Raw genomic sequence first — 229,399 nt, forward strand, 5'->3', positions numbered from 1 at the left:
TAAATGATTTATACCGTCGTGTAATTATCCGTAACAACCGTTTAAAACGTTTGATCGAGATTAAAGCACCAGAGGTAATTTTACGTAACGAAAAACGTATGTTGCAGGAAGCTGTAGATTCGTTATTCGATAATTCACGTAAAGTTAACGCGGTAAAAACTGAAGGTAACCGTGCCTTAAAATCACTTTCAGATATTTTGAAAGGTAAGCAAGGTCGTTTCCGTCAGAACTTATTGGGAAAACGTGTGGATTATTCAGCTCGTTCGGTAATTGTTGTAGGGCCTAGCCTTAAATTACACGAGTGCGGTATTCCTAAAGATATGGCTGCTGAGCTTTACAAACCATTCATCATCCGTAAGATGATTGAGCGTGGTGTGGTAAAAACAGTTAAATCCGCTAAGAAAATCGTGGATAGAAAAGATCCTTTAGTTTGGGATATCCTGGAGAACGTATTAAAAGGTCACCCGGTATTATTAAACCGTGCACCAACACTACACAGACTAGGTATTCAGGCTTTCCAGCCAAAACTAATTGAAGGAAAAGCAATCCAGTTACACCCATTAGTTTGTACCGCATTCAACGCCGATTTTGACGGTGACCAGATGGCTGTTCACTTACCGTTAGGTAATGCAGCAATTTTGGAAGCCCAGGTATTAATGTTGGCTGCACACAACATCTTAAACCCTGCAAACGGTACGCCGATTACGGTACCTTCTCAAGACATGGTCCTTGGGCTTTATTACATTACTAAAGGCCGCAGAACTGACGAAACAAGAGTTGTAAAAGGACAGGATTCTGCTTTCTACTCACCAGAAGAGGTTATTATTGCTTATAATGAGAAAGAGTTAGACTTGCACGCATTTATCAAAGTAAGGGTAAATGTTAAACAAGCTGACGGTTCTATCGTTAACAAATTAACTGAAACTACTGTTGGTAGAGTATTATTCAACCAAATGGTTCCCGAAGAAGTTGGTTACATCAACGAGTTATTAACTAAAAAATCGTTAAGAGATATTATCGGTGAGGTAGTTAAAATGACTGGTATGGCACGTGCTTCTCAGTTCCTGGATGATATTAAGGAATTAGGTTTCAAAATGGCGTTCCAGGGAGGTTTATCGTTCAACTTACAAGATGTAAACATTCCGGTAGAAAAACATACATTATTAGAGCAGGCGGCTAACGAAGTTGAAGAGGTAAGAAACAACTATAACATGGGTTTCATTACCAACAACGAGCGTTACAACCAGATTATCGATATCTGGACCCGTATCAACAACAGGTTAACTACTTTCGTTATGACTCAGTTATCTTCAGATAACCAGGGCTTTAACTCAGTTTACATGATGCTTGATTCTGGTGCACGTGGATCTAAAGAGCAGATTCGTCAGCTTTGCGGTATGCGTGGTTTGATGGCGAAACCTCAGAAATCAGGTTCAGGTGGTGACATCATTGAAAACCCGATCTTATCAAACTTTAAAGAAGGTTTATCGGTATTAGAGTACTTTATCTCTACGCACGGTGCCCGTAAAGGTTTGGCGGATACGGCGTTAAAAACGGCTGATGCGGGTTACTTAACCCGTCGTTTACATGATGTTGCTCAGGATATGATTGTTAACGATAACGATTGTGGTACCTTAAGAGGTATGTACACCACTGCGTTAAAAGATAACGAGGATATTGTTGAACCATTATACGACAGAATTTTAGGCCGTACTTCATTACACGATGTATATAATCCTTTGGATAATACATTAATGGTAGGTGCTGGCGAAGATATTAACGAAGAAGTTGCTAAATTAATCGACGAATCGCCTTTAGAAGGTATCGAAATTCGTTCAGTATTAACCTGCGAATCTAAACGTGGTGTTTGTGCACTGTGTTATGGTCGTAACTTAGCATCTGGTAAACGTGTTCAAAGAGGTGAGGCAGTTGGTGTAATTGCAGCACAATCAATCGGTGAGCCGGGTACACAGTTAACACTTCGTACTTTCCACGTGGGTGGTACTGCATCAAACATTGCTGCAGAATCTAACATCGTAGCTAAGTTTGATGGTGTCGTTGAATTCGAAAATATCCGTACCGTAGATACACAAACAGAAGATGGTACTGTACAGGTTGTTTTAGGCCGTTCAGGTGAATTTAGAATTGTTGAGCCAGGAAGCGGACGTGTTATTGTAACCAATAACATTCCTTATGGTGCATTCTTATTCGTTAAAGAAGGCGATAAAGTAGCTAAAGGTGATAAAATCTGTTCATGGGATCCGTACAACGCGGTTATTCTTTCTGAATTTGCAGGTAAAGCACAGTTTGATGCCATTATTGAAGGTGTTACCTTCCGTGAGGAATCAGATGAGCAAACTGGTCACCGTGAAAAAGTAATTATAGATACACGTGATAAAACGAAAAACCCTTCAGTTCAGATCGTTGATAAAAAAGGCGAAATGATTAAAGGTTATAACATTCCGGTAGGTGCTCACGTTTCAGTTGATGAAGGTGAAGCAATCCAAACTGGTCAGATTATCGCTAAAATTCCACGTGCAACTGGTAAAACCCGAGATATTACGGGTGGTTTACCTCGTGTAACTGAATTATTTGAAGCACGTAACCCATCTAACCCAGCTGTTGTAACTGAGATTGATGGTGTGGTAACTTTAGGTGGTGTTAAACGTGGTAACCGTGAAATCACAATCGAATCAAAAGACGGAGAAGTTAAAAAATATCTGGTTCCATTGTCTAAACACATCCTTGTACAGGATAATGACTTTGTGAAAGCAGGTATGCCATTATCTGATGGTTCAATTTCTCCGGCTGATATCTTATCAATTAAAGGACCAGCAGCGGTTCAGGAATACTTAGTAAATGGTATTCAGGAAGTTTACCGTTTGCAAGGTGTGAAAATTAACGATAAGCACTTCGAGGTAATTGTTCACCAGATGATGCAGAAAGTTCACATCGAGGACCCGGGAGATACTATTTTCTTAGAAAATAACGCGGTAGATCGTTGGGATTTTGCTGAAGAGAACGATGCAATGTACGACAAGAAAGTTGTTGAAGATGCAGGTGATTCAAATGATCTAAAACCAGGTCAGATTGTTTCATTACGTAGATTAAGAGATGAAAATTCTCAGTTGAAACGTAAAGATTTAAAACAGATTACGGTTAGAGATGCAAGACCGGCAACTGCCAGTTCTATCTTACAAGGTATTACCCGTGCATCATTAGGTACTAAATCGTTCATTTCTGCGGCTTCGTTCCAAGAAACTACGAAAGTATTAAATGAGGCAGCGATTGCAGGTAAACGCGATAATATGTTAGGCTTGAAAGAAAACGTAATCGTTGGTCACTTAATCCCTTCAGGTACTGGTGTACGTGGTTACGAGCGTATCATTGTAGGTTCTCAGGAAGAATACGATAAATTATTAGCTTCTAAACAAGAAGAAGTAGAAGCTTAATATTTAAGCGCATGATAATTTAAACCCCGGCATTTCGTCGGGGTTTTTTTGTTTACAGCCTAAATTGATACGCTATGATATGCCCACGACAAAAAGAAATTATATTTGTATCGTTTCACGCTTCGGCTAATCCCAATTATCCATCCATATGAAGAACTTATTAATCCTGTTATTCCTTTGCTTCCAAACATTGGCTTTTGCACAAAATAAGCAGCCTAATATTATCTTTATTCTTTCCGATGATCATGCTTATCAGGCTATTGGTGCATACGGAAACAAATTGGTGAATACACCCAATATAGACCGACTGGCAAAATCAGGAGCTTTGTTTAATAATGCAATTGTATCCAATGCAATCTGCGGACCAAGCCGTGCTGCGTTTATTACTGGCCAATACAGTCATAAAAATGGCTACAAAGTAAACGATGGTGTTTTAGATACCAATCAGCGTTTTTTACCTGAAATTTTAAGTGAAAATGGCTACCAAACCGCTTGGATTGGTAAATGGCATTTGGGAAGCTTGCCAAAGGGCTTCGATTACTGGAATGTGATGCCTGTTCAGGGCCATTACTTCAATCCTGATTTTATCAATCAAAAGAACGATACAGTGCTGTATCATGGTTACGTAACAGAAGTGATAACAGAACTCACTAAAAAATATTTAAATGATAGAAATCGCGATAAACCTTTTTTTCTGGTTGTAGGCGAGAAAGCAACACATAGGGAGTGGTTACCCGATTTACAAGACCTGGGTGCTTACGATTCGATAAAGTTTCCATTACCCGCAACCTTTTACGACGATTACAAGGGAAGGACAGCAGCTGCCAAACAGTTAATGAGCGTTGGAGAGGTGCTGACCCTTAAAACTGATTTAAAAATTAACCAGCCTTTTGGAGAAAAACCGAAGGTAAATAACCAGCCTGTCCGGCCAGTAGTTAAAGGTAAGGAAATCGAAGAATCTATGATGCGTTATTACCAGCAGGGCGAATACGCGCGCATGGATAGTACGCAAAGCAAAGCATATCGTAACTATTATGGCCATCGCGCTAAAGAGTTTGAACAGTTGAATTTAACCGGTAACGCGTTAAAGGAATGGAAATTTCAACGGTACATGAAAGATTATTATGCGACGGCAAAATCATTGGATAGAAATATCGGCGAAATACTAGATTACCTGGAGAAAAATGGCTTGAGTGAGAATACCATCGTTATTTACGCATCTGATCAGGGTTTTTATCTGGGCGAGCACGGCTGGTTCGATAAACGTTTTATTTATGAAGAATCACTTCGTACGCCGTTCATTATCCGAATGCCCCAACTTCCGGCACTTAAGGATAAAAAATTAAACCAGATCATATCTAATGTAGATTGGGCACCCACCATTCTGGATTTTTCGGGCATTCAAAAACCAGGTTTTATGCAAGGCAAATCTTTTCTGCCAGTATTGAAAAACCCACAAATCAAAAACTGGTCAAAAGAGGGTGCTTATTATCATTATTATGAATATCCCGGGCCACATTATGTATCGCCTCATTTTGGCATCCGCACAAATGATTACGTACTGGTTCGTTTTTATAAAGGTACAGAGGCCTGGGAAATGTATGATCTGAAGAAAGATCCCAGCGAATTGAAAAATATTATCGACGATAAGCATTATAGCGCAATCAAAAATGAGCTCAAAAAGAAACTAAAAGCATTAATTGTAGCTTACGATGATAAAGAAGCCCTGAAAGTCTTTAATCAGAACTTATAGTTATCAAAAATTTTAACACCAAAACGGTTATTATGTTTTGGTTTTTACAGCAATAGATAGGCCCCGGATGGGGCTTTTTTTGTTCGTCTGCTAGCTATCCATTTTGTTACAAAATCTCAAACGTTTGCGTAAGCGCTTGATTTCAATCTTTAATCTTATTGCATAGGGTTTAATTAACTTAGTACTGAGTAGCTTTTAATGAATGTTAAAAACTGCTCAGCTTGTACCTGCCAACAGGAAGTACAGGATTATAATTGAACACACAAAACAAACACAACATATGAAACCTCTTACTTTTTTATGGGCACTTGTTGCCTTTATGGTGTATAGCCTGGTAGGCTATGCACAGACCGATACCGGTTTGAAATGGTTTAATCCGAAACTATACCCTTATACTACACTAAAGGGAAAAGCCTGGCAGAATACAGATAGTGCCAACTATTATAATCGCTTACCCTCAGCGGCCGAAAAAACGGTACGGAAAGAAGTTTGGAATTTAGCAAAGAATACAGCAGGTGAGTATATAGATTTCAATACCAACGCGAAGAAAATTGTAGTGAAATATCAGCTGGCAGGGGGAAAAAGTTTAGATAACATGCCAACTTTAGGTGTGAGCGGCCTGGATTTATATGCACAGGATACCGAAAATAAATGGCACTGGATCAAAGCTGCATACAGTTATAATGATACGGTTACCTACAGTTACGAAAATTTTAACCCGAATGTAAAAATCAAAAAACTTCGCTTATACCTGCCTTTATACAATACTCCAAAATGGTTAAAAATAGGTGTAGCTACAAACGATGACTTTACGGTAGAAAAGGTAGAAGAACAGCCTGTTTTAGTGTTTTATGGAACTTCGATTATGCAAGGAGCCAGTGCAAGCAGGCCTGGAATGGCCTGGCTCAATATTTTAGGCCGAAAATTAAACCAGCCAGTAATTAACCTGGGGTTTTCGGGCAACGGAAGGTTGGAAGCACCACTGATTGATTTAATGAGCAGTACAGCAGCTAAACTTTTTGTACTCGATTGCCAGCCAAATTTAACTGATAAAACCGTTTATCCTGCTGAAGAAATTGAGAAACGAATTACTACCTCAGTACAAATTTTAAAGGAAAAACATCCTAATACGCCCATATTATTGGTTGAACATAGTGTTGGTTTAGCAAGTGCCAATTTAGATTTGGCGCTTACAGGAAAGTACATCTGGACTTCCCAGGTACTGAACAATACCTATCAAAAAATCAAAAAATCAGGTGTAAAGGGACTTTATATCTTAACCGCAAAAGATATCGGCTTTACCGACGATAGCACCATAGATGGCACACATCCGAACGATTTGGGTATGATGCGATACGCAGATGCCTATGAAAAAATAATCAGGAAAATTTTAAACACTAAAAAATAATTGAATATGAAAAGATTTCAATGGTTAGCACTGCTTCTGGTTTTATTGTATTCATGTTCAGTTAATAAAGCTTATCATGGGCGGCCCTCATGGACTGAGGATTTTAATCAGAAAGGGACTTTTAATACCCAATATTGGTCTAAAATACCCCGTGGAGGTGCTGACTGGAATAGGCATATGAGCAATAACGATAGTTGTTATGCCTTGCGGAATGGTAAAATGATACTTCGCGGAATAAAAAATAATGATTTTTCGAAGGATACTTCCCGGTATTTAACAGGCGGCATTTATACTAAAGATAAGTTAGCCTTTGGTTTTGGCCGTTTAGAAATTAAGGCTAAACTAAATGGTGCTCAGGGCGCCTGGCCGGCATTCTGGATGCTCGCTGAAAACAGTAAGTGGCCTGATGGTGGTGAAATTGACATTATGGAACGGTTAAATTTCGATTCCATTGCCTACCAAACTATCCATACTTATTACACATTAACCCTTAAAATAAAAGATAAGCCAAAATCTGGTGGTATTGCAAAAATCAACCCTGCTGATTTTAATACTTATGCCGTAGAGAAACACCCGGATAGTTTGGTATTCTTTGTTAATAACAGGAAGGCATTTACTTACCCCAAAATAGCAACCACTTTACAAGGCCAGTTTCCCTTTAATGTAAAGCATTATTTGCTGCTCGATATGCAATTGGGCGGGAGCTGGGTAGGCAAAATAAAAGATGCCGATTTGCCTGTAGAAATGGAAATTGATTGGGTAAAGTTTTATCCGCTTAAAAACGATAACAAATGATGAAAAAACTCTTGCTTTGCGCGATAATAATTGGTTTGTATCTTAATTTAAGTGCACAAACCAAAAATGGCAATTGGATTAGCAACCATTCACTTCAGGCATTAAATTCTGCACCAGTGTCCCTTATTCCGTTTCCTCAAAAAGTGGCCTGGCAGCAGGGTAGGCTTAAGGTTAAACAAGTTGTTATTAATGCCAAAGGTGCTCCACTAGCTTTAGCAGCTTTAAAACGCTTATTTGCTGATAGTGGTATCATCATTGCGACCCCGGCAACTAAAAACAAAGTACTGGTAAATTTAAAAATTGCAAATCTACCAGATCTAAAAAAAGAAGGCTATCAGCTTTCCATTTCTAAAACTGGTATCAGCATTCAGGCAGCAGATGTTAACGGGGTATATTATGGCATTCAAACATTGAGACAGTTAATGCAGAAAGAAAAGGGATTAATAACTTTTCCTTTTTGTACCATTACAGATTGGCCGGCTTTTGCAGTGAGAGGATTTATGCACGATAATGGCCGGAATTTTCAAAGTATTTCGATGTTAAAAAAGCAACTGGAAATACTTTCACGTTATAAGTACAATACCTTTCAGTGGCATTTAACCGATAATCCGGCCTGGCGGGTAGAAAGTAAAATTTTTCCGCAACTTAACGAAGCTAGATTCAGGCTGGCTAACCGCGACCCGGATAGCAGTTACAGTTTTGCTGATATTAAAGAATTAATTCGATTTGCCAGGGAAAGGTTTATTACCATTATTCCAGAGTTAGATATGCCAGGCCATAGTGCCTACTTCCAGCGGGTTTTTGGTTTTAAGATGGAAAGCGAGCAGGGCATGCAGACTTTAGAAAAGCTTATAGATGAGTTTTGTAGAGAGATTCCTGCAGCCGATTGTCCGGTTATACACATAGGTTCAGACGAGGTTCATATTTCAAACCCAAAAGAATTTATTGGCAGGATGAGTAATAAGGTTTTGGCTAATGGGCGTAAAGTAATGGTCTGGAATCCAGGTTTGCCTCCTGCAACAGGAAGCATACAGCAACTTTGGAGTGAAGAAGCAACAGCTAAGGTGGAAAAAATTGACCAAAACCCCATCATCGACTCATACGGAGGGTATTTAAATTCTTATGATGCAATTACTTTAATTCAACGTTACTTTTTTCAACAGATTTGTAACCAACCACAAGGTGATAAAAATGCTTTGGGTGGTATTTTATGCTGCTGGCCAGATACCAGGGTTGCCGATAAAGAGAAAATTTTTCTGCACAATCCGGTTTGGCCGGGAGCACTGGCTTATAGCGAAGCCGTTTGGTGCGGCAGGGCAGCAGCCCAACCAGATTATCTGAATGTTTTGCCCTTAAAAAATACAGCAGCCAATCAGTATTTTGCCGAATTCGAAAAGCGTTTAACTGAACACCAAAGCCGTTTTTTTAAACAACTTGTATTTCCTTACTTCAATAGTTCACAAGCAGAATGGCAACTGAGTAAAGTTTACAAAAAAGATAAAGCTGATTTAACACCAATTGTTCAAAAAGCTGCCGGAACAGTAATCAGAATAAATCAAACATTAATGACCACACAAGCTATTGATAGTTTAACGCAGGTCGATTTTACATCGTTTATCTTTTGCAAAGCCGATAGCACCATAAACGCTTTAATTGGTTTCGAAACCCCAGCAAGGTCTAACAGGCAAAGTGCAGGCATACCTCAGAACGGAAAATGGGATGCCAATGGCGGCGAAGTTTATATTAACGATTTACAGTTAACCGGTCCGGTTTGGCTAAACCCAGGTGCAAATCAAAATCTTAAACCAACCTGGTTTACCTCAGCTAATGAAATACCTTATACCGATGAAGAATTTTTCTGGTCGCGTAAGCCAGCTCTTGTAAAGCTTAAAAAAGGCTGGAATAGCATATTGGTTAAAGTACCAAAACCCATTACCGGACAGAACTGGATGTTTGCTTTTATTCCTGTTAAACAAAGCAGTGGCAAATGGGTTAGCGATACAGCTATTAACTTGAAAGCAAGTGAAAAATGATAATATAGATTAATAAGCGGCTAACAAAGTTTATAAATTAACCTGAACCAAATAATAATTTTAAACACACAAATATTTAATGAAAAAAATATTGATTACATCGGCTTTTGTGGCTTCCTTTATTGGAAGTGCCATAGCGCAAAGCGATAATTTAAAACCACAAAACACTATTGCCATTACTTCTGGCGATAACAAAGCCTCTATTTTGGAAAAGGCAATACATGTGGTGCCTACACCAAACCAGTTAGGCGCTTTAAAAAACGAATTTATAGCTTTTATCCACTTCGGGCCTAACACCTTTACGAGAATGGAATGGGGGAATGGTAAAGAAGATCCCAAAATTTTTGACCTGAAAGAACTGCATACCGACCAGTGGTGCCAGGCTATGAAAGCCGCTGGTATGAAAATGGTATTGTTAACAGTGAAACACCATGACGGTTTTGTGCTGTGGCAGAGCCGCTACACTAAACATGGGATCATGTCGACAAATTTTGAAGATGGCAAGGGCGATATTTTAAAAAATCTTTCAGCCTCTTGCAAGAAATACGGATTAAAACTTGGTATTTATTTATCGCCTGCTGATTTATTTCAAATGGAAGATACTGAAGGTTTGTACGGCAACTTGAGCAAAATTACCAAACGTACCATTCCACGCGAAGTTGCCGGAAGGCCATTTGCTAACCAGACAAAATTTCAATTCGAAGTTGATGATTACAATGAATATTTTTTGAACCAGTTATTTGAAGTTTTAACTGAGTACGGGGCAATCGATGAAGTTTGGTTTGATGGCGCCCATCCTAAAACAAAAGGCGGGCAGCAATACAATTATCTGGCATGGAAAAAACTGATTCACACTTTGGCTCCGAAGGCTGTAATTTTTGGTCGCGAAGACATCCGCTGGTGCGGAAACGAAGCCGGAGCAACACGCAGTACAGAATGGAATGTTCTGCCTTATAGTGAAAACCCGGATACAGCAACACATTTTCCGGATCTTACTGATAAAGATCTGGGCAGTGATGAACAGCTTTACAAAGCCAAATACCTGCACTATCAGCAAGCAGAAACCAATACCTCCATCAGGGAAGGATGGTTTTATCGTGATGATGAAAAACAAAAAGTGCGCAGTGCAGATGATGTTTTTGATATTTATGAACGCTCGGTAGGCGGAAATTCGACCTTTTTACTCAATATACCACCAAACCGGGAGGGTAAATTTTCTGATGAAGATGCACAAGTGCTGAATGAAGTTGGTAAACGAATTAACGAAACTTATGGTAAAAACTTATTTGCTGGCGCGAAAGGAGCAAAGCAGGTATTGGATAACGATTTGAATACCTATGTTTTATTGAATAGCAAACAAAAAAGTATTGAAATTACCTCCATTAAACCAGTTAAATTAAACCGGATTGTATTACAAGAGAATATTGCCACCTACAGTGAACGCGTAGTGCAGCACCAGTTAGAAGCCTGGATAGGTAATAAGTGGCAAAAAATAGCTGAAGCTACAAATATCGGCTACAAACGTATTTTACGTTTTCCCGAAATTACTGCTTCAAAGTTTAGGTTAACAGTACTTTCATCAAGAGAAAATCCGTCGATAGCTACCATTTCGGCACATTATTATCGCACCCACCCACCACAATTGCAGTTTACCAGAGATATTAATGGTTTAACTACTATTGCGCCAAAAACACATGTATTTGGCTGGAAACCACACGGCGAAAATGCTACTGCCAATCTTAACCAGGGAGTAGGAATTTATTATACCACCAATGGTAGTGTACCCAGTGCAAGCGCTCTTAAATATACAGGGCCGGTGCAGATTGTTAAAGGTGAGGTAAAAGCGATAGCAATTATTAACAACGAAAAGGGGGCTTTGGCCACCGAAACTTTCGGCATAATTAAAAAGGGCTGGAAATTGTTAGGTGCCGACAGCGAAATAAATAAACGCACGGCAGGAATGGCCTTCGATGCCAATAAACAAAGTTACTGGTTATCTACCGCAAACGATACTGAGCATAAAATCGCACTGGATTTAGGCAATCACTACAATTTAACAGGATTTATCTACACACCAACCGCACAATTTTTAGATGGCATGATGGAGAAAGGTGTGATTCAAATAAGCAATGATGGCAAAAACTGGGAAGATGCAGAAGCTTTCGAATTTGGGAATTTAATTAACGATCCCACACCGAGGACACATTATTTTAAAAAATCAATTTCGGCTAAATATGTACAAGTAAAAGCTACACTAATTGCAGGTGGTAAAAAAGCACTGGCCATTGCAGAGCTAGATTTTTTGGAGAAATAGTTTTCAATCAGGGCTAGCCCTTAATTAATTTCGAACATTATATTTTAAATTCCGCTATTAAGCAGCGGAATTTTTTATTTTTGAGCTATTATGGAAGAACAACAAAACGAAAACCAGTTAAATATAGAGTTATCAGAAGAAATTGCTGAAGGGATTTTTTCAAACCTGGCTATTATCACTCATTCGAATACCGAATTTGTATTGGATTTTATTCGTGTAATGCCTGGTATACCAAAAGCAAAAGTTAAATCGAGGATTATTTTAACCCCTGAACATGCAAAGCGCTTATTGTCAGCACTTGAAGATAATATTCAGAAATTCGAAGCCGTAAACGGACGCATTAAAACCCAGGAAGAACCGCCATTTCCAATGGGCTTCGGAGGCCCCACCGCTCAGGCCTAAGTATATTAAGATTCTTACAAACAAATGTTTGTTTGCTATGTTAGCATAATATATATTTGTGCTACAACCATCTATAATGAAAAAAATCTTATTGAGCGTATTACTTTCTGCCCCACTATGGGTTTTGGGGCAGGGCTTTCAGGTTAATTTACAAGGACAGAAACAAATTGGTATGGCGGGTGCAGGTTCTGCACTGGCTTTAGATGAAGCTTCTGTTTTTTATAATCCTGGTGCAGTAACTTTCTTAGAGAAAAACTCAGTTTCAGCAGGCGTAAACCCACTATTGTTTAAATCGGCATTTAAGCAAGCCGGTTCAAATATTACAGAAAATGTAAAGAACAAAATTGCACCACCATTTGAATTTTATGCTGTTTGGGGGCCAAAATCTAACAAGTGGAAACTGGGCTTGGGGGTTTATACTCCTTTCGGCGGTTTGGTAGATTGGGGCGACAACTGGTCGGGCAAATATGCCTTAACCTCTTTAAACTTAAAAGCCATTTATTTTCAGCCTACGCTGAGTATTAAAATAACCGATCGTATTGGTATTGGTGCCGGCTTCGTGTATAACCATGGCGATGTAAATCTGCAACGCGCACTTCCTGTTAATTTTCCTGATGGCCGTTCCGGACATGCTACTTTAGAGGGTACCGGAAAAGGTTATGGCTGGAATGCTGGTTTATACATTAAAACACTAAGCAACATCTCGTTTGCCTTAGTACACAAATCAAAAGTAATTACGAAACTTGATGGTGGATCAGCCGAATTCGATGTTCCAAATTCATTAAGAAGTTCTTTCCCGGCAGGTAATACTTTTACTGCCGAATTGCCTCTACCGGCAACCACAAGTTTAGGAGTAGGTATTCCGCTATCTAAAAGCACCACTTTGGCTTTTGATGCCAGTTGGGTACAGTGGCATATTTATCAGGATTTATCATTTGATTATGCTACCAATACGCCGGCATTGGCTGATACCAAATCTGCGCGCAATTATCGTGACGGTTCTTCGTTTAAACTGGGAGTCAATCACCAGGCTTCAGAAAAACTGGCGTTAAGGGCAGGTGTGGGGTATGCTTTCTCTCCTGTTCAGGATGGTTATGTCACACCCGAAGCACCAGATGCCGACCGTTATATTTTAAGTGCAGGTGTAGGTTACACGCCTACCAGTCATTTCGAGGTAAATGCTTCATTTTTCTTCGAAGATGTGAAATCGCGTAAGCAGAAGAACATTGAAACTGGTTTAGACGGTACATTTAAAACTTTGGTTTATGCACCAGGTATTTCATTAACTTATAAATGGTAGGAGAGATTATAAATGAAAAGATATATATTAAATAGTTTCATTGCCGCTGCCATTCTTTTTACAGCAGCTTGCAAACCCGAAATAGAAACACCTGCAGGCTCAACAGCAGGTCAGGCTAATTTTAGCAAATACATTGCGGTTGGCAACTCATTAACTTCAGGCTATGCTGATGGTGGATTATACCTAGAAGGGCAAAAAGTAGCGTATCCGAACTTAATTGCAGCTAAAATGGCTACTATTGGCGGTGGTGCTTTTACTTCACCGTTTTTCACTGATGAGCATTCAAACGGTTCAGGATATATTGCTTTAACAGCGTTGGTAAATGGTACGCCAACATTAACGCCAGTTATAGAGAAGTTGGCTTACAGAGACGCTGCAAAACATTTAGATAAATACAGTGGTGAAATCCAAAATCTGGGTATTCCAGGTATGCGCGTCGATTTATCTTTCGATCCGACCTTAACCTTTAGTGCCGCTAATCCTTATTTTGAGCGTTTGTTGGCAGATGCGCAGGTAGGAAAAACCAATTATTTCCAGTTTATTCAGGGCAGAAACCATACCTTTTTCTCGCTTTGGTTAGGTAATAATGATGTATTGGGTTATGCTTTAAATGGTGCAGTTACTGTTTCTACCGATCCGACTACAGCTTTAACTGATAAGGTTACCTTTTCTTCATTGTATGCCAATTTGTTAAATGTATTAACTGCCGGCGGTCAAAAAGGTATCGTAGCTACCATTCCGGATGTAACAGCTATTCCTTATTTTAATACCGTAACGGTACCCGCTTTACTTGCCGCGGCAAAAGCTATTAACCCTGCGGCAACAGCAGTATATATCCAAACGGGTACTGGTACGGTTAGGGCAGCAACTGCCGAAGATTTAATCCGTTTGCCGTTTCAATCTGCTGGTTTATTCGGCCAGGGTACAATTCCTTATGGCTTACATCCTTTAAATCCAATTGCCAATAACTGGGTATTGGATAAAGACGAAGTAGTTAAAGTTAAAGATTATGTAAATAGTTACAATGGCAGTATTAAATCTTTAGCTACTAGCAAAGGTTTAGCGATTGCCGATACCTATGATTATTTTAATCAGGTTAAAACAGGTATGAATATTCAGGGGGTTGGCATTAATTCAGCATTTATTACTGGTGGTGCCTTTTCTTTAGATGGTATCCATTTAACGCCACGCGGAAATGCTGTAATTGCCAATGTATTTATTGAGGCTATTAATGCCAAATATGGTTCTACTGTGCCAACGGTTGATATTACACAGTATAGAGGAGTGAAGTTCCCGAATTAATTCAAGTCAATTACTTCAATAAAAAAAGGTTCTGAATTTTTCAGAACCTTTTTTGCTACTTCAGTTTTTCGTTTATCAATTTAATTATTTTCTCCTTTTCGTCAGGCTCAAACCAATTAATTTCCTCGTCTCTTCTAAACCAGGTAAGCTGGCGTTTGGCAAAACGGCGGGTATTCTGTTTAATGGCTGCTATGGCTTCTTCTAAAGAAATAGTTCCATCTAAATAGTCGAAAATTTCGCTGTAGCCAACTGTGTTGAGGGCATTGTACTTCCTGAAATCAACCAACCCCTTCACTTCGTTTAAAAGGCCAGTATCCATCATTTGGTCAACCCTTCTGTTAATCCTGTCGTATAAGACAGCCCGGTCAGTATTTAAGCCTATTTTGATGATATTAAATGACCGTTCCTTTTTGGTAGCCGAGAGCATGGAGGAAAGTTTTTGTCCGGTTGATAAAAAGACTTCCAGCCCTCTGATCATCCGCTGCGGGTTTTGCTGGTCTACCTTTGCAAAATACTCGGGATCTGCTGCTGCCAACTGTTCCTGGATGGCAGTAATGCCTTCCGTTTCAAATTGTTGATTTAGCTTTTCTCTGATGGTTAGATCAATATCAGGCATTTCATCCAAACCATTAATCAAGGCATTGATATAAAGCCCCGAGCCACCTACCATGATGGCTATATCGTGTTTTTCAAAAATCTGATCGAGCACTTTTAAACCTTCCACTTCAAAATCGCCCGTGCTGAACAATTGTGCTACTGAGTGCGAGTTTATAAAATGGTGCTTAGCTGCTGCCAGTTCCCCTGCATCGGGCTTGGCTGTACCAATCTCCATTTCCTTAAAAAACTGGCGCGAATCAGCAGAAATAATTTCAGTGCCAAAATGCTGTGCCAGCTGAATAGCCAGAGCAGTTTTACCAATTGCGGTAGGCCCCACTATGGAGATTAAGGTTTTTGTTTTTTTATCAGTGCTACTTGTAGTGAGCATAACGTTTTTAAATGAAAAAGTCAGATGTTATACACCTGACTTGATATAATTTAGATTTTATTGAGCAGATTAATAGTCATCTTTGTGACTGTCATCTTCATAGCTGTCATTATCAGAAAACTCGTCGCCGAACTCATCTTCTTCACTCTCTTCATCCTCATCACGTTCTTCTTCATTAATTCCCATGTCGCCCATAGCTTCTAATTCATCAGTATCTTCGGGTACAAAATTCATCTCATTTAAGAAATCGAATTCACCTGCAGCGGCACCAGCGGCAGCCAAACCAGGATCGGTAACAGGCGCATTACTGCTTTCGAAAATTTTAGGTGCTTCGCCACTGCTTTTAGCTAAAAATGGATATTCGATATTCGGATCAGCATCTAATATAATTTTAACCAGTTCCACGTGGAAATCGTAAGGACGGTCGAAATTATAGATGTAATAAAATTTCTGGTGTGGATCTTCAATAAAACCGCTTAATTTCGAATTTCCCATTAAAACTACACGATCTTTTTTACGCTCGCTCGGTAAATAAGCGATTTCATCACCTTTTAACCAGTTATCAGTACTTACATAAAAAGACGAAGATTTTTCTGCATTATAACCTGTTGATCTGTGGATAGCCTTGTGCAGATCTTCAAATGTCTGATTTGATTTAATGTCGATCTCTCTCACAACATCATCATAATCTTCGAAAGTAATTCTAAATTTATAAATAGCCATTATTGTATTTTGGAACCGTAAAAATAAAGTTAATTTGCATTATCGCAAAACATCAGACGTCACAAAACAAAGAAGAAAGAGACGTATTAAGCAATTAAATGATTATTTAACAGGATTTAATCCCATTTGTTTTGCCTGATCGAGCATAAAATTAAACGCTTCGTTGTAATCATTTGTGATATCGCCTTCTAATATGGCTTCGCGGATCGCATTTTTGATTAATCCCACTTCTTTTCCGGCACTTAACCCAAAAGTCTCCATAATATCGTTGCCCGAAATGGGAGGCTGCCAGTTTCTGATTTTATCGCGTTCTTCTACATCTTTGAGTTTCTGTTTAACCAGTTCAAAGTTGTTTCGGTATTTGGTTTTTTTGTACTCGTTTTTGGTGGTGACATCGGCATTGCACAAGAGCATCAGGCTTTCTATTTCTTCTCCGGCATCAAAAAGCAGTCTTCTCACCGCCGAATCGGTAACGGTTTCCTGAGCCAGTACAATGGGCCGTAAATGCAGCTGAACGAGTTTCTGCACATACTTCATCTTCTCGTTTAAAGGCAGTTTTAACTGTGCAAAAATTTTAGGGACCATGCGTGCCCCTCTGTCTTCGTGGCCATGGAATGTCCAGCCATGGCCTTCTTCAAAACGTTTGGTGGCTGGTTTGGCAATATCGTGTAAAATAGCCGCCCAGCGTAGCCACAGGTCGTCGGTATCGGCACAAATGTTATCCAATACCTCTAAAGTATGGTAAAAATTATCTTTATGTCCTTTGCCCTTTATAATTTCTACCCCATAAAGCTGTGCCATTTGAGGGAAAATGATGTGGAGTAGACCGGTATCAAAAAGGTGCTTAAAACCAATAGAAGGTTTGGGCGACAAAATGATTTTATTCATTTCGTCGGTTATCCTTTCTTTAGATACAATACCAATGCGTTGTTTCTGGGTTTTAATCGCATTTAAGGCCGCCTCGTCTATACTAAAATTGAGTTGTGTAGCAAAACGGATGGCCCGCATCATGCGCAGGGGATCATCTGAAAAAGTAATTTCCGGATCGAGTGGAGTACGGATCAGTTTATTTTCCAGATCTTCCATGCCGTTAAATGGATCGAGCAATTCGCCAAAATTACCGGCATTCAGGTTAATGGCCAGGGCATTGATGGTAAAATCGCGGCGTAACTGATCATCAGATAAAGTACCATCTTCAACAATGGGCTTGCGAGAATCAGACCGGTATGATTCCTTTCTGGCACCCACAAATTCTACTTCTAGATCCTGATATTTAATATTGGCTGTACCAAAGTTTTTAAAGACGGCAACTTTTGTATTTAATTTTCTGCCAACAGCCTCGGCATATTCAATACCACTGCCTACTACCACCACATCAATGTCTTTCGATGGACGGTTTAAAAATATATCACGAACAAAACCGCCGATAACATAAGCTTCGGTATTGTGCTTATCGGCTATTGATGATAAGGTTTTAAAAATCGGGTTTTGTAGGTGTTGCTGCATGCAGTTGATAATAGTTATCAACCCAAGACCCGAAAAATTAAAAAGGCATATAGCCGGTACTTTCGGACATGAGTATGATGGTAATGAATTACAAAAGTAGTAAAATTACTTTCTAATAAATTCAAACTGTCCGGATGGACCAAGTTTAATAATGGTTGATGGTTTTTTATTGTTCCGGTTTTCCTGTTCAAAATCTACCACATAATCAACTGCCTCCAGTATCTCGGGTGCCATGTCATCAAAGAATTTGGGTGAGGGCTGACCACTTAAATTGGCTGAAGTAGAAACAATAGGCTTTCTGAAACGCTGGATCAGTGGGGTGCAGAAATCGTGTTTTACAATCCTGATGCCTACACTTCCATCTGCATTGATTACGTTTGGAGCCAGGTTTTTAGCTCCCGAAAAAATCACGGTCAAAGGGTTTTCTGCATATTCGATCAGATCGTAAGCCACATCGGGTATTTCGGTAACATAGCTTTGCAGTTTGCTATCCACATCCAATAATACAATCAAGCTTTTTTCGGCCGGTCGGTTTTTGATTTTCAATATTTTATCAACCGCTTCAGGGTTGCTGGCATCGCAGCCTAATCCCCAAATGGTATCGGTTGGATACAGGATAACCCCGCCTGATTTCAAAACTTCTAAAGCCTTATTAATTTCGTCTCTAAGCATGCCGCAAAGGTATTTATAAATAGGAAGTTAAATTATGTTAATGTTTATTTTTTTTAATTCCGTAATATTTAGTTTTACAAAAAATGCAGAATAAGATGAAAAAGTTATACGCGTTAATTCTTTTTTGTGCATGTGCTAACCTGCTCTTTGCACAACAGAAAGTTATTTTTCACTACAAATTTATCCATAATGTTAAAGGCAGAGCCGGGGGAGGTTTACTGGATCAGTTTTATCAGAACGGCCAATCTTTAGAACTCCCGAAAGCCGACCAGGTTTTTAAAGGTGATACGATTAACGAAGGACCAAATAAGACTATAAAAGTATATTTAAAGGGAGATAACAAACGCCCGCCATTTATTTTAAAAACACCAGCAAGTAAAAGCCTTGTTTACGCCGAGGGAATTTGGATAAACCCTACTGTACTGGTTGTTGACACCTTGAATAATTTCAAATGGAGAATTGCTAAGGAGACTAAAAATATAGGCGATGTAACTTGCACAAAGGCTGAGACTTATTTTAGAGGGCGTAATTATGTGGCCTGGTTTAAAAAAGACGATGATTTTCGTACAGGTCCGTGGAAATTTGGTGGTTTGCCGGGCATTATATATGAGGTAAGCGATGCTGAAGGAATATTTAATTATGTTTTAGAAAGTTTTGAGCTCGTGGATCAATTTCCGGTAGAATTGAAGTTGCCCGAAGCTTATAAAGATGATATCATGATTACGCATAGTGATTTTATTAATAAATGGAAAACCATAAAGCAGGAAGCAGAAAAGGACAACGATAAAGTAGAGCATACCTTTACAGGCTCGACAAGGCAAATTAACTTTGTTGCTCCATTGCAAGAGTTATATTGATTTTGTAGATATTCTCCTACGTATTTTCGCGATATCCTATAGAAATCAAATGGATTTGTAAAATTTATATCAACCGTAACCTTTTCATTTTAAAATTGTTATATTTATTACAGGTTATTTACATAAAAAACGCACGATGAAAACAATTCACAAATTATTAATGCTACTTACAGTTGTATTGGCATTAGCCGGATGTAGCACACTCCGCACCGCATCCGATTACGATAAAAACGTAGATTTAAACAGTTACAAAACTTATAACTTTTACGATAAAGGTATTGCAAGGGTTAAATTGAATAACCTAGACAAACGCCGTTTAATGGCTGCTGTTGAAGCTGAAATGAATACCAAAGGATTTACTAAAGCGGATAAACCCGATTTGTTGGTAAACCTGGTAGTGGTTGCCAGAGAAAAAACTGATGTTTACGGTCCTGCCTACTATGGTGGATGGGGTTGGGGCGGCGGCTGGGGCTGGCGCGGAGGTTGGGGTGGCTGGGGCGGCCCAAGCTACGTAAACCAATACATTGAAGGAACCATTATTATCGATTTCTTGGATCCTTCTAAAAAGATTTTATTCTGGCACGGACAGGGTAGCGGTTTTAACTTAGATAACTTTAGCAAACGCGAACAACGCCTTTATACTGGTGTTAAAGAAATATTGGCACAATATCCACCAAATGTGGTAGCTTCAAGATAAGCTTTAATTATTGGCTAAGCATATTTAGATAGCAATCCATTAATTGCTGAGTAACTACAGGGCTGTTGAATTTTTGAACAAATTCCAGCCCTTTTTCTTTCATTTCTTTTTGCAGCTTCGGCGATTCGATGATGCTGTTGATGGCTTTTGCCAAAGCACCTGCATCGTTAGGCGAAACATACAGGCTGTTAGGACCGCCAGCTTCCTCTAAACATGAACCTGTTGCTGCTACAACGGGTACTGCCGAATACAAAGCTTCAATAATGGGGATACCAAAACCTTCGTAAAACGAGGGGTAAGCAAAAACGTCAGCCATTTGGTATATGCCAGGTAAATCGGCAAAGGGAATGTTTTGTAAAAATACAATCCTGTTTTTTAAACCAAGCTGCTCAATCTCTTGCTCAACCGTTTTGAAATAGGGGGTGCGCTTGCCAATTACGACCAGTTTATAAGCTTCGTCTACCTCTTTTAAAGCCTGTACCATTAGCTTTAGGTTTTTGCGTGCTTCGATGGTGCCTACACTGAGGATAAACTTTTCAGGTAGTTTGTACGTGGCTCTAATGCGGCTTAGGTTTTCTTTTGCAAAAGGGTTTTTGAAACTTTCATCACAGCTTTGATAAATCACTGAAATTTTAGCGGGATCAATACCGTACAAATCAACAATATCTGCTTTTGTTTTTTCGCTGATGGCGATAATCCGGTCGGTACGTTCGCAGGCCGATCTGCTTTTCCATTCGTAAAGCTTCCGGTCTATAAATTTATAATACTGCGGAAAGCGCAAAAATATTAAATCGTGTATGGTAACAACCGATTTAATGTGGGTATGCTGTATGGCTAAAGGAATTTCGTGGCTTAAACCATGAAAAATCTGAATGCCATCCTGGTTAAGGTCTTTAAGAATATTTAAGCTCCGCCATAAAAACGGCCCTGTTTTAGGGAGTTTTAATTCGATGTTAGGTTGCTCAAAAAAAGCATCAACCTGTTTAGCAGCTTTAACTTTAGGTGTATAAACCAAATACTGGTTTGCCGGAAACTGATGTGCCAGCTGCTCGATTAGCGAACGGCTATAATTGCCAAGTCCGGTTAAATTATTGGCTGCGCGTTTACCGTCAAATCCGATTTTCATTATTGTAAAGTTGTAAGTTGGAATGTTGCAACGTTTTGAACATTCCAACTTTTCAACAATTTTTTTATACGGCTACATTATTTTCTCTCAACGCATCGTTAAGCGAAGTTTTCTTATCTGTACTTTCTTTACGTTTACCGATAATTAAAGCACAAGGCACCTGGAATTCGCCAGCAGGGAATTTTTTGGTATAGCTACCTGGAATTACTACCGAACGGGCTGGTACAATACCTTTGTATTCAACAGGAGTTGGGCCAGTAACATCAATAATTTTAGTCGATGCAGTTAAAACCACATTAGCACCTAATACAGCTTCTCTTTCTACTTTAACACCTTCTACAACAATTGCTCTTGAACCTAAGAAAGCATCATCTTCGATAATTACCGGAGCAGCCTGAACTGGCTCTAATACACCACCAATGCCCACACCACCACTTAAGTGAACGCGTTTACCAATTTGTGCACATGAACCTACAGTAGCCCAGGTATCAACCATAGTACCTTCATCTACATAAGCGCCAATGTTAACGTAAGATGGCATCATGATTACACCTTTTGCTAAAAACGAACCGTAACGTGCGCTGGCCATAGGTACAACACGTACACCAGTTGTTTTATAATCGGTTTTTAAATCCATTTTATCGTGGTAAACAAATGGGCCGTTTTTAATTTCTTTCATCTCGCGAATCGGGAAATATAAAATTACCGCTTTCTTTACCCACTCATTAATGCCCCAGGAGTTTAAAACCGGTTCAGCAACGCGGATTTCGCCCTTATCTAAGCCCATAATTACGGCTTCGATGGCTTCGCAATAGTTGCTGTATTTTAAAAGGGTTCTGTCCTCCCAAGCGGCTTCAATTAATTTCTTTAAATCTGAATACATGATGTTTTTAAATTTTACGCAAAATAAATCAATTTTTACTTATTAAAGGGCTAATTGTTTAAATTGTTTTGTTCTTGGGTTAATTGGGTGCAGGTGGTTACTGTTGAGTGACGCTCGATACAATTAACCGATTAACCAGTTTCTACAATTAACCAACATAGCAATTAACCTAATTACGTACTTTTGTACCTTTATGTCAGAAACAGAAAAACTAAGAATCGATAAATATTTGTGGGCCATCAGGTTGTTTAAAACCCGGAGTTTGGCTACTGATGCCTGTAAGGCGGGCAGGGTAAAGCTTAACGGCCAGAATATTAAAGCATCGGCCATTGTAAAAATCGGCGATGTTTATCAGGTATCGAAGGGAATTGAAAAGAAAGTTATCGAAGTAGTAGAATTTTCTTACAACAGAACAGATTCGCCAACGGCATTAACCAAGTATAAAGATTTAACGCCCGTTGAAGAAACCCATGCTTTTAAATCAGCTTTCCATGCGCCAACGCTAAAACGCGACAGGGGAACCGGCCGCCCAACCAAAAAAGACAGACGGGAAACCGACGATTTATTAGGTGGGATATTTGAAGAAGAGTAGTTAGTTTCCGGTTTTAAGTTTCGGGTTTTCTTCTTGCGTACTGGTAACTGCATACTGAAAACTGAAATGCCTCATCCGGTAACTCATCATAGCCGTTTTGCCCAGTTTTTCAATCAGTTTATAATTGGCTACAGCGCCAACTGCAGCACCTACAAAGGGAAGCATTTGGGCCAGTTTAGCCAGATCAATATAATCACGGTATTGTTGTTGAAAGGTTAGCCAGTCAAATTCATCAATATTAGTAGGCAGTTTGTGCGCCTTATTATCCCAATCCTGCATTTTAATAAAAACCTGCTGACTTTCTCCTTTACTCGAAAAAGCAAGTTGAAAAATGTGCAAGATGTACAAGCGCTCGCGATAATCTTTTACGTCGTAGCCATAAATTGCGGCGATATCGAAAAGCATTTTCATTTTGATTCCGAGTAACAAGGGGAAATCGGCTAAACTCATTAAAAAACCACCTGCGCCGGTAATGCCGCCTTCTGCTGCCCCTGTATTTTTGTAATTTTCGATCTTTTGTTTAATCAGGGCCTCGCGGTGCATCAGTGTTAAATCGGTAACAGGCTTCGAAGTTGTAAAAGTAGAACCAAAAAGAACCGTTTTAACCATTTGTTTAATGGCTGCAGTAATGGCCTGATGCACTTTATCCGGAATAACGCTGTTAATTTTCTTTTGAACCTTATCGGTTACCTTACTCAAAAGTGATGGCTTCTGCAAGATTTTAAACTTCCAGAACTCCAGTTCGCTCGTTATTTTTTGCTCGTAGGTCATGTAAAATATACTGCAATAATTATTCCTTAAAATTTAACAAAATTTAATGATAATAAAACAATAGAAAACGATATATTTAGTTATCTGAAACAATATCTAAACCTTTCATTATGAAAACATTGAAAATCTTGTCTTTGCTCGTGCTTGCAGCAGGGGCAGCGCAGGCACAAGGTGTAAAATTTGCGGTTAATCAACCCGCTGCAGGTAGCAAAGTTAAGTTTACCTATACGCCAAAAGGAACCAATCTCGAAAACCTGGCCGATGTAAAATGTACCAGCTATACTTTCTTCTCGGGTACAAACCCAAAGAATGCCAAAGTTGAGCTGGTAAAAGATGGCGAAATTTATAAAGGAGAAATTTCTACACCTGATAGTGCAACCGTTGTAGGACTTGCCTTTTCAGTTGGCGATCAAAAAGATGAAGCGCCTGCTGGTTATGTTTTGGAACTCACAAAAGGAGGAAAAGTAGCGCCTGAGGCCTACCTTAACGAAGCTTTTCTCTATGGTTTAGCCGGTAATTATTACCTGGGGCTTACGCTCGATCCTGAAAAAGCTGAGGGACTTTATAAACAAGCTTTTACATTAAAGCCTGAACTTAAAAAGAAAAATTTATATGCTTATCTGTCTCTCGCATATAAAGCTGATAAAGAAAAAGGCGGCAAAATGATTAACGAAAACATTCAGCAGCTGGCTAAAATAAAAGACCCCCAGGAGGAAGACCTGACAACCACCTTAAACCTGTATAATTTGTTAAAGCAAAAGCCGCAGGTTGATTCGGTTAAAGCCATTTTGCTTAAAAAATATCCGAAAGGTAATTATGCTTACGGGCAAGATATGAATGCAATTTATGGAACCAAAGATTTTGCTGAGCAAGAGAAAAAGGCTTTGGATATGATTGCGAAATATCAATACGATCCAGCTAAAAAAGCTGATGAATCGAAATTAAACTCTGTTTACAATATTTTGGCTGGTTCGAGTATCAGAGCTAAAGCTTTAGATAAGTTTGAGTTGTACAGTAGCAAGGTAACCAATAAGCAGAGCAAAGCTGGTTTGTACAATAATTTTGCCTGGCCGTCGGCCGAGAAAAAAGAGAACTTGGAACTGGCGACAAAACTTTCTAAGCAATCGCTCGATTTGATAGAAGCGGCCAAAAAAGATGAAGTTCCGGCTTATTTCTCTTCAAAAGATGAATATATAAAATCGCTGGATCGGGCTTATGCCATGTATGCCGATACCTATGCGCTATTGCTGCATCATCAGGGTAATAATAAAGAAGCTTTGGCTTATCAGGAAAAAGCCAAAGCCTTTAATGATGCCAGTGGAAACGAACGGTACATCATGTATTTAAATTTAACAGGTAATAAAGATAAAGCCTATACTGAAGCCGAAAAGATCATAAAAGAAGGGAAAGCTACCGACTCTTTGAAAGCAACCTTCAAAACACTTTACATCACTTTAAAAAAGGAAGGTTCTTATGAAACCTATATTGCCAACTTGGAAAAAGCAGCTATTGAGAAAGAAAGGGCAGAATGGACGAAGAAAATGATCAATATCCCTGCCCCGGCTTTTTCATTAACCAATTTAAAAGGCGAAACGGTTAGTTTAGCCAATTTAAAAGGCAAAATTGTAATATTAGATTATTGGGCTACCTGGTGTGGTCCGTGTGTAGCCTCTTTTCCGGGGATGCAAAAAGCAATGGCTAAATATTCGGCCAACCCTAATGTGGTTTTCTTGTTCGTAAATACCTGGCAAACAGAAGATAATCGCGAAAAACTAGTGACAGATTTCATTGCTGAAAAGAAATACAATTTTAATGTGCTTTACGATACCAAGAATGCGAAAGATCCTTCGAAATTTGATGTAGTAAGTGCTTATAAAGTGGATGGAATTCCGACAAAATTTATAATAGATGCAGATGGAAATATCAGGTTTAAAGCGGTAGGCTTTTCTGGTTCGGATGATGGTGTAGTTAAAGAAATAGATGCGATGGTTGGATTATTGGCTTCGAAAGAATCGAGCAAATAATAAGGAATTAAAAATTAAACGGGGCTGGTTATTCTTGCAATACAGCCCCGTTTTTTAATAAGTTATCCGCAAAGGCGAGGTTTCCCAAAGCTTAAAAGCTTCCAGGGCCTCATCGCGCATCAGTTGTACCACGGGTAAAGTTCTTTTATCCATGGGTTTTTCCAGTTCATCGTAAATAAACTTATCACTGAAACCAATGTTTTCTGCATCGGTTTTGGTATTGGCGTAATAAATGGTTTCGATTCGAGCCCAGTAAATGGCGCCTAAACACATGGGGCAGGGCTCGCAGCTGGTATATACCACACAACCACTCAAATCAAAAGTGCCCAGTACTTCGCAAGCTAGTCGAATGGCCGATACTTCAGCGTGGGCAGTAGGATCGTTAGTTGAGGTTACTTTATTGGCCGATCCGGCAATAAATTTGCCATCCTTTACAATCACCGCACCGAAAGGGCCACCTATATGCTGGCTTACATTTTTTACCGATAGCGCTATGGCCATCTGCATAAATTCTTCGTGTTGTTTGTTGTTTTCCATCGTTAAATTATTGCACAAAAAAAATGCCCCGATTTTATCCAGGGCATTCTAATTAAATATTTTTACAACTTATTTTTTGCTGTATTCAGCATTTAAGCCTTTAATTACTTCCGATGTTACATCTAAGCTTTCGTCTGCAAATAAAATAGCGCTGTTACCTTTTGAGTAAGTTAAAACCATTTTAAAGCCTTTTTCTTTGGCATAAACTTTTAGGTAAGCTGCAACTTTATCATAAAGCTTCTCGTTTTCAACAGCTTGCTCGTTTTGTAAAGCGCCACCTGCATTTTGCTGGTAGGTTTGAAGCTCCTGTTGTTTACGAGCCAAACGTTCTTCAGTCGATTTACGTTGATCGGCTGATAGAGTTTGTGCTGATTGCTGATACTGGGCCACTTCACGTTGAAAAGCCTGTCCTTTAGCCTGCATATCAGACTGTGCATTTTTGGTTTTACCCTCAAATTTCACCTTAAGATCTTTGAAATATTCGTATTTTGTTAACAAAGAATCAGAGTTAACATATACAATTTTCTCACTTGCAGAAACTGCTGCAGTAGGGCTATCTGTTTTTTTTGTTTCAGTAGTTTTAGCTTCTTTGTTCTGGCAGGCTGTGAAAGTTGTAATCAAAGCAGCTGTCGCAAATAAACCAAAGGTTTTGAAGGTTCTTCTTTCCATTATTGTTTAATAAATTTTAGCAAACTTATATAAATTAGTTTTGATATGCAATTTAAGAATTACACTGTACTGACTTAAAACGCCAGGCTTTACAAATTATTTGAAAAGCAATAACAGTTTTTCATTTTAAAGCTTCTTCCTGCTATCGCTTTACTGTACAAACAGCTGGAAAAAAGCTGTTTGCTTCGTGTTCGCTTATATCGGGTTTAGGTAGCTAAGGCAGCTTTAAAATTAGCGGTAGCGTGTGCATAACTAACAAAAGAACCACAATGTGAATATTAAACCCGATCCGATAGCTATCGGATAAAATGGAAAGCACCCGATTCTTCATCGGGACTTGTAATGTAGCGCGGGACTAACGCTGAAATGGAATGCAGGTTTGGCTTTTCAATAGCATATTTAAACTATGCCTAACAGCTTTTTGCTTTGGTCTTTAAGCGGTCACATCTCTCCTCAAAACTTATCCACATATTAGCTTAATTGCCAAAATTTCCGTATTTTTGATACTTATAGTTTTTAATTAATATATGAGCGAAGAACAGGATTTAAAGTCAAATTATTCGGCAGATAATATACAGGTTTTAGAAGGTTTAGAAGCGGTGCGTAAGCGCCCTTCGATGTATATAGGTGATACGGGTGTTAAAGGATTACACCATTTGGTTTACGAGGTTGTAGATAACTCTATTGATGAGGCTTTGGCTGGTCATGCAGATACAATCGACGTTAGGATTTTACAAGGAAACTCGATCAGGGTTGAAGATAACGGCCGTGGTATCCCGACCGGAATTAATACTAAAGAAAATAAATCGGCGCTTGAGATCGTAATGACGGTTTTACACGCCGGTGGTAAATTTGATAAAGATACTTACAAAGTTTCTGGTGGTTTACACGGTGTGGGGGTAAGTTGCGTTAACGCCTTATCTACCGATTTAAAAGCAGAGGTGCACCGTGAAGGTAAAATCTGGATGCAGGAGTATAAAATTGGGGTTCCGCAATATGATGTGAAAGAAGTTGGAACTACGGATAAGCGTGGTACGATTGTAACTTTTACTCCGGATGCAACTATCTTTACCCAAACTACCGAATACAAATACGATACTTTAGCTGGTCGTTTGCGCGAGCTGGCTTTCTTAAATAAAGGCATTAAGCTTACTTTAACAGATGAGCGTGAAACTTTAGCCGATGGCAGTTTCTTCGCCGAAACTTTCCACTCGGAAGGTGGTTTGAAAGAGTTTGTTGCCTTTTTAGATGGTACACGTACTTCGATCTTGGCTGAACCAATTTATATTGAAGGTATTAAAAATGGTATTCCGGTTGAGCTGGCTTTCCAGTATAACGACAGTTATTCTGAAAATGTACACTCTTACGTAAACAACATTAATACCCACGAAGGTGGTACCCATATTGCGGGTTTCCGCAGGGGTTTAACCCGTACTTTAAAAAACTATGCCGATAAGGAAGGTTTGTTAAAGAACGTAAAAATGGAAATTACCGGCGATGACTTTAGAGAAGGTTTAACTGCGGTAGTTTCTGTAAAAGTACAAGAGCCTCAGTTTGAAGGACAAACTAAAACCAAACTGGGTAACAGTGAGGTAATGGGATCGGTAGATGTGGCTGTAGGTGAGGCACTGGGTAATTACCTGGAAGAAAATCCGAAAGAAGCCAAAATGATTATCAATAAGGTAATCTTAGCTGCTACTGCGCGTGCAGCGGCACGTAAAGCCCGCGAAATGGTTCAACGGAAGAGCGTAATGGGCGGTTCGGGTTTACCTGGTAAACTGGCCGATTGCTCTGACAGTGATCCGGAAAGATGCGAAATCTACTTGGTAGAGGGTGACTCGGCGGGTGGTACCGCTAAGCAAGGTCGCGATAGAAACATTCAGGCTATTTTACCTTTAAAGGGTAAGATTCTGAACGTAGAGAAAGCGATGGAGCACAAAATTTACGAGAACGACGAGATTAAAAATATGTTTACCGCAATTGGGGTGAGCATTGGTACACCTGAAGATGATAAGGCCTTGAACTTAACTAAACTGCGTTACCACAAAATCGTAATCATGACGGATGCTGATATTGACGGTTCGCACATTACGACCCTGATTTTAACATTCTTCTACCGTTACATGCGCGCATTAATTGAAGCTGGTTATGTTTACATTGCATCGCCACCACTTTATCAGGTTAAAAAAGGTAAAGATTTCGAATATTGCTGGAATGACGTACAACGCGATGCGGCTGTACAACGTTTAAAAGGTGCAGGTAAGGAAGAAAGCGTACACATTCAACGTTACAAAGGTTTGGGTGAGATGAACGCCGAGCAGTTGTGGGATACTACTTTAAATCCGGCAACGCGTACTTTATTGCAGGCTACCATTGAAAGTGCTGCAGAATGCGATCACACTTTCTCTATGTTAATGGGCGATGAAGTTGCACCACGTAGAGAGTTTATTGAGCGTAACGCGAAATATGCGAAGATTGATGCTTAATTGAGCTTAAAGCTCAAAGACTAAAGCAGAAAGCTAAATAATTAACCCTTTTCAAGTTAAATCTTGGAAAGGGTTTTTGTTTTTTAATGATATTAATTCTAAAATTTATATACATAGTTTTCTTATGTATTTGTATTTTATACATTTGACCTATGGCAGTTAATAACGAATTATTTAAAGGCACCTTACAAACCATTATCCTCAATCTTTTATCAGAAAATGAGCGGATGTACGGTTATGAAATTACGCAAATGGTAAAATCGGTTACAAAAGGAGAATTACTGTTGAAAGAAGGTGCGCTGTATCCAGCATTGCACAAACTCGAAGCCGAAGGTTTGCTCGAAACCACTACAGAAGTGGTTGGAAACAGGCTTAGGAAATATTACTCTTTATCTAAAGATGGTGAGAAAGAAGTGATAAATAAGCTTCAGGAAGCAAAGGATTTTATTGGTCATTTACAAGTGTTGTTAAACTTGAAGCCAGTAATTTAAAGGAAATTAACAACAGAAAAATTTTGATCATTTAAGAATGAACTTAACTAAAGAACAATTAGAGGAGCTTAGACGTTTTATCCGGCAAAAGGGTATTTCTTATATTGATGTGCAGATGGAAATTTTAGACCATGTGGCTTCATCTGTAGAAGAAAAGATGACCAATAAGCCCGATCTGGATTTTGAAAACGCACTTAAACGAACCTACAAAGGTTTCGGGGTTTTAGGTTTTAATGTTATTGTAAATGGAATTGTTAATGCCATTCAGAAAAGATATAACCGCTTTTTCTGGAAAAGTTTTACTTCTTTTTTTGGTTTCAGGTATATTTCAATTGTATGTTTTTCAGTGTTGGCGCTCTATAAAATGCTTGCATTTATAGGGAAGGATGAGTTTTACAAATTCACTATCATCGGATTACTTGTTATTACCGCTGGTGTATTGTTAACCAATTTTCTGATCAAAGACTATAAAAAATACCTTTCCTTTAAATCTGGAACTTCCTTTCCTTTTTAGGTACGGGGTTGTTTTTTGCCAATTTGATAATAAATAAAATGTCTGCAAGTACTACTGTTTTATCAATGATCGCATGGCAGTTAGCAGCTGCATTATCAGTTGTGTTATTTATAGTTTATTTCATAGCAGCTTTAAAAACCGCAAAGGCGGGCATGAATGAAAGTAAATCATTAATAGAGAAATATAACATATTGTATAACTAGTTTTGTTGGGTTATAAGATAGTACACAAAAAAGCCATTCAAAAATTTCGAATGGCTTTTATTATTTGTACACTTAACTACAGCCGCTCCTCATCCAAGGAACAAACCGTAGTACTTAACTAACCGCTATCAAACGATTTTCTTTATCGACTGGCCCTACAAAATGTAGTACGATCCTACAGGAGCCAGTTCTGTTTGAGGTTTATCCTCGTATATTTTATTGTCATCCAGCATCTGGCATAAATCGCGTTCAATGTTTCTGCAAATGGTGGTGGTTGGTGTATCAGTCGGTTTATTTTCGAATGGATCCTGTAGATGTACCGCCATTTTTTCTACTAAAAGAAAAAACGCTGCAATAGCTACAACCAGAGGTACCTCCATATATCCGAAGTATTCTATCAAACCAAATGGAAGCAATACAATAAATAAATGAATAGACATATTGATGTATTTGCTATAGGTAACCGGAAAAACCGTGTTTTTGATCCTTTCCGAACCGCCCATGTGGTTACACAAGGCTGTAATGGTTTTATCGATCTCTATTTGCTGGTATTTATTTATCCAGCCTTCCTGTAAAGCTTTTTTAAGGTCCATAGCATGTAACTCCAGTATAGAAGTGGTTACATTTTTACGTTTCTTAATAAAAGCCATTTCCTCGGCACTCAGGTATTCTTCCAATCCTTTTCGGGCGTTAAATCCTCTTAACGATTGGCTTAAAGCATAACACCAGGCAATCTGTCTTTTGATAAACTTTTCTTTAAAGGCTTCAATCTCATCGGAGCCATAAGGATTCTCTACGAACGACAATATCTGGCGGGAGATTGATCTCGAATCGTTAACTATGGCCCCCCATAGGATTCTGGCCTCCCACCATCTATCGTAAGCCTGATTCGAACGAAATGCCAATAACAGGGAAATGATGGTTCCCAATAATGCCGGTACTGCAACTGGAATGGATATACGCGTAACATGGAAGTTTTCGTATAGCACTACGATACCTATTGAGTAGCCTATAACAAACAGAAGTTCTTTCTTGATCTTCCCGAATATATAAGTGAGCGGAATATTATTTCGTAACAGCATATGATAATTTTTTTAAATGATTTTTGATTAAGCACTTGCTTCCTGCAACTGCGTTTCCTGAATCTTGGTATCGATTAAATTTTCTGTGGCCAAAACACTTGTTGGTGTTAACTGAATTACTGGGCATCCGGCACGTCCGGTTAAAAACTTCGGGTCGATGCTATATTTGTTGATGGGTGTAAAGTTGTAGCCATCTAAATAAGCAATACAGTCTACATCAAAAGCTTCGATAAAGTTTTTAAAGGCAGCAACCGTACTTCCGTAAAAATACTCAAGGCCTACTGCGCCAATCTGACCGGCATATTTTGCTTTAACCTCGTTTAATTGCTGATAAAATTCGTCGCTTATGTTTTCATAGTCGCGGCTGCGGCGGCTTAACATCAGCATATCGGTTATCGAATCTGATAATTTAAAAGCGTGTACAAAAATGATATTCAGGGTTTCGTTACGCTGGTTTTGAACAAGCGCATCGATAATGTTAATGCTTCCTAATTTAAAATCGGTAGGTACTAAAACTGTTTTCATGGCTTTATCTTGTTTAAATGAATTAAATATTTATACAAGTTTAGCCCGAAGTTATTACAGCGAAATAAGAATGGTATTAGAATGAGATTAGAATGTACACCTTTTTGGAATTAACTGTTTATTGGTTCATTTGTGCTGGTAGAAAAACAATAACTGGTTTGCATTATTATTTCCCGCAGATTAAACAATGGATGCTTATCAGCGTATTCTGCGAAATCAGCGGGCGAGGAAATAGATTTACAATTAATTATTTTCCTGCAGATTTAAGGAGATTAACACGGAGCAACTAAACCAAGAAATAATAACCAAAGGAGAGACTATCAATTAATAATGCATGAACAAGAAATAATAACCAAAAAACAATAATCAAGGGAGAGACTATAAATAAATGATATATAAACAACGCATTCCCTATTGAACGATTAGTCTATTAACTAATGACCAATGATTAATGGAACCATTGAATTAAACTTTAATAGGTAACAAAACCTTAATCTCAGTACCTACGCCCTCCTGCGATTTGATGGCAATACTACCACGGTGCAGGCGGATAATGTTTAAAGAAAGGGGAAGCCCCACGCCATAACCTTTAAAATCGTTGGTGTTTGATGCGCGGTAAAAGGGCTCGAATATATGCTGGATATCGGTTTGGGGAATTCCGATACCTCTATCTGTAACGGCAATAGAAAGGGTGTTGGCATTGCTTTCTATACTAACACTTACCAGCTTTTCATTCGAATATTTGCAGGCATTACTCACAATATTGTTTAAGGCAAGTTTCATGAGGTTCTTGTTTGCCCTTAAAGTAAGCAGGTTTTCATCGTCTGGGAGTTTGCTAAAGTCGATTTCAATTTTGCTGTTGGGATGTACCTGGTTAACCGAATCTTTAATTTCCCAGAGCAGTTCGTCCATTCTTACTTCTTCCCAGGGTTGGTTTTTTCCGTTAAAGCCCGATTGGGCTAAACCCAATAAACTTGTTAGGATATGTTCCAACCGCTCGGCTTCGTCTTTAATTTTAGATAAGGCCTTCTCCTGTTTCTGTTGGTCATCGATGGTTTTCATGGCCAGTTCTACTTCGCCACTGATGATGGTTAAAGGTGTTCTTAATTCGTGCGAGGCATTGCTGATGAAATTGTTTTGCGTTTCAAAAGCAGTTTCCAAACGGTTAAGCATGTTGTTAAAAGTTTGGGCCAGTTGCGACATTTCATCATTTCCATCTTTAACATCAAGCCTTAAGTGCAAATTTTCGGCCTTGATTTTTTTTACGCTTTTAATAATGTTGCGCAATGGCATCAGCATGTAGTTGGAGAATTTCCAGCCTACAATGAACGATAAAATAACCGAGAGGAAAAAACCGATGATCAGGATTCTTTGCAGGTCTTTCAACTCCCGAAAGCCAAAGGGATCGTTTGCAGAAACAATAACGATGTAACCGCTATTTTTATTTTCAAAGAATTTGCCGGCATAAAAGTGGTTTTCAACCCGGTATCGGGCCATGGCGCCTGTTTTTATCCGGTTGTAAAAGCTTGCTGGCAACTTGCGATCGAGCGCTTTAACTTCTCCGGCCCGCATAATATATTCTTTTTCGGAAGGTAGGCGCTCCAGGTACTGGTTACGCATTTTGGCATAAGCAGTGTTGTTAACATCTTCATAGAGTTTAATCTGGGCGGCAATTTTAACCCTGGCCTCTAAACGTTTGTAAAAGTCTTCGAAAGCAAATTCGTTAGAGAAATACCAAACAAAACCACTTAACAGGGAAATAATAACGGCCGAGAGAATGGCAAAGAGTAAAGTGATTTTTTTGGCGATCTTCATTTATTTTTCTTTTAACACATAACCGAGGCCTACGGCAGTGTGGATGAGTTTCTGACCGGCGTTTTTATCTATTTTTTTGCGGAGGTAGTTTACGTAAACATCAACTACGTTGGTACCAAGGTTAAAGTCTATATCCCAAACATTCTCTAAGATATCAATCCGCGATAAAATTTTCGATTTATTTTTAGCCAGGTATTCGAGGAGGCGGTATTCTGTTGCTGTGAGTACGATTTCCTGCTGGTTGCGTTTTACCGTTTTGGCACTAAGGTTAATTTGCAGGTCGGCAATGTTAATAATCTGATCCTGGGTAGTAATGCCGTTGTATCTTCTAAGCAACATTCTTATCCTTGCAAAAAGTTCGGCAAACTTAAAGGGTTTAATCAGGTAATCGTCGGCACCGTTATCGAGCCCGTTTACTACATTTTCGGTAGTACCCAATGCGGTAAGCATAATAATGGGGGTTTGGGGTTTCTGTGTTTTGATAATTTTACAGAGCTCCAGACCGTTTATGCCGGGTAGCATAATATCGAGAATGATGAGGTCGAAATCATGTTCTGTGGCCATCTGTTTCCCGATTAACCCATCGGGGGCAATACTAACCGTGAAGCCTTCTTCCGTAAGTCCTCTCGATACCACAGAAACCACACTCGGTTCATCTTCTACAAGTAATAAATTCATTTAAGTAGCAAATAATCTAAAAAATAGCGAAATACAAAATATTTAGCGCCAGAAGTTATTTTTTAATGCTTTTTTAACGCGAAACCGACACAATTGTTTGAATTTTAGACAGCAAAAAGAAAGCTCCTCAATTGCGATTGAGAAGCCTTAATTATTTTTGTTAGCTAAAATTAGCTTCCTTTTTCTGATTTTTCTTTCAGCGATTTTAAGCCATCCTCAAAATCTTTGCCTATCATTTTATCCATGCTTACGAAAACACACATCCATTTAGAAATCATATTGTTTTCGCCGCTCATGGTCCAGGTTACTTTCTGGCCGGTACCATCAGGCTGAATGTCGAATTTAGTATCGGCCAAACTTTCGAAAGGTTTAATGAATTTAAGCTCAATATCTACGTTTGTACTTGGTTTTGCTGTTAATATAGTCATCGATCCCTGTCCGGTTTCTTTACCTTCCCATGTGTAAATGTGGCCAGGTTGAGCAGGCGTGCCAGCGTAAGTTGTTTTGGCACTTGGTTCCATTTTAGCCCATGGATTCCATTTGTAGAACTCTTTAAAATCGGCAATGTTTCTGTAAATAACACTATCGGGTGCATTAATTACAGTGCTGCGACTAACTGAATAGGTTTTTGGTAATACCAGTCCGCCTATAACAAAGATAATTGCCAGTACGACAATAATACCTACTAAGATTTTCAGAAATTTCATATTTGATTGTTTTGGTTAACTTAAATTTATAAAGAAACCAGTATAAATCAAAACAAAATTTGTTTAAACGATTTTGATTTTTGTGGGCAGGGCATTCAATTTAAAATGCATTAAATCGGCAATAGACTGCGCCTTTTGCTTAATAGTTTCGGCATTTGGCCCTGCAAATAAATCATCAACGGTCTCATAAAACAGGTTTTTCCAAATGCCGAACTCTGCTGTTTGCAAGGGTGCTTTATCGTTAATGGCAAAATGGGTAAGCATAGGGTTGCCTTTGTAAATCGCTTTGCCAAAAAGGATACTTTCCCAAAAATCGTACATCTTGGGTAGGTGGTGCTGCCAGTCTACTTTCGCTATCTGGGTAAATATCGGTCCGATTTTATCATTTAGCTGCACCCCCTTGTAAAAGCTATCAACCAAAAGAATAATGTCTTCCCTGTTATTAATATCGTTTTTCATAGCGCAATGAGTTTAGGTTTAAGCACCCAAGTACAATTAGTAGTAAAAGTTTGATGCTTTCGATGATGATATACAAAATATGATGATGGCTTGTGGCTGGTGGCATGCCTGCCAAAACCAGTTTTGCCCTTTCATCTAATAATGGCAACAGCCAAAAAGTATCGGCCAGTAAGATAAGGGTAAGTATAACAAGTAGCTTACTTTTAATGTTTTTGAAAGGTGCCGGAAAGGAACAAATTAAAACAACGGCTAACAGGGTAATTTCGATTTTGTTGAGCGCCTGAAAAACCAACTGCCCAATGCCCAAACCCAATGAAATGGTAATGCCGGGAGCCTGAAACTTAAGCGGTGCTTCTAAAAAACTGATCCCGGCAATTAATCCTGCCCAGAAAATGAGGCAAAAACATGCGATTAACTTCTTCATTTGATACAAATATCACCTTTAATGAATTGTAAAAAATGATTAGGGTCATAAAAAGAAATAATCTTTATTTATACAGCCTTAAAATCATTTTGTTGTAATCGATAACGGCTTTATACTGCATTAAAATATCGCCCCCAATAATGCCCGAAATAGGAGGGTGGCCAAATTGCTGGTAGGTATCGCTCACCGATTGAAGATCGAAAGCAACGGTTTCGTAATTTTTGATTTTTAACAAACCTATTTTCAGCTCTGGGATGGTAGCCTGAATGGTGGTTGTGGTAGTAAAAAGTGTAGCCGCATTAATTTCTTCGGATACCTGAAGGGTTGCGGCAAGGTGTTGCTCAATAAGGGCCTTATCGAACACGCTGCGCGAAGCTCCTGTATCCAGTACAACTAAATGGGTATCTTTAAAAATAACAACTTCTACCAAAAGGTGAAAGCCATCGTCTTGCAGGTTAATAAGTTTAAGCGGTATTGAAATTGATCTCATTGTTTATTATTTGTTATTGCCCTTTAAATACGCTCAGGGCAACAATCTGGTTAAGCATAAAAAAATGCCACGGAGGTACGAAATACACAGATAATAAATCTATTCTGTGCTTCGGTGTTTCCGTGGCAAAAAAGAAGTGAAGGGCGTACTAAACCAATTTCATTTCTGCCAGTACGCTGTTCATATTTCTAACGGCATCGGCACTTTTGTTAAATGCTGCCTGCTCATCATCAGTTAATTTAAAATCGATTATTTTTTCCCAGCCGCTACGGCCAACAATCACCGGTACACCTAAACAGATGTCATCCTGACCGTATTCGCCTTCTAAAGAAACACAGCAGGTAAATAATTTTTTCTCGTCGCGTAAAATGGCTTCAACCAAAGCTGCGCCAGCTGCACCGGGGGCATACCAGGCAGAAGTTCCAATCAAACCTGTTAAGGTTGCACCGCCAACCATAGTGTCGGCAGCAACTTTATCCAAAGTAGCTTTATCAAGTAAATTGCTTACCGGTAAACTTTGGTAAGTAGCCAAACGGGTTAATGGAATCATGGTGGTATCGCCATGACCGCCAATTACAAAACCTTGCAAATCGTTAGGATTGCAGTTTAAAGCCTGTGATAAATAAAACTTAAAGCGCGAGCTATCTAAGGTGCCACCCATACCAATAATCCGGTTTTTAGGTAGGCCTAACGATTTCAGGGCTAAATAAGTCATGGTATCCATCGGGTTACTTATCACGATAATGATCGCCTCCGGAGAGAATTTTAATATATTTTCGGCTACACCTTTTACAATGCCGGCATTAATGCCAATCAGTTCTTCGCGTGTCATACCCGGTTTGCGTGGCAAACCTGATGTGATAACCACCACATCCGAACCTGCAGTTTTACTGTAATCGCCTGTTACGCCGGTAATTTTGGTGTCGTAACCCAAAAGGGTTGCGGTTTGCATCATATCGATGGCTTTACCTTCGGCGAAACCTTCTTTAATATCTAATAATACAAGCTCGTTCGCCAGTTCTTTTCGTGCAATATTATCTGCACAAGTTGCGCCAACTGCGCCTGCTCCTACAACCGTTACTTTCATATATCTAAAATTTTATGGTTTGCTGTATAAATATCAATCGAAGGTATAAATAAATATAAGGTTTAAAAATGCTTTTGAAAACTTTATAGGCTGATAAGTGTGCAATCGATACTAAAAGGCTCGCAATTGATACTTGCAGGAGTCGCACCCATAAAGGATGGGAAACATTGCGTGGTGATCGTTAAAACTTTATTTCTAATCTGATGGTTATTGATTAAAGCCTATTATCATGGAAAATAAACCTATTTCGGATATCGATTATAAAGCCTTTGAAGGCAAATGGTATTCTTTGTATTCGATCCCGACTTTAATGGATAAACATTGGAAACAGACTACTGAAACCTACACTTTGGCTGATAATGATCATTTTGATGTGTATACCGCTTACCATAAAGCTGGCAAGGTCGAAGAGAAATCAATTACTTCTAAACTGTTTTTTGATGCGGCGGTACACAATGGCGGTATGAAAGCCCAGTTTTTATGGCCTTTTAAAATCGGCTACCGGATTATAGAACTGGCCGACGATTACAGTTACGTGGTAGTAGGGCACCCTGAAGAAAAGTACCTTTTTATTATGGCCCGCGAACCCAAAATGGAAGCTGATTTATTGGTGCATATTATTGAAAGGTGCAGGCAGAAAGGTTATGAGGTGAGTAAACTGGTGAGTCAGGAGCATTTTGGCTAAACCTATCAGGTTTTGAAAACCTGATAGGTTTGCTTGAAAGGTTTATTCGTCATTTTTTGTTGATAATTTGCTGACAACTTCCGCTATCAAATTCCTTATTTTTGAAGAACCGTTATTATTCTGAAACGGCTAATTCTTTACCGCACAATATGTACTTAATTTTTGATACCGAAACCACTGGTTTGCCACGTAATTACAATGCACCCATTACCGATACGGATAACTGGCCACGTTGTATTCAGATTGCCTGGCAGCTTCACGATGAGATGGGGAGATTGGTTGAACATCAGGATTATCTGGTTAAACCAGAGGGATTTAATATTCCGTACGATGCAGAAAGAATCCACGGTATTTCTACTGAGTTAGCAGCAGAGCAAGGCATTGGTTTTGATGAAATGCTGGCAAAATTTAACGAGGTATTAAACAAAGCCAAATTTATAGTAGGCCAAAATGTTGGCTTCGATGTGAATATCATGGGTTGCGAGTTTCACCGTTTTGGTGTAGCCAACCGCATGGCCGAAATGCCGGTATTAGATACCTGTACCGAAGTTACCGCACAGCTTTTACAATTGCCAGGCGGTAGAGGGGGCAGGTTTAAGCTACCAACCCTAACCGAGCTGCACTCTTATTTATTTGGTGTTCCGTTTAGCGAAGCGCACAATGCTACTGCCGACGTTGAAGCAACTACCCGTTGTTTCCTGGAGCTGGTAAAAAGAGAGGTTTTTAAAAAAGAAGAATTACAGGTTGATGTAGAATACTTTCCACGTTTCAGGGAAGTAAATCCGGGTTTAATTGAAGGTGTTGGTTTAACGCACATCAATTTAAAAGCAGCATCTGATGAAATCCGTAAACGCATTCAAAAAGCTGAAGGTGGCGGTATTTCTAAACAGGAGCTTGCCGGCAACAGGCAGGAACTCGCCGCAGCAACTTTTGTACATTTACACAACCATACGCAGTTTTCAGTATTACAAAGTACCATTAGTATTTCCGATCTGGTAAAAGCCGCTGCAGCACAAAAAATGCCAGCTGTAGCCATGACCGATCATGCCAATATGATGGGGGCTTTTCACTTTGTAAACCACGTACTGAACCACAATAAAGCCGCCGAAGCCAAAAATGCTGCAGCAATAGAAGCCGGCGAACGCCCAACAGAGGTGGTAATGACACCCATTGTTGGGGTTGAATTTTTTGTTTGTAACAACCATTTAGACCGTACGGCAAAAGATAACGGCTACCAGATGGTATTGCTGGCGAAGAATAAAAAAGGTTATCATAACCTGGCCAAAATGTCGTCGATAGCCTATACCAAGGGTTTTTATTATGTGCCCCGTATCGACAGGCAGGTTATTGAACAATACAAAGAAGATATTATTGTTTTATCGGGTAACCTGGGCGGAGAGATTTCGAACAAAATCCTGAACATGGGCGAAAGCCAGGCAGAAGAAGCACTGATTTGGTGGAAGGGAATGTTTGGCGACGATTTCTACCTGGAGGTTATGCGCCACAACCAGGAAGATGAAGACCGAGTAAACGAAACGCTGATAGCTTTGGCCCGTAAACATGCGGTTAAGCTGGTAGCAACCAACAATACTTATTACGTAAATAAAAAAGATGCCAATGCGCACGATATTTTACTCTGTGTAAAAGATGGCGAAAAGCAGGCAACGCCGATAGGCCGTGGCCGCGGTTACCGTTATGGTTTACCCAACCAGGAATATTACTTCAAGTCGGCCGATGAAATGAAAGCGCTTTTCACCGATTTGCCGGAAGCAATTTTAAACATTAAAGAGATTATCGATAAAATCGAAATCTACAAGCTTGCCCGCGAAGTACTCTTACCTAAATTCGATATCTCTGAAGAGTTTTTAGTCGCAGAAGATGAAGCCGACGGTGGAAAAAGAGGTGAAAACAAATATCTGAGACATTTAACCTACGAAGGTGCCAAACGCCGCTACGGAACCTTAACAGATGATGTTACCGAACGTTTGGATTTCGAGCTGGCCACCATCGAAAAAACAGGTTATCCCGGTTACTTCCTGATTGTGCAGGATTTTATTGCCGAAGCACGTAACCTCGATGTATCGGTTGGTCCGGGCAGGGGATCGGCAGCAGGTTCTGCAGTAGCATACTGTTTGGGTATTACCAATATCGATCCGATTAAATACGATCTCCTTTTTGAGCGTTTCTTGAATCCCGATCGTGTATCCATGCCCGATATTGATATCGATTTTGATGATGAGGGACGTGGTCGTGTAATGGATTATGTAATTAATAAATACGGTGCCAACCAGGTAGCGCAGATTATTACTTACGGTACCATGGCCGCCAAATCATCTATCCGCGATACAGCGCGTGTATTGGATTTACCTTTGTTTGAGGCCGATAAAATTGCAAAGCTGATTCCGAATATGAAGCTGGCCAAAATCTTTACCCTCGACGAAAAGAGTTTAAAAGATGCTTTACGCCCTGATGAATATGAAAAGGTAGTAGAACTTAAAAACCTGGGTAGTTTAAAAGATTTAAGTGCCGAAACCATTCAGCAGGCACAGGTTTTAGAAGGATCATTACGTAACACTGGTATTCATGCCTGCGGGGTAATTATTACGCCGAGTGATATCACCAACTTCGTTCCCGTTTCGGTTGCTAAAGATTCTGATTTATATGTTACCCAGTTTGATAACTCGGTTGTAGAGAGCGCTGGCTTATTAAAAATGGACTTCCTGGGGTTAAAAACTTTAACCCTGATAAAAGATACCGTAAAACTGGTTAAGAAAAGGCATCAAATTGATCTCAATCCCGATAATTTCCCGATTGATGATGTATTGACCTACGAGCTTTTCCAGCGTGGTGAAACCATTGGTATTTTCCAGTATGAGAGTCCGGGGATGCAGAAGTACATGAAGGAGCTTAAGCCAACGGTGTTCGACGATTTAATTGCCATGAATGCCTTATACCGTCCGGGACCGATGGAATACATTCCGAGTTTCGTTCGCCGTAAAAATGGCGAGGAAGAAATTAAGTACGATTTAGATGCCTGCGAGGAATATTTAAAAGAAACTTACGGAATTACCGTTTACCAGGAGCAGGTAATGCTTTTATCGCAAAAGCTGGCTGGCTTTACCAAAGGTGAGGCCGACGTTTTGCGTAAGGCGATGGGTAAGAAACAGAAAGACGTACTCGATAAAATGAAACCTAAGTTTGTGAAACAGGCTTCGGAAAAAGGCCATGATGCCACCGTTTTAGAGAAAATATGGAAAGATTGGGAAGCCTTTGCATCTTACGCCTTCAATAAATCGCACTCTACCTGTTATGCCTGGATTGCTTATCAAACGGCTTATTTAAAGGCGCACTATCCGGCTGAGTACATGGCTGCGGTACTATCCAATAACATGAGCGATATTAAGCAGGTGGCTTTCTTTATGGAAGAATGTCGCCAGATGAGTGTTACCGTATTGGGACCTGATGTGAACGAATCTGACCTTAAATTCTCGGTAAATGCCAAAGGCGAAGTTCGTTTCGGTATGTCGGCGGTAAAAGGAGTTGGAGAAAAGGCGGTAGAAAGTATCATTGAAGAGCGGTCGGCAAACGGACCTTATGCCAGTGTGTATGATTTTGCCAAACGCTCCAACACGCGTATTGTAAATAAAAAAGCTTACGAGAGTTTTGTGTATAGCGGTGCTTTCGATGCTTTTGGCGGGCATAGGGCACAGTTTTTTTATATTGGTCCGCACGATAAAATGAACGGGATCGAGAAGATTATCAAATTTGCCAACGATTTTCAGAACAACGAGAGTACTTCACAGGCTTCTTTGTTTGGTGGTTCCAAAGCAGATTTGATTTTAGAACCTTCATTACCGGTTTCGCCTGAATGGGCGTTAATGGACAGACTGAAATATGAGAAAGATGCCATCGGGATTTTCCTTTCGGGGCACCCGCTGGATAATTATAAATTAGAACTCGATAAATTCTGTACCCATAACGTTAAGCAGTTAAGTATTATTAACAAGGTGCGTATGGGCGATAGTAATGAAGAGGTGCTGGCCGAATTTGATAAACTGAAAAATCGGGAGCTTTGTGTGGGTGGTTTGGTGGTAACGGCATCGCAACGCATTACCAAAACCGGGAAACCCTTTGGTACCTTTGTTTTCGAAGATTACGACGATGCTTCAGAAATGGCGCTGTTTGGCGAAGATTTCCTAAAGTTTAAATCGTTTTTAACCGAAGGATACTTCTTGCAAATCAGGGGTAGGGTAGGCGAACGTTTCGGTAAGGCTGGCGATTGGGAATTTAAGATCACAGCAATTAACTTAATGTCGGAACTGAGGGATAAACTGGCCAAAAGTTTAACCATACAAGTACCTATTGAACGGGTAAACGATCAGCTGATGCGTGAAATAGAGGCGATATTAGCAGACAATAAGGCAAACTCTGAGCAGCAAAACTGCCAACTTAACTTTGCCGTTTTTGATAGTGAAAAACAGATTATGTTAGATCTTAGCTCTAAAAGTCTTAAAATAAACCCAAACAACAAGTTCCTGGAACAATTACTGGGCTTAAATGTTGTTAATTACAAGTTAAACTAGCGTTTGGCGTTTGGCGCTCAGCGTTTAGGCTTATCAAACGCTATGCGCTCTGCGAAGCCCGCTTTGCGCTTTTACCAAAATAATGTCAAATTGGCATTACAGAATTGGTGGCATTACAATTGAATACATATATTTGAACATAAAAAAAATTAATTATGGCATTAGAAATCACAGATGCAAACTTCGAGGAGCTTGTATTAAAATCAGATAAACCCGTATTAGTAGATTTTTGGGCAGAATGGTGTGGCCCTTGTCGCATGGTTGGTCCAGTAGTAGAAGAGATCGCTAAAGAATATGATGGTAAAGCGGTAGTTGGAAAAGTAAACGTTGATAACAACCCTCAAATTTCAATGCAGTTTGGTATCCGCAATATTCCTGCTTTATTATACTTTAAAGGTGGTGAAGTAGTAGACAAACAAGTTGGTGCTGTTCCAAAATCAGTATTAGCAGAAAAATTAAACAAGCAACTAGCTTAGTTTAAGCCGAGATAGAAATAACTAAGCCTTCGGGGCTTGTAACATATTTAAAACCCAAATCTATTTAATGGATTTGGGTTTTTTTATGCAGACTTATTTTTGTTTCTTTAATAAAAAACTAACAATCATGTCTATTAATTTAATAAATAACAAAACTTTAGGCGTTTTATTAGCCGGTTTAGCACTAAACTGTGTAAATATGGCCTGTGTTTCGGCACAAAATCCGGTCGAAACCAATGCACCTTCGGCTGATTATAAACCAGCTTTTGCAGGGCAGACCAGAATTGCTGGCGTAAAAACTAAAACAGCCCTGGATGTTTCGGTTATTAACGAAAAGTTAGAAAATCCCTGGGCCATATCGGTACTTCCGGATGGCAGGTTTTTGATTACGCAAAAACAGGGTACCATGATTATTTTAAATGCCGATGGAAAATTAAGTAAGAAGATTACGGGCTTGCCAAAAGTAGATCCATCAGGTCAGGGAGGTTTATTGGATGTAACTTTAGACCCGAACTTCGCCAAAAACAGGATGGTTTACTGGGCTTATTCAGAGCCGCAGGATAAGGGCGTTTTACTGGCTATTGCTAAGGGGAAATTGGCTGCGAGTGAAACTGAGATAGAAAACCAAACCATTATTTACCGGGCTACACCAGCTTATACAGGTAAACTGCAATACGGATCGCGTATTGTTTTTGATAAAAACGGTAATTTATTTGTAAGTACAGGTGAGCGGTCGGGAAACGATATCCGTATGCAGGCACAGTATTTGAATTCTTCGTTGGGTAAAATTTTACACCTTACTACTGATGGTAAAGCAGTAGCCAATGGTCCCTTTGCCGGAAAGGCTGATGCCCGCCCCGAAATTTATGCACTTGGTTTGCGCAATCCTGATGGCTTGGCGATTAATCCGCAAACCGGCGATTTATGGGAAGCAGAATTTGGTCCCAAAGGTGGCGATGAAGTCAATATCATTAAACCAGGTAAAAACTATGGCTGGCCAGTTCTTACCTACGGAACAGAATACAGCGGTAAGCAGGTTGGCGATGGTATTCAGCAGAAAGAAGGCATGGAACAACCGGTGTACTACTGGAATCCGAGTATTTCGCCGGGTTGTATTGCTTTTTACAACAGCAGCAGCATAGCCGAATGGAAAGGCAACTTATTTGTGGGGGGCTGGGTGGCTCGCATATCATCCGTCTGGTAATTAAAAACGATAAAATTGTTGGCGAAGAGCGATTACTGGAAGGTAAAGGCGAACGTTTTAGGGATATGGTAGAAAAAGATGGTGCACTTTATTCGGTAACCGATAACGGGCATTTATACCGCATCGCTAAGAAATAAACTGAAATTGTTTTTCAATACAACCCCGCAGGTTCAAAACTTGCGGGGTGTTTTTTTCTCAGGTAAACCTCACAGGTTTTAAAAAACTGTGAGGTTTGGTAGGGGTAGTAAATAAGTTTGGAGCCTGACTTCAAAAGGTATAGTCCCATACATCATAAGAAATATCGATGGGTACTTTGGGAGATATCTTGAGGTCTTTCGACAGGCTCAGGATGACAATCCTATATTGATGATGCAGCCATTTTTTATAAATCTTTTATTAGCTTTACGCTATGCAGGCAGTAAACTATGAAAACGAAACAAGCTATGGTAATTTAGAATTACTTGCCCGGCAAGTAGTAGAAGGCTTTATTACTGGTCTGCATAAAAGTCCCTTTCATGGTTTTTCGGTCGAGTTTGCCGAGCACCGCCAGTATAATAACGGCGATAATGTGAAAAATATCGATTGGAAGCTCTATGCTAAAACGGATAAACTTTACAGCAAACGTTTCGAAGAAGAAACCAATCTGCGTTGCCAGTTCGTAATCGATGCTTCTTCGTCGATGTACTTTCCTGAGCCTAAAAACAACAAACTGGTTTTTGCTATACAGGCTACCGCCTCGTTAATGTACCTGCTAAAAAAGCAGCGCGATGCTTTTGGTTTGAGTCTTTTTACCGACGAGATATTGCTAAATTCGCCCGCAAAATCGACTACAGTACATCAGAAATTTTTATTTGCCCAGCTAGAAGAGCTGTTGCAGCAACCTAAAGTAAATGCCAGAACCAATTTGAGCGAGTCCTTACATCAGGTTGCTGATTTGATTCACAAACGTTCGCTGGTAGTTATTTTCAGCGATTTGTTTAATACCGAAACCAGTGCCGAAAAAACCGATGAGTTTTTCGATGCATTGCAACACCTTAAGTTTAACAAGCACGAAGTGGTGGTTTTCAATGTGGTCGATAAAACCAAAGAAGTAAATTTTGAGTTCGAAAACCGTCCTTACCAGTTTATTGATATGGAAACCGGCGAAACCATTAAGGTACATACCAATCAGGTTAAAGAAAATTACACCGCTGCGGTGGCCGGTTATCGTCAGCAAATTGCTTTAAAATGTGCCCAGTATAAAATTGATTTGATTGATGCAGATATGAACGAAGGGTTTTATCCGGTATTACAGGCTTACCTCATTAAACGACAAAAGTTGGGGTAGTATCCAACCAATTTGAGGCAAACAACAGGAAGGTAGCTGTGTTAATATCATACTTGATTTAAATTTAAACTCCATAATATGTTAGAAAAAGGCACCATAGCCCCTGATTTTGAATTGCATGCTACGCCCGATCAAAAAATAAAACTCAAAGATTTTAAAGGCAAAAATGTAATCCTGGCCTTTTATCCGGCCGATTGGAGCCCGGTTTGCAGCGATCAAATGGCGCTTTACAACGAAATGCTCAAATACTTTATTAAACACGATGCGCAGATTTTCGGTATATCGGTTGATAGCACGTGGTGCCACCTGGCCTTTGAAGAAAACCGGAAGTTGCATTTTTCTTTACTGGCCGATTTTGAACCCAAAGGTGCTGTTTCTAAAGCTTATGGGGTTTACGACGAAAAAACCGGAACAAGTGAAAGGGCGCTTTTTGTAATTGATAAGGAAGGTAAAATTGTCTGGAGCTATTTATCGCCCATTGCGGTTAACCCTGGCGCTGATGGGATATTGGAGGCATTGGAAAAACTTGATCAGCAATAATTATGAGCACATTAAAACCCGAAGTTAACAGCAACGATCATATTCAAGGCGATGATACCGCAGCAGTTACCATTGTAGAGTTTGGCGATTATCAATGCCCTTATTGTGGAAATGCATATCCCATTCTTAAAGAAATTGAAGAGGCTTTTGGTCACCAGATCAGATTTATCTTCCGTCATTTTCCGCTGGCTAACGCACATCAGTATGCCCTCCCTGCAGCCTTAGCAGCCGAATCGGCTGGTTTACAGGGCAAGTTCTGGGAAATGCACGATGCCCTTTTCGAAAACCAGTACCGGTTAAATAGCGATTTATTTGATGAACTGGCCGAAACAATCGGTTTAGATCTCGAACAGTTTCAGCAAGACAGTGTTTCTGATGCGTTGAGAGAGAAAGTAGAAAATGATTTCGACAGTGGTGTACGCAGCGGTGTAAACGGAACCCCGTCATTTTATGTAAACGGAGCCAAGTTTGATGGAGGTGCAACCGACCTGTACCAGATGCTTAAGGAAAGTACCGAATAGCTTTAGTCAAGAGTGAAGTCAATAATCATTGTATATTTGATACGTAGATTTTTGACCTGGTGCACTTCACAGTCATCCTTAGCTAAACGTTGGGAAATAGTAATGGATTGATTGGGTTTAAGCTTAATCTTCCGCTTTATTTCGTAAGCTTTATTGCATCCTTTAGCTACATTACCATCCAGCAAAAAGGAAATGTACGTTATGATTTCTTTAGTTCTATTTTTGAACGTGATTTGGGCAAATGTTGCTGAATTGCTATCATTTGTATATTTAAGCGCTTCCAGGTAAACGGGGTTTTGCTTGTTGGTAACATCGTTTGACATTGGTTTTGAGGATTTAGGTTTTTGAGCAGCTATTTTATCTTTCGTTACTGGATCATGTTGACTCTTTATTTCCTGAAATGGTATTTTTAGCGCTCCATAACAGAGGATCATGAATATTCCTAATTCTTTAGCGAGCATAATTTGAGATTATTTGTTTTAAAACAGAATAAGTAACCGTAAGTTATCGCTTTTTTTAAAATAAATCTATTGCAGATTTTGTAGCCATAAAATCAGGGTCTTAAAATAAAAAAAACCTCATGTATTTTGCAATACATGAGGTATCAGATAAGGGTAACCGGAAAACTAAAAAACTAATTATGAGTTTTTAGAATTTAACAAAATAGAAATCGCTTCGTGTTTTGTTATTTCAAAGGTGCACTTCAATTATGAAGTTTTAGTGAAGAAACCCCGCCTCGTGTTGATTGCATTATTGATGTTACAAGCTATTGATTGGACTTGTATAAGGGGTTAATTAGTAGATCGTCATTCCCACGAAAGTGGGAATCTCAACTCCTTAGTTGGTGCATCAAGAATTTATTTAAAAAATTAAACAGGTACTAAATCAAATGATATATTTACGCCTTAAATATATAAACATGAATTACCGCAAACTCATTGCATTAAGTACGTTATTCTTATTGCTGTTTACAATCTTGCCAACTTTTGCCCAAAATGCGACAGATTCTACAACTAAAGTGCCAGCCCTTCAGTTAAAGGGGTTTTATAAATATATGGCCGCCAATGTAAAGTATCCAGGTAAAGCAATCTTACAGAATGTACAGGGCACCAGTATTTTTCTACTCAAGGTAGAGCATGGCCAGATACAATACGTAGAAACCGCTTTGAATTTAGAAGGGCTGAGTGAAAATGTTAAAACTCTGATTTCAACATATACCGAGCTGCCTAAAACCATGAATGGAAAATATAGCCTTGGTGTTAAATTTATAATAGGAAATGGTTCAAATACAGAATTTGATGAGAAGGCAATTATACCTGCTGATTATGTTAAACTACCTAATGTGACAATAATGACATCAAGTCCTCCCCGGACTTTAACTGCACCCGATATTAATACTTATGGGATTGAAGAAGTAGATACGCCACCTAATTTTCCTGGCGGATATCAGGCGCTTCAGGAGTATTTCTATAAAACCATTAAGTACCCAGCCGAAGCCCTGAAAAATAAAGTAGAAGGAAGAATTTATTTTAGCTTTAAAATAGATTATGATGGCAATGTAAAGAACGTAAAGGTATTAAGAGGGTTAGGAGCTGGATTGGATGAAGTTGCAAAGGATGCGATGAAAGATTGTCCGAAGTGGAATGCCGCCATCAAAAATGGCCAGACGGTAAGTACCAAATTTAGCTACTTTGCAGAATGCAGATTGCCTAATCCTTAATTTTTTGATTTAAAGATGTCGTCATTTCGAGCAGTCATTGAAAGATATATAAAACAATCGTCATTGCGAGGAACGAAGCCTGTCTGCAGCAGGCAGGCAGGCAGGCAGGCAGGCAATCTTAATGCGCTCGCTAAGTAGCGATCGTTGTAAGATTGCTTCGTCGGCTGAAAAAGCCTTCTCGCAATGACGACTCCGAAGGGGCTGTCACTAATATTGATTTTATCCAATAAATTACCCTCAGGATTGAAAATCGATGTTTAAGAAACAGTCTCTTTATGTAAATTACTAACGTGATTACAAATTACCCCTCAATTCTTGTTCGCGCTCTAACGATTCGAAAAGGGCTTTAAAGTTACCCGCACCGAAGCTTTGTGCACCTTTACGTTGTATAATTTCGAAGAAAAGCGTTGGCCTGTCTTCTACTGGTTTGGTAAAAATCTGTAATAAATAACCTTCCTCATCGCAATCAACCAAAATACCCAGGCTTTCCAAAAGGGCTATTTCTTCATCAATTTTACCTACGCGCTGCGGCATCATGTCGTAATAAGCTTCTGGTGGTGCACTCAAAAACTCCACACCACGTGCTTTAAGTTCTTTAACCGTTTTAACGATATCTTTTGTGGCAACCGCAATATGCTGAACGCCTTCACCTTCGTAATATTCCAGGTATTCTTCAATCTGCGATTTCTTTTTGCCTTCGGCTGGTTCATTGATCGGGAATTTAGAAAAACCATTGCCGTTGCTCATTACCTTGCTCATCAGGGCCGAGTATTCGGTATTGATTTGCTTATCATCAAATGATAAAATATTTACAAAGCCCATTACATCTTCATACCATTGTACGGCTTCGTTCATGCGGTTCCAACCCACGTTGCCCACGCAATGGTCGATGTATAAAAGACCAGCATCGGCAGGTTGGTAGTCGCTTTCCCACACACGGTAGCCAGGCATAAATGTGCCGGTATAATTTTTACGCTCAATAAACATGTGTACCGTTTCGCCGTAAGTATAAATGCCACTCATTTTAACTTCGCCATATTCATCGGTTAAGGTTTTAGGCTCCATATACGATTTAGCTCCGCGCTTGGTAGTTTCTTCGTAAGCACTGTAGGCATCATCAACCCAAAGGGCCAGTACTTTTACGCCATCGCCATGCTTTTTTACATGCTCAGATATCGGGTGATCGGATTTTAAAGCAGTGGTTAAGATCAACCTTATTTTTCCTTGCTGCAGTACATATGATGCCCTGTCGCGCACACCAGTTTCGGGGCCGGCATAAGCCAGGCTCTGAAAACCAAATGCTGTTTTATAATAATGAGCAGCTTGTTTGGCATTGCCCACATAAAATTCGATGTAATCAGTTCCATTTATTGGTAGGAAATCTTGTGCCTTGGCTATCTTTTCTGCAAATGTTTGTGTTTCCATTATATTTTTTGTTGTTGTAATCGTTTTAAAGTTCTAATGTTCTAATATCATTCAACTATTTTATATTCATCTATTTTAGCTTTCTCCCATTTTAGACTCTGGATTTAAGACTCATGACTCCCAACTCAGCTACCCTTCCTGCCAGCTTTTGTGGTAATTTTCGTCTTCAATGGCCAGCGCATCTTCGGTAATCATTAAAGGAAGAAAAGGATCAATCATTACGGCCAGTTCATCAGTTTTTTCCTGCCCAATCGATTTTTCTACTGTGCCGGGGTGCGGCCCGTGTGGGATTCCGCCCGGGTGCAAGGTAATTTGTCCTTTTACCACACTTTTACGGCTCATAAAATCGCCATCTACATAATACAATACCTCATCGCTATCTACATTGCTGTGGTTATAAGGTGCTGGTATAGCATCGGGATGGTAATCATATTTACGTGGTACAAAAGAGCAGACCACAAAATTGTGTCCTTCAAAAGTTTGGTGAACGGGAGGAGGTTGGTGTAAACGACCGGTAATTGGTTCAAAATTGTGTATCGAGAAAGCGTAGGGGTAATGGTAGCCATCCCAGCCTACGTAATCGAAAGGATGAGTGCCATAAGTGTAAGGATAAATTAATCCCTGTTTTTTAATCAGGACCTGAAAGTCGCCATATTCATCGTGCGTTTGCAGGTTTTCGGGGAGGCGTAAATCGCGCTCGCAATAGGGGGCATGTTCCATTAACTGGCCATATTGGTTTAAATACCTTTTTGGCGACCTTAACGGGCTAAAACTTTCTACAATGAAGTGGCGATTTTGCTCGGTATCAAATTCGAGCTGATAAATGGTTCCACGGGGAATAATCAGATAATCGCCGTACCCAAATTTGATTTCGCCAAAACCGGTTTTCAGCTTTCCGGTTCCCTCATGGATAAAGATCATTTCGTCGGCCTGGCTATTTTTATAGAAATAGTCAGTCATCGATTTTTTAGGTGCAGCCAGAACGATATGTAAATCGTTATTAACTAGTACCGGCTTTCTGCTTTTTAGAAAATCGTCTTCAGGTTTAATGTTAAAACCGATTAGGCTGGTGTGTTTCAGGTGCTTTGCACGGGCTATTTTTGGCTCAACACTGTAAGGTTCGCCCAGGTGTTTTACAATGGTTGGCGGGTGGCAGTGATAAACCAGCGAGTATACGCTCGAAAAACCTTCGGTTGATACCAATTCTTCGGCATAGAGATTCCCGTCGGGTTTACGAAAAACCGTGTGTCGTTTAGCTGGAATCTGCCCCAATTTATGATAAACAGGCATAATATATGATGTTATGGTTAGAAAAAAATCCTAAGAAATAAACAATTCAAACGCCAATGCGTTTCAATTAAAAAAGAGAAAGTGAAAAGAAATTATAGAGAATATTGAGCCATGATCAGCTTGGATAGCATCTTATAGCGACGGGCCGCAATTGCGTCGTTTACTAAGGTAATATGTAATGCTTTTAAGATCATGGTTTTAATGCAGCCAAGGTAAGTATTTTATTTAAAATTTGAAATTTTAATTACCTTTAATTGCTCAACAAATTATCCCGCACATGAAACTTATTTTTACGATCCTATGCTGTTTGGCCTTCGGCTACGGCGGTTTTGCACAACAAGTACAACAACCAACGCCAAAAGCGAAGTATAAAATTAAAATAGTAGATCGTAAAGGGAAGGTAACCCGTGGATTGTTTTATGCTGCCTACGATGATGGACTAACTGTAATTAAAAACCGGAGAGATACTGTAAAGTTAAGTGCCGATAGTATTAGTGCGCTTTACATTCACCGCAGAGGGATTGTTGGTCCGCTTGCACTGGCTGGTGGCTTAACCTTTTTTGTGATCGCAGTTCAGAGCGAAAAACTGCTAGAATCGGTTGTACTAATTGCAGCAGGAGTACCTGCCGGTGTAGCCGGAGGCCTGTTAATTGGTGAACTTTTATCCAATAAAAAATTCTATAAACAACTGCAAGCAAAAGATTTTCCACTAATCAAACCAAACCTTCAAAAATATACTGTGTTAAAATAATAGCGTTTAAATTTTATTTTGAGTAGCCTAATTGCTTAGCTTTGCCAGGTATTTAACCAAATGATATATGAAATTAGTATCCTATAAAACCGAAGACAGAGAGCATCTTGGCGTGTTTGTAAACGGACATATTTATAATCTGAACAGCTGTGATAAGCTGCTGCCGGATAATATGAACGAATTTTTGCAAGGTGGTGAAGTGTTAATGGAAAGGGCCAAAAGGGTAGATGACCAGATAAAAGAAGGTAGTTTACAGGCCAAGGAAGAAATTTTTTATGAGCTTTTAGCACCAGTTCCGCATCCTGCAAGTTGCCGTGATGGATACGCTTTCAGACAGCACGTTGCTGCCGCACGCCGGAACAGAAAGGTTGATATGATTCCGCAGTTTGATGAATATCCGATCTTCTATTTTACCAACCATAATGCCATCCAAGGTACAGGCGAAATTGAGTGTATGCCCGATCATTTTGAAAAACTCGATTTTGAACTTGAAATTGCCGTTGTAATTGGTAAAAAAGGAAGGAATATAACTGCAGCAGAGGCAGATAGTTACATTGCCGGTTATATGGTAATGAACGATATGAGTGCCCGTACTTTACAGATGGAAGAAATGCTCTTAAACTTAGGCCCGGCCAAAGGGAAAGATTTTTCGACGGTTATTGGCCCCTGGCTGGTAACACCAGATGAGTTATTACAATATAAAGTACCTGCAAAAGAAGGTCATGTAGGTAATACTTACGATTTAAAAATGACTTGTAGGGTAAATGGTATTGAAGTTTCGAGAGGGAATGCTGCAGATATGGACTGGACTTTTGCCGAAATTATAGAACGTTGTGCCTATGGCGTAGACATTCTTCCTGGTGATGTAATTGGCTCGGGTACAGTAGGTACAGGCTGTTTCTTAGAATTAAACGGTACTGGTTTACTTAACGATCCGAACTATAAAGTACAGTGGTTACAGCCCGGCGATGTGGTAGAAATGGAAATTACTGGATTAGGCGCTTTAACGAATAACATTACGAAAGCTGATACGGATTTTTCGATTTTGGCGCTTAAGAAGTAAGACAACTTTTTAGTGTTATATCCCCTTAATAACTGAGGTTGTATCGAGGGGAACCTAGAATTCAGTTCAGAATCTAATTATAAGGAATCGTCATCTCGACTGAAGCGCAGCGTAATGGAGAGATCTATTATAGATTTAGCTTCGCTGAGCACTTTGTGGTTCTCGGTTGCGTTGCAATCCACTCGAAATGACGATTCTTGCGAGTTGTAATCTCCGTTTAAATTTTTTCTTCTCTATATAAATTACCTCCAGTGCTATCACTTAACACACAAGATTTAACCCCCATACAACTGCAAAATTACCTGCAGTATGCCATTGCACCGCGGCCAATTTGTTTTGCCTCTACTATCGATGCCGAAGGGAACATTAATTTAAGTCCTTTCAGTTTCTTCAATATGTTTAGCACCAACCCACCGATTTGTGTTTTCTCACCTTCCAGGCGTGTGCGTGATAATACAACCAAGCATACTTTAGAAAATGTACTGGAAGTGAAGGAGTGCGTAATCAATATCGTTAACTATGATATGGTGCAGCAGATGAGTTTAGCCAGTACCGAATATGCAAAAGGAGTAAACGAATTTGAAAAGGCCGGCTTTACCATGCTAAAATCTGATTTGGTACAACCACCTCGCGTGGCCGAAGCACCAGTTCAGTTCGAATGCGTGGTAAATGAAGTTATTCCACTGGGGGATAGTCATGGTGCAGGGAACCTCATTCTGGCTGAAATAAAACGCATTCACATTAACGAAGCCATTTTAGACGTAGAAGGCAAAATAGATCAGCACAAAATTGATCTGGTAGCCCGCCTGGGTGGCGATTGGTATTGCAGGGTAACTAACGATAACCTGTTTAAAGTAGCTAAGCCCCTGGCTAAATTGGGTATTGGTGTAGATAATTTGCCGCAGGCCGTACGTTACTCGAAAGTACTAACCGGTAACGATTTGGGCATGTTGGGCAATGTAGAGGTTTTACCGGACGATGTAGAGATTGATCTGATTAGCACCAATCCGGAAGTAAAAGAAGTGCTCGATGCCACTATTGGCGATGCTACAAACCGGGAAAGGGAATTACACGAGCTGGCCAAAAAGTTTTTAAATAATGGAGAAGTAGAACTTGCTTTAAAGATTGTTTTGCTTTAAATTTAGTTAAGACTTAAAGTTATGCATACAATTGTTCAGGTAGACCAGTACATTATTAAATCGGCCGAATTTGCGATTCCGATTTTGGATCATTTACGCAATCTGGTGCACAAGGCCGATGCCCGCATTGAAGAAAAAATAAAATGGGGCATGCCCAGTTTCGATTATAAAGGTATTGTATGCCAGATGGCGGCGTTTAAGCATCATTGCGTTTTCGGTTTTTGGAAAGCGTCTATAATGGAAGATGAGTATGGTATTTTTAAAGATAGAGGGGAAGCCATGGGTGGTTTGGGCAGAATAACTTCTTTTGATGATTTGCCGCCAGATGAGATCCTGATTGCCTATATTCAACAAGCCATTCAGTTAAATGAAGATAATGTTAAATTGCCTTCAAAGCCAAAACCGGCTGAAAAAAAGGAATTAATTGTACCTGAATATTTTATCGATGCTTTAAAAGAAGACCCTAAAGCATTGGCAGTTTTTCAGAATTTTAGTCCATCAAACAAAAAAGATTATGTTGTGTGGCTCGAAGAGGCCAAAACAGAAGCGACCCGCCTAAAAAGACTAGAAACAGCAGTTGAATGGATAGGAGAGGGTAAAAGCCGGATGTGGAAATACCAAAAGTAATTCTTTGAAGAGAGATTAAATGTTGGAAGGATTGAAGGTTGGAATGTTTTAATGTTGGAAGGACTGAATAACCGAACGATGTTTTAAAGCCCTGTTTCATTCACTCATTCCAAAATTCACTCATTAAATTATTTAAAGTATACTCACCACTTTCATGAAACGGTTTTTGTAGTGTCCGTTAAAATCGGTAATGGTTACGCCGTGGGCCTTGCCAGAGGATGCATGGATAAACTTAATACCGTTTTCATCAATCGAATAAATAATGCCTACATGGCCAATTCTCCTAATCCGCGAGTTACTGCCTGTAAATATCATCACATCGCCAACTTTGGCATTTTCGAGCGTAGTTTCTGTTCCGGTATAGCTAAATTCCCTTGATGAACGGGGTACTTTAAAACCAAAATTACTGAACACATAACTCACAAATCCCGAACAATCGAAACCAACTTTTGGGTTACTTGTGGCATATCGGTAAGGAATACCGAGCATACTCTTGGCAAAATCGATTAAACTTTCGGTTTGTTTCTCTGGGGCTTTATTTGTTGTTTTACCCTCATTAGGAAGGCTGGCAACCAGCTTTTTAACCAACTCCTGATATTGAGCAGGTATAATTGTTTGGGCTTTTCCTGCGGTAGCAGACAAAATGAAAAACAAAATCGGGACTATTATTTTCTTCATATGTTGGAGCCAAAGATATAAAAAATATCTAAAGCCAGTTAAGATGTTGAAAATGAGTATAAACAAAAAAAGTCTGGATAATTTACCCAGACTCCAATTCATATATTTGGTTCGATTAAATACTAGGGAACATGGTTTGAGCTCTATCGCCAATTAATGGGATGGCTTTTTTCTCGCCTTGTGCAGCTCCGATTAAACCAATAAGCCACAATACAAAAAGTCCGATTTGTATTATGCGGAGAACATAGTAACCAACTTCGAAACCTGTGGTAAACAGCATGGGGATCAGAAATAAACTTAAACCCCAGCTCAATACGGTAGATACCAAATGAAACAGCAACGTTTGCTTTAAATGATATCTGCTTAATTCGGTCTGGTTATCTTTATACATGGCAAAATAGGCGATGAGCCAGCCAACAAACCAAAAATAACTTACAATTGCCGCACTTTTTCCACTATCGGCTGTTTTAAAAGGAGAATTTGTTTCCATAGTTTTTTAGTTTTTAATGTAAATTACTAAAAAAATAACAACTTATGGAGTGGTTACTGCAACCGGTAAAATTTTTCCGTTAAAGAATTTATGTCCTGTTTTAGCAAAATCGCATACATATTTGCCCATTTCGAAAGCCATAATCGGACTTTGGTAACCCGGAAATGCCGCTTCGAGCATTTCGGTTTGCGCTGAGCCCAAAGCCAGGCAATTAATTTTTATACCTGTTTCAGCCAGTTCGAAGGCTAAGCATTCGGTTAAGGTATGCAATGCTGCTTTACTGGCTGAGTAGGCCGAAAGTCCAGGAAATTTAACGCTGCCCTGGAAACCGCCCATACTGCCAATGTTTACAATATGGCTTCCGCTTTGCATTAATGGGAGCACATTTTGGATCATTCTGAAATGAGAAATTACATTACTTTGCAGCATTTCGCCCAAATCAATCTCAGTAGTTTCTAAAAATGGTTTATTAACCAAAGCGCCCGCGTTGTTAACCAGGATGTCTATATGGCCTAAACGTTCTTTTAAAAAAGGAACCAATGCTGTATAATCATCATTTACAATATCAAACTCAACAGGCAAAAGGGTACAGTCGGGGTTAATACCTCTTGCAATTTCTAAAAGTTTACGCAACTTATCTGCCGAACGGGCAATGGCAACAATTTTATTTTCTTTCTGTAAGCTAAATTCTAAAGCAGCTTCGAAACCGATACCACTACTTGCACCTGTAATTATAATGTTCATGAGGAAATATTAATTGTTGTAATGAAAATCCAAAGGTATTAAAAAACCTGATTTAGCATTCTTGTTGATCTAAGTGATTGGTGTTTTAGGTTTGATGGTGAAACACTTTAGAAAATCGTCATTCCCAACTTGATTGGGAATCTTAACCTATCACATAGTAGGCATTAAGATTCCCGCTTTCGCGGGAATGACGTAGCGGCGAAAATTCAGGATTAAAATTCAAAATCTGCCTAGTCTTCAATAATCAGCTGGCTAACCGGATTTTTAATGACGTGCAAACCATCGTTAATTAATTTAGTATGATCAGGCTCCTTACTGGCTTTAATTTCCAAATAAACCTGTATTTCTTTCTCTAGCTGATGATAGATCTTTTTGTGGTAAACAATTTCGAGCACCTCTAAAGCGCATAGCCAATCTTGCCTGTGGTTTAGCTTTAAATCGTCAAAAACCTGGGCAAGCTGATCTGAATTTTCACCACTCTCCCGTATCCCGCGAACGGTTTTATAAAGTTCGTGCAGTTTCAGTGTTTTAGCATCATAGGTAATTTGATGTGTTTTTTCATCACTGATCAGGGTAATGGCTTCGTAGGCATCTTTATCGGCTGCACCATTAAATACAGAGATGATTTCGGCACCAACTGCCATATCGTAAATGCCCCATTCAGGCCTGAATAAAACATTACCATTACTTTCGGTAACTGTACAATCGCTAAAGGCAATTAAAATAACTTTATTGTTTTCTTTTAAAATTTCTTTAACGCGGCCAACAACTTTAATTCCACTATCAAAAAGTAGTTCGGTTTGGTTGTCAATGCTTATTCCGGCACTTTCCAGGTCTGCAGCACTAAAATCTTCTAATAGCTGGCTGGTATTTTTAAGCTTGCCCACTGGCGATGAAAAACCATCAACATGGTAATCTTTGCCATGACCTTTAAGCTGTTCACCATTAAAAGCCAGGGCCGATGGGCCGGTTGTTTTAATGAAGGTAACTTCATCATCAGGGTTTATACCCATATCGGTAAAAATGCCGCTCACCTGTAAGCCTGAACTATAAACGGCAGTAGCCACATTTTTGCAGGCAATGGCTTTCATGATACTTTCAGATCCACCACGCCTAAAAGCCATGGTATTGGCAAATTGTTCTAAAACATCGATCAGGTTTTGAAAAGTTTCGGTAACAAAAAGTTGAGGCTGGGGTTTGGTAATATCGTACTGATAATTAACCGTATCGATATTGTACCACAGTTTTTCTACATCGTTATGCATGCAGGTAGCACTTTCGCCAATTGATGAAAGTAAGCCGGCACCATAAATTTTAGGGTTTTCTAAAGTGCCAATCAGGCCGTATTCAACCGTCCACCAGTGCAGGCGGCCCAGAAGTGCCATTTCTGAAGGCTCACCCATATTCTCGCTGATGTAACGCAGGTTTTTTTCGGCCTGGGCAATTTCAGTTGCATCTACATCTACCGCTTCTTTTAAAATAGAAAGCTTCCTAATGGCCTCGTAAAGTTCAAAATCTTTGGCCGAAAACATGGCTTTTGCACCGATTGAACCAAAATAGCTAAGGTAATTGTTATAATCTGTATCGGCTATAATTGGTGCATGTCCGGCACTTTCGTGTATAATATCGGGTGCGGGGGTATATTCAATGTGGTTAATCTGGCGGATATCGGCAGCGATAACCAGCACCCGGTAAGCCTGATATTCCATAAAAGCGGCTGGAGGAATAAAGCCATCTACTGTAACTGCTCCCCAGCCAATTTTGCCCAGGTTATCGTTCATGGTTTGCAAATCGGGGATATGCTCAATGCTTAAACCAGCCCGTTGAAGGCCCTTTATATAGGGGTAGTAAGCCACGTTTTTAAGGTAACTGTAATTCTGGCGCATTACGTAACGCCAAACAGCCTGATCGATAGGGGTGTATTTTTCGTAGTTCTGCGCTACAATAAATTGCTTTAAATGGTTGGGCAATTTTGCAACCTGCGCATTATTAAAATCGTTAAAATGGCTCATTGGGTTAAGAAAAATAAGTTGGTCGATAGCAAAGTTAGGATGTAGTTTCTACCTAAGCAAGAAAGCAGGCGCATAAATTAACAGGTTAGGGTAATAAAGCTTTGGTTGAGTAAGCTTATGTTTTTAACAGTTAGCCCTAAAACAAAAATAGCAGCAGATTGGCAGCCAATTAAACCCGACTTAGTGAAATCCCCGTAAGCCGAAGTATGAGGCGCTGCCTTGTAACGGGGACGGGACTGTGCTATCCGAAAAGCTACGTATTTGCTTTTCGGATAAAATCAGTGTTTCTTTTCTTTTTTGCTCCCTATTTTCTTTACGCTAAAGGTAAAATAATGCTGGTACAGGTAGCTGAAAAGGGCCATTAAAACCGATACCAATATACGTGAAAGCACTGCCAGCGTTGGATAATCTCTTAACAACTCGAGTAAAAACTTTAAAAGCACGTAGTTGGCCAGTATGTTAATAAACTGCAAATTTAAAAACCGGAACAACTGAACCCTGCCTTTTAACTGGCTGTGCGTAAAGATGATATACTTGTTGAGCAAGAAGCTGGTTGGGATAGCGATAGAATAATCGACAAAAAGAGAAGCTGTTTCTCTTTGTACTACCAACAAGCCAAAATTTACTTCCTCAGTTTTGAAAATGAAAAAATAGGCAAAATAATAGCTTAATATGCCCAGTAACAAAGTTCCGCCCCTGTAGCCAAATACCTGAAATTATGCAGCGAAATATATTTTTTAAAAGGGGATGGAAAAAATCGATGAGGGCTAATATGGCTACGCGCATTGTTGTTTTTATTGTTACGGCTGCAAAGGTAAATTAATTTTTAAACTGTAGGATTTTGCCTAAAGTAAATTCCCTGGCTTTTTTTAAGACCTGGACCTTATAAAAATATTAAATTTTATTGGTTGTTGCTGTAAAAAGTAGGTTGGGCGACAAAATCAATAACCGTACAATAATTAAAGGATGGATGGGGCTGTATGCTAACGCCAACTGTGTTGAGTTTATATTTCTGATCTAATATATTGAAGCGATGGCCTAACGAAGGTACGCCACAATCTAAAAGTAGGTGGCAAACAATATCGAGGCTTTTGCTGTAACCAAAATCGATATTCTCGCTCATAGCCTTGTTGGGGAAATATCTGGACAGGCGTTTAGAAAATTTATCGCCGTTGCTGCTTTCGTGGGTATCGAGGTTGTTGCGGTTTAAATCTGCAGCGTGGCCGCGACTTAGTGCCGTTAGTTTTTCATCGGGGTAAAACATGGGCAGGTTTTTTATGCCCTGCAAATGTTTGTATAAGGAAGTATAGTAAGAGTTTGTACGCGTTATTTTTAGCTGATTGTAATTGCGGTATTGCCGTACATTGGCATTGTATTTATCGATGTAATCTTCTAAAAATGTGTTGTAAAACCGTGGGCCATCCAGGCGGATGAGGTTCATTAACAGAATTACGTTTTTTTCTTCGTTAGTGAGGTAGCTGGCGTTTACAGCAGTATTGGCCTTTCTGATTTCGGCATCTGACCATTCTTGGGCCGAAACTTTGTTGTAGCATAAAATAGATAATAACAGGGCTAAAAAAAGGCGGTGCATCCAGGTATGTTTGTCTTTGTATGTGGATAACGCCAATTGAAACCTTTTATTTTCCGGGAGGAGAAATTTAAAACAAATTTAACCGCAAAGGGAATCACATGGTAAAAGCTGTTTGCTTAGGCTCCATATACTTTGCGGTTAAAAATATCGGGGCTTATAAAAACATACCGCCCGATGCTTCAATGCGTTGGGCATTAATCCACCGCGCATCTTCGGTGCATAAGAAGGCTATAATGCCACCAATATCATCGGGCAAACCTACACGGCCTAATGCTGTATTGGCTGCAATGCCGGCGTTCAACTGCTCGTTATCGCGTACTACGCCACCACCAAAATCGGTTTCGATTGCGCCTGGCGCAACAATGTTCGATCTGATCCCTTTGGCTCCTAATTCTTTAGCCTGGTATTTGGTTAAAGTTTCCATTGCACCTTTCATTGAGGCGTAGGCGGCATAACCGGGAGTTGAGAACCGGGCAAGTCCGCTTGATATGTTAATGATGGCACCGCCATTATTTAAAACCGGAAGTGTTTTTTGGGTTAAAAAGAATGGTCCTTTAAACTGGATATCTACCAGTGTATCGAACTGCTCCTCGGTGGTTTCGGCAAAGGAGGCATGGATGCCAATACCTGCATTATTGATTAAAAAATCAAATTTTTCAGTATTAAAGGTGTTTTTTAACGTTGCTTTAACCTCTGCAACAAAAGCATCAAAGCCTTTGGCATCAGCTACATTTAGCTGTAATGCTGCGGCTTGTACACCAAGCTGCTTAATTTCTGCCACGGTATTTTCGGCTTCTTCTTTTTTAGATTGATAGGTAAGGATCACACCTATCCCTTTTTCTGCAATTTTTAAGGCCGCATTTTTTCCCAGTCCGCGGCTGCCACCGGTTACCAAGGCAATTTTATTTTGTTTTTCCATTTTCTTTTAATTTGTTAAACAAAATTAGATCGAAAAGTGCTGAAAAAATGGTGACTGCTTAAGTTAAAATGGTGAGAGTTTAAGTTTTATATGGTGACAATTTCCTTATTTGCCAGCGAACTGAAGTAAGCTTCGCGGTATTGTTTAGGCGTTTGACCAGAAAAATGCTTGAAAAACTTAGTGAAATTAGAAGGATCGTAGGTTAATATCCGCGCAATTTCGGCAATGGGCATGCTGATGTTTTGTAGCATCGATTTTGAAATATCCATTAAACGCTCTTCGAAAAAGTAACAGGGCGAATGGCCAGTGGCCGATTTAATGGTATTACTCAAATGGGTGGGGTGGACATGAATCAGCTCGGCAAAATCCCTCACCTCGAACATTTCTGTAATGCGGCCTGATACCACATCATCAAGATGCTTATCTAATTCTTTTAAGAAATCGGCAGCAATTTCGTGTTGGCGGGCAAAAAACTTCTGTGGAATTTTCATCTCCTTGCAATTGGTATAAACAAATATAATATTGCGGCCAGCAAATCGGAAATTTGCTTTATTCTTAAAACTTTTATGACCTCCTGATTATTTTATTTTTTTACCGGTACCCAGCCAAATCAGGCTGTTTAAAATCATTTGGTTCTGGTTATCGTTTGCAAAAGTAAGCGAAAGGGCTTTGCTAGTGTTATCGTATTTATGTTCATAATCCATATCGTTGTGCCCCATGTTTACATAAACCATTTTGTAGTTTTTGTTACTCCACACTACCGGATAATAACCGTTGTGCCAAATTTCGTGTGCTTTAGGGCCTGTGCCCAGCGGGAAACTGGTAGAATCGATAGCTAGCAGGATTTGTATGTCGGGATTTTTACGCAGGTCGTTCTGCCACCTGTACCATTCGTTGGGCTGCGATTTAAAAGTTTGTGGCAGATTTTTGGTAACCGGGTGTTTCCTGTTTTCTACATGGAGTACAGCCGAAGTTGGTCGCCAGGTATTGCTGCCATAACCTCCCGAGCCTAAAAAGGTGTTGTGGTACCAACTCCAGTTTTGATCGAAAGCAGATTTGGCCAATGCAAAGGCCGAAAAATGAAAGCCCATCCAGCCGCCACCTTTTTCCATATATTTTTGGAAAGCTTCGCGTTGTTCTGGTTTTTCGGGGCGGGTATCCAGAAACAAAACTACCTGGTATTTAGCCAGAAAAGCTGCATTTAAATTATCCCAGTTGGCTGTAGAATCGTAACTGAAATGGTATTTGTTGGCCATTTTCGGAAACCACTTATTGGCTTCATGTACAAAGCTGATGTGTGCCAGATCGCTTTTTGCAGTATAAAACGCAATTACCCTGAATTTAGGTTTGAGCTGAGCATGTAGCATTACTGTGCCCAGCGCGATTAATAAAAAAGTAAGTATTGGTTTCTTGAAGCGATGCATTCGGCTAGATTATCTGTCTAAATTAAACAATGCATCCTTAAATTGAATGAATTGAAGCTGCTTATAAGACCAAATGTGGCCTCGTTAAGCGTTCAAACGATTGATAATTTTTGATTAGCTCATCTTGCATGTTTTTAAAATACGAAAGCCGCTGATCTTTAATCAACGGCTAAGAGTTTTGCAATTACAATTTAGTAAATGGTAAATCGAAAGTGCCCTCAGTAACATCTACTGATGTGTTGATCGTACCATCCTCGTTAGGTGCTTTAAATGCAAATGTTCCTTTTAATTTGTTACCCGCTTCACTTGTAATAACTAAAGTGCCACTTACAGCAGCAAATGAGCCGGTAGGACCTTGATCTTTCATGTAAACGCCGGTTCCATCGTTTGCCAAATCGTAAGTGCCCAGGCCTTTATACCCAATAACAGAAAGTATCAAGCGTTTATCGCCATTGATGGTTGTAATCGTGAGTAATTTACCAAGAGGAGAAGTTATAGATGATGCCTCGCCGGTAAAGCCAATTTTGGTTCCATCTATTTTAGCACTTAAATTATTGGTACTGTTATTGGTTTCGGGTAGTTTAACTGGCACCAGACTAATGCTAAACTGACCTTCGGTAATGGTTTTGCTTGCTAAAGCGGCTATGTTTTCTCCTTTAAATTCAAAAGTGCCCTTAATGTATTTATCAGCTAAGTAGCTGGTTACTTTAATGATTCCGGCCGAAGTACCATAATAAGCATCTTGCAAACCTGCAGGACCTTCCATGTAAGTTGCAATATTATTATCAACTACTTTATAGGTGCCTATACCTTTAAAATCATCGATGGTTAAGCCAAAGCCTTTTAAATCTTTGTTACCTATAATTTGAATGGTAGTTTTTTTATCCAAGGTGTAAAATTGTGCAGAGGCAAATGTGCATTGCAATAAATTGCCATCGATTTTGCCGCTCATGGTTGATAAATCCCATTCAGGGTGATAATCGATTTCTTTTTTACAGGATGAAGTAACGAAAAGGCAAAATACTGCCAGTAATGCGAATTTGAAAGCTAATTTCACGAAGGTTAATTTGAAAGGTTAATTAATTAAGTAGCAAAGATATAGAATTTAGCAACGTTATATGGGAAACACATGCAGTTTTTTAACAAACCTTTCGCGCTGGTACCAGTCGTTGTATACCAGTTCGATTTGCTTTACTTCGAAGGTTCCAAAATCAAAATCACGGTATTTTTCCAGGAGGTTTACCAGTGCAACCGGATTTTGCAATGGTTTTCGAAAGCGGACAATGGTGGCATGTGCCGTTTGGATAGCGTATCGCTTATCGATGCTTTGCTGTAAATCAGGATTTTTGAATGCAACTCTTAAATCGTCACGAATCTGGTTCAGCGTTTCTGTTAAAAAGCCCTGTATTAAAATGCACGATGGCGAAGCAGTAAGCCCTTTGAACTGAATTTTGAAACCTTTATGCCGGGCTAGAACCTCATGGACCAGGCTAACATAATCCTGTACATCAATATCATTTAAGTCGAAACCAACATAGCATGAAATGATGGACATTAAGGTAATGTGGATATCACTGTTGTGGTAAAAATACTGATCGGGCTCAATGGCTTTTACCTCAGCCAAAAACTCCTGAATTTGGGTATTTGTTGCCAAATCAGGTCTGATCACCAGGGTAATGCCCAGGCGCTTGTCAGTTTCATCATCAATTAACGGATCTATTTCGTATTTACCTACAGCAATTTTTGTAACAGCATCTCTGTAAAGTTTATTGTAGTGTTCGCTTAAATTCATTTTCTCTTGCATAAAAAAGTCGCAGGCTTTAGCCTGCGACTTAATATTATTTATGGTGTGCTTAGCTGTCTAAGATGGAAAAAACTAAGCTAACAAAGTTTTCCAGCTGGTGGCTTTACCAATAATATCACCTAAATCGGCAATGGCAATACGTTCTTGTTCCATACTGTCGCGGTGACGGATGGTTACGGTATTGTCTTCTAAACTCTGGTGATCTACCGTGATACAGAAAGGTGTACCTACTGCATCCTGACGGCGGTAGCGTTTACCGATTGCATCTTTTTCTTCATAAATACAGTTGAAATCGAATTTCAGTGCATCCATAATTTCGCGTGCTTTTTCTGGCAGACCATCTTTTTTCGTTAGCGGAAAAATAGCCACTTTATATGGAGCCAAAGCAGGGTGTAGGCGCAATAAAGTACGGCTATCCTGTTTATCTTCAGTGCTTAAATCCTGCTCTTCAAAAGCATTGATCATGGTTAGCAGGAACATGCGATCTAAACCAATTGAAGTTTCGATTACATAAGGAACGTAATTTCCATAAGGTTTACCTTCTTCATTTAAATCGTTATCGAAATATTGCATTTTCTTACCCGAATATTCTTGGTGTTGCGTTAAATCGAAATCGGTGCGGCTATGGATACCTTCAACCTCTTTAAATCCAAACGGGAATTCGAACTCGATATCGGTTGCGGCGTTAGCGTAGTGGGCCAGTTTAACGTGGTCGTGGTAGCGGTATTTCTCTGGCGCAGTACCCAAAGCCCTGTGCCATTTTAAACGTGCTTCTTTCCAGTATTCGAACCATTTTTTGTCTTCACCCGGACGAACGAAAAACTGCATTTCCATTTGCTCGAACTCACGCATACGCATAATAAACTGACGGGCAATTACCTCGTTTCTGAAAGCCTTACCAATTTGCGCAATACCGAAAGGAATTTTCATCCTGCCCGATTTTTGTACATTCAAGAAGTTTACAAAAATACCTTGTGCCGTTTCCGGACGAAGATACACTTCATCACTTCCTTCAGCCATGGCACCAAACTGGGTGCTAAACATCAGGTTAAACTGACGTACATCTGTCCAGTTAGAGGTTTTAGAAATTGGGCAGATTACTTTATAATTTACGATTAAATCTTTTAGCTGAGCCAGGTTTTCTGATTTAAGCGCCAGGTTCATTTCTACTTCCAGTGCTAAACCTTTTTTAACAAATCTCCAGCTTGCTTCTTCAACAAAAGGATATTTGGTATGATCTAAAATCGTTTCTTCATCTGTAAAACCCGGAACCCAGGCAGCCTGGCCTTCATCGCTTAAACCCAGTATTTCTTGTTGAAACGCTTTAAATTTAGCCCGGTTATCTTCGCTGAAGTTGGCTAATTCAGCATATAATTCATCAATTTTATTTTCTAATAACTGATCAGCACGGTAGCGTTTTTTCGAATCCTTGTTGTCAATCATCGGGTCGTTAAAACCATCTACGTGTCCGCTGGCTTTCCATACTTTAGGGTGCATAAAAATTGCAGAATCTATACCTACAATGTTTTCGTGCATTTGCACCATGGCTTTCCACCAGTAAGTTTTAATGTTGTTTTTCAACTCGGCACCCAATTGGCCATAGTCGTAAACGGCACTTAAACCGTCGTATATTTCGCTGCTCTGAAATACGAAACCGTATTCTTTAGCGTGTGAGATTACATTTTTAAATTGTTCGTCGTTATTCTTTTGAGCCATAATGGTGGCAAATATAATAAAAAGGTGGAGGGTTTAAAGGTATAAGGCTTAAGGTTTTTGATCAATGGTGAAGGAACCACAGATTTTACAATTTCTCCTCTTAATTTAGGTGTTTTAAGGTTTCAAATGCAAACGAAAGTATCTTGATCAGTCAGCTTACATACGTTATATCCCTTGTATGGTTCAAAATAATCAGCAAAGCAATAGTCGTGCTAGTCGGTTTCTGGGCTCCTGCTTTACTTCGTTACACTCGTGCCCGCTGCAATCAGGTTTAGGTGGCCAACATGGTAAAGCTATTTATGTTTTTTACTTTATCGCATAAAAAAACCGGTGCCGCTAAATAATTTTAACGGTACCGGTCTAATTGAGAGACTGTATTTTTTGCTTAGATGCTGATATCCCTTTCCTCTTCAACACCAAGCACACCATCAATTTTCTTAATATCTGCAATTTTATGATTACCCGGAACAATAAGGACTACACCAATTGAATTTAGGATTTCTACCTCTTGTATGCCTGTTTTCTTCAATGCGCTAACAACAGCATCCATGGCACCATCCTGTACAGATATTAACCATTTTGTTTTCATCGTATTATTTTTTCTATTGGGCCAATTGGATCGATAGGGAATCTTGGGTTAACCAAAATCGGAAGCTTATCAATCGGGAATTTAATTAATCTGGTTTTGGTTGGTGCCTGTACCAATCCGGCACCTACATCCCTGCCAGGTAAAGGTAAAGCTTTTGCAGTTGATGTTAATTTTCTCCATAAATTAATTCCCCTAAGGCCCGATGCCTGTGCCCATAGCGCAGCAATACCTGCAACATGTGGGGTAGCCATACTGGTACCGTTCCAACTGGCGTATTTGGTAGGTAATTTGGTTGATGAATATACGTTAACCCCTGGAGCAGCAATATCTACCGCACCATATGTTGGGTAAAGGCCGCCGTTAGAGAAAGCCGCAACGTTCATGTTTACATCTACCGCGCCTACAGCCATAATTGAAGGGCAGTTTGCAGGGTGCATTACCTGTTTTACAACACCTGGTCTGGCCGAATCATTTCCTGCTGCGGCAATAATTAAAGTGCCTTGCGCCAGTGCACGGGCAGCGGCAGTTTCGAACACGGCAGAATAACCTGCACCGGTTACAAAACCCCTTAACGACATGCTCACCACATCGCAACGGTTTGCAATAGCCCAGTTTATACCGGCAAGAATGCCCCCGTCGCCACCAGAACCGCCATTGCTTAACACTTTTCCAATATAAATACTGGCTGCATAAGCAATACCATATCTTTCAGATGCTGCAGGAGAACTTAGCGGACCACAGGCTGTACCAGTACAGTGGGTACCATGGCCATGACCATCCTGGGTGCTTTCTCCACTGATAAAACTTTGGTGAACGATGGGACGACCAGCAAAATCAGGGTGGGTAAAATCGAAACCGGTATCTAATATGGCTACTTTAATACCAGCGCCATTGTAAGGATTGTATCTTAAAAAGCTGGTAGGTACAACATTGGTAGCTTTTAAGCCCCAGGTAGCACCAACCGATTCTACTTCAGCTTGTTGTTCCTGGTACTGGTAATCTTCAGTTTCGGCTCCAACCAATACGTTAGTTAATTGGTTTACGGCATCTCTATAGCCTTCTACATAATTTTGGGTGCTTTCTTCCAGCATACCGATGGCATAAACAACCCTTTCTTTTTCAACAATCATTTCGTTGTCGCCGAAACTGCTGATTGAATTTTCTGCTTTTGGTTTTTCGTTTACAATAGCAATGCCGAGCTTATCTAAAACAATACCGTCTGTTTTAGCCAGATCCTTATCGGTAAAAAACTCGTTTTCAAACTCTAATGAGCTTTTTAAATTCAGACCACTGATACTGTTGATCTGGTTAATCGAATCTGAAGTGTTCGATCCTTCTGGTAGCAGTACAAGGTATCTTCCGGTGTACTCTACTTTTTCTTCTTTTTTCAAGGTTTTTGACATGGTTTAAGGTTTTTAAATTTTGCCTACTCTGTTCAGGATTTTCGGCTTCTTCCTGTTTGTGTTTTTTGTTTAAAACACTAAGCCAAAGTTGGAACAGTTGCGACAGAAAAACCTTAGCTAAACCACTACAAATCAATCGTAAAAGCAACAAAATAAAACGCCGTAAAAACAACAGCAAAATATGGGGAAAACCCCATCTGCTTTAAACGAAAGTTTTATCACATTTGGGAATAAAGCTTAACTTTAATTAAAACTTAAAAATTATGGAAATGCAACATTTACCTATCTATGCTATAGTGTTTTTATGTGGGGCGCTGGCATACTATCTTTTACAAAAGTTAATTGATCTCTTAAACAGAGGTGAAAGGCGCGGAAAGCCCAATACCATGGATCCGGCAATCATTCAGCAAATGGTAGATAATTACCGGAATAACCACCTGGAAGCCATTAACAGGATAATGGAAATAAAAGATGCCCATTCGGTTTCGTTTGGCTTAAAAACCTTAAAGAAATTTATTGGCGATATTGAATTTTACGCTAAAAAAGTAGATCCGCGCATTGCAGATGGTGCACTTGGTATCCGTTTTTATTATGCTGCCTATCCAAAAGCGAACGAATGGAGTGGTTTTGAAAACGAAAAGGAAATTGGAAAAGATTATGCCCAAAGGCATACCCTGATTATGATCCCCACGTTAAAAAAGAAAGCCAGCAATGGTTCTTATCTCGATTATGATTTTAATCCTTTAGATAGAAGTACTTTCCCAATTAAAGAACGGAGCAAAGAGCAGCCCGTTACTTTAATGGCCATGAGTTCTGATAGCAGTGATGGTCAATCGCGCGAAGTAATGGCCCAAAATCATGGTCAACTTATTCCGCCAGCCGAAGCGGCTATTGAGATATATTAATGTTTTAAAAAGATGAACAGCTTCCAGAAGTTTTTAAGCGATAGCTTTCTTTGGCTCGAAGGAGGAACTGCAATTATTGCCTTATTATATTTGAGGGGGTTAAAAAAACAATATTGGCGGTTTTTTATCTATTACCTTGTTATTGTCTTTATCTGTGAAGCCATTGGGAAATGGGGGGGGCGTATATTGGTTTCTCAAAAACTAAATATTATAACTACCTCGTTATTCCGCTTCAGTTTATATTTTTTTACTGGCTTTATGCAATAAAATCATTTAACAACAAAAAACTATTTGGGATACTTTCCTTACTGTATTTAATTTCATTTATTCCCAGCGAATTTTACTTTAAGGGAAGTAAAATAATCTTTTCGTTTAATTATACTTTCGGATCCCTTATTTTGATGGTCTTGGTGGTTATGGAATATTATAAGCAGATCACTTCGTCTGATATCGTTAATTTTATACGGAACAGGATGTTCTATGTTAATTTAGGGGTAACATTGTTTTACATAGGGACTTTGCCGTTTTGGACATTCTACTATTTATTGGTAAAATATCATCAAATCTGGGACATTTACTTTGGTTATTTCCTGATCTCGGGCATTGTAATGTATATCTTATTCTCAATTTCATTTATATGGGGAAAACAGAGCTCTTAATTACGATTATCCTTTTTAACCTGTTTTTTGTATTGTTTGTGGTAGCCATCATGGTTTATATCAAAAAATACAAAGAGCGGAAGAGAGAATATTTGAACGAAATAAAAATTGCCAACGAAATACACCAGAAAGAGCTTTTAAGTACCCAGTTAGAAATTCAACAGGCCACCATGCAGCAGATTGGTCGCGAGCTGCACGATAATATCGGACAAAAATTAACCCTGGTAAGTTTGTACACCCAGCAGCTTGTACACGAAAATAAAGTGCCGCAAGCCAGTAACCGGATAGAACAGATTTATCAGATTATTAACTCATCGCTGCAAGATTTGAGAAGTTTATCGAAAAACCTGACAAATGATAACATAAGTGAAAATGAAATTGTAACTTTAATACAGGAAGAAGTAGACCATATAAATGCTTTAAAAAAATGTAAGGTATCTTTTGAGCATGATTTTGAGCGCATAGATCTGGAGTTTGTGAAAAAGAACGTATTGTTAAGGATAACACAAGAGTTTCTTCAAAACAGTTTAAAACATGCACAATGCAGCAACATTAGCATTCAGTTAAAATCAGCTGCAGACACTTTTTTAATGCTAAAAATACAGGATGACGGAATGGGATTTGATTTGGATAACCTTACTTCTGACGGTATCGGATTAAAAAACATGAAAAAAAGAGCCGAAATTATCGGTGGAGAATTCAATTTAACAAGTAAACCAAACTTAGGCACCGCACTTAATATTATTTTAAATGGCCCGGCATGAAAAAGACAATAGTTATTGTTGATGATCATATCCTGATTGCCAAAGCACTTCAGGGCATTATCGATAATTTCAAAGATTTTGAGGTTATTTATGTTTGCGAAAACGGAATGGAGCTGATTAAAAACTTCGAAAACAGCAACAAAATCCCCGATATTTTACTACTGGATATCAGTATGCCCGTTATGGATGGCTTTGAAACCGTAACCTGGGTAACGGCAAACCATCCTGAAGTAAAAGTAATGGCCCTGAGCATGCAGGGAGAAGAAAAAAGTGTAATAAAAATGGTAAGCAATGGTGCAAAAGGTTATTTGCTCAAAAATGCGCACCCGGTTGAACTCGAAAATGCGCTGACCAAATTAAATATCAATGGATTTTTTTATCCGGATTGGGCATCAAAAATTATCTTCTCCAGTCTCAATAAAACGAAAGAGGTGGAAATCAAAATTTCAGAGCGGGAAAAAGAATTTTTAAAATACACCGTTACTGAGCTTAATTACAAAGAAATAGCCGATAAAATGTTTTGCAGTCCCCGCACTGTTGAAAGTTACCGCGATCAGCTATGTGAAAAACTGGAACTCAAAACCCGTGTTGGCCTGGCCGTTTTTGCCATTAAGAATGGATTTGCATGAACTGGTTAACTGTTTAAACTGTAAAATTGGTAAATGAGAAATAGCATACAGTTAACCGATTAACCAGCTAAGCACTTAACAACAATTCCATTTTACCTCTTCCATCTTCCATTTTTTCCTACTTTTGAACCATGAAATTTCATCATTTGCTATTTGTGGTTATTGTTGCGCTTTTTGCTTCATGCAAACCTGAAGAAAAAAAGCATCAGTACATTAAGTTTAATACAACAAACGATTTATATCAATTCTTAAACTGGTCGCCCGAACGCCGTTTTCCATTAATCAGTGCTCATCGTGGTGGTCCAATGCCAGGCTACCCTGAAAATTGCATCGAAACTTTTGCCAATGCCACTACTTATAACCCCATGGTTATTGAGTTTGATATTGCTTACAGTAAAGATTCTGTGATGGTAATTATGCACGATGATAACCTCGACAGGACTTCTACAGGTAAGGGGCCGATTGGCAATTACACTTACGAGGAACTGAAGGCATTTAACCTAAAAGATGATTCGGGGAAAGAAACAAAATTTAAAATCCCAACATTAGATAGTGTATTAACCTGGAGCAAGGGGAAAGTATTGTTAACGATCGATTTAAAAAAAGGGGTATCTTACGCCAAAGTAATCGAAAAAGTAAGGCAATATAAAGTAGAAAGCAATTCGATTATCATTACCTACACCGCCAACCAGGCTCAGGAAGTGCATCGTTTGGCTCCCGAACTAATGATTTCTGCTTCCGTACAGAAGAAAGCAGAATTGAAGCGGTTAAATAGTATGGGGATTCCCAACAACCGGATTGTGGCTTTTGTTGGAGTTGCAGCGCCCGATAAAGCGTTGTACCAATACCTGCACAACAAAGGTATCACAACGATTTTAGGCACTATGGGCAATATCGATAAAAGTTCGCTTGCAAACCCGGCTAAAATGGTTTATTATCACCTCAATAACAATGGTGCTGATATTTTATCATCAGATAACATCGGACAAGCCGCAGAACAATTGGATAAATTGAGGTACAATAAAAAGTTAAGTTCATTACATACATACTAATAACAGATAAAAAGAGCATTGATTGACTAATAAGTAAGATGAAAAATCTGTGTTTATCTGTGGCAAAAAATAAAAAATGAGTATTTCAGTTAAAAACCTTTCCAGGCATTACGATAAACAAAAAGCAGTCGATTCGATTAGTTTTGAAGCTAGCCCGGGCCGTATCCTTGGTTTTCTGGGACCAAATGGTGCGGGTAAATCTACTACCATGCGCATGCTTACAGGTTATCTGGAGCCAACCTCAGGAACAGCAGAAATATCAGGCAAGAACATTTTAACAGAGGCTATCGCTGCAAAAAAACATGTAGGTTACCTTCCTGAAAACACGCCACTCTATGCCGATATGTATGTTAAGGAGTTTTTGAATTTTGTTGGGCAAACCTATGGCTTAACAAACCTGGTCACAAGAGTAGATGAGGTGGTTAAAATGGTAGGACTAACACCCGAACAGCATAAAAAAATCGGTATGCTATCAAAAGGGTACCGCCAACGTGTGGGCCTAGCACAGGCCATTATTCACAATCCGGAAGTTTTAATTCTTGATGAACCTACTTCTGGCCTAGATCCAAATCAATTGGTAGATATCAGATTGCTCATTAAATCGCTTGGGGCTGCTAAAACCGTGGTTATTTCTACACACATTATGCAGGAGGTAGAAGCCATTTGCGATGATATCATCATTATAAATAAAGGAAAAATTATTGCCAACGATTCGCTGGAAGGAATAAAGAAAACATACGGAGGCCTTTCGTTAGAAGATATTTTTAGAAAACTTACCGCTTAATTTCATGCTTGTAACCAAAATCAAACTAACTTTAATTATAGCTCTGGGCTTAATCCCTGCATTGTTAAAGGCTCAAAATATCGCTAATATTGGCATTGGCGGCGAAATCGGATTACCTTCCGGCAACTTCGCAGGCGTATCAGCAGTTGGGCTGGGGGCATCTGTAAAGGCTGATTTGCCTGCTGCAACTAATTTGGCCTTGAGTTTAAATGCAGGTTATATCAACTTTTTCGGTCGTAGTAACCAGGTTCTTCAGGTTCAGGATTTAAGCTACGCACCTGTAAAAGCAGGTTTAAAGTATTGGTTAAGTGAAGGCTTCTATGCTGAAGGTCAGCTGGGCGCTGCTTTGCCGCTAAGTAACGGACTAAAAACATTATTGGCCTGGTCGCCGGGTATAGGCACTCAATTTAAATTATCAGGAGAAAATAAACTCGATTTGGGCATCAGGTACGAAGGCTGGACAGGTAAGCGCGATAGCAATCTGATTGGGACGAATACGGTTAATACCAAAGGCTTTGCAGGGCTCAGATTCGCTTATGTTTTTGGTCTTTAAGCTGGTATAACCAGGCCCATTTTCCCTAAAAATATACAGTATTTTTTAATTAGTTAACCTAATTACAACTTTTTAGAGTAAAAATTGATTTATCTCAATGTTTTGTTAATCAGTTGTTTGTGTTCTGTTTTTCGCTTTTTTGAAATTGTTTGTAACGTTTTTGGCGTAATTATTGTCTATAAATGCAAAATAATTAACGAACACATAATCTAAAAAACACATGAAAAAGTTATTACTTTCTTTAGTAATGGTTGCAGGCTTAGGCTTTGCAGCTTCAGCTCAAACAGAAGGAGCAGTAAACAAAATTAGCGTAGGACCAGATTTCTTATTGCCTGTGGGCGATAATACTAATGGCATCAGCTTAGGTTACGGTGGTTCTGTAATGGGTGAGTTTAATGTAGCTAAGTCATTAAATTTAACTGTTTCAGGCGGGTACATTTCAATGGCTCCGGAAAAATTCCTTAAAGATCTAGGCGCAACAAATTCAGGCGTTGTTCCTTTAAAAGCAGGCGCTAAATATTATTTTGGCGGTAACTTTTACGGATCGGGCGAGCTAGGTGCTGCTATTTTTACAGAAAAAAACTCAGGTACTGCATTCTCTTACGCACCAACTATTGGTGCTTCGTTTTCTGTTGCAGATAAATCAAGTATTGATTTAGGTGTACGTTACGAAGGATGGTCAAAAAACAGCACTACACTGTCATTTGTAGGTATCCGCGCTGCTTTTGCATTCGGTTTATAGTAAGAACCTTTAACGCATTTAAAAGCCCCAAGCAATTGGAGGCTTTTTTGTTTACAGAAATTTATTGTTTCAAATATTTTAACTATCAAATTAGTTTATTTATCATTGTAGCGTTTTATTTGTCAATCAGGCAGGTACACGGAAAATAAAAACAATTCTAATAAACTTTCTCAAAAAACTGATGAAAAAACTCGTATTATCTTTATTAACAGTTGCAGCATTAAGTACTCCAGCTTTAGCTCAAAGTACTCCGGTTAAATTTGGTTTAAAAGCAGGCTTGGCTTTTCCAAATATGACTTTCTCGGCAGGTAGTGCATCATTTAGTTATGGCACAAAAACCTCTTATTACGTAGGAGGAACCGTAGAGTTCCAATTATCTGATCTGGTTTCTATTCAACCCGGATTAACTTTTATCGATAAAGGAACAAAAATTAACAGCAGCAGTTTTGGTTTTGATAACGACGACTTTCTTACCGATGTGAATGCCACTATAAACTTCAAATATCTTGAGGTACCCGTTAATGCCCTTGTAAATTTCAAAGTTGCCAATTCGGGTAAGTTATTTGTTGGCGCAGGCCCTTATTTTGCTTATGCTTTAAGCGCTAATGCTAAAATGGGATCAGAAAAAGAGAAAATCGAATTCGAAGATTCGGGCTTTAAACGTACCGATTTCGGATTAAATTTCCTTGCAGGTTTTCAGTTAAATAATGGTTTAAATGTTCATGCCGGCTATGGCCTGGGCTTAAGCAATATGGCTAACGACGAAGAAGCCCAAGATTTTGATGCGTCAATCAAAAATAAAGTATTTACAGTTGGTCTGGGGTTTTCTTTCTAGTTTAATTAAGAATGAAATAAAAGGCTTGATGTAAATCGGGCAAGTATATAGCGCTCAAAAAAATCAGATGAAAAAAATAATATTATCATTATTAACGGTTGCTGCATTAAGTACAGTAGCTTTAGCTCAAACAAACAATTCAACTAAAATAGGCGTTAAGGCAGGAGTTACGTTTCCAACTTTTGGTACTTCAGGTACCGAAAATGAAGATGATAACTGGAAAATAAATACCTCTTTTTATGTAGGCGGTACAGTCGACTTTCAAATCTCAGAAAGGTTTTCGATCCAACCAGGCTTATCTTTGATTGGTAAAGGAGGTAAAGGCGATTATTATGAGCACAATGGTGAGCCTAATAATTTAATTGCCTTCAGAGGAACTGCAAAACTAAGTATGCTATATTTGGAATTGCCTGTAAATGCTATTGTTAATTTCGAAACGGGCAATGGTAAAATTTTTATTGGCGCTGGTCCATATTATGCAACAGCCATAAGCGGTAAAACAAAAACAACAGGTATTTTAACGGCAGGAACCTCATCTCTTACCACTTCGACAAATGAAGATATTAAATTTGGTAAAGATGGAACCATGAAGCGTGGAGAGTTTGGCGTTAATTTCTTAGCAGGTTATCAATTAAGTAATGGTTTTAATATCCATGCTGGTTACGGTTTAGGTTTGAGTAACCTCGATTATTCTGATACTCGGGTATCGAAGGTTACAAACCGTGTATTATCGGTTGGTCTGGGTTTTTCTTTTTAAACTTACAACATTAAAAAGCCTCCCTAATTTTGGAGGCTTTTTGCATAATGATAGCTTTCATCAATCTATACCTCATGAAAAAAATAACTTTATTCTTATTTGCATTAACATTTGGCTTAACGGTATATGCGCAGGAGAAACCAGTACCGATTTCGGTAAAAGCTGGTATCACATTCCCGAAAATTAAAACACGTAAAGATGTTGCTCCGTTAAATGGTCCTGCCGTTGATGGGAGCAATATTAATACATCTTTCTATTTGGGTGCTACGGTAGATATAGCCCTGGGCAAAAATATTGTATTCCAACCAGGTTTTTCTGTTACAGGTAAAGGTACCAAAGCAACATACGTTAACTTTAAGGGAAATAGCAACTCATCTGGTAAAATCAGCCTATTGTATTTTGAGATACCAGCCAACGCAGTTAAATATATTCCAGTCGGAAAAAATAAGATATTTTTAGGTTTAGGCCCGTATTTGGGGGTCGCGTTATCCGGAACAGCCAGGTATACATTGATAAATAATGATGTTATAAAGCCAGATAAAGAAAATATTAGGTTTGGTTCTGACAAAGATTTTAAACGCCTCGATTTTGGAGGAAATGCACTGGCAGGATTTCAACTACGCAATGGGCTAAATATACAGGCTGGTATTAGTGCCAGTGCAGCTAAAATTTCCAATTCGAAAGATGTTTATTTGAATGCTAAAAACCTGGTATTTACAGTTGGATTGGGTTTTTCTTTATAAGTGCTTTAAAAAATAATGATAAGCCTCTTGATGAAAATCGGAGGCTTTTTTTCGTACAATACTATGAGCGATCAAACTATAAACTATCATCCATAAGCCATAAACTATAAACCAATAAACAGGCTAAGCCAACGAAAAAAAAATCCTTAACTTCGGCATTTAAATTTAACTATGTACGCAGTTTTTAAACGCGAGTTATTCAGTTTCCTCAGTTCAATGGTGGCTTACATCACCATTGGCATTTTTTTATTGGTTTCGGGACTTTTACTTTGGGTATTTCCTGATACTTCTGTACTCGAATACGGCTATGCCGAACTCAACGGCTTTTTTAGTCTTGTTCCTTATTTGTTCATGTTCCTGATCCCGGCTATCACCATGCGGGCCTTTGCCGAAGAGAGGAGAGAAGGTACTTACGAGCTTTTGGTTACGCGTCCCATTCAACTCTGGCATATTATCGCTGCAAAATACCTCTCTAGTTTGGTACTGGTTCTTTTTGCATTAATCCCGACTATAATTTACTACTACAGCGTTGCCAAACTGGGTTTCCCCGAAGGTAATATCGATTCTGGTTCGGTAATCGGATCGTACATTGGCTTATTTCTGTTGGGAGCTGCATTTACGGCCATTGGCATTTTTTCATCGGCACTTACCAAAAACCAGGTTATTGCTTTTGTTATCTGCGCCGCTTTGTGCGCATTTGCATTCCTCGGCTTCGATTATGCCAGTCAGGTTAGTTTATTTAAATCCATCGAAACCTCAATTACCAATTTGGGTATCAACCAGCATTATACCGCCATTAGTCGTGGTGTTTTAGATACGAGAGATTTGATTTACTTCATCACCTTCTCCGCCTTGTTTTTATTTTTTACCAGGTTAACTATGGGAGGGAAGCGATAATGAACCTTAAAAATAAATGGATCACCGCGGTTTTATTCATCACAGCACTGGTTGTTTTAAATATAATTGGTCAGTATGCTTTTAAGCGTTTTGATTTTACAGCAGATAAAAGGTTTACGCTGAGCGAGAAAACAAAATCATTGCTGGCCAGGAATGAAAAACCGATCATCATTACCGTTTTTTTAAATGGCGAATTGCCGCCCGCATTTAAGCGTTTGCAAGGAGCTGTAAGTGATATTTTGTCTGATTATCAGGCATATTCGAAAGCAGATGTAAAGGTAGTTTTTGTTGATCCTTTGGCTGGATTAAGCCAGGCTGATCAGGATACAGTGGTGAATAATTTGTACGAAAGCGGGATTGAGGCCACCAATTTAAGTGTGAAAACCGAAGCCGGATTAACGCAAAAACTGGTATTTCCGATGGCGATGATTGAAAGTGACGGGAAACAGTTTCCGGTAAAGCTTTTTCAAAACCTTGATACCCGCGGGAGTTACGAAGATAACATTAACCGGGCTATTGAAAACCTCGAGTATATTTTTACTTCGAGCTTAAAAAAGGTGATTACAGGTAGCAACCCCCGAATTGGTTTCTCTGAGTCGAATGGCGAATTATCTGATCAGCAGCTCAATGATGCCATGCATAGTTTATCAAACAGTTATCTGGTTGGTCGCGTGGATTTAAATACTATTGATAAGGCCGGACTTGATAAATTGAAAATGCTGGTCATTGCCAAACCAACCAAACCTTTTACCGAGACCGAAAAATACAAGATCAATTATTTTGTAATGAATGGCGGGAGGGTGCTTTGGAGCATTGATCAGGTGCGTGCAGAATTGGATAGTTTGAGAGGGCAAAGCGGACAAATGGCTACGAACAGTAACCTGAACCTGGATGATATGCTCTTTATGTACGGCGCCCGGATTAATTATAACATCATTGCCGATCCGGCAAACAGTGCCGAAATTCCGGTTTCAACAGGTGTAGTTGGCGGTCAGAACCAGATGCAATTGGTGCCCTGGATTTATTACCCCATTTTACTGCCCGATACCACCGAAAGTGTGGTGAAGAAACTGGATGGCGTAAAATCTGAATTTCCAAGTACTGTAGATACCATTGGAGCCAAAAACATCAAAAAATCGTATATTTTAACTACTTCAGCTTTTAATAAAGTTTTTGAGGCACCCAAACTGTTTAGCCTGCAAATGGTTGGCGAACACTTAGATCCGAGGGCTTTTCAAAGTCGCCCGCAACATGTGGGATTAATGTTGGAAGGAAGTTTTCCGTCGGTTTTTGCAGGCCGGCCATTGCCTGCAGGCATTACACAACCTTACAGCGTTGAAAATGTTGGTAAGCCTGCAAAAATGATTGTAATCGGCGACGGTGATATTTTTAAAAACCAGGTTTCAGCGCAGAATGGCACTCCATTTCCGTTAGGTTACGACCGTTACTCGCAACGTACTTTTGGTAATAAAGCTTTATTGTTAAATATTGTCGATTATTTTACTGATGACGACAACTTAATTGCCTTGCGTAGTAAAGAAGTAAAGATCAGATTGCTCGATAAAGGCAAAATTAAACTCGAAAAAACGAAATGGCAGCTCATTAATGTTGCGGCGCCCATACTATTGTTAATATTCTTTGCAATTTTTCAACATTATTACCGCAAATACAAGTACGCTAAATAATTTTTATATTTTTGAAGAAGACTAAAAGATATCATGAGATTTATTGTATCCACATCAACGCTGTTAAAACACTTACAAACTGTAAATGGTGCTTCAAGCAGCAGTACAGTTTTACCCATATTAGAAAATTTCCTTTTCGAGATTAAAGATGGAAACTTAACTATCTCTGCTACCGATTTACAAACGAGCATGACAACTGCTTTGGCTGTAGAATCAAAAGAAGAAGGTAAAGTTGCGGTTCCGTCTAAAATTTTATTAGATACACTTAAAACCTTACCAGATCAGCCAATTGCATTTAATATAGACGACAGTACTTTTGCGATCGAAATTAGCGCAGGTGATGGTAAATATAAATTGAGTGGTGAAAATGGCGACGATTTTCCAAAAATTCCAGTTGTAGAAAACGCTTCTTCTGTTAATTTGCCTGCATCAGTTTTAACTGAAGCGATTACCAAAACTATTTTTGCGGTAAGTAATGATGAGCTACGTCCGGCAATGACAGGTGTATTTTGCCAGTTATCACCACAGCACATTACTTTTGTAGCTACCGATGCACACAAGCTGGTACGTTACCGCCGTATGGATAGCAAAGCTGATAAAGCAACTTCGTTTATCTTACCTAAAAAAGCTTTAACACTTTTAAAAGGCGCCTTGCCTTCTAACGATATTAATGTATCGGTAGATTATAATGCAACAAGTGCTTTCTTTAAGTTCGAAAATATTAATTTAGTGTGTCGTTTAATAGACGAACGCTATCCAGATTATGAAGCAGTAATACCTACAAACAACCCAAATAAATTAATTATCGACAGGGTTCTGTTTTTAAATACACTACGCAGGGTTGTAATTTTTGCCAATAAAACCACACATCAGGTGAGGTTAAAAATCAGCGGCAGCGAGTTGAATATTTCATCTGAAGATTTAGACTTCGCCAACGAGGCACACGAGCGTTTAAGCTGCCAATATGATGGTGAAGACCTTGAAATTGGCTTTAATGCCCGTTTCTTAATCGAAATGCTGAGCAATTTAAGCGGCGATGAAGTTACTTTAGAGTTATCTACTCCAAACAGGGCAGGGCTTTTAATTCCGCAAACCAATGATGAAAATGAAGATGTTTTAATGTTGGTTATGCCGGTTATGCTAAATAATAGTTATTAGTCTACTAATTTTTTAGTTTTTATACAAAGAATGGCTTGGTTTTTGACCGAGCCATTCTTGTTTCTAACAAAATAACAGCTAACCATGAAAATCTATACCAATCTCTCAAAGGTAATCCTCCTGCTTTTCACTATTCCTATCCTGGCTTTATCGGCCTGTAAAAAAAATGATCCCGATGTGGTTGTCAAGGGCGAAGCTAAAATTAAAGTGGTTAATGCCTCATTAACAGAAATCCATCAGGAAGTTTATTTAGATGATGCTAAACTTACTGCTACGGCACTAGCTTTTGGCGAAACCAGCGAATACGTTAAAATACCTTCTGGGAACCGCAATGTTGCTTATGTAGGCCTGAATAATGCCAATACCAATGCATCTTTTAATTTTACCCCCTCTATTACCTATACCACATTTTTGGTTACCAATAAAAATGCGGAACGGGAGATTGTAAACTATGAGGATAATCTGAGCAATACAGAAATGGATAAAGCTAAGGTGAAACTGATTAACCTGAGTCCGAATTTTGCTACGGGTATAAATGTTAGCGTACAGGCTGGTTTACAATTTGTTAATGGCCTGGCTTTTAAAGAGGCTTCGAATTACTTTACGCTTGATGGCGGATTGAATCTGAGATATTCAGTTGTAGGTTCGGGCAATATTAAAACGATTGATAATTCGAATTTTGTAGGCGGAAAAATTTACACCATTTGGTTTAGCGGTACAACTGCAGCAACCTTAGAAGCGCATATCATCGCAGATAATTAATTTCGGTAAATTTATAAGCTTTCTGCTATCTTTACGTTTTATTAGCATCAGCAATTTTATATGAAAAATACTAATTCAATATGGCCTAAAATGTTCCTTTTTGTGCCTGTATTAATGATCTTTTCCTGCATCAAGAATGATAATTTCATCAAAGGAGATGCTAAGATCAGGTATTTTCATTCGGCGGTAACAGATACTATTCAAAATTTTTATTTACGAGGTATTCAGTCCGGAGCTTCTACAGCTTATGGTTCAAACAGTAATTATATTGTTGTAGCTGGCGATTCGAGCTATACCATTACTTCCAGAAATATAAATACCGCTACCGATGTTGCAAGTACAACCAATAAATTTGATATCGGGGCTAATTATTCGATCTTCTATACACGTAAAACAGCTACCAGCAAGCCTGAATTAACAGTTTTTAAGGATGATGTAAAGCAAAACTTAGACTCTGTAAAGCTAACATTCTTAAACCTGGGCTATACTTTAAATTCTAATGTGATTGTGAAAGATGATGGGGGGCTTTCCCTCAGTTTACCATGAAATATGGTGATAGATTCAGTCATACAATCAAATTAACTAAAGCCACCAGGATTTCTTTTGCATTGGAAGCGCCTATCGCAACCCAACCAGCCGTAAATGCCTTAGATTCGCTACCAACCACTACGTCAAAATCAATCGCAATTACAAAGGGCTTGGTTTATACGGTTTTACTCGATGGAACAAAAAAGAACGAACTCCAAATGCGCCTGGTTTCTACCAACTAATTATTATTGCATTTCACTAGCATTTATTCCCTCCGATATTCATACTTTTGCCCAAAATTAGATAAATGGAATTACTACAGCAGCTTTTAGACTTTATCCTTCACATCGATGTCCATTTAGCCGAAATTGTTAACGAATACCGTACCTGGACTTACCTTATTTTATTTCTGATCATCTTCGCTGAAACCGGCTTTGTGGTAACACCATTTCTTCCGGGCGATTCGTTGCTGTTTGCAATGGGCGCTTTAATTGCCGGCGAGCACGAAACAGGTTTAAATATCTGGGTGATGATGATTATTTTGATCGCTGCTGCTATTTTAGGAAACACAGTTAATTATAAACTGGGAAGCGTTTTAGGTGCAGGAGTATTTAAAGAAAAGAATAAAATCTTAAAACTCAAATACTACCATCAATCGCACGAATTTTTTGAAAAGCACGGTGGTAAAGCCATTATGCTAAGCAGGTTTTTACCTATTTTCAGAACTATTGCTCCTTTTGTGGCGGGTATTGCAAAAATGCCTTTTGGCAGGTTTACTTATTATAATATTATTGGTGGTATTACCTGGATTTTTGCCTTGTTAATTGGTGGATATTTACTGGGACAGATTCCGGTAATCAAAAACAACTTTGAACTGGTAATTATCTTTATTGCCGTTGTAACCTTTGTACCTGCTATTTGGGCTGCCATTAGAAGCCGTTTACAATCAAAAAAGACTGAAGAAGTACTTTAATTTTTTTTTAAGTACGAGATAGAAGAAGAGACTTTAGCAATAAGGTCTCTTTTTTCGTTTATAACTGGTTTACAGTAAATAAATAGTTCAAATTAATTATTGTGTTTTTTGTAGTCCTTCAACAGGCTCAGGATGACAGTTCTATGGATGTTTTTAATATCAGGCCTTAAATCTCCCAGCCAAGTGGTACACCTTTCTCAAATTTTCGTTCTGTATCAGTTTCGGCTTTCTTTTCATCTGGAGTTGGTTCTAGCTTAATCAGGTTTTTAAGTACGGGCTGACAGGCATCAATCCATACCTAGTGCCAGAAAGAGCCAATTTCGAGTATGGCGCTGCGCATTTGCTTTTCTACCATGTTGTTCATTTTGTCGTGGTAGCTTTTGGCATATTCGATTGAATATTGCTTTAAAACGGTGTTGTTTTTTCAGCAAAACTATATTTTATGTGATGGAAAAGAGGCGTTTAAGGCTGCTTCGAAGGTTAAAACAGTATCAACCAGGCTATGGGTGTGTTTCACTACTTTCCAGGCTGCTTTTAGTGGATTTTCGATATGACTGGCCTTGCCTACCACAAAATTGTAGCGGGTAGAAAAAAGCTCAGGAAGGCGACTTTCCCAAAAGGCATGGATACCAACCTGGTTGGTGAGCTGACCGTTGTGGTTGGCTGTAGTATGCAAAGGAACATGCGCATCACCAATATAGTGGCCCAAATCAGCTGAGTATTTTAAAATCCTGACAGAATCGCGGGTTTTAAAAGCTTTAGCCAAACTGTAATAGGTACGCTGAATTTGCCAGGGTAAAATTCCGTTGGCGTTCAATTGCTTTAGTCCATACCTGGTTAAGGCATCATTCCACTTCTCCGGAATACTGTAAATGTTTTTTTCGTAGTTTTCTACATCCAGGTAATGTCTTGGGGCTTCTAAGGTATCGGCATACCTACGCTTATCGGGATCTACAGCATGCTCGGTAATGTACTTTATATTCTTTTTGTAAAACCCGATCATATCAGCGGGAAGTGTTAAAAACAGCAAGGTTATTGATTCTTTGATGTGCAAAGAAACCCCAGGAGATACAAAAAATAGGAGGGATGATTAACGCAATTAAAATCGTTAATCTTTTCATTGGTATAAATTGTTTTATGATTAAAATCTATCATGATTGTTCTGTATAGATATCAACCACAATAGATTTTTAATCAATTTATGAAAAATTTAAGCATTTTCCATTTTTTTCTTATCTAATTTTTTCATCTGCATTACTACAGCCATTACCCTTTGGGCTCTTTCGGGATCGGCCATTAACTCGCCAATGTTCGATGGAATAATTTGCCATGAAAGGCCAAACTTATCTTTTAGCCAGCCGCACATACTTTCCTGTCCGCCATCTTTGGTCAGCGTATCCCAGTAGTAATCTATTTCTTCCTGGCTATCGCAATTAACCATAAACGAAACTGCTTCATCGAACTTAAATTGCGGTCCGCCATTTAGTCCCATAAATTTACTTCCGTTAATTTCGAAAGTAACCACCATTGGGCTAACCTGGGTAATTTTCGAATCTTTAAAAACAGTACAGTAATAATTTGCTGCTGCTTCGGCCTGTCCGTCAAACCAAAGGCATGTTACAAGTCCTTTTGTCATTTTGTTTTGTTGTTGAGTTTTTGTTAGTACAAGTTAAGCAAGATATGAACAGCATATGGGGCGTAAAAGAGACTTTTTAAGGGGGCAATAAGACCATATAAAGTTCAAAGACTAAAGAGGAAAGACCAAAAATCTAAGCGCCAAATTGTGAAAGATGGTGGTCTAAATGTTTATAAAACATGTTATTCCATTCGGTTTTGTTTAGTTTGCCAAAAGAATGCGATTCTTTACCTTCGAAATGGTTTTCACCTAATTCCTGTGTTTTATTGAGGTAGGCAATCAACCTGGCTTTCTCTTTCTCAAAATCCCTTTCATCTTTAATGATGAATTGTGGAGCCGTTGGGTTGTTTTTTGGATAAGACTTTTCACTAACCACTTTACTTTTAACCAGGTTTTTCAGAATAAATTTCATAAACAAACCAGGTTTTGGGTGTATATCATCGTAAATCATTTCGTAGGTTACATTACAATGCGCCAGCATTTGTACTACATTCATTTTGCCCCAAAGCTGTGGAGTAGTGGGACTAAGCGTGTTAATTCTTTCAATAATTTCGCTAGTTACTGCGGGTTGGAAGATGTTCTTCATGATCTTATTTGGACGATATTTGTTAATATATTATTTAAAGTTACAATGGTGTACTCATTGTGCCTAATTTCTCAACATTTTAAACGAAAACCAACCCAGTAATACAATAATTACCGCCATTAAAACCCATAGCCAGGCTTTGTTTTCGAATAGGGGCTTGGTTACTTTAGCCGTGTAGGCCGGGTTTTGCTGTTCTTCGCCGATGGTGAGTGAACTTAAGTTTGCAGGTATTTTATTTTCAAATTTTTCGATCTCGTAACTGGGAACTACAGCTTTGTTATTGCCATAATATAAAGCGTAACGCAGTTTTGGATCATCAAAACGGGCAATCAATTCATATACACAGCCTTTTAATGCCAAACCACTTAAACGTAGTGGCTTATTATCATTGTTTTGGATGGTAATCCGCAGTTTTGAAGTAATGGTATTTGGAAAGCTAAATACAGGTTTTTCTATAGAGCTAACGGTGCCCGTGTAAAGATCCATGTAATTGTACTTTATACCTTTATCGGTTTTAAAACTATCTGTAGCATAATCAATTTTGAACGGACGGTAAAAATCAAAATCGCTTTGGGCATTTAAACTCAATTGCGATACCGGTACCGGATCGGTTAAATTGATGTCGATAACCGTTTCTTTGTGTTCTGCATCGTTTTTGATGTTGTACGATTGATATTTAATATCCTGGAATATGCCTTTTATGGTATCTGTTTTTAAAATTTTTGTGGTTAAAAGCTCCATCTGGGCACTATTTTTTATGGCAATCCGAAAATAGGCATACTTTGCATCGGGGAAATTTATCCTGGTAAAATGATAATCGGTAAACTGGTTTTTGATCGACAAAATCCGGTAATCTTTTACTATGGTAAACCAGTTTTGGTTATCGTTACTGCCTTCGAGCGTAACTTTCCAGTCGAAATTTTCCTGCTTAAAATCGAGATTTATCTGGTTAATTACGCCGCTTACCGCGGGTCGAAAAGTATAATAATAAGTGTTGTTAGCTGAGCTTTGGTTCAACTGTTTAAAAGCAATTTCCTTCGTGTTAATCTGATTATCGCGTTGCTTTAACAGATAAGGGATCTCAACGGTATCTTTACCCTTAATGCCAAAAATACGCAGGTCTTCAAAACCCGGCTTAAGCTTTTGATATATTGGGTTGGGCAGTACCATACTGTGCCAGGTAGCTTGTACACCAGTAATTTCCCTTTTTAAGCGGTAGGGAGCAGTTTGGGCGTTTGCAGCTAATACGCAAGGTAAAAGCCAAAAAAGCAGCTTAGTTTTTAGTCTCCACATCATCAATAATTAAATGTTTGTACTTGTTGTAAAGGAAAGAAATGATTAGCAGCAATATGCCCAGCGACACGAATACAATGGTTTTTGAAATGGTGCTGAGGTAGGCAATGTCGTAAACAAAAAGTTTAATCAGCGTAATACCAAACAAAACCATTGCCCCAATACGCAGGTGTTTTTTGTTTTTGGCCAAGCCCATACCGATCAAAAATAGCGAATAAGACCCCAAAGGATGCTCAAACCTAATTTATAATTACCATCTAAACCTGCCAGGGCTAAAATGTTAATCAGCTCGCTGCTAATTACCCATAAAATGGAAATGTAAAGCAGGTAATCGAACAGTGTTTTAAAGCTGCTTTTAAACAGACTGTAATTGATTAACTGGTAGAACATGATAATTAACAAAGCAAAGAAGCCAATAGAAACATAGCGGATGCCAATATTGAAGGTGCCGATTTTGAAATAGTTATTATCCGATAATAAATATTCATCTCTAAGCTCACTTAAATTATAAAGGCCATTGGTTAAAAATAAGGCAATAACCAACAGGTTAATAGCCAGACAGGCAATTGCAAGCTCGCTGCTTTTAAGTTTTTTTAGATTAAAATAAGACAATGCGGCGGCAAAAAATAGGGTATAGATATAAATCCAGGCTATTTTTAACTTTTCATAGTTGTAATTGTAGGTATAGCCGCTGTAATCTGTATTTGTTTTTGGGTGCGGGTTTATTTTGGAGATTTCGAAAAGGTTGTTAAAATGTTTCGAAATCTCCAGTGAGAAAGTAATATACACTACAAACAATAATATTGAAGGAATGCTGTAACTCAATATCTGGCGCATCCAGATCCATTCGGCAGGTTTCTCGGTTTCTTTTTTGCTGATGCTGAACATCCAGCTAAAACTGCCAATAAAAATAACTGCCGTTAAGAAACCCACATTAAATATCGGTTTAACAACCTGATAACTGCCATAGTAACTTGCATAACTGGCCCAGTCTTCTAAAAGGCTTAAAAAGGCAAGAAAGATAAGCGGAAAAGAAAGCTTTTCGTAGATAGCAATTTGTTTAACCCTACCCAGATAAAAGAGTATGGCCGCCTCAACAGTCCAGAATATAGTTACCCAACCGCCATCTAACTGCACCGGAACAGCCATGGTAATAAAGGTAATAACCAAAGCCAGGATAAGGTAGAACAGGTTTTTATCGGCCAGTTGCCTTTTGTAAATAATTAAGCTTACCACAAAATGAATTATTCCGTTGGCCAGGGTAAATAAGCCTAAAAATTCTGCACTATTTTTATTGTCGGCTATAATTAAATAACCCATGCAGTAAAAAATGAAGGCATTTAAGAGTGTGATGACTACATCACTTAAGCCGAATACTTCTCTCTTAATGACTTTATAAGCAAGGTTAGTGATGTAAAAAGTAATAAAGAATATCGAAGCAAACAGGAGGGCGAGAACAAAATACTGGCTCTCACTACTTAAATCAAAGCGCCAGGCTGAAAAAATGAGCCAGCTTAATCCGAAGGAGACATAAAATAAGGGTTTCCAGTATTTTTTAAAGCTCAATACCAAAATACCGATATTGATAATCGCTATATAGCTAAATAAACCCCCTACTTTGCCAGAGCCATCGCTCAGTAAAAACGGCACAGCATAGGCACCAACCAGGCCAATATGGGCAATAACCTGCTTATTGTATTGAATTGCTGCAACCACAGTGAAGGAGGTGAAAATCACCATCAGGCCGAAGGCAAGTGCCTGCGGAATCAAGGCGTAAAAATCGTAAGCGGCATATGTAATAAAATACATGATGGCAATGGCACCACTAACCAGTACTGCTGAAAAGTTTTCGTATTTAGCCTTTAATTTAATTGCAAAGCCCATTAAGCCTGCACCCATTGCATAACCCAAAACAATACGGGTTAAAGGGCTAATCATATCGTGATCGATGGCATATTTTGCGCCAATGGCTACACCGATGATTAAAATCAGGATACCTATTTTACTGATCAGATTCTCGCCAATGAACTTTTCGAAATCTGATTTAACTATATTTTCGCGCTTAAAGCGGTCGGCAAAATTAGGCTGTAACGGATTTTGAGGAGTAGGAAAAGCTGAAGGAACCGGCTGGGGAGTTGCTGCATGTTGTATTACCGGATTTGGTGGTGTATTTTTTGGAGGCGATATAAAAGTAGGTTCAGCAGCTTTAGGTGCATTTGCTGAGTCCGGCGATTGTAAAGCTTTAACTTCTTGTCTTAATGCCTGAATTTCGGCTTCGAAACCTTGTTGCCTCAGCAATAAATTTTCTAGCTTAACTAACAGCAGGTTTAATTTTTCCGAATTATCCATCCAATATCTGATTTGCGTAACTTATTTTATTAAATATAGGAAATGAATTTTTATCAGGTTAGGAAATTATTCACTACGTCGGTAACAGTTCTGAATAGAAGGCTACAAATTCGCGAATCAGTGAATAACCATCGCGCCACTCCAAATATTCGGGACTGGCTCCAAAAACCTTATCGAAGCCATTTTTTCTGAAAAGCATTTTGGTGCGGGTAATGTGGTAATATTGCGAAACCACTATGATACTTTCAATATGATAGTTGCTTTTTAGTTTTGCAGTGTTTTTTACCGTTTTTAAAGTGTTATCGCCCTGGTTATCGGTAATAATTAAAGCAGCCGGAACACCCTTTCCGATCAGGAAATCACGCATTTTATCACCTTCATTAAAACCTTCGTGGCCATGCCCGCCACTTACAAAAAGCATTTTTACCCGTCCGTTTTTATACAGGCTAAGCGCACGTTCCAGTCTTTTTTGCAACCTTTGTGATAAAGAGCCATCTTCGTTTACTTTATTGCCTAACACCACACCTAAATCGGCATTTTGTGGGGTGTTGTTCATCCCATCGATAATAATAACACTGGTGTGGATGCTAAACCAAAGTACTATGAGGATAATAAAGGCTTTTGTAAGTGGGCTAACTTTCAATTTACTGCCTTTAAAAACAGGCTGATGTCTTGTGTCCATTCGGATTTATATTGGGTTAGGTAGTTGTCGTGACCGGCTAAAGGATAGGTGCGAAGGCTTTTACTTCCTTTCAGGTTGTTGAAAATTTCGTTTATTTCACTGCGTGAAACCCGGTTGTCCTTTTCTCCGTATAAGAGCAAGGTGGGGCATTTTATGCCTTTTGCATCATCAACAGGACGCAGTTTAAAACCATTAAAATGATGCTGAAAGCCTCCCCAAAACACCAGAATATTGGCGAGCGGGAAAGTAGGGATATGTAAAATTTTAAACCTGGCCTGGGTTGTTTTTAACAGGCTGCTATAAGGACATTCGATGATAATCGCAGCAGGATTGATTTTAAAAGCGTTCAGTGCTTTCATAGTAGCTACAGCGCCCATAGAAGTACCAAACAAAATAATTTGCTTTTTTTCAGTTTGGTTAACGTATTGGTAAACTGTTTTAACTTCCTCAGCTTCGGCAAAGCCAATGGTAGTTTCATTGCCTTCCGAGCCGCCCGAACCCATAAAATCGACCAGCATGGTATTGTAGCCCAACTGGTAGAAAATGTTGGCCTTGTTTATCAACCCGGATTTTGACGCGCTATAGCCATGAAACATAATAACAGTTCCCTTTGCCTCAGGGTGTTTAATAAACCAGCATTCTAATTTTTTATTACTTTGTAGCTTAACGGTGGTGTAGGGCAAATCTGGTTGCCTTTGGTTCGCCGGGCGTGGGTTTGATACTCCTGTAAAAAGCGTCTTTATTTTCTCTGCCAGCGAGAGTTGCTCTGGCTTAGCTGTTTTGGTTACTTTTTGTGTAGTAAAATGCGTGAGTTGATAAGCCTGGTTATAGGCAATGATGTTTGCCAGTACGAACAGGCTTACCAGCCCCCATAACAGGATCTTAATTATGTTCCGTAAAGATTTCTTAGGGGCGCGTTTTTGTGATTTAACGTACATGCGGCTGCTATAATTAAATTTTAACCAACGTTTTAAATACTCCATCAATTACTTTGGCCATCCGGTTAATATCGAGTGTTTCCATGGTGTCGGTAACCTGGTGGTAGTTTTTATTCCGGTAAAAAGAGGTGTCGGTGATCATTAAGGCACTGTAGCCAAATTTCCAGTAATTTAGGTGGTCTGAAAAATCGATACCCGGCAAAGACGTTGGGCCACTAAAGGTTTTGGTTAGAATGGTATTCCCTTTTTTGAAAGCCGAAGTAAAGTTGTTGGCAAACTTGCCCGCACTAAATTTTTTAATCACGGTTATGTAATCGCCCTTATTGCCATAAAACCACGATAAAATGCCCAGTGGGTATGATTGTGATTTCTTTTCAGTTTTAAAGTAACCGATCATTTCTAAAGAGAGCATACCATATACCTCAATTTTATTGCTTTTGAGCCATTTGGCGTGGATATAACTCCCCATCTGTTCGGTACGGAAATAGGGTGGCTCTTCTAAGGTATAAGCTACTAAATCTATCCGGTGGTTTAGTTTTTGGCCTTTTAACATCCTGGCCAGTTCTAAAAGACCTGTTACCCCGCTTGCATTATCATCTGCACCTTCCTGCTCGCCGCAACTATCGTAATGTGCACCTGCAATTATCCGTTTTTGATGTTGGGTACCGAAAGAACAGATTACGTTTTTATAGATCTTTTGATCTACTGTATATTCCTGAATGTATACACTATCGGCATATTTCTTAAATACCGACCGGATATAATCGGCTGTTTGGTTTAGCTGATCGATATTTTGATGACTGCGGTACCTGGGCGTTTTGGTTAGGGTTTTCAAATGTGCTTTTATCACCACTGTATCAGGCAATGTAGCCGCCTTACACCAGGTTGCTGATAGTAAGCATAAACTTAAAATTAAGATTTTTGAGCGCGTCATTTGTTGAGTTATGTGATACGAATATAACAAATTCGAAAATTACAAGCAGCCATAATAACTTGTTTTATTGAATGATAATGACTTTACTGAAACCCGATCGATAGAGATTTTTAATACATTTACAGCAAAATATAGTTACGATGGAATTATCCTGCCCAATATCGGCCGAAAGAATAAATGAAAATGTGGTACGTTTAATTGCCTTTATGGTAGCTGTAGTAGCTACTGTTTGCTTAATTTTTGGCAATTATTGGGCAATAGTGTTTTTGATTTTTGATTTTGGCAGCAGGGCCTTTACTTCGGGAAAATTCAGTGTGTTAAAATATGTGGCTGTAAGCATTAACCAAAAACTGACACTGCCAAAGCAAATGAAAGATTTGGCCCCAAAGAAATTCGCCGCAACCTTAGGTTTTGTATTTTGCCTGCTGATTACGGCGATGTTCCTGTTTGATTTTTCGACTCTGGCAATGGTTTTTACAGCAGTAATGCTTGTTTTCGCCTTGCTTGAAAGCCTTTTTGCAATATGTGTAGGCTGTTACGTTTATAGTTTTTTACAGCTTTTTAAAGGAAACAAAGCTTAACTTATGGCTGTAAAGCTTTTCTAACTGCCGGCGCAATTCTGGTTCCATAAATTTCTATCGATTTCATCATCGCGGCATGTGATGGTCCGCCAACATCCATGTGGGCCGAGAAACGGGTTAGCCCGAAAGTTTCTTCCATAGCCAGTATTTTATCTACCGATTGGTTTACATCGCCAATAATTAATGCGCCGCTTTTGCTCATTCCAGCATCAAACTGGTTGCGTTGGTAGGGTGCCCAGCGGCGTGTACGACCGATTCTGTTCATCTGTGCCGAATAGAGCGGGTAATAGTAATCTGCTATTTCGCTGGTGTTTTCGCCAAATAGTGAGTGCATGTGTACGCCAACCTCGAATTTGTTCATATCGTGACCGTAAGCCTGGTATACTTTTTTGTAATAATCGAACAGAGGCTTAAACTGTACAGGCTGACCACCAATAATGGCAAACATTACCGGTAAACCCAGTCTTCCGGCACGTTCTACCGATTCGGGCGTGCCACCAACGGCCACCCAGATTTTTAAGCTATCGTTTACTGCACGTGGCAAAACTTCCTGGTTATTTAATTCTGGCCTGAATTTACCTTTCCAACTAACTTTAGGTGATGCATTGATTTTTAACAGTAGATCTAATTTTTCTTCGTAAAGCTCATCGTAATTTTGCAGGTTGTAGCCAAATAATGGGAATGATTCGATGAAACTTCCGCGGCCAGCCATTAATTCGGCCCTGCCGTTCGAAATTAAATCGACTGTGGCAAAACTTTGGTACAGCTTTACCGGGTCAGACGAACTTAAAACCGAAACGGCACTGCTTAGCTTAATGTTTTTAGTTACGGTTGCTGCAGCGGCCAGGATAATTTCAGGACTCGATACCGCATAATCCGGGCGGTGGTGCTCGCCAATGCCATAAAAATCCAAACCCACTTCATCCATGAGTTTAATTTCTGCTATAATTTCCTGAAGTCTTTGTTGTGCGGGTTGAATTTCTCCATTTGCATTGATTTGCAAATCGCCAAACATGCCAATACCTAATTCCATACGTTAAAATATTTTTAACAAAGGTAATGGCTTTGTGTTTGCCGGGTTTTGATCTATGGTAAGAAATGGTTAACTATTTAAATCGATCAACTGGTTAATTGTTTAACTGAACTCCATCCCGTGCACACAACGTTATGCTTTTTGGTAGTTTAATTATTCGAGTTGGTTAACTGCAGGTTAAGAAAGGATATTTTTTTGAAATTAGATTTTACAGGCCTGAATCAAGCTTGCCCAGCGAATTTAAGATGGAAGCCAATTCTTCAAACTGATAATCAAAATTGGTAACATCAATATCGAATTTTTTTCCGTTTTTTAACGAGACAGCAATAAAATAATGAGGATGTCTTTGGAGAAAGATAGTATAATTATGAATTGATTTGATGGTATTAATTTCTTCCCATTTAAAAGTGCCGCGGTCTAAAAATGTAATTTCCTCTTCGTTTGCTACTATGGCGTAAATCTCTTCGTTTTTCTGTAATACTCTTAAAATGAAAACCATATAAAGGACATAAAGACAGAACATGATAGCGAAAGTGATTAAATAGCTAAGGTTAAAGGCTCCTGCTATTGCTAAAAATGCTATCGGAAAAAGACAAAATGGAATGATAATAAAGCCAATGTTACTATTGTCTTTTACTTTAATAGATGTAACCATTTTTTGAGCGATTGAGCTGTTAATTTAGCTATTCTTTTTTAGAAACAACAAAATCAAATTCCCTGATAATTTCCCATTTTCCACCATTGATTTGTGTGATTAAGCTGATCTTGTAAAAACTTAGTACCGTTGGGAGCGGATAAGATTTTATCTGTTCAAAAATTTCTATGGTACAGGTAGAATTTCTGGGATGCATGAGCGTGATGTGTGGTAGAAGAGCTCGTGGTGAGTCGTTTATTCCTTTCAAAATTAATTTCCTTAACTGCTGAAAGGAATCGTTACCTGCTTTGGCAGGCATATACACACCCTTCCCGTTTTCAAATTGTTCAACGGCTCCAAACGTCATTTGAATTTGACTGTTTAGTTTAATGTTTTTGATGTTGGCAAATACTTGATCCAGTTGTTCAATTTCGTCTTCCCGACACAGGGTAACATGTGCAGGAATTAAACTATGCTGAATAGGATTAAACTGTGCCCTAACCTGCTCAATAACTTCGGTTTGGTGGGTAATAAATAGAGTAAGCTGTTGCCGGGTTTGTTGCATAAACTAAGTTAGGCTTTATTTTTAAAGCCTGTTAAAGGAATTGAGCAAACATACTTTCGCTATATGCGAATAAAACTCTGCAATAATCTTATGCAATTCTGTGAGACCCTGAAACAGGTTTAGGGTGACGACCGATTCAACTGAAAACTGTTAACTATTCGATCTTCTTGCCTTTCATCGCTGTCGAAATAGCCGCATCCATTACACGCTCTGCAAATGGACGGGTAAACTCGTTCAGTTCATCGGCTTTTTTCAAAATGGTATCTTTTTCTTGAGTGGATAGTGCGGTTTTCAGTGCCTCGATGTGTGCCACGGTTTCTGCAATTTCAGTTTCAGATAAATGTTCTGCATGTTTTTTGATAAAACCTTCAGCTGTGTAAACCAATTGTTCACCTTCGCTTCGGGCTTCAATCAGCATGCGCTGTTGTACATCGCTCTGTGCGTGTTCAATACTATCTAAAAGCATTTTTTCAACTGTATCGTCGCTTAAGCCATAACTTGGGGTAATTTCAATCTCCTGTTTAACACCCGATCGAAGCTCAATAGCCTGAACGGTTAAAATGCCATCAGCATTAAGCAAGAAGTTGATATCTACTTTGGGCAAACCTGCCGGCATAGCCGGAATGCCTTTTAAATCAAACTCAGCAAGTTTACGGTTTTCTTTTACCAGATCGCGCTCGCCCTGGTAAACCGATATTTTCATGTTTACCTGACCATCAATAGAAGTGGTGTACTGCCTGCCGGCTTTGGTTGGCACCTTGCTGTTGCGGGCAATAATTACATCCATTAAACCGCCCATGGTTTCGATACCCAATGAGAGTGGGGTTACATCAAGCAATAAAATATCCGAGCGGTTTCCGGCCAGTACATCAGCCTGGATGGCAGCACCTAAAGCTACTACTTCATCCGGGTTAATATTATCCTGCGGAGTTTTACCAAAGAAATTTTGGACTTGCTGTTTTACAAATGGTGTGCGGGTAGAACCACCTACTAAAATCACCTCATCAATATCAGCTGCTGTTAAATCAGCATCTTTTAAGGCATTTTTGCATGCCGTAATGGTTTCTTCAACCTTAGCTGCAATTAATTGTTCGAATGTTTGCTTATCGAGTGTGCACCAGATTTCACCAACTTTCTCATTGAATAAATTCTGGCTTGATAGTGCTTTTTTTGCAGCCTCAGCCTGTAGCCTTAGCGTTTGCATTAAAATATTATCCTTGGTCAGGGTAGTAACATCAAGTTTGTTTTGTGCAATCCAGTAATCTAAAATTGCCCGGTCAAAATCGTCGCCACCTAAATAAGTATTTCCATTTGTAGCCAATACTTCAAAAATTCCGTTCTGGATTTGCAGGATGGAAACATCAAAAGTACCACCGCCCAAATCGTACACGGCAATGGTTTTTTGTTGCGTAGGGTCTAAACCAATTCCATAAGCCAAACTGGCTGCGGTAGGTTCGTTTACAATACGCATTACATCTAAGCCAGCCAGTTTTCCGGCATCGCGGGTAGCCTGGCGTTGACTATCGTTAAAGTAGGCTGGAACAGTAATTACAGCACGGTTAACGGGTGTTTTTAGCGCATGCTCGGCCCTTGCTTTAAGCTCTTTCAGTATTTCGGCCGAGAGCTCAATAGGGGTATAGAAACGATCGCCTGCATGGATTTTTACCAGCGCATCGGTATCATCGTCAATAATTTTGTAAGAAAATGTAGCGGCATGATCGGCTACATCTTTGTAAGAGCGGCCCAATAATCGTTTAACCGAAAATATGGTGTTCGATGGGTCGGTGGTTAAAAATTCTTTGGCCTCGTTGCCTACAACGGCTTCGTTCTGGCTGTTGAAATAAACTACCGATGGCACCAAAACGCCCTTGCCCGAATCGTTAATTACCTGAGGGTCTTTATCTGGGTTAATAAATGCAACCAAACTGTTGGTTGTACCTAAATCAATTCCGACGATAATTTCTTCCTTTTGAAACGAACCTGTAGCAAGGTTAATCGATATTTTTGCCATAGCCGCAAATTTACAATATTGTTCCTAGGTTTCAGAACCAGAATGTTTTTTAAAAGTCAATTAGTTTTTGGTTGGAAGTCGGAAGTCCGGAGTTAGGTGTATTATTGCCTTGAAGTTTTATACAGGTATATCTTCGGACCCCTGACTATTTATTCTTCTCCTCAATCCAAAGGCTCATGTATTTTGTGCTCTGAAGGGTATGGTGGTTTAAGATCTGCCCCATAAAATTAGCCTGACGGTGTTTAGGTAAGTTTAACAGCAATTTAGTTATCTTCTGCATAAAATCATCGGCAAAAGCCGTGGAGGCGTAACGCTCGTTGATGATTTGAACACCATGCTTTTGTGCTTCCTTCCATTCGGCTTCGTTTTGGTAAAGGAGTGAGGCCTGTTCTGCGAAAGTGCTTAAATCATCTTCAACAATCCCATTCCAGGAAAGGTTGCCTTTCATGGCTTCGGCGCCAACTGTTGTGGTTACTGATGGTGTACCTACCTGCATGGCATCGATAAACTTGCCCTTAACGCCAGCGCCAAACTGGATCGGTGCAAGTAAAACTCTATGTTGGGCTATGGTTTCCTGCGCATTTAAAGCTCGGCCCTTAATGAAAAATTTTTCAGCCTTATTTTCAAGTTGTAGTACTTTTTGAGAAGGGTAGGCGCCATAAATATTCAATTTAGCTTCCGGAAGTTTTTTGCGTAGCAAGGGCCATACTTTGGTTTTCAGGGTTTGAACGGTATGCCAGTTGGGTTCGTGCAGAAAGTTTCCAATGAAAACAAAATCGGCTCTATCTGTAAAGGGAATCCAATTTTGAATGGTTGTGGCAGTAATTTCTTGTTCTAAGAATGGCAGGTAATAAAGTAAGCTGGCATCAATTTTAAATTGTTCTTCGAGTAGCTTCATCTCTATTTCTGAGATAATCAAAGAAAGATCGCAACGGAGGATGGCCGCAATTTCGCGTTTGGCTGTATCGGAAAACAGGTTTAGCGTTTCCTGCTTTTTGGAACTTTGCTGACGTGCCTGGCGAAGAAAATGTAAATCTTCGGTATCTAAAATTCGTAGGGCATCGGGACATTCCTGTTGTACGCGCCAGCCGTATTGTTCTTCAATCATAAAGCGATCGAATAGCACAATGTCGGGGTTAAGTGCTTTTAAAAAGCTGTTGAAACTTTCGTTGTTTAACTTAATTTCCTGCTCAATTACACTTGTATTGCTGAAATCATAGCTGAAATCGCTTTTCGATGCTGCCGAAGCAAAGGTGATCTGGTAGCCTTTGGCCAGAAATAAATCAACCAGCTGGATCATTCGGGTTCCTGCTGCCGATGAAGCAGGCTCAGGCCAAACCAATCCAATAATCAATAGTTTCTTAGCACTCATATTTTAAAATTTATGCAAAATAAACTGTTTTTAGCTCACAATTTTAAAAGCGGGTGATTATTTCTAATTTTGCGGTTCGAAGAGAGAAACCACATGCTAGGATTAAAATTGTTGACAGACCCGCGTTGGGCAAATATTGCTGAATCGAATTTAGAAGAAATTTTATCCGACCATGCCTGGTGCGAACAAAAAGCAGCCAGTAACGCCATTACCCTAATAACGCAAAACTCTGAGCACCAAGATCTGGTAGATGAGTTAACAGCTATTGCTATTGAAGAAATGCAGCATTTTCAGATGGTGATTAACATAATTAAGGATCGGGGATATACTTTGAGTCGTGAGCGTAAAGATGATTACGTTGGCAGGTTGGTAAAATTCAGCAAAAAAGATGGTAGCCGTAACCAGGCTTTTATCGATAGACTTTTGTTTGCTGCGATGATCGAAGCCAGAAGCTGCGAACGTTTTCGCGTACTTTCTCTAAACATTAAAGATAAGGAACTAGCTAAATTCTACCACGAATTAATGGTATCTGAAGCTGGTCATTACACTACTTTCTTAAATTTTGCCCGTAAATACAGCATCGATGTTGATGTTGAAAAACGCTGGAAAGAATGGCTGGATTTTGAAGGTGAACTGATTCAGAGTTTCGGTAAGAAGGAAGCGATACACGGTTAAACCAGTTTTCAGTTTACATACTTAACTGGTAACTGTATATTGTTAACTGTTAACTAATCAATTTGTATGCTTAACTGGCAACTGCGTATTGTTAACTGCTAACTGAGGCTTATAAATATTCCACAGCCAGATAACGATATCCTGGTAGCTATCTATACCTTTTTTCTGGTTATTGAGTTTTAGGAAACGATCGAAAGCAGCATCCATATAGCCAAACATTTGTCCGTTATATTTACGCCAGAACTCTTTTTCTGCTTTAAAATCGGCTATAACCTGGGGCAATAGCTTGTCATAGAGTATTTTATAATCATCGGGTGCTTTCATCCTGATTTCGAAAAGGATATACCTGAGCATTTCGTAATTAGCTGAGTACTGGTAATTTAAATCAGGACTGTTGCTCGCCGTTAAATAGCCTAAAAGGTTGGCTTCATCTTCGTAAGCAATACCCAATTGATGCGCAATTTCATGGCAGGAAACGTATGGTTTAACAAAATCAGGCAGGTTGGTGTTCATATTGGCCTCGCCCGATAATGGCGCGTAATACCCCTCGATGCCTACTTTACTAATAACCCAAGGACTTAAGACTGCTTTTAAACAAGGATTCGAATACCTGAACAAAGGGTTTTTCTTTTCCATTAAATTGTAGGCCTCAGCTGATGTTTTTTCAAGATCGACGATCTTATAAGTGGGAACTTTGGTCTGCTTCAGTTTTAATGCGTTAGTTTTATCTACAAAATAATTACCCAGTTGTACCAGTTCTTTTACCGTGTATTTTTCATAACCAATGCCCAGCTCTTCGCTAACACTTGGCCTATTATAGTTTAAACCCCAAACTATTTTGAAGATGATATACAGCAACAAAAAGAAATTGAATACCTGCAAAGGAATAATAATGCGATCTTTCTTTTTTAGAGATTGACGCCTTTTATAAAACCGGAAGATTTTGTACAACACAAAGCCGATCAGAACGGCATAAATGATATCGCCAATGGCAAATGGAAAAATGCCAGATATATACCTTAATGCAGATGAAATGTAAGGGTAAAAGCCAGTTGAGTAATATTTTTGAACTGAAGAGGGAAAGAAGCCAAAAACATAAATCAAGATAGTTAAACCAAGCAGTACCGTTGATTTAATAATTACAGCACGTTTAGTCATTGTTTACTGATAAATACTTTTTTAGGGGATAAATAAATATAAAACCGTTGGTTAACTCTGGATTTGTTCTTCTAAACAAATATAAAAATCTTCCTGACGTTGTCTAATTGCCAATCAATTTAACATTTTCAATATTTTCAAAATGCTTGTGATTAAGCATATCGAAATATAAATTATGAGCAATGGCCGTTGCAGCAATAAATAAATCCGCCTTATCGATGCTCTTGCGTACCTTTTTAAGATTACTTTGAATTTCTACAGCGGCTAAAGCGGCATCATTATCGAATGGGAATATGATAAAGTTAGAGAGCATTGTTTCCCAAAAAAATATGCTGTTTGCCCTTAGCTCCCATGTAAATTTCAAATTCTGTAATGCTTGAAATGCACAAGTTTTCATACTGTTGAGATAAAGCAAATAACCTTGTTTTTGATTTGTCTTTTTTCGAAAATAATCAATCAATATGGAGGTGTCGACCATTGTTATTTGGTTCGCCATTCATTTATAGATTTTCTTGTTTCCTCGATTTTTTGAATTTGCTCATCAGAAAAGACGGGGCCTTTTAACAGGGAATCTGAAAATTTTGTTCCATACTTAACCAGCGGCTCTTCAGCCATAGTTATTGCATTAAACTGTTTGTATTTTTCTGTTAAACTGGCAACAAAATCCCAAACCTCCTGCTTCATGTTAGAAGGAAGTGCAGAAATTTCAGAAAATAATTGTGCATCTGTCATTGCAAATTTGTTAACCTAAACAAATATAACAAATCTATCTGGTAAATGTTAACCGCTTACCTACCTGGTCGGTAGTGAATTTTCCTTTAGTATAAGCCAGGTTTCCTGATACAAAAGTATGGGTAACACTTGCCTTAAAAGTATCTCCATCAAAAGGGCTCCAGCCGCATTTATAAAAATTGTTCAACTTGGTTACTTTCCACGGGTCGTTTAAATCAACCAAAACTAAATCTGCCCAATAACCTTCACGGATAAAGCCCCGTTTCTCGATATCGAAGCAAATGGCAAGGTTATGTGCTGTTTTTTCAACAATTTTTTCCAGCGAGATTTTGCCCTGCAAATGCATTTCCAGTAAAGCAGGTAAAGCATGTTGTACCAGCGGACCGCCTGAAGGTGCCTGCGCGTAGGCTTGTTGTTTTTCGGCCAGCGTATGTGGTGCGTGGTCGGTCGCAATTACGTCGATATTATCGTTCAAAACACCAGCTAAAATGCCTTGCTGATCTGTTTCGGTTTTAACGGCAGGGTTCCACTTAATAAAATTGCCTTTTTCGGCGTAATCCTTATCGTTAAACCAAAGGTGGTGCACACAGGCCTCGGCGGTAATTTTTTTGTCTTTTAAAGGAATGGTATTGTCAAACAGCGCAATTTCTTTAGCTGTCGAAATGTGGAGAATGTGCAAGCGTGTTTGGTAGCGTTTGGCCAACTCTACCGCTAAAGAAGATGATTTATAACAAGCCTCTGTACTGCGAATCAGTGGATGCATTTCTATGGTTAAATCGTCGCCATATTTAGCTTTAAATTCGGCCAGGTTATGGCGAATAGTTGCTTCATCTTCGCAATGCGTAGCAACAAGGATAGGTGCCTTGCTAAAAATGTGTTCTAAGGTTTTTTCGTTATCAACCAGCATGTTCCCGGTTGAAGAACCCATAAAGACCTTAATTCCGCAAACATTTTTCGGATCGGTTTTTAAAACCTCTTCAATATTATCGTTACTGGCCCCCATGTAAAACGAGTAGTTTGCTAATGAAGTTTGCGCCGCAATATTGTATTTATCTGTAAGCAATTCCTGAGTTAAAGTATTTGGAACGGTGTTAGGCATTTCCATAAAAGAAGTAATCCCACCGGCAACGGCTGCCATACTTTCTGTGAAAATATCGGCTTTATGGGTTAATCCCGGCTCACGGAAATGTACCTGGTCATCAATCATACCTGGTAAAAGATATTGGCCCTCGGCATTAATTTCCTGTGCATCGTGTGCAGCAATGTTTTGGCCTATTTTGGCAATAAATCCATCTTTAATTAAAACATCGGCAACAATTTTTTGTCCCTCGTTTACAATTGTAGCAGCTTTTATCAGGTAAGTATTCATGATTTCAAAGGTAGTAATTTGGTGTTTATTTTGCGAGTATCAAGATACAAGTATCAAGATTTTAAGCTTAAGAAAAATTACTGTTAGGAGTTTTGGAGCTATAGATTGGTTTGCATTGCCAGTTTTTAAGGCTTTAGATTGGTGATTGGGATCAAACCTTCCACCTTATACCTTCAAACCCTCAACCTTAATCACTATCTTTGTGCGCTATGGCAAAATCGTTCGAAGACTTTAAGTTAAACAGGCAAATTTTAAATGCTGTGGCCGATGCCGGTTACACCGTTGCAACACCAATACAGGAAAAAGCAATTGCACCGATATTATCTGGACAGGATATTTTTGGTATTGCCGAAACCGGTACCGGAAAAACCGCTGCCTTTGTATTGCCCATTTTAATGCAGTTAAAATATGCGCAGGGCGAGAATATCCGTGCGTTGATATTATCGCCAACCCGCGAACTGGCCATGCAGATTGAAGAACAGGTAAAACTATTTTCTACTTATACAGACCTGCGCTCGCTGGTAATTTTTGGTGGTATTGGGCCAAAAACACAGAAAGAGCAGCTGGCGGAAGGTGTCGACATCCTGATTGCCACACCGGGTCGTTTCCTCGATTTATATTTAACAGGCGATATTAATACTCAAAGCTTAAAGTTTTTGGTGCTAGATGAGGCCGATAAAATGATGGATATGGGCTTTATTGGCTCTATACACCGTATTTTGGAAATAGTACCGCGTAAGCGTCAAAACTTATTGTTTTCTGCAACGATGAGCGATCTGGTTCAGAAAATTGCCGGCGATTTCCTGAAAAATCCAACCATTATTGAAACTGCACAACAGGCAACCCCTGCAGCAAATGTAACGCAAGCACTTTATTACGTTCCGAATTTTAAAACGAAATTAAATTTACTGCAAAACTTGTTGAAGAACGACGAAGCGTTTAACCGCTTAATTATTTTCTGTAAAACCAAAACTGTTGCCGATAACATTTTCAGTTTCATTGAGCGCAGGTATGGAGCAGAAAATGTTCGGGTAATACATGCAAATAAGGGGCAGAATACGCGTATTAACTCTATAAACAGTTTTAAGGAAGGTAATATTCGTGTTTTAGTAGCAACAGATGTGGCCAGCAGAGGGATTGATGTGAGCGATGTAAGTCATGTAATTAATTTCGATGTGCCGATTATTATCGAAGATTATGTACACAGGATTGGGCGTACAGGAAGGGCTTTTGCTAAAGGTGATGCAATAACTTTTGCTACAGATGGAGAAAAATATTACATCCGCAAAATAGAAAAGTTAATTCGCCAGTCTATTCCGGTTGAAGCCATTCCAGATGGGGTTTTTATTGAAGAAACAGCTTATGAGGAACGCCAGCACATAGCCAAAGAGATCGATTTGCAAAAGCGTAAAGAAGATCCTGATTTTAAAGGTGCTTTTCACGAAAAGAAAAATGCTAAGGCTATAGAACAAAAAGCAAGGGATAAGGCAAAAGCAAAAGCTGGTAAAGAAATTAAAAGCTTCAAAAAAGGTAAACGCTTTGATAAGAAAAAGTAATGAAATTAAAAATTACGCCCTTAAATATTGTTAGTGCTGCAGCAGTTTCATTTTTAGTACTTGCTATTTTAGATGGAAAATCACCTGGACGTGATTTTGAGGTAAGAGTATTTTATAAACTTATTTTAGGCTGTTTGGTTGCTGTTACCTTTATTACGGATCTTATTTTTCGTTTTACATTAAAAGATATTAAACGGATCTGGCTAATCGAATCTATTTTTATTGTGATTACAGCAATCTTGATGCTAATATTACAAAAAGTACTATAATACAAAGGCGAAGTATTTGGTAAATTCATCATCTTTGCCCCGAATAAAATACTGATAAATCTGTGCAATCTATTTATCAGCGAAATCAATATTAAAATGAGAAAAGCAGAAATTAAAATTACCGTTGAGTTAGACGATAACAATATGCCAGAGAATATTCTTTGGGAAAGTACCGATGCACAAACGAAAGACCAGGTGCCTGTTAAATCGATGATTTTAGCCCTTTGGGATCATAATTATAAAAACTCAATGCGTATCGACCTTTGGACGAAAGATATGCCTGTTGATGAAATGAAACGTTTTTTCTACGAAACTTTACAAACCATGGGCGATAGCTTTTTAAAAGCGACCGGCGAAACCCTGATTGTAGAAGATTTGCGCGACTATTGCGCTCACTTTGCAGATAAAATGGGCATTATTGAAGGGCAATAGTTTAGTTGGCAGTTTTCAGTTAGCAGTTAGCAGTTCCAAATATATTAACACAAACAATAAAATGTTAGTTGTAAAAAAAATCAATGCCTATATCGGCTTAATTCTGGGGGCATTGCCATAACCATTGCTCCAATGTTAAAGGTGCCTGTTAAGGGTAATTGGAATTTATATCAGGCAGACCCGCGTTTGCTTTATATTTCTTTGGGGATTTTAGCTTTAACGGCTTTGTTTCTGTTTGTAAGGGCTTTACGCATGTTCAGGGTAATGGCTATTGTAGCGTTAATTTGGAGTGCCATAATGGCGGCAGCTGTTTGGTTTAAGGTTCATAATTACTTTGGATCTAAATTTTTTGATAAAGTGCTGTCTAAAACCATCCATTTTCAATGGGGCTGGATTGTATTACTGGTAGCCGTAATTTTATTGGCCACCAGTGTTAAAAAAGAGCGACTGGAGGTAAAATAATATCAAAGCAAAATGCCGATAATTATTAAGTTACCGGCATTTATTTTTGAAACGCAAGGTTGTGCCGGATAATTAATTGTTCCCTTTTTTTCTATTAATTTGTTCCAAACCTTGTATGAGTATATCGCCTACCTTTTGGATATCGGCCGAGGTTTTAGCATCTTTTTCGGCTTTTAAACGTGCCCGTTCTTCAGCTTCCGCTTTTTCGTGTCGCTGCTGTGCAAGCAATGCCTCCTGTTTTTTGCGTTTGTTTTCAATGTCCTTTTCTTTCGAGTAGATTGAAATGTAATACATGCGCGATTTATCAAATTGCTTATCGCTATAATTTACAATGACTTTCGATTTAGGGTCTTCTGCATTCTTTAACAAATCAGCTTTCATCTTTTCGTAATAAGCCTTATCACCGGTGCTGAAATAAATAATGCGCGACCAGGTATCACTCAGTTGGTATTCGTAGCTAACATAACACAAAGAATCAGCTGGCGATTTGAAATAAAAATCGTGAGGGTAAGCCCCTGCATTATAAGTCATATTTCTATTTGGCCAGTCAACCTTAATCGAAGTCAGATAATTTTCGGCCAGGAAGGTTTTTAATGTTGCCTTTTCCATGTTAAGGTAGTAGCCTACCAACGAAGATGCATCTATGGGGTCGGTATTTTGGTAGCGGGTAGCAATGTCGGTAACGTAAGGAGAAACAGTAAACCTGATGTATTTCTCTTTATCGTTATTGGTGCATTTCAGGTTATTTTTACTGTAAATTAGATCACCTTCTTCATCTCCTTCACCGCCGTCTGTCCAATTATTTAGGCGGAACCATTTTTTAATTTTGTTGTGTACCAGCGGATCGGTAAAACTAAAGTCAATAGCATTCAGTTTTTGGTATTTGTTGCTGGAAACGGTTATAGAGGTGCCCTCAGCAAACATGTAAGTTGTGGTATAGCCATTAACGTTCGAAATTCCTTTACCTTGATAACTGGATAAAATAGTATTAGATGATTTATAAAGAAATTTCATGCCCTGGCCATTTAAAAATTGAACCACGCTTTGTCCGGCTTCTTCGGGGTTGTTATGAACGGTTAACGAATCGGTATTAAATATCTTTGTTCTGATGGGTAAAACAAAGTAATCGGTTTTACTCAGGTTAATTGCATAAGTTAATTTTGTGTTATCTTCTCCGCTACTTCCCATTTCGCCTACATCGGCAATTAAATTGTTGTTTAAGTATAGGTTTGGGCTAATTGGCTGCCATTTACGGTATCCCAGCATCTTTTCAAGCGCGAGAAAACCTTCTTTCGGAACATCATTAAGGTACCAGTCAATACTCTGTACCTGGTCGCTGGCATTGGCGCGTATGTCTACCTGTATCTTGTGACTGCAAATGAGTGATGTACGCACCTGTAACAGTTTTCCTATTTGTTCGCCATTTTTCCGGTTATCGTATATCGATTCTTCCTCAATACTTTCCATCTGCACACCCATTGCTTTCAGTTCGTTGCTAATCATTCGGCTCGCCTGCTCCGTATTGGCACGAAGGAGCTCAATGGCTATACTTTTGGTCGCCACCTGGGGCGTATTGGTTTTTTTGGTTTTAACAGGGATTACTGTTTTTTTTACCTGGGCGCTGGTCTCTGTTACTATGCAGAATAGCAACAATGTAAGGCCGTTTAGAATTAAACTTTTCATGGCTTTAATGAATTGATTGTAGTTCTCGTACACGTTATTGTACTATCTTATTTTTAAAAGCGAGTAAACAGCCTTGAGCATGGCTAGCTGTTCGGCCTTATGGCCATTCTCCGCCTCGATATTGATATAAGGAATTTTGTTTTTGGCACAGTAAACCGATAAAGAGCCATCATCAGTAGGATTGTCGCTTTGCAAAACCACGTTTTCGTTTAAACCTTTTAAATAATTGAAATCGTTTAGCGTTGTTACCAGAAAAAAATCATCTAAATCTTTGCCCTCGGCCTTGAAAAAAGCCTTGGCTTCCTGATGGTATTTATTTGGTTTGATGTAGTCGGTTAATGAAAGCGCACCCTCGTTGGTGTTATTGTGTATGGAGATGATGTAAGTATTCTGATTTCGGGCAACGTAGGCTTTTAAAAGGTCAGCCGAAAAAGTTTTGATTTGTTTAATAACAGCTGCAGGAAATTTAGTTACTCCGCTATTATACTTTTTCAGCGTACTGTCAATCCCAATATCAGAAAAAATACGATTGGGGTCAAAGTCATAATTTTTGTTGTTAACGTTACAGGTTAAGACGCGTACATTATTCTGGTGTATCTCAAAAAGATTGAAGCTGGTGTCATTGGGTAAATCGTTAAAAGCATCAATTGCCGTATTTTCATTGTCGTGTAGTGATAGGAGAGTTGCAATACCTGCTTTATTTTCTTTGTATTTAGCTACACAGGTTTTTGTACCCAACCGAAAAGAAATATCGGAGTTTAACGTAAATGCGGTAATTATGGCCAGATTTAATAAGAGGGCGCTAATTAAGATCTTTTTCATTTTGCTTGGTTTTTATGGCAAAGCGTTAATCATAATCTATGCTGTTACTGAAAATAGTTGTTTTTTGTACGATTTAATTTACAATCAAATTTAAGATAACAATTTTCTCTTAAGCCTGCAATTGAGTGAAGTATCTGATTTTTATTGTGAACTACGCATTATACCATGTGTAGTAAGAAAATGCTGTGGCAGCAGTGCTTTTAGGAGTTTGATGATAACATTTAAACATAAAATGACAGGTTTCGCAAGACTAAAATAACAGCTCACTCATTTATAATGTTTATTGTAGTTTTTCTAATTAACTTTAAATTTAGGTATCCGTTTAGGATTTTTTAGCAGGATGATTATAAAAAACAGCTCTTTAATCACTTTCTTCATTTTTGTTTCTGCCATTTTAGGTAACAGCTTTTATTCAATGGCTCAGCCTGTTGTAAAACCTGTTATTGTAAAGTACGAGACAAAAAAGGTCAGCCTGATCAATAATTCCTTTTACGCTGTTTCCAAAAAGGAATATAAAACCCCAAATCAACTTAAAACCTTAAAATGGCATCTGCTGGACACCACTTTGCAGGATGGTGAGTTTGCCGATACCGTAAGGCAATTCTGGCTAAATTTTAACACAATAAGCGCATTAGAGAAAGATACCACACTGATTTTAAAACTGGGCAACAAAAACGAAGAATCGCTGCTGTATGAACTTAAACAAAACCAACTGGTGCTGGTTGGGCGTACCGGTTTTGGCTCGCGTATCAGCGATTTATCTGTTAAAGGTGATTATTGGCGATTAAACGTGCCGGTTAAGAAACAAAGTGTACAGCAATTTTATCTCCTAATCAATAAGTATCAATACAATGTTGCTCACCAATACCCTTATTTAGAAACTTTTGATACGGCATACCAAGAGAAAGTAGAAGAACTAATCAGTGCCCGGCTAGTTTTAGGAACTTGAAATTGTGGGTGGCAGGTTTTTATTTTGCTGTATTTGTTTACTGTTGCTTAAAGTTTTTTTTGCAGCGCAGGCTTAAATCCTACCTGTATTGTGCATTAGCCTCTATTTCACTTTTTTTAAGATATTCTTTACAGGTTGATGCGTTGGTGATGGAAACAGATTGGTTGCCCTGGCTCAATAATGATTTTATTTTCCTGCTGTCTTTTATCCCCCAAAGTATTTTTTATATCCTCTTTTTGAGCGAATTTTTACAGGTTAAACAAAATAAGTGGCTAAATATATATCTGAAAATATGCCTGCTGCAATGGTTACTGATGTTGATTATCATGCCCGTTCACTTTGTTTGGCCAGAGCAAAGTATCATAACCAAGATATTTTGGAAATACAATGCGTTGCCCTTTTTGGTATTACTGATTTGGTTAAGTTATTACACCCGGCCAAAACCCAACAGGGGATATTTAAAATTTGCATTTATAGGTCTGGTTACCCTCGCAGTAGCATTTATTTTTGTTGTTGTGCCCAGGTGGTTGTTTGCATTGGCCTCTTTGCCCGGCTGGTACCATCATTTAAACGCGCAATACGATTTAATAACGCTGGCATTTGTAGTCGATACCATTTTATTTTTAACTGCGCTTGCTTATAAAGACAGGCTTGATGAACTGGAGCGGATTAACCTGAAAATAAAAAATACCGAAAACGAGCATAAAATTTTACGCTTGCAAATGAACCCACATTTTATTTTTAATTGCTTAAATTCAATTAATTTATATATCGAACAAAATGATAGTGCCTTAGCTTCCGATTATCTCAGTAAATTCTCTCAACTCATGCGCTTATCGCTGGTACATTCACGGAAAGAAAAAGTAGTCCTCACCGAAGAGATTATTACGCTAAAGCTATACCTCGAGATGGAAAGTATGCGATTTAAAGGTAAGTTAAACTATGTTTTTGATATCGATGATAACGTTGATGCTGATTTTATCGAGATTCCACCCATGCTAATACAACCTTATATCGAAAACGCAATCTGGCATGGCCTAATGCACAAAAAGCAGGGCGGAAAAATTAGCATTAAAATTAGTCAGGATTTTACCACACAAACTTTAAATATAACGATCGAAGACAATGGAATAGGGCGGGTAAAAGCGGGCGAGCTGAATAGCAAGGCTGCAGAAAAAGATAAATCGTACGGCACTTTAATTACGAGCGAGCGTATAGCCGTTTTTAATAAAAAATTTAATGCCAATACCCAGGCTCATATACAAGATTTATACAACGAAAACAACGAAGCTGCGGGTACCCTAGTTTCCATTAACCTCCATTTGGTATGAAGCGCTTAAACACCATTATTATCGACGATGAGGAAGATAGCGTTAATCTGTTACGCATCCAGCTTCAAAGGCATTGCCCGAAATTGGCGAAATCCATACTTTTAACAGCCCGTTAAAGGCCTTGCAGGAAATTGATCAGTTAAAGCCCGACCTGCTTTTCCTGGATATCGAAATGCCCGAACTTAATGGTTTCCAGTTTTTAGAAAAACTTACACCGATAAATTTTAGTGTAATTTTTATTACTGCATATAACGAATTTGCCTTAAGGGCATTCAGGTTTAGTGCTTTGGATTATTTGGTGAAACCGGTTTACATTAACGATTTAATTGATGCGGTAAATAAAGCTGTTAACACCATTAAACCTTCTGATGCACAATTTGATCTTTTTCAGAAACAATTTTATCTCGAACGGATTAATAAAATAGCAGTAAGCTCCTTAACAGGCATTACGTTCGTAAATCTTGACGACATTCTGTACGTTGAGGCTAGCAGTAATTACTCTATTTTGGTTCTATTGGATGGGGAAAAGGTAATTATCTCTAAAACATTGAAAGATGTACAGGGAATTCTGGAGAACAGAAACTTCTTTCGTATTCACCGTCAATACATCATCAACCTCCATAAAGTAAAACACTTCAATAAAAACGATTGCCTGCTAACCATGGAAAATAATAAACAGTTGCAGGTAGCCCGAATTCAAAAAGATAAGCTAATCGAAAGATTTGGCCTGGTTTAAGGTCATAAGCTAGCCCCTTTCGTGTTGCTGGGAGGTAAGTTTATCTACATCGTAACCTTTTGCCTTGCACCGGGCAACAATTTCGTCGTGGGTTTTCTTCGGCATAACCTCATTACGACTCATGATGAATAAGAATTTATGATCTGGGTGACCAACAACCACGTATGAATAATCGCTGGCCAGTTCAATAATCCAGTAATCAACCTTTATGGGCCATATAAACTGTGCCTGGAGCTCACCATTATCTCCCTCCGCAGAAGGGAATATTTTCGAATTTCTTGAATATATCTTTTCATCGCCGGGCTTTTTGTAGGTGGTTACCACATCATAATAGCCGGTTTTGTTCAGGGTATATTTAGTAGTGGTTTCACGGCTGCCTCTATCGAAAATAGTTGGGATAGAATATAAAGAATACCAGGTTCCGGCATATTTCTTTAAATCCAGCTTTGCAACAGGTGTATTTTTATCAACGGGCGAATAACCTAGTAACACAAACAGTAATAAGCAAATCGTTTTCATCATACCAGAGTTTGGTATTATTTACGAAACCGGTTAAAAAACAGATCTTAGAATTTGTTTTTAGCTTTCCAGATAAAGCCGTCGAGTACATAATGCGTGGCCTGTGGTAATGCCAAAAGCGGAACGAGGAGCGAAAGCAGTTCGCTGCTGGTTATTTGCGGTAAGGTTGTAAAAGGTTTAAATACTGCCTGGTGTTCTTTCCATACCAAACCATCCCACAGACCTTCTTCCAGGTAGGCGAAGAGGATTAAAATGAACAGGAAATAAAATATCCCCGATTTGCCAAAACTAAGGGCTATGATTTTATTTTTAACAGTGGTTTTATCTAATTTTTTCTTCTCGAAAAACCAAATGAGGGCCATATACGGAATGCCATGCGAAACGACATTCAAGGTGGTGAAAGCCATATCGCCGTTAAAATAAACGATTCCGAAATACCAGGACAGGAATGTTCCGACAACGATTAAATTCCGTGGAATATTAACCCATTTCTGTTTAATAACCACCGATAACTCTTTTATGATGTATATGGCAATAATGGCAAGGTATACCATTCCCGAACCTTTTAAAAGTGCATCGTTTTTAAAGGAAAAGAAATCGCCTTCTATAAACCAGTTGAAATGCCTGGCCGTACTGAGGTGCCAGAAAAGCAGTGGATACAGGGTTGCGGTATAAATGGCCACTTTATCGATAAGCTGCTGAACAGGCGAAGCTTTTTCATTGCGCGAATACAAACGCATAAAACCATATTGCTGCCTGATGAAATGATAAACCGCCAGGTAAGCCAGGATTCTCCAAAACCATAAAGCATCAAAATGGTAAATCATTACCCCTGTAACATAGCAGGCCACCGGGATGGCAACAAGCAAAGTATATTGTTTCTTAAAATTACCAAGATTAAAATAGGTACGGTATAAAGTGCTGTACACATGCGCGACATCAATAAAAACAATTAAAAATACCCAATAAGCCAATGGAATACCCGCAGAATTTTGAAATTGCGAAGGAAAAAGTAAAACCAGAAGCAAAGAAAAAAACGGAGGCGACAGGATGAAAACAACATCACTTACACGCGAATTTAGCCAGGGTTGATTTGAATTAAGATCTGCCATTCAGTACCTGTTTTGCTGCATTTATACCTTGATGAAAAGCTTCTTCAAAAATAGAAACTCCGCTTAAATCACTGTGGGCAAAGAAAATTTTATCGTCAATGGATGTCTTTGCTTTTGCTAAATTTTCACTCCAGATAAAATCCTTCGCAGGTGCAATCATGCCGTGACCCCAAACCCAAAAATCAATATTTTCAATTGCTTTGGTAATGCCCGGATGTATTATTTCAAGCTCGGGGATAACGATATCCAGCCATTGCTCATAATTTCTGGAGTAAGCAGCCAAACGGGCAATTGCAGGTTCGAAATCGCAGAGAGGGAGGTAATAGGTAATTACTTTTTTATCTTCCGAAAGTTTCAGATGTTGTTGTGCCGAATTCACGTAGCCAACGGATGGGGTATTGTAGGCTACATTATCCCAGCAAAGGTTTATCCCTTTCGATTCTGGTAATTCATTGATGGTAATGTTGGCAATTAGCCATGGCGAATAGCTAAAAGCCTTATAATCTATATTGCGGTCAAAATTTTTCAGTAAACGGTCGTTTACAAACTGTGGTGCGCATAGTATAATTTTTTCGGCTTCTAAATTTTCGGTAACCTGTGTATTTGCATTAAATGTAGTTATCAGCGTATTTCCATTGGCCATAGGTTTTAAATCGTAACACAGTGTAGAAGTTTTAATGTGATCTTTTAACGGGCCGGCCAATTGTTTCATAATCCAGCCATTGCCTTCGGGCCAGGTTAAAATCGCGTTTTGCTCTGCATTGGCGGCTCTGCCCCTGCGTGCAGCGAAATAATGCAGGCCTGCCCAGGCCGATATATGCGTTATCTTTTGGCCATAATCATCTTTACAGGCATAGTTTAGGTACCAAAGCAGGTATTTAGAATGGTAACCCTTTTCTTTCAGGTAAGTCTCGAAAGTAATCTTATCCAGTTTTCTGTAGTTTTCATCATTCGATGAGGTACTTAAGGGATATTAAACAAAAAATTACCGTCGCTACCTTTGGTATTTTTAAGCTGATCAACCTCTGATAAAAAGCGTCTGATTTCCTTTTTGTCTGCAATGGGCACACCAAAATCGGGAATTAAACCTTCCTGCCATTCGCCGTTTATTAACAACCTTTCTTCCGGATCGAAAGTTAAATAGTAATCGTTGTAGTAGGGTAGCTGACCTTCAAAGTGGGTAATAACATTAATTTCCTGTAAAAAATCAATCAGTAAAGCATCGTCGTTATTGGCTACAGTGATGTAATGCGCACCGAGTGGATAAGCCGCTATTTTATTGGTGCCATAATATGAATTTCCTCCTGTATGTTTTTCCAATTCCAGGATTTCGAAATTTGTTTCGCCATTCTTTTTGAGCCATCGCCCGGCTGATAAGCCCGAAATACCACTTCCAACAATGAGAGTTTTTACTTTCCTTGTCTTTTTTACTGCAGGTAATTTTATTTTATCACGCAAAATATGGCCAGCTTTCGCATCCGGACCTTGTAAGGTTCCCTTAATATTGTAGCCTGCCGACCGTATTTTTTTATAACAGCCGTTTAAAAAAATGCCGCCCGTAATTAATCCAATCCTCAATAAAAAAGAGCGACGCTTTAAATAGGCCGATAATTCATCCTTATAAAACGTTTGCCCACTCATCTTCAAAGTACTTAACTAAAATTTGGTTGTTAAGCTTATTTACATCGGTTTCTACTTTGCCCATATCTTTAGGGAAATAGAGCATTAAATCTAAACTTTCTTTCGATATGAACTTTAAACCCGGTAAATATTGCTGCGGTTTTTTATATACATTATCGGGTTCGGTAGCCATAATGTAGCCCCACTCGCCAAATGATGGAACATAATTGTGATAAGGGATTGTTTTTAAACCAACACTTTCTAAAGTTTTGTTTACCGTCCAGAAAGATTTTGGCGCAACAAAGGGCGAGGTAGACTGGATAACCATCAAACCTTTTGGGGCAAGAATACCCTTAACCAGCTTGTAAAATGCATTGGTATAAAGTTTTCCAACGGCATAATTAGATGGATCGGGGAAATCGATCACAATAAAATCGAATTTCCTGTGCTGTGCTTTAATCCAGCTAAAGGCATCGACATTAATTACTTTTACTTTTGGCGATAGCAGCGCATTTTTATTAAGCCCAAGCAAAATTTTGTTCGACTGGAAGAGGCCTGTCATTCCCTTATCTAAATCTACCAACGTTACCGAGTCTACATTTGGATATTTTAAAATCTCTCTAACCGCAAGGCCATCGCCACCACCCATTACCAAAACATGTTTGGCAAAAGGTAAAGCCTGCAAGCCTGGGTGTACTAAAGCCTCGTGGTAGCGGTATTCATCGTCAGAGCTGAATTGGAGGTTGCCGTTTAGGAAAAGTCGTAAAACTTTGTTTTTTTTGGTTAAGATTATGCGCTGATAAGGAGTGCTTTTCGAATAGATAATGGTATCGCTATAAGTCTGGCTTTCAGAAAAACTGGTTATTTTATCGGCATAAATGAACCCGGCAAGTAATGCTATAATACTTATAAAAGAAGCGCTTTGCAGGTATTTTGAAGCCCTGATTTCTGCTTTAAAACTTAAGCAAACAATCAATGCTACGGCAACGTTCAACAGCCCAAATAAATAGGCTGTTTTTACCAGACCCAGATGTGGGATTAGCAGCAGCGGGAAGATTAACGAGGCCAGTAGTGCGCCAATATAATCGAAGGTGAAAACTTTCGAAACCAGATCTTTAAACTCATAGCGGTCTTTAAGGATGCGCATGAGTAATGGGATTTCTAAACCAACCAGAATACCGGTAAGACTTACAAAACCATACAGCACTATCCTGAAGGAAGCAATGCTTTCGAAAACGAGGAACAATACGGTTGAGCTAAAGCCACCAACCAGCCCAACCAGGATTTCAATTTGAATAAACCACGACAGGATATTCTTCTCAAAATATTTAGATACCCACGAGCCTATGCCCATCGAAAAAAGGTAAACGCCAATGATAGTCGAAAATTGGGTAACCGAATCGCCGAGCAGGTAGCTAGCCAGGGTGCCGGCAATTAACTCGTAAATTAAGCCACAGGTAGCAACAACAAAAACTGAAATTAATAAAAGTGCAGGTAACTTTTTGTTCATGCTAACTGTGAATGGCTGAGCTTATAATAATTGCAATAGCAATAATAAAGGCTGCAAAAACAATGGCTAAAGCTAAATTTTGCTTTTCGAGTATTTCTTTCCAAAGGTTTTCGGGCGTAATTTTTTCGATAATCCAGAATGCAATAAAGAGTACAACAATACCCAATATAGAGTAAACCAGTGATGCAATAATGTACTTGATGTTGATTAGTTCGTTTAAGCTCATAATTTTTTATTTATGGTAAAATCTGTTTACATGGCCACTGTGACCTTTACTTCCATTAAAATCAGTGTTTTTTTCTACGTTATCCTGGTAAAAGGCATGACCACGGAGACCGCTATAGCCATAAAAACCTAAAATAATCAGGAGTACAATGAGGTAATATTTAATCGGTTTTAAATTCATTTAGTCTCCTTCTACAAAGGGTGAAAAATCGCTGTTGTTCCATCTTCTTTTCTCGTAATTGCGCATTAAATACCAGCAAATGGCCGGGAAAATGCAAAGCAGCAGTATGGTAATCAGTGTGTTGCGAAACATGCTTACATTCGTTGTGGCCCTGATGTAAAGGTTATTCCGGTAAACATCTCCGGATGATGGATATACATTTAAGTGGTACTTGCCTTTTGGTATATCTGATAAAAGAACGGATTCTTTGGTTGAGCCTTCCGACCAGCTTTCGCCATCCTCTACGCCATGGTAATATTCTATGCCTTTACTTACTTCCCAGGTTCGGTTATCGGCTTCATTAACCAGTACAATTGTGGTTTCGAGCCAGTTATTGTCAACACCCGAAGCAATTTCGAACTCAATATTCGATGATTCATCATCAATAGCAAAGGAAGGGGTGATAAAAGATTTGAAAGCATCGGCACCTCCTTTGGCATCGTAAGTGATTAAAAAATCGTCGTTTATTAATTCTTTTTCCGGCTTAACCGCACTGAAAAGCAAATGCAAAAGCAAAACTGCAATTATGGCTATGCCGGTTATTTTTAAAGAGGAGGTCCACCTGTCGAAAGCTTTAGATGGCTCATTGGCGCCAATGCCAATCTGCTCCGGAAGACTGCTTTTATCCAGATTAAATGCCTTAGCAATTTCATCTCTGGTGAGATATTCGCCTATGTAGTAGTTAGTAAGATGTTCAGATTTATTAATCACCTCTTTAACAACCATAAATGGGGGAGCGATATACTCGGTAGCTTTAACCTTTTCATTCACCACGTCCCAATCCACTTCGCCAAGCATGGCCGTAACTACTGGTGTGTACCTGTTAAAAAGTTTGTATTCTACGTCTTTATAGCCAACACTCACACCATAAGATACAGGTTGTTTATAATCGGGGAGAAAGTCTTCGCCTGCGATGAAATTCCAATGTCCGTTAAATTCGGATAAGGTAACATAGCCCTGATCATGGCTTGTTAAAATATATTCCCTCCAGTGGTAACTCGTACCTGCTTCTTTCTTTTCGAGGTAGGCAATTATTTTTAAATCGATGCCATGTACGTTTGTTGTTGAGCCTAATTTTAAAACCGGAGATTTTTCAGGTTTTTCTAATTTCCTGTTCAGCCTTGTTTCTGCCCTGGTAAAAATATGTAAGTAAGAAAAACAAAAGGGGCAAACTACGTATTCACTTTTAGCCGGTTCGTAGAGCACAATATTTTGTTTGCACTTGGAACAAGATATTGTTTCCGACAATCTAAAAAATGATTTAACTGAATTTTCCATTAACGCGCAATTTCAGTTTTTTGCATTTCCTTACCTTCAAAAAAGTGCAATACAGCATCGTAAATATCCTTAACCTTTTGGGTATTATCTTTTTGGTAATTCGATAGAAAGATATCGAAGGTAGCCAGTTTAAACTCTGGCCAGGTATGGATAGATAAATGAGATTCGGTTAAGCAGATTACAGCGGTAAAACCTCCATTAGGGAAGTTGTGATAAACTTCTCCTACTTTTTCAAGGTTTTTACCGGCAATTAGTTCGTTAAAAAGATCTTTACAGTCTTGAAAGGAAGAGAGTTGTTCGGCTTTTTCAGAAGAAAACTCAGCTAAAATATGTAATCCTGGATTGTAGGTCATTGAGCGTTTGGTATCTTTCAAAATTAGAAAAGTATTTTCAAAGTAAGCATTAGAAACATGAATTTAAATTTATATGCTTTTTCCGGCAATAAAATGATCTTCTACATCTTCTTCAAGCGGGATATAAATCCTTTCCCATTCATTGCCATCTACAATTTCCCAGGTGTGCCCAACTCCTTTTGTGTCGTTTGCAATTAAGATAATGCCCGGTTCAATAATAAAAGTTTCGCCGTTGCTCACGGTAAAACGCAGTTTACCCTTCAGTGTAAGTACATATTGCCGGCATGGGGCAGGATGGGGGATTTTCTCCAGGGTTGAAACATCGGTTTGTGCAAAGAAATAACCGGCATTAATGTGTTGGCGGATGGGAATCTTGCCTATTTCAAAAGTGCATTTGTCGTTTTCTGTATTAATTAAACGGATGGCTTTAAGGTAATTTGGGGTATCGGCTAGTGCTGTATTCATCTGCAAATAAAAAGTATTGGTTTAAAATTTTAGTTCTGTTTGTCCGCGTTGCATTACTTCACTTTCGTGTTGCAACAACCATTTTTTACGCCATAAGCCGCCTGCATAACCCACCAGTTTACCATTGCTGCCAATAACCCGGTGACAAGGTACTACAATGGCAATGTTGTTTTTACCGTTAGCGGCTGCAATGGCACGGATAGCCAATGGCTGATGTGCCGAAAATTTAGCATAGGATGTGGTTTCTCCATAAGGGATAGCCAATAAATTTAGCCAAACGTCCTGCTGAAACTCAGTCCCTTTCTGTTTCATGGGGAAATTGAAATGCTGTAGTTTGCCATTAAAATAATCTTTTAATTGCTGGGCAACCTTTTGTGTGAGCGGGTTTTCTGGTAATCCGGTAATATCTTTTTCGGCAAAAGTAACGGCATACACAAATTCTTCATCGGCAAGGATAGTAATTTGGCCAACCGGCGATGCTATAACTGATGCGTAGTTCATATTTTTCATTTTTTCTGCCACAGATTTTGCGGATTGACACGGATTTTTTAACTATTGATAATATGCTTCGAACAAAAGCGATCTGTGTTTTTTCTTTTTATCTGTGGTTCTAATTTTTTCTGTGTAATTCTGTTTTCCGTGCCTCGTGACTAAATTATTAGTAGCCAACATCTCAAACAAAATTACAACAATACAACAATTTAAGCGTGCAATATTTATCAATAAAAGTATCTTTGCGGTTATGCAATTGGCCAAAGAGGTTAAATATTTAATTCACAAGGAAGTATTGTTAGAGTGGCGCTCCAAATATACCATAAACGGTGTGCTGTTATACGTGGTTTCTACCATTTTTACCTGCTATTTATCGTTTGTAAGTTTGGGCGATAAACTAACCTGGAATGCACTTTTTTGGATTATTATGCTCTTTGCCTCCATCAATGGAGTATCGAAAAGCTTTTTGCAGGAAACCAAAGGACAGCAGCTTTACAGTTATATCTTAGCAAGCCCAGCGGCGGTTTTGATCTCCAAAACAGTGTACAATACGTTGCTCATGCTCGTACTTACCACAATTGCTTTAGGGTTTTATACCTTAGTTTTCGATTCATTTACGCCTCCTGATCTGGTTATGTATTATGTAGCTGTTGTGTTAGGCAGTATCAGTTTTTCAACTGTATTTACCATGGTTTCGGCTATTGCCAGTAAAGCAGGTAACGGCGGTATGCTAATGGCTATTTTAAGCTTCCCGATTATTATTCCAGTGCTTATTTTGTTGATTAAACTGGCTAAAAATGCAGTAGATGGTTTGCCCTGGGAAAACAGTTACGATGAAATTGCCATGCTTTTGGTGGTGAATGTGCTAATGGTGGCCACGTCTTTATTGTTATTTCCTTACCTTTGGCGCGATTAAAAATGATTGAATGGGAGAAGGATTGAATGAGAGTATGGGGAAGGAATTCAATCATTCAAAATCTAACAATTAAAATTTAAATGAAGGATTGATTGATAGCATGAAAAGTAGCATTCATTAATTCAAAACTCAATAGTTATATACGTATGAAAAAAAACTGGTGGAAAATTTTAGCTTCGGTGCTGGTTGTTTATACTGCAATTGCAGGTTTATTGTTGGGCGTACCCCGATTGGCTATTTTAAACGAGACCATTCGCAATCTATATTTCCACGTACCGATGTGGTTTGCCATGATTGTTCTTTTTTCCATTTCTGTTTTCTATAGCATAAAATCTTTAAGTACTAAGAGCGAAATTGATGATATAAAAGCTGTTGAAAGTGTAAATGCTGGCATTATTTTCGGTTTACTGGGCTTAGTAACTGGTGCCATTTGGGCAAAATATACCTGGGGGCAGTTCTGGAGCTTCGATCCGAAGCAGAATTTTGCGGCAATTTCAGTATTGCTTTATTTCGCCTACCTCATTCTCCGCAATGCCATCGATGAAGAGCAGAAAAGAGCCAAAATTTCGGCTATCTATAACATCTTTGCATTTCCGATGATGGTGGTTTTACTTTTCGTTTTACCACGTTTAAAAGATTCTTTACATCCTGGCAACGGAGGTAACCCTGGCTTTAACAGCTATGATTTGGATAGCCGCATGCGCATGGTATTTTACCCGGCCTGTTTAGGCTGGATATTAATCGGTTACTGGGTATATACCATCCGTTTCAGAATACGTTCAATAGAAACCATCATGAACACGCCTAATCAAGAAGAAATAAAAGGTGTTAGTGATAGCTTCGTTACCGCTGAAAATCAATCAACAACAAACGAAAACAAACAACAACACAACTAAAATGAAGAAGATACTTTTCTCCCTAATATTAATGATGGCTACCCTGCAGTTATTTGCACAGGATAATGGCGTAGAAATGGCCGATAGTTTACGTAGCAATGGAAAGATTTATGTTGTTGTAATCTGCATAGTAATTATCCTGCTTGGCTTATTGGCATATCTTTTCGCAATTGATAAAAGATTGAAAAAAATAGAAAAAGAAGGTAACAACGAAAAATAAGCGTTCCCCGGCAATAAGTTTACAACTTATTTTAACCAAAAAATCGCAAAAACATCATGTTTCGACTCGCTGGTTAGTATGTTTTTTGCCATTATCTTATTGTGATATAGGGTTTTGTGTTTTTGAAAATCGCTAATTAAGTATACAAAACAGTAAATATGTAAATTACCTACTACATAGTATTGTTTCTTGCTTATTAATTGGTGATGTTTGATTAGTTATAAATTAAATCAACGGGACGATTTAGATTAACTTTAAGAGGTGATCAATTTTATATTGATCACTTTTTTTATATCCCACTTCCTTTAAAATGGCCTTGATTGTGCCGTTAATCAGATTATTTTAAGTATATTTATTGGTGTTGAAATATTTTTTTAACTTTTTTTATACTTGTTTAACGCTTCATTTCTGGTTTAAATGTTTCGTTTTGTTTCGGATTTAAGCACGGCATAACTGCCTCAAAACAGGTTTAAATATTGTTTTTGTACAGTTTACTTAAAACGGTCTAAAGTGCCCCAGCGGCACAGCAAGTGTGGTGTTTGCTGTACACTAAGTATTTTTGCATTTGGATATGTGCGGTTTTTTTAGGCAATTTTGCAGCGAAAACTTATTCATAAAAAAAATAAATAATGGCTAATCTAGCAGACGAGAACAAGTTCTTTGCAGATGTTTGTAAGAACTTTGACAGTGCGGCTCAATTCACCAATCATCCTGAAGGTTTATTGAACCAGATTAAAACATGTAATAGTGTGTATCGTTTCCAGTTCCCAATCCGCCGCGGAAACGGTTTTGAAGTAATTGATGCCTGGCGCGTAGAACACTCTCACCACATGAGCCCTACAAAAGGGGGTATTCGTTATAGCGAAATGGTTAACGAAGATGAAGTAATGGCGCTTGCGGCGTTAATGACTTACAAATGTGCCATTGTTAACGTTCCCTTTGGTGGTGCAAAAGGTGGTATTAAAATTAACACCAAACAATATAGCGTTGCCGAGTTAGAAACCATTACCCGCCGTTATACTACAGAATTAATTAAGAAAAACTTTATTGGTCCTGGTATCGACGTTCCTGCACCTGATTATGGATCGGGAGAACGCGAAATGAGCTGGATTGCCGATACTTATATGACCATGAACCCTGGTCAGTTAGATGCATTGGGTTGTGTTACCGGTAAACCAATTGCTTTGCACGGTATCCGTGGTCGTAAAGAGGCTACTGGACGTGGTGTGGCTTATGCTGTACGCGAGTGTGTAGAAGTTGCCGAAGATATGGCTAAAATCGGCTTTAAGGCTGGTTTAGACGATAAAAGGGTAATTGTACAAGGTTTAGGTAACGTGGGTTACCATTCTGCTAAATTCCTTGCTGAATTTGGCGCAACCATTGTTGGGCTTTGCGAGTTTGAAGGAGCCATTTACAACCCGAACGGCTTAAATGTTGATGAGGTTTTTGCACACCGTAAAAACACAGGTTCAATTTTAGGTTTCCCTGGTGCTAAAGATTTCAAAAATTCAATGGAAGGTTTGGAGCAGGATTGCGATATCATTGTTCCTGCTGCTTTAGAAAACCAGTTCACTGAGCAGAATATCCGTAACATCAAGGCTAAAATTATTGCTGAAGGTGCAAACGGACCAACTACGCCAGAAGCTGAAGCAATTTTTACTGAAATGGGTGGTATCATTATTCCTGATATGTATTGTAATGCTGGTGGTGTTACTGTTTCTTATTTCGAATGGTTGAAAAACCTTTCGCATGTGGCTTTTGGCCGTATGGAAAACCGTTACGCAGCTAATTCAAATGCGAATCTGATCAACACTTTAGAAAACCTAACTGGGAAAACCATTCTTCCTGAGCACCGTTTGATGATTGTGAAAGGCGCATCTGAAATGGAACTGGTTAACTCTGGTTTAGAAGACACCATGATCCATTCGTACCACGAAATACGCGAAACTTTAAAGACCAAACCAGGTACGCAAACCTTAAGAACTGCAGCTTTTGTTAATTCGATTGATAAAATTGCTGTTTCTTACATGAATTTGGGTGTTTGGCCATAAGCGGTCAAAACTTAAAGGTTAAGGCTTAAAACGAAAATCCTTGCAGATGTAAAATTTGCAAGGATTTTTTATGGATAAAATTATCTTGAATCTGTAGAAAATAACTTACTTGCTTATCGGAACATCAATATTGTACTTGAAATTAAGCTCCAGTGAATTGCCTAAGCCGTTTCTCAATTGTTTCAATAACTGAATCAGGGAATTGGCATCCTGGTTTACAAACAAAAGTTCCGATTCCAACTTGATTTTATCTTTCCCTATGCTTTTTGCATGCATCTCCAGCTGACTAAAGATATTCAGATTATCGCTAACTGTAAGAAATGACATTTGTTTAAACAGTTTTTTAAAATCTACTTTGAAGTAAAAGAAATCGTCTGCTGATTCCATTTTAAAATCAGGTTTGGCATTTGGCAAAGTGCTTAATTGAATGTTTCCATTGTTACCTTTAAAGTAAACCTGGTACAGCGGAATCACAGTAGTACTAATTTTTCCTGTCGATTGATCCAGTGAACCCGATGATTTAAGATAATTACTTACTTCCTGATCATTTGCACTCATATTTATGGAGATGCCAGGAATGTTGCGCGCTCTGGCCGCTTTTTTTTCTACCTGTTCAAAGTCATCATTGTACTCATAACTCACAACAGTATCCATCTGCTTTACGGTGTTGGTCCATTCGAAATCCAGGTAGCCTTTATAAAACTTAAAAAAGTTGTTTTTGGAAAATACAGCAGCACTTACCGCAGTATTTTTTTTGACCAATGCAGGCTTAAAGGTTCCATTTAGCCACATACTTATCGTACTTTCCGGATTTAAAATACGGTGCTTTGGTTGAGCAGCAGGTTCAAGCCATCGATTTACAAATTCATTGCTAAAATTAATTTTCCCATCGGTGAAATTAAGCTTGCTTAAATTTTCTGCATCCTGATAAGACATGTGATCGGATAGATCGGCCAGTTGGTTAAATTTGCTATCGCCAATTTTAACCATGTTTTTCTGATTCAGTATGTTGGCCAAAAAAGTTTTTACCGCGACCTTTTTGGGACTAAATGCGATAGCTACACTTGTTTTGTTCAACAGTAGACAAAAAGTTGAATCTGTAGATTGAAAGAAATTGGTATCTTTTTTAATTAATGAAAGTTTTTTCAGTATAAAGCGCTTAAATGCTAAACTATCAACGATTTCTAAACGCGAAAAAAAAGTATTTTTAGCTTGCCCTTTTAAACCATATATGTAAATGTTTGCAGGGATTTTTAAGCCTGTATTTAGATCGGCTATCTTTTCTTCAATCCCTTTCTTATCTGTGCCCGAATATTGGCTGGGATGTTTCACATAACTAACGGCAATGGTTTTGTATAGTTCATCTACATTTATTTTAAACAAAGCCTGGGTAGTAACCGGAATTAATACTCTATTAGCCTGAATTTGCCTGTATTTAAAAAAGCCGAAATAAAAAACAAGCAGCAATAAAACTATCGCTGCTGTTATTTTTAAAAATTTTACCATGATTGGTTAACCGGTTAATTGTATTGGGTTTATTAGTTCAATCGCTCCTTGGTTAACTATTAGTGTTTCTAAAGTTGTCAACTTTCTGGTAACAGCGCTATTAAAGTTGATAACTTTGAAATGCTAACTGCTAAGTTCCCATTGCTAACTGCAAATTACTTAGCCGCATTTTCAATTAAACTGAACAAATATTTTAAGGCGTTTTCATGTCCGTTTGGAATTTCAGCACTGATATCGGCCGATACCAGATTACCTTTAATCGGGTTAGATTTCATATACACATTACCCATTTTCTCTAAAGTGCTGTTGAATTTCTTAGCTGTTTCTTCGCCGCCAATTTCAGAAGCCGGTACTTTGCCTACCAGGTTTTTAGCATTAAACAAAAAGCTGAAGTTATTCTTGCTCAACAGGTTTTTGTGTGTTTTGCTAATGGTGTTATTTACCTGATTGCTATTTATGGCTTGTATTTCGGTTAACGAGTTTCCAAAAAACACAATACCATCTTTAATCAGGAAATAAATATCAATCGGACTTTTCTTTTCTATTATTTTATAAATGTTGCCATCGGCGCTAACAAAATTCTTGTTTACGCCATACTTAATCAGTTTGTTAATAAGCCTGGTATCGTCAGATGAAAACATGAAAAGGAAATCGGGCAAGGTTTCTTTTTTGGTTTTAACCACTTCCTTTTGTTTGTAATCATCGTCGTAATCGTACGTAGTGTAAGTTACATCTTTCGTATTCAGTCCATTAATTACAAATAAGGCATCGCCTTTAATAACTTTACTAACTGCTTCCTCATCTAATAATAAAGAAAGCAGGTCAGCACCAAGGTCCATTTCTTCATCCATACGGGCACCCAGGAATGAACCATAGGTTTGTTTCATCAGTTTCGGGAATTCTTCCAGGTAGGCTTTGGTATCAATGGCATAGCTCATAAAACCAATTGCTTTATCGCTGTTTACGTACTTTAAAAAGTTCTTGTTCAGCTTTTTGTTCATGATTTTTTTGTACGAATCGGCTTGTTCCTGTGCCAGTTCTAAACCTGTAGAAATACGGAAACTCTTATTATCCATAAACAGTTTGGCATTTAAACTACCATAACCTTTCATCAGGCCAGCTTTTCCATAAGTGCCAAATTCGGGTGCAACAGCATTGTAAACATCCTGCAAGCTCGAAACCCAAAGCTCGGCAATAGCTTTGCTATCTAAACTGTTTGTGTACGATTTATTGTTTTCTATCGATTCGTAATTGCCATTAAAAATCTGTTCTGCCTGTGCGGTCATCCAGGTAAAGGCCAGTCTTTTTTTCTTAGCTTCCTGTTCGGCGCGTTCCTGCTGATAAAGGTCATAATCCGCGTTTACTTTTTCTGCTGCGGGTACCGCTTCGGCAGCATCCATGGCAACATCAGCTATAACTTCTTCTTCCGCTTCCTGCTTTGGTTTTATTGCTACTTTTTTCCTGGTAGCCTTTTTCTTTCCAATGGCTTTTTTGGCGGCTGTTTTTTGCTTCGCTTTAACTTTAACGGGCGGTGCAATTACAGTTTCTACAACAGGTTCATCGGTTGTGGTTGCATAGGTCGAATCTACAGCAACAGCAGCACTATCAACCGTTGTTGCTTCGTCCTGCTGGAACCTGATATCTTTAATGCCATAAAGGGCCGATTTGGCTGAATCTGCAAAGAAAGAGCCTTTAATGCTGCCGGTTACGAAGTACATCATATTGTTATTCCACTTAATGATGCTTGTACTATCGGGCAACACCATGGTTTTGGCATCACCTGTGGTTTTAATTTTACCGTCTTTGTTGTTAATCAGACTTTCAAATTTAGCAGCATCTTTTAAAGGGATCAGAAAGCAGTTGTAGCTAATGCTATCCGTTAACTGGTTAAAGTAGTACATGTTTTTCTCGATGTTAATCCCGAAATCCTCTACGTTGGTAAAGTTTTTCTCGAGCGATTTGGATGTACCTTCCAGTAATTTCTTGCCCACAAACGATTCATTAAAATCTTTTACAAACATCTGCTTGAAAATATTGTCGCCCTTAATGGTCGCAACGGTAAAAGCATTCGCAGGTATTTTTTTAACCAAATCCTGTGCTTTGGCCAAATTGAATAATAACAGGAGGGAGAAAGAAAATAGAATTTTTTTCATTGGTAATTTGTTGTTGTGTGAGCAATGCTACCTACACAATTGCAGGTAAGCTGCTTTTTGTTATTTAGATAGTTGTATTGAATTGGATACATTAATTTTTCCGTTTATTAAATCGGTAATGGTGCTTTTTAGCATCACTGCTTTTTTCGATTTCGATACATTTGATGCCGGATTGGTACTACTTGTTACAAGCGATTCGAAACGGTAGATGCTGGTATAGGTGGCACCGTTAAAAACAGCCTTATCTTTCTGCTTTAATTTGTTAAATTCGGTTTTAGCGGTGCCAATGGCCTGGTACTTTCTATTGAAGGTTTTAGTGGTCTTGTTGTAAGTGTAAGATGAGGTATTGGTAGCCTTAATTTTTTGCTGGGCGAGGATGTTTTTGGTGATATTATTAATGTTGGAAACGTCTTTAAACGAAAAACTAATGGTAGCTATAAAATTGTTGAAATCTGACGTGCTTTTTACGTTGCTTATCCCTTCCGATTTTTTTAAGTAAGCAACAGCCTCGTTTAATTCTTGCTGTATCTTCTGTTTGCTCGGTACTTTATAGCCTTGTACACTATCTAACAGCATTACCGAAGCTATTTTGGTTTTACTTTGGCTCAGGTTTATTGTCAGTACCACATCGCCGGTGCCATCGTTTTTCATCGAAATTTCTTCAATTACTTCAAAACAAGAACTTAAAAAAGGTAAAAGCGCAATAAAAAATATAAGCTTATAGCATTGGTTGAGACGCATATCAATCGCAGGTTAGGGGTTCGTTAATCAGTATTAGTTATCCGATGTCAAAATTAACAATTTAGGTGATGAAATTTTATCTCCTGAGGCAGATAAAGCAGAATTACTTAAGAACCGATATAAATAGTACAGGCTTCTGAAAGATTTTCTTTCAAAAAATCAGTTAATTGTCAATATAAAGACAAGAAAACTGTAAAAGAATGCTGGCTATGCCTATTTTTTTATCTTTGTTGCCAGCTTTTACAATACAGATAACCATGAAGAAAAGTGCCATTATTGGATTGATTACCATCGCCATTTCGGTAGGGATTTTATTTAGCTTAAATGCCAATACCGATACCTACTCTAATTTTAAAGAAGCAACTTCTTCAAACAAGGAAGAACATGTGATGGGCTACTGGGAAAAATCAAAAGGTACCTACTACGATGCGGTTAAAGACGCCAACCATTTTTCTTTTTACATGAAAGATGAAAAGGGTGAAATCCGTCAAGTAATTTATAACGGAACCAAACCACAGGATTTTGAGAAATCAGAAAAACTCGTACTTATCGGTAAAATGGATAAGGACAAATTCTACGCATCGAAAATTTTAATGAAATGCCCATCTAAATATAATGATAACCTGGTAGAGGTAAATAAGGATGGTAAGGTAGACACCGTAGGGAAATACGGCGAAAAAAAATATAACTAATTTTAATGGATATTCAATTTGTAGGCGAAAACCTGCTGCCGGGTAAAATCGGACAGTTTTTTATTGTACTGGCGTTTAGTGCATCGTTATTATCAACAATCTCTTATTTTTATGCCAGTCGAGAGAAAAATTTAGAAGACAAATCATGGCGCAATCTCGGAAGAATTGGATTCCTGGTTAACTGGGCTAGTATTATTGGTGTTGGAGCAGTATTGTTCTACCTAATTTTTGGCCATTATTTTGAATATTATTACGTTCAATCGCACTCTTCAAAACAACTTCCTGTTTATTACATCATCTCTGCTTTTTGGGAAGGGCAGGAAGGTAGTTTTTGGCTTTGGGCATTCTGGCAGTCGTTTTTAGGCGGATTGTTAATCTGGAAAGCCAAAACCTGGGAACGTCCGGTAATGACTACCGTTGCATTTTCGCAAGTGTTTTTAACCTCGATGATGTTGGGGGTAGAAATTTTTGGCGAACGTATTGGTAGCTCTCCATTTATCCTGCTAAGAGATGCGATGGATTTAAAAGCGCAGGCTCCTGTGGTTTTTGCCAATCCGGAAAATTATAAAAACTACCTGAAATTTATTACTGATGGTAAAGGCTTAAATCCATTGTTGCAAAACTACTGGATGGTGATTCACCCGCCTACATTGTTTTTAGGTTTCGCCAGTATGGTGGTTCCTTTTGCTTATGGAATTGCGGGCCTATGGCAAAAAAGATATAAAGAGTGGATTAAACCAGCTATGCCATGGACGCTTTTTGCGGTAATGGTTCTGGGAACTGGTATTATTATGGGTTCTTTCTGGGCTTACGAAGCATTAAACTTTGGTGGTTTCTGGGCATGGGACCCTGTAGAAAATGCGTCATTAATTCCGTGGTTAACCTTAATCGGGGCAGTACACGTAATGATTGCCTATAAAAATACCGGTCATGCCTATTTTACAGCAATTGCCCTCGTGTTTTTAAGCTTCTTGTTGGTGCTTTATGCATCGTTCTTAACCCGGAGTGGTATTTTGGGCGATACTTCGGTACACTCTTTTACCGATATGGGGATGTTTGGTCACCTGATTTTGTACAATGTAGTGTTTGCTGTTTTAGCTGTTGCTTTGATTATTAAGCGATGGAAAGAATTGCCAATCACCACAAAAGACGAAGAAACTTATTCACGCGAGTTCTGGATGTTTATTGGCGCTTTAGTGGTAACCGTTGCCTGTATTCAGGTAATCTTTTCTACCTCAGTTCCGGTATTTAACAAGGCATTCGGCACCAATTTTTCACCACCTGTTGATGCGATTAAATATTACAACCAGTGGCAGGCCCCTTTTGCGGTGCTAATTACCTTGATTTCAGGATTTTCACAATATTTAAAATACAAAAGAACCGATCCGCGTAAATTCTATAGCAGTTTAGTATCTGCTGTTATTTTCTCGGCTGTTTTAACTGCTGGCTTGGTGTATGTAACCGAAATTTACACCAATACCATGTATATCCTCATTACTTTTAGCTGTTTATTTGCAGTGCTATCTAATGCGGCTGTATTGTACCAGGCTTTCGGTGGTAAAGCTAAACTGGCGGGGTCGGCTATTGCGCACATCGGCTTTGCTATCCTGGTATTAGGTGCACTTATTTCTGCAGCTACCAATAAACCGATTTCTATAAACGCGAATAAGTTTATCCCGGTTAAAGATTTTGAGAAAACGGAGAAACCTGGCGAAAACATCATGTTGTACAAAAACGAGCCTAAGCAAATGGGCAAGTACACGGTAACTTATGTAAGCGATACTACTCAGGCTCCGAATACCTTTTATACCTTAAACTTCAAGGTTATAGATAAGGAGGGTAAGGTTAAAGAAGATTTCAATTTGCACCCTCACACTCAGGATAACGAGAAAATGGGTTTAATTGCTTCTCCTGATACGAAGCACTACCTTACTTACGATGTGTATACGCACATTACCAGTGCGGCAGTTAAGCAATCATCGCACGAGGATCATGAAGGCCATTCGGATGATGAAAATTACAAAGCACCGCGAATTGTTAAAGTTTCAGTAGGTGATACCATTCATACTTCGAGTGGGGTGGTTACGGTTAAAGATTTAAACAGAAAACCTACTGCCAAAGATTTAGCGTTGGCACAGGGCGATTATGCTGTTGGTTTACCATTAGAAATTAATGCTGCCGGAAAAGTTTACAACACAGAACCAATTTTCTTAATCAAAGGCAACAACACTTTCGATTTCGCACGTAAAGTAGATGAACTGGACCTGAAATTCCGTTTCTCGAGAGTTTTACCAGATGAGAAAAAAGTAGAATTGCAGATTTTCGAAAAGCCACAACAGGCTAAAGACTGGGTAGTTTTCAAAGCAATCGAATTTCCTTTCATCAATTTATATTGGGCAGGTACCATTGTAATGGTGGTTGGTTTCTTGCTGTCTATTTTTAGAAGAAGAAAAGAAGCCAGGATCGGATAAGCACATGAAAATCGTTTTATTAGGTTCGGGTAATGTTGCTACACATTTAGCAAAAGCTTTAAAAGCCAAAGGCGAAGATGTAGTGCAGGTGTACAGCCCAAACCTGGTTAATGCGAAGTTATTAGCTGATAACGTAGCTGCTGAGGCAGTAAGTGATTTAAGTGCGGTTAAAGTTGATGCTGATTTGTATATCATTTCCGTTAAAGATGATGCTATTGAAAGCATTGCCGAAGGGTTAAAGGCGGTAAGCGGTTTAGTGGTGCACACCTCGGGTACAACCGATATTAAAGTATTATCGAGCCAGGTAAAACATGCAGGTGTTTTTTATCCATTGCAAACTTTTTCTAAAAGGAAGGATGTATCTTTCGATCGCATTCCACTTTGTATTGAAGCTACAGGTGCGGTTGAACTAGATGTTTTAAAACAACTGGCATCGAAATTAAGTCAGCAGGTTTACGAATTGGATGGCGATAAAAGAAAAATTTTACACCTGGCCGCTGTTTTTGCCTGCAATTTCCCCAACCATTTATATGCGCTAGCCAACCGGGTATTGCAACAAAATGATCTGGATTTTGAAATCATCAGACCTTTAATAGCCGAGACTGCCGATAAGGTAATGACTAACCTACCCGAAAATGTGCAGACCGGACCAGCGGTTAGGGATGACGAAACCACTATAAATAAGCACCTAAGCATGTTGAACGATATGCCCGGGTTGCAGGAAATTTATCAAACATTAAGCGATAGCATAAAATTAATGCCGAAATAGCATTTTTACGGCTTTTGCTTATTACTTTTGCAAAATAATTATGAGCATTTTTAAACTAAAAATAAATTTTGAAGAAGCAGATCACGATCCAATAGAATTACCTATTGCTGCTGGTGAGTCTGTTTTAGATGTTTGTCTGGATAACGGAATTGAATTACAACACAATTGTGGTGGTGTTTGCGGTTGCAGTACCTGCCATGTGTACGTAACCAAGGGTATGGATAATATCGAAGAGATTTCTGATAAAGAAGAAGATTTTATTGATAGGGCAGTGCGTCCGAAAATTACTTCCCGCTTAGGCTGCCAGTGTATAGTGATTGATGGCGACATCGAAGTTACCATCCCGGATCAGTCTGGCTTCATGGGACACTAATTTGGATAGTTAGCTAGAAAACTTTCCAACATTAAAACATTTCAACTTTACAACAAAGAACAAAACATGAACAACGATAAATTTGCCTTACCTTTTTACTGGAACGACTACGAGGATATTGCCATGTCTTTATATGAGAAATTTGGTGATGATTTTTCAGAAACCAAAATTTACCGCATCCGCTTTACCGAATTGATCGACTGGGTTTTAGAATTGCCAAATTTTAAAGGAACACGCGAAGAAAGCAGCGAAGGTCATTTAGAGCAAATCCAATCGGCCTGGGTGTACGAGTGGAGAGATAATCAGTAATTAGTCATGAGTTCGGAGCCTTCAGTCTTGAGGCGGCTCCAACGCTCTTAGCCAAACACTAAACGCCAGACTAAAATGTTTCTTCAGAAGCTAAAAGAGATTACCACTTTCATTTTTGATGTTGATGGTGTATTAACAGATGGATCTGTTCAGGTTACTGATAATGGTCAATCGTTGCGCACCTTTAACATTAAGGACGGTTATGCCATGCAATTGGCCGTTAAACGTGGTTACAACATCTGCATCATTTCGGGTGGTGATGGGATTGCCATGGGTAAACGTTTTTTTAACCTGGGTGTAACCGATGTTTTTTTAGGGACGGGCGATAAAGTTGCGGTTTTTAACCAATACTTAGCCAATAAAAATATTACTGCCGGAGAAGTGCTTTATATGGGCGATGATATTCCGGATTTAAAAGTAATGAAACTGGTTGGGCTACCAACCTGTCCGGCTGATGCCGTTGAAGAAATTAAAGCCATTTCTACTTTTATTTCGCCCTATAGTGGTGGTAAAACCGCTGTACGCGATATTATCGAAAAGGTAATGAAAGTACAAGGCAAGTGGCACGATGAAAACCCAAATGCCGCCGATTCGGGGGTATAGGTTTATTAGTTGGTTAAGCGGTTAACTGTTTAAATTGGTTAATTGTCTCTAAACGCCCAACTCCAAACTTGTTCATCAGCTGGTAATTGGTTAATTGTTTAAACCGATTAACTGTCCAGTTTTGAACTTGTTTAATCTTTCATTAGTAACTGCAAACTGCCAATTGCAAACTTTATCTTCGGTAAACTCCTCCCAACTCCAAGCACTCAACTCCAAACTTGTTCATTAGTAAGACGATTCTTATTAGGTCGCCATTAGCCCAAATCGTCATTTCGAGCGTAGTCGAGAAATCTGTTTGAATAATCAAGCCATCTAGCATTTTTAGCAAAGAGTAAGGAAGCTGAGAATGAGGTAATGCTCAGTGTACTAAATCTGGTAGGAGATCTCTCCATTTCGCTGCGCTCCAGTCGAGATGACGTATTTCTATTATTCTAAACGGCAATAGGAGATCTAATTCAGTGCAACATCACATGTACATCAATCAGTATTGACCTTCCCATTATAATTCTCGTTCATCAAAATTTGCAATCAACTGGATTATATACGAAATTTACATTCATAGTTTAATCAATCGATTGATTAAACTATGAATGTAAAAAACATTAACTTTAATTATATGAGCACATACCTCGTACCTGTAGATTTTTCCAAAACAGCAGATCATGCTGCTAAATATGCGGCCAGGCTTAGTTTCGCCATGACCAATGCTAAAATAATTTTGCTCAACGCTTATTACGTTTCAGAATACGAAAGCATTCTGCCTACACCCGATATGCTGGTAACAACTGACGATCGCATTGCAGACGAAATTTCGGACAGGCTAGCTGCTTTAGAAAAACTTAAGGCCAAACTACTCGAAATCAATCCTCAGGCAGAAGTAGAAGTTTATTTAACCCGAGATACTATTTTAAGATCGGTAATTGATCGTGTAAACCGGGAAGAAATAGAACTGATTATTATTGGCAGCAACGGAAAAAAAGCCAAAGATGAAAGCGATATCGGTTCTAACGCCATTAAAATCTCAAAATCGAGTCCGGTGCCCGTTCTGGTTGTACCGCCCAAGGCCGATTACCAATCCATCAGGAAAGCAGTTTTAGCCTGCGATTTTAAAAAAGTTAAAGAAGTCATCCCAATGCGTGCCCTTAAAAATATCCTGAGCAAACACGCGCTCGAACTTTTGGTACTCAATATCAATTCAGGGCATCATATCGATCGGGAGGAAGAACATTTTCTGCATGATATGTTAAGCGATTTTTCGCCGGCTTACCATTATTCAGACCATCCAGATACCATTAAAGGAATTGTGAAATTTGCCAAAAATGAGGCCGCACAACTCATTATCGCATTACCCAAGAAATATAGTTTTTTCGAGAGTTTGCTGCATGAAAGTGTATCGCAGAAGCTAACCATCAAATCGCATGTACCGGTATTGCTGCTGAAGGATTAAAAGTAATAACGTGCAACAGCTAAGTTACATTTCGCCATTAAACTATTAATTTTTTTTAGACTCCAACCAGTCAATTTTCAACCAAAAAACAACAAAAAACATGAAAAAATTATTAATGATCTGCGGATTGATGCTAGGTATAGCTGGTTTCGCTAATGCACAACAAGGTGGTGGACAAGGTAGAATGATGATGAAACCTGAAGAACGCGTAAAACAATTAGACGAAAAATTAAAACTTTCTGACGATCAAAAAACAAAGCTTACAACTGTTTTTACCGAACAGGCAGAAGCGATGAAAAAATTTCGCGAAGAAATGCAAGGTGGCGATAGAGATGCAATGAGAGAGAAAATGCAAAAAATGCGTGCAGAGAACGATGCAAAAGTTACTGCAGTATTAACCGACGATCAGAAAAAAACTTACGAAGCCTGGCAGAAAGAGCAACGTGCCGAAATGGAAAAACGCAGACAAGGGGGCGGTAATAATTAATCTTTGAAAAATATGAAATAAGAAAAGCGGCTTTAGGTCGCTTTTCTTATTTTAGCGGAAAATTAAGATATGCCTGTTCAATTTCCACCGATTATTTTAGCCTCTAAATCGCCGCGCAGGCAAGAACTTCTAAGCCTGATGGGCCTCGATTTTAAGGTTGAATTGAAAGATGTGGACGAAAGTTATCCGGAAGGCCTTAGCCCGGCAGAGATTGCAATTTATATCTCAGAGAAAAAAGCAAGGGCATTTACCGGAGATGGCGAAATCATTATTACCGCGGATACCATTGTGGCCTTAAACGGCGAAATTTTAGGCAAACCTAAAGACCGGACACACGCACAAGAAATGCTCAAAAAACTATCTGGTAGTAAACATGAGGTTTTTACCGGGGTAACGTTGGTTAAGGGCGATAAACTGTTTTCGTTTTACGATCGCACTGAAGTTACCTGTAAGGCTGTTACAGCAGCGGAAATTGATTTCTATATCGATAATTATAAGCCCTTTGATAAGGCTGGAAGCTATGGCGTACAAGATTGGTGGGGAATTGTTGTAGTAGAACGTATTGAGGGCTCATATACCAATGTCATGGGTTTACCCACCGAAAAATTATATTCATATTTAACAGGTTTGATCATCTAAACAGTTTTTCTAATTTAGACGGTGTAATTAACGCTTAAAATGATAAAAAAAATTATACTCTGGGGAGGAGTAACGGCCTTTTTATGTGTCCTGTTCTATTATTTAATTCCCATTACCCTATATCAGTCTTTTACTTCTTTTATTGCATTTACAGGTGGAATAAGTATTGCGATTTCTGCAGCTATCTTTACTTTAGGCTTAGTTACTGCAGTAAATAATGGGAAAACGAGTAATAAAAGAGATATTATTGGTAGTATTTTAATTATTGGCGTTTTTTTAAGCTGCCTGGTGGGAGGAGTTATTACATTTCTTTCTCGGGATGTGAGCCTTGTAAATGAAGAACTTGAACGAAATGGTGTATTTGTGGTAGCCAAGGTAGTAGGTGGTGATTCGTTTTCTACAAGGAGTATTGATATGACCAAAATAAGGGTGATGTTTAAATTGGATAACGGTAATAATACAACCGAGGATGTATTCATGAGCAAATATGAATTCAAACAATTTTACTTAGATCAGGAGCTTCCCATCTTATATTCATCCAAAAATCCAAGTATAGTAAAGGTGTTAACTACTGATGAAGAAATTTATAAATATTCGCACCTGAGGAAATAAATTTCCATAGTCTTATGGAAATCGGAATAATGGTTCATCATTCTTTAAATTTAGAAAAATGATGAATTCAGAAATAACCATAGCGGAACCTTGTACCCAAAATTGGGATGAAATGGAAAAAGGCGCAGGCTTTAATTTCTGTACTGCCTGTAGTAAAAACGTAATCGATTTCTCAGGGTATACCAATGCCCAAATCATTCAAACATTAGCCAATGCCAGTTCATCTGTATGCGGCCGCTTAAGTAAAACCCAGTTAAATCAACTCAACTACTATTTAAAAATCGTTCCAACGACGAATAGAAACTGGATGAAATACCTGGGCGTATTGGCCATTGGAGCAAGTATTTTAACACAAAGTTCACATGCAACACCAAGAAAGGAATCTGTTGAGCTTGTTAAGCCAAAAAACGATCATCAATTAAATAAACCTGATGAGCCTGTAATTTTGAGAACATTTTATGGTTATATGTTTTTGAACAATAACAACAACAATGTTCCAATGGTTGGTTTAAAACTCAGGCTAAAAGGCACCAACCATACCGCAGTTACCGATAAAAACGGACGTTATGAATTTAAAATAGACGACAGTTTATACTGGAAATATAATGAGTTAATAGCTGAAGGTAGCGAATATCTGGTCGCATTTAAATTAGATAATAAAACTGTTAAGCAGCAAGATTATTATCCATATAAAGCAGAATACGCAATTATGGGGAAGATTAATGTTTCCTATAAATAGCCCACTTATTAAAAAATACTAAATATAAATTACGCTTTCATTCTCTCAATGATCTGTACACTTTGTACGGATCATTTTTTTATATCTGGCTAGCCAAAACGCCCATTTTTAGATCATAGGTAGAAAGCGTAAGCCGGTTTATTTTACAACGCCCTAAAACATAATTCGTAATTAAGGTGGCAATTACAATCATATCTACCCGTAGCGGAATAATTCCCGGCATTTCTGCTCTTTGCTGGTGAGTAGAATTGATTAGTTTTATGGATGTTTCTATGTAATCGTCATAGTTAAACAGAAAGGTCTTGATTTGAGCAATATCTATAGCCTGGTTATGTTTTCGGGTAACCAGTTCCGCAAAAGTTTCGAATGCACCAGCCGAACCAATTAAAATTTGTGGTTTATATTTTTCACAGATTTCGAAAAGATCTGTCAATTGTTCCTGAATGTGAAAAAGTATGGCTTGTTTATCTTCGTCAGAAAGGGGATCAGATTTAAAGAACTGTTGCATCAGGCGTGCTGCCCCAATGTTATAGCTTTTTTTCCAGATCAATTGTTCCTCGTTGCAGAGAATAAACTCTACGCTGCCACCACCAATATCCATAATTAACGATAACTCTTGTATGGCTCCACTCAATTTTACGCCCTGGTAAATTAATTCTGCCTCTTCATCGCCGCTAATTGTTTCGATGCTGATACTTGTTGTCATTTTAACGGCTTCCACAAAATCGTTTCCATTTTCAGCGCTTCTAACTGCCGAAGTTGCAGTTGCCCTTACTCGATCGACATTATAATCAGCAATAGTATTTTGAAAGGTTTTAAGGCAGTTTATGCCTCTTTCAAATGCAGCTGGGATAATAACGTTATCATTAATCCTCCCTTCGCCCAGCTTAACAGGTACATTGGTTTTGTACAGAATTTCAAATGCAGTTGCATTTACTTCTGCAATAAGCAGGTGGAAGGTGTTGGTGCCCAGATCGATTACAGCAATGCGCATAATATTAGGTTTGTGAAAACAAAAGCAAAAGACCTTCGGTGCTGCAAGGCCTGCCATCCGTTAAATTTTGTTATTGTTGGTGCTAAATTAAGGTTCGTATAACAAAATATCATGATCAACAGGTTTATTTTATTTCAGTTTTGCGCTTAATTATATAACATAGACTGAATGTTTATTTTACAGCCAGCTGCAATTGTTTGGCATTATGCAGTGCAGCTGTGCCCCAGGTATTGTTAAAATAAACAAAAACCTCCTTAAAGTTTGCTTTAATTTGCCTAGGGAAAGTATCAATCAATGCTTTATCATATTCCGATTTGTAAAGTACGGGTTTATCATGAAAGCGATAATACACCTTATCCATGTTTTGGATTACCGTATCGGGTAGGACAGCGGGATAACTTTGACCGCTAAAAATGATATGACTTTGAGAAAGTTCCTGATAAATTTCCTCGTTAAACCAGCTCAGGTGACGAAACTCTACCACATTCTGAAAATCGGAATTTAGATTTTCGGTCAGATTGGCCAACCGACCGGAAGTGTATTCAAATTTGGGTGGGAACTGGAATAATATACAGCCTATTTTTTCTTTTAGGCCTGATTGAACAGCTGCATAAAAATCGTTAATGAGCGTTTTACAATCATTAAGCTGTTTGTAATGTGTAATTAAACGTGGAGTCTTAATGGTAAATACAAAGTCATCAGGACTTTCATGGTACCATTTGTCGAATGATTTTTGAGTTGGCATTTTATAAAAGGTAGAATTGATTTCTATCGTATTAAAATGCTCACAATAATACTTAAACCAATCTTTTTGCGCCAAACCTTTCGGATAGAAAACTTCTTTCCACTCGCGGTAATAAAAACCAGAACAACCAATTCTCCACTTCATTTACAGAGAACAGGTTATGTGGCAGAAAGGTTTATTAGAAACGAAAATAGTGGCAGATTACATAAAGTGAATAATTATTACTCGTCCTTTCGAATCGAAATTACGTCTTGAAAACAAACAAAAAAACCGATGCTTGTGACACCGGTTTTTAAATTTATGTGGAATTAATTACTCAAAATATTCTTTCATTCTTTCGAAGAAGCTCTTATCGTTTTTGCCAGGCTGTGGCTTAAAGTTTGGAGATTCGCGTAATTTCTCTAAAGCACTGCGTTCATCGCTACTTAGCGCTTTAGGTGTCCAGATGTTGATGTGGATAATCTCATCACCTCTGTGGTAAGAGTTCACTTCTGGTAAACCTTTGCCTTTTAAACGCAATAGCTTTCCGCTTTGGGTACCCGGATCAATTTTAATTTTGGCTTTACCATCAATTGTAGGTACTTCTATGCTCATTCCTAAAGCAGCATCTACAAAACTTAAATGTAAATCGTAAACAATATTGTTGCCTTCACGTTTTAAGGTCTCGTGTGGAGTTTCTTCAATTAAGATAATCAGATCGCCCGGAATACCGCCGTTTGGCGCTGCATTTCCTTTGCCACTCATGCTCAGTTGCATGCCTTCGCTTACACCAGCAGGAATGTTAATGGTAATGGTTTCTTCGCCACGTACCACACCGTCGCCATGGCAAACATTACATTTAGCAGTAATTTGCTGACCGCTTCCATTACAGGTAGGGCAGGTCGATGCAGTTTGCATCTGGCCTAAAATAGTATTGGTTACCCTGCGTACCTGGCCGCTACCACCGCATGTACCACAGGTACTTACCGATGATTTATCTTTTGCACCAGAACCATCGCAGGTTTTACATACAATCAGTTTATTAACCTTAATTTTCTTTTCAGCACCGTGCGCAATCTCTTCAAGTGTTAATTTAACCTTAATGCGCAGGTTTGAGCCTTTGGCTACACGTCGGCCGCCACGTTGCTGACCACCACCGCCGCCACCAAAAAAGCTTTCGAATGGATTATGACCACCAAAAATATCTCCGAAATTACTGAAGATATCATCCATGTTCATATTGCCACCACCGTAACCACCAGAGGCACTACTGCCTACACCGGCATGGCCAAACTGATCGTAACGCTGTTTTTTCTCCGGGCTGCTTAAAACTTCGTATGCTTCTGCAGCTTCTTTAAATTTATCCTCAGCGGCTTTATCTCCCGGATTTTTATCTGGGTGATATTTGATCGCCATCTTACGGTAAGCTTTCTTTATCTCGTCAGCAGCTGCGCTTTTGGTTACGCCTAATACGTCGTAATAATCTCTTTTACTCATTTTCTTTATAAACGTTAAAATGTTTGAAGGTTGAAACGTTTAACGTTCACGTACCAAACAAACATTCTCTTCATTATTTCATAGCTTGGAACCAGTTGCTGAAATTGCTGTTTACAACATTCCAACCTTTAACCTTCCAATTTTTCAATTCTTCTAAGCTCCAACTACTACTTTAGCAAAGCGGATCACATTATCATTTAAAGTATAACCTTTTTCAACCTCGTCAATAACTTTACCCTTTAATTCTTCGGTAGGGGCAGGGATATTGGTAATGGCTTCGTGGAAATCTGTATTAAAAGGCTGGCTGATGCTTTCCACATCTTTTAAACCTTTTTGTGCCAAAGTGTTTTTCAATTTGGTGCTAACCAATAAAACGCCTTCTTTAACCGGAGCAACCTCACTAGCGCTTTCCATGGCTTTTAATGCACGGTCAAAATCATCTAAAACTGGTAAAAGCGAAACTATTACATCTTTACCAGCGGTTTGTAATAACTCTATGCGTTCTTTTTGTGTACGGCGTTTGTAATTGTCAAACTCAGCATATAAACGTAGATATTTATCGTTAAGTTGTTGAACTTCTGCTTGTAATTTTTCTTCAGCAGTTAGTTCCGGAGCCTGCTCAGTTACATTTGCAGCGGCATCAGTATTTTCTACATTTTCGGTAGTATTTTCTGATGTATTTTCAGTATTCATTATATTTTCTTCTTTATCGTTATTTTTCTTCTTATTAAACATAATACCAGGCTGAATTTTTTTGTGTTAATCTCAACTATTTTGCCACAAACGGAAATCAGCCAAGCTGTCAGATTTATTTGTATTTATCTGAACAGTTTGGCTGATTAGCTGACGGATGTCAGAATTTTTTATGCTATTTGTGCATCTTCGTGAACAATGCCATTTTCGCATTTGATAATACGCGATGGGAAAGTACGGATGATGTGGTAATCGTGTGTGGCCATTAAAACAGCTGTTCCGGCCTGACTGATTTGCTTTAATAAGGTTACAATTTCTTCCGAAGTTTCGGGATCTAAGTTACCTGTCGGTTCATCGGCCAGTATAATTTCCGGATCGTTTAACAATGCCCTTGCAATTACAATACGTTGCTGTTCACCACCCGAAATTTCGTGTGGCATCTTTTTGATCTTCGAGCGTAAACCTACTTTGTCTAAAACATCTTTTATACGCTCGTTAATTAGCTTTTCGTCTTTCCAACCAGTGGCTTTGAGTACAAATTCGAGGTTTTTTTCAATCGTCCTGTCGGTAAGTAGCTGAAAATCCTGAAAAACTACACCCAGTTTACGACGTAAGAAAGGCACTTGGCTTTCTTTCAGGTTTTTAAGATCGAAACCTGCAATGTTGCCCTCACCACTGCCAATATGTAAATCGCCATATAATATTTTAAGCAAACTACTCTTGCCCGAACCGGTTTGACCGATTAAGAATATAAATTCGTCTTTTTCGATGTGTAAATTTACGTTTGAGAGTACCAGATGTTTCTGTTGAAAAACATCAACATTGCTTAAATGAATTACTGCGTTACCTGTCATGTTATATTTCTAATTTTGCAATCTGCCCAAAAGGCAGGTCTTTAACCATTTCCATAATGTATTCTTGTTTGTCGCCCAAGCCCAGTTTTTCCAGCGATTTATCGGGTCTGTCGACCCTAAAATAAGCTAAAAGCGTAAACTTGTCATCTCTTAGCTGTACGTAATCCGGAATTTTGGCTATGCCTTTAACTTTAACGATATACATTGTGCTCAAAAATAGCATTTCCAAATGATAAGCGAAAGTATGAAGCCCTTTTTATCTGACCAACATGAGCCAGCCCGTATAGGTTTGAAAATCTTCGTTTAAATAAACTGAATAATAATACACTGCAGGTGGAAGTTCTTTTCCGTTCATTTTACCATCCCAGGGCTTAAATGGCCCTGTACTTTGGTAAACCAGGTTCCCAAAACGATTGATAATTCTGATAACCGGATTAGGGAATGACGCTGCTGCGGGTATATTCCAGGTGTCATTTACATTATCGCCATTCGGAGAAAAAGTATTGGGAATAACTACTTTGGGATAAACAGTTATGTTAACTTGGTCGCTACTGCTGCTGCAGCCTGAATTTGAAGTAGCGTGTAAAGTGTAGGTGATATCGCGCGGTGGTGTAGCAACGGGGTTCAGTTTAGTTGGATCATCAAGATAATCGGCCGGTGTCCATAAATAGGTAACATCCCCAGAAACCTTCCCATTTAGTGTTATTTTTTGCCCGTTAACGATTTTTTGATCCACTCCGGCATCTGCCATAGCATTTTTATTTACATTAATGGTTATTTGCGCCGTTTCAGAGCATGCGCCATTGGTAACTTTTACAGTATAGGTTGTGGTTTCGGTTGGTGAGGCAACAGGGCTAGCGCTTTTGGGATCTGAAAGACCGTTTGCCGGCTGCCAAAGATACTCGGTGCCACCAGATGCTGCTAACTGGATTGATTTACCCTCGCAAATAGTAGCTACTTGTATGTTGGTGATAATCTGTACAGGATCGTAAATCAGCACATTGGTTGATGCGTTTGCTGAACAACCATTTGCAGAAACAGTTACCGTATATTCGCCTTCCATGGCTTTAGTTGCATTAATGAGTAAGGGGCTTTGTGCTGTTGATGTAAAACCGTTTGGCCCGGTCCAGCTGTAGCTAGTACCGCCTGATGCATTTAGTTGAATGGTGTTTCCAAGACAGAAAGGGCCAAATTTTTCGGCTTTGGCAATGGGCAGTGGATTTACGGTTACGGTTATTGGAGCTGATACCGCCCGACAGTTCACTTTATCTATATTGCCGTTTATTGCCGTAATTAAGCGGTATTGATAAGTGCCTGCTGGCTGATTTAAAAAGTTAATTGTCGCTTGTTTTGTAGTTGAAGCAGGAATATCAACCCAGCCAGTGCCCTTGTTTTCCTGCCACTGATAAACCGGATTGGTATATTCTGGCGAGATATTGGCATTTACGGTAAAGCTACTGGTAGTCCCCTCACACATACTTAATGATACATTATTGAGATTAAAAAAAGGAGTGATACCGGGGCCGCAAGCCTGTACGGTAATATCGTCGAGTGCAAAATCATTACCGCTATTAGTCTGCGTGTCGTTTATCAGTTGCAGCGTTACAGTAGAATTGTTGCCGTTGCTAAAATCAAGTGAATATTGGTGCCATCTTCCATCAGCTATTACATTCTCGGTTGATGTACTGCCCAAAAGATTGCTATTGGGGTCAGTTACCTTTAAAATCATATTGGGTGGTTGCGCATTTGCTGCGGCCGAGTTGGCATTGAGTACCCAGATTGATAACCTTAAAAGTGTATTAGGGCAGAGATCATCCATTTTTTGCTCAAAAAATACCGTTTTGGTAGCTACACCATCAATTAAAAGCATTAAACCATTGCTATCGCCGGTATGGTCTGCGTGAGGTTGCCAGTAAATAGGGTAGGGGTTGCCCGGAGTAGCTGGTGTTTTAACCAAGCCTGATTGATTTGGCGCTAAAGCTCTTGAATTTGGCCCCGGAGGTCCCATGAAAGTGGTAAATGTAGTTGCACCAGGTGCATATTGGGCTAAAGGACCATACCAGTTATCGGTATTATTACCCTGTCCAAAGGTCTGGTTAATTAAAGGTTGACCAAAAGTACCTGTACATACCTGTGCCTTAGCAAAATTTGCAAATAGGAAAATGCAAAGAAAGGATAGCGCTTTTATGAAACAATACATCTACTGGCTCAGGTCAATTAGCGAATATCTAAATAAAAAACTATAATTCAATTTAAATATTAACTAGCTTTTTGACCAGTTTATCAGCTATTTGTCTATAATAAAATTGGTTAGATAGTTTGAGATGTTATTTGATATAATAGGATTAAACAGGAAGAATTTTGTCTCTACCTTTCGCTTTTTTAGTGATTTGTAAGCCGCTATAAAATGTTTTAGCTCTTCTGTAGTTAAGGATGAAAATGCATTATAGACGGTGAAATTTTTAAAATCCTGAAAATTTAATTTTGCCTTTGTTTTCTCAAGTTTATCGTTAGTCCATTTATTTTTTTTAGAAATATTATCAATTTGAGAAATACAGGAACTTTCGAACAGCACTTTATAACTACTAACTTCCATTAGTTCATCTATTAGAAGCTTGTTAGAATTTGTAGGCTCTGCCATGGCTGGAGGGCCTTGAGCTTTTACAATTGAAAACGTAAAAATAAAAAAGGCGATGAGCAGTAAATTTTTCATAAATTAAAATTAATGCAAATAAGTTTAAAATCTATTCAAAAACTCAATTGTATTTACATTATCTGCATAATCCCAAAGTTTTGGGTGTTGGCTTTGGCCGAAATCAAAACTGGCTACATTTATTGGAGATTTGGTAACCACGCATTGAATATCTGCTGCTTTATCTTTCAGTTTATCTTCTACATCTTGCAGGTTTTCGTATTCTTCGTAATAAAGCACTGCTAAAGGCGAAGCCAGGCTTTCATCTTCTTTTAACAATAAAAAGCCATTATCGAAATGTTTTGCAGCATTTACCAGATAAATAGATTTATTGTAATCGTAATTGTTTTGGTATTTAAAGTGGTTAATAATTTGGTTATTGCTTTCAATACCTTCGTATAAATGGGCAATATCATAACCTTTAGGGAAATATACTTTCGAAACATTCCTGCACCCTAATCCAAAATAGTCGAAAATATCGGCTCCTAAGTTTTGGATATCTTCCCTGCTTTCGGTTCCATCCAAAACAGCAACGCTGTTTCTGTTTTTGCGGATAATGTTGGGTACTTTGCTAAAATAGTAATCAAAATATCGTGATGAATTATTACTTCCTGTGGCAATAACTGCATCAAAATATTTTAAACGCTCTACATATTCAATATTGTCAGCAAACGCAGGCTCAATCTTAACCAACTCTGCCAGTACGGTTTTAATCAGTTTATCGTCAGATGAAGAAAGTTTAATGAGTGCAATGTTTCCGGTAGCTAAAACGCTTAAAACATCATGTAAACCCACCAAAGGTATATTGCCGGCAAGGATTAAGCCCACCTTTTTAGGCGATGTACTAAACCTTGCCGATTCGAACCAAAGAGCTAAATCGGCCTCATTCAGCATAGCTGCAAAAGATAAAACAGATTTTTTTATATTTTCTTGAGTGAACCATGCATTGGCACTTTCGGCACTATAAAGTGCATTTCCTAGTATGTCAGTAGGGTTTGTAAGCTTTTTGCCTAGTTCACCAAACGCGATTATTGCTTTTTCTTGAGTTAATGCTGACATATTTAGAATTATTATTAATTGATTATATCTTATATTTGCAGCGCAAATATTTGAGTGCTCGCTATTGGTTATTTAAAGTATTTAAAATCAGTCTTTTAACTGTTTTTGTTTTTGGGCTGGTGTAAGTATGGTGTAAGTTATAGCTTCTTTGTCAAGTAATCTACTTTAGCCTTTAATGCTAGAATATCCGCTTTCATGGCCGATATATCCGTTACTGTTTTATTGTCTTCCTTGTTTTCAAATTCCTTCCCTAAGCCATTGCAAATGTAATGCGGTAAGGCTTTATACTTCTTGTATAAGTCGGAAAGTAGGGAGGCTGGAATTTCAACTAATCCGTTTTCCATTCTGCTAACATAGGACTGCTGAATGTTGAACTCGGCAGCAAAATCAGTGCTGCTGATTTTAAGTTTTTTTCTAACCTCCTTTAGTCGGATTCCTTGATTTTTATCTGGCATTTCTCCGTGTGGGTTTAGATATGTTAATAACGCTATACAATTCCTTTACGTCATCCAGTAAGAGATCTTCATCCGGATAGAGATCTTTGTTCGGATTTAAAGATTTTATAGTTATGATACCTTGTTCAATATCTTTATGATGGATTCGTTTTACTATTATGCCTAACTTTTTGTGTACGATTATCCAATTGTCAACTCTGTGAGTATGGAGTTTGCTTGTCCAATGATGGCGTTGTAAATAGCTGCCAGTTACAATATTTCCCTCTAATATGCTTTCGGACGTTCCATTGTCCATACTGTCTCCTAATACTTCAAACGCCCTATATAGTCCTCTATGGTGTTTGAAAACGTTAATTGCATGCTTTGGTAATTCTTCCACGTATTCTACATCTTGATAATTACCCAGGTAGCCAGCGTAGGCATATTCTTGAACTAAAGGAACAAGCATTAAGTAATTTCCATCTCCTAGATCGATGTAAGGAGATTCGCTATTTGGCTCTAATGGGTAATGGATTTCCGCTAAATGTTTGGCGTTAGCCGTTGGTTTTGGTACTTGTTTCGTTTTTTTGTGATTGCTCGGTTCGATATCTAAGCCTAAAGCTTTCTTTATTCTGTATGAGACATCTGCACTAATTCCGCTTTTGCCGGATATAATTTTACTTAGGTTGCCTTTATCAACCTCGATCAAATCAGCTAACTCTTTCTGTGAGAGATTGTTTTGGAGTCTGTATGCTTCAAGGGGGTGCATAAAAATACAAATGTTAATAACTTGTTAATAACTAAAACGTTGTAAAAGTTGTAATGATTGATATAGTTGTTACATTTGCATTGTCAATAATGTAAAACAACTCAACAAAGTTAACAAAATTAACAAGTAATACAACATGAATTATAAAATAATTTCTGAAAGGCCACCTCGTAGGCCGAATTTCACAAAAACGTTACGTCTTTTGGCTAAAAAAGGAGGTGGAATATCGTTCGAGGGGCATGTAGTGCAGGGCATAGCGGTACTATAAAAAGTACTATGAGTAGGCTAAAAGCTAAAGAGAACTTAGAATTTACTTCAGAAACGGATGGAGATAATGTAAAAGTTTGGTTTGTACCTGCTGTTGAAGAGGCCGAGAGCGAAAAAAATTTGTCTGAAAAGTTGTAAATGTTGTAATAATAGTAGTTAATGAAAGGACTTGCAATAATTGAAGCGGAAGAGCTAGACGGCCTAAAAAAATCGATTGAAAATCTGGAGCAGTTGGTAATCAAAATGGCAGATAAAGTCAAGCAGTCTGATCCTTTGATGGACTCAATAGAAGTTCAGCAATATCTCAAAAAAGGGAGTACCTGGGTCGACAATAATAAGCATAAAATAGGATGCAGTAAGGTAGGTGGTGAGTGGAGATTTAGAAAGAGTGTGGTAGATGCCTATGTGCAATCTACTTTCCATAAAGACAGATAATCCCAAATGCGTTATCCGATGATCGCAATCGGATGGGAGCAAATTTTACCTATTAAACCAAACAAATAGGAGGCGATAATGTGAGCGCCAAATCTCATGTCTGTAGGCAACAGTAGCCCAGCCCTAAATTAAGGGATTGGATTGAAAGGAGCGAAGATTAGCCGTCTTGTATGCCTATGGTAGTGTTAACTATCTTTTAGCGTCAATAGGTGTGTGCCTATTCTGATGAAGCAAAAGCAGAAACGTGTTTATATGAAAATAACTTTGATCGATTTTGATAAGGTTGGCTTTGATTGTAATTACAAATATGTAACACCAGATATGAGTGATGACGATGATCCTTTGATTTTTCTCGTAGACTCTTCAGACTTTCTACAGTTCGTTAATGAGAACAATCTAAACGAATTACAAACGGATGTCGATGAGTTTCGAAAAACTGATGATTGGGACTATTTAATTGACTACTGGATAGAAATCAAAGACAGGTATTGGAACGAAATTGTAAAACCGGATTTAGATAAAATCTTTAGTGATATGGATAAATTAAAAGTAAATGTAACCCACGATCTGGAAATCTCTGTAAAAGAGGTGGCCGGACTATTTAGCTCTATGAGCCCATTAGAGCAGGCCGAATTTTTCAACGAAATAGGGGCTAATGTAAAGGATTGGAATCAGCCTTTTTCTTTTAGCCTACAGGCGTTACAATGGGTAATGAATAATAATCCGTGTTTAACACAATCTGGTAAGCAGATGATGCTTGAAATAGGGTTGCTAGCAAAAGAAAGCGAGGTAAAGGATGTGTAGTACAGTATCTACAGAAGAAAAACAGAGAATTTATAACAATCTTTTAAAGAACCACATTAAGCCCGATCCATCAAGCGAACGGGCTTTTGTTTTACTGCATATTCTTAGGATTGCTATTCGAGATGTAACAGTTTGGCTAACTGTGATGGCTTTTATCGCTTTGGTTGCATTTCAATTTTTATAACATGGAAAGCCTAAGTATATACGAGAAAATTGATCTCGTGAAAGCTAAAGTAGGAAAGCTGACCAAAGACACGACTAACCCTTTCCATAAATCTAAGTATGCTGATATAAATCAGCTCATAGAGTTAACAGATCCGTTATTAAGGGAGCAGGGGTTGATGTGCCTGCAACCTGTTTTGGACGGCAATCTGGTGACTCAGATCATAGATGTTAAATCTGGAAATATGATAACGTCATCGCTTGAGATCCCAAAAATATTAGATCCCCAAAAGATCGGTGGTGCAATAACCTATTTCCGGAGGTACACTTTAAAATCGTTGCTTAATCTGCAAGAAGAGGATGACGATGGCAATAAGGCTTCTGGCAGAGAGAAAGAGCCGCAAGCAGATAAAGATAATAGGCCGTGGTTAAATCAGAAGCAGTTTAACCAGGCGCTGATAAGAATTAAAAATAAAGAAGAGGGAGTTTATGAAAAAATCAACAAAGCTTTCAGAATCAAAAGCGAATATAGAGATAAGCTCAAAGCAGCCTGATCTCTCGGTGTTAAACTTGTTTTTAGAGGAGAAATCTGAATTGCCAATTATCCCCATTAACAATAAATCACTTTTAACTACAACTAAAGGCGAGCTATTAGAGCTAAACTCAAAAATTATCCAAAATGTAAATGACGGGGTAATTGATGGTGTCGATGTAAAAATTTTTGCGAAAAAAGGAGAGATGTTTTTTAAAGCCCTAAATGATGGGCTAAAAGGGATAGTTAAACTGCCTCAAGAAAAAGATTATAAACGTCACGGGTGTAATCTTTCCCTTAGAAATTCGGGGGTTGTTTATAACTACAGTGTCTGTGGGCATCCGGATTTTGATGAGCTAAATTTTAACGCTACTGATGCTAAATCTAAGCTAACTGAATTACAGGCAAAATTAAAGCCTATTGAAAAGGAAACCGAGTTTGTGAACGAGGACACTGGAGAGACTTTTATGGTGCAACCTCCAGCGCAAACAGGCGGTAAATCAATTGTAGTAAAGATTGAGTAGATGGATCAAGTGAGCTATGCTTTTTACCCAACGCTATTAGATAGCTTTGTGTACTACAAAAAGACTGAAGAGTTAAACAAGTTTGTTGAGCTCATCGATAAAATAAACAGAGTTAAGGTCGAGCGTCATAATGGCCTTTCAAAGGGAATTGCGTTTGAAAATGTCATTAACAATTTAATCGATAATCGGTCTACCGTTAACGACTTCAATCTGGAGCTGGTGCATTCTATAGTGTCTAAACTAAAAAGATGCACCAGCAAACAAAAGAAGCTAGAGACAGTAATTGATAGCCCATACGGAAAAATAAAGCTTTACGGAATCTTCGATTATGAGTTTCCGCAAATGTATGCGGATCTGAAGACTACAGAGAATTATTCATTCGGGAAATATGATGACCACATTCAGCATAAAATGTGCTCATTAATCTGTAAAAACAACGGAGCTCCGATAGAGCAGTTTAATTATGTCATCACAGATTTTAAGTACTGGTACATAGAAAACTACAAATGTACAGATAGCTTGCATGATGATCTTATGTATGAAATTTATGATTTTATAAGCTTCATCAACCATTACAAGCATTTGATAACTAATAATAAGATTTTCGGGGGAGATGGTGTAAATGAAATTATCCTTAGTTAAACAGTTAAATAACACTTTTAAGGTTGCTTTTGACTCGGATTACGAGAAGCTTCAAAAGATCAAACCTAACGAAATGGTTGAGTGCGAAATCACAAAGCCGAGGAACTATAAGTTTCACAAAAAATTCTTTGCCCTAATCAATCTAGTTTTCGACAATCAGGAGATTTACCAGCATTTAGATGACCTCAGGCACGACTTGATCGTCGAGTCTGGTTACTTCGAAAGTAGGCCAAATCTTTACGGAGAAGAGATTAAAAAACCCAAAAGCATATCATTTGCTAAAATGGATGAATATGAATTTAATGAGCTGTATTCTGCTGTCTTAGACACCATTATAAAGCACTTTAATTTCGATAGGCAGGATATAATAGACAACGTAGAACAATTTTTTTAAACAAACAATAATTTAATTAGAATGGCTGGAATTAGCACAAAAATTAACCTTGCAGGGCTTAAGCACTCGGTTAGAGAAATTAAAGGACAGGGTGGCAAAATGGTTAAATGCCTGGTTATTCCTATAGAAATAAATAACCTTTATCAAGGCGAAAAAGGCGTTTATTTGGATCTGGAGGGATTTGAAATAAGAAACAAAGTTGGCGATTCCAAAGATACCCATTTAGTAAAGCAATCTTTGCCAAAAGAGCTTTACAACAAGCTTACTGATGAACAGAAAAAAGCTATTCCGCTATTAGGTTCTCATATCTTATGGGGTGGTGGTATTGGCGATGCTCAAATAAATGAGCAGAATGAGGATGATGATTTGCCGTTTTAATTATGGTTAAAGATCTAACGCCCGATCAGGAGCAGTACATACGGGATAAGTATGGCTATTTCTCTGATCGGGATTTAGCTGATTTTCTAAATGTAAAGGTTTGGGTTGTGATCAATTTCAGATCCAAACACAACCTAACAAAGAAAAGTAATCAGGTTGTTTATGAGGTGGATGCAGAGGGAGAAATATTTGCCCTTGCCAAACTTTGCTCAAGTAATCTGAATTTCTGGGTTAGAGACGCTGCTCATAGGAGATTAAAGCTCCTACATGAAAACCTACAATTATTATAACCAAACAATTCTAATGGCAGAAAATAAAAGATCCTTTCTACTTTATGCCGACCTTTTACATACAGTTAAGAAAATGCCGCTTGAACAGGTTGGCAAGCTTTTGATTGTTATGCTGGAGTATGTAAATGACTTAGATCCCGTCATAAATGACCTGATGATTGAGCTTGTGTTTGAGCCAATAAAGCAGCAAATGAAGCGAGATTTAGTTAAGTGGGAAGCGATAAAAGAGAAGCGCTCAAATGCTGGTAAGGCTTCAGCTGAGAGCAAGAAAGCGCAAAAAGAACTCCAACAAATGTCAACAAATTCAACACTTGTTGACACGTGTCAACACGAGCCAACAAAATCAACTGTAAATGATACTGTTATTGATACTGTAAATGATACTGTAATTAATGATATTATTAAAACCTCAGTTGTACCAACTGAGTCGATAGATCCTCAGAAATTTATTGATGCTTTTAACGATATAGCTGGTAGAAAGTTTAGAGTAACTCAAAAAATAAAAGACTCACTAAAAGCCAGGTTAAAAGACTATACCAAAAAGGAAATCTTTAAAGCAATGAAAAACGCCCATAAAGATCCCTATCATAAAGAGAACAATTTTCAATACCTAACTCCGGAATTTATACTAAGGCCGGATAAGATTGAGAGGTTTTTAAATTATGATCCTGCAAAAGACAAAAGCGCACCTAATTTATTTTACCAAACAACTAACTAAATGCTAAAGAGAATATCATCCATTAAGGATAGGGTTGAGGAGCTAAGAGAGAAAGGCGTGCAGAAAGGTGATGATACTGGTTTTAAATGTTTGGATGAATTATATAGCGTTAAGCAAGGTACTTTTACGATATTTCAAGGCGCTCCGACTCATGGAAAGAGTGAGGTGATCTTTGAAGTGTTGATGAACCAGGCAACTAAATATGGTAAAAAGTCTTTAGTGCTTAGTCCAGAGTCTGGTAACGCTGAAGAGATTACTTTGGAGCTTATTCATAAATACCTCAAGAAATCTCCCTATAAATCAAATCCTTATTCAACGTGTACGGAGAAAGAATTTAATTCAGCTTTTAATTGGGTTGACTACCATTTTGTAATTGCGGATGATGACGAAAAAAGCTATTCGTTTGATGAGCTTATCGCCGAAGTCGATGAGTATGAGGCTGAATATAAAACTGTATTTGAGCTGTTAATGGCTGAACCTTGGAACGAACTTAATCACAAGCTTGCTTTGCAGGAAAATAGCGGTAGGCAAGATTTGGCAATTGAGGATGAGTTAACAATGCTACGACAGTATAATAAGAAAAAGGATAAGCACACTTTTCTTAGTTTCCACCCCTCAAATCAACAACTCATTTACGATAAAGATAGTGGTACAAGCTTCTACGCGATGCCAAAAGCTCGTGAGGCTGCTGGTGGTCAAGCTACTTTAAGAAAAGCTTTTAGTTGGATTAATATTTGGAGGCCGCCTGTAGGCTTAATAGATCCAGAATTTGATAGGCCATATCTGGAGAACGAGTTGATTGTGCAGGTTGAAAAATCTAAACCAAAAGGTGTAGGTAAAAAAGGTATCTGTAGGCTTTTCTTTGATTGGAAAGGCAATAGGTACTATGAAGAAATTAACGGCAATATCTCTTATGCTTTCGAGCATGAAGAGAAAGTTCAGACAGTTCGGCCAATAACGGCAATACAGCCAAACATAGAGTTTGATAAGCCTTTTACTAAAGAGATAATTATACGGCCTACGCCACTAGATGAGTATGATGATGATCCACCGTTTTAATTATGACAAATACCGAAAAACATTTTTATGAGTTATCGGAGATTTATTTAGCGGCTTATCAGGATCATACACGCCCGTCAATTCTGGCGATGATGATGATGGGGGTTGTTGTTGAGATGCGAAGCGATATCGCTCTCTATCTTAAGAAAAACCCTAATTCAGTTGATAAGGTTAAAAAGCAACAGGATCGAATAAAAATTTTAGTTGAGTGCCTCGATGCTTTTACGGTCGCTACCGATAGAAATCTCCAGATAACTAAAATCCTTACAGGATACTACGACAGAGAGAAGAGTCTTAGAGAGGAAAACGAAAAACTATCAGCGGAATTAGCCGCAATTAAGAAAGCTTTAGAAAATGATTAGGCCATCAGAAGAGTTTAACATGGCTGCTGATAAGGTTGTTAAGTTCATGCTCAGAATGCAGCCAAATACTAAGGTGTATGTATCGGATGTGAAAGTTAATGATAAGCAGCTATTCATTGAGCTGGTAAAGCATTACATAGATCTATTTCATGATGCCAGCTTTAGTGATGATTACAAAATTATTTACAAACAATACCCAATCCCAGAAATACCATGCAAACAAAATTCTTTCTCGAAAACGGAATGATAAACTATGATAAATACATTGTTTATTTTTCTGGTGGTAAAGACTGTACAGCGGCTTTTTTGAGGCTCTTAGAAATGGGAATACCTAAGGATAAAATTGAGCTTTGGCATCATAATATTGACGGAGAGATAGGAAAAGATCCAAAATTCATGGACTGGCCTGTAACACCAGCGTATTGCCAGGCATTTGCGGATGCATTTGGAGTGAAAATTTACTTTTCTTGGAAGCAAGGAGGCTTTATGAGGGAGATGCTCAGAAATGAAAGCCTGACTGCTCCAACATCATTTGTAACTCCAGATGGTGAAATTATTACTGTTGGAGGGGTTTCTGGTGATCCGTCTACACGTGAAAAATTTCCACAAGTATCAGCGGATCTATCTGTGAGGTGGTGTTCTGCTTATTTAAAAATTGATGTTGGGGCTTGTGCTATAAGGAATCAAAAAAGGTTTAAAAACCTAAATATCTGTACCATATCTGGAGAGAGGGCTGAAGAAAGTACTGCGAGAAGCAAATATGCAGATTTAGAGCCTGACAGATCTGATTTACGTAATGGAAAATCATTTAAGAGACTAGTTGACCGCTGGAGGCCAGTAAAAGGATGGACTGAATCTCAAGTATGGGAAATAATAAAAAGGCACAGGGTTAGAGTTCATCCGTGTTACTATTTAGGATGGGCGCGATGCAGCTGTATGTTTTGCATTTTTGGTAATGCTAATCAGTTTGCTAGCGCTAAAGAAATAAATCCAAAAGGTATGCTTTTAGTTGAATCATTCGAAAAAAAGTTCGGAGTTACAATCAAGCGAAATATGAGCATAAATGAGTTAAGGGCTCTAGGATCTCCATACAAGGCAATCACGAAAGAATTGGCTATGCAAGCGATGTCATTAACTTACGATCAACAAATAATAATGCCCATAGATGAAATTTGGAAGCTGCCAGCTGGTGCTTTTGGAGAAAGTTGTGGGCCAACATAAAAATAATTATCCATATATGAATAATTTGCATAATTCAAATAAAGAATATATCTTTACAGAAGATAAGAGAGAGGGATGTGAGGTTGATGTGTGAGAGAGATGTGAGGGGTTTAAAGGACGTAGAATAATGGTAGTTCGGTAGCGTGTTAAGTTATCGGTGTTGGTTCGAATCCAGCCGTCTTTGCAGGAAAAGGGAATGGCCATTGTGTAGATTGGTATAGTGTGAATTAGGGTGTCATTCCCCATCCATTTAAAGTGTAACTCATGAGAGGGAGTTAATGTAGGATAGATTAAAAAAGAGGCGTGAGCCGATATGGTTTAAAGTCCTAATCATCCAGATCAAAGCAGTGTGCAGTTCTTGCCGCTGCTTTTTTTTTGCCAAAATTTAAAATTCAAATATTATGTTAAATCAAATCGAGGATCTTAAACAAGAGATCAAAAAATTGAAATTACAAGTTCAAGAGGTTGCTGATGAGTATCTGTGTCGGGTAGAGGGCAAGAAATTTGATGTTAAGGCTTTTGATATGGCTGATCGTAATGGTGAGCAATAGTTACATTCCAACAGCAAAGGGATATTTTTCTGGTTGTGGTGGTGCTGAAATCGGGATGATGCAGGCTGGAGTAAATATAATTCAGTCCTTAGATTTAGATCAGGATGCAACTGAATGCATGTCATTGAATAAGCACTATTTCAATCATAGTGTTTTACAGGAGGATATATGCGTTAAGCGTGTATGCGATCAGCCTGACTCTGACATTATCATTGGCACTTACCCGTGCACAAAGTATTCAACGATTGCCGATATTCACGGCACAAGAACCGGAGATGATCTGTTTCTGCATTTCTTTAGGCATATAGCTATTAAAAAGCCTGAGATGTACGTTGTTGAGAATGTGCCAGGGATGAAAAAGTTTGACGTGGTTATGGAGGCAATGACTAAGTTGCCAGATTACTATGTTAACGTATTTTGCCCTGTAGAGGCTACCAATTGGCTACCTCAAAAGAGAAACAGATTAATATTGATCGGAACTCGAAAACCGTTTTATATATTCCATCCTGCACAGATTGGATCTAGGCCAAAGATTAAGGATCTAATTGAGTCTAATCCGGTTTATGATATGCCTGATTATGTAGTGTCTCGAATTAACGGAAAATATCGGGATAGGCCTATAATTGTTGATCCAAACATTATTAATGCAGTAGCGCCTACGTGTGTAGCGCATTACGCTAAGGATCTGGGAACTCGTATGGTAGTTACGAATGATAACGAATACGGCTTAAGGCCTTTTTCAATTAGAGAGTATGCCAGATTACAGGGCTTTCCAGATGATTTTATTTTTCCAGACAAACGGAGCTCTTACAAACTCATCGGTAATGCCGTGCCCGTTCCTATGGGTAGATGGATAGGCGAGCAGGCAATGAGATACTTTAATTAAATATGGCAGATAATATTGAAACGCCAGCTTACTACGACAATTCAAAAGGCAGTCTTTATAAGATTGCCTCTGAAAGAAATTGGAGTCCATACACTTTTGATGTAGTGAAGCGCTTGGATCGTGGCGGCAAAAAAGATCCATTACCTCAAGAAATTAGAAAATCAATCGCTGTACTTCAGTTATGGCTTAAAGAATTAGAAAATGAAAGTTAAAGTTTTAAAGTTGCATCCCAATGCAGTAATCCCCAAATACGCTAAATCCGGTGACGCTGGATTGGACTTAACCGTTGTAGAGGTTGAGCATATTGGCGCTGGCATATTAAATACAGGTTCGGGTTATCATTTGAGATCCCTCAAGGATATGTAGGTTTAATATTTCCCAGATCCAGTATATATAAATTTCATCAAACGTTAACAAATTCTGTTGGTGTTATTGATAGCGGCTATCGCGGTGAGGTTAGTGCTATTATGCTGGCTAATATCCCTAATGCTCAGTACAAAATCGGGGAAAGGGCGGCTCAGTTAGTTATTTTGCCTTATCCGGAGATTGAACTGATTGAGGCCGATGAGCTATCTGAAACGGAGAGAGGTGATGGAGGTTTTGGATCTAGTGGTAAATAAAATGCAAAAATTAAGAATACAACCATTAACTGAGGCGAGGATGAGGGCGGTAGGCGAGAGCTATCGTATGCAGTATATTTTGTGTAGACTTTTGGATATTGAGTATAGCGACCAGCTTGATGTTAATTTTAGAAAGCCGGCTATACACAATCATATCCGAAGAGCTCAGGAGAGCATAAAGGCGGTGCATGAGCATAGTAAGCTATGTCTGGAAGTTGGCAAGGATGATAACATTTTAGAGTCGATGTGCGAGCTGCATGAGATTGTTAAGATGATTGCTCATTTAGATCAAAACCAGATCAAGGAAGTTTGTGAGGGTATGAGGTCAATGTTTGTAAAGGAGGCATAAGATGGAATTTAGTTCGGAGAAACTGTATAATAATACGGTTGTTAGAGGATATTATGACGGCAGGCATGTAGGCTTATTTGTCGTTTGGCCTTACCAAAACAAATATTTTGTTGCTTCTGGTTATAGAGGAGAGGAGCGAGAGTTTACAGACTATGATGAGGCCTATGCCTACATTACTCAAAGTATAAGCGCCAGGGTTTACAATCATTTGAAATCGGTTATTAACAGCAAAATAGATTGGATGATTGAGGGAGCTAATATTAGGCTAACCCGTAGAATACAGGGGCTTGAAAATAAATTTACCAAAGATCTAAAAGCGCTAGAAAATGGAGCAATGGGTAATATCTTACGGAAGTAATGTTTGTGAGCCTCAATTATTGAGTGAGGATGTTAAAAAAGATAATCCTGTGCTTTCTTTTGAATTTAAGGGCTCTCCCTTTAAAGTCGTATTCGATAATCGGAGCGACTACATAGCTTCCGCTTATCACACTAAAGTTAACGTAATTATTATTTCATCAAAAGGCAAGAAAACTCAAGGGGTTGCCGTAAACGTCAAAAAAAACTGGCCTAAAAAACTCAGGCCAGTTTTTTAATATTTTGTGAAAAATACCGTTTCTGGGAGTGCATTGTGCACCTGTCCATTTCCTGACTCAACTATCGCAACAGTAATTGGATGCCAAACATTGTCTAATTTAATTACATCTGATCCCCATTGATGAAAGAAGCCGCTCACTGGAACAGAATAATTTTGTACTTCGCCATTCAATAGATAGCTCTTAAAAGTTATTGGTTTCGGTTTATCTAACATATTTTTTTGAGTAAATATAAAAAATTAATTAATGATACTATTTTTGCATCCTTAAAAAAGCGCCCTTATGAAAACAAACAAATTTTTGCTAATCGTTTTAACCATGATTTTTGTTGCTTGTAAAAAAGAGCAAAACTCCACTCTATTTGGAACTTGGCTGTCACATGATCACGCCTGGCAATTCACAATTAAAAGCCTTAACGGCATTGGAGATAATAGTTTTAAAGTACATGGAATAATGCAGGATAGTCTAACATGGAGATCTGATCCAAACATTTACAAGTTTCAAATACTTCGTGTGAACCCGAAAACTCTTACTTTAAAATACAATTCTGATACTCTGTATTTTATACGTTTAAATAATTAATTATCGGCTAATAACCCGATAATTCGAAATATCGTGTATTCAGCCGATATTGTACGTTCTATAAGCATTGAAAGTTGTAAGCCAGTTAGTTGTACTTATCGGTATCTATACCACTACTGTTATCATACCTTTTTAATCTGTGTCGTTTCTTTGCATACTCATAGGCAGCTACAAACGCTACAAGACAAAGAGCTGTCAAAGGGATGATTAGTATAATTAAGTTACGGGAAGAGAGAAATTCAAAAGTAATTGAGTCGATTTTTTTGCTGGTTTTGTTCGTTACTATCAACGAACCAAATGCCGCGACCGATGCGCCTAGTACAGCTGTAGCAAGCGCGCTAGTAGAGGCTGCTGTAAATTTTCTTTCTTTTATCCTTTGTGCTTCAATGTCATTTGTTGAAGCTGCTACCGCGTTGACTTCTATTACTGGCTTCATCGCTTCAAGTGCTTTGCAATACAGCATTTTATTGGTTGGAGTTAAAAAAGAGTTTTCTAGCACTTCTTTAGTAAGTTGATCTAAAACATCAATCCAGTTTGCGATACTGCCTATTGAAACATCGTGTTTTCTTGCTGTGGCGTTGAATAGTGAGGTAACTGTATCTTGGTCTGGAGTTACGTTTGCGGCAATTAAAGGACGTATAGCGTACATAATCTCAGCATTTGCTAGCCTTATGTTTTCAGATATTTCCTTATTTATCTTTCTCTTAAAGATGCGTTCTGTTACTATATAAACGATAATACCACTAATAACACTTCCGACGATTCCGATAGTCCATGGATTATTAATAAATTCTAGCATTTTATTGTGAGTGTTGATTTAAATAAGTTGTGAATTTACGATTTTATTTAAAAATCTATAATCCGCAATCAATTCTATTCCCTATCTCAGCTATGTCGGCTGTGTATATTTCGGCCTTTGGGTTAAAATTGCCTGTCCACTGGCCATTCCGCTTAAACACAGTTCCCTGATAGTAACTGTTTATCATAACAAAATAGCCACTGCCGCCCCCTGATGGGGCAGATAATTCAACTAACTTAATATTATTCCCGAAAGCAGCTGAAAATATAATTGTGTCTGAAGCCATAAAGGCAATAATACTAAAAATATTAGTAATTAAAAAAGCCCGAGAGATTATCAAAATCAAGTCGGGCTTTTGTTGTCAAACAAATAACGGGTGTTCAATCCGTTTATCTTTATAGGGTAACAGTTTGTAGTTCTGCTGCAATTCTATGCAAACCCTCTTCAATTTTTCTCTTTTGCTCAATTCTAGGCTTTTTTAAACCAGACGCATAGTGTTGTAATTGCTTCTGGTTGATCCCTGTAATGCGTTCTAAAGCTGAATTTGTAAAAATCCCCTTATAGTATTCTAACAAACTTCTAACGTCAAATCCGTAAACTAAAGTATAGTCTCCCTTTAGTATCGATGGAATGTCTTTAGGATCATTGATCTCTTTGGTTATTCTAATCGCTTCAAGTATGGACTCTCTCGCTTCAGCTGGGGTATCTCCACCGCCATAAATGCCCTCTACATTTTCAGCGTATGCCGAATACATATCTGAGGATTTTTCGATTACAATTTTCACAGTTTTCATAGTAACATCTAATTCTTTTATAACAGTAATATCCTTTAAAGAGGGGCTATTTAAGCCCCATCTCTTTCTTAATCTTTGTTTCTAGTCCCTTACCAACTTCTTTTGCTCCGTGGTATGGTACTGGGTATTTCCTGCCATCTTTCTCATAGATGTAGTGACTACCCTCAGCCTTTAAATACTTCCAACCGTTTCGGCCTATTAAACGGTGTAACTCTGAACTCTTCATAGAACTAATTTTTGTTTGACGATATAAAGGTAGTAATATTACTACTCTTTTCCAAATGTTTTTGAATTTATTTATTAATTAAATTATACGTAATAGCGGTTGATAGTTTCACTTAACTGTATGAAAATCTTAAAACAGCAATATCAGTCAGATAAATATTATCCCTATATGGATAATTTACATAATTTGTTTATCTTCGTTCCATGAATGCTAAAGAGACCCAGAAGTATCAGAAAAAGCCTGTACCAGCGCTGATTAAGTTAGCCACAGAGTATTTTAATCGTTATGTGAGAAATAGGGATGCCGTTAATGGCCGCGTCAAATGTATTTCGTGTTCAACGCTTGTTCCTTTGTTAGGAGTTCATGCTGGGCACTACAGAGCGTCTACATTTGCTGCAACTAGATTTGATGAAAGAAATGTTAATGGACAATGTGCGCGTTGTAACACACATTTGCACGGCAATCTTATTGATTATAGGATTAACCTTATTGATAAAATTGGGCTGGAAGAGGTTGAGGATATTGAAATGATCTCTCGAATGCCTAGTAAATGGGATCGCTTTGATCTGATCGATATTATTATCAAGTATAAGGCAAAGTGTAAGGAGTTCGAATAGTGGAAAGCAGAAGAAAGTTTATCGTCATTGGGTGTGGCTCTGGTGGCTTTTCAGCTCATGTACAGCGTATGGGTGGGATAAGTTTCGGTAAATCTTTAGCTACCCAGATATGGCTAAATGAGGCTCGCAGTATCGAAAAAGAGATAGAAAAGGGGTTGTCTAGTTTAAACAAGTCTTATAACTGCGATTTTACACGAGATGTTATAGCTAAGTACGCTGTAGCTTTTCACAGATCAGAGTTAGCTATGATAGAGCTTATTCGTTCAATTGTTTCTATATCTCAATCATTAGGAGCGGATAGCTTAATGCAGTCTGCTGCCGAACAATTAAAACATCTGGGTAATAGAGGTAATTATGCCAGTGATGAATTAAAAAAGATGGTGGCATCAATTCAATTTGATAAAGCCAAACAGCCTAATAAGGGTATGTCAAAAAAAGGAGGACGAAAACAAAAAAATCGTTATCCATCACATTACAGATAATCATGAAAATATTTCTTTACGTTATTGTTTTAGTTATTGTCTCAGGCCTATTATTCTCTTGGTTTGAGATTTATGTTCTAGGAGCTTATTATAAGAATGCAGGTTTAGTTTTTGCATTGTTATTCGGCTTATCTCCGGCCATTATATTCTATTGTGCTTTTAAATTAATCACACAAATAAAAAACAGTTAAAATGAGAAAACTATTATTAGTTGCCCTTTTAGGGTTATTCCTTGCCTCTTGTGATAGAGCGCAATCAAATGTTCAAACTCTTTATACGAGTAATTGCGGTGTGTCTTGGACACTGATCAAGGCTGGCGAGACATTGCCTAAGGGTATCGGAATGTGCTCCTATAAGATCACCGTGCCAGATTACCCAATGCAGGGGGAGAGTGTTTTTAAGTCTGCTTTTGCTAATCGTGTTATGGCTAAGATAGAGGTTACTTATGATTATTCCATTACCGATGCTATTTTGTATGTCGGTGAGGCTAAATACTTAGGTAAAATAAACTCTGATAGTGATAGCGAGACAAATAGCGCAAAAGCTTATGAAACCGCTGAAAATTCAGTTATAGATAAGAGAATAAAAGAGGTTGCCAGGGATTTGTTAATTAATGAGGATATAGTTGATTTCTCACAGGCTGAATTTGAGACGCTACTTCTTGAGAAAGTTAACGAGTTACTGAAGTCCAAAGGGGTTAAAATTAACTTCTTGTCGTTCGTCCCTATTCCGGAGGATCAGACTCGGCAGGCTATTGACGTCGTTACAGCGATGAAAATATATGAATCAAAAAAGTTAACTGAGGTAGGTAAAAGTGTTACCTCCGCGAGGGCTGGAGCAACTAAAATTGATGTAACGGTTCAGAAAGAAAAACCTACAGAGGATTAAAAATATTGACAGCTCGGAAAGACGAGCAAATACACTCTTAGCTCAATGGAGAGAGCGGCCGCTGTCCGGTGGTAGGTTGTAGGTTCGAATCCTTCAGGGTGTACGAAAGTCGGTTTTTATACGATTAGTGAGGGGGATAAAGTGAGAGAGTTAACAGAAAAACAAAAACGGTTTTGTGAGGAGTATTTGATTGATTTAAATGCCACTCAGGCTGCAATAAGGGCTGGATATTCTATTAAGACTGCCAATGAGCAGGGGGCGCGCTTGTTAGCAAATGTTAGCATTCAATCCTATATGTCTGGGAGACAAAAGGAGTTGCAAGCCTCCACCAATATAACTCAGCAACGGGTTTTGGAAGAGTACGCAAAGATCGCATTTGTTGACATTAGAGAAGTCTTTGAGACTGATGGTGGCATTCATAACGTTAAGCAGCTAGATGACTTCACTGCTGGCGCTATTTCAAGTATAGAGAGTATTGAGGAGAAGTTTCAAGGTGTAACTATTGGGACAGTCAGAAAGGTCAAGTTTCACGATAAAATTAGAGCCTTAGATGCGTTGGGTAAGCATCTCGGATTATTCTTAGCTGATAATAAGCAGAAAGAGGCAGTTAATCATGTGACGGTGAATTTGGGAGGAGGAGTTAATCCGGATGAGGCTACTACCTAAGCAGGAAAATGCAGTTTACTTTCTCAAGGATAACGTAACCGAAGAGATCTTGTATGGCGGTGCTGCTGGAGGCGGTAAATCTGCCTTTGGCTGTATGTGGCTAATTGAGATGTGCCAGAAATACCCTGGCTCACGCTGGCTGATGGGCAGGTCTAAGCTTAAAACATTAAAGGAAACTACCCTTAACTCTTTCTTTGATATAGCTTCTAAGCTTGGTGTAACAAACCAATACACCTACAACGATAATAAGTCTACGATATACTTTCATAATGGCTCGCAGATCATCTTAAAGGATTTGTTTTTATATCCGAGTGATCCAAATTTTGACAGTTTAGGATCTCTTGAGATAACCGGAGCGTTTATTGATGAGTGTAACCAGCTTGTTTTAAAGGCTTGGATGGTTGTTAAATCCCGTATTAGATACAAGCTATCTGAGTTCTGTTTAATGCCTAAGATGCTGGGGAGCTGTAATCCAGCAAAGAACTACGTTTATTCAGAGTTCTATAAGCCATTCAAAGACGGCTCTCTACCAAAGCATAGGAGATTTATACAGGCGCTACCAACGGATAATCCCTTTTTACATCCTAGCTATTTGCAGTCACTGTTAAGGCTGGATGCTAATAGCGTTCAAAGGCTTTATTATGGTAATTGGGAGTATGATAATGATCCGTCAGCATTGATCTTATTTAATAAGATTATAGACTTATTCACTAATACGTTTGTAAAGCTCGGTCAAAAGTTTATCAGTGCTGATATAGCACGTATGGGGGCTGATAAGGGTATTGTGTTAGTATGGGAGGGATTAAAGGTGATTGATTATCTGATAATCCCAAAGTCAAAGATAACCGAGGCCGCAAGTGAAATCGAAAGGTTAAGAAAACTGCATTCAGTGCCGTTAAGTAATGTTATTGCTGATGAGGATGGAGTTGGTGGTGGAGCTGTTGATATACTTGGCTGTAAGGGATTTGTGAACAATTCAAAGGCTTTATTTGGTGAGAATTACTTTAACCTTAAAGCTCAGTGCTACTATAAGCTGGCTGAGATGATTAATGAAAATCTATTAGATCTATCAATCTTTGCGGCTATTGCTGAAGTAAAAGACGCGATTATTCAAGAGCTGGAGCAGGTTAAGCGTAAGGATATGGATAAGGATGGAAAAATGCAGATTGTTCCAAAGGACGAGATAAAGGATTTAATTGGCCGGAGTCCGGATTGGTCTGATGCTATTATGATGAGGATCTGGTTTGAAATAGATCAATTTGTTTTTTACGTGAATTAATAAAAATGAGGGTGATAAGATGGGAATGTTAAATTTATTCAAGAGTGTAAAAAAGGGCGTTATAGATCCGGCTAAGGGATCGTTTCAGCTGGTTGTTAATGGGATTGTGAGCTGGTTTGCAGATAATAAAGCAGCTTATTTAAAAAATGGTTATGGCAAAAATGTGCATGTTTATGTTGCTGTTAATGTTTATCTAAGGAAAGCAAAGGTAGCTCCGTTCATCCTAAGCAAAGTAAAGAGTAAAAAGAAGCTGGTTAAATATGATCAGTTCATGCAGTCTAAAAATCAGGAACATAGGCTTGAGGCTGCCAGACTTAAGGATGAGGCACTGGAAGAGCTTGAAAGTCATGAGATCATTGATTTATTAAATAAGCCAAATGATTATCAAACAGGAGTAGAATTTAGAGAATCTTTATTGGGTTTCTTCAAGGTTCTGGGAGAAACGTTTGTTTATGGTATCGCTCCCTCAAACGGTAGAAATGCTGGAAAGTTTAAGGAGCTGCATGTTGTGCCCCCGACTATTATTGAGCCTGTCTACTCTGGCAATATACTAGATCCAGTATCTCATTACCTGATTATGGTTGATGGTAAACAGGAGAGAATTGAAAAAGAGAACGTTTTTCATTACAAAACATGGAATCCGTTAAGTGAAACGGGCGGTTTGTCTCCGATTAAGGTGGGTAACAAGCTTTTAAAGACAAATGACGCGAACAATGCAGCTGCTGCAAAAGCTTATGAAAACGGTGGATCAGCTCACTTATTAAGCGGCAAAGGTGAAAGATCTTTAACTCCAGAGCAGATAGATCTTTTAAATGAAAGGATAGCCGCGCAATTAAAGGGAACAGATAACTATAAAAACATTGTTGCTACAAATGGAATGGTTGATGTTACTAAGATCGGTGACAGTCCAGCTGAGTTAGAGTTGATCAGTGCTGACGTTCATCAAAGAGGTATAATTGCATCTTTATTCGGTGTAGATCCTATTTTAGTAGGAGATAAGCAAGGCAGTAGTTTTGCAAATCAGGAGCAGGCTTATAAAGCTTTAGTTACTAATTCAGTAATGCCAGATCTTAACGGTATTGCTGAGGGTTTAACTGCCTGGCTATTGCCGCGCTTTGGTAATAATTTACACCTTGCGTTTGATACAACTGTATATCCGGAATTGCAACCAGATCTGGAATTGATGATGAAAGTTTATGGTAAACCGAACTTAACTCCTAATGAGGTTCGAAGTATCTTTAAATGGGATGCCTCAAAAGACCCTAATATGGATCGCCATTATATAGAGTCTAAAATGATCCCGATTGAAATGGCAGGCACTGTAAAGGCTACAGGAAAGGATGACGAAGAAAAATAAAAATATTCATATATGGATAATTTGCATAATTAAAATTTAAGTTATACTTTTACGACAGAAAGAGAAAGCTATACTAAAGTAAGCAGCTAGATAGGGATAAGTTGAGAGTGGTGTCGCGTTACAAAATAGTGTAGTTTTCTCTTTTTTTATTTAGAGGGAGATTAGTCAGATGGAGAAGTCAAAAGATATTGGTGTTACAAAAGACAAGCTAAAAGAGCTTAAATCGAAAGTAACCGATGGTAAATTAAAAAAGTCCATTGATCAAAAGCTAAACAGCATCAACAAACCAATATCAAAATAAATGAAGTTTACTTGTAAAGAATTAAGCGGTCAATCTTTTGAGACTAAGCAAGAAATGTTTGCTGCTTTAAAGGCCTCTAAGGAGGCGATTATTAAGCAAAAGACTGAAGCTGTTAAGTTCTCTGATCACATTGACTACTCACTAAAGGAGGATGGCACATTAAAGCAGGAGGATGGTTCAGCAACCCAGCTTAAGTATGGCGATTACGTTTATCCAATTATAAACAGCACTAATTACCTAGATAGTCACTCAGATCTGCATTTATACGGCATCTGGGATAAGTCCGCTGAAGAGCAAAAAGGTAGGATTTATTTCATTATCAATCACGATTTATCTGTTGGCAATGTAATCAGCTATCCTAAAGAGGTTGAGTTGATAATCAAAGAGGTAGAGTGGAGTAAGCTTGGTAAGTCATACCCTGGAAGTACTCAGGTATTGATGTTTAAAGCAATGGTAACAGAGAAGTCTAATCCAGCTGCCTTTTACATCTTAAGAGATAAAGAGGATGTTCAGTATTCTGTCAGAATGCGGTATGTAAGATTAGAGCTGGCAATTAATGATAGCTCTGAGTATTACAAGCAAGAGAAAGCGGTTTTCGATAAGTATCTGCCATTGATTGTAAATCAGGAGAAAGCTATTGAGGACGGATATTTCTGGGTTATTCATGAGGCAGAAATTTATAAAGAGGGATCTATGGTGCTGTTCGGATCAAATGATGCTACAGCAACTTTATACGATATAGAGAATAAAGATATTCAGCTGCCTAACAGCACTGATGAAGAGCCGTTAAAAGGCGCTCAAAATGAGGAGAGAGGTAGTTTATTATTTAACGCAAATTTAATTTAATCGCATGTTTAAGTACAAAACAGAAGAGGAATTGGGCAAAATGACGGCAGCTGAAAGAGATCAGTATGCAGTTGAAAAAAGGGAGCACGAAAACAAGGAGCGTAAGGCTGACATTGATAAGGCTCTGGAAAAACAGAAAGAGGCTTTCGATAAGGAGATTGACGAGCTAAAAAAAGCTAATGAGGAAACTCAAAAGCACGCTGATCAGTTAGATATTCAGCTTAAAAAACAGGGTGGATTTGTGCAGCCAAAATCGTTAGAGGCTGTTATTACTGAGGAGAAAGAGCACTTAGTAAAAGCTTCTAAAAACAAAGGATCAGAGCATGAATTTTTAATTAAGGCTGATACCTTAAGGGCTTCAGTTGTAGGTAATCCGTCAGCTTTAGACTTGGACTCTATCGGACAGATTGGGCACAGAAAACTTACATTGTATGATTTGTTCCCAAAAATCCCAATTGGCGAGGGTAACAACGGGGTTGTGCGTTATGTTGATTGGAACGCTGCAACAATCACACGCGCAGCTAAATCGGTAAAAGAGGGTGAGTCTTTCCCAGAAAGTACCGCTAAATTCGCTACATACACTTTGGATTTAAAGAAAATCGGTGATACAATCCCGATGTCTGAAGAGCTTATTTACGATGCTCCACGCTTCGCAAAAGAGCTTAAAATGTTCTTAGAAACTAACGTAGCGATCAAGATCGATACAGATTTGTATTCTGCTGATGGTACAGGTGACGAGATCAAAGGATTAAAGGCAAGTGTGCCGGATTATACCCCTGTAGCTTCTGGTATCGAAGATGCTTCAATCAACGATTTAGTTGTAAAAGTTTCCGAGGACATTACTACGGATAAAGGATCTAAATACGCTCCAGATTTCGCGTTGATGAACATTAAAGACATCAACAAAAGAAAGCTTAAAAAGGATGCTAACGGTAATTATATCATTGTTCCATTCGCGAAAGACGATAAAATTGACAACATGTTAGTTGTTGAGTGTAACGCTGTTGCTGTCAATGAGATGATCATTGGTGACTCACGTTACGGGGCTATTTATGAAGTGCCAGGCGTTTACGTTGCTACAGGATTAAACGGAACTGATTTCGGTGATGATATGCAGACATTAAAAGCTCGTAAGCGCTTAAATCTGTTGATCCGTAATGCTGATAAAACAGGATTCAGACGAATTACCTCTATCAGCGCGGCATTAGTTACTTTATCTGAAGTAGAAGCAGGAGGGTAGTCATAATGGTTTGGGTAGAGTTTACTAAAAAATTTGCTACCAAAAACAAGGGTGACAAATTAAAATGTGATCGAATGCTGGCTAATCAATTAATTGTTGTGGACAAAGTTGCAAAACTAACCATTGAGCCAGATAAAGAAAGCACAAAATAATCTTAATCCCTGCTTAGATCAGATCGGCAGGGATTAACAAGCTCTCGGATAGTATAATGGTAATACAACAGATTTTGGTTCTGTTTATCTAGGTTCGATCCCTGGTCTGAGATCTAAATTTTAATGTGATGGCTAAAGTAAGAGTGATTGCGAGTACTATCAGATATGGTAGTAATGGCTTTAAGCACAAAGGAGATACATTTAATCTGCCGGATGCTGAAGCAAAGGATAAAGCAGCTAAAAAGCTGGTTGAAATTGTCGAAGAAACTAAGGCTGTAGAGCCTAAAGTAAAAATTAAAACTGAAAAGTAATGTTACCCACACTGAGCGATTGCAAGTCTTACGCCCAAATCGATGCTGATTATATATTAGATGATGGGTTGATTAGCGATCTGTTGAAAGCTGCTATATCATGGTGCGAGCAATATACAGGGCTTTTGTTTACAGAGCAGGAAATAACTGAAACTAAGTTGCTACGCCACTTTAGACTAAAAGCGCCTTTGATTTCCATCACTTCAGTAAAAGTTTTAGACGAGAACGTTGATTATAATTTTACAGGTGAATGGGTACGCTCTGTTAATGGTGTTAAAACTGTGATATACAGGGCTGGTTATCCGGAGAACACTTTACCAGAACCAATCAAAACGGCTATCAAATTGATGGTTCAAACGCTATACCGTAACAGAGAGGATTATATTGTAAGTGATGTCACAAAGGCCATAAATCAAGTGCCTATTGGTATAAAGGAGTTATTGTCTCCGTATAGCATATCTGGAGGGCTGTTCTTATAATGAAAAGAGATCGTATTAAGGTTTATTCTTTAGAAAGCGTACAGGACGCTGGAGGCGGCTTTAATCCCGATCAAAGAGTGCTCTATTGGGAGACTGCCGCCACTGTTAAGGCCGCAAAAGTTAAAAGAGATCTCCAGAGCTATCAAACGGATTTGGAGATCCCGATGGAGTTTAAAGTGATGTTTAGACGAGACAAAAATGTCACTAAAAATATGATCATCTCTTATGAGGATCAAGATTACACGATACACAGCATTGTTAATGTTGATCAAGATAGCAAGGATTTACTACTAACAGGGATTACCAGGGCATGATAGATGGACTCAACAAGGCTTTAGAAGATCTACAGGAGCGTTTTCTTAAAATCGAGATGAACGTAAAAAAAGAGATCGGAACGACTGGAGAGAAAATAAAATCTGATGCAAGTGTAAACGCTAGCGCCATTGGGTTCTTTGATTCCTACGGTAATTGGGTAGAGTTATCTGGCAAAGTTAAGGGCAATGCCTTTGAGGCCGGTAACGGCTATCGTATCTGGGTGAATGCTGGGGAAATGGCGGCTTATATTGAGTTTGGTACTGGTGAATACGCAAAGAACGAAGTGGGGGCTCGTCCGCAAAATTGGAGAGATCTAGCGTACGAATTTTATGTTAACGGTAAGGGTGAGCTGCCAGCAAGGCCTTACATCTACCCGTCGTGGGTACAAAATACAACAGGTTTATTAGATAGGCTTAGAACGGCAATTAAAAGAAAGTAATGACAGATTTCACACCAAAAGTAAAAGCAGCATACCAATACTTAAACGTAGGAACATGGGTTGTTTACTATACCGGAATTGACCTAACTGATTACGCAAATGATGTTAAGTCTTTTGAAAGGAAATTGGAGGTGTTCAGAGCTGATAATAACCAGCTTATCACCTCTAAAACGCTAGCAAAGGATGAGTTTAAAATTAACTTATTATTTAGAGATGGCCAATACAATACAGATCCTATCCTAAATGATTTACCTATTCGTGTCGTACTTACACTCACGAGAGATGGACAGACTAAGATAGCTGAGGATATTATAGATTTTGTATCGGTTGACCAAAATGCAGCCCCAGCCTCCATTTATTTGTCTCTCTTAAGCGATGGTTTTAAAATTTCGGATAGTAATTCATATCCCATATTTAACAATAAAGCGCAAGATGATTTTAGCCGCTACGTGGTCGTTTCGCGTAGGCCTACAGACGAAAGTTCAGTAAATAAGATCGAGTACGTTAAAGAGCTTGTAAATGGTGTCTCGTCAATAGATTTTGATTACTTCAATGAGTATGTAGTAGAGTTTGATGTGTTATGGATAAACAAGGTTACAAATCAGCTTTACGTTGCTCATAGCGGTAACTATGCAACGAACAATCCACTTTTAACATCGCTTTACAATGCTGGTGGGAAATATGTAGGATCTGCTGGTAAAGATCCTTTAGCTTCTGAGGACTTAGCGCCTAATATGGGTGTAATTGATCCGTCAAATCCTGAGCAACCAACTAGCGGAACGGTTTTAAGGGACGTAGTAGAGCCTCTAAGGATAGCAGTTAGAGCAAAATTATTAAGTACTTCAGTGCCTATTTATGACGCTTTTGTGCCAGATTCTGCTCCAGATTCATTTATCGTCATCAAAGATATAAACGAGGCTGATGATAGCTTAAAAAGCGTGTTTAATGGAGATGTTCATGTCACTTTGGATATTGTAACGAGATTTCCTCAAGGATCAGGTACAAGCTCAAAGCGCGATCAGCTTACAGGTCAAGTTTATGAGAAACTGATACCTAACACGGTTAAGATAGATCATTTTCACATTTTAAATGCTGTAAGGACGCTTTCCAGGCCGATAGATGAAGATTCTAATCAATATAAAATATTACGCAAAATCATAATTATCAAATACAAGATTCAACAATTAAATTAAAAATTAAAGAGAGAGGGAAAAAGTGAGATGGCAGATTTAAATTTTAAAAACGGTACGGATAACGTATTATTCGTAAAAATTGGCGCTCCTGCTGCGTGGGTAGCGGTTGCGTGTTTGAAGACAAACAGCTGGGATGGTTCGACTGATCAAATTGATACAACATCTAAATGCTCAGGAAAATTTAAAACTTCATTACCTGGGGATATTTCTTGGTCATTTAAAGGTGATGGAAACGCTGTAGATGATAGTGGAGCGCCTAGCAAAGCATCATTTAAAGCACTATCTGCTTTGCATAAGGCAGGAACAACATTCCCTTGTAAAATGGTAGGCGTAGACGATCCAGATGATATCATAAGAGGTGATGTTTTTATTACCGCTTTAAGTCTTTCGGCTGGCCGTAATGAGGCCGTAGCCTTTAGCGCAACGTTTCAAGGTACAGGCGAATACTTCACAACACCAGAGGCGTAATGAATACAGGCAGAATTAGTATTGAGTTAAGGGGAAAGTTACCCCTTTAACTTTCGGGATGATGGCTATTGAAGAGTTTGGGAATAGACAGGCTATCGGTAATGCTGGCTGGTCTAAATTGATGACAGATCTAATTTACTCTGGCTATGTCAATGATCAAATTGTTGAGGGCTTACCTCCAATCTTAAGCTACCGTGAAATTGCGGAGGGGGTTGAGGCAATGTTATTAGCAAAAGATCCGGTTCTGGGAGCTGTTTACAAATGTTTCGAAGAAAGCCAGGCAGGTTCTCAGCTGATGGATGACGTAAAAAAAAAACTGATGGAAACGGTAGTGCCAGAAGCAAAAAAACGTCAAACAAAAAAACCGATTGGCAAAAAGTAAAAAGGTTTGCTTTTGGTGAATTAGGATTAAAGCCTAAAGAATATTATGCCCTCACACATTCGGAGTACAACCTTATGTGTGAGGGCTATTTTGATAAAGAGCTAAGAGCGTGGAAGCGAACAAGGTCTTTAGCATGGACTATAACCCTGGGTTATGCAGATCCAAAAGATTTACCAGAAAACCAACAAGTTTGGTGGCCAATGGCAGGAGATGTAATGCCAAAGCGCCCAACAGCAAAATTAACAAAAGCAAAGCAGAACAAGATTGCTGAAAGAATTAAGGCAGAATTAGAGAGGGGGAAAGCAAGTGAGTGATGCAATGTTATCCGTTGAGGTGATAGCCGAAATGGAGTCCTTAAGCGTAGGCTTAAAAAGAGGATCAAAAGATATTTTAGATTTTGTTACGGGTGGAAATAAAGCCCTCAAAGATCTTGAAAAGACATTAAACGGTTTGGGGTTGGACTCTCAAACCAAACCATAAAAAATTTAACTGCCCAGTTAAAAGAGCAGAAATTAGCCACAGAGGCTAATAAGACAGCTACGGAACAGAACAGAGCAGCTACCGAGGAGGGTAGGAGAGCTGTGCAGGATGCGACTGCTGCTTTAATAAATCAGCGAACAGCAACTGAGGCTAACAGGGCGGTAACAGAAGCCAGCCGAACATCTACGCAAAATGCCACTAATGCCCTTTTGCAGCAGCGTACTGCAACCGAAGCGAACCGAACAGCCAACGAAGCTGGAAGATTAACCGCAATACAGAGTACGGCCGCGCTGAATAACCAAAGATTAGCTACTGAGGCAAATCGCACGGCATTGTCTGCGCTGAGACTGCAAAATGCTCAAAATACCAATACAAATAGAGCAGCTTCCGGAAGTTATGACGAAATGAGAATGCGGATGAACGCATTAGGCAGGCAAATAAGAGCTACAGCTGATGGATTTAGCTCAACCAATACGACTATCAGGGCTCAAATAGCTGAATATAATAGGCTAAATGATGCCTTAAAAAGATTCGACGCGAGCATGGGTAACCATCAGCGGAATGTTGGTAATTATGCTGGTGCTATGGGCGGTGTTTTAACAACGCTATCAGGAATGGCCGCAGGATTTCTGTCGATTCAGGCAATTCTATCTATGTCGTTTGATACTGCTCTTAAAACAGATGGTATTAAAACATCGCTTGAGTTCACATTTGGTAGTGTTGACGCAGCAAGATCTAAAATGGATGGGCTGAGGGTTACCGCGAATAGGTTAGGTATTGAATACGTCAGTCTAGCTGATTCTTACCGATCGTTTGCCGGAGCTGCTATTGCTTCAAACTTCCCATTACGTGAGACAGATAGGATTTTCAATGCTGTTGCAAATGCTGGAGCAAAACTTAAGCTTAGTAGTGATCAGATGAGTGGAGCATTGACCGCATTGCAACAAATGATCTCTAAAGGTAATGTTCAATCTGAAGAGTTGAGAGGGCAGTTAGGTGAGCGTTTGCCTGGTGCGTTTGCTATTGCGGCTAAAGCAATGGGGGTAACACAGCAAGAGTTGGGCAAGCTTTTACAGGACGGAAAGGTTTTAGCTGCTGATTTGCTACCGAAGTTGGCCGATGAACTGGATAAAACGTTCTCAAATGATAAAAATGAAAAAGTAGACAGTTTACAAGGCTCAGTAAATAGGCTTAAAAACTCTTTTTCAGAGATGGTTGAGACAAAAGGGGCTCTAAGTGCATTTTTCGCATTTGTTGTGGATGCCGCTGGCGGTGCTCTGCAAGGCTTAAACAAATTGAGTCAATCTTTAGGAGTATTTTATGATTTGGCCACACATCCAAAAAAATTCATCGGAGACAGTGGAAAAGCAGCATGGGATAAAGCTTTACAGGACATAAGCGAAAGGGCTGAGTCATCTGCAAAGAAAGTTTCACAAAGCTCAAAAGGAATTTTGGTGAGCTCTTTAAATGACGCTATTGCTGCTCAAAAAGGATTGAGTGATGCGTATAAGGCAGCGCAAGACAAATACAAAGCCGGAGGCGGCAACTTTGCAGATGCTAAGGCTGAGAATGAAGCAAAGCAAGCACTGCAATATCAGATCTTATTAGTTAAAAATTTGAGATCAGAATATGATAGGCTATATGGGGCAAAAGGCAAACAAAAAGAGGTTGATGATGCTAATTTAACATCTGTAAAAGAGATCCAGAAACGGATAAATGACTTAAAGGCGTTAGATGGATCTGCCATAATTGGGAGCACCATTTACAATAGAATTAAAGCCCTGCAGGATATGCTTGCTAAGCCGAAAACAGGGAAAAGTGACGAGGAAAAGGCCGCTGAAGCGAGAGCGAAAAAGATAACAGCTCTTTATAAAGATCTGGAGTTACAGCTAGCTAAAACCGAACTGATCCAGAGAGATCTCATTTCTGGAGGAGATATAAAAAAGTTTGACGCGTATCAGGAAGCGATTGAGAAGCTGACTAAGTTAGGCTTTGAGCCCTTGAGTGATGCTATACAGGATCTGGCGGAAAAACAAAGCAGATTGGTAAATCTGAGCTTACCTAAAATGATCACTACGAACGGTCTTTTAAATGATCCTAAGTATGATAAAACAAATCAGTTTAAAGATAGCCCATTGCAAGCAGACACCACTATTAAGAGCGTTAAAGTTGGCACTGATGCCTTTTTAGCTGACTTAGAGAGGAAAAAGCAAGCATTTAAGAGTTTCAAAGAGTCTATGGCTGAAACTGTCAATTCGTTTGTAGCGGATGTTGTAACTGTTTTTGCACAAGGCGTAGGTGAGATGATGGCTGGTGATATGAGTTTTGATGATTTTGGACGTACCATTTTAAACTCTTTTGGTCAGTTTTTAGCAAATCTGGGAAAAATGATGGTTCAGTACGGTACAACAGCGCTGCTGATGGGGGTTCTGAGTTCTCAATTAACCAATCCTATTACTGCTATTCCGGCAGCTATCGGGCTTATTGCCGCTGGTGCTGCTCTCGCAGCTATTGGATCTGGTATTAGCAGTGCAGCTGCTGGAGGGAGTTCAAAAGATTCTACAGGATCTGGAGTTAGTAATGTGCCACACTTCGCTAACGGTGGCATAGTTTCGGGACCTACTCTGGCTATGGTTGGAGAATATCCGAACGCAAAGAATGATCCGGAGGTAATAAGTCCTTTATCAAAGCTTAAAACTTTAATAGGCGCTGGAGGAGGTAATAATCCCAGCTTTAATATTGTTCAAAAAGTATCAATGGGAGAGCTAGTGATAGCGATAGAGAGGCAGAAGAAAGCAAACGGCAGGGTATAAGATGAAAGAGCGCCAAATATTAACGTTTGGCGCTCCCTTTAAAACTCTGATATACGTTTGATGTTTAGATCAAAGGAGCTGGTTAAATCCTTATCTAAAATTGTTAAGGTATTGATAGCTAATTCTTTATTGCTTATCTTGGATCTTTTATTTGTCGTTACAGCTTCTGAGAGTTCAAGATCAGATTTTGCAAATGTAATCGGGTTCACTAATCCCTTAAACGCCATATCAAAAATACTGATTCGGTAGGCGCTATCTTTCACTTGAATAATAACCTTTGCTGCTATTGGGTACTTCAGTAGAGCTCCAGAGCCTAAAGATGATCCACCAAACATCTTATAGTTAACCACATAATCAATTAATTGACCACTAATCTGTTTGTCTGTCTCATTTTCCAATTTAAATCCTTTGGTGGTAGTAAGAAAATTTTTTAACTCCATTAATAGATCAGGCCTTGATTTATCAGAGGAAAATACTTTTTGATAAATCAGTGAATTGTCTTTTAAAACTATTGATGTGCCCAACACACTGTCTTGTACTCCAGCACCTAAAATATCTTTCTTATTCCCAACCTGGGAATAGGATAAGATAGGCATTAGCAGTAGTATTAAGGTTATCGCTCTCATTTTACAATTTTAAACAAACCATAAGTAAGAAAAAATAAAATAAAAATATTCATATAAGGATAATTTACATAAAATTACTAATTTTACATCCGAGAGAGAGATGTAATGGCGTACGGGGTAAATTTTAGATTAAGCTTTTGTAACAAGGAAAATGATCCTTGTATTATTGAGATCCTAAAAAAGGATTACTATGGCTCTGTAAAGTCATTTGTAGGAGGGGGTGAGCCAATTTCTATCACCTATAAAAATGTCGAAGAAAGTAAGTTTGATCAAATAACTGGTAGCGAGGCAACTATTGCTTTAGTGACTTCGGATGAGCTTTCATTGAAAGAGTTTTATACTGGTGATGAAAGAGAATGGCAAACAAAACTTTACATTTCTGGGGAGTTAAAATGGTCAGGCTTTGTTATGCCTGATAGTTCTAGTGAGCCATTTAGAACGCCACCTTATCTGGCTCAATTAAAAGCTACTGATGTCATCGGTAGCCTTAAAACCGTTCCTTATAGCAATGGGGGACAATTAATTAAAAAAGTCGATTCGATAAAAAACATCATAGCTGATTGTTTGTCGAGAACGGGATTGGATCTGGATTTTTTCATTGGATTGAATGTGTATGAGGCGAACTTTTTAAAAGGCTCAAACGATTGTCCATTAGAGCAGACCTTTGTTGATACAAACAGGTTTATAGATACCAATAATAAGCCATTTTCGTGCTTTGATGTGCTAATGTACTTCAGTAACCAGTTCGGCCTTAATTATAGGCAAGCTGGCGGTGTGTGGTGGATTGTTGATGTAGAAGAGTATGCAAAGGATAGCTTTAGAGTAAGAAAGTTTAATAAATCAGGTGAAAAACTAGGCAATCAATTGATCTCTAAAGCTCTGAACGCAGGTTATAAAAAAGAGATTCAGCTCGTTAATGGAGACCACTATGACTCAAATATTGCAGCTTATAAGGCGGTTACAACCTACTATCAATATGGATATTTAAGCAGTGAGCTGTATAACGGAGATTTCAATATTAAAAAAACAAATAATGTTGAACTGTGTCCTTTTGTAGGCTGGAATAGCCTGGGTAATCTGCCTATTGGATTGGGAGAGAAAACCTCTAAAAATGTGGCTGGCACTGACGTTCCAAACGGAGATCTGTATGCTGTCTTAATGAATTACACTAGTACTCATGAGCCTGATTTTAATAAAGGAATTTATTCAGATCCTATTACAGTATTAGGTACTCAAAAGATAGGGATAAGTTTGGATGTAGGTGAGGCGCAAAGTCAGCCAGAGCCCTATGACGGTTTAACTTTCTTTTTTAAGATAAAAGTATCAGCTATTGGCAAATCAGACAAGTCTATTAACATTGATAACGGTTCTACAAAATGGAATAACAATGGCAACGAGATTTGCTATTTATATGCAGGAGGCACGGCTAATAAGACTATCAAAACATTGTCCCTGACTTTACCAGAGGTAGGTTATGATTGTCAATTAACGATTTATGTTTATGGAGGTAACTCCGGAACTGTAGACGGCAAGAGTGGAAGCGCCAGAATTAGAGCAGGGATGTTTTTAGATAACGTAAAGGTTAATCTGCAAGAAAACGCTGTCCAAAAGTCATCTATTGGCAACGTAGTAACAAACACACAAGTTTATAACTACTCGCAAACTAAGGAGGCAGTAGTATTACTTTTTGGGGATGACGGTGGCAATCAGCAGAGGACAAGTTGGCTGAGAAATTCCATAGGAGATCCAACCACTTTGTGGGGGAAGGCCTAACCATTCAGCAGATAGCGACCAGAAAGCTATTAAATCAGTATCAAAAAACATCCTCAATGTTTGAGGGTACTTTTAAGGGTAAAATAGATGCAGTTAACACATTAAACATTGATCTTACAGACAGTAAGTTTTTTATGCTGGCTGGAACGTTCTATGTTAAGAGCTCTGAGGCTAAATTGACCTTAGCAGAGGTGTTTACTACTCCATTGGATCGTAAGTATGTTAATGAGGATATTTATGAGGATTTCGGTGAATATAAGACTTCAGACGGAAAAGCTGTAGGTAGCGCAAGTGGTGTAACTCTGCCATCGACTCCAAATCAGCAGCAAAACGCTGCATTTATCAACAGGTTAAGTGAGCGAGATGAATATCTATATTTAGATGGAAGCAAGGTAAAAGCTGGCACAGCTGACTATTCAACAGATTCTGGCCACGCAAATTTTTCTGATTATGCAACCAACGCAGGGCATGCCGTCAATTCCGATCGGGCAGTTTTGGCTGATCTTGCAACAAACGCCATTCATGCTAATAATGCAGACTATGCCATTGAAGCTGGTCATGCCTCGTTAGCAGATTATGCAAAAGATTCTGATAAATGGGATAATAAGCAATTCGATGACTATTTAGATCAGCCTTTGCGTAAAACTGATGCCGTCAAATTTGCTTCTGTTGTGGCCGATACGGTCAACAGCACCGTTTATGTTAGCGGTTTTACAGGTTCAGGTTATCGTATTAATCCTGATGGATCAGCCGAATTTGATAGTCTTACGGTTCGTAAGGAATTAAATATTAACGTGCTTAACGTCCGTGAAATCACAGGTAGCGGTGGCAGTGTAGCAATTACCAATGTTGCCAAAATCAAAGATGTTGTTGAATGGGATGATTATTATCAGTGTAATATAAATACTGATGACGGCACAATTACGGTTCAGTTACGGATAGATGATATTGTGCGCTGTCAGGTATGGGATGGTAAAAAGCTTAAATATTATTCGGCACGGGTACGTGCGGTAAGCGCTGGCATATTCGATTTAGATAAAGCTTCCTTTGTAGGTGGTGGCAGGCCTGCACCGGGCGATACTGTTTTCCAGTTTGGTAATGCCACCAATGCCGACCGTCAGGGTTTGATTTACTTGACTAATAGCGATACAGGCGCACCGTATTTGGATGTTTTGGATGGCATAACATCCGATAATTTGGCGGGTAAAACAAAGGTTCGTTTAGGTCGGCTTAATGGCATTAACGATGTTGATTTAGGGCAATTGGATGGTTACGGTATTTATGCCGAACGTGCATTTATCAAAGGCAAAATAGTTGTTACGGGCGGTAATGCTGAAACGGTTACAGGCTCGCAAGCAAAAGCAAATACAGCACAGGCGAACGCAATTAATACCGCTTCGGGCGATGCAAGCGTAAAGGCAAACAATGCCCAAAACAATGCTATTTCCGTTGCATCATCTGACGCACAAAATAAAGCAAATGCAGCGCAAACGGCGGCGGCTGGTTATACTGATAGCAAAGCATTAGCCACTATTTCGGCAGCTCAAACTTACGCCGATAATTCGGCCACAAGTAAAGCGAATGCAGCACAAGCAAATGCGATAAGCCAAGCCAGCACAGATGCGCAGAATAAAGCGAATGCGGCACAGGCAAACGCGGCATTGTTAAGCCAACAGCTTGTAGACGGCATTAAGGTTGGCAGTAGAAATCTTATTTTAAACAGTAATACGCCAGTAGAAAACAATGCTTATAGCTTGAATGTGTATAGTCTTGCCATGAGTGCTGTAGTTGGCGAAACGTATACCTTTTCAGCTAAAGTAAATTTAAGTGCTGGTCAAACAGGTATTTATTTAAATGTAATTGATTATGTCAATTATCCTTCTATAGCCGAACTTGTTTACCCCGATGCAGACGGGATTTTCAGAAAGACGTTTGTTATGCCTAACGGTGCTACAAGCTATAACTACATCGGGCTTTATACCACACCATTGGGAAACTACCAAACCGCTAAGGTATTTTGGGTTAAGTTGGAAAAAGGCAATAAGGCTACGGACTGGACACCAGCACCCGAAGATGTACAAAACGCAATTGATACCGCAAATGCTTTGGCTAATGCTGCAAACGCCTCTTATGCAAGTTTAACCGCAAACCTAAAATCTTTGGCTTATGCTGATGTAGTAGAGTTGGCGAAGCTTGGCACTACCATTATTGATGGCGGTAAAATCAAAACCACGTTATTGGATGCAGATTATATCAGGGCTAATGTCATTAATGCTGGTTATATCAATACGTTGGAATTAGATGCAACCGCAATAAAATCGGGAACGATTGACAGCGCAAGGATTAACGCAAGCCAAATTATTTCAAATGGTGGCGGTGCAACTACGGTTCAATTAAATCAAGCCAAACAGGATGCTGAAAACGCAGCAAAAGCCTACGCAGATGCACAGGACAATCTTAAAAAAATAGAGGCCAACGCTTATGCCGATGGTAAGGTAAGTGCTGAAGAGCAAAGGGCTATTAATGATGCAATAGCAAAGCTAAATGAAGCAAAAGCCGATGCTACCGCAAAAGATAACGCCGTTAAAACCTACGCTGACAATGCCAAATTAGAAGCTATTACCACGGCCACGACACAAAGTGCAGCCGACGCTACAGTTAAAGCGAGCCAAGCACAGGTTATAGCAATACAAACCGCTGCTACCGATGCGACACAAAAGGCAAATAACGCTATAGTAGCAGCATCAAATGATGCCACCTATAAGGCAGAAGAGGCAAAGCGATATGCGGAAGCCAAATCTTTCATGTCGGGTAAAATGCTAAACCGTGATGCGGATTTTAGGGATGGCATTAGCGGCATGGCTGTCTATAACAATTTGGGAAATGGAAACGTAATTGTTGATCGCTTAGATCGTTCGTATTGGGGTGATGCGCAAAATGCATTGCCCACAACTTCGTCTTGTGGCGTAAGGATAAAAAATATCGGAAGCGCATCGCCTGGGCTAGGTGGATTTTATTTTGGCACTCAAACAAGGGCTAACGCAAAATTCGTTACTAGACTAATTGCAAACATACCAGTTGGCTATACAATTCATTTTCATTCAAATTCTACAGGTGATGGTGGTTACGGGTATTGGGCTACGCCAGTTGTAGGTACAGGAACATGGCAGGAATATATTTACGTTTTGCAGTGTGGTAGCTCAGGTACATTTTCAAGTACCAACTTTTTTGCATTAGATGGCAATAATTACGGCATGGAATGGCATTTAGCCTACGCAACTGTTTTTGATGTTACGGATAGCGAAGTAAATTATCTAAAGGATGCGCAGGCAAAAGCAGATGCAGCACAAATTGCGGCTACAAACCTTGCTTATGCTCAGGCAGCTTACGAGCGTGAAGTAGCCAAATCATACGCTGACGGAAAGATAACAGCTGAAGAGGCGGCACGCATCGCGCAAGCTGCCACAAATCTTCAAGTGGCTAAAGATGATGCAACAAATAAAGTTAATGCGGCATACGCCTCTGCAAATGGATATACCGACACTAAGACCCAACAAACATTAGTTGCGGCACAGACCTACGCCGATAATTCAGCGCAGAACAAAGCCAATATTGCGCAGTCAAATGCAATAAGCCAAGCCAGCACAGATGCACAGAACAAGGCGAATGCGGCACAGGCAGCGGCAAACCTGTTGAGCCAACAGCTTGTAGATGGCATTAAGGTTGGTGGTAGAAACCTTGTTTTAAACAGTAATACGCCAGTAGAAAATAATAACTACACCTTGAATGTGTACAGTCTTGCGATAAGTGGCGTAGCTGGCGAAACGTACACCTTTTCAGCCAAAGTAAATTTAAGTGTGGGACAGGTAGGGCTTTATTTAAATGTAATTGATTATGTCAATTATCCTTCTATAGCTGAGCTTATTTACCCCGATGCAGATGGGATTTTTAGAAAGACATTTGTTATGCCTAACGGGGCTGCAAAGTATAATGAAATTGGGCTGTACACCTCTCCATTGGGCAACTACCAAACTGCTAAGGCATTTTGGGTTAAGTTGGAAAAGGGTAACAAGGCTACAGATTGGACACCAGCCCCCGAAGATGTACAAAACGCAATTGATACCGCAAATGCTCTAGCTAATGCGGCAAACGCAAGTTACGCCAGTTTAACGGCAAGCCTTAAAAGCTTAGCCTATCAAGATGTAGTAGAGCTTGCTAAACTAGGAAGTACTGTTATTGAGGGCGGTAAAGTCAAAACCACATTATTGGATGCCGATTATATCAGGGCTAATGTCATTAACGCGTCTTATGTACAATCGTTAAATGTTGTCGCGACAAATATCCAAGCGACTACCGGATCTATTGGCGGTTGGAATTTGGGATTAGATAGGTTGTTTTCCGGATCTGAAAGCTCGAACTATATCGCGTTGATTTCTGGTAGTTCGCCTGAGTTATACATGAAAAATTCTGATCAAGTCAGTGGAGAGTATAGCAGTTTAAACACAAAGGGCTTGTATGTGATGAGCTCTGGAAACTCATTGCCATCATCTTACGGCTACACTTATGCTGTGGGGGCTTTTAAGCTAAAGAGTGGTTCAGTTGCCAATAGTGCGGCTTTGTATGCTGGAGCGCCAAATGATAGGCTTGCTTTCTATTGTGACGGATCTATGTATGTAAATCGAGATGCTTCTTTTAACGCTTCCATCGTTATCAGCGGTAATGCGTATTTCAATACAGGATTTATAGTTATGGGCAATTTGCCAAATGCGAATGATATGGGGATAATAAATAATGCAAACTCTGGAGGGGTTAGGGTTGTGACAGCAGGTGTTAACGCAGGGAGATTATATAGAGCATAAGATGAAAGTAACGATAAAAGACAGGCTTATTATTCAAGGGGTTTTGATTCCTTTGATGCCAGCAAAAGGGAGTTTTATAGAGATGATTCATATCTCAAACATTAAAGAACAAGCGCAAATAAGTATCGAAGAGGTTAAGAAGTTCAACTTTAGAGATCTTAATAACGGTGAAATCACATGGAATGACTCGCCAGAGTGTGATAAGGTATTGGAGCTTTCTGCGGAGCAAATCGATCTGCTTCAGCTGGCAGTTTATGCTTTAGATGAGCAAAAACTGATCACAATGGATCTCCTTAATACCTGTGAAAAAATATTAAAATTAACAGAAAGTAAATAAACAAAAATCAATTAAAAATGAGAAAGAACGCAAAAACAGTAACAAAAAATTACGACACTGACACGGTTAATGGATGGAAATTAAGTTATGAGTATGAAAGCGAAAACGGTGCAGCTCCGGTTGAGATCCGAGTAACTGGATCAAAGGATGCAGGTAGCGTATTCATTACGAAAACTGGAGCGAACACCTCTTTTAACTTTAACGGTGGCTCTACAGATGTAGCGGTGATCTCAAGTGTTGAGACGGAGATAAGTGAAATATTAGCAGGTTATACAGCAAATCAATAAGATGAATTTAACAAAGAAGCAAATCAGTGATGTAGCGGCAGGGATAGGTGTAGATTATGCTTCCTTGATGGCATTTATGTCGGTTGAGTCTGGCGGTATCGGGTTCGATACTGCTACAGGCAAAATAATTATTCAGTTTGAGCCAGCTTGGTTCAAGAAAAAAGCGCCTTATGCCCCGTCTGGGTTATGGTCGGTTAACAAAGTTGAAAAACAATCTAAAGAGTGGTTAGCCTTTAATGATGCTTATTATAAGAATGCAGATGCAGCAATGGAAAGCACTTCGATTGGTATAGGCCAAATTATGGGCTTTCATTTTAAAAGGTTAGGGTACAAGACTGTAGGGGCTATGTGGGAACACGCGCGCACGGGTGAGTTAGCTCAGCTGGAGCAAATGGCAAAATTTATTGCCACTGATTCGCGATTGCTCAACGCTTTAATGGTTAAGAATTGGCATTTAGTGGCAGTCTATTATAACGGAGGTGGTTATAAAGAACTTGCCGAGAAGTATAACAGAGAGCCATATAATATCAGTATGGAAAAAGCTTATTTAAAATACAAGTAACATAAAATGGCTGAAAGCACACAAATCAAAAGAACGACTAAAAATACAAATACTTTAACCTGGGCTTTAGGAGCGCTGACGAGTATAGCAACATTTTTTGCTGCTTATAATCGTCAGATGTGGAATGATTCGGAGGCTAAAAATGCTGCTAATGTTTTGTATTATCAAAAGCAGCTGTCTATAATGGATGAGAAGCTGGAGCAAAAGGATAGGGCTTTAGATAGTGTGCAGGGATTAATGTTGAAGCGAGCAGATAACTCTTTTGAGGAATGGAAAAGAATGCTGGCTATCGATAGTAATCGTAAAAGCACTATAATCATTAAAACCAACAAGTAATATGAAAAAGTTAATACTTTTAGTACTAGCGATTGTTTTAATAGTCCCTAGTAATGGCTGTCGGATCTTGAGAGAAAAAGATAAGCATACATCACTTGCAAAAACAGATGTAATGAATAATGTAAATGTTAGTAAGCAAACTATTGATAGTCTGGTTGCTTTTAAGAACTATATTTACAACCGGAGTTCTCAGGTAATTTCTGAAGAAATCAATTACAAGTTTCCTAATACCGACAAAAAGGATTTGGAGATCACTGCTAATTTTAGAGTAGACCCTGTTATCGATTTAAAGGGCGATACGGCTTTTAAGCTGGTTGATGTTAAAAATGACAATGTTAGTGTAACTGTATATCAGAACAAGCGCACTAATGAGTTGATGGCAAAGGTTAAAACAGAAAATGGGATAAAAGAACTTAAAGCAAGTGAGATCCAGATAAAGCGAACCACAACGACTAACAGCGATGTTGTTGATACTTCGAAGAAAGATATTGATGTTAAACGATCCACGATTGATAGTGTTGATAAATCTAAAAGCTCAACATACAAAAAAGAGGTTGACTTACAGGTTAACAAAGAAGTAAAGTCAGTATTTTTGGGCTGGTGGTGCGTGTTTTTAGTCATACCATTGCTGATTATCATATTTAAAAGGAAAAGTATTTTAAAGTGGATTAGAAGCAAAATAGCTTAATCAAAGGCCTCTCTTTATTGGGAGGCCTTTAAGTTTTCTAAAACTTTCTCAGCATACTCATCCATAACAAGATCGTCGGATATTTCCGAGATATAGCCCTCATGAATAGCTAACGATGAGTGTCCAATAAGATCCTTTGTGATGCTGGTATCTTTTATCGTTGAATTGGCAATTTTCGAAAAAAAGTGACGAGCCGCATGTGGAGAGATGTTTTTTGTAATTTTTATTTTCTCTCCGATAATCTTTAAGTATCTGCTCAGCTTCGAAATGGCATTTTTTACCGCTTTTTTGTATATAAACTTATCAACGTTCGCGTCTGTGTCCATAAAGGAAAAGATATAGTCAAACTCATTGCCGACCATCCACCTATCAATAATATTTTTCAGAGCCTCAACAATTCCTATGTTATGAATTTTGCCGGTTTTCCGCTCTTCATAAACCAGGCGATTATCAATAATGTTTGATGCCTTAAGTGTGATTAAATCTCCGATTCTAATACCTCGTAAGAATATGCTGGCAATGAAAATATCTCTTGACTCAGCCATTTTACCAGATAGTTCCAAACTCATTATCTGTTGTATTTCACTAACATTTAGCTTAGTCTTAGTGGATCTCTGTTTATTAAAAGTTATATCGTCCAGAGCATTCTCTTTAATCATTTTGGCTTTTTTAGCTCCAGATAGAACTTTGCCGAGAACGTGCATTTTTTCCTTTATTGAGTTAGGATTGTTTTTTTTTACGTCTCTTAAAAATGCCGCGAATTTATAGATAAATGACTCCGTAATGTCCTCGAAATCGACATCTTTATCAAACTCAAGCAGCTGAGCAAGTACAACTTTATTTACATCGTGCCTAGAAACTTGTTCTTTTAGCCGATAATTTTCTATTATATTTTCAAAATAGGCTTTAAAATTTAGTACCTTAGTTATACCGAAGTTCTTTAGAGCATATTCGATATCATTGTTTATTCTCGGAGCTTCAATATTTTTTGAAGAAACTCTATTTGTGGATTTAAGCCAATCTTGCTTTTTGCAACGGCCTAAAACCTTTCTTATAGGTTTACCGTTCTTAACATATTGTAACATTATCGGATGAGTATTATCCGCGTAAGTTTTGTGAACGTAAAGAATGATTTTTGGTGTAAGCATGGTGTAAGTAGTAATAGGTAAACAATGGTAAAATTAGGTAAATTATGAATGCTAAAAAAATTAGTAAAGTTTATTTTGATTACTTTTTTACCAGCTTTTATTTATGCTTTATTATAACTACTTTTGCAGCGCAAAGGTAAACTAAGCAAAAGAATTAGACGAAAACATGGCAATTAAAATAACAGATGAGTGTATAAATTGTGGGGCATGTGAACCAGAATGTCCAAATAACGCAATTTACGATGCCGGAACTGCATGGCGTTTTTCTGATGGTACCAATTTAAACGGTATCATTGATTTTGGTAATCAACAAATCGAAGCTGATGCAACTCAAGAAGCAGTTTCAGACGAAGTATATTATATCGTATCTGATAAATGTACTGAATGTAAAGGTTTTCATGATGAGCCTCAATGTGCGGCAGTATGTCCGGTTGATTGTTGCGTAGACGACGAAGATATCCGCGAAACAGAAGAAGAATTATTGGCTAAGAAAGCCTGGTTACACCAGGAAGGTTAATAATTAAAAGATATTAATTTAAAAAGTCTCGGTTATTAATCGAGACTTTTTTTGTGCCGGTTCTTAAAATAACCAATTACCAATAAATCAATTTTCAAACTGTATAAAACACCAGGTTTAGACGAGCATAGTGTTTGATTATTGTGATTTGAATATTGGTTATTTAATCCACCTCACATTTATTAGGGATAATCAAAACCGGACAAGCTGATTTCCTGGCCACGTGTTCGGCTACACTGCCCATCAAAAAATGGTACAATCCGGTTCGGCCATAGGTTCCAATTACAATCAGGTCAGACCCCCACTCGTCTGACTGCTGGATAATGCCGTGTGCTGCGGTATCTACAATGCTTAAATAAGTTGTTTTAATTTCCTTGCTATATTTTGCTTCCATTTCCTTGAGCAAAACATGACTGTTCTCTTCGCTATTGTCGTAGGTTTCTAAAAACACAGGTGCCAATGTTAAATCAGGATTTACGTTGGCTGGGATAGGTTCGATAATATTAACCAATGCTACTTCTGCTCCAAATTTTTCTGCCATGTCGTAACCGGCTTTTGCCGCTTTTTCTGAGCAGGTGCTATTATCAACGGCAATTAATATTTTTTTAAAATTCATAGCGTGTGTATTTAAAAGGTTATCATCATAAAAATAACAAATTTGCAGGCAAAATGTTAGGCAATGGATGTATTTTATTAGTTTTACTCTACTAATTTACAGGTACATTAAATGGAAAACCAATACGGTATTTGCAGGGTTGCAGTAGCACCTTTGCGGGCAGATGCATCAGATCGATCGGAAATTGTATCACAACTTTTATTTGGCGACCACGTCGAAATTCTTCAAAAGGAAGAACGTTGGTGGCTGGTTCAAAATGGATACGATGGTTATGAAGGTTGGATGGATTTCAGGCAACTAGCACCCGTTAGCCAGAACGAATTTGCAGAAATGCACGATTGCCATTTGCTGGCGCCTTTAAGCTTTAACAATACCCTTACCGCCGAGGATGGTAGTTTATACCACTTGTGCCCGGGTAGTAACCTTCCGTTTTTAAAGAACGAATTTTGCTACGTTGGCTCTGAGCGATATAAAATCGGCTTTGATGTGCACGATAATCATAAAACAGATTTTAAGGCTGATGTTACAGCTACAGCCAAATTTTTCCAGAATATCCCGTATCTGTGGGGTGGACGAAATTTATTTGGTTTAGACTGTTCGGGTTTTACGCAATTGGTGTTTAAACTGCTGGGCATCAAATTAAACCGCGATGCTTCGCAACAGGCCGAACAGGGTGAACTGGTGGGATTTTTGGCCGAATGTAAACCAGGCGATGTTGCTTTTTTTGATAACGATGAAGGCAAAATTACGCACGTGGGGATTATGTTAAGCCCGAACGAAATTATCCATGCCTCGGCGAAAGTCAAAATAGATCCGATTGATGACCAAGGGATTTTTAATAAAGAGCTAGGCAAATATTCACATAAACTCAGAATTATTAAACGGTTTGTGGAATAGTGGCATGAAATGTATCTTATAGAAAAGATCATTTTTTGCCTTAATCGCGCTGAAAAATCGTCATGCTGAATTTGTTTCAGCATCTCTAATCAGAGGCCCTGAAATGAATTCAGGGTGACAAGGACTCTGAATAAATGTAAATTATTCCATCTCCCAAATCATCACCTGTTTATCATCACCGGTTGAGATGAGGTATTTGCCATCATTGCTCCAAACAATTTTATTGATGGAGTGGGTATGGCCAATTCCTGCTTTTTCGAGACTTAAAATTTTATACAATTTGAAATTTTCGGCATCCCATAGTTTAATACTCTTATCCTGGCTGCTAGTTGCAAAATAAGGCAGTGTAGGGTGAAAGGCAATATCGTAAACCGTGAACATGTGCGCCGGGATGGTTTGCAGCAATTCGTAATTGGGCAAACTCCATATTTTAAGCTGTGCATCGCGGCTTCCCGAAATTAGATACCTGTTTTCGGGATGATAAGCCAAAGCTGTTACCGGAAGTTTATGTCCTTCGAGGTTTTGTTTCAGGCTGTAATCGCTCAGGTTATAGATTTTAATCAGATGGTCTTTACAGCCAAAGGCAATCTCCGTTTCATCCGGAGAGAGTGCAATGGTTCTTACGGTATCATAAGCCGCCTGGAAGCGGTAAATCTCTTTAAAATCGGTTAAGGACCAAACCGCAACTGTTCCATCTTCGCCTGTGGTAATGAGTTCATTTTTGGATTGAACAGTTTTAATGTTGAAAATCGGTTTCAGATGTGCATTCACACGCACAACAACTTCCTGTTTGGTTAAATCGTAAATACTAAAAGCACCACTTCTTTCGCCAACAAATAACTGGTTGTTGTAATAGTGCAGGTAATAAACAGAGCTTTGCACAGGCATTTTAACCCTAACAAAAGCCAGCTGAGCTAAAGACCATTCTACAATGCCTTTATCGTTACCGGCACTAAAAAATATATCATCCTGATCGGAATGTGCGAGTGCATATACCGGGTTTTGGTGGCCTGGAAGGGTTTGTATGTGTTTGAGCATGCGGATTTGGCTGGAAGGCTAGAGGGCGGGAAGCTTGAGGGATAGTTACCTTCAAGCTCCCTACCTTCTACCTTATTTATGTCTTTTCTCTAAATTCTTAGCAATATCCTGAATTGATAAGCCTTTTTCTTTTAGCAAGAACATCAGGTGGAAAAGCAGGTCTGATGCTTCGCCAATAAATTCTTCTTCACTTTCGGCAAGTGCAGCAATTACGGTTTCAACGCCTTCTTCGCCAACTTTCTGCGCAATTTTGTTCAAACCTTTACTGCGCATTTTGTTGATGTACGAACCTTCTACAGGATTTTCATATCTGTCGTTGATGATATTTTCCAATTCAAAAATGAAATTCTGATTGAAATCTGTTTTAAAGCAGCTGCGGCTACCAGTATGGCAGGTAGGGCCAACGGCATCAGCTTTAATCAGAATGGTATCATTGTCGCAATCAACAAAAAGCTCCTTTACATACAAAAAGTTATTGCTGGTTTCTCCTTTCGTCCAGAGGCGGTTTTTTGAGCGTGAAAAGAAGGTTACTTTGCCTTCGGCCTGGGTTTTTTCCAAGGCCTCAGCGTTCATGTAGCCCAGCATTAAAACCTCTAAGGTTTTATAATCCTGAATGATTACAGGCAATAAACCTGCAGTTTTATCCCAATCAAGAGATGATGTATCGATGTTCATTTTATTTCTTTATTTCGGAAAAACAGACTCATGACTATGGACTGCTAACTCCGGACTAATTTATATTCTTACCGGAATCTGGTTTCTGCTTAACTCGTGTTTTAAATCGGGTATCAAAATTTCGCCGTAGTGAAATACCGAGGCGGCCAAAGCAGCATCTACGTTTGCTTTTTGGAAAACTTCGGTAAAATGATCCATGTTACCAGCACCGCCCGAGGCGATAATCGGAATATTAATCATTTGGTTTACCTTACTCAGCAATCCGCAATCAAAACCTGCCTTAGTACCATCATGATCCATAGAGGTTAACAGGATTTCTCCTGCACCTAAATCTTCGGCTTGTTTAATCCAGTTTTCGGTTTCCAGTTCAGTAATTAGCCTTCCACCATTCAGGTGCACCATGTTCTTCCCATCTACATGTTTGGTGTCAACGGCTAAAACTACAAATTGAACGCCAAATGCTTTGGCCAGTTCTTTAATCAGTTTAGGGTTGCGAACAGCAGCCGAATTGATACTGATTTTATCGGCACCGGCGTTTAAAAGAGCTTCTGCGTCGGCAATTTCGGTTATTCCACCACCAATGGTAAAAGGGATGTTTAATTGCCTGGCAACCGATTTAACCATTTCGATCATCGTTTTGCGACGCTCGTGTGTAGCGGTAATATCCAGGAAAACCAGTTCGTCGGCACCTTGTTGTGCATATTGCGCCGCCAGCTCCACAGGGTCGCCTGCATCGCGTAAATCAACAAAGTTTACACCCTTTACCGTGCGGCCATCTTTAACGTCTAAACAAGGGATTATTCTTTTTGAAAGCATGTGTTTGTTTGGTTTCGTCATTGTACATGTTATAGATAAAGAATTAAGTTTTATCTACTTTGCGATCTGCAATGACTATTAATATTATAGCTAAAATGAAGGTTGGAATGCATAAGATAAAACTATAAAATCCAGTTATGCTCATGAATTTTGTATAGTCACCTTTGTAAGTAAACATATGTATTCCCCAAATAAACATGCAAAAACTGGCTAATAGTAATAATAAACTAGCAATTAGCATGTTTTTTGATTTCATTGCCCGCTTAGATTGAACTCAACGCCTTCAAATTCCATTCTTTAATCTCTTCGATGGTGATGCGGTTTTCGTAAATCGCTTTTCCAACCACGACACTCCTGATTGGGTATTTAGCCAATTCGTAAATATCATCCATTGAACTTACACCACCAGAAGCAATTAATTTAATCATTGGCGAGTGTTCCAGTAGTTTTTCATATAAATCGATAGCTGCACCACCTAATTTTCCATCTTTGCTGATATCGGTACACAGGAAACGGAAGAAGCCCAGCGATAGGCATTTATCTACATAATCCATTAGTTTAATAGGCGAGCTTTCCATCCAGCCCGAGTATTTGATCACTTCGTCAAGCACATCGATTGCAATAACAATACGGTTTGCGTAATCATCTTTTTTGGCGAAAGCTTCGCTTAATGAAGGAAGGAAATCAGGATTGGTAATGGCCTGAGTACCCACAATTACCCGGTGAATACCTGCATCAAGCAAATTGGTAACCTGCTCAATGGTACGGATTCCGCCGCCATACTGCACCCTCATTTCTGTTTTCTTAATGATCTCGAAAAGTGACTTCTGGTTGCTGAAATCACCTTTTGCACCATTCAAGTCGATGATATGAATGAAATCTGTACCGTTCGAACGGTATTTTTCAATCATCTCGGCAATGGAAACATCATATTCCGTTTTTTGGTTGTAATCACCTTCACGCAAACGAACAACCTTTCCGTCCAAAATATCAATAGCAGGTATTATATACATTTTATAAGCTTAAGTTTGAAAAATTCTTTAATATTAATTCACCGGCTTTTCCCGATTTCTCCGGGTGGAACTGAACGCCGTAAAAATTATCTTTTTGTACTGCTGCCGAAAACTTTAAACCATAATCAGCAGATGCAATGTCAAAAGTAGGGTTATATTCAATAAAGTACGAATGCACAAAGTAAAATTGTGTATTATCTTCAACACCTTCAAATAGCGAATTGTTTTTAGGGCTCACCGCATTCCATCCCATATGTGGGATTTTGATATTCAGCGCTTTATCAAATTTTTTGGTCTTTACCGGTACAATATCTAAGAGTGCTGCATCGCCTTCTTCCGAATGTTCGGTAATCAGCTGCATGCCCACACAAATGCCCAACACCGGTTTGCTAAGCTTTTTAATCGCTTCAACCAGCCCAGTGCCTTTTAGTTTTTCCATGGCAGCACCTGCATGGCCTACACCCGGGATGATGATGTGGCTATATTTTTCCAGGTCAGCTTCTGTATCAACCATGCCATATTGCAGGTTTAAGCGATCTAAAGCTGCAGTTAGCGAGAAAATATTACCAGCCCCGTAATTTACTATTCCGATCATGTTTAGTATCAAGTGTTTAGTGTCAAATGTTTGGTGTCAGGTATCAAGACAAAATGTCTATCAAATCTGAACTGTTAAATTGCCTTTTATATCTTTAATCTTTATAAAATTTGAAAATGAAAGCCAGTTTTTCAAGGATGCTGTAAGTCCCGCTATCGCTTATAGTCCTCGCTGCGCTATGCGCTATTCCGCTCTATCGGGTTTATTTAACAAAGTCAGTGTGTCAAAGCCCTCCACCTTCGAGCTTCCGACCTTCAGTTTTTACCTATAAAAGGCCCTTTGTGCTTGGTAACACCATTTTTTCGGCATCGCGCTTTACCGCCATTTTAATGGCTTTGGCAAATGCTTTAAAAATCGCCTCAATCTTGTGGTGTTCATTATCACCTTCGGCTTTAATGTTCAGGTTACATTTTGCGGCATCGCTAAACGACTTAAAGAAATGATAAAACATTTCAGTTGGCATATCGCCCACTTTTTCGCGCTTAAACTCTGCATCCCAAACAATCCAGTTTCTTCCACCAAAATCGATAGCAACCTGTGCCAGGCAATCATCCATTGGTAAGCAAAAACCATAACGTTCAATTCCTAATTTATTGCCTAAACCTTTAGCAAAAGCCTCGCCCAGTGCAATTCCGGTGTCCTCGATGGTGTGGTGCTCGTCAATATGCAAATCGCCTTTGGTAATTACCTCCAAATCTACGCTTCCGTGCCTGGCAATCTGATCAAGCATGTGGTCGAAAAAGTTCAGTCCTGTTTCAATTTTTGCTTTTCCGGTACCGTCTAAATCCAGGTTAATGGTGATGTCGGTTTCGTTGGTTTTGCGGATCTGGCTAATTTTTCGGCTTCCTGCTTTCAAAAGGTTATAGATATCTTCCCATTTCTTGGTTTCCAGAATAATCACATCCACCAAAGTTTCGTGTTTATCCAATGCTTCGGTAGAACCAAGTGCATCATTCTGATGGAGGAAAATTGCTTTGGCACCTAAATTTTTCGCCAAAACCACGTCATTTAAGCGGTCGCCAATTACGTATGAGTTTTTTAAATCGTAATCGCCGTTTAAATATTTAGTAAGCAAGGCAGTGCCAGGTTTACGGGTAGGGGCATTGTCTTTTGCAAAAGTGCGATCGATTACAATTTCGCTGAAATTAACACCTTCTCCAGCGAAAGTATCTAACATGAAATTGTGGATCGGCCAGAAATTTTCTTCCGGGTTTGAGGGAGTTCCCAGTCCATCCTGATTGGTTACCATTACCAGTTCGTAATCCATTTCGCTGGCAATTTTCGATAGGTAATATAACGAGCGTGGATAAAACTTTAGTTTGGCAAAACTGTCTACCTGTTCGTCATCTGGTTCGATGTTTAACGTACCATCGCGATCGATAAATAATACTTTTTTCATTTGTATAATCTGTTTTTTCAGTTATAGGTTTTTTAATACGGTTAAGAGTTTATCATTCTCCTCTTTTGTGCCTACGGTTATGCGTAAACAACCTTCGCAAAGTGTCACTTTTGAACGGTCGCGCACAATGATTCCTTCTTCTACCAGATCATCATAAATTTTAACTGCATCGGTTACTTCTGCCAGCACAAAATTCGCATCAGATGGATAAACTTTGGTTACGATTTTGAGCTCATTTAAAGCGATAGATAAACGCTGTCTTTCGGCAACAGATTCTTTAATCCATTCGTTAACTTGAGCAATGTTTTTTAGCGCCTCAAAAGCTAAATCCTGAGTGGCCTGATTGATGTTATAAGGTGGCTTAATTTTGTTTAAAACATCGATCACTTTTGTTGATGAAAAGGCCATGCCTAAACGTAAAGCGGCAAGTCCCAGGCTTTCGAAAAAGTTTGCAAAATTACCAGGTTACCATATTCAGTTAACTCTTGTATAAATGTTTTTTGGCGGGCGTAATTGATGTAAGCTTCATCTACCACTACGATGCCATTAAAGTTGGCTAAAATGGTTTCAATATCTTCACGGTTTATCGAATTTCCGGTAGGATTATTTGGCGAACAAATGAAAATTAATTTCGTGTTTTTATCAATTGTTTCTGCAATCTTTTCCATGTCTAACTGGAAGTTCGGAAGCAGACTAACTTTGCGGATTTCTACATCATTTATATTCGCCGAAACTTCGTACATGCCGTAAGTTGGCGGCAAAATAATTACGTTGTCTTTGCCCGGATTACAGAAAGCACGAAACAATAAATCGATGGCTTCGTCGCTGCCGTTTCCTAAAAAAGTATTCTCTATGGGAACGCCTTTTATTTTGCTTATTGCATCTTTCAGATCCAGTTGTAACGGATCCGGATAACGGTTGTAATTGGCGGGTAAAGGCGAGCCATAACTGTTCTCGTTGGCATCTAAAAAAATCGATGCCTGGCCTTTAAATTCGTCCCTTGCAGTAGAGTAGGGGCGAAGGTTTTTTATATTTTCTCTTACTAAATCGTTGATGTCCATTTTGGTGGTTTATTTTCCTTCGGTTTGATTACACAGATTGCTTGATTACACCGATAGTTTTGTTTTTTACTTAATATTTTCTGACTCCGGACTTCAGGTTCCCGACTCAAAACCCAATCTGATACTCACTGCATTCTTATGTGCCTCCAATCCTTCTGCAGCAGCAAGTGTTTCAACAGTTGTACCAATGTTGTTTAAACCTTCGGTTGACAGGTGCTGAAAAGTAATTTTCTTAATAAAAGCATCGACAGAAACGCCCGAATATGCTTTTGCGAAGCCGCTGGTAGGTAAAGTATGGTTCGTGCCAGAGGCATAATCGCCTGCACTTTCGGGTGTTAGGTTACCTAAAAATACCGATCCTGCATTGGTAATCAACGGAATAAGCTTTTGGTACTGCTCAGTTGCCAATATCAGGTGTTCGGGCGCATATTCGTTTGAAAACTGTATGGCAAGTTCAATATTATCAGTTAAAACAGCGTAAGAATTATCAATTGCTTTGGTAGCTATTTCCTTTCTGGGTAGAATAGCAAGCTGTTTTTCAACTTCTTTAAGCGTTTTGGCTATGATTTGATTTGAAGTAGAAACCAGTATGGCCTGACTATCAGTTCCATGTTCGGCTTGCGCAAGCAGATCTGCAGCAACAAATGACGGAATGGCAGTCTCATCGGCTACTACCAGTACTTCCGATGGGCCAGCGGGCATGTCGATAGCCACTTTGTTTTGTACCATGGTTTTCGCAGTGGTTACATAGCGGTTGCCGGGGCCAAATATCTTATATACCTGTGGCACTGTTTCGGTTCCGAAAGCCATTGCAGCTACGGCTTGTGCACCACCAATCATGAATATTTTTTCGATACCAAGCAGCACAGCGCAATAAGCCAGGTAGCAATTTGTTTTGCCATCCTGCTGTGGTGGCGAGCATACAATTATTTCTTTACAGCCCGCAAGAAGTGCTGGTGTAGCCAGCATTAAAAAGGTGCTCGGTAAAACTGCGGTCCCACCCGGAATATAAAGTCCAACCTTTTCAATTGCCCTTGCTTCGCGCCAGCAAACTACACCAGGCATAGTCTCTACTTTCTCCTCTGTTTTTAATTGCGAAAGGTGAAAGTTTTTGATGTTCTGGTAGGCCACGTCGATAGCTTTTTTTGCTTCGGCCGGGATGCCAGCTGCGATGGTTTTTAATTCTGCGGCATCCAGAAAAAGCTTTTCCAGTTCAACCTTATCAAAGGTTTTTGCAAAATTAAAAAGGGCTTTGTCTCCATCCTCTTTTACCGATTTTATGATGTCGGTAACACGGTTTTCAACCAGTTTATCGTCTTCAATCTGTCTGGAACAAAGTCCTTCAATTTTTGATTTAGATAAATCCTTATAATTGTAGATTTTCAATGTTTTATATTTTAATATTAACTAATAGTTAATATGAATTTAAACGATTTTATTTGATTATTTTCTCAATTGGCATTACTAAAATACCTTCTGCGCCGGCTGCTTTTAAGTTGTTTATTTTATCCCAGAAATCGGCTTCAGCAATTACCGAATGTACGGCTACCCAGTTCGGTTCGAAGAGCGGAACTACCGTTGGGCTTTTAACACCTGGAAGTAAATCGACTACTTTTTGAAGGTTATCTTTTGATACATTCAGTACTACATATTTGTTCGATTTTGCACTGAGTACCGAGCGGATCCTTTGCAGTAATTCTGCCACTTCAGGATTGTCGGCTATCGATTTGTTTCCGATTAAAACCGCTTCCGATTGCATTACATCTGCGAATGGTTTTAGTCCGTTGCTCTTTAATGTTCCGCCGGTAGAAACGATATCAAAAATCGCATCACTTAGACCTAAACCCGGACCAATTTCTACAGAGCCGGAGATGGTTCTGATATCAGATTTAATGCCTTTTTCTGTTAAGAATTTTTCGAGAATTACCGGGTAAGAAGTTGCTACAGCTTTACCATTTAACTCTTCTAAATTTTGAATGGTGCTGGTGGCCTGAACAGCAATTTTTAAGGTGCATTTTCCAAAACCCAGTTTCTGAAGATAGTCAACCTCGGCTTTGGTTTCTACGATTACGTTTTCGCCAACAATGCCCAGATCGGCAATACCATCCTGTACGTATTCTGGAATATCGTCATCGCGGAGGAAAAGAATTTCTAAAGGGAAATTGGTAACTGTTGAAATGAGTGAACTTTTGTAGTTTTCGAATGCTAAACCACAGTTTTTAAGGATTTCTACAGATTTTTCGTTTAACCTACCCGATTTCTGGATAGCAATTTTAAGTGTTTTCAAAGTATTGAATATAGAGTGAACAAGAAATTATTTTACGGAAAAAACGTTTTGAAGTACAAAACAAACATATATCATCGCCTATCGGCGATGGTGTAGATGTAAGTGATGGTTCAAAGTTAAGTTCATAAATTTATTTCTGCCAATATCAATGCTTTAGCTGATTAGCGATGGCAAATATAGTGTTTGAAATGGTAAAACAAAAAATAATGGCACTTAATTTGCCATTATGCTGTTTTTATTGCCAATAACCCTTATTTTGTATTAAATTTTTAACAAATTGAAAAAGTTTCGCTTTCTGATTTTACCCTTTGTACTGTTCATTTCTGCTTGTGGATGGTTTAAAAGCCCACCCGAGATTGGGAAAGTACTATCTGAACATTTTAAGAACAAAATGTACAAAGATTTTGACACTGTAGCTTACGACAGCATTTTTGTTAAAACAATGGATAGTCTTTCGGGCAAATTCGTTAATCCAAAAACCATTAAAGCATTTTATAACAATAACTATAACGAACCTAAGCTGGTAACCCGTTTTTACATTAATGGTGAGCTCGATTCGCTTTTAGCTTATTTAAATGAAAGTGAGGCGCATGGTTTCAATCCCAAAATATTTAAAGGCGATGAGATAACAGACTTATTGGAGGTGTTAACAGCTAATAAATTTAAGAAAGTAGAAGAGAGCTATCCGGTAATTGCAAAGCTCGAACTTTTATCGGCCAATGCCTACTTAAATTATACCAATTATTTGAAGTTTGGAGTGGTAAATCCGCGTAATATTTTCTCTCGTTATTACATCAAAGTTGGGCGCCCGGATAGTGCAGGAATGTTGCAACTTTTAGACGGAAAAAATTTGGTTGATAATCTGAAATCTGCACAACCAAAATCATCACAATATAAGGCTTTGCAATCTGCATATCTTAATGCAAATTCTGATGCAGAAAAGCGAATTTTATTGCTAAATATGGAGCGCTTCAGATGGCAAATTCCGGCCACAGGAGATAACTATGTGCAGGTAAATATTCCTGACTTTAGGTTGACCTGGTTGGATAATCTGGATACCGTAATTTCTATGAAAGTTTGTGTTGGCGGGAAACGCGAAAATGGTTACGAAGACAAGCTAAAAGCCTTTGCAATATCAGGCAATTTAGACGATAAACCGAAGAACCACGAAACGCCATTATTGTTTAGTAAAATTAATTCGATACAGGCTAATCCGATTTGGAATATTCCGGTAAGTATTGCCCAAAGCGAAATCTATTGGATGGCCCGGAAAGATCCTTTTTATTTATCGAACAGCAACATTAGAGTTTACTATAAAGATAAGCTGATAGGGGAGCCCGATACCATTAACTGGAACCGCTATTCGAGAGATAAATTGCCATTTAAATTTAAGCAGGGATCGGGAGGTGGTAATGCCCTTGGCAAGTTCAAATTCATTTTCGATAACAGCTCGAGCATTTACCTGCATGATACCAATAATAAAAATGGTTTTAACCTAAGTAACCGAGCCATTAGCCATGGTTGTGTGCGTATCGAAAAACCTTTGGAGTTTGCAGAATTGTTGGTTCAGGATTCATACACTTACGATAAGCTAAGAGCAGAAGTAGATTTGCCTCCAATTGATAGTACACATGTGAAATGGTATAAAAAACGCATGGCTCAAAAAGCAGATACACTTAAGGCCTTTCAGCTGAAACCGGCCTGGTTTGCGCCTAAAAAATCTGTACCTTTAATTATTACCTACATTACGGCCTGGGCACAGAACGATAAAATAGAATACCGGCCAGACGTTTACGGCATGGATGAAAAACTTTGGGCTGCCATGAAAAAGTATCGATAAGAAAGCTTTATTTTGCAAAATGCTAGAAAATCCAACCTTTAACCACCAGGCCGATTTGGTAAACAGTGCCATCCGTTTTATCAACTCGTGGTTTAAGCAATCTAAAACGATCACTGCAGAGCTGAGCGATTTTTTTATCCTTCCAGGAAGTAAAGTAATCGGTAAAGAGGTTATTGTTGCCCGGTTGAAAGGGATTTTTGGCCAGTCAGATGAATACGTTGGTGGACGATATGATATCATCGATGTAAATTTCGAGTTGATGGGTGAAGAAAAAGGGATTGGATTTGTAGAGGGCGTTGCCGGTTTCAGAGCGGTATTAAAAAACGAATCGAAAATTATCAGTGGTCCTTTTAAGTTGTATTTTGCACTTCAAAATGGAAGCTGGAAGATTGTAAATATCGAGTTTCCGGGTTTTGCGTATTAAATAATCCATCGTTTCTGCTTAACAGATATCTTTTTTAGATTTGTGTTTCTTTTACACAAATCTTTATGATCAATCAGAATATTAAAATCGCTGTCGACGCTATTGTTTTTGGCTACGAGAAAAACGTGCTTTACGTTTTGGCCGTTCAACAAAAATACGGGGTGTTTAAAGATAGGTGGGTTTTGCCCGGCGGTTTTATCAAAGATGATGAATCACTAATTGATGCAGTTAAACGGGAATTGCAGGAAGAGGCAGGTATCGGTGTAAATTATTTAGAGCAACTAAGCACATTTGGCGATGAGGTAAATCGCGATTCCCGCGGACGTGTAATATCTGTCGCTTATTTTGCCCTGGTTAATCCACAAAATTTTATGCTTAAAGCCGATACCGACGCAAAAGATGCGCGGTGGTTTCCGGTTAATGTGATTCCGGTGCTGGGCTACGATCATAATGAAATGGTAAGGCTGGCACACCAAAGATTAAAAGCTAAACTAACTTATCAGCCGATCGGTTTCGATTTGTTAGATGACGAATTCCTTTTCTCCGATCTTGAAAATTTGTATTGTTCCATTCTTGAACGCGATATTGACAGAAGAAATTTCAGAAAAAAAATTCTAAGTTTTGGTATCATAAAAGAAACTGATAAAGTTGTTAAAACGAGCTCCAGTGGCCGGCCAGGCAAGTTATTTAAGTTTGATAAAGCCAAATACGACCAGTTGTTACAAGAAGATTTTCAGTTTGAAATTAAGTTTGCGTAAAAATAACGCAAATAATATTTTGACTATTGAAAAGTGTTTTTATATTTGTGTAATTAATACGCAAATATATGATCAACTTAGATGAAAATTTCAGCCCGCTAGGCATAGAAAATGCTGTTCAGTTTCAGTCTTTCGTATTTGCCGGTGGCGAACCGCACATTAAAATAAGTGGTAGTTTCGATCCCGCATCGGTTGTGCAGATTACACACCGCATCAATTCTTTCAACGATCTGGGTTTAATCTGTACTACTGTTGATGCATTGAAGCGGATGGGGGTTAAGGCGATTAAGTTGTTTGTTCCTTATTTTCCGGCTGCAAGACAAGACCGGGTAATGATACCGGGCGAACCTTTAACGGTTAAAGTTTATGCCGATATCATTAATGCACTTGGTCTTGATAACGTAACTGTTTTCGATCCGCATTCGGAAGTTACCCCTGCTTTGTTAAATAACTGCACAGTAACTCCAAACCACGTTTTTATTCAGAAAGTTGTTGCGCAAATTGGCGGAGAGGTAAAACTGATTTCTCCTGATGGCGGTGCCTTGAAGAAAATTTATAAAGTTTCTGAATTTCTCGGCGGTGCAGAGGTAGTAGAGTGCTCGAAGAGCAGGGATGTTAAAACCGGCAAATTATCGGGTTTTAAAGTTTATGCTGACGATTTAAAAGGGGCAGATTGTTTAATCGTGGATGATATATGTGATGGTGGGGGAACCTTTATAGGTCTCGCTGAAGAACTCAAAAATAAAAATGCAGGGCATTTGTATCTGGCCATTAGTCACGGGATTTTTAGTAAGGGTTTTAATGAATTAGGTAAATATTTTGATCAGGTTTTTACCACCGATTCGATCAAAGAAATTGACCATGTTGTTGTAACACAACTAAAATTAACAGATATTTTATAAAAGAAATATGAAAACAGTTAATCCTCCTCAGGTTATTTCTGCATCCGATGTTTCGGTATTCCTTGCCGGTACCATTGATATGGGTAATGCTGATAATTGGCAGCAGAAATTTATTGATCATGCAAGTGCGGAGGAAACATTGGATCATGTAATCGTTTTCAATCCGCGCAGGGCATCTTGGGATCACAGCTGGACGCAGTCGATTGAAAATGCCCAATTTAGCGAACAGGTTAACTGGGAACTGGATGCGATGGAAAATGCAGATGTGATTTTGTTATTTCTGGAAGGCAATTCCAAATCACCTATTTCGATGATGGAGCTAGGTTTATTTGCCGATTCCGGTAAGTTAATGGTTTGTTGTGAAGATGGGTTTTGGAGAAAAGGCAATGTTGATATCGTTTGTAAAAGAAAAGGTATTGATCAGTATAATACGCACGATGAACTTAGTGCTGCTGTAATTGCTAAGCTTAAAAAGCTTGCAAAGTGTACGTAGGGTGATTTATTAAATTTAAAACAAATTGATATGAAATACGATATAAATTGGTTACTCGATATTATGAGTGGAAGCAATCCTGACTTTTTAATGTTCTGGGGACACCAAAGAAGCAAAGATGGATCGGTTATTAAAACTTGTATGAGCCAATGGTGGGCATCTCCATTTATTGAAAATCATATCACTTATCAAACAGCAGAGCATTATATGATGGCAAAAAAAGCTTTGTTGTTTAACGATCAACAGGTTTTTGAAAAAATATTAACAAAAGAGTCCCCGAAAGATGTAAAAGATCTGGGCAGGCAGATCCAAAATTTTAATGCAGAAGTCTGGGATGCGCATAAATTTGATATCGTAAAACAGGGCAACCTGCTTAAGTTTTCTCAAAATGAGGCACTGAAATTGTTCCTCTTACAGATCAAAAGTGAAATTCTGGTTGAAGCCAGCCCGGTTGATACAATTTGGGGAATTGGATTAGCGGAGGATAATGCCAATGCTTTAATCCCCAAAAACTGGAAAGGTTTAAATTTATTGGGTTTTGCCTTGATGGAAGTAAGGGATAAGATCTCCTGAAAAAAAGTTTACCAGTAAAAATTCAAAAAATGATTTTAGAAGTCATCAAAGCCGATATAACAACAATTAAAGCCGACGCAATTGTTAATGCCGCAAATAGTTCGCTGCTAGGTGGAGGCGGAGTGGATGGTGCAATCCACAGAAAAGGCGGCAAAGCAATCTTAGAAGCTTGTATGGTCATCAGAAATAACAAGGGTGGATGTAAAACCGGAGAGGCTGTGATCACAACGGCAGGCAATTTACCAGCAAAATATGTGATCCATACCGTTGGGCCGGTTTGGAACGGAGAAAGTGAAAAAAAGAATATTTTGCTCGCCAATTGCTATCAAAATAGTTTAACCCTTGCAGTAGAAAATGGCATTAAAGTTATTGCTTTCCCAAACATTAGCACAGGGATTTATCATTTCCCAAAAGATAAAGCAGTAGATATTGCCATTGCATCGGTAAATAATTTCGCTGAAAAGGAAAAGATAGAAAAAGTAATTTTCGTGTGTTTCGACGATGAGAATTACCTGCTTTATGAAGAGAAAATTAAAGGGTAGTATTATGGACAATAAAATAACAAAAGGCATAAGCAAACTACTAAGTTATATTTTGAGGCATTCGCCTGAAACAATAGGCTTAAAGCTCGATGAAAATGGCTGGGCAGATGTGAATGAGCTTATTGCTAAATTCGACCTTTATGATAGAAGAATAGATATTGAACAACTAGAATACATTGTAGAAAATAACGATAAACAAAGATTTGCGTTTAACGCAGATAAAACGAAAATCAGGGCAAATCAAGGGCATTCAATTCCGGTTGAGTTAAATTTAAATGAAACCGAACCCTTGGAATACCTGTATCATGGTACGGTTGAAGAATTCCTGTCAGACATTAAAGCGTTGGGCCTCCAGAAAATGAGCAGGCAGCATGTACATTTAAGCGCTGATAAGGAAACTGCAACCAAAGTAGGTGGTAGGAGAGGAAAACCTGTTGTACTAACCATTGATAGTGGGGCAATGTACCGGGCAGGATACAAATTTTATTTATCAGAGAACAACGTGTGGCTGACAGATTTTGTACCTGCTGAATACATAACATTTTAAAATATGAAAAGAACACTGGTAATAGGCGATATCCACGGAGGTTTAAAAGCCCTGATCCAGTTGTTGGAAAGGGCTTCGGTAACTAAACAGGACAGACTCATTTTTTTAGGCGATTATGTAGATGGCTGGAGCGAATCAGCACAGGTAATCCATTATCTTTTGCAACTGAAAGATGGTCATGAGTGTGTTTTTATCAGAGGAAATCATGATGTGTGGTGTGAAGATTGGTTAAGGAGTGCTGTTGTAGATGAAATCTGGTATCAGCATGGTGGTAAAGAAACTATAGAAAGTTATGCCGGTATTGATATTGATGAGCAGAAAAAACACCTGACTTTTTTTGAGCAGACGGAAGATTATCACGTAGACGAGCAAAATAACCTATTCATCCATGCCGGGTTTTCGTCTATGCATGGGCCGGCTAAAGAGCGTTATGTTTCCAATTATTCGTGGGACAGGACCTTGTGGGAAGTGGCGCTCACGATGGATAATCGGATTGAAAAAGACTCTGCGTTATATCCTAAGCGGCTTTTACTTTTTAACGAAATTTATATAGGCCATACCCCAACGCTCTATTATAATGTAGAAGTTCCAATGAACGGTTGTAATGTTTGGAACATGGATACAGGAGCGGCATTTACAGGAAAATTAACCTGTTTGGATATCGAAACGAAACAATTTTGGCAGAGTGATACTTTACAAAGCCTGTATCCAAACGAAAAAGGAAGAAATTAAAGATGAAAAATATTGAATATAAGAAAGGTGACGCAACAAATCCCTCAGATAACGGAAATAAGATAATCGTTCATATATGTAACAACATTGGCGGGTGGGGAAAGGGATTCGTATTAGCGATTTCAAAAAGATGGAAGGCTCCAGAAAATAGTTACAGAGCCTGGTATCTATCGAAAGATAATTTCAATCTTGGTGAAGTTCAGTTTGTACAGGTGGAACAAGATTTATGGATAGCCAATTTAATTGGTCAGCATAAAATAATTAAAGATGAGAATGGCAATGCTCCCATAAGATATGATGCCGTAGAAGAAGGCTTAAGAAAGGTTGCAGATTTTGCAGGTGACCTTAATGCCTCGGTCCACATGCCAAGAATAGGATGTGGTTTAGCAGGAGGAGAATGGGGAATAATTGAGCCAATTATTAAAGAAACAATTTCGAAGAAAGATATTAATACAACAGTTTACGATTTTTAAAAGATAGAACCATGAACCCATTATTATTAACAGATGGTTACAAAGTTGACCACAGACGACAATATCCTGAACACACCACATTAGTCTACTCTAACTGGACACCAAGAAAAACCCGATACGAAGAAATCAATCATGTGGTTTTATTTGGCTTACAATACTTTATCAAAAAATATATTATCGAAGAGTTTGATAAAAACTTTTTCAGTCAGCCTAAAGAGGAAGTTTTAAAAAAATATGCCCGCCGCATTAACAATTACCTGGGCGAAAACCAGGTAGGTACTGCCCATATTGGTGCCTTACACGATCTGGGTTACATTCCGATGGTATTTAAATCTTTACCAGAAGGATCGAAAGTGCCCTTGCGTATTCCGATGTTTACCATGTACAATACGTTACCTGAGTTTTTTTGGCTGACTAATTATTTCGAAACATTGCTGTCGGCAGTGATTTGGTTGCCTTGTAATTCTGCAACGTTGGCGCTTCAATACCGCGGCATTTTGGAAAGGGCTGCTGCAGAAACTTCGTCAGTGCCCGAATTTGTAAACTGGCAGGGACACGATTTCTCTATGCGCGGTATGGGTGGCATAGAAGCTGCGGTTACTTCGGCAGCTGGCCATTTATTGAGTTTTACCGGAACTGACACTATCCCGGCAATTGATTTTCTGGAAGAATATTACAATGCCAATTCGGATGAGGAACTGATCGGCGGTTCAGTTGCCGCAACAGAACATTCGGTAATGTGCATGGGAACAAATACCGGCGAACTCGAAACCTTCAAAAGGTTGATCCAGGAAGTTTATCCCAATGGGATTGTTTCTATTGTTTCCGATACCTGGGATTTATGGAAGGTTTTAACTGAATACCTTCCTCAGCTAAAAAATGAAATAGTTAATCGGGAAGGAAAAGTGGTAATTCGCCCCGATTCTGGTGATCCTGTTGACATTATCTGCGGTAACGCAAACGGTAAGGATGAAAACGAGCGGAAAGGCGTAATTGAGCTGCTTTGGGACGTTTTTGGAGGAACAGTAAATGCAAAAGGTTTTAAAGAACTTGTTCCACAGATTGGTGCCATCTATGGCGATAGCATTAATTTAGAAAGAGCCAGCCAGATTTGCCAAAGGTTAAAAGCAAAAGGTTTTTCTTCTACCAATGTGGTATTGGGTATTGGTTCCTTTACTTATCAGTACAACACCCGTGATACCTTTGGTTTTGCCATGAAAGCAACTTATGGAGAAGTAAAAGGCGAAGGTCGCGAGATTTTTAAAGACCCTGTTACCGATGATGGCACCAAAAAATCGGCCAAAGGTTTGTTACAGATTTTTAAAGATGCAAACGACGAATATCAGCTAAAAGATCAATGCACCTGGGAGGAAGAAAGGAAAGGCGAACTAAAAGAAGTATTCAGGGATGGAAAATTGTTGATCGATCAATCGCTGGCCGAAATCAGGGACCGCATAAGAGAAAGTCAGATATAGTTTCTTTTGTTTTGCTAAACTGCCTGGTTGCCTGGCCGGCATCTCAATCAATTGTTTCATCCGGCAAAAATTGACGGGTGAAGCAATTGATCAGGTCCTGATTGCATAAGAGTAGACGACGGAGCTAATCCTTTAAGTTTATTACAATCCCGATTCGCCACTTTCCATATTTTTTCTATCTTTGGTTTTTAATGAATTTCCTGTATCCGGGCTTTCTTTTCGCACTAATATCGGTTGCTATTCCGGTTATTATTCATTTATTCAATTTCCGTAAGTTTAAAAAAGTTTATTTCTCTAATGTTCAGCTTTTAAAGGAAGTAGAACAGCAAAATTCTTCAAAAGAGAAACTTAAAAACCTGTTAATCCTTTTCTCGCGGATTTTAGCTTTAATTTTTTTAGTACTTGCTTTTGCACAGCCCTACATTCCGGCTGATAAAACCAAAACCACGGCGGTTGGAAATATTGCCAGCATTTATATCGATAACTCGTACAGCATGGAGGCCATTAACAAAGATGGTAACCTGTTGGATGAAGCCAAACGCAGGGCGAAAGAACTGATTAAAGGTTTTGGTATTAACGATCGTTTTCAGTTGCTCACCAACGATTTTGAAGGTAAGCACCAACGTTTACTTAATGCCGAAGAATTTTTAAAAGCGCTGGATGAAGTGAAAATTTCGGCGGTTAACCGCAACCTGCAGCAAATTTTAAACAGGCAGGGCAATATATTAACCGGACCTGAAAATAAGTATAGCTTTCTGATTTCCGATTTTCAGCAAAATATTTCGGTTGGTAAAAAAGCTGAAACTAAACCCGATATTCAATATTCGTTTTTAAAATTAAATGCCACTCCGCTGCCCAATATAGCGGTTGATAGCGTTTGGGTACTTTCTCCCAACCACCAGCCCGGAGCTAATGAACGTTTGATAGTGCAGTTAAAAAACTATTCAGCAGAAGAAGCAAAAAACATTCCTTTAAAGCTAAGCATCAACAATCAGCAGAAAGGACTTGGTTCGGTAACCATTCCGGCTGAAAAGATTATCCGCGATACCTTAAATTTTTCGGGTTTAAAAGCTGGTTGGCAAAAAGGCGTAATCAGCATTAAAGATTTTCCGGTAACTTTCGATGATACCCTTTCGTTTAGCTTTAAAGTAGAAGAAAGTTTTCCGGTATTGAGCATTAACGGCCCTACTGCCGGAAATTATATCAAAGCGCTTTTCGCGGCCGATACCTATTACAAACTGAGCGAAAATTCGGAAAACAATGTGAATTATAGCGGTTTTACCAATTACGGACTTATTGTCTTAAACGGTTTAAAAAATCCATCGAGTGGCTTGGCTCAGCAGCTGAAAAATTATTTAAACGCTGGTGGAACCATCGTACTCTTTCCCGATCTGGATGTCGATATTAACACTTATAATACTTTCCTAAATGCTTTATCACTGCCGGCTATTCAGACTTTAAATACCGGCGAAACGAAAATCGATAAAATCGAATTACAACATCCTGTTTTTAAAACAGTTTTCGAAGAAATACCCAAAAACCTGGACCTTCCTACAGTGAACCGCTATTTTTCTTTTGCTGAAACTGCCTCGGCCAATAAGGAAAATATTTTATTGCTTCCCGGCGGCAAAATGTTTTTTGCTAAATATGGCGTTAGTAGTGGTTCGGTGTATTTATCGGCCAGTGGCTTAAATCCAACCGACGGAGACCTGGCGCGTCACCCGGTTTTTGTGCCACTGATGTACCGCCTGGCTTTAAGCGGTGGCAATGAGGTGCCTTTATATTACAATTTGGGTAACGATAATGCATTGGCCAGCAAAAAAATAACTTTGGGCAAAAACCAGACCCTGAGCATTACCACAAATAATTTTGAGGTAACGCCCGAACTGAGGCAGGCCAATGGCAAAACATGGATTTACGTTGCCGATCAGATAAAACGTGCAGGTTTTTATAACCTTAAACTGGCTGATTCGGTTTTAGCCGTTTATAGTTTCAACAATGGTCGGTCAGAATCTGATATGCATTACCTGGATAAAGCTGCGCTTAATGAACTCACAGGAAAAAACAATGTAAAAGTATTCGATACCGATAAAGATGCGATTAAATTAATTGCCGGGGCCAATAAAATCGGACAGACTTTATGGAAACTTTGTCTAATTTTGTCGCTGGTTTTTATTGCAGCTGAAATCCTGCTCATCCGATTTTTTAATAACACAAAAAAAACAATATGAATCTCCTAGTTAAAAATGTAACCATTGCCGATCCGCAGAGTAAATTTAATAACCAGCAATGCGATATCAGGGTAGAAGATGGCAAAATTAAGAACATAGGTAAATTAACGACTGAAAAAACCGAAACGGTTTTCGAAGCACATGGAGCTTTTTTAAGCCCTGGCTTTTTCGACTTAAACTGCGCTGCAGGTGATCCGGGTTTCGAAACCAAAGAAGATATACAAACGCTTATCGCTGCTGCACAGGCAGGTGGTTTTACGGGATTGGCGTTATTACCGCAAACCAGTCCGGTAGTACAGTCGAAATCGCAGGTAGAATACATTGTAAATAAAGCTAAAAACAACCTGGTAGATGTATTGCCTGTAGGTGCCATTAGTCAGAACCGCGAAGCCAAAGAACTGGCTGAGCTGTTTGATATGCAACAGGCAGGGGCTGTGGCTTTCTCAGATGGAGATAAAGCTTTACAGGATGATGGTTTCATGAGCCGTGCCCTGCAATATGCCAAGGGGTTCGATGCTTTGTTGATGGTATATCCCGAAAACAAATCTATTGCCGGAAAATCACAGATCAACGAAAGTAAAAACTCAGTGCTGTTGGGTATGAAAGGCTTGCCTGCACTAGCTGAAGAAATGCACATTGCCCGCGATCTTTTTTTAGCAGGTTATAACGAAACTAAAATCCACATCAGCAATATTTCTACCGCTGGTTCGGTAGCATTGATTCGCAAAGCAAAAAAAGATGGTATTCGTGTTTCTTGCGATGTAACGGCACACCACCTGGTTTTTACCGAAGAATTACTGGGCGATTTTGATAGCAATTATAAAGTTAAACCTCCATTACGCAGCAAAGCTGATGTTAAAGCGCTAATTGCTGGCTTAAAAGACGGAACAATTGATGCCATTACTTCGCAGCACCGCCCCGAAGAAATCGAATTTAAAAATGTAGAGTTCGAAATTGCGCACTATGGCATTATAGCCCTGCAAACAGTTGTGCCGTTATTGCTAAAGGCGGGGTTGGATATTGGTCTTATTACAGAGAAGTTAGCCATTAATCCACGTAAATTGTTAAATTTATCTGTTCCGGTAATTGAAGAAGGGGCGGAAGCAAACTTTACAGTGCTTAATACTGGCGAAAAATGGCTGTACAATTCTGAAAGCAATTATTCAAGGTCGGCAAACAGTCCGTTATTGGGCACCGAACTTACAGGAAAAGTAAAACTGGTTTATAATAACAATCAATACTGGGAAAGTTAAAATTTAGCTGAAGTACCAAAAGCGTTAAATGTAATAAGGATAGAGGAAGAGCAATAGAATATTATATCTGAAAAATCCTGAAAATGACATAAAAGAACTAAGTATGGACAATAGAGTGAAAAAGGCGCTAAGCGCTTCAATTAATAAATACGCTGAAGTTTCGGCAACCAATGTAGCGGGTTTTGAAATAGAATTATTGGCAGCTTTCGGGCTGGATGTAAATTTCCTGGATAAGGTAACTGCTTTTGATGCTGTTTTTGATTCACATCCGAAATTTGAAGAATTACGCGAAGTATTTTTCGATTTATTGATGGTGAATTTCTTTAGCAACGATGTTCAAAAACTCGAAGATGATTATTTGGAGAGCGATGAGTGGGCTAATATCGAAGAAGAAACCATTGAGCGTGGGACAGAGTTGCTAAATCTCTTACTGTATATCAAAGAATGTAAAGACGAAGACTTAGATCCAGAATTAGGCGATTTCCTGAAAGAATTTTTATTGGTTGAAGATGATGAGTTTCAGGATGAGTTTGAAATTTATGAAGAACTGATTAGCAATCAGCAGTTGGCAGAAAGCAGTGTGGAAGATATTTGCAAAGCAGCAGGTAAGTTAAACATCAGCGAAGAGATGCAGGAACTGTTTGTGCCGTTTATGGTTTTCTTCCTTGATGTAGAAGGCAGTAAAGAAACTGAAAAAGAATTAATTCAGTTTAGCAGTAACAAAGCTTTCGATGCAGCATCTTATACATTGATCACAACAATCAATAACTAACTAAAATTTAAAAAAATGGACAAGAGTGCTCTTATTTCCAAATTAGCTTTAAAAAATGGATTAATGCTGGCTGCGGTTTCGGTAATTTTATCGTTAACCCTGCATTTTATTGATCCCGTATTAATTTACACCAGTTTTGCAGCTCAGATAGGCATATTTGTTTTATTCATTGCTTTATTGGTCGTAGTAGGTATTAACATCCGTAAAGAAATTGGTGGTTTTTGGACATTTGGAGAAGCTTTTAAAGCTTTTTTAATTGTTTCACTAATTCTGGCATTAACCGCAACACTATATAATGTGGTGCTGATGAGAATTATCGATCCAGATCTTCCTGCCAAAGCTGCTGCTGCAATTGAAACTGCACAGAGAGCTATGATGGAGAAATTTGGAATGGCCAGCGAACAAATTGATGAAGCTATGGCTAAAGCAGGTAATATGCAGGAAAAACTTGAGCCAACTTTTAAAAATATCTTTACCAGTTTTGGTGTTTCGTTAGCCTTGTATGGTGTATTGTCATTAATTTTATCGGCTATATTAAAGAAAAAAGAGCCGGTTATCTTTAATTCGTTTCCTAACGAGGGCTAATTTCTTTTATAAAATTTTGAACGTGCAGGTTTTATCATTTAATTTGATGAAATTTGCACGTTTTAATTTAAACAAACCTTGCTGATTTTTAAAACCTGCAAGGTTTACGCTTAAAAAATGGATATATCAGTTGTAGTACCCTTATTTAATGAAGACGAATCGCTGCCCGAATTAACGGCATGGATTGATAAAGTGATGATCGAAAATAATTTCAGCTATGAAATTGTACTCGTTGATGATGGTAGTACCGATAAATCCTGGTCGGTAATTGAAGATTTAAGATTGCAAAACCAGGCCATAAAAGGTATTAAATTTAGGCGTAACTATGGCAAATCGGCAGCTTTAAATGTAGGCTTCGAAGCTACTCAGGGCGATGTGGTAATTACCATGGATGCCGATTTACAGGATAGCCCCGACGAAATTCCGGAGTTGTACCGCCGCATTAAAGAAGAGAAACTCGATCTCATTTCTGGCTGGAAAAAGAAACGTTACGATCCGATTACGAAAACCATCCCAACAAAACTATTCAATGCTGCTACCCGTAAAATGAGCGGCATCGAGCTAAACGATTTTAACTGTGGTTTAAAAGCTTATCGCAACGATGTAATTAAAACCATCGAAGTATACGGCGAAATGCACCGTTACATTCCGGTTATTGCGAAATGGGCAGGTTTTAATAAAATTTCGGAGCAGGTTGTAGAGCACCGTGCACGTAAATATGGCACTACGAAATTCGGTTTCAGCAGGTTTATAAACGGCTTTTTAGATTTACTGTCCATATTTTTTGTGGGTAAATTTGGCAAACGCCCCATGCACTTTTTTGGTTCGCTGGGCGTATTGAGCTTTTTTATCGGTATTGTCATGGCCCTGTATATCCTGTTTGAAAAGAAATATTTAATCTGGCAGGGATTGGCTTACCGCGATGTAACCGACCAACCTTTGTTTTATTTATCGTTGGTTGCCATTGTTGTAGGTTCTCAAATGTTTTTGGCAGGCTTCATTGCCGAACTTTTATCGCGTAACGCACCAGAAAGAAACCAGTATTTGATAGAAAAGGAATTAAGGTAGAAAGCGTGAAGGCGGAAGGTTTGTCCGCCTAACACCCTCAACCTTTAAACCTTTCACCTTCAACCTTCACAAAATGTTTTTCTCCATCATCATCCCACTTTACAATCGTCCGCAAGAGATAGACGAACTGTTGAATACCCTTACCCAACAAACTTATTTACAGTTTGAGGTTTTGGTAATCGAAGATGGTTCGAAAAACGACGCAAAGGCCATTGTCGATTCTTATGCAGATAAGCTCGATATCAAATATTATTTCAAAGAAAATGCCGGACAGGGCTTTGCACGCAATTTTGGTTTCGAAAGGGCTAAAGGCGATTACTTTGTTATTTTTGATTCCGATATCTTGGTTCCGGCTAATTACCTCGAGATTGTTAAAAACTACCTATACGAGCACCATTTAGATGCTTATGGTGGTCCGGATGCAGCCCATGATAGCTTTACTCCAGTGCAGAAAGCCATTAGTTACGCCATGACCTCGCCTTTTACTACTGGTGGTATTCGCGGTAACAAAAAGCACGTGGGGCAGTTTCACCCACGCAGTTTTAATATGGGTGTTTCGCGCCAGGCCTGGGAAAAGGTTGGTGGATTTATTTTAACCCGTTTGGGCGAAGATATTGAATACAGCATCCGTATTCACGAAAATGGCTTTAAAATTGGGTTGATTCCTGATGCCAAAGTTTACCATAAACGCCGCACCAGTTTTAGCCAGTTTTATAAACAACTGCATTTTTTCGGCAGGGCCCGGATAAATATCTATAAACATTTTCCTAATGAATTAAAACTGGTACACTTTTTTCCGGCGTTATTTACATTGGGTTTTGGTTTCACTATTTTGTGTAACTTTATATATCCTCCATTAGCATATGTTTGTAACTTCTTGTTATTGATTTACTTTATGTTGATATTTTTTCATTCATGGTCTGTAAATAAATCGTTAAAAGTTGCATTTTTGAGCATTATATCTTCCTTTATCCAATTAACTGCTTATGGTTTAGGATTTATACAGGATTTATTTAAACGTGTGGTACTTAAACAACAATGATAAACTATTTAAAAGAAAGCACATTTGCCGTTAATGATGTAATCCAAAAAGCCTGGAGCATAACCAAGAAACATTATTTCTCGATTGCAACGCTGTGCTTTTTGATGTTCATTACTGCCAGTGCATCGAGCTTAATGGCCTTTTTTATAAAGGATGTAAGTAAGGCGCTGAGCATCATCATGGTTATCATTTTTGTGCTGCTGTACTTTACCATCAACCTTTCGCTGTTCAAATATATTTTCCATTTAATGGATGATGAAGAAAGCGATGTTAAAATTGTAGATACATTACCAACTCGTCAGCAGATTATTCGATTTTTGGTGGCTACCCTTTATTTTGTAGGCTGTATTTTTGGCGTTTACCTGGTGGTTATCCTGGTTGCCTTTCCTTTTATTTATACCGGTATTAATGTAACTATTGTTAAAAATGTGGCTATTTCTGTAGGTATTATTGCCATTTTTATCACCTGGTTGAGGATTTCTTTCTTCCCGTTTTTCATTATCGATAAAGGAGCAACTCCGTTCGATTCTATTAAACTGAGTCTGGCAACTACCAAAGGGAATTTTACTAAAATTTTATTGTTACTCGTGGTTTTGGGCGGTGGCTATTTAATTTATCTGTTGTTAAACTATCTGCAATGGCCTTTAGTGGCGTTTATTGTAAATATATTAAGTTCGTTTATTATTGTTCCGCTATCGAGTGTGGCCTTAACGGTTGCCTACCGCAAAATTTCTAGCGAATATAAAGGCGATGAACACCCGGATATTTTGCATAATATCGTTTAGGTAAATATTCGCCCTTCAATCATTTAATCATTCCGTAATTCAATCATTAAAAATGGGATTAAAAGCAGCATTAAGTAAACCCTTTGCAGCGTTTGCAGTTTGGCAAATTAACAAATGGAAGTATAATGCCGTAAATACCCAAAATAACATCCTTAAAAAGCTTGTTGAAGAGGCTAAATATACCGCATTTGGTAAGGACCATCACTTTGCGGAGATCAAAAGCTACGCAGATTTTAAAAGGCATGTTCCTGTTCAGGATTATGAAGGACTAAAGCCTTATGTTGACCGTGTTGTGGCCGGCGAAACTGATGTGCTTTGGAAAGGTAAACCACTTTATTTTGCTAAAACATCGGGTACCACTTCGGGGGTAAAGTACATTCCACTTTCAAAAGAGTCGATGCCAGAGCACATTAAAGCTGCCCGTAATGCCATTTTAACTTATATTAACGAAACAGGAAAGACTGACTTTGTAAACGGTAAAATGATCTTTTTACAGGGGAGTCCGGTGTTGAGCGTGAAACATGGTATAAATGTGGGGCGTTTATCGGGTATTGTGGCGCATCATGTGCCGGCTTATTTGCAAAAAAACAGGTTGCCATCCTACCAAACCAATATTATTGAAGATTGGGAACAAAAGGTTGATGCTATTGTGGAGGAAACCATCAACCAAGACATGACCTTGATTTCGGGTATTCCGCCGTGGGTACAGATGTATTTCGATAAACTTTCGGAGAAAACGGGTGGCAAAAAAATTGCAGAGATTTTCAAAAACTTTAGCCTTTTTATTTATGGTGGCGTAAATTTCGAACCTTACAGGGCTAAAATTGAGCAGAGTATCGGCAAAAAAATAGATGCCATTGAAACTTATCCGGCTTCAGAAGGATTTATTGCCTACCAGGATTCGCAAAAAGATAAAGGCTTGTTATTATTGGCTGATGCAGGGATTTTTTACGAGTTTATCCCGGCTGATGAATACCATAACGATCAGCCTACACGCTTATCGCTTGCAGAAGTTGAACTGGATACCAATTATGCACTGATTTTAAATACCAACGCGGGTTTATGGGGCTATAGCATTGGTGATACCATTAAGTTTGTGTCTAAAAATCCTTATAAAATTGTAGTTACTGGTCGTATTAAACATTTTATTTCGGCTTTTGGCGAGCATGTAATTGGAGAAGAAGTAGAGTACGCCTTGTTAAGTGTTGCCAACGAAGAAAAGGTAGAAATAACCGAATTTACGGTTGCACCACAGGTTAACCCAAAAGCTGGAGAACTGCCTTACCATGAGTGGTTTGTAGAGTTTTCGACAGCACCAAAAGATATGGCTGCTTTTAGTAAAAAGGTAGATGAGGCTTTGCAAAAGAAAAATATTTATTACTTTGACCTGATTGAAGGCAATATTTTGCAACCTTTAATTATCCGATCTTTGCAGAAAGATGCTTTTGTAAGTTATATGAAAAGCGAAGGGAAACTGGGTGGGCAGAATAAAGTACCAAGGTTGAGTAACGACAGGAGACTGGCGGAGGGGTTGGAGAAGTATATAGTTTAATAGATAGATCCGTCATTTCAAGCGTAGTCGAGAGATCTATACAGATCTCTCCATTTGCTGCGCTTCAGTAGAGATGACGATCGTTCTTCTGAATGCCGTTTGGAAGAACAGCTATAAAAAATTGATAAAAGCTTAATTAAATTTAGGCGCTACGAGATTAAAAGATTTGAAAAGAATAACCATACTAGGTTCTACAGGAAGCATAGGTACACAAGCATTAGAAGTTGTAAGAGATCATCCTGCAGCTTTTAAAGTTACTGTGTTATCGGCACTAAAGAATGCTACATTACTTATTCAGCAAGCGCTTGAATTTAAGCCTGCTGTTGTGGTAATTTGCGATGAAAGCAAGTACAACGAAGTTAAAAATGCCTTATCTGCTACACATATAAAAGTTTTGGCAGGTGAAGCAGCTCTGGCCGAAGTTGCTGCTTACGGCGATAGCGATATTGTACTTACTGCGTTAATGGGATCGGTCGGCTTGAAACCTACCATTGCTGCTATAAAAGCTGGGAAAAACATTGCACTTGCCAATAAAGAAACTTTAGTGGTAGCGGGCGAATTAATTACCCAACTGGCTACTGAGCATCAGATTAAAATTTTACCTGTAGATTCTGAGCACTCTGCCATATTTCAATGTCTGGTAGGTGAGGAGCATAATGAAATCGAAAAAATTTACCTTACCGCATCTGGAGGTCCGTTTTTAGGCAAAATAAGAGATTTCTTATCGACAGTAAAAAAAGAACAGGCACTTAAACACCCCAACTGGGTTATGGGGGCTAAAATTACGATCGATTCTGCTTCGCTAATGAACAAGGGCCTTGAAGTAATCGAAGCCAAATGGTTATTTAACCTCGAGGCTGATCAGGTTGATGTAATTGTACACCCGCAATCTATTATCCACTCACTGGTGCAATTTACCGATGGATCGATGAAAGCCCAAATGGGACTGCCCGATATGAAATTGCCCATTCAGTACGCTATAAATTATCCCGACAGGCTAAAAAACAATTTTAAACGTTTTAATTTTCTGGATTATCCAAACTTTAGCTTTCAGCAGCCAGATATAGAAACCTTCAGGAATTTAGGTTTGGCCTATCAATCGTTAAGAAAGGGCGGTAACATGCCATGTATTTTAAATGCAGCTAACGAAATTGTGGTAGCGGCATTTTTGGAAGATAAAATTGGTTTTCTGGAGATGAGTGATGTAATTGAGCAGTGCATGGAGGAGATTGGTTTCATTGAAAAACCGCAATTGAGTGATTATTTAGAAACTGATAAACATAGCCGTATCTTAGCCGGAGAATTAGTAACAAAAAGTATAGTTTAACATCTAACCTAAAAATTTTAAAAGAAAATATGAATGGATTGATTATGGCGGGGCAGTTGTTGCTCGGATTGTCTTTATTGGTTATTTTACACGAATTAGGACATTTTCTGGCAGCCAGGGCATTTGGTATTAAGGTAGAGAAATTTTATTTGTTTTTTGATGCCTGGGGTTTTAAGCTTTTCAGCTTCAAAAAAGGAGATGTTGAATATGGAGTGGGATGGTTGCCATTGGGCGGTTATGTGAAAATTGCCGGCATGATTGATGAAAGCATGGATACCGAGCAAATGGCCCAACCGGCACAACCCTGGGAATTTCGTTCTAAACCAGCCTGGCAACGTTTAATTGTAATGCTGGGTGGTATTATTGTAAATGTAATTGTTGGGGTAATCATTTTCTGGATGCTTACCTTTAAATACGGACAAAGCTATACTGTTAATGGTAAGCTGAATGATGGTATTTCGGTTGGTACGCTAGGCAAAGAAATTGGCCTTAAAAATGGCGACCGCATTTTGGCCATCAACGGAAATAAGTTAATCCGTTTTGAAGATGCCATTTCGAGCAAAGTGTTGTTTGATGGTGCGCAGTTAACCGTGTTAAGGGGAAATCAAACTTTATATGTATCTGTTCCAGATACGATTTTGAACAAACTTTCTAAAAACGATAAAGAGAATTTTATTACCCCACGTTACCGCATGGGCAGTGTGGCTACGGTTTTGGCACCCGATGAAAAAGCAGATCAGCCTTCTTTTTTTGATAAGCTTTTCAAAAGGAAATTCGAAAAACCGGTATATCCGGCCTATGCAGCAGGAATAAAACCTGGTGATAGCATCTTATCAGTGAACGGCAAAGCGGTTACTTTCTTCGATCAGTTTAAAGAAGAAGTTTCCGGCAATAAAAACAAACAGATTTCAATTCAGGCTTTGCGTAATGGAAAAGCAATTGAATTTAATTTGAAAGTAGCTAAAGACGGAACAATTGGGGTTGGACCTAATTTTAAAATGCCTGAAACCGCGCATGTCGATTTTGGTTTTATTGAATCGCTGCCTGTAGGTGCCAATATGGCCTGGAGTACTTTTGTAGATAATGCAAAAGGTATTGGCAAAATGATTACCGGTAAGCTAAGCGCGCGTAACATCAGCAGCCCTATTGGTATTGCCAAAGTTTATGGCAGTACGTTTGACTGGGTTAAATTCTGGACTTTAACCGGATTGATTTCAATGGCACTGGCTTTTATGAATTTATTGCCTATTCCGGGCTTAGATGGAGGCCATGTAGTGTTCTTATTGATTGAAATGGTACAACGTAAGCCTGTGAGCGAAAAAGTGCTTGAACGGGCCCAGATTGTAGGCTTTGTAATCCTGATTTGTTTAATGGTGTTTGCTTTTGGTAATGATATTCTAAAATCATTCGGTAAGTAAAACCAAATTTATAATATTGCCACAGATGTGCAGCTCCTTACGGAAGCATATCTGTGGCTTTTTATTGAATACCCAGCATGAGCGAACAACAGCAACAGCCCGATTATTTTGAATTTTATGGGCTACCTATACAGTTTAATCCCGATCAGCAAGAAGTGAAAGCAAAATTTTATGCTTTCAGCAAGCAGTATCACCCCGATTTTTATGCCAATGAGAGCGAAGAAAAGCAGGAGGAAGTTTTAGCCCTATCTACACTCAATAATAAAGCTTACCAAACTTTAAGCAATGCAAAAAAACGTTTGAAATATGTTTTGGAGCTGAAGGGGGTAGTAGAAACGGATGAGGGCTATCAGTTGCCTCAATCTTTTTTAATGGAAATGATGGATATCAACGAGGCCTTAATGGATTTGCAGTTTGAACCAGATGCCGAAAAGCTGGCTGAGGTGAACAGTAATATTACCTCTGTTGAAAAAGAACTTAAAACGGAGCTGCAGGATCTGATGAACCACTTCGACAGCAATCCAGCTACCGCATCGGAAGTTTTATTTGCTTCCATAAAGGATAATTTTTACCGCCAGAAATATATTGACAGGATTAGGGAACGACTGGTGATGTAGGATGGAAAATGGATGATGGAGTGAGGTTCAAAAGTCGGAGGTTGGAAGTTCGAAGATTTAGTAACCTCTGTGGCTAAAATTAGTTGATCGCTATTGGAAAGATTCTGAATCAAGTTCAGAATGACGGTCGCCTGTACCCTAAGCCCTCTGCCTTCCCCTTTAAAACACCAGATTGTAAAATCATTTTTTAGTTTTTGATAGGCAAATGCTTTGTTTTACTTTCGGAGCAAACAATCAGATATATGAACAGTTCACTTTCTATTTTTCGTAAGGTAGCCGTTGCCGAAGGGATTTCGTACCTGCTTTTATTGTTCGCGGCGATGCCATTAAAATATTTCGCAAATATGCCGTTATATGTAAAATATACCGGATGGGCACATGGTTTGTTATTTGTGCTTTATGCAGCTACACTTGTGCTGGCCTGGCAAGAACAAAAGTGGAAATTTGGTAAAGCAACCCTTATTTTTGTCGCTTCTCTATTGCCTTTTGCCCCCTTTATTGTGGATAAAAAGCTGAAAGATGAACGACCTGAAAATGCAAACCGCATACTGTAAGTTAGTTGCAGGTTATTTTAAAATATTTTTTGCATTTTAAGTTTCATTATCTACATTTGCAACCCCGTCCAAGACGAATGCCCAGCTGGCGGAATTGGTAGACGCGCTGGTCTCAAACACCTGTGGGAAACCGTGCCGGTTCGACTCCGGCGCTGGGTACGGAAAAGCCTTAGAGAAATCTAAGGCTTTTTATTTTAATGACCTACATTGTCAAAGTTCTGATAATTCTCTTTCCAGTACTGTGCTATAAATCCCCATTTATAGTCTCTGTATTTCTCAATCATATTGATCGATAGTTTTTGGATTTGAATTTCCTTGCCCTTAAGTATTTTATTAATGTAGATTCCATCTTTAATATTAATGTCGTGGCATTGATTGCCACTAATATTTCCAATTTTTACTGCAGTATAATTTTTTATATAGAACAAATCACTGTCCCAATTCATATCGGCACAGCCACTACGATGGTAAGAGTAGTAATAGTTTGGGTTTCGAATTCTTATGGAGTTAGGGAAGTCCTGAAAATTAACTACCATTTGAAATGTATTTTTCTGTTTATCATAAAGTAGTAAATCTTGTATTCCTGGTACATTGGTGAGGTAATCAATTAGAATGTCTTGATAACCATCGTTGTTGAAATCGATGAATTTTATTTCTGAAGAATAGGTGCTATCCCGATAAACCGTATCTCCTTTATCGTTCATAACAAAAGTATTATATCCGGTCTTACAGTAAGCTGTAAATAAGTGTTTGTTAACGTAAGCACCAACGGAGTTTAAAATTGTATCTTGTTTTATTCGTATAGGTATATTTTCTTTCTGCTCTTTGCTAACCATTTTTGTCTTTGATGGCTCATTGTTTTTCCTTTCTATACAAGCACTATTTAGCAAAATAAGCAATAATATAATAGAGGTAAAAGCTGTTCTTGCTTGTATTGGAATTTGAGTTTCTAATTTGCCGAAAATACTGGATTTAATGGTCATCTGACTTTGCCTATGAAATAATAAAGATAAGGAAAGACAAAGGTTTTTAGCCAGATATTAAAAGCATAGATGCGCGCCTGAATTTTATAGCTTAAGTAAATCATTTGGACGTTTGCACCTAAAAAATAAAAATTACACCAAAGTGTAACCGATATTTAAAACGTGATAATGACCTTTACAGCCAATAAACTGACAGATTAAGATAAAAGCAGGAATATGGAAACGAAAAAGGTACTTAAATTCACTTTGGCGATTGTGGTCATCATTGTTGGTGTAACCTTGTTTAAGCAATTTGATTTTCAAAATTTAAAATTTGAAAAACCGGCATTGGCAGTCGTGTATTGGATCACTTTTATTGGGGCTGTTTATTTTTTGTTCAAAAGCGAAAAGCCTAAATAGGTTAAGGCTTTATTGTTTTTATAACTATTTGCAATGAGTAGCTTCTTATAACATTCAGAACCGTTTCGGACTTTAATTCATTAGTCTTACATTTGTCGCGCAAATTTATTTCAAATAGATTTCGAAATATACCTACCTATGATATTATACGCTCGACATTTCCTGATTGGATTCTTCGCATTTTTTATTTTTCTATCCGCATGCAAGAAAACCGAAATACCTGAAACACCAAAAGTACCAGTTCCTTCAATCCGCATGAATCTGGATAGTACCATTTTGGCAAATGATAGTTTTTTTGGTACAAGGCTTTCTGTTATTATGGAAAATTTTCCTCAAGGTACTTCTGATGCTGTAGAATGGCGTGTGGAAAATCCACGGATTGCTGAAGTAACTACCGAAGGAACTGTATGGCCAAAAGGTGCCGGGATTACTTATGTATTTGCAAAACTGCTTAACGGAAAAGGCGAAGCAAAGTGCAAAGTAATCGTAACTGATGGGAATGACTATAAGTTTAGACTGGTGTTAAAAGATAAAGGGAAATCTGATTACGCTATCAGTAATCCCGAAGCTTTTCTCTCCAGAAAAGCTATTGAAAGGCGTCGCAAGCGAAACATTTCGATTGATGAAAGCGACTTGCCTATATCTAGCGAATATCTTAAAGCTATAAAGGCTGTTGGTGGTGAAATTGTAACCAAAAGTAAATGGTTAAATACAGTTTGCGTAAATGTTCAGGATCAGTTTTTAATTGATAAATACAAAGCTTTGCCTTTTGTTAAGGAAGTGGTTTTAGTTTATGTTGGTAAAAGAAAACAAAAATCAGTTGCTCCGAAATATGTTAATAGTTCACAACCTGGAAACCCAGGCAGTTTAGGTACTATAATCGATTATGGAGCGGCTGCATTAAACATTACTACGGTAAAAGGAGAAAACTTGCACCAACAAGGTTATAAGGGGGCAGGCATTGATATTGCTGTAATCGATGCCGGTTTCATCGGATTAAAGAATAATCCGGCTTTTAACAATATTCATATTAAAGGCGCAAAATCTTTTGTTTATGAAAATGATGATCCGTACAGTATAGATACGCATGGCGTTTGGGTAACCTCTTGTATGGCTACAAACAAGCCTGGGAAATATGTTGGTACAGCGCCGGAAGCAAATTATTGGTTGCTTAGAACCGAGGATAGTGCTGATGAATACCCGGTTGAAGAAGATTATTGGACAAGCGCCATCGAATTTGCCGATAGTGTAGGTGTAGACCTGGTTAACTCTTCTTTATCTTATACTGACGGATATTCTTATCTCACTAAAAAATATTCTTCAAGCGATATGGATGGTAAAACGGCAATGGCTACGCGGGCTGCTAATCTAGCCTTTAGTAAGGGGATGTTTATTGTTAATTGCGCAGGCAATGAACAAAAATGGGTAGGCACGCCAGCTGATTCACCTAACGTATTAACACTGGGCTCGATCTACAGCAACGGCACAGCAAGTTATTTTACCTCTTGGGGAATGACCGCTGACGGGCGAATTAAGCCTGATGTTATGGCATTGGGAGGAAGTGCCGGTGTAATTAATATTGCTGGAGAGGCTGAGAATAGAAGTGGTACATCATACGCTAGTCCGATTATGTGTGGTTTGATAGCCTGTTTATGGGAAGCCTACCCTGCATTAAGCAATAAAGATTTATTAGAAATTATTCGTAAATCTGCAGATCGCGCTAGTCAGCCAGAATTACCTTTTGGCTATGGTATTGCAGATATGAAAAAGGCCATGGAGCTTGCTAAAATAAGGGCAGGCTCAAAATAAGTTTTGTAGCTAATCAACAAAATAAGCTAATCACCAAATATTAAGCATGGAACAAAAAGCACTTACCGAATTAACAGATGAAGAATTGCTACAGGAAGCGAAAAAAATGAAATCAGCTGCAATAATGAATGGTTTCTTGATTGGATTTCTGGCTGGTGTTATATTTTACAGCTTCATCAAAAACAGTTTAGGTTTTTTTACATTAATTCCTTTGTTTTTTGCCTATAAACTTATTAATAATTCGAAATATAAAAACGAAGAATTAAAACGTATTTTAAAAGAGCGGAATTTGAAATAGCCAATAGTCCGGGCTCTAAACAGTCATTATAAATTTGATTGCCTCCTGAATGTTTTTGTCTAAAAGGAGGTCGTCAAAGTTATCTTGCTTTGAAACAACTATATCCGGAATAATCTGTTCGTAATAATTACCATTTCTATCGCTGTCGTATGAGTTGGTAAGCGCCATGGTAATATCAAAAGGTAATGGCCAAAAAATATTTCCCGTAGTGAAGCCTGCTGTGCTTTCTCCAATGAATGTAGTATTTGCACGGCCTTTAAATGCCAATGCCGTTACTTCACCCGAGCTTCCGGTTAATACACCGGTAATTACGGCAACCTTTGCTTTATCCAGCAATGCTCCGGTAGGGGTAATGTAGGAAATTGATTTAGCATTGTCGATATACCTTCCTTTACTTAACTTAATTTTACTGTCCTGTTTTTTGTTAATATTAAGAGAACCTCCAATATAATGGTCTCCCAAAAAATCGTATAAGGCGAGCAACATCGGCCACGAATTACCTCCTGTGTTAAACCGTAAATCAATAATCCATCCTTCGATTTTATGCTTAGCCTTAACTTCCGCTATCTGGTCATACAGTGGCTGAGCTATTTTATGTATATTTTCTGGGCTGGTATCAAAAAATACCATGCCCGGCATTAAAATGTAGCCATACTTTCCATCAATTACTTTGGCTTCAAAAACTGGCTTGGTATCATATTTCTTTTTCCACTGTGCACTATAGTTGTCTTTTGATATTATTTTCCTCGTTGCCGAGTATTTATCCTGTTTATGGTATACAAGGCAATGTGTTGCTTTTATCTTGTCGAAAAGGGGTTTTGTTTCATTTAGCGAATTTTTAAAATTGCTGTATTGTGCTAAATTCTGTTTAGTCTCCGATTCAACAATAGGCCAGTTAACCGCTTTCTTATGCAGGTATCCAATTTTTAATGCAGAAAAGAGTTCGTCGTAAAATACTTTTATACTATCCTGAGTGGTGGTTTTTTGTGCGTTTACATTAAACGTTAATAAGCAAATTAAAAGCAGAAGCAGATATTTCATGGATAGGTTTTTTACTAAGATGCAGATTTGAAATTGAAGGTTGCAAAATGAAAAATAAAAATCATTAATAATAACATTAGCCATTCATCATCAAAGGCATTTTTTGATAGCAATCAATAAGTAGGAAATAAGTAAAAAGCCCTCTATTGCCATCTAAAAGTAGCTCTGAGATAGATGAGTGGATCTTTTAGGTTCGCTGTCGAAGCGTTTAGGTGGGTCGACGGTATTCTGAGGTAGGTGAGGGGAGCTTTTAGCTCCGGCGGCGGGGTTCGGAGGTACAAAAAGGTATCTCGGAGGTAGGTCGGCAATAGCTTCAGTAGGAACTGTTCAATAAACTGTGTCAAAAATTGTTGAAATAAATGGAATAGGTGTAACAATTATGTTAAATATTGCTATTTTTGATTGCTCTTCTACCTATCCCGGACTATTTGATGTTTTTTAATCCCTGAAATGACCAATACTGGCATCTCATATGCAACTTTAACGGACGATGATCTTTTAATTCATTTAAAAAATGATGATCATTCGGCTTTTACCGAAATATTTAACCGGTATAGCACTTTATTATATGCACATGCTTTTAATAAGCTTCGGAACGAGAGCGATTCGAGAGATGTAGTTCAGGAAATGTTTATGAAAATCTGGCAGAAACGCCAAACCATCGAACAAGGGAATAATTTGTCGGGCTATTTGTTTATTGCCCTCCGCAATGGCATTTTCAATCTCATTAAACATAAGAATTTAGTAAGTGCATACGCCGGTAATTTTTCGAAAGCAAATGCGGATAGCGGAATTTATACCGATACACTGATTCGCGAAAAGCAGTTTGCAGCAATGATTGCAGCAGAAATTGCAAATCTTCCGCCCCGTATGAGGGCCGTTTTCGAATTGCGCAGGCACGAAAATCTATCCAATAAGGAAGTGGCTGCCCGTCTGGGCATCACTGAATCTACTGCTGCCGATCAAATGAAAAAGGCATTACGGATACTAAAAACTAAAATTGGGTTAATCTTAATCATTGTGCATTACCTTAATGTAAAATAATTCTTAATTCTATATCCCCAATCTCTCTTTCACAATTGTATTACTTATATCAAGCTTAATACTCAAATGGAAGAAGAAAAATTCAGGCAGATTTTAGATCGGTATATTGCAGGTGAAGCTACTCCTGAAGAGGAGGTATGGCTTGAGTCTGCCTATATTAATCTGAATAGTAAAGAACTTCCTGTATATACCGAATCATTTTTAGCCGCAGAAACGCAACAGATCTGGAAAATGGTGCAAGCCAATACCAAACCAGTCCGGAAAATAAAATTACATCCCTTGTTTTATGCTGCAGCTGTGCTGGTTGTGATTTCTTTAGCTGGTATTTTAATTTATAACCAAAATCATCCATCCTCATATCTGGCAAGTCTTCCGCCGGCCAAAGATATTAAGGCAGGAAAAGACCGCGCTATTTTGGTGCTGGACAATGGAAAACAAATCGACCTGGATCAAATTGATAATGGTCGTTTGGCTGATCAGGCAGGAGTAAAAATTTCAAAAACTGCCGATGGCCAAATTGTTTACGAAATGCCCACTCAGGTAGCTGTTGATAATAAAATAGCGCACAATACAATTCAAACGCCTGCCGGCGGCCAGTATCAGGTTAATTTGCCAGATGGAACCAGGGTATGGTTAAATGCATCATCGTCGGTAACTTTTGCCACTTCTTTTGCGGCAGAAAGAAGGGTTAAACTTAAAGGAGAGGCTTATTTTGAAGTAAGTAAAATTTCTAATGAGGGTAGGAGGGTACCCTTTACTGTAGAAACTGAAAATCAGAAAATTGAGGTTTTAGGTACACATTTCAATGTAAATGCCTACATCGATGAAATAGCAACGAAAACAACTTTGCTTGAAGGAAGTGTTAAGATTAACGATGCTGTGATGTTAAAACCTGGCCAGCAAGCCCGTGGAAATGGCGAAACGATAAAAGTTTTAAACGTAAATGCCGAGAACTTTATCGATTGGAAAAATGGTGATTTTATTTTAGAACATAACGATTTTAGGTCGATTATGCGAAAAATTTCCCGCTGGTACGATGTGGAGGTTGTTTATAGTGATGATGCACCTAAAAAATTAAATCTTGGAGGTTGGATTTCGAGATCAAAAAATATTTCGTCCGTTTTAGAAGTAATGGAAGAGACAGGAAAAGTTCACTTTAAAATTGAAGGAAGGAGGATCACGGTAACCAGATAATATAATTATACGTGGCCCTAAAATAAAAAGCCAAAGGTGGTGGAACACCTCTGGCCAAAGTTTTTAGCGCTAATAAATCAATCGACTGACTATTCAACTTAAAAACCAAACAAATGTACAAATTTTACCCAAACAAACTGGGTGGGCCTTCTGGCCGTGTCCAAAAAATTCTGCTGATTATGCGTGTAACTACGTTTCTATTATTGGCTGCAATGATGCAAGTAAGTGCAGCAACACTTGCTCAAAGGGTTACAATTAATCAAAAAAATGCAAATTTAACCGATGTATTCAAGACAATAAGAACACAAACAGGTTACGATTTTATATATGATCAGGATTTAATTTCTAAATCTTTTCCGGTGAATATTAACGTTACCAATGCAGCGCTTAGTGAAGTACTGAAACGTTGTTTATCTAACCAATCGCTTACTTTCACTATTGAGAACAAAACGGTAATTATACAGGAAAAAAGCTTGCTCGATAAGGTGACCGGTTATTTTGATCATATTACTGTTACTGGTACTGTGCTTGATGAAAGAGGGCAGCCGTTTCCTGGTGTGAGCGTAAAAGTAAAAGGCACTAACCGCTCAACGGCTACAGGAAACAACGGTAAGTTTTATATCTCGGCTTCTGATGAAAACCCAACGCTTGTTTTATCATATGTTGGTTACAAAACAATTGAAGTTACAGCAACAGCTATATTAACCGTTAACATGGTGCTTGATCCGGCTAAGTTGGATGAAATAATGGTTATCGGTTACGGAACAACTACACGCAGGTTCAGCACAGGTTCGCAGGTTGGCATTAGCGCAAAAGATATCGAAAAGCAACCTGTTACCAACGTGTTACAGGCATTGCAAGGCCGTATGGCTGGTGTAACCATTGTGCAAACGAATGGTTTACCTGGCGCGGGCATTAATGTTCAGATAAGAGGTGCAAATGCCATTGGCCTGAACGGTGTTAAAGCAAACCGCCCACTTTATATCATCGATGGTGTTCCGTACTTGTCTGAGCCAATCAATACTGCAGCTTTTGCTTCATCACAATCCGGAGCAGCATTACCCTCTGCAGAAGGCAATACTAGCCCAATGAATACCATAAATCCGTCTGATATCGAAAGCATTGAGGTTTTAAAAGATGCAGATGCAACAGCTATTTACGGTTCGAGAGGGGCAAATGGTGTGGTATTAATTACCACCAAAAAAGGAAAACCCGGCAGAACAAAATTTAATGTCAATGCTTCAACCGGAGTTTCTAATGTATCGCATTTTGTAGAAACGGTGGGCACTGAGCAATATCTGGCACTAAGAAGAAAAGCTTTTGCCAATAATACCACAAACCCGGCAACACCAACAGCAACAACTGCTCCCGATCTGCTGGTTTGGGACCAGAATGGTTATACCGATTTTCAACGTTATATGTTGGGCAATACAGCGCATACAAACGATGTAACTGCAAGTTTATCGGGTGGGAATGAATTAACGAACTTTTTCTTAAGCGGAACTTATCACAAAGAAGGAAATGTTTTTCCGGGCGATCAGGGGTATCAGCGTGGTGGTGGTAAGTTAAACTTAAATCACGCTTCGCTCGATCAACGTTTTAATTTATCGCTAAGCGCCATTTATTCAACCGATAAAAATAACATTTCTACTACTGATTTAGCTACCTGGGCATATAGCCTGGCGCCAAATTTCCCCTTGTATAAAGCAGACGGGAGCTTAAACTGGGATGGTTTTACCAATAATCCCTTGGGATATTTAAGTCAATCGAATGATAACCGTACTTCGAACCTGTTAACCAATTTAGCTTTAAAATATAATGTGTTAAAAGGTTTGGATGTTAAGGCAAGTTTAGGTTATAGCAAAACGGATATGAACCAGGTGGTTACAAGACCATTATCTTCATTAAATCCGAATTTAAACCCAACATCGGGTACGGCAAATTACACTTATAATTATACAAATAACTATATCGTAGAACCCCAAATTACCTATACCAACAAAATCTGGAAAGGTACATTGAATGCTTTGGTGGGTGGAACTTATCAGTTTAAACAATCCAAATTGCCTTACAGCACAAGTGCATCAGGATTTACCTCTGATGATTTTTTAAGAACTGTTACAGCTGCCTCAATAGTAAGTACAACAAGCAGTTCTGTTGATTATAAATATGCATCGCTGTTTGGCAGGGTAAATTATAATGTGGCAGATAAGTACATCTTAAACGTTAATTTTAGAAGGGATGGTTCTTCGAGGTTTGGGCCAAACAATAAATTCGGTAATTTCGGATCAGTTGGTGGCGCATGGATTTTCTCTGAAGAAAAGTTGCTGAAAGATAAGTTCAGTTGGTTCAGTTTTGGTAAACTTCGTGGCAGTTATGGCGTTGTGGGGAGCGATGATATCGATAATTATGGCTATTTGGATACATACACGGCTTCAACTTATGTTTATGCGGGTTCAACGGGGTTAAACCCATCACGTTTGCCAAATCCCGATTACAAGTGGGAGGAAACCAAAAAGCTGGATATTGGTTTAGATTTGGCTTTTTTCAATGACCGTTTATCTTTAAGTGCTTCTTATTACCGCAACAGAACGAGTAATCAGCTAATTAATTTAACAACTAGTGCGCAGGCTGGTTTTACGGGTTACCAAAGTAATTTGCCGGCAACGGTTCAAAACTCAGGCTGGGAATTGAGTATCTCAAGCACAAACATCAGAAATAAAGATTTTTCATGGAGCTCTTCATTTAATATCAGTCAAAACCACAATAAATTATTGTCATTTCCTGATATCGAAAAATCATCATACTTCGCTACTTACGTAGTTGGTAATCCGATTAGTTCATACTATTTATACCAATATGCAGGCATAAATCCTGCAACCAACCTACCATCATTTACCGATTTTAATAGTGTTGGTGGTATTAATAGTCCAACAACAGGTTTTGCTGCAACTGGTCGCGGAGACCGGTATTATGCTGGTACTTCTTATCCTAAATTTTACGGTGGCTTAACCAATACTTTTAGTTATAAAAAATTAACACTTGATTTTACATTCCAATTTGTAAAACAACAGGGTAGAAGTTTGTTGTCTTCGTCATTCTATCCTCCGGGATATTTTAGCAATGCAGCCTTAAGTATTGTAAATGATTATCTGGCGCTGGGCTCTCCCGATTATTTGGTTAGTGCAGGAACGCGTGGCACTGCAGGTTCGGCAGCGTATTTGGCTTACAGCTATTATACCGGTTCGGATGCTTCTTTGGTTGATGCTTCATTTATCAGGTTAAAGAATGTGAGCTTATCTTATGTATTGCCAACTAAATGGATTTCTAAAACCAATGCGCCAAACATCAGGGTGTACGCACAGGGACAGAATTTATTTACCATCACCAATTATGAAGGGTTCGACCCTGAATCGCAAGGCGTAGCAACTCCGCCATTGCGCACTTTAATTGCTGGTTTACAGTTCACTTTTTAAATCCGAATCATCATGTTAAAATCAAAATACAACATCATCATTTGCTCGCTGGTTTTCATCGCGATGGCCGGTGCAGGATGTAAAAAAATTATCGATATAGATGCACCTTTAAATCAGGTTACAACCGATTTGGTATTTGCATCAGACAAGCTGGCAACCAGTGCGCGGTCAGGTCTTTTTAGCAGTTTATCGCAAACCACAACCCAATCTACAAACCTTACGGTTTATAGCTCGTTACAGGCTGATGACCTGCTGTATCTTTCTACGGTAGGCGGTTTGCAGGAATATAACAATAACAGTTACAATGCACTGAGTACGGGGCAGGCAAGTATTTTTTCGGAGTGGTATGCTGTTATTTACCGTGCAAATGCCATTATTAATGGTCTCGAAAGCTCTACGGGAGCTTCGGATGCAATTAAAAAGCAATACATAGCTGAGGCTAAGTTTGTAAGGGCTTACTGTTATTTTAACCTGGTTAATACCTTTGGCGATGTGCCTTTGGTTTTGGTTACCGACCCAACAATCACTGCATTTCAGCCTAGAGAGGCCACTGCAAACATTTACACCAAAATTATTGCTGACCTTAGCGACGCAAAAGCGAACCTGTTAAGCGATTATTCGGCAACGGCAGGCGACCGCTTAGGAGTAAATAAATTTGTTGCTACCGCACTTTTGGCAAGGGTATATCTGTTTACCGGTAATTATGCTGCGGCCGAAACCAATGCTTCGGAAGTAATTGCATCAGGTTTATATACCCTGATTCCGAGGGCAACTATGGGCACAGGGTTATTTATCAAAAATAGCGCAGAAAGTATCTGGCAAATGTCGCCACCTGTAGTTGCAACGAACCAATATACAAACGAAGCGGCTACTTTTATTCCAAGTACTACAACAGCAGTAACCAGTTTTGTTTACCGCATTGATCCAAGGTTTACGGCTTTATTTGAAACAACAGATCTAAGGCGGATTAACTGGATGAACCACACCACACTTTCGGGTGCGGTTTACACGCTTCCTTTCAAATACAAGTATCGTACACAGGCTTTGGCGGTAACAGCTGGCGTTACCGAATTTCAAACTGTAATTAGATTGGCAGAAGTTTACCTGATCCGTGCAGAAGCAAGGGCAAGAATCGGAACAAATTTAACAGGTGCCCTGAGCGATTTGAATGCCATACAAACAAGAGCTGCGGCTACGTTAAGCACTATTACCGTTCCTGCAACCTTATTAAGTGATATTGCACTCGAAAACAGAAAGGAACTTTTTTGTGAGCAGGCTTTCCGCTGGTTCAATTTAAAACGTACAGGTGAAGCTGATGCCGTTTTAAGTGCGATTAAGGCAGGTTATACACCCAAATCAAAACTGTTACCGCTTCCACAAGCGGCTCTCGACGCTAACTATACTTTAACTCAAAACCCAGGTTACTAAAAACACAAATGAAAACAAAAAAACAAATTAATGTCAGGTATTTTTACCTGGCATTAGCCGTCGGCATGCTCGGTGCAACCGTACAATCGTGCAGCATTTTAAAAAAGAAAAAGAAAACTCCTGTAGTAACGGCTGTTGCGCCAAAGCCAAAAACAGATTCTTTAAAAAATCCAATTAAGCCTTACAGTGAGGTAATTACCGCAAAAGCAGTAAGCCAAAAAGGATTGTTTACTGTTCATAAAATAGCAGATAAATATTTCTTTGAAATTCCGAACACTTTGCTTAAAAAGGAGATTTTGGCGGTAAACAGGTTAAGTAAATCAACACCTGGAGCCGGTAATTACGGAGGGGAAGAAGTTGGTGCCCGTATTGTGTACTGGGAGTTAGGACCAAATAATAAGCTGTTCCTAAAAGTTTCGGCAACGGTTAGCATTGCCGATTCTACCGATATGATTTCAAAAGCGGTGGCCAGTTCGAACTTAAACCCGATAATGGCAGCTTTTCCAATTAAGGCAAAAAGTAAAGACTCATCATCAGTGGTAATTGATGTTACAGATTTCTTAATTAGCGAAACCCCCTTATTATCTTTCGATGCAGAAAATAAGAAAGCATACAGTTTAGGTGCACAGGCGGCCGACCGTTCTTACATCGAAAGTGTAAAGAGTTTTCCAATCAATACCGAAGTAAAAAGCATCCGTACCTACAATACTGTTGGCGGCAGGCTACCTGCTGCAAGCGAGGCTGGTGCCATTACTTTGGGCATGAATACCTCTTTTGTAATGCTTCCCGAAAACCCGATGAGAAAGCGTATGTACGATGCCCGTGTGGGTTTCTTCGCCAGTGCAAACATCAGGTATAAAGATGATCAGCAGAAAGTAGAGCAGGAGGCATTTATTCACCGCTGGAGATTAGAGCCCAAAGAGGAGGATATTGAAAAATTTAAAAAAGGAGAGCTCGTAGAACCCAAAAAACAGATTGTTTATTATATCGATCCGGCAACACCAAAAAAATGGAGGCCATTCCTGATTGCTGGTGTAAACGATTGGCAAAAAGCTTTTGAACAGGCTGGTTTTAAAAACGCAATTGTTGGTAAAGAATGGCCAGAGGCCGATACAACAATGAGTTTAGATGATGCACGTTTCTCTGTAATCCGTTACTTTGCATCTCCACAGCAAAATGCTTACGGACCAAACATTGCCGATCCGCGCACCGGCGAAATTTTGGAAAGCCACATTGGCTGGTACCACAATGTAATGAACCTGGTACACCGTTGGTACATGATCCAGGCTGGTGCAATAGATCCGAAAGCCCGCAAAAATAAATTCGATGATGAGCTGATGGGGCAATTAATCAGATTTGTTTCTTCGCACGAAATAGGTCATACATTAGGCTTACGCCACAACATGGGCGCGAGTAGTACTGTGCCCGTAGAAAAATTGAGAGATAAGAAATGGGTTGAAGCACATGGCCACACGCCATCAATTATGGATTATGCCCGTTTTAATTA

General features: G+C 38.8%; 244 protein-coding genes, 3 tRNA genes and 2 pseudogenes (2 of these 249 cut by a window edge). 151 read left to right on the top strand and 98 right to left on the bottom strand.

Annotation, left to right across the window (positions count from 1 at the left end; translation table 11 throughout):
* From rpoC to G7074_RS17295, 9 genes are all read left to right on the top strand, one after another.
* On the top strand, positions 1-3,452 hold the 3' portion of the coding sequence (gene rpoC / locus G7074_RS17255) for a DNA-directed RNA polymerase subunit beta' (protein ID WP_124560733.1). Its footprint begins 835 nt before the window's first position; 3,452 of the gene's 4,287 nt are visible here — the last part of the coding sequence; its start codon lies beyond the left edge, outside the window; it ends in the stop codon at positions 3,450-3,452.
* A gap of 148 nt (positions 3,453-3,600) precedes the next feature.
* Entirely contained in the window at positions 3,601-5,205 is a 1,605-nt protein-coding gene (locus tag G7074_RS17260) for a sulfatase (RefSeq protein WP_166210139.1), read from the top strand.
* A gap of 280 nt (positions 5,206-5,485) precedes the next feature.
* Positions 5,486-6,613 carry an SGNH/GDSL hydrolase family protein gene (locus G7074_RS17265; protein ID WP_158674061.1) on the top strand — a complete coding sequence of 376 codons (1,128 nt, stop codon included), beginning with the start codon at positions 5,486-5,488 and terminating at the stop codon, positions 6,611-6,613.
* A 6-nt stretch (positions 6,614-6,619) separates the two neighbouring features.
* Positions 6,620-7,408, top strand: a complete 789-nt coding sequence (locus G7074_RS17270) for a glycoside hydrolase family 16 protein (RefSeq protein ID WP_124560730.1) — start codon at positions 6,620-6,622, stop codon at positions 7,406-7,408.
* On the top strand, positions 7,405-9,441 hold the full coding sequence (locus G7074_RS17275; protein WP_124560729.1) for a beta-N-acetylhexosaminidase: 2,037 nt from the start codon (positions 7,405-7,407) through the stop codon (positions 9,439-9,441). The genes G7074_RS17270 and G7074_RS17275 overlap by 4 nt, the downstream gene beginning before the upstream one ends.
* A 79-nt stretch (positions 9,442-9,520) precedes the next feature.
* The gene (locus G7074_RS17280; protein ID WP_124560728.1) at positions 9,521-11,755 is read left to right on the top strand and encodes an alpha-L-fucosidase; all 2,235 of its coding nucleotides are present in this window, start codon (positions 9,521-9,523) and stop codon (positions 11,753-11,755) included.
* 90 nt (positions 11,756-11,845) lie between these two features.
* Complete coding sequence (locus tag G7074_RS17285; RefSeq protein WP_029279713.1) at positions 11,846-12,157, top strand: DUF3467 domain-containing protein; 312 nt, start codon at positions 11,846-11,848, stop codon at positions 12,155-12,157.
* Positions 12,158-12,233: 76 nt separating this feature from the next.
* A complete protein-coding gene (locus G7074_RS17290) occupies positions 12,234-13,457 on the top strand; it encodes an OmpP1/FadL family transporter (protein WP_166210142.1) in 1,224 nt (407 codons plus the stop codon).
* A 12-nt stretch (positions 13,458-13,469) separates the two neighbouring features.
* Entirely contained in the window at positions 13,470-14,759 is a 1,290-nt protein-coding gene (locus G7074_RS17295) for an SGNH/GDSL hydrolase family protein (protein WP_124560726.1), read from the top strand.
* A gap of 55 nt (positions 14,760-14,814) precedes the next feature.
* Here the strand turns inward: G7074_RS17295 and miaA are convergent, their stop codons facing one another.
* The 4 genes from miaA to G7074_RS17315 all read right to left on the bottom strand — a co-directional run bounded on the left by miaA (position 14,815) and on the right by G7074_RS17315 (position 18,645).
* Positions 14,815-15,744, bottom strand: coding sequence for a tRNA (adenosine(37)-N6)-dimethylallyltransferase MiaA (miaA, locus tag G7074_RS17300; RefSeq protein WP_124560725.1), 930 nt, complete (start codon positions 15,742-15,744; stop codon positions 14,815-14,817).
* A 69-nt stretch (positions 15,745-15,813) separates the two neighbouring features.
* On the bottom strand, positions 15,814-16,467 hold the full coding sequence (locus G7074_RS17305; protein ID WP_124560724.1) for a hypothetical protein: 654 nt from the start codon (positions 16,465-16,467) through the stop codon (positions 15,814-15,816).
* 102 nt (positions 16,468-16,569) lie between these two features.
* Positions 16,570-17,973: a CCA tRNA nucleotidyltransferase gene (locus G7074_RS17310; RefSeq protein WP_124560723.1), complete on the bottom strand. Its 1,404-nt coding sequence runs from the start codon at positions 17,971-17,973 to the stop codon at positions 16,570-16,572.
* A 105-nt stretch (positions 17,974-18,078) separates the two neighbouring features.
* Positions 18,079-18,645, bottom strand: a complete 567-nt coding sequence (locus G7074_RS17315) for an L-threonylcarbamoyladenylate synthase (protein WP_124560722.1) — start codon at positions 18,643-18,645, stop codon at positions 18,079-18,081.
* A gap of 95 nt (positions 18,646-18,740) precedes the next feature.
* Here G7074_RS17315 and G7074_RS17320 point away from each other — a divergent pair, with 95 nt between their 5' ends.
* Both G7074_RS17320 and G7074_RS17325 read left to right on the top strand, forming a co-directional pair.
* The gene (locus G7074_RS17320; protein ID WP_158674060.1) at positions 18,741-19,502 is read left to right on the top strand and encodes a GLPGLI family protein; all 762 of its coding nucleotides are present in this window, start codon (positions 18,741-18,743) and stop codon (positions 19,500-19,502) included.
* 136 nt (positions 19,503-19,638) lie between these two features.
* Positions 19,639-20,199 carry a DUF4136 domain-containing protein gene (locus G7074_RS17325; RefSeq protein ID WP_124560720.1) on the top strand — a complete coding sequence of 187 codons (561 nt, stop codon included), beginning with the start codon at positions 19,639-19,641 and terminating at the stop codon, positions 20,197-20,199.
* A gap of 7 nt (positions 20,200-20,206) precedes the next feature.
* Here G7074_RS17325 and G7074_RS17330 read toward each other — a convergent pair whose 3' ends face one another.
* The gene (locus G7074_RS17330) at positions 20,207-21,325 is read right to left on the bottom strand and encodes a glycosyltransferase family 1 protein (RefSeq protein ID WP_124560719.1); all 1,119 of its coding nucleotides are present in this window, start codon (positions 21,323-21,325) and stop codon (positions 20,207-20,209) included.
* Between the two features lie 64 nt (positions 21,326-21,389).
* Positions 21,390-22,208, bottom strand: a complete 819-nt coding sequence (locus tag G7074_RS17335) for a 2,3,4,5-tetrahydropyridine-2,6-dicarboxylate N-succinyltransferase (protein WP_175635629.1) — start codon at positions 22,206-22,208, stop codon at positions 21,390-21,392.
* Positions 22,209-22,401: 193 nt separating this feature from the next.
* Here G7074_RS17335 and G7074_RS17340 point away from each other — a divergent pair, with 193 nt between their 5' ends.
* Positions 22,402-22,800, top strand: coding sequence for an RNA-binding S4 domain-containing protein (locus G7074_RS17340; RefSeq protein WP_124560717.1), 399 nt, complete (start codon positions 22,402-22,404; stop codon positions 22,798-22,800).
* Here G7074_RS17340 and G7074_RS17345 read toward each other — a convergent pair whose 3' ends face one another.
* Entirely contained in the window at positions 22,801-23,571 is a 771-nt protein-coding gene (locus G7074_RS17345; protein ID WP_124560716.1) for an EcsC family protein, read from the bottom strand.
* A 110-nt stretch (positions 23,572-23,681) separates the two neighbouring features.
* Here G7074_RS17345 and G7074_RS17350 point away from each other — a divergent pair, with 110 nt between their 5' ends.
* Positions 23,682-25,595 carry a redoxin domain-containing protein gene (locus tag G7074_RS17350; protein ID WP_166210145.1) on the top strand — a complete coding sequence of 638 codons (1,914 nt, stop codon included), beginning with the start codon at positions 23,682-23,684 and terminating at the stop codon, positions 25,593-25,595.
* A 54-nt stretch (positions 25,596-25,649) separates the two neighbouring features.
* Here the strand turns inward: G7074_RS17350 and G7074_RS17355 are convergent, their stop codons facing one another.
* Both G7074_RS17355 and G7074_RS17360 read right to left on the bottom strand, forming a co-directional pair.
* Positions 25,650-26,132 carry a nucleoside deaminase gene (locus tag G7074_RS17355; RefSeq protein WP_124560714.1) on the bottom strand — a complete coding sequence of 161 codons (483 nt, stop codon included), beginning with the start codon at positions 26,130-26,132 and terminating at the stop codon, positions 25,650-25,652.
* Positions 26,133-26,201: 69 nt separating this feature from the next.
* A complete protein-coding gene (locus G7074_RS17360; RefSeq protein ID WP_124560713.1) occupies positions 26,202-26,801 on the bottom strand; it encodes an OmpH family outer membrane protein in 600 nt (199 codons plus the stop codon).
* A gap of 527 nt (positions 26,802-27,328) precedes the next feature.
* Here G7074_RS17360 and gyrB point away from each other — a divergent pair.
* From gyrB to G7074_RS17375, 3 genes are all read left to right on the top strand, one after another.
* Positions 27,329-29,287, top strand: coding sequence for a DNA topoisomerase (ATP-hydrolyzing) subunit B (gyrB, locus tag G7074_RS17365; RefSeq protein WP_124560712.1), 1,959 nt, complete (start codon positions 27,329-27,331; stop codon positions 29,285-29,287).
* A gap of 152 nt (positions 29,288-29,439) precedes the next feature.
* On the top strand, positions 29,440-29,778 hold the full coding sequence (locus tag G7074_RS17370; RefSeq protein ID WP_166210148.1) for a PadR family transcriptional regulator: 339 nt from the start codon (positions 29,440-29,442) through the stop codon (positions 29,776-29,778).
* A 37-nt stretch (positions 29,779-29,815) separates the two neighbouring features.
* Positions 29,816-30,292, top strand: a complete 477-nt coding sequence (locus G7074_RS17375; RefSeq protein WP_124560710.1) for a hypothetical protein — start codon at positions 29,816-29,818, stop codon at positions 30,290-30,292.
* Positions 30,293-30,650: 358 nt separating this feature from the next.
* Here the strand turns inward: G7074_RS17375 and G7074_RS17380 are convergent, their stop codons facing one another.
* The 9 genes from G7074_RS17380 to mdh form a co-directional block, all read right to left on the bottom strand.
* The gene (locus tag G7074_RS17380) at positions 30,651-31,577 is read right to left on the bottom strand and encodes a bestrophin family protein (protein WP_124560709.1); all 927 of its coding nucleotides are present in this window, start codon (positions 31,575-31,577) and stop codon (positions 30,651-30,653) included.
* A gap of 27 nt (positions 31,578-31,604) precedes the next feature.
* Positions 31,605-32,102 (bottom strand): hypothetical protein, encoded by a 498-nt coding sequence (locus G7074_RS17385; protein WP_124560708.1) that lies wholly within the window; start codon positions 32,100-32,102, stop codon positions 31,605-31,607.
* Positions 32,103-32,567: 465 nt separating this feature from the next.
* Positions 32,568-33,917, bottom strand: coding sequence for a HAMP domain-containing sensor histidine kinase (locus tag G7074_RS17390; protein WP_124560707.1), 1,350 nt, complete (start codon positions 33,915-33,917; stop codon positions 32,568-32,570).
* Positions 33,918-34,595, bottom strand: coding sequence for a response regulator transcription factor (locus tag G7074_RS17395; protein ID WP_124560706.1), 678 nt, complete (start codon positions 34,593-34,595; stop codon positions 33,918-33,920).
* A gap of 170 nt (positions 34,596-34,765) precedes the next feature.
* A complete protein-coding gene (locus G7074_RS17400) occupies positions 34,766-35,302 on the bottom strand; it encodes an SRPBCC family protein (protein ID WP_124560705.1) in 537 nt (178 codons plus the stop codon).
* A 63-nt stretch (positions 35,303-35,365) separates the two neighbouring features.
* Positions 35,366-35,761 carry a group III truncated hemoglobin gene (locus tag G7074_RS17405; RefSeq protein WP_124560704.1) on the bottom strand — a complete coding sequence of 132 codons (396 nt, stop codon included), beginning with the start codon at positions 35,759-35,761 and terminating at the stop codon, positions 35,366-35,368.
* Entirely contained in the window at positions 35,745-36,185 is a 441-nt protein-coding gene (locus tag G7074_RS17410) for a hypothetical protein (protein ID WP_124560703.1), read from the bottom strand. Before G7074_RS17410 ends, G7074_RS17405 begins: the two co-directional genes overlap by 17 nt.
* Positions 36,186-36,249: 64 nt before the next feature.
* On the bottom strand, positions 36,250-36,675 hold the full coding sequence (locus tag G7074_RS17415) for an aspartyl protease family protein (RefSeq protein ID WP_124560702.1): 426 nt from the start codon (positions 36,673-36,675) through the stop codon (positions 36,250-36,252).
* Positions 36,676-36,823: 148 nt separating this feature from the next.
* Positions 36,824-37,762, bottom strand: coding sequence for a malate dehydrogenase (gene mdh / locus G7074_RS17420; RefSeq protein WP_124560701.1), 939 nt, complete (start codon positions 37,760-37,762; stop codon positions 36,824-36,826).
* Positions 37,763-37,991: 229 nt separating this feature from the next.
* Between mdh and G7074_RS17425 the strand changes: the two genes are divergently transcribed.
* The 7 genes and pseudogenes from G7074_RS17425 (at position 37,992) to G7074_RS17455 (ending at position 47,098) form a co-directional block, all read left to right on the top strand.
* Positions 37,992-38,447 (top strand): lipocalin family protein, encoded by a 456-nt coding sequence (locus tag G7074_RS17425; RefSeq protein ID WP_166210151.1) that lies wholly within the window; start codon positions 37,992-37,994, stop codon positions 38,445-38,447.
* Positions 38,448-38,596: 149 nt separating this feature from the next.
* Positions 38,597-43,030 carry a DNA polymerase III subunit alpha gene (dnaE, locus tag G7074_RS17430; RefSeq protein ID WP_124560699.1) on the top strand — a complete coding sequence of 1,478 codons (4,434 nt, stop codon included), beginning with the start codon at positions 38,597-38,599 and terminating at the stop codon, positions 43,028-43,030.
* Between the two features lie 155 nt (positions 43,031-43,185).
* On the top strand, positions 43,186-43,506 hold the full coding sequence (gene trxA / locus G7074_RS17435) for a thioredoxin (protein ID WP_039482143.1): 321 nt from the start codon (positions 43,186-43,188) through the stop codon (positions 43,504-43,506).
* 199 nt (positions 43,507-43,705) lie between these two features.
* Positions 43,706-44,847: pseudogene (locus tag G7074_RS17440) on the top strand (PQQ-dependent sugar dehydrogenase).
* A gap of 272 nt (positions 44,848-45,119) precedes the next feature.
* Positions 45,120-46,037: a DUF58 domain-containing protein gene (locus tag G7074_RS17445; protein WP_124560697.1), complete on the top strand. Its 918-nt coding sequence runs from the start codon at positions 45,120-45,122 to the stop codon at positions 46,035-46,037.
* Positions 46,038-46,115: 78 nt separating this feature from the next.
* Positions 46,116-46,577, top strand: a complete 462-nt coding sequence (locus tag G7074_RS17450) for a redoxin domain-containing protein (RefSeq protein WP_166210154.1) — start codon at positions 46,116-46,118, stop codon at positions 46,575-46,577.
* Positions 46,578-46,579: 2 nt separating this feature from the next.
* Entirely contained in the window at positions 46,580-47,098 is a 519-nt protein-coding gene (locus G7074_RS17455; protein WP_124560695.1) for a thioredoxin domain-containing protein, read from the top strand.
* A gap of 2 nt (positions 47,099-47,100) precedes the next feature.
* Here G7074_RS17455 and G7074_RS17460 read toward each other — a convergent pair whose 3' ends face one another.
* Positions 47,101-47,559, bottom strand: coding sequence for a hypothetical protein (locus G7074_RS17460; protein ID WP_166210157.1), 459 nt, complete (start codon positions 47,557-47,559; stop codon positions 47,101-47,103).
* Positions 47,560-48,017: 458 nt separating this feature from the next.
* Between G7074_RS17460 and G7074_RS17465 the strand changes: the two genes are divergently transcribed.
* Positions 48,018-48,818, top strand: a complete 801-nt coding sequence (locus tag G7074_RS17465) for an energy transducer TonB (protein ID WP_166210160.1) — start codon at positions 48,018-48,020, stop codon at positions 48,816-48,818.
* Positions 48,819-49,112: 294 nt separating this feature from the next.
* On the opposite strand, the gene hppD is transcribed toward G7074_RS17465, so the two are convergent.
* Positions 49,113-50,243, bottom strand: a complete 1,131-nt coding sequence (hppD, locus tag G7074_RS17470) for a 4-hydroxyphenylpyruvate dioxygenase (RefSeq protein WP_124560692.1) — start codon at positions 50,241-50,243, stop codon at positions 49,113-49,115.
* A gap of 129 nt (positions 50,244-50,372) precedes the next feature.
* Positions 50,373-51,533 (bottom strand): homogentisate 1,2-dioxygenase, encoded by a 1,161-nt coding sequence (locus tag G7074_RS17475; protein ID WP_166210163.1) that lies wholly within the window; start codon positions 51,531-51,533, stop codon positions 50,373-50,375.
* A 277-nt stretch (positions 51,534-51,810) separates the two neighbouring features.
* On the opposite strand from G7074_RS17475, the gene G7074_RS17480 reads away from it, so the two are divergent.
* From G7074_RS17480 to G7074_RS17495, 4 genes are all read left to right on the top strand, one after another.
* Positions 51,811-52,284 carry a hypothetical protein gene (locus tag G7074_RS17480; protein WP_124560690.1) on the top strand — a complete coding sequence of 158 codons (474 nt, stop codon included), beginning with the start codon at positions 51,811-51,813 and terminating at the stop codon, positions 52,282-52,284.
* A gap of 67 nt (positions 52,285-52,351) precedes the next feature.
* Complete coding sequence (locus tag G7074_RS17485; protein WP_124560689.1) at positions 52,352-53,347, top strand: fumarylacetoacetate hydrolase family protein; 996 nt, start codon at positions 52,352-52,354, stop codon at positions 53,345-53,347.
* Positions 53,348-53,598: 251 nt separating this feature from the next.
* A complete protein-coding gene (locus tag G7074_RS17490; RefSeq protein WP_124560688.1) occupies positions 53,599-54,486 on the top strand; it encodes a flavin reductase family protein in 888 nt (295 codons plus the stop codon).
* A 21-nt stretch (positions 54,487-54,507) separates the two neighbouring features.
* A complete protein-coding gene (locus G7074_RS17495) occupies positions 54,508-55,113 on the top strand; it encodes a YdeI family protein (protein ID WP_166210166.1) in 606 nt (201 codons plus the stop codon).
* A 132-nt stretch (positions 55,114-55,245) separates the two neighbouring features.
* Here G7074_RS17495 and G7074_RS17500 read toward each other — a convergent pair whose 3' ends face one another.
* From G7074_RS17500 to G7074_RS17565, 14 genes are all read right to left on the bottom strand, one after another.
* Positions 55,246-55,791: a C40 family peptidase gene (locus tag G7074_RS17500; protein WP_124560686.1), complete on the bottom strand. Its 546-nt coding sequence runs from the start codon at positions 55,789-55,791 to the stop codon at positions 55,246-55,248.
* 115 nt (positions 55,792-55,906) lie between these two features.
* Positions 55,907-56,281, bottom strand: a complete 375-nt coding sequence (locus tag G7074_RS17505) for a DUF4870 domain-containing protein (RefSeq protein WP_124560685.1) — start codon at positions 56,279-56,281, stop codon at positions 55,907-55,909.
* 42 nt (positions 56,282-56,323) lie between these two features.
* Positions 56,324-57,025, bottom strand: a complete 702-nt coding sequence (locus G7074_RS17510) for an SDR family oxidoreductase (protein ID WP_124560684.1) — start codon at positions 57,023-57,025, stop codon at positions 56,324-56,326.
* Positions 57,026-57,255: 230 nt separating this feature from the next.
* Entirely contained in the window at positions 57,256-59,037 is a 1,782-nt protein-coding gene (locus G7074_RS17515) for an aromatic amino acid hydroxylase (protein ID WP_166210169.1), read from the bottom strand.
* 278 nt (positions 59,038-59,315) lie between these two features.
* Complete coding sequence (locus G7074_RS17520; RefSeq protein WP_166210171.1) at positions 59,316-59,723, bottom strand: GtrA family protein; 408 nt, start codon at positions 59,721-59,723, stop codon at positions 59,316-59,318.
* A gap of 215 nt (positions 59,724-59,938) precedes the next feature.
* Positions 59,939-60,664 carry a CAP domain-containing protein gene (locus G7074_RS17525; protein WP_233603908.1) on the bottom strand — a complete coding sequence of 242 codons (726 nt, stop codon included), beginning with the start codon at positions 60,662-60,664 and terminating at the stop codon, positions 59,939-59,941.
* A gap of 118 nt (positions 60,665-60,782) precedes the next feature.
* Entirely contained in the window at positions 60,783-61,547 is a 765-nt protein-coding gene (locus G7074_RS17530; protein WP_124560681.1) for an SDR family NAD(P)-dependent oxidoreductase, read from the bottom strand.
* Between the two features lie 86 nt (positions 61,548-61,633).
* Entirely contained in the window at positions 61,634-62,038 is a 405-nt protein-coding gene (locus tag G7074_RS17535; protein WP_124560680.1) for an AraC family transcriptional regulator, read from the bottom strand.
* Positions 62,039-62,125: 87 nt separating this feature from the next.
* A complete protein-coding gene (locus G7074_RS17540; RefSeq protein ID WP_166210174.1) occupies positions 62,126-62,971 on the bottom strand; it encodes a ThuA domain-containing protein in 846 nt (281 codons plus the stop codon).
* A gap of 184 nt (positions 62,972-63,155) precedes the next feature.
* Positions 63,156-64,028, bottom strand: coding sequence for a DUF6252 family protein (locus tag G7074_RS17545; protein WP_124560678.1), 873 nt, complete (start codon positions 64,026-64,028; stop codon positions 63,156-63,158).
* 57 nt (positions 64,029-64,085) lie between these two features.
* Positions 64,086-64,763 (bottom strand): 2'-5' RNA ligase family protein, encoded by a 678-nt coding sequence (locus G7074_RS17550; RefSeq protein ID WP_166210177.1) that lies wholly within the window; start codon positions 64,761-64,763, stop codon positions 64,086-64,088.
* Positions 64,764-64,847: 84 nt separating this feature from the next.
* The gene (locus tag G7074_RS17555) at positions 64,848-66,491 is read right to left on the bottom strand and encodes a glycine--tRNA ligase (protein ID WP_124560676.1); all 1,644 of its coding nucleotides are present in this window, start codon (positions 66,489-66,491) and stop codon (positions 64,848-64,850) included.
* A gap of 385 nt (positions 66,492-66,876) precedes the next feature.
* Positions 66,877-67,080 carry a hypothetical protein gene (locus tag G7074_RS17560; RefSeq protein ID WP_124560675.1) on the bottom strand — a complete coding sequence of 68 codons (204 nt, stop codon included), beginning with the start codon at positions 67,078-67,080 and terminating at the stop codon, positions 66,877-66,879.
* Positions 67,077-68,483: a S8 family serine peptidase gene (locus G7074_RS17565; protein ID WP_124560674.1), complete on the bottom strand. Its 1,407-nt coding sequence runs from the start codon at positions 68,481-68,483 to the stop codon at positions 67,077-67,079. The genes G7074_RS17560 and G7074_RS17565 overlap by 4 nt, the downstream gene beginning before the upstream one ends.
* A 263-nt stretch (positions 68,484-68,746) precedes the next feature.
* On the opposite strand from G7074_RS17565, the gene G7074_RS17570 reads away from it, so the two are divergent.
* From G7074_RS17570 to G7074_RS17650, 17 genes are all read left to right on the top strand, one after another.
* On the top strand, positions 68,747-69,388 hold the full coding sequence (locus tag G7074_RS17570; RefSeq protein WP_124560673.1) for a hypothetical protein: 642 nt from the start codon (positions 68,747-68,749) through the stop codon (positions 69,386-69,388).
* 637 nt (positions 69,389-70,025) lie between these two features.
* On the top strand, positions 70,026-70,811 hold the full coding sequence (locus tag G7074_RS17575; protein WP_124560671.1) for a sensor histidine kinase: 786 nt from the start codon (positions 70,026-70,028) through the stop codon (positions 70,809-70,811).
* The gene (locus G7074_RS17580) at positions 70,808-71,440 is read left to right on the top strand and encodes a response regulator transcription factor (RefSeq protein WP_124560670.1); all 633 of its coding nucleotides are present in this window, start codon (positions 70,808-70,810) and stop codon (positions 71,438-71,440) included. The genes G7074_RS17575 and G7074_RS17580 overlap by 4 nt, the downstream gene beginning before the upstream one ends.
* A gap of 131 nt (positions 71,441-71,571) precedes the next feature.
* Positions 71,572-72,492 carry a glycerophosphodiester phosphodiesterase family protein gene (locus tag G7074_RS17585; protein ID WP_124560669.1) on the top strand — a complete coding sequence of 307 codons (921 nt, stop codon included), beginning with the start codon at positions 71,572-71,574 and terminating at the stop codon, positions 72,490-72,492.
* A gap of 76 nt (positions 72,493-72,568) precedes the next feature.
* Complete coding sequence (locus tag G7074_RS17590) at positions 72,569-73,276, top strand: ATP-binding cassette domain-containing protein (RefSeq protein ID WP_166210180.1); 708 nt, start codon at positions 72,569-72,571, stop codon at positions 73,274-73,276.
* A 4-nt stretch (positions 73,277-73,280) separates the two neighbouring features.
* Positions 73,281-73,829, top strand: coding sequence for a hypothetical protein (locus G7074_RS17595; protein ID WP_124560667.1), 549 nt, complete (start codon positions 73,281-73,283; stop codon positions 73,827-73,829).
* Between the two features lie 220 nt (positions 73,830-74,049).
* The gene (locus tag G7074_RS17600; protein WP_166210183.1) at positions 74,050-74,571 is read left to right on the top strand and encodes a hypothetical protein; all 522 of its coding nucleotides are present in this window, start codon (positions 74,050-74,052) and stop codon (positions 74,569-74,571) included.
* Positions 74,572-74,752: 181 nt separating this feature from the next.
* Entirely contained in the window at positions 74,753-75,406 is a 654-nt protein-coding gene (locus tag G7074_RS17605) for a porin family protein (protein ID WP_166210186.1), read from the top strand.
* Positions 75,407-75,473: 67 nt separating this feature from the next.
* Complete coding sequence (locus G7074_RS17610; protein ID WP_124560664.1) at positions 75,474-76,163, top strand: porin family protein; 690 nt, start codon at positions 75,474-75,476, stop codon at positions 76,161-76,163.
* A gap of 74 nt (positions 76,164-76,237) precedes the next feature.
* A complete protein-coding gene (locus tag G7074_RS17615) occupies positions 76,238-76,906 on the top strand; it encodes an outer membrane beta-barrel protein (RefSeq protein WP_158674123.1) in 669 nt (222 codons plus the stop codon).
* 171 nt (positions 76,907-77,077) lie between these two features.
* Entirely contained in the window at positions 77,078-77,803 is a 726-nt protein-coding gene (gene gldF / locus G7074_RS17620) for a gliding motility-associated ABC transporter permease subunit GldF (RefSeq protein ID WP_124562223.1), read from the top strand.
* Entirely contained in the window at positions 77,803-79,488 is a 1,686-nt protein-coding gene (gene gldG / locus G7074_RS17625; protein ID WP_166210189.1) for a gliding motility-associated ABC transporter substrate-binding protein GldG, read from the top strand. Before gldF ends, gldG begins: the two co-directional genes overlap by 1 nt.
* Positions 79,489-79,521: 33 nt before the next feature.
* Complete coding sequence (gene dnaN / locus G7074_RS17630; protein ID WP_039476649.1) at positions 79,522-80,646, top strand: DNA polymerase III subunit beta; 1,125 nt, start codon at positions 79,522-79,524, stop codon at positions 80,644-80,646.
* Positions 80,647-80,730: 84 nt separating this feature from the next.
* On the top strand, positions 80,731-81,408 hold the full coding sequence (locus G7074_RS17635; protein WP_166210192.1) for a DUF4397 domain-containing protein: 678 nt from the start codon (positions 80,731-80,733) through the stop codon (positions 81,406-81,408).
* Between the two features lie 60 nt (positions 81,409-81,468).
* Entirely contained in the window at positions 81,469-81,954 is a 486-nt protein-coding gene (locus G7074_RS17640; protein WP_166210195.1) for a DUF4397 domain-containing protein, read from the top strand.
* Positions 81,951-82,178 (top strand): hypothetical protein, encoded by a 228-nt coding sequence (locus tag G7074_RS17645; protein WP_166210198.1) that lies wholly within the window; start codon positions 81,951-81,953, stop codon positions 82,176-82,178. The genes G7074_RS17640 and G7074_RS17645 overlap by 4 nt, the downstream gene beginning before the upstream one ends.
* Before the next feature lie 65 nt (positions 82,179-82,243).
* The gene (locus tag G7074_RS17650) at positions 82,244-82,909 is read left to right on the top strand and encodes a DedA family protein (RefSeq protein WP_124562227.1); all 666 of its coding nucleotides are present in this window, start codon (positions 82,244-82,246) and stop codon (positions 82,907-82,909) included.
* A gap of 433 nt (positions 82,910-83,342) precedes the next feature.
* On the opposite strand, the gene G7074_RS27295 is transcribed toward G7074_RS17650, so the two are convergent.
* The 9 genes from G7074_RS27295 to G7074_RS17690 form a co-directional block, all read right to left on the bottom strand.
* The gene (locus G7074_RS27295) at positions 83,343-83,912 is read right to left on the bottom strand and encodes a zinc dependent phospholipase C family protein (protein WP_240916343.1); all 570 of its coding nucleotides are present in this window, start codon (positions 83,910-83,912) and stop codon (positions 83,343-83,345) included.
* 207 nt (positions 83,913-84,119) lie between these two features.
* Complete coding sequence (locus tag G7074_RS17660; protein ID WP_124562228.1) at positions 84,120-84,545, bottom strand: VOC family protein; 426 nt, start codon at positions 84,543-84,545, stop codon at positions 84,120-84,122.
* 133 nt (positions 84,546-84,678) lie between these two features.
* Positions 84,679-85,131 (bottom strand): DUF1569 domain-containing protein, encoded by a 453-nt coding sequence (locus tag G7074_RS17665; protein WP_166210201.1) that lies wholly within the window; start codon positions 85,129-85,131, stop codon positions 84,679-84,681.
* 63 nt (positions 85,132-85,194) lie between these two features.
* Positions 85,195-86,427 carry a DUF3999 family protein gene (locus G7074_RS17670; protein ID WP_166210204.1) on the bottom strand — a complete coding sequence of 411 codons (1,233 nt, stop codon included), beginning with the start codon at positions 86,425-86,427 and terminating at the stop codon, positions 85,195-85,197.
* Positions 86,405-86,614, bottom strand: a complete 210-nt coding sequence (locus G7074_RS27650) for a DUF2339 domain-containing protein (protein WP_205944086.1) — start codon at positions 86,612-86,614, stop codon at positions 86,405-86,407. The genes G7074_RS17670 and G7074_RS27650 overlap by 23 nt, the downstream gene beginning before the upstream one ends.
* A gap of 11 nt (positions 86,615-86,625) precedes the next feature.
* The gene (locus G7074_RS17675) at positions 86,626-88,773 is read right to left on the bottom strand and encodes a DUF2339 domain-containing protein (RefSeq protein WP_205944087.1); all 2,148 of its coding nucleotides are present in this window, start codon (positions 88,771-88,773) and stop codon (positions 86,626-86,628) included.
* A 73-nt stretch (positions 88,774-88,846) separates the two neighbouring features.
* Complete coding sequence (locus tag G7074_RS17680) at positions 88,847-89,455, bottom strand: YdcF family protein (RefSeq protein ID WP_166210207.1); 609 nt, start codon at positions 89,453-89,455, stop codon at positions 88,847-88,849.
* Positions 89,413-90,393 (bottom strand): alpha/beta hydrolase, encoded by a 981-nt coding sequence (locus G7074_RS17685; protein ID WP_124562233.1) that lies wholly within the window; start codon positions 90,391-90,393, stop codon positions 89,413-89,415. The genes G7074_RS17680 and G7074_RS17685 overlap by 43 nt, the downstream gene beginning before the upstream one ends.
* A gap of 13 nt (positions 90,394-90,406) precedes the next feature.
* Positions 90,407-91,327, bottom strand: a complete 921-nt coding sequence (locus G7074_RS17690; protein WP_166210210.1) for a M28 family peptidase — start codon at positions 91,325-91,327, stop codon at positions 90,407-90,409.
* Between the two features lie 140 nt (positions 91,328-91,467).
* On the opposite strand from G7074_RS17690, the gene G7074_RS17695 reads away from it, so the two are divergent.
* Positions 91,468-91,908, top strand: coding sequence for a DUF4395 domain-containing protein (locus G7074_RS17695; RefSeq protein ID WP_166210213.1), 441 nt, complete (start codon positions 91,468-91,470; stop codon positions 91,906-91,908).
* A gap of 1 nt (position 91,909) precedes the next feature.
* Here G7074_RS17695 and G7074_RS17700 read toward each other — a convergent pair whose 3' ends face one another.
* The 5 genes from G7074_RS17700 to G7074_RS17720 form a co-directional block, all read right to left on the bottom strand.
* Entirely contained in the window at positions 91,910-92,941 is a 1,032-nt protein-coding gene (locus G7074_RS17700; RefSeq protein ID WP_166210216.1) for an LLM class flavin-dependent oxidoreductase, read from the bottom strand.
* Positions 92,942-93,149: 208 nt separating this feature from the next.
* Positions 93,150-93,596, bottom strand: coding sequence for a hypothetical protein (locus G7074_RS17705; protein WP_124562237.1), 447 nt, complete (start codon positions 93,594-93,596; stop codon positions 93,150-93,152).
* Positions 93,597-93,624: 28 nt separating this feature from the next.
* A complete protein-coding gene (locus tag G7074_RS17710; protein ID WP_124562238.1) occupies positions 93,625-94,140 on the bottom strand; it encodes a 2'-5' RNA ligase family protein in 516 nt (171 codons plus the stop codon).
* Positions 94,141-94,294: 154 nt separating this feature from the next.
* Complete coding sequence (gene dnaK / locus G7074_RS17715; RefSeq protein WP_166210219.1) at positions 94,295-96,151, bottom strand: molecular chaperone DnaK; 1,857 nt, start codon at positions 96,149-96,151, stop codon at positions 94,295-94,297.
* 145 nt (positions 96,152-96,296) lie between these two features.
* Positions 96,297-97,523 carry a glycosyltransferase family 4 protein gene (locus G7074_RS17720; RefSeq protein ID WP_166210222.1) on the bottom strand — a complete coding sequence of 409 codons (1,227 nt, stop codon included), beginning with the start codon at positions 97,521-97,523 and terminating at the stop codon, positions 96,297-96,299.
* 93 nt (positions 97,524-97,616) lie between these two features.
* On the opposite strand from G7074_RS17720, the gene G7074_RS17725 reads away from it, so the two are divergent.
* Positions 97,617-98,198, top strand: a complete 582-nt coding sequence (locus G7074_RS17725) for a tRNA-(ms[2]io[6]A)-hydroxylase (protein ID WP_124562241.1) — start codon at positions 97,617-97,619, stop codon at positions 98,196-98,198.
* Positions 98,199-98,255: 57 nt separating this feature from the next.
* Here the strand turns inward: G7074_RS17725 and G7074_RS17730 are convergent, their stop codons facing one another.
* From G7074_RS17730 to G7074_RS17745, 4 genes are all read right to left on the bottom strand, one after another.
* On the bottom strand, positions 98,256-99,356 hold the full coding sequence (locus G7074_RS17730) for a DUF3810 domain-containing protein (protein ID WP_166210225.1): 1,101 nt from the start codon (positions 99,354-99,356) through the stop codon (positions 98,256-98,258).
* Positions 99,357-99,459: 103 nt separating this feature from the next.
* Positions 99,460-99,852: a type II toxin-antitoxin system VapC family toxin gene (locus G7074_RS17735; protein WP_124562243.1), complete on the bottom strand. Its 393-nt coding sequence runs from the start codon at positions 99,850-99,852 to the stop codon at positions 99,460-99,462.
* Positions 99,837-100,088 (bottom strand): hypothetical protein, encoded by a 252-nt coding sequence (locus G7074_RS17740; RefSeq protein WP_124562244.1) that lies wholly within the window; start codon positions 100,086-100,088, stop codon positions 99,837-99,839. The genes G7074_RS17735 and G7074_RS17740 overlap by 16 nt, the downstream gene beginning before the upstream one ends.
* 34 nt (positions 100,089-100,122) lie before the next feature.
* On the bottom strand, positions 100,123-101,457 hold the full coding sequence (locus G7074_RS17745; protein ID WP_124562245.1) for a dihydroorotase: 1,335 nt from the start codon (positions 101,455-101,457) through the stop codon (positions 100,123-100,125).
* Between the two features lie 209 nt (positions 101,458-101,666).
* Here G7074_RS17745 and G7074_RS17750 point away from each other — a divergent pair, with 209 nt between their 5' ends.
* The 4 genes from G7074_RS17750 (at position 101,667) to G7074_RS17765 (ending at position 104,176) form a co-directional block, all read left to right on the top strand.
* Complete coding sequence (locus G7074_RS17750) at positions 101,667-103,013, top strand: DEAD/DEAH box helicase (protein ID WP_166210228.1); 1,347 nt, start codon at positions 101,667-101,669, stop codon at positions 103,011-103,013.
* Positions 103,013-103,282 (top strand): hypothetical protein, encoded by a 270-nt coding sequence (locus G7074_RS17755; RefSeq protein ID WP_124562247.1) that lies wholly within the window; start codon positions 103,013-103,015, stop codon positions 103,280-103,282. Before G7074_RS17750 ends, G7074_RS17755 begins: the two co-directional genes overlap by 1 nt.
* Positions 103,283-103,378: 96 nt before the next feature.
* Complete coding sequence (gldC, locus tag G7074_RS17760) at positions 103,379-103,714, top strand: gliding motility protein GldC (protein WP_124562248.1); 336 nt, start codon at positions 103,379-103,381, stop codon at positions 103,712-103,714.
* Positions 103,715-103,846: 132 nt separating this feature from the next.
* Positions 103,847-104,176, top strand: coding sequence for a hypothetical protein (locus G7074_RS17765; RefSeq protein ID WP_166210231.1), 330 nt, complete (start codon positions 103,847-103,849; stop codon positions 104,174-104,176).
* 72 nt (positions 104,177-104,248) lie between these two features.
* Here the strand turns inward: G7074_RS17765 and G7074_RS17770 are convergent, their stop codons facing one another.
* Positions 104,249-105,859: a hypothetical protein gene (locus G7074_RS17770; RefSeq protein ID WP_166210234.1), complete on the bottom strand. Its 1,611-nt coding sequence runs from the start codon at positions 105,857-105,859 to the stop codon at positions 104,249-104,251.
* Positions 105,860-105,901: 42 nt separating this feature from the next.
* Positions 105,902-106,681 (bottom strand): hypothetical protein, encoded by a 780-nt coding sequence (locus G7074_RS17775; protein WP_124562251.1) that lies wholly within the window; start codon positions 106,679-106,681, stop codon positions 105,902-105,904.
* A 340-nt stretch (positions 106,682-107,021) separates the two neighbouring features.
* Here G7074_RS17775 and G7074_RS17780 point away from each other — a divergent pair, with 340 nt between their 5' ends.
* The 3 genes from G7074_RS17780 to G7074_RS17790 all read left to right on the top strand — a co-directional run bounded on the left by G7074_RS17780 (position 107,022) and on the right by G7074_RS17790 (position 109,697).
* Complete coding sequence (locus tag G7074_RS17780) at positions 107,022-107,630, top strand: hypothetical protein (RefSeq protein WP_166210237.1); 609 nt, start codon at positions 107,022-107,024, stop codon at positions 107,628-107,630.
* Positions 107,631-107,638: 8 nt separating this feature from the next.
* A complete protein-coding gene (locus tag G7074_RS17785) occupies positions 107,639-108,961 on the top strand; it encodes a sensor histidine kinase (protein WP_166210240.1) in 1,323 nt (440 codons plus the stop codon).
* Positions 108,962-109,034: 73 nt separating this feature from the next.
* Positions 109,035-109,697: a LytTR family DNA-binding domain-containing protein gene (locus tag G7074_RS17790; protein ID WP_166210243.1), complete on the top strand. Its 663-nt coding sequence runs from the start codon at positions 109,035-109,037 to the stop codon at positions 109,695-109,697.
* 9 nt (positions 109,698-109,706) lie between these two features.
* On the opposite strand, the gene G7074_RS17795 is transcribed toward G7074_RS17790, so the two are convergent.
* The 11 genes from G7074_RS17795 to G7074_RS17845 form a co-directional block, all read right to left on the bottom strand.
* Complete coding sequence (locus G7074_RS17795) at positions 109,707-110,219, bottom strand: lipocalin family protein (protein ID WP_240916344.1); 513 nt, start codon at positions 110,217-110,219, stop codon at positions 109,707-109,709.
* Positions 110,220-110,263: 44 nt separating this feature from the next.
* On the bottom strand, positions 110,264-111,328 hold the full coding sequence (locus G7074_RS17800) for a hypothetical protein (protein WP_166210246.1): 1,065 nt from the start codon (positions 111,326-111,328) through the stop codon (positions 110,264-110,266).
* Entirely contained in the window at positions 111,315-112,040 is a 726-nt protein-coding gene (locus G7074_RS17805; RefSeq protein WP_166210249.1) for a hypothetical protein, read from the bottom strand. Before G7074_RS17805 ends, G7074_RS17800 begins: the two co-directional genes overlap by 14 nt.
* A 251-nt stretch (positions 112,041-112,291) precedes the next feature.
* On the bottom strand, positions 112,292-112,969 hold the full coding sequence (locus G7074_RS17810) for an FAD/NAD(P)-binding protein (protein ID WP_166210252.1): 678 nt from the start codon (positions 112,967-112,969) through the stop codon (positions 112,292-112,294).
* The gene (locus G7074_RS17815; RefSeq protein WP_166210256.1) at positions 112,947-114,458 is read right to left on the bottom strand and encodes a polyamine aminopropyltransferase; all 1,512 of its coding nucleotides are present in this window, start codon (positions 114,456-114,458) and stop codon (positions 112,947-112,949) included. Before G7074_RS17815 ends, G7074_RS17810 begins: the two co-directional genes overlap by 23 nt.
* A gap of 1 nt (position 114,459) precedes the next feature.
* Positions 114,460-114,684: a DUF350 domain-containing protein gene (locus tag G7074_RS17820; protein ID WP_090770053.1), complete on the bottom strand. Its 225-nt coding sequence runs from the start codon at positions 114,682-114,684 to the stop codon at positions 114,460-114,462.
* 6 nt (positions 114,685-114,690) lie between these two features.
* Positions 114,691-114,864 carry a hypothetical protein gene (locus G7074_RS17825; protein WP_158674124.1) on the bottom strand — a complete coding sequence of 58 codons (174 nt, stop codon included), beginning with the start codon at positions 114,862-114,864 and terminating at the stop codon, positions 114,691-114,693.
* On the bottom strand, positions 114,865-116,109 hold the full coding sequence (locus tag G7074_RS17830) for a DUF4178 domain-containing protein (RefSeq protein ID WP_166210259.1): 1,245 nt from the start codon (positions 116,107-116,109) through the stop codon (positions 114,865-114,867).
* A gap of 71 nt (positions 116,110-116,180) precedes the next feature.
* Positions 116,181-116,555 (bottom strand): S-adenosylmethionine decarboxylase family protein, encoded by a 375-nt coding sequence (locus tag G7074_RS17835; protein WP_240916345.1) that lies wholly within the window; start codon positions 116,553-116,555, stop codon positions 116,181-116,183.
* Positions 116,556-116,603: 48 nt separating this feature from the next.
* The gene (locus tag G7074_RS17840) at positions 116,604-116,999 is read right to left on the bottom strand and encodes a hypothetical protein (protein ID WP_124562259.1); all 396 of its coding nucleotides are present in this window, start codon (positions 116,997-116,999) and stop codon (positions 116,604-116,606) included.
* A gap of 21 nt (positions 117,000-117,020) precedes the next feature.
* Positions 117,021-117,500, bottom strand: a complete 480-nt coding sequence (locus G7074_RS17845) for a methylated-DNA--[protein]-cysteine S-methyltransferase (RefSeq protein WP_124562260.1) — start codon at positions 117,498-117,500, stop codon at positions 117,021-117,023.
* A 241-nt stretch (positions 117,501-117,741) separates the two neighbouring features.
* Here G7074_RS17845 and G7074_RS17850 point away from each other — a divergent pair, with 241 nt between their 5' ends.
* The 4 genes from G7074_RS17850 to G7074_RS17865 all read left to right on the top strand — a co-directional run bounded on the left by G7074_RS17850 (position 117,742) and on the right by G7074_RS17865 (position 121,574).
* Entirely contained in the window at positions 117,742-118,407 is a 666-nt protein-coding gene (locus G7074_RS17850) for a heme exporter protein CcmB (RefSeq protein ID WP_108200712.1), read from the top strand.
* Between the two features lie 146 nt (positions 118,408-118,553).
* Complete coding sequence (locus G7074_RS17855) at positions 118,554-119,303, top strand: cytochrome c biogenesis protein (RefSeq protein WP_233603976.1); 750 nt, start codon at positions 118,554-118,556, stop codon at positions 119,301-119,303.
* Position 119,304: 1 nt separating this feature from the next.
* Positions 119,305-119,523: a CcmD family protein gene (locus G7074_RS17860; protein WP_166210262.1), complete on the top strand. Its 219-nt coding sequence runs from the start codon at positions 119,305-119,307 to the stop codon at positions 119,521-119,523.
* 629 nt (positions 119,524-120,152) lie between these two features.
* Positions 120,153-121,574, top strand: coding sequence for a Glu/Leu/Phe/Val dehydrogenase (locus G7074_RS17865; RefSeq protein WP_166210265.1), 1,422 nt, complete (start codon positions 120,153-120,155; stop codon positions 121,572-121,574).
* A gap of 105 nt (positions 121,575-121,679) precedes the next feature.
* Here G7074_RS17865 and G7074_RS17870 read toward each other — a convergent pair whose 3' ends face one another.
* The 3 genes from G7074_RS17870 to G7074_RS17880 form a co-directional block, all read right to left on the bottom strand.
* Entirely contained in the window at positions 121,680-123,080 is a 1,401-nt protein-coding gene (locus tag G7074_RS17870) for a hypothetical protein (protein WP_166210268.1), read from the bottom strand.
* A 155-nt stretch (positions 123,081-123,235) separates the two neighbouring features.
* On the bottom strand, positions 123,236-125,233 hold the full coding sequence (locus tag G7074_RS17875; RefSeq protein ID WP_166210271.1) for a hypothetical protein: 1,998 nt from the start codon (positions 125,231-125,233) through the stop codon (positions 123,236-123,238).
* A 60-nt stretch (positions 125,234-125,293) separates the two neighbouring features.
* Positions 125,294-125,974, bottom strand: a complete 681-nt coding sequence (locus G7074_RS17880; protein WP_124562264.1) for a hypothetical protein — start codon at positions 125,972-125,974, stop codon at positions 125,294-125,296.
* Between the two features lie 257 nt (positions 125,975-126,231).
* On the opposite strand from G7074_RS17880, the gene G7074_RS17885 reads away from it, so the two are divergent.
* The 11 genes from G7074_RS17885 to G7074_RS17935 all read left to right on the top strand — a co-directional run bounded on the left by G7074_RS17885 (position 126,232) and on the right by G7074_RS17935 (position 135,115).
* Positions 126,232-126,666, top strand: a complete 435-nt coding sequence (locus G7074_RS17885) for a cytochrome c maturation protein CcmE (RefSeq protein ID WP_124562265.1) — start codon at positions 126,232-126,234, stop codon at positions 126,664-126,666.
* Between the two features lie 5 nt (positions 126,667-126,671).
* On the top strand, positions 126,672-129,137 hold the full coding sequence (locus tag G7074_RS17890; protein ID WP_124562266.1) for a heme lyase CcmF/NrfE family subunit: 2,466 nt from the start codon (positions 126,672-126,674) through the stop codon (positions 129,135-129,137).
* Positions 129,138-129,141: 4 nt separating this feature from the next.
* Positions 129,142-129,906, top strand: a complete 765-nt coding sequence (locus tag G7074_RS17895; protein WP_166210273.1) for a Rossmann-like and DUF2520 domain-containing protein — start codon at positions 129,142-129,144, stop codon at positions 129,904-129,906.
* A 40-nt stretch (positions 129,907-129,946) separates the two neighbouring features.
* On the top strand, positions 129,947-130,279 hold the full coding sequence (locus tag G7074_RS17900) for a 2Fe-2S iron-sulfur cluster-binding protein (protein ID WP_124562268.1): 333 nt from the start codon (positions 129,947-129,949) through the stop codon (positions 130,277-130,279).
* Between the two features lie 66 nt (positions 130,280-130,345).
* Positions 130,346-130,588, top strand: a complete 243-nt coding sequence (gene iscX, locus G7074_RS17905) for a Fe-S cluster assembly protein IscX (RefSeq protein ID WP_124562269.1) — start codon at positions 130,346-130,348, stop codon at positions 130,586-130,588.
* Between the two features lie 75 nt (positions 130,589-130,663).
* Positions 130,664-131,191, top strand: a complete 528-nt coding sequence (locus tag G7074_RS17910) for an HAD family hydrolase (RefSeq protein WP_124562270.1) — start codon at positions 130,664-130,666, stop codon at positions 131,189-131,191.
* Positions 131,192-131,807: 616 nt separating this feature from the next.
* Positions 131,808-132,638 (top strand): universal stress protein, encoded by an 831-nt coding sequence (locus G7074_RS17915; RefSeq protein ID WP_158674126.1) that lies wholly within the window; start codon positions 131,808-131,810, stop codon positions 132,636-132,638.
* A 100-nt stretch (positions 132,639-132,738) separates the two neighbouring features.
* Positions 132,739-133,125 carry a hypothetical protein gene (locus tag G7074_RS17920; RefSeq protein ID WP_124562272.1) on the top strand — a complete coding sequence of 129 codons (387 nt, stop codon included), beginning with the start codon at positions 132,739-132,741 and terminating at the stop codon, positions 133,123-133,125.
* A 69-nt stretch (positions 133,126-133,194) separates the two neighbouring features.
* Positions 133,195-133,764, top strand: coding sequence for a nucleoside triphosphate pyrophosphatase (locus tag G7074_RS17925; protein WP_124562273.1), 570 nt, complete (start codon positions 133,195-133,197; stop codon positions 133,762-133,764).
* Positions 133,765-133,803: 39 nt separating this feature from the next.
* The gene (locus tag G7074_RS17930) at positions 133,804-134,376 is read left to right on the top strand and encodes a hypothetical protein (RefSeq protein WP_124562274.1); all 573 of its coding nucleotides are present in this window, start codon (positions 133,804-133,806) and stop codon (positions 134,374-134,376) included.
* Positions 134,377-134,434: 58 nt separating this feature from the next.
* Positions 134,435-135,115, top strand: coding sequence for a hypothetical protein (locus G7074_RS17935; protein WP_124562275.1), 681 nt, complete (start codon positions 134,435-134,437; stop codon positions 135,113-135,115).
* Positions 135,116-135,194: 79 nt separating this feature from the next.
* Here the strand turns inward: G7074_RS17935 and G7074_RS17940 are convergent, their stop codons facing one another.
* The 11 genes from G7074_RS17940 to G7074_RS17990 form a co-directional block, all read right to left on the bottom strand.
* Entirely contained in the window at positions 135,195-136,109 is a 915-nt protein-coding gene (locus tag G7074_RS17940) for an exopolyphosphatase (protein ID WP_124562276.1), read from the bottom strand.
* A gap of 172 nt (positions 136,110-136,281) precedes the next feature.
* On the bottom strand, positions 136,282-136,998 hold the full coding sequence (locus G7074_RS17945; protein WP_166210276.1) for a DUF72 domain-containing protein: 717 nt from the start codon (positions 136,996-136,998) through the stop codon (positions 136,282-136,284).
* Positions 136,999-137,166: 168 nt separating this feature from the next.
* A complete protein-coding gene (gene dnaJ, locus G7074_RS17950) occupies positions 137,167-138,330 on the bottom strand; it encodes a molecular chaperone DnaJ (RefSeq protein WP_124562278.1) in 1,164 nt (387 codons plus the stop codon).
* A gap of 153 nt (positions 138,331-138,483) precedes the next feature.
* A complete protein-coding gene (locus tag G7074_RS17955; protein ID WP_166210279.1) occupies positions 138,484-139,065 on the bottom strand; it encodes a nucleotide exchange factor GrpE in 582 nt (193 codons plus the stop codon).
* Between the two features lie 128 nt (positions 139,066-139,193).
* Positions 139,194-139,877, bottom strand: coding sequence for a cell division ATP-binding protein FtsE (locus tag G7074_RS17960; protein ID WP_124562280.1), 684 nt, complete (start codon positions 139,875-139,877; stop codon positions 139,194-139,196).
* Position 139,878: 1 nt separating this feature from the next.
* Complete coding sequence (locus G7074_RS17965) at positions 139,879-140,082, bottom strand: hypothetical protein (protein ID WP_057932355.1); 204 nt, start codon at positions 140,080-140,082, stop codon at positions 139,879-139,881.
* A 51-nt stretch (positions 140,083-140,133) separates the two neighbouring features.
* A complete protein-coding gene (locus G7074_RS17970; protein WP_166210282.1) occupies positions 140,134-142,077 on the bottom strand; it encodes a gliding motility-associated C-terminal domain-containing protein in 1,944 nt (647 codons plus the stop codon).
* 87 nt (positions 142,078-142,164) lie between these two features.
* Entirely contained in the window at positions 142,165-142,590 is a 426-nt protein-coding gene (locus G7074_RS17975; protein WP_124562282.1) for a hypothetical protein, read from the bottom strand.
* A 24-nt stretch (positions 142,591-142,614) separates the two neighbouring features.
* Complete coding sequence (locus G7074_RS17980; RefSeq protein ID WP_124562283.1) at positions 142,615-143,628, bottom strand: acyl-CoA reductase; 1,014 nt, start codon at positions 143,626-143,628, stop codon at positions 142,615-142,617.
* Positions 143,629-143,765: 137 nt separating this feature from the next.
* On the bottom strand, positions 143,766-144,083 hold the full coding sequence (locus G7074_RS17985; RefSeq protein ID WP_166210285.1) for a helix-turn-helix transcriptional regulator: 318 nt from the start codon (positions 144,081-144,083) through the stop codon (positions 143,766-143,768).
* Complete coding sequence (locus G7074_RS17990) at positions 144,073-144,831, bottom strand: helix-turn-helix transcriptional regulator (RefSeq protein ID WP_166210288.1); 759 nt, start codon at positions 144,829-144,831, stop codon at positions 144,073-144,075. Before G7074_RS17990 ends, G7074_RS17985 begins: the two co-directional genes overlap by 11 nt.
* Positions 144,832-145,107: 276 nt before the next feature.
* Here G7074_RS17990 and G7074_RS27655 point away from each other — a divergent pair, with 276 nt between their 5' ends.
* The 21 genes from G7074_RS27655 (at position 145,108) to G7074_RS18085 (ending at position 155,618) form a co-directional block, all read left to right on the top strand.
* Positions 145,108-145,236, top strand: a complete 129-nt coding sequence (locus G7074_RS27655; RefSeq protein WP_255456742.1) for a hypothetical protein — start codon at positions 145,108-145,110, stop codon at positions 145,234-145,236.
* A 21-nt stretch (positions 145,237-145,257) separates the two neighbouring features.
* Positions 145,258-145,533 carry a helix-turn-helix domain-containing protein gene (locus G7074_RS17995; RefSeq protein WP_166210291.1) on the top strand — a complete coding sequence of 92 codons (276 nt, stop codon included), beginning with the start codon at positions 145,258-145,260 and terminating at the stop codon, positions 145,531-145,533.
* A gap of 225 nt (positions 145,534-145,758) precedes the next feature.
* Complete coding sequence (locus G7074_RS18000; protein ID WP_166210294.1) at positions 145,759-146,337, top strand: hypothetical protein; 579 nt, start codon at positions 145,759-145,761, stop codon at positions 146,335-146,337.
* Between the two features lie 185 nt (positions 146,338-146,522).
* A complete protein-coding gene (locus G7074_RS18005) occupies positions 146,523-147,053 on the top strand; it encodes an ERF family protein (protein WP_166210297.1) in 531 nt (176 codons plus the stop codon).
* Positions 146,989-147,555 carry a hypothetical protein gene (locus tag G7074_RS18010; RefSeq protein WP_166210300.1) on the top strand — a complete coding sequence of 189 codons (567 nt, stop codon included), beginning with the start codon at positions 146,989-146,991 and terminating at the stop codon, positions 147,553-147,555. Before G7074_RS18005 ends, G7074_RS18010 begins: the two co-directional genes overlap by 65 nt.
* Complete coding sequence (locus G7074_RS18015; RefSeq protein ID WP_166210303.1) at positions 147,556-148,197, top strand: hypothetical protein; 642 nt, start codon at positions 147,556-147,558, stop codon at positions 148,195-148,197.
* Positions 148,178-148,591, top strand: a complete 414-nt coding sequence (locus tag G7074_RS27985) for a DUF1367 family protein (protein ID WP_166210306.1) — start codon at positions 148,178-148,180, stop codon at positions 148,589-148,591. Before G7074_RS18015 ends, G7074_RS27985 begins: the two co-directional genes overlap by 20 nt.
* Positions 148,592-148,612: 21 nt before the next feature.
* Positions 148,613-148,969 carry a hypothetical protein gene (locus G7074_RS18025; protein ID WP_166210309.1) on the top strand — a complete coding sequence of 119 codons (357 nt, stop codon included), beginning with the start codon at positions 148,613-148,615 and terminating at the stop codon, positions 148,967-148,969.
* A gap of 267 nt (positions 148,970-149,236) precedes the next feature.
* Positions 149,237-149,977, top strand: a complete 741-nt coding sequence (locus G7074_RS18030; RefSeq protein ID WP_166210312.1) for a DUF6291 domain-containing protein — start codon at positions 149,237-149,239, stop codon at positions 149,975-149,977.
* Entirely contained in the window at positions 149,978-151,036 is a 1,059-nt protein-coding gene (locus G7074_RS18035; protein ID WP_166210315.1) for a hypothetical protein, read from the top strand. It begins immediately after the preceding gene.
* 2 nt (positions 151,037-151,038) lie between these two features.
* Positions 151,039-151,398 carry a hypothetical protein gene (locus G7074_RS18040; protein WP_166210318.1) on the top strand — a complete coding sequence of 120 codons (360 nt, stop codon included), beginning with the start codon at positions 151,039-151,041 and terminating at the stop codon, positions 151,396-151,398.
* A 213-nt stretch (positions 151,399-151,611) separates the two neighbouring features.
* The gene (locus G7074_RS18045) at positions 151,612-152,619 is read left to right on the top strand and encodes a phosphoadenosine phosphosulfate reductase family protein (protein ID WP_166210321.1); all 1,008 of its coding nucleotides are present in this window, start codon (positions 151,612-151,614) and stop codon (positions 152,617-152,619) included.
* Positions 152,620-152,732: 113 nt separating this feature from the next.
* A tRNA-Asn gene (locus G7074_RS18050) sits at positions 152,733-152,803 on the top strand.
* 217 nt (positions 152,804-153,020) lie between these two features.
* On the top strand, positions 153,021-153,170 hold the full coding sequence (locus tag G7074_RS18055) for a hypothetical protein (RefSeq protein WP_166210324.1): 150 nt from the start codon (positions 153,021-153,023) through the stop codon (positions 153,168-153,170).
* Entirely contained in the window at positions 153,157-154,056 is a 900-nt protein-coding gene (locus G7074_RS18060) for a DNA cytosine methyltransferase (RefSeq protein ID WP_205944088.1), read from the top strand. Before G7074_RS18055 ends, G7074_RS18060 begins: the two co-directional genes overlap by 14 nt.
* A gap of 2 nt (positions 154,057-154,058) precedes the next feature.
* Positions 154,059-154,268 (top strand): hypothetical protein, encoded by a 210-nt coding sequence (locus G7074_RS18065; RefSeq protein ID WP_166210327.1) that lies wholly within the window; start codon positions 154,059-154,061, stop codon positions 154,266-154,268.
* Positions 154,258-154,422 (top strand): hypothetical protein, encoded by a 165-nt coding sequence (locus G7074_RS26745; RefSeq protein ID WP_205944089.1) that lies wholly within the window; start codon positions 154,258-154,260, stop codon positions 154,420-154,422. The genes G7074_RS18065 and G7074_RS26745 overlap by 11 nt, the downstream gene beginning before the upstream one ends.
* Before the next feature lie 5 nt (positions 154,423-154,427).
* Entirely contained in the window at positions 154,428-154,676 is a 249-nt protein-coding gene (locus G7074_RS27990) for a dUTP diphosphatase (protein WP_370526652.1), read from the top strand.
* Positions 154,621-155,025 (top strand): hypothetical protein, encoded by a 405-nt coding sequence (locus G7074_RS18075; protein WP_166205931.1) that lies wholly within the window; start codon positions 154,621-154,623, stop codon positions 155,023-155,025. The genes G7074_RS27990 and G7074_RS18075 overlap by 56 nt, the downstream gene beginning before the upstream one ends.
* A gap of 1 nt (position 155,026) precedes the next feature.
* Complete coding sequence (locus G7074_RS18080) at positions 155,027-155,383, top strand: hypothetical protein (RefSeq protein WP_166210330.1); 357 nt, start codon at positions 155,027-155,029, stop codon at positions 155,381-155,383.
* The gene (locus G7074_RS18085) at positions 155,352-155,618 is read left to right on the top strand and encodes a hypothetical protein (protein ID WP_166210333.1); all 267 of its coding nucleotides are present in this window, start codon (positions 155,352-155,354) and stop codon (positions 155,616-155,618) included. The genes G7074_RS18080 and G7074_RS18085 overlap by 32 nt, the downstream gene beginning before the upstream one ends.
* Here the strand turns inward: G7074_RS18085 and G7074_RS18090 are convergent.
* Positions 155,615-155,833, bottom strand: coding sequence for a hypothetical protein (locus G7074_RS18090; protein WP_166210336.1), 219 nt, complete (start codon positions 155,831-155,833; stop codon positions 155,615-155,617). The two genes, G7074_RS18085 and G7074_RS18090, sit on opposite strands and share 4 nt — an antisense overlap.
* A gap of 67 nt (positions 155,834-155,900) precedes the next feature.
* Between G7074_RS18090 and G7074_RS18095 the strand changes: the two genes are divergently transcribed.
* Complete coding sequence (locus G7074_RS18095; RefSeq protein WP_166210338.1) at positions 155,901-156,200, top strand: hypothetical protein; 300 nt, start codon at positions 155,901-155,903, stop codon at positions 156,198-156,200.
* 85 nt (positions 156,201-156,285) lie between these two features.
* On the opposite strand, the gene G7074_RS18100 is transcribed toward G7074_RS18095, so the two are convergent.
* From G7074_RS18100 to G7074_RS18110, 3 genes are all read right to left on the bottom strand, one after another.
* Entirely contained in the window at positions 156,286-156,999 is a 714-nt protein-coding gene (locus tag G7074_RS18100) for a hypothetical protein (RefSeq protein ID WP_166210341.1), read from the bottom strand.
* A gap of 395 nt (positions 157,000-157,394) precedes the next feature.
* Positions 157,395-157,793 (bottom strand): type II toxin-antitoxin system HicB family antitoxin, encoded by a 399-nt coding sequence (locus G7074_RS18105; RefSeq protein ID WP_166210344.1) that lies wholly within the window; start codon positions 157,791-157,793, stop codon positions 157,395-157,397.
* 46 nt (positions 157,794-157,839) lie between these two features.
* Positions 157,840-158,019 carry a type II toxin-antitoxin system HicA family toxin gene (locus G7074_RS18110; RefSeq protein WP_166210347.1) on the bottom strand — a complete coding sequence of 60 codons (180 nt, stop codon included), beginning with the start codon at positions 158,017-158,019 and terminating at the stop codon, positions 157,840-157,842.
* A 203-nt stretch (positions 158,020-158,222) separates the two neighbouring features.
* Between G7074_RS18110 and G7074_RS18115 the strand changes: the two genes are divergently transcribed.
* From G7074_RS18115 to G7074_RS18200, 19 genes are all read left to right on the top strand, one after another.
* Positions 158,223-158,636 (top strand): recombination protein NinG, encoded by a 414-nt coding sequence (locus G7074_RS18115; RefSeq protein WP_166210350.1) that lies wholly within the window; start codon positions 158,223-158,225, stop codon positions 158,634-158,636.
* Complete coding sequence (locus G7074_RS18120) at positions 158,636-159,118, top strand: hypothetical protein (RefSeq protein WP_166210353.1); 483 nt, start codon at positions 158,636-158,638, stop codon at positions 159,116-159,118. Before G7074_RS18115 ends, G7074_RS18120 begins: the two co-directional genes overlap by 1 nt.
* A gap of 192 nt (positions 159,119-159,310) precedes the next feature.
* On the top strand, positions 159,311-160,006 hold the full coding sequence (locus tag G7074_RS18125) for a hypothetical protein (RefSeq protein WP_166210356.1): 696 nt from the start codon (positions 159,311-159,313) through the stop codon (positions 160,004-160,006).
* A gap of 31 nt (positions 160,007-160,037) precedes the next feature.
* Positions 160,038-160,109: transfer RNA gene (locus G7074_RS18130), tRNA-OTHER, on the top strand.
* Positions 160,110-160,147: 38 nt separating this feature from the next.
* Entirely contained in the window at positions 160,148-160,672 is a 525-nt protein-coding gene (locus tag G7074_RS18135) for a terminase small subunit (RefSeq protein ID WP_166210359.1), read from the top strand.
* Positions 160,656-161,951, top strand: coding sequence for a phage terminase large subunit (locus G7074_RS18140; RefSeq protein ID WP_166210362.1), 1,296 nt, complete (start codon positions 160,656-160,658; stop codon positions 161,949-161,951). Before G7074_RS18135 ends, G7074_RS18140 begins: the two co-directional genes overlap by 17 nt.
* 19 nt (positions 161,952-161,970) lie before the next feature.
* A complete protein-coding gene (locus G7074_RS18145) occupies positions 161,971-163,308 on the top strand; it encodes a phage portal protein (protein WP_166210365.1) in 1,338 nt (445 codons plus the stop codon).
* A gap of 169 nt (positions 163,309-163,477) precedes the next feature.
* Positions 163,478-163,609, top strand: a complete 132-nt coding sequence (locus tag G7074_RS27660; protein WP_255456743.1) for a hypothetical protein — start codon at positions 163,478-163,480, stop codon at positions 163,607-163,609.
* Entirely contained in the window at positions 163,610-164,455 is an 846-nt protein-coding gene (locus tag G7074_RS18150; protein WP_166210368.1) for a hypothetical protein, read from the top strand.
* A 4-nt stretch (positions 164,456-164,459) separates the two neighbouring features.
* Positions 164,460-165,695 (top strand): phage major capsid protein, encoded by a 1,236-nt coding sequence (locus G7074_RS18155; RefSeq protein ID WP_166210371.1) that lies wholly within the window; start codon positions 164,460-164,462, stop codon positions 165,693-165,695.
* Between the two features lie 280 nt (positions 165,696-165,975).
* Entirely contained in the window at positions 165,976-166,158 is a 183-nt protein-coding gene (locus tag G7074_RS18160) for a hypothetical protein (protein WP_166210374.1), read from the top strand.
* Positions 166,158-166,637, top strand: a complete 480-nt coding sequence (locus G7074_RS18165) for a head-tail connector protein (RefSeq protein ID WP_166210377.1) — start codon at positions 166,158-166,160, stop codon at positions 166,635-166,637. The genes G7074_RS18160 and G7074_RS18165 overlap by 1 nt, the downstream gene beginning before the upstream one ends.
* Positions 166,637-166,951 (top strand): head-tail adaptor protein, encoded by a 315-nt coding sequence (locus G7074_RS18170; RefSeq protein WP_166210380.1) that lies wholly within the window; start codon positions 166,637-166,639, stop codon positions 166,949-166,951. The genes G7074_RS18165 and G7074_RS18170 overlap by 1 nt, the downstream gene beginning before the upstream one ends.
* On the top strand, positions 166,948-167,391 hold the full coding sequence (locus G7074_RS18175) for a hypothetical protein (protein ID WP_166210383.1): 444 nt from the start codon (positions 166,948-166,950) through the stop codon (positions 167,389-167,391). The genes G7074_RS18170 and G7074_RS18175 overlap by 4 nt, the downstream gene beginning before the upstream one ends.
* The gene (locus G7074_RS18180) at positions 167,391-168,584 is read left to right on the top strand and encodes a hypothetical protein (RefSeq protein ID WP_166210386.1); all 1,194 of its coding nucleotides are present in this window, start codon (positions 167,391-167,393) and stop codon (positions 168,582-168,584) included. The genes G7074_RS18175 and G7074_RS18180 overlap by 1 nt, the downstream gene beginning before the upstream one ends.
* A 27-nt stretch (positions 168,585-168,611) precedes the next feature.
* Entirely contained in the window at positions 168,612-169,052 is a 441-nt protein-coding gene (locus tag G7074_RS18185; RefSeq protein WP_166210389.1) for a phage tail tube protein, read from the top strand.
* Positions 169,053-169,110: 58 nt separating this feature from the next.
* Positions 169,111-169,434, top strand: coding sequence for a hypothetical protein (locus G7074_RS18190; protein ID WP_166210392.1), 324 nt, complete (start codon positions 169,111-169,113; stop codon positions 169,432-169,434).
* A gap of 74 nt (positions 169,435-169,508) precedes the next feature.
* On the top strand, positions 169,509-169,748 hold the full coding sequence (locus G7074_RS18195) for a hypothetical protein (RefSeq protein ID WP_240916348.1): 240 nt from the start codon (positions 169,509-169,511) through the stop codon (positions 169,746-169,748).
* A gap of 375 nt (positions 169,749-170,123) precedes the next feature.
* On the top strand, positions 170,124-172,727 hold the full coding sequence (locus G7074_RS18200; RefSeq protein WP_166210395.1) for a tape measure protein: 2,604 nt from the start codon (positions 170,124-170,126) through the stop codon (positions 172,725-172,727).
* Positions 172,728-172,765: 38 nt separating this feature from the next.
* Here G7074_RS18200 and G7074_RS18205 read toward each other — a convergent pair whose 3' ends face one another.
* Complete coding sequence (locus tag G7074_RS18205) at positions 172,766-173,353, bottom strand: hypothetical protein (RefSeq protein WP_166210398.1); 588 nt, start codon at positions 173,351-173,353, stop codon at positions 172,766-172,768.
* Positions 173,354-173,458: 105 nt separating this feature from the next.
* Here G7074_RS18205 and G7074_RS18210 point away from each other — a divergent pair, with 105 nt between their 5' ends.
* Genes G7074_RS18210 through G7074_RS18240 form a run of 7 tightly spaced genes read left to right on the top strand, consistent with a single transcriptional unit; the run spans position 173,459 to position 182,195 of the window.
* On the top strand, positions 173,459-175,126 hold the full coding sequence (locus tag G7074_RS18210) for a hypothetical protein (protein WP_166210401.1): 1,668 nt from the start codon (positions 173,459-173,461) through the stop codon (positions 175,124-175,126).
* A 56-nt stretch (positions 175,127-175,182) separates the two neighbouring features.
* The gene (locus G7074_RS18215; RefSeq protein ID WP_166210404.1) at positions 175,183-179,985 is read left to right on the top strand and encodes a hypothetical protein; all 4,803 of its coding nucleotides are present in this window, start codon (positions 175,183-175,185) and stop codon (positions 179,983-179,985) included.
* Position 179,986: 1 nt separating this feature from the next.
* On the top strand, positions 179,987-180,322 hold the full coding sequence (locus tag G7074_RS18220) for a hypothetical protein (RefSeq protein WP_166210407.1): 336 nt from the start codon (positions 179,987-179,989) through the stop codon (positions 180,320-180,322).
* 17 nt (positions 180,323-180,339) lie between these two features.
* Positions 180,340-180,609 carry a hypothetical protein gene (locus G7074_RS18225; protein ID WP_166210410.1) on the top strand — a complete coding sequence of 90 codons (270 nt, stop codon included), beginning with the start codon at positions 180,340-180,342 and terminating at the stop codon, positions 180,607-180,609.
* 1 nt (position 180,610) lies between these two features.
* On the top strand, positions 180,611-181,171 hold the full coding sequence (locus G7074_RS18230; protein WP_166210413.1) for an N-acetylmuramidase domain-containing protein: 561 nt from the start codon (positions 180,611-180,613) through the stop codon (positions 181,169-181,171).
* 6 nt (positions 181,172-181,177) lie between these two features.
* Positions 181,178-181,507 (top strand): hypothetical protein, encoded by a 330-nt coding sequence (locus tag G7074_RS18235; RefSeq protein ID WP_166210416.1) that lies wholly within the window; start codon positions 181,178-181,180, stop codon positions 181,505-181,507.
* A 1-nt stretch (position 181,508) separates the two neighbouring features.
* Positions 181,509-182,195, top strand: coding sequence for a hypothetical protein (locus tag G7074_RS18240; RefSeq protein WP_166210419.1), 687 nt, complete (start codon positions 181,509-181,511; stop codon positions 182,193-182,195).
* Positions 182,196-182,209: 14 nt separating this feature from the next.
* Here G7074_RS18240 and G7074_RS18245 read toward each other — a convergent pair whose 3' ends face one another.
* Positions 182,210-183,343, bottom strand: a complete 1,134-nt coding sequence (locus G7074_RS18245) for a site-specific integrase (RefSeq protein WP_166210422.1) — start codon at positions 183,341-183,343, stop codon at positions 182,210-182,212.
* A 166-nt stretch (positions 183,344-183,509) separates the two neighbouring features.
* Between G7074_RS18245 and G7074_RS18250 the strand changes: the two genes are divergently transcribed.
* Complete coding sequence (locus G7074_RS18250) at positions 183,510-183,860, top strand: 4Fe-4S dicluster domain-containing protein (protein ID WP_090770007.1); 351 nt, start codon at positions 183,510-183,512, stop codon at positions 183,858-183,860.
* A 163-nt stretch (positions 183,861-184,023) separates the two neighbouring features.
* Here the strand turns inward: G7074_RS18250 and G7074_RS18255 are convergent, their stop codons facing one another.
* Positions 184,024-184,476: a universal stress protein gene (locus tag G7074_RS18255; RefSeq protein WP_124562284.1), complete on the bottom strand. Its 453-nt coding sequence runs from the start codon at positions 184,474-184,476 to the stop codon at positions 184,024-184,026.
* Positions 184,477-184,587: 111 nt separating this feature from the next.
* On the opposite strand from G7074_RS18255, the gene G7074_RS18260 reads away from it, so the two are divergent.
* A complete protein-coding gene (locus tag G7074_RS18260) occupies positions 184,588-185,373 on the top strand; it encodes a C40 family peptidase (RefSeq protein ID WP_124562285.1) in 786 nt (261 codons plus the stop codon).
* A 141-nt stretch (positions 185,374-185,514) separates the two neighbouring features.
* Here the strand turns inward: G7074_RS18260 and G7074_RS18265 are convergent, their stop codons facing one another.
* The 9 genes and pseudogenes from G7074_RS18265 to hisG form a co-directional block, all read right to left on the bottom strand.
* On the bottom strand, positions 185,515-186,411 hold the full coding sequence (locus G7074_RS18265) for a WD40 repeat domain-containing protein (protein ID WP_124562286.1): 897 nt from the start codon (positions 186,409-186,411) through the stop codon (positions 185,515-185,517).
* Positions 186,412-186,483: 72 nt separating this feature from the next.
* Entirely contained in the window at positions 186,484-187,086 is a 603-nt protein-coding gene (hisIE, locus tag G7074_RS18270; RefSeq protein WP_124562287.1) for a bifunctional phosphoribosyl-AMP cyclohydrolase/phosphoribosyl-ATP diphosphatase HisIE, read from the bottom strand.
* A 60-nt stretch (positions 187,087-187,146) separates the two neighbouring features.
* Positions 187,147-187,902: an imidazole glycerol phosphate synthase subunit HisF gene (gene hisF / locus G7074_RS18275; RefSeq protein ID WP_124562357.1), complete on the bottom strand. Its 756-nt coding sequence runs from the start codon at positions 187,900-187,902 to the stop codon at positions 187,147-187,149.
* 263 nt (positions 187,903-188,165) lie between these two features.
* A complete protein-coding gene (gene hisA / locus G7074_RS18280; RefSeq protein WP_124562288.1) occupies positions 188,166-188,915 on the bottom strand; it encodes a 1-(5-phosphoribosyl)-5-[(5-phosphoribosylamino)methylideneamino]imidazole-4-carboxamide isomerase in 750 nt (249 codons plus the stop codon).
* 1 nt (position 188,916) lies between these two features.
* Positions 188,917-189,510, bottom strand: coding sequence for an imidazole glycerol phosphate synthase subunit HisH (hisH, locus tag G7074_RS18285; protein ID WP_124562289.1), 594 nt, complete (start codon positions 189,508-189,510; stop codon positions 188,917-188,919).
* Between the two features lie 265 nt (positions 189,511-189,775).
* Positions 189,776-190,909 carry a bifunctional histidinol-phosphatase/imidazoleglycerol-phosphate dehydratase HisB gene (gene hisB / locus G7074_RS18290; RefSeq protein WP_166210425.1) on the bottom strand — a complete coding sequence of 378 codons (1,134 nt, stop codon included), beginning with the start codon at positions 190,907-190,909 and terminating at the stop codon, positions 189,776-189,778.
* A 21-nt stretch (positions 190,910-190,930) separates the two neighbouring features.
* A pseudogene (hisC, locus tag G7074_RS18295) lies at positions 190,931-191,970 on the bottom strand (histidinol-phosphate transaminase).
* A gap of 93 nt (positions 191,971-192,063) precedes the next feature.
* Positions 192,064-193,356 (bottom strand): histidinol dehydrogenase, encoded by a 1,293-nt coding sequence (hisD, locus tag G7074_RS18300; RefSeq protein WP_124562292.1) that lies wholly within the window; start codon positions 193,354-193,356, stop codon positions 192,064-192,066.
* 49 nt (positions 193,357-193,405) lie between these two features.
* On the bottom strand, positions 193,406-194,257 hold the full coding sequence (gene hisG / locus G7074_RS18305) for an ATP phosphoribosyltransferase (RefSeq protein ID WP_039476772.1): 852 nt from the start codon (positions 194,255-194,257) through the stop codon (positions 193,406-193,408).
* Positions 194,258-194,534: 277 nt separating this feature from the next.
* Between hisG and G7074_RS18310 the strand changes: the two genes are divergently transcribed.
* From G7074_RS18310 to G7074_RS18425, 24 genes are all read left to right on the top strand, one after another.
* Entirely contained in the window at positions 194,535-196,097 is a 1,563-nt protein-coding gene (locus G7074_RS18310) for a L,D-transpeptidase family protein (RefSeq protein WP_124562293.1), read from the top strand.
* Between the two features lie 19 nt (positions 196,098-196,116).
* A complete protein-coding gene (locus G7074_RS18315; RefSeq protein WP_124562294.1) occupies positions 196,117-196,521 on the top strand; it encodes a hypothetical protein in 405 nt (134 codons plus the stop codon).
* A gap of 65 nt (positions 196,522-196,586) precedes the next feature.
* Entirely contained in the window at positions 196,587-197,279 is a 693-nt protein-coding gene (locus tag G7074_RS18320; RefSeq protein WP_124562295.1) for an NUDIX domain-containing protein, read from the top strand.
* 68 nt (positions 197,280-197,347) lie between these two features.
* The gene (gene prs, locus G7074_RS18325; protein ID WP_124562296.1) at positions 197,348-198,181 is read left to right on the top strand and encodes a ribose-phosphate diphosphokinase; all 834 of its coding nucleotides are present in this window, start codon (positions 197,348-197,350) and stop codon (positions 198,179-198,181) included.
* A gap of 7 nt (positions 198,182-198,188) precedes the next feature.
* Positions 198,189-198,674: a nucleoside 2-deoxyribosyltransferase domain-containing protein gene (locus tag G7074_RS18330; RefSeq protein ID WP_124562297.1), complete on the top strand. Its 486-nt coding sequence runs from the start codon at positions 198,189-198,191 to the stop codon at positions 198,672-198,674.
* A gap of 30 nt (positions 198,675-198,704) precedes the next feature.
* Positions 198,705-199,247 (top strand): NADAR family protein, encoded by a 543-nt coding sequence (locus tag G7074_RS18335; protein WP_124562298.1) that lies wholly within the window; start codon positions 198,705-198,707, stop codon positions 199,245-199,247.
* 29 nt (positions 199,248-199,276) lie between these two features.
* A complete protein-coding gene (locus tag G7074_RS18340) occupies positions 199,277-199,789 on the top strand; it encodes an O-acetyl-ADP-ribose deacetylase (protein ID WP_124562299.1) in 513 nt (170 codons plus the stop codon).
* Positions 199,767-200,336: an RNA 2'-phosphotransferase gene (locus tag G7074_RS18345; protein ID WP_233603977.1), complete on the top strand. Its 570-nt coding sequence runs from the start codon at positions 199,767-199,769 to the stop codon at positions 200,334-200,336. Before G7074_RS18340 ends, G7074_RS18345 begins: the two co-directional genes overlap by 23 nt.
* A gap of 3 nt (positions 200,337-200,339) precedes the next feature.
* Complete coding sequence (locus G7074_RS18350) at positions 200,340-201,068, top strand: metallophosphoesterase family protein (protein WP_166210428.1); 729 nt, start codon at positions 200,340-200,342, stop codon at positions 201,066-201,068.
* A gap of 2 nt (positions 201,069-201,070) precedes the next feature.
* Positions 201,071-201,541 (top strand): macro domain-containing protein, encoded by a 471-nt coding sequence (locus G7074_RS18355; protein ID WP_124562301.1) that lies wholly within the window; start codon positions 201,071-201,073, stop codon positions 201,539-201,541.
* Positions 201,542-201,552: 11 nt separating this feature from the next.
* Entirely contained in the window at positions 201,553-203,016 is a 1,464-nt protein-coding gene (locus G7074_RS18360; protein WP_166210431.1) for a nicotinate phosphoribosyltransferase, read from the top strand.
* Positions 203,017-203,207: 191 nt separating this feature from the next.
* The gene (locus G7074_RS18365; RefSeq protein WP_166210434.1) at positions 203,208-205,247 is read left to right on the top strand and encodes a BatA domain-containing protein; all 2,040 of its coding nucleotides are present in this window, start codon (positions 203,208-203,210) and stop codon (positions 205,245-205,247) included.
* A complete protein-coding gene (locus tag G7074_RS18370; protein ID WP_124562304.1) occupies positions 205,244-206,500 on the top strand; it encodes a dihydroorotase in 1,257 nt (418 codons plus the stop codon). Before G7074_RS18365 ends, G7074_RS18370 begins: the two co-directional genes overlap by 4 nt.
* Positions 206,501-206,603: 103 nt before the next feature.
* The gene (locus G7074_RS18375) at positions 206,604-207,272 is read left to right on the top strand and encodes a hypothetical protein (RefSeq protein WP_124562305.1); all 669 of its coding nucleotides are present in this window, start codon (positions 206,604-206,606) and stop codon (positions 207,270-207,272) included.
* 15 nt (positions 207,273-207,287) lie between these two features.
* The gene (locus tag G7074_RS18380) at positions 207,288-207,857 is read left to right on the top strand and encodes a DUF4199 domain-containing protein (RefSeq protein ID WP_166210437.1); all 570 of its coding nucleotides are present in this window, start codon (positions 207,288-207,290) and stop codon (positions 207,855-207,857) included.
* Between the two features lie 117 nt (positions 207,858-207,974).
* Positions 207,975-208,925, top strand: a complete 951-nt coding sequence (locus tag G7074_RS18385) for a glycosyltransferase family 2 protein (RefSeq protein WP_124562307.1) — start codon at positions 207,975-207,977, stop codon at positions 208,923-208,925.
* Positions 208,926-208,998: 73 nt separating this feature from the next.
* A complete protein-coding gene (locus tag G7074_RS18390) occupies positions 208,999-209,967 on the top strand; it encodes a glycosyltransferase family 2 protein (protein ID WP_124562308.1) in 969 nt (322 codons plus the stop codon).
* Positions 209,964-210,752 (top strand): hypothetical protein, encoded by a 789-nt coding sequence (locus tag G7074_RS18395; RefSeq protein WP_124562309.1) that lies wholly within the window; start codon positions 209,964-209,966, stop codon positions 210,750-210,752. The genes G7074_RS18390 and G7074_RS18395 overlap by 4 nt, the downstream gene beginning before the upstream one ends.
* 52 nt (positions 210,753-210,804) lie before the next feature.
* A complete protein-coding gene (locus G7074_RS18400; protein ID WP_124562310.1) occupies positions 210,805-212,304 on the top strand; it encodes a GH3 auxin-responsive promoter family protein in 1,500 nt (499 codons plus the stop codon).
* Between the two features lie 166 nt (positions 212,305-212,470).
* Positions 212,471-213,631 carry a 1-deoxy-D-xylulose-5-phosphate reductoisomerase gene (locus G7074_RS18405; RefSeq protein ID WP_124562311.1) on the top strand — a complete coding sequence of 387 codons (1,161 nt, stop codon included), beginning with the start codon at positions 212,471-212,473 and terminating at the stop codon, positions 213,629-213,631.
* 29 nt (positions 213,632-213,660) lie between these two features.
* The gene (rseP, locus tag G7074_RS18410; RefSeq protein ID WP_124562312.1) at positions 213,661-215,049 is read left to right on the top strand and encodes an RIP metalloprotease RseP; all 1,389 of its coding nucleotides are present in this window, start codon (positions 213,661-213,663) and stop codon (positions 215,047-215,049) included.
* A 77-nt stretch (positions 215,050-215,126) separates the two neighbouring features.
* On the top strand, positions 215,127-215,666 hold the full coding sequence (gene hscB / locus G7074_RS18415) for a Fe-S protein assembly co-chaperone HscB (protein ID WP_124562313.1): 540 nt from the start codon (positions 215,127-215,129) through the stop codon (positions 215,664-215,666).
* Between the two features lie 242 nt (positions 215,667-215,908).
* Complete coding sequence (locus G7074_RS18420) at positions 215,909-216,220, top strand: DUF3817 domain-containing protein (RefSeq protein WP_124562314.1); 312 nt, start codon at positions 215,909-215,911, stop codon at positions 216,218-216,220.
* Between the two features lie 79 nt (positions 216,221-216,299).
* Positions 216,300-216,379 (top strand) — tRNA-Leu (locus G7074_RS18425).
* A 35-nt stretch (positions 216,380-216,414) separates the two neighbouring features.
* Here G7074_RS18425 and G7074_RS18430 read toward each other — a convergent pair.
* A complete protein-coding gene (locus G7074_RS18430) occupies positions 216,415-217,203 on the bottom strand; it encodes a hypothetical protein (RefSeq protein ID WP_166210440.1) in 789 nt (262 codons plus the stop codon).
* A gap of 216 nt (positions 217,204-217,419) precedes the next feature.
* Between G7074_RS18430 and G7074_RS18435 the strand changes: the two genes are divergently transcribed.
* The 3 genes from G7074_RS18435 (at position 217,420) to G7074_RS18445 (ending at position 219,709) form a co-directional block, all read left to right on the top strand.
* Positions 217,420-217,602, top strand: coding sequence for a hypothetical protein (locus G7074_RS18435; RefSeq protein WP_124562668.1), 183 nt, complete (start codon positions 217,420-217,422; stop codon positions 217,600-217,602).
* A gap of 138 nt (positions 217,603-217,740) precedes the next feature.
* Positions 217,741-219,411, top strand: coding sequence for a S8 family serine peptidase (locus G7074_RS18440; RefSeq protein ID WP_166210443.1), 1,671 nt, complete (start codon positions 217,741-217,743; stop codon positions 219,409-219,411).
* 46 nt (positions 219,412-219,457) lie between these two features.
* Entirely contained in the window at positions 219,458-219,709 is a 252-nt protein-coding gene (locus G7074_RS18445; protein ID WP_124562666.1) for an FUSC family protein, read from the top strand.
* A gap of 15 nt (positions 219,710-219,724) precedes the next feature.
* On the opposite strand, the gene G7074_RS18450 is transcribed toward G7074_RS18445, so the two are convergent.
* Positions 219,725-220,750: a S41 family peptidase gene (locus G7074_RS18450; RefSeq protein ID WP_124562665.1), complete on the bottom strand. Its 1,026-nt coding sequence runs from the start codon at positions 220,748-220,750 to the stop codon at positions 219,725-219,727.
* A 450-nt stretch (positions 220,751-221,200) separates the two neighbouring features.
* Between G7074_RS18450 and G7074_RS18455 the strand changes: the two genes are divergently transcribed.
* The 5 genes from G7074_RS18455 to G7074_RS18475 all read left to right on the top strand — a co-directional run.
* Positions 221,201-221,794 carry an RNA polymerase sigma factor gene (locus tag G7074_RS18455; protein ID WP_124562664.1) on the top strand — a complete coding sequence of 198 codons (594 nt, stop codon included), beginning with the start codon at positions 221,201-221,203 and terminating at the stop codon, positions 221,792-221,794.
* A 66-nt stretch (positions 221,795-221,860) separates the two neighbouring features.
* Positions 221,861-222,988, top strand: a complete 1,128-nt coding sequence (locus G7074_RS18460; protein WP_124562663.1) for a FecR family protein — start codon at positions 221,861-221,863, stop codon at positions 222,986-222,988.
* A gap of 113 nt (positions 222,989-223,101) precedes the next feature.
* A complete protein-coding gene (locus tag G7074_RS18465) occupies positions 223,102-226,464 on the top strand; it encodes a TonB-dependent receptor (protein ID WP_124562662.1) in 3,363 nt (1,120 codons plus the stop codon).
* Positions 226,465-226,476: 12 nt separating this feature from the next.
* Complete coding sequence (locus G7074_RS18470) at positions 226,477-227,892, top strand: RagB/SusD family nutrient uptake outer membrane protein (protein ID WP_166210446.1); 1,416 nt, start codon at positions 226,477-226,479, stop codon at positions 227,890-227,892.
* Between the two features lie 8 nt (positions 227,893-227,900).
* Positions 227,901-229,399 carry the 5' portion of a zinc-dependent metalloprotease gene (locus tag G7074_RS18475; RefSeq protein ID WP_166210449.1) on the top strand. 1,054 nt of this gene lie beyond the right edge of the window, so only the first 1,499 of its 2,553 coding nucleotides appear in the window; its start codon is at positions 227,901-227,903; the stop codon falls past the right edge of the window.

It is taken from the genome of Pedobacter sp. HDW13, from assembly GCF_011303555.1.
GTDB lineage: Bacteria > Bacteroidota > Bacteroidia > Sphingobacteriales > Sphingobacteriaceae > Pedobacter.

What these genes read in the sequence shown, in the direction of transcription:
- G7074_RS18450 (WP_124562665.1), bottom strand. Translation starts at nt 220,750, where the DNA reads ATGAAATATCTGCTTCTGCTTTTAATTTGCTTATTAACGTTTAATGTA.
- G7074_RS17800 (WP_166210246.1), bottom strand. Translation starts at nt 111,328, where the DNA reads ATGGCAGATCTTAATTCAAATCAACCCTGGCTAAATTCGCGTGTAAGT.
- G7074_RS18260 (WP_124562285.1), top strand. Translation starts at nt 184,588, where the DNA reads ATGGAAAACCAATACGGTATTTGCAGGGTTGCAGTAGCACCTTTGCGG.
- hscB (WP_124562313.1), top strand. Translation starts at nt 215,127, where the DNA reads ATGAGCGAACAACAGCAACAGCCCGATTATTTTGAATTTTATGGGCTA.
- G7074_RS18175 (WP_166210383.1), top strand. Translation starts at nt 166,948, where the DNA reads ATGATAGATGGACTCAACAAGGCTTTAGAAGATCTACAGGAGCGTTTT.
- G7074_RS17330 (WP_124560719.1), bottom strand. Translation starts at nt 21,325, where the DNA reads ATGAAAATCGGATTTGACGGTAAACGCGCAGCCAATAATTTAACCGGA.
- G7074_RS18210 (WP_166210401.1), top strand. Translation starts at nt 173,459, where the DNA reads ATGGCGTACGGGGTAAATTTTAGATTAAGCTTTTGTAACAAGGAAAAT.
- G7074_RS17965 (WP_057932355.1), bottom strand. Translation starts at nt 140,082, where the DNA reads ATGTATATCGTTAAAGTTAAAGGCATAGCCAAAATTCCGGATTACGTA.
- G7074_RS17895 (WP_166210273.1), top strand. Translation starts at nt 129,142, where the DNA reads ATGAAAATCGTTTTATTAGGTTCGGGTAATGTTGCTACACATTTAGCA.
- G7074_RS18265 (WP_124562286.1), bottom strand. Translation starts at nt 186,411, where the DNA reads ATGCTCAAACACATACAAACCCTTCCAGGCCACCAAAACCCGGTATAT.
- G7074_RS17810 (WP_166210252.1), bottom strand. Translation starts at nt 112,969, where the DNA reads ATGAGTGGGCAAACGTTTTATAAGGATGAATTATCGGCCTATTTAAAG.
- G7074_RS17645 (WP_166210198.1), top strand. Translation starts at nt 81,951, where the DNA reads ATGAAATATGGTGATAGATTCAGTCATACAATCAAATTAACTAAAGCC.
- G7074_RS17660 (WP_124562228.1), bottom strand. Translation starts at nt 84,545, where the DNA reads ATGACAAAAGGACTTGTAACATGCCTTTGGTTTGACGGACAGGCCGAA.
- G7074_RS18220 (WP_166210407.1), top strand. Translation starts at nt 179,987, where the DNA reads ATGAAAGTAACGATAAAAGACAGGCTTATTATTCAAGGGGTTTTGATT.
- G7074_RS17395 (WP_124560706.1), bottom strand. Translation starts at nt 34,595, where the DNA reads ATGAATTTATTACTTGTAGAAGATGAACCGAGTGTGGTTTCTGTGGTA.
- G7074_RS18040 (WP_166210318.1), top strand. Translation starts at nt 151,039, where the DNA reads ATGACAAATACCGAAAAACATTTTTATGAGTTATCGGAGATTTATTTA.
- G7074_RS18185 (WP_166210389.1), top strand. Translation starts at nt 168,612, where the DNA reads ATGGCAGATTTAAATTTTAAAAACGGTACGGATAACGTATTATTCGTA.
- G7074_RS18045 (WP_166210321.1), top strand. Translation starts at nt 151,612, where the DNA reads ATGCAAACAAAATTCTTTCTCGAAAACGGAATGATAAACTATGATAAA.
- G7074_RS17360 (WP_124560713.1), bottom strand. Translation starts at nt 26,801, where the DNA reads ATGGAAAGAAGAACCTTCAAAACCTTTGGTTTATTTGCGACAGCTGCT.
- G7074_RS18375 (WP_124562305.1), top strand. Translation starts at nt 206,604, where the DNA reads ATGGACAATAGAGTGAAAAAGGCGCTAAGCGCTTCAATTAATAAATAC.
- G7074_RS18095 (WP_166210338.1), top strand. Translation starts at nt 155,901, where the DNA reads ATGAAAACAAACAAATTTTTGCTAATCGTTTTAACCATGATTTTTGTT.
- G7074_RS17680 (WP_166210207.1), bottom strand. Translation starts at nt 89,455, where the DNA reads ATGGACACAAGACATCAGCCTGTTTTTAAAGGCAGTAAATTGAAAGTT.
- G7074_RS17795 (WP_240916344.1), bottom strand. Translation starts at nt 110,219, where the DNA reads ATGATGAAAACGATTTGCTTATTACTGTTTGTGTTACTAGGTTATTCG.
- G7074_RS17960 (WP_124562280.1), bottom strand. Translation starts at nt 139,877, where the DNA reads ATGACAGGTAACGCAGTAATTCATTTAAGCAATGTTGATGTTTTTCAA.
- dnaK (WP_166210219.1), bottom strand. Translation starts at nt 96,151, where the DNA reads ATGGCAAAAATATCGATTAACCTTGCTACAGGTTCGTTTCAAAAGGAA.
- G7074_RS17890 (WP_124562266.1), top strand. Translation starts at nt 126,672, where the DNA reads ATGGATATTCAATTTGTAGGCGAAAACCTGCTGCCGGGTAAAATCGGA.
- G7074_RS17865 (WP_166210265.1), top strand. Translation starts at nt 120,153, where the DNA reads ATGGCTAATCTAGCAGACGAGAACAAGTTCTTTGCAGATGTTTGTAAG.
- G7074_RS18065 (WP_166210327.1), top strand. Translation starts at nt 154,059, where the DNA reads ATGGCAGATAATATTGAAACGCCAGCTTACTACGACAATTCAAAAGGC.
- G7074_RS18110 (WP_166210347.1), bottom strand. Translation starts at nt 158,019, where the DNA reads ATGAAGAGTTCAGAGTTACACCGTTTAATAGGCCGAAACGGTTGGAAG.
- G7074_RS17535 (WP_124560680.1), bottom strand. Translation starts at nt 62,038, where the DNA reads ATGAAAATTCCACAGAAGTTTTTTGCCCGCCAACACGAAATTGCTGCC.
- G7074_RS17665 (WP_166210201.1), bottom strand. Translation starts at nt 85,131, where the DNA reads ATGAAGAACATCTTCCAACCCGCAGTAACTAGCGAAATTATTGAAAGA.
- G7074_RS17910 (WP_124562270.1), top strand. Translation starts at nt 130,664, where the DNA reads ATGTTTCTTCAGAAGCTAAAAGAGATTACCACTTTCATTTTTGATGTT.
- G7074_RS27985 (WP_166210306.1), top strand. Translation starts at nt 148,178, where the DNA reads ATGAAATTATCCTTAGTTAAACAGTTAAATAACACTTTTAAGGTTGCT.
- G7074_RS17285 (WP_029279713.1), top strand. Translation starts at nt 11,846, where the DNA reads ATGGAAGAACAACAAAACGAAAACCAGTTAAATATAGAGTTATCAGAA.
- G7074_RS17280 (WP_124560728.1), top strand. Translation starts at nt 9,521, where the DNA reads ATGAAAAAAATATTGATTACATCGGCTTTTGTGGCTTCCTTTATTGGA.
- G7074_RS17370 (WP_166210148.1), top strand. Translation starts at nt 29,440, where the DNA reads ATGGCAGTTAATAACGAATTATTTAAAGGCACCTTACAAACCATTATC.
- G7074_RS17885 (WP_124562265.1), top strand. Translation starts at nt 126,232, where the DNA reads ATGAAGAAAAGTGCCATTATTGGATTGATTACCATCGCCATTTCGGTA.
- G7074_RS18365 (WP_166210434.1), top strand. Translation starts at nt 203,208, where the DNA reads ATGAATTTCCTGTATCCGGGCTTTCTTTTCGCACTAATATCGGTTGCT.
- G7074_RS17560 (WP_124560675.1), bottom strand. Translation starts at nt 67,080, where the DNA reads ATGAAAACAAAATGGTTAATATCTGTACAGGATGGTGCCATGGATGCT.
- G7074_RS17555 (WP_124560676.1), bottom strand. Translation starts at nt 66,491, where the DNA reads ATGGCTCAAAAGAATAACGACGAACAATTTAAAAATGTAATCTCACAC.
- G7074_RS17995 (WP_166210291.1), top strand. Translation starts at nt 145,258, where the DNA reads ATGAAAGGACTTGCAATAATTGAAGCGGAAGAGCTAGACGGCCTAAAA.
- G7074_RS17705 (WP_124562237.1), bottom strand. Translation starts at nt 93,596, where the DNA reads ATGGTTACATCTATTAAAGTAAAAGACAATAGTAACATTGGCTTTATT.
- G7074_RS17495 (WP_166210166.1), top strand. Translation starts at nt 54,508, where the DNA reads ATGCATACAATTGTTCAGGTAGACCAGTACATTATTAAATCGGCCGAA.
- G7074_RS17855 (WP_233603976.1), top strand. Translation starts at nt 118,554, where the DNA reads ATGAAAAAAAACTGGTGGAAAATTTTAGCTTCGGTGCTGGTTGTTTAT.
- G7074_RS17310 (WP_124560723.1), bottom strand. Translation starts at nt 17,973, where the DNA reads ATGCAGCAACACCTACAAAACCCGATTTTTAAAACCTTATCATCAATA.
- G7074_RS18170 (WP_166210380.1), top strand. Translation starts at nt 166,637, where the DNA reads ATGAAAAGAGATCGTATTAAGGTTTATTCTTTAGAAAGCGTACAGGAC.
- G7074_RS18105 (WP_166210344.1), bottom strand. Translation starts at nt 157,793, where the DNA reads ATGAAAACTGTGAAAATTGTAATCGAAAAATCCTCAGATATGTATTCG.
- G7074_RS17260 (WP_166210139.1), top strand. Translation starts at nt 3,601, where the DNA reads ATGAAGAACTTATTAATCCTGTTATTCCTTTGCTTCCAAACATTGGCT.
- dnaN (WP_039476649.1), top strand. Translation starts at nt 79,522, where the DNA reads ATGAGATTTATTGTATCCACATCAACGCTGTTAAAACACTTACAAACT.
- G7074_RS17505 (WP_124560685.1), bottom strand. Translation starts at nt 56,281, where the DNA reads ATGGAAACAAATTCTCCTTTTAAAACAGCCGATAGTGGAAAAAGTGCG.
- G7074_RS17815 (WP_166210256.1), bottom strand. Translation starts at nt 114,458, where the DNA reads ATGAACAAAAAGTTACCTGCACTTTTATTAATTTCAGTTTTTGTTGTT.
- G7074_RS17325 (WP_124560720.1), top strand. Translation starts at nt 19,639, where the DNA reads ATGAAAACAATTCACAAATTATTAATGCTACTTACAGTTGTATTGGCA.
- G7074_RS17575 (WP_124560671.1), top strand. Translation starts at nt 70,026, where the DNA reads ATGGGGAAAACAGAGCTCTTAATTACGATTATCCTTTTTAACCTGTTT.
- G7074_RS17635 (WP_166210192.1), top strand. Translation starts at nt 80,731, where the DNA reads ATGAAAATCTATACCAATCTCTCAAAGGTAATCCTCCTGCTTTTCACT.
- G7074_RS17450 (WP_166210154.1), top strand. Translation starts at nt 46,116, where the DNA reads ATGTTAGAAAAAGGCACCATAGCCCCTGATTTTGAATTGCATGCTACG.
- G7074_RS17955 (WP_166210279.1), bottom strand. Translation starts at nt 139,065, where the DNA reads ATGTTTAATAAGAAGAAAAATAACGATAAAGAAGAAAATATAATGAAT.
- G7074_RS17900 (WP_124562268.1), top strand. Translation starts at nt 129,947, where the DNA reads ATGAGCATTTTTAAACTAAAAATAAATTTTGAAGAAGCAGATCACGAT.
- G7074_RS18460 (WP_124562663.1), top strand. Translation starts at nt 221,861, where the DNA reads ATGGAAGAAGAAAAATTCAGGCAGATTTTAGATCGGTATATTGCAGGT.
- G7074_RS18115 (WP_166210350.1), top strand. Translation starts at nt 158,223, where the DNA reads ATGAATGCTAAAGAGACCCAGAAGTATCAGAAAAAGCCTGTACCAGCG.
- G7074_RS17335 (WP_175635629.1), bottom strand. Translation starts at nt 22,208, where the DNA reads ATGTATTCAGATTTAAAGAAATTAATTGAAGCCGCTTGGGAGGACAGA.
- iscX (WP_124562269.1), top strand. Translation starts at nt 130,346, where the DNA reads ATGAACAACGATAAATTTGCCTTACCTTTTTACTGGAACGACTACGAG.
- G7074_RS17845 (WP_124562260.1), bottom strand. Translation starts at nt 117,500, where the DNA reads ATGAACTACGCATCAGTTATAGCATCGCCGGTTGGCCAAATTACTATC.
- G7074_RS17565 (WP_124560674.1), bottom strand. Translation starts at nt 68,483, where the DNA reads ATGTCAAAAACCTTGAAAAAAGAAGAAAAAGTAGAGTACACCGGAAGA.
- G7074_RS17580 (WP_124560670.1), top strand. Translation starts at nt 70,808, where the DNA reads ATGAAAAAGACAATAGTTATTGTTGATGATCATATCCTGATTGCCAAA.
- G7074_RS17605 (WP_166210186.1), top strand. Translation starts at nt 74,753, where the DNA reads ATGAAAAAACTCGTATTATCTTTATTAACAGTTGCAGCATTAAGTACT.
- G7074_RS18160 (WP_166210374.1), top strand. Translation starts at nt 165,976, where the DNA reads ATGGCTAAAGTAAGAGTGATTGCGAGTACTATCAGATATGGTAGTAAT.
- G7074_RS17970 (WP_166210282.1), bottom strand. Translation starts at nt 142,077, where the DNA reads ATGTATTGTTTCATAAAAGCGCTATCCTTTCTTTGCATTTTCCTATTT.
- G7074_RS17375 (WP_124560710.1), top strand. Translation starts at nt 29,816, where the DNA reads ATGAACTTAACTAAAGAACAATTAGAGGAGCTTAGACGTTTTATCCGG.
- G7074_RS17875 (WP_166210271.1), bottom strand. Translation starts at nt 125,233, where the DNA reads ATGAAAAAAATTCTATTTTCTTTCTCCCTCCTGTTATTATTCAATTTG.
- G7074_RS17720 (WP_166210222.1), bottom strand. Translation starts at nt 97,523, where the DNA reads ATGAGTGCTAAGAAACTATTGATTATTGGATTGGTTTGGCCTGAGCCT.
- G7074_RS17740 (WP_124562244.1), bottom strand. Translation starts at nt 100,088, where the DNA reads ATGACAGATGCACAATTATTTTCTGAAATTTCTGCACTTCCTTCTAAC.
- prs (WP_124562296.1), top strand. Translation starts at nt 197,348, where the DNA reads ATGATCAACTTAGATGAAAATTTCAGCCCGCTAGGCATAGAAAATGCT.
- G7074_RS17585 (WP_124560669.1), top strand. Translation starts at nt 71,572, where the DNA reads ATGAAATTTCATCATTTGCTATTTGTGGTTATTGTTGCGCTTTTTGCT.
- G7074_RS17730 (WP_166210225.1), bottom strand. Translation starts at nt 99,356, where the DNA reads ATGACTAAACGTGCTGTAATTATTAAATCAACGGTACTGCTTGGTTTA.
- G7074_RS17445 (WP_124560697.1), top strand. Translation starts at nt 45,120, where the DNA reads ATGCAGGCAGTAAACTATGAAAACGAAACAAGCTATGGTAATTTAGAA.
- G7074_RS17340 (WP_124560717.1), top strand. Translation starts at nt 22,402, where the DNA reads ATGTCAGAAACAGAAAAACTAAGAATCGATAAATATTTGTGGGCCATC.
- G7074_RS26745 (WP_205944089.1), top strand. Translation starts at nt 154,258, where the DNA reads ATGAAAGTTAAAGTTTTAAAGTTGCATCCCAATGCAGTAATCCCCAAA.
- G7074_RS17455 (WP_124560695.1), top strand. Translation starts at nt 46,580, where the DNA reads ATGAGCACATTAAAACCCGAAGTTAACAGCAACGATCATATTCAAGGC.
- G7074_RS17850 (WP_108200712.1), top strand. Translation starts at nt 117,742, where the DNA reads ATGCAATTGGCCAAAGAGGTTAAATATTTAATTCACAAGGAAGTATTG.
- G7074_RS18060 (WP_205944088.1), top strand. Translation starts at nt 153,157, where the DNA reads ATGGTGAGCAATAGTTACATTCCAACAGCAAAGGGATATTTTTCTGGT.
- G7074_RS17915 (WP_158674126.1), top strand. Translation starts at nt 131,808, where the DNA reads ATGAGCACATACCTCGTACCTGTAGATTTTTCCAAAACAGCAGATCAT.
- G7074_RS18455 (WP_124562664.1), top strand. Translation starts at nt 221,201, where the DNA reads ATGACCAATACTGGCATCTCATATGCAACTTTAACGGACGATGATCTT.
- G7074_RS18010 (WP_166210300.1), top strand. Translation starts at nt 146,989, where the DNA reads ATGAAAAAATCAACAAAGCTTTCAGAATCAAAAGCGAATATAGAGATA.
- G7074_RS18435 (WP_124562668.1), top strand. Translation starts at nt 217,420, where the DNA reads ATGGAAACGAAAAAGGTACTTAAATTCACTTTGGCGATTGTGGTCATC.
- hisB (WP_166210425.1), bottom strand. Translation starts at nt 190,909, where the DNA reads ATGAAAAAAGTATTATTTATCGATCGCGATGGTACGTTAAACATCGAA.
- G7074_RS18350 (WP_166210428.1), top strand. Translation starts at nt 200,340, where the DNA reads ATGAAAAGAACACTGGTAATAGGCGATATCCACGGAGGTTTAAAAGCC.
- G7074_RS18370 (WP_124562304.1), top strand. Translation starts at nt 205,244, where the DNA reads ATGAATCTCCTAGTTAAAAATGTAACCATTGCCGATCCGCAGAGTAAA.
- G7074_RS18240 (WP_166210419.1), top strand. Translation starts at nt 181,509, where the DNA reads ATGAAAAAGTTAATACTTTTAGTACTAGCGATTGTTTTAATAGTCCCT.
- G7074_RS17425 (WP_166210151.1), top strand. Translation starts at nt 37,992, where the DNA reads ATGGAAAATAAACCTATTTCGGATATCGATTATAAAGCCTTTGAAGGC.
- G7074_RS17295 (WP_124560726.1), top strand. Translation starts at nt 13,470, where the DNA reads ATGAAAAGATATATATTAAATAGTTTCATTGCCGCTGCCATTCTTTTT.
- G7074_RS17700 (WP_166210216.1), bottom strand. Translation starts at nt 92,941, where the DNA reads ATGGAATTAGGTATTGGCATGTTTGGCGATTTGCAAATCAATGCAAAT.
- G7074_RS17725 (WP_124562241.1), top strand. Translation starts at nt 97,617, where the DNA reads ATGCTAGGATTAAAATTGTTGACAGACCCGCGTTGGGCAAATATTGCT.
- G7074_RS17410 (WP_124560703.1), bottom strand. Translation starts at nt 36,185, where the DNA reads ATGAAGAAGTTAATCGCATGTTTTTGCCTCATTTTCTGGGCAGGATTA.
- G7074_RS18080 (WP_166210330.1), top strand. Translation starts at nt 155,027, where the DNA reads ATGGAATTTAGTTCGGAGAAACTGTATAATAATACGGTTGTTAGAGGA.
- G7074_RS17925 (WP_124562273.1), top strand. Translation starts at nt 133,195, where the DNA reads ATGCCTGTTCAATTTCCACCGATTATTTTAGCCTCTAAATCGCCGCGC.
- G7074_RS17415 (WP_124560702.1), bottom strand. Translation starts at nt 36,675, where the DNA reads ATGAGATCAATTTCAATACCGCTTAAACTTATTAACCTGCAAGACGAT.
- G7074_RS18090 (WP_166210336.1), bottom strand. Translation starts at nt 155,833, where the DNA reads ATGTTAGATAAACCGAAACCAATAACTTTTAAGAGCTATCTATTGAAT.
- G7074_RS18250 (WP_090770007.1), top strand. Translation starts at nt 183,510, where the DNA reads ATGGCAATTAAAATAACAGATGAGTGTATAAATTGTGGGGCATGTGAA.
- G7074_RS17290 (WP_166210142.1), top strand. Translation starts at nt 12,234, where the DNA reads ATGAAAAAAATCTTATTGAGCGTATTACTTTCTGCCCCACTATGGGTT.
- G7074_RS17305 (WP_124560724.1), bottom strand. Translation starts at nt 16,467, where the DNA reads ATGGCTATTTATAAATTTAGAATTACTTTCGAAGATTATGATGATGTT.
- G7074_RS17695 (WP_166210213.1), top strand. Translation starts at nt 91,468, where the DNA reads ATGGAATTATCCTGCCCAATATCGGCCGAAAGAATAAATGAAAATGTG.
- G7074_RS18025 (WP_166210309.1), top strand. Translation starts at nt 148,613, where the DNA reads ATGGCTGGAATTAGCACAAAAATTAACCTTGCAGGGCTTAAGCACTCG.
- gldG (WP_166210189.1), top strand. Translation starts at nt 77,803, where the DNA reads ATGAACCTTAAAAATAAATGGATCACCGCGGTTTTATTCATCACAGCA.
- G7074_RS18205 (WP_166210398.1), bottom strand. Translation starts at nt 173,353, where the DNA reads ATGAGAGCGATAACCTTAATACTACTGCTAATGCCTATCTTATCCTAT.
- G7074_RS17840 (WP_124562259.1), bottom strand. Translation starts at nt 116,999, where the DNA reads ATGAATACAGCACTAGCCGATACCCCAAATTACCTTAAAGCCATCCGT.
- G7074_RS17985 (WP_166210285.1), bottom strand. Translation starts at nt 144,083, where the DNA reads ATGCCAGATAAAAATCAAGGAATCCGACTAAAGGAGGTTAGAAAAAAA.
- hisIE (WP_124562287.1), bottom strand. Translation starts at nt 187,086, where the DNA reads ATGAACATCGATACATCATCTCTTGATTGGGATAAAACTGCAGGTTTA.
- G7074_RS18440 (WP_166210443.1), top strand. Translation starts at nt 217,741, where the DNA reads ATGATATTATACGCTCGACATTTCCTGATTGGATTCTTCGCATTTTTT.
- G7074_RS17690 (WP_166210210.1), bottom strand. Translation starts at nt 91,327, where the DNA reads ATGACGCGCTCAAAAATCTTAATTTTAAGTTTATGCTTACTATCAGCA.
- G7074_RS17735 (WP_124562243.1), bottom strand. Translation starts at nt 99,852, where the DNA reads ATGGCGAACCAAATAACAATGGTCGACACCTCCATATTGATTGATTAT.
- G7074_RS17990 (WP_166210288.1), bottom strand. Translation starts at nt 144,831, where the DNA reads ATGCACCCCCTTGAAGCATACAGACTCCAAAACAATCTCTCACAGAAA.
- G7074_RS17710 (WP_124562238.1), bottom strand. Translation starts at nt 94,140, where the DNA reads ATGCAACAAACCCGGCAACAGCTTACTCTATTTATTACCCACCAAACC.
- G7074_RS18470 (WP_166210446.1), top strand. Translation starts at nt 226,477, where the DNA reads ATGTTAAAATCAAAATACAACATCATCATTTGCTCGCTGGTTTTCATC.
- G7074_RS17780 (WP_166210237.1), top strand. Translation starts at nt 107,022, where the DNA reads ATGATTATAAAAAACAGCTCTTTAATCACTTTCTTCATTTTTGTTTCT.
- G7074_RS18320 (WP_124562295.1), top strand. Translation starts at nt 196,587, where the DNA reads ATGATCAATCAGAATATTAAAATCGCTGTCGACGCTATTGTTTTTGGC.
- G7074_RS17465 (WP_166210160.1), top strand. Translation starts at nt 48,018, where the DNA reads ATGAATTACCGCAAACTCATTGCATTAAGTACGTTATTCTTATTGCTG.
- G7074_RS18140 (WP_166210362.1), top strand. Translation starts at nt 160,656, where the DNA reads ATGAGGCTACTACCTAAGCAGGAAAATGCAGTTTACTTTCTCAAGGAT.
- G7074_RS18190 (WP_166210392.1), top strand. Translation starts at nt 169,111, where the DNA reads ATGATGGCTATTGAAGAGTTTGGGAATAGACAGGCTATCGGTAATGCT.
- G7074_RS17685 (WP_124562233.1), bottom strand. Translation starts at nt 90,393, where the DNA reads ATGTACGTTAAATCACAAAAACGCGCCCCTAAGAAATCTTTACGGAAC.
- G7074_RS18015 (WP_166210303.1), top strand. Translation starts at nt 147,556, where the DNA reads ATGGATCAAGTGAGCTATGCTTTTTACCCAACGCTATTAGATAGCTTT.
- dnaJ (WP_124562278.1), bottom strand. Translation starts at nt 138,330, where the DNA reads ATGAGTAAAAGAGATTATTACGACGTATTAGGCGTAACCAAAAGCGCA.
- G7074_RS17315 (WP_124560722.1), bottom strand. Translation starts at nt 18,645, where the DNA reads ATGCTTAGAGACGAAATTAATAAGGCTTTAGAAGTTTTGAAATCAGGC.
- G7074_RS17675 (WP_205944087.1), bottom strand. Translation starts at nt 88,773, where the DNA reads ATGGATAATTCGGAAAAATTAAACCTGCTGTTAGTTAAGCTAGAAAAT.
- G7074_RS17485 (WP_124560689.1), top strand. Translation starts at nt 52,352, where the DNA reads ATGAAATTAGTATCCTATAAAACCGAAGACAGAGAGCATCTTGGCGTG.
- G7074_RS17805 (WP_166210249.1), bottom strand. Translation starts at nt 112,040, where the DNA reads ATGAAACAATTGGCCGGCCCGTTAAAAGATCACATTAAAACTTCTACA.
- G7074_RS17355 (WP_124560714.1), bottom strand. Translation starts at nt 26,132, where the DNA reads ATGGAAAACAACAAACAACACGAAGAATTTATGCAGATGGCCATAGCG.
- G7074_RS17550 (WP_166210177.1), bottom strand. Translation starts at nt 64,763, where the DNA reads ATGAATTTAAGCGAACACTACAATAAACTTTACAGAGATGCTGTTACA.
- G7074_RS18385 (WP_124562307.1), top strand. Translation starts at nt 207,975, where the DNA reads ATGGATATATCAGTTGTAGTACCCTTATTTAATGAAGACGAATCGCTG.
- G7074_RS17385 (WP_124560708.1), bottom strand. Translation starts at nt 32,102, where the DNA reads ATGAAAACAGTTTTAGTACCTACCGATTTTAAATTAGGAAGCATTAAC.
- mdh (WP_124560701.1), bottom strand. Translation starts at nt 37,762, where the DNA reads ATGAAAGTAACGGTTGTAGGAGCAGGCGCAGTTGGCGCAACTTGTGCA.
- trxA (WP_039482143.1), top strand. Translation starts at nt 43,186, where the DNA reads ATGGCATTAGAAATCACAGATGCAAACTTCGAGGAGCTTGTATTAAAA.
- G7074_RS17860 (WP_166210262.1), top strand. Translation starts at nt 119,305, where the DNA reads ATGAAGAAGATACTTTTCTCCCTAATATTAATGATGGCTACCCTGCAG.
- G7074_RS18100 (WP_166210341.1), bottom strand. Translation starts at nt 156,999, where the DNA reads ATGCTAGAATTTATTAATAATCCATGGACTATCGGAATCGTCGGAAGT.
- G7074_RS18030 (WP_166210312.1), top strand. Translation starts at nt 149,237, where the DNA reads ATGAAAACCTACAATTATTATAACCAAACAATTCTAATGGCAGAAAAT.
- G7074_RS17540 (WP_166210174.1), bottom strand. Translation starts at nt 62,971, where the DNA reads ATGCATCGCTTCAAGAAACCAATACTTACTTTTTTATTAATCGCGCTG.
- G7074_RS18075 (WP_166205931.1), top strand. Translation starts at nt 154,621, where the DNA reads ATGAGCTATCTGAAACGGAGAGAGGTGATGGAGGTTTTGGATCTAGTG.
- G7074_RS17650 (WP_124562227.1), top strand. Translation starts at nt 82,244, where the DNA reads ATGGAATTACTACAGCAGCTTTTAGACTTTATCCTTCACATCGATGTC.
- G7074_RS18230 (WP_166210413.1), top strand. Translation starts at nt 180,611, where the DNA reads ATGAATTTAACAAAGAAGCAAATCAGTGATGTAGCGGCAGGGATAGGT.
- G7074_RS27660 (WP_255456743.1), top strand. Translation starts at nt 163,478, where the DNA reads ATGGAGAAGTCAAAAGATATTGGTGTTACAAAAGACAAGCTAAAAGAG.
- G7074_RS18355 (WP_124562301.1), top strand. Translation starts at nt 201,071, where the DNA reads ATGAAAAATATTGAATATAAGAAAGGTGACGCAACAAATCCCTCAGAT.
- G7074_RS17320 (WP_158674060.1), top strand. Translation starts at nt 18,741, where the DNA reads ATGAAAAAGTTATACGCGTTAATTCTTTTTTGTGCATGTGCTAACCTG.
- rseP (WP_124562312.1), top strand. Translation starts at nt 213,661, where the DNA reads ATGAATGGATTGATTATGGCGGGGCAGTTGTTGCTCGGATTGTCTTTA.
- G7074_RS18150 (WP_166210368.1), top strand. Translation starts at nt 163,610, where the DNA reads ATGAAGTTTACTTGTAAAGAATTAAGCGGTCAATCTTTTGAGACTAAG.
- G7074_RS17595 (WP_124560667.1), top strand. Translation starts at nt 73,281, where the DNA reads ATGCTTGTAACCAAAATCAAACTAACTTTAATTATAGCTCTGGGCTTA.
- G7074_RS18035 (WP_166210315.1), top strand. Translation starts at nt 149,978, where the DNA reads ATGCTAAAGAGAATATCATCCATTAAGGATAGGGTTGAGGAGCTAAGA.
- G7074_RS17935 (WP_124562275.1), top strand. Translation starts at nt 134,435, where the DNA reads ATGATGAATTCAGAAATAACCATAGCGGAACCTTGTACCCAAAATTGG.
- G7074_RS18430 (WP_166210440.1), bottom strand. Translation starts at nt 217,203, where the DNA reads ATGACCATTAAATCCAGTATTTTCGGCAAATTAGAAACTCAAATTCCA.
- G7074_RS18005 (WP_166210297.1), top strand. Translation starts at nt 146,523, where the DNA reads ATGGAAAGCCTAAGTATATACGAGAAAATTGATCTCGTGAAAGCTAAA.
- G7074_RS18340 (WP_124562299.1), top strand. Translation starts at nt 199,277, where the DNA reads ATGATTTTAGAAGTCATCAAAGCCGATATAACAACAATTAAAGCCGAC.
- G7074_RS17880 (WP_124562264.1), bottom strand. Translation starts at nt 125,974, where the DNA reads ATGCGTCTCAACCAATGCTATAAGCTTATATTTTTTATTGCGCTTTTA.
- G7074_RS17770 (WP_166210234.1), bottom strand. Translation starts at nt 105,859, where the DNA reads ATGAAAAGTTTAATTCTAAACGGCCTTACATTGTTGCTATTCTGCATA.
- G7074_RS18145 (WP_166210365.1), top strand. Translation starts at nt 161,971, where the DNA reads ATGGGAATGTTAAATTTATTCAAGAGTGTAAAAAAGGGCGTTATAGAT.
- G7074_RS18000 (WP_166210294.1), top strand. Translation starts at nt 145,759, where the DNA reads ATGAAGCAAAAGCAGAAACGTGTTTATATGAAAATAACTTTGATCGAT.
- gldF (WP_124562223.1), top strand. Translation starts at nt 77,078, where the DNA reads ATGTACGCAGTTTTTAAACGCGAGTTATTCAGTTTCCTCAGTTCAATG.
- G7074_RS17615 (WP_158674123.1), top strand. Translation starts at nt 76,238, where the DNA reads ATGAAAAAAATAACTTTATTCTTATTTGCATTAACATTTGGCTTAACG.
- G7074_RS17275 (WP_124560729.1), top strand. Translation starts at nt 7,405, where the DNA reads ATGATGAAAAAACTCTTGCTTTGCGCGATAATAATTGGTTTGTATCTT.
- G7074_RS17820 (WP_090770053.1), bottom strand. Translation starts at nt 114,684, where the DNA reads ATGAGCTTAAACGAACTAATCAACATCAAGTACATTATTGCATCACTG.
- miaA (WP_124560725.1), bottom strand. Translation starts at nt 15,744, where the DNA reads ATGCTCACTACAAGTAGCACTGATAAAAAAACAAAAACCTTAATCTCC.
- G7074_RS18345 (WP_233603977.1), top strand. Translation starts at nt 199,767, where the DNA reads ATGAAGAGAAAATTAAAGGGTAGTATTATGGACAATAAAATAACAAAA.
- G7074_RS17610 (WP_124560664.1), top strand. Translation starts at nt 75,474, where the DNA reads ATGAAAAAAATAATATTATCATTATTAACGGTTGCTGCATTAAGTACA.
- G7074_RS17345 (WP_124560716.1), bottom strand. Translation starts at nt 23,571, where the DNA reads ATGACCTACGAGCAAAAAATAACGAGCGAACTGGAGTTCTGGAAGTTT.
- dnaE (WP_124560699.1), top strand. Translation starts at nt 38,597, where the DNA reads ATGTACTTAATTTTTGATACCGAAACCACTGGTTTGCCACGTAATTAC.
- G7074_RS18400 (WP_124562310.1), top strand. Translation starts at nt 210,805, where the DNA reads ATGGGATTAAAAGCAGCATTAAGTAAACCCTTTGCAGCGTTTGCAGTT.
- G7074_RS18395 (WP_124562309.1), top strand. Translation starts at nt 209,964, where the DNA reads ATGATAAACTATTTAAAAGAAAGCACATTTGCCGTTAATGATGTAATC.
- G7074_RS17400 (WP_124560705.1), bottom strand. Translation starts at nt 35,302, where the DNA reads ATGAAATTTCTGAAAATCTTAGTAGGTATTATTGTCGTACTGGCAATT.
- G7074_RS17570 (WP_124560673.1), top strand. Translation starts at nt 68,747, where the DNA reads ATGGAAATGCAACATTTACCTATCTATGCTATAGTGTTTTTATGTGGG.
- G7074_RS18465 (WP_124562662.1), top strand. Translation starts at nt 223,102, where the DNA reads ATGTACAAATTTTACCCAAACAAACTGGGTGGGCCTTCTGGCCGTGTC.
- G7074_RS17765 (WP_166210231.1), top strand. Translation starts at nt 103,847, where the DNA reads ATGTTAAAGGTGCCTGTTAAGGGTAATTGGAATTTATATCAGGCAGAC.
- G7074_RS18195 (WP_240916348.1), top strand. Translation starts at nt 169,509, where the DNA reads ATGTGTGAGGGCTATTTTGATAAAGAGCTAAGAGCGTGGAAGCGAACA.
- G7074_RS17270 (WP_124560730.1), top strand. Translation starts at nt 6,620, where the DNA reads ATGAAAAGATTTCAATGGTTAGCACTGCTTCTGGTTTTATTGTATTCA.
- G7074_RS17405 (WP_124560704.1), bottom strand. Translation starts at nt 35,761, where the DNA reads ATGAAAAACGATATTAATAACAGGGAAGACATTATTCTTTTGGTTGAT.
- G7074_RS17975 (WP_124562282.1), bottom strand. Translation starts at nt 142,590, where the DNA reads ATGAAAAATTTACTGCTCATCGCCTTTTTTATTTTTACGTTTTCAATT.
- gyrB (WP_124560712.1), top strand. Translation starts at nt 27,329, where the DNA reads ATGAGCGAAGAACAGGATTTAAAGTCAAATTATTCGGCAGATAATATA.
- G7074_RS18335 (WP_124562298.1), top strand. Translation starts at nt 198,705, where the DNA reads ATGAAATACGATATAAATTGGTTACTCGATATTATGAGTGGAAGCAAT.
- G7074_RS17755 (WP_124562247.1), top strand. Translation starts at nt 103,013, where the DNA reads ATGAAATTAAAAATTACGCCCTTAAATATTGTTAGTGCTGCAGCAGTT.
- G7074_RS17460 (WP_166210157.1), bottom strand. Translation starts at nt 47,559, where the DNA reads ATGCTCGCTAAAGAATTAGGAATATTCATGATCCTCTGTTATGGAGCG.
- G7074_RS17350 (WP_166210145.1), top strand. Translation starts at nt 23,682, where the DNA reads ATGAAAACATTGAAAATCTTGTCTTTGCTCGTGCTTGCAGCAGGGGCA.
- G7074_RS18180 (WP_166210386.1), top strand. Translation starts at nt 167,391, where the DNA reads ATGACAGATTTCACACCAAAAGTAAAAGCAGCATACCAATACTTAAAC.
- G7074_RS17640 (WP_166210195.1), top strand. Translation starts at nt 81,469, where the DNA reads ATGAAAAATACTAATTCAATATGGCCTAAAATGTTCCTTTTTGTGCCT.
- G7074_RS17745 (WP_124562245.1), bottom strand. Translation starts at nt 101,457, where the DNA reads ATGAATACTTACCTGATAAAAGCTGCTACAATTGTAAACGAGGGACAA.
- G7074_RS17940 (WP_124562276.1), bottom strand. Translation starts at nt 136,109, where the DNA reads ATGCGCATTGCTGTAATCGATCTGGGCACCAACACCTTCCACCTGCTT.
- G7074_RS18155 (WP_166210371.1), top strand. Translation starts at nt 164,460, where the DNA reads ATGTTTAAGTACAAAACAGAAGAGGAATTGGGCAAAATGACGGCAGCT.
- G7074_RS17600 (WP_166210183.1), top strand. Translation starts at nt 74,050, where the DNA reads ATGAAAAAGTTATTACTTTCTTTAGTAATGGTTGCAGGCTTAGGCTTT.
- G7074_RS17515 (WP_166210169.1), bottom strand. Translation starts at nt 59,037, where the DNA reads ATGAGCCATTTTAACGATTTTAATAATGCGCAGGTTGCAAAATTGCCC.
- G7074_RS17500 (WP_124560686.1), bottom strand. Translation starts at nt 55,791, where the DNA reads ATGAAGAAAATAATAGTCCCGATTTTGTTTTTCATTTTGTCTGCTACC.
- G7074_RS18235 (WP_166210416.1), top strand. Translation starts at nt 181,178, where the DNA reads ATGGCTGAAAGCACACAAATCAAAAGAACGACTAAAAATACAAATACT.
- G7074_RS17475 (WP_166210163.1), bottom strand. Translation starts at nt 51,533, where the DNA reads ATGCCTGTTTATCATAAATTGGGGCAGATTCCAGCTAAACGACACACG.
- hisF (WP_124562357.1), bottom strand. Translation starts at nt 187,902, where the DNA reads ATGCTTTCAAAAAGAATAATCCCTTGTTTAGACGTTAAAGATGGCCGC.
- G7074_RS18215 (WP_166210404.1), top strand. Translation starts at nt 175,183, where the DNA reads ATGTTTGAGGGTACTTTTAAGGGTAAAATAGATGCAGTTAACACATTA.
- G7074_RS18445 (WP_124562666.1), top strand. Translation starts at nt 219,458, where the DNA reads ATGGAACAAAAAGCACTTACCGAATTAACAGATGAAGAATTGCTACAG.
- G7074_RS17380 (WP_124560709.1), bottom strand. Translation starts at nt 31,577, where the DNA reads ATGCTGTTACGAAATAATATTCCGCTCACTTATATATTCGGGAAGATC.
- G7074_RS18380 (WP_166210437.1), top strand. Translation starts at nt 207,288, where the DNA reads ATGGACAAGAGTGCTCTTATTTCCAAATTAGCTTTAAAAAATGGATTA.
- G7074_RS18225 (WP_166210410.1), top strand. Translation starts at nt 180,340, where the DNA reads ATGAGAAAGAACGCAAAAACAGTAACAAAAAATTACGACACTGACACG.
- G7074_RS18165 (WP_166210377.1), top strand. Translation starts at nt 166,158, where the DNA reads ATGTTACCCACACTGAGCGATTGCAAGTCTTACGCCCAAATCGATGCT.
- G7074_RS17920 (WP_124562272.1), top strand. Translation starts at nt 132,739, where the DNA reads ATGAAAAAATTATTAATGATCTGCGGATTGATGCTAGGTATAGCTGGT.
- G7074_RS17750 (WP_166210228.1), top strand. Translation starts at nt 101,667, where the DNA reads ATGGCAAAATCGTTCGAAGACTTTAAGTTAAACAGGCAAATTTTAAAT.
- G7074_RS17945 (WP_166210276.1), bottom strand. Translation starts at nt 136,998, where the DNA reads ATGAAGTGGAGAATTGGTTGTTCTGGTTTTTATTACCGCGAGTGGAAA.
- G7074_RS17480 (WP_124560690.1), top strand. Translation starts at nt 51,811, where the DNA reads ATGAAACTTATTTTTACGATCCTATGCTGTTTGGCCTTCGGCTACGGC.
- hisH (WP_124562289.1), bottom strand. Translation starts at nt 189,510, where the DNA reads ATGATCGGAATAGTAAATTACGGGGCTGGTAATATTTTCTCGCTAACT.
- G7074_RS17775 (WP_124562251.1), bottom strand. Translation starts at nt 106,681, where the DNA reads ATGAAAAAGATCTTAATTAGCGCCCTCTTATTAAATCTGGCCATAATT.
- G7074_RS17265 (WP_158674061.1), top strand. Translation starts at nt 5,486, where the DNA reads ATGAAACCTCTTACTTTTTTATGGGCACTTGTTGCCTTTATGGTGTAT.
- G7074_RS17930 (WP_124562274.1), top strand. Translation starts at nt 133,804, where the DNA reads ATGATAAAAAAAATTATACTCTGGGGAGGAGTAACGGCCTTTTTATGT.
- G7074_RS17390 (WP_124560707.1), bottom strand. Translation starts at nt 33,917, where the DNA reads ATGAAGATCGCCAAAAAAATCACTTTACTCTTTGCCATTCTCTCGGCC.
- G7074_RS27295 (WP_240916343.1), bottom strand. Translation starts at nt 83,912, where the DNA reads ATGATCGGGTTTTACAAAAAGAATATAAAGTACATTACCGAGCATGCT.
- G7074_RS18360 (WP_166210431.1), top strand. Translation starts at nt 201,553, where the DNA reads ATGAACCCATTATTATTAACAGATGGTTACAAAGTTGACCACAGACGA.
- G7074_RS17980 (WP_124562283.1), bottom strand. Translation starts at nt 143,628, where the DNA reads ATGTCAGCATTAACTCAAGAAAAAGCAATAATCGCGTTTGGTGAACTA.
- G7074_RS17825 (WP_158674124.1), bottom strand. Translation starts at nt 114,864, where the DNA reads ATGAATTTAAAACCGATTAAATATTACCTCATTGTACTCCTGATTATT.
- G7074_RS18420 (WP_124562314.1), top strand. Translation starts at nt 215,909, where the DNA reads ATGAACAGTTCACTTTCTATTTTTCGTAAGGTAGCCGTTGCCGAAGGG.
- G7074_RS27655 (WP_255456742.1), top strand. Translation starts at nt 145,108, where the DNA reads ATGAGTAGGCTAAAAGCTAAAGAGAACTTAGAATTTACTTCAGAAACG.
- G7074_RS17530 (WP_124560681.1), bottom strand. Translation starts at nt 61,547, where the DNA reads ATGGAAAAACAAAATAAAATTGCCTTGGTAACCGGTGGCAGCCGCGGA.
- G7074_RS18085 (WP_166210333.1), top strand. Translation starts at nt 155,352, where the DNA reads ATGGAGCAATGGGTAATATCTTACGGAAGTAATGTTTGTGAGCCTCAA.
- hisA (WP_124562288.1), bottom strand. Translation starts at nt 188,915, where the DNA reads ATGTATATAATACCTGCTATTGATATTTTGGACGGAAAGGTTGTTCGT.
- G7074_RS18330 (WP_124562297.1), top strand. Translation starts at nt 198,189, where the DNA reads ATGAAAACAGTTAATCCTCCTCAGGTTATTTCTGCATCCGATGTTTCG.
- G7074_RS18245 (WP_166210422.1), bottom strand. Translation starts at nt 183,343, where the DNA reads ATGCTTACACCAAAAATCATTCTTTACGTTCACAAAACTTACGCGGAT.
- hppD (WP_124560692.1), bottom strand. Translation starts at nt 50,243, where the DNA reads ATGGAAACACAAACATTTGCAGAAAAGATAGCCAAGGCACAAGATTTC.
- G7074_RS18255 (WP_124562284.1), bottom strand. Translation starts at nt 184,476, where the DNA reads ATGAATTTTAAAAAAATATTAATTGCCGTTGATAATAGCACCTGCTCA.
- G7074_RS18125 (WP_166210356.1), top strand. Translation starts at nt 159,311, where the DNA reads ATGAGAAAACTATTATTAGTTGCCCTTTTAGGGTTATTCCTTGCCTCT.
- G7074_RS18315 (WP_124562294.1), top strand. Translation starts at nt 196,117, where the DNA reads ATGCTAGAAAATCCAACCTTTAACCACCAGGCCGATTTGGTAAACAGT.
- G7074_RS17590 (WP_166210180.1), top strand. Translation starts at nt 72,569, where the DNA reads ATGAGTATTTCAGTTAAAAACCTTTCCAGGCATTACGATAAACAAAAA.
- G7074_RS18390 (WP_124562308.1), top strand. Translation starts at nt 208,999, where the DNA reads ATGTTTTTCTCCATCATCATCCCACTTTACAATCGTCCGCAAGAGATA.
- G7074_RS17870 (WP_166210268.1), bottom strand. Translation starts at nt 123,080, where the DNA reads ATGGTAAAATTTTTAAAAATAACAGCAGCGATAGTTTTATTGCTGCTT.
- gldC (WP_124562248.1), top strand. Translation starts at nt 103,379, where the DNA reads ATGAGAAAAGCAGAAATTAAAATTACCGTTGAGTTAGACGATAACAAT.
- G7074_RS17670 (WP_166210204.1), bottom strand. Translation starts at nt 86,427, where the DNA reads ATGATGTGGAGACTAAAAACTAAGCTGCTTTTTTGGCTTTTACCTTGC.
- G7074_RS17510 (WP_124560684.1), bottom strand. Translation starts at nt 57,025, where the DNA reads ATGAACATTATAATTACAGGTGCAAGTAGTGGTATCGGTTTCGAAGCT.
- G7074_RS18055 (WP_166210324.1), top strand. Translation starts at nt 153,021, where the DNA reads ATGTTAAATCAAATCGAGGATCTTAAACAAGAGATCAAAAAATTGAAA.